The organism is Phormidesmis priestleyi BC1401 (assembly GCF_001650195.1).
Lineage (GTDB): Bacteria > Cyanobacteriota > Cyanobacteriia > Leptolyngbyales > Leptolyngbyaceae > Phormidesmis_A > Phormidesmis_A priestleyi_B.
The window spans coordinates 10,358-235,557 of sequence record NZ_LXYR01000001.1; the positions used below are offsets into that span (position 1 = coordinate 10,358).

A 225,200-nucleotide genomic window follows, 5' to 3' on the forward strand; every position below is an offset into this window, starting at 1 on the left:
CCACCCCGATCACCAATTTCGCGGGCAATGTCACCGTACTGCTGATGAAACTCGATCGCGCGTTGATATTGCCCCAAGGATTGATACGCATTGCCGAGACTACCGAGGGAGTTCGCTTCTCCACCCCGGTCACCAATGTCGAGGGCAATGTCACCGTACTGCTGATGAAACTCGATCGCGCGTTGATATTGCCCCAAGGATTGATACGCATTGCCGAGACTACCGAGGGAGTTCGCTTCTCCACCCCGGTCACCAATGTCGAGGGCAATGTCGAGGGACTGTTGATAAAGCTCGATCGCGCGTTGATATTGCCCCAAGGATTGATACGCATTGCCGAGATTGCCGAGGGAGGCAGCTTCTCCACACCGGTCACCAATTCGCAAAAATAATTGTTGAGCCTGCTCGTGAGCTTTGATCGCCGCTCCGTACTGTCCCAACGATCGATCGATGTTGCCCAGTCGTGTCCATGCCCATCCGAAATCTTTGACTTCTTCCTCATTGTTTGCTTGCCACTGCTGAGTCAGTTGCTCATAGATGGGCACAAGTTTAGTGTAGTAACCCTGACGATTCAAGATGTCCACACAAGTCGCCATTACCCGATACGCTTCGGCATAGTGCCCCAGTTCGCAGAGATGATAAAAGGCTTCTAGTTGCTCGCGGCAGTCTTCAAAGTTGCCCGTCCAAGGCTTACGATTGTTCCAGAAAAACTCGATCGCTCTCTCATGCCCGCTCTCTAACTCTTTCTGCTTTCGTGCACCCTGCTGCAAATATCGCTGAATCAATGGCAAAAACTCAAACCGCCCACTCTCTCCCTGGCGCGATTCCTGCAAAAATGACCATCGCGCCAGCTTCCGCAACTCTGCCAGCGTCACCGTCTCATCGACCATCCCCTGCGCTACGTCTAGCCCAAACCGATGCCGCAACACGCTCGATCGCCATAATAACGACTGCAACCACGGTGGATCGAGTTGGGCAAAACTACGATCTAAAATCGCCCCCACACAAGCTTCTGGATCACCCCGGTGCAGTTCCTTCACCTCATAGAGCATCGACGCATCATCTTGCTGCAATCGATAAATCGTGGCAGGTTCATAATCCGCTAAATGCTCTCGCTTCAACAAACTCGCCGCCAACTGCAACAGTAACGGGTGCCCATCCGCCGCCTGCACAAACTTTTTCAAATCTTCGTCCGATCCTTCAATTTGCTGCGACTGCAACAACGCTATCCCTTGAGCGATCGTGAGTCCCTGCACCGATTCCCATCGCCAAGTCGCCGTCGGCAACTCTAATTGATACTGACTGGTGAGCAAAATTGTGCCGCCGCCGCCACTTCCCAACCACTCTGCCAAAAATGCACCATAAGGCTGCCAAAGTTCTGAAGACTGAAACAGCGTCTCCAGATTATCCAACACCAGCAGATAGCGCGATTCTCTCAGCAAATTCAGCGATTTAATTACCAACTCATCAGGCGAATCTCGTTCATATAACTCCCGCACTTGAGCATATTTTTCTACTCCAAGTAATGTCTCAATCAACCACCGTCCAAAAATGGCAAACGGCGCAGGTTCCTTAAAATTTGCCCACAGTTTTTGCTTAAATCCGGCTGCATCTTGATAGACCCGCGCTGCCAGTGCAGATTTGCCATAGCCACCCGCTGCATACAAGCCCACCAACCGAATCTGAGACTCTGCAAAATAACCTTTCAAGACAGCTTCTTGAGATCGCGTCTGCCAGCGCTCTTCGATAATCAGCGGCAATCCACGATCGATAGCGGTGCTGAGTGCTTTTGGTCGTTGCTGATAATTGATCGTCTGAGTGATGTTGCCCACCGTAATCGTCTGCGCGGTGACATCAGAAAACGCAGATATGCTAGGGGAAGGATTGTCAGGCATAGAGGGCTAAGTTGAAAAGCGGTAGGGGGATGAATTACTGTTCTTGCGTCAAGTTGCCGAGCGTAATATTTTCAGCTTCAACAGCCTTTAGCATTGTCATGTCACTGGGTTCTGCAGATTTTTGCGTCATATCCTTCGCTTCCAAACTACCCCTTACTTTCAAATCTGTCGCCATTTCCATCTTTCCAAGCGGCTTCGAGTTTTGAAGCGCGATCGCAAGCTGCCGAATCTCTTCTGCAAAGTCCGGCGCATATTTCATTTCCTCCCCTAGATAAACCACTAATGGTTGAGCCGATTCCGGAGTTTTCTCTGTCTCGATCGTTGCCAGGGTTCGTTCTACCTGCTTATTGCCTTGAAACCGAGCCGCGATCTTGTCCCACAAACTCGTCACCAACTTCTTGCCCGCCTCACCCGCCGTTCCCTCAGTGAACTTCATCAGCAGCAGAGTTGCGATCGTTGCAGCGGTAATTGGATCTGACATAATTTATGGATGTAAAAAACAGCACTCTCCTTGTAGCGCAGAATTCTATCTTTGTGTATGAATTCAATGACGCTTTAACAATTTGATGTTTTCTTCACACCATCAAAGGGATTGTTACCTCCATCAAAGCCTTTGTTATCAATGTCAAAGCGATTGTTACCCGTGTCAAAGCAATTGTTACCCGTGTCAAAGCAATTGTTACCCGTGTCAAAGCAGTTGTTACCGATAACAAAGCCATTGTTACCAACGTCAAAGCGATTGTTACCAGCGTCAAAGCATTTGCTGAGGAACATGAATGTATTAAAGTGCAACTTCTCGCCCTCACCCTAGCCCTCTCCCCAAGGAGAGGGGACAAGACTTTAACTCGCTTCTCCCTAGCAGGGCTGATTAGTTGTCACCAGACAAAATCTCCACGCTTGAGTCTTTGTTCAGCATCCAATGATGTCTGAGAGAATGTCTGGAACGTCTCTTTGCTGCGTTGCTCACCCGCCCCGGAATGCAGGTAGCTTCGCAAGTGCCTTCGGCAACGGGGCTAGCTTTGCGAAGTCCCTTGAGGGACTGAATGCCTTAACCTCTCGTCCAGTCCCTTCAGTGGACTTCGCACCGTTAGACCGTGATTTTCAATCACAGGCGGGTCATGCTATCAACGACTCCTTTCCAGACATTCTCTTAGGGCAATGTGAGACCTCTCTTCGCTGCGATCGCGTCCCGCCCCGGATCGGAAGCTTTCAAGCCCAGCCTAGAGTTGAATGGTGTTTTTGTCGTGCAACTCCTCTATTTGAATGAGAGAACCAGTCCCGATCGCGATGTTGAACTTCATCAGCGATCGATTAACTTGATATCCCGGCAATACTCGAACAATTTGATATTCAGTCGTCAAATCACTCGTGCCATCCCATTTGAGTAATGCCAGTTGATTAGACGCAATCTCACTCAGTTGTGAAACGAAGTCTTCGATGCTGTCACTCACATCAAGAAAAATGCCAGATGATATGAAAATATAACGCTCTTGCAAATCCAATGTAACGCTGGCTCGATATCGTTTCTGCGTCGAGAGATTCAACTCAATGGTGAACGAAATCGAGCTAGGCACGATCGTCCTAACTCCCATGTTGTTTTGTCCTCTCGATTACTTCAAAGAGGACAAAAACAGTGATTGCTCAGATATTCGGTATGGAGAAAAACTATATGCAGGATCTTGATTCCAACCTTTCAAGATCCCATAGCAAAGCTGACGATGTACAATCATGAACGCCTCCTGAGTTAGTTACGATAACTAGGGATGGAAGTCCTCGGAGTCTGATTTGGACGATCAGGCTTCGGGGCATAACTCCATCACTGCGGTGTATCGTACAGGAGTTTTTGGTTTTTTGGAATCCTGAGTTTTTGAAGGGGCGATCGACTCTGGAGAATTCAACCTCCTCAATCCGCCCGTTCTTTAACCTTCTCACCGAAAGAAGAACTAAAAACTCTGAATCTCAAAGCTTTTAGAAAGTACGCCTTGTTATTCTGTTTTAGTATTTAGACTGCGAGGAATACGGTCTATCTATGGTTTTAGAATGATATGCCGCGAATCTATTAGCTTAATCCCTCGAAAGAATAAATATACTGCAAAGCTATCAGCCCATACCTCTAAACGAACCATTGGGCTGTGGATTATAGACCTAATTCTCTGCGCTTATATAGATGGAGCACGGGGTTAAGCGCGATCTAAATTAGGTTATTGTTAAGCCATATCAAACTTACAGAGGCAAAGTTACACAATGTCAGCCCCTACTGAACAAGAAATCCGAGCGTTTGTTGGGAAAAAATCTGGTTACTATCTCAGTAAGTGGTCTGCTCTGTTGTCTAGCGAAGGGCATGAGGCTGGTTTTAACGTTGCTGGTTTTTGGCTTCCTGGTCTCTGGTTGCCCTATAGAAAGATGTACAAAGCAACTTTGATTTTTTATGGAATTATCATCACTGAATCTATACTTGAACGCATCTTCTTTAAAGAGCCGCCAGCAGGTTTAGGTATTATCGTTAGTATTGCGGGCGCAATGATTTGCGGCGTTTATGGAAATCGTTGGTATTACTCACACACATATAATAAAATTGGTAAATTGCGACGGTTAAACTTATCGGGAGAATCTTTAAGTCAGGCTCTCAGAAGATGCGGAGGAACTAGATTAGTTACAGCCATAGGGTTCCTCATGATGTTTTTAATCATTGAGATTTTAACTTCGAGTGCTATATCTGTGCTGTTAGGGATAGGTTGAGATGAAGCGGTGATTGAGATGGCGATTATAATCGGAGAAATCATCTATGCAGAAGTTAGTCACGATTTATCTAAACCAAGAAGGGTGTCTAATACCAGGAAAGCGAACGGCTGCACAAAGTCATGGTATTGTGCAAGAGCATGTAGAAAGCTACCTTGCTGAGGGTTGGTCAATCAAATCAATTGCAGGTGCAGGAGGTGGGGGCGCAGGGCTTGGTTGTGGTTGGATTGTGGTTGTTTTAGAGAAACTTACGATCGCTAAGTGATATTGGTGCGGAGTCGGAGATTTGTCAGAAAGTATCCCATCCGTAACTCTTTACCCTTTGTGTTGCATAATCGACATAAATGCAGAGAGATTTCAGGGTGAAGATTCCAGCAGAGGCGGTTATCCCAGACGAGAAGATAACCCGTTACCTACTTGTGCAGAGAGCTAGGAATGATAAGTCAAAGTTTTTGGCACAGGCTGGATTTACAACAGATGATCCAGAGGCTCTAAGAGCAGCTATCCAGTCAATCGCAGAAGCAGGCGAGGCTGTTGAAGATAGAAGCAGTGAGTATGGAGTCTTTCATCAAGTTATAGGAGAACTGGTTGGCGTAAACGGTGTAACCCTATCTGCTGTTACAATTTGGCTACAACGACAGATTGATGGAAAGTTCCAGTTTATAACCCTCAAACCTCTCAAGAAGACTTAAACATGCCCCTAGATCTGTACCAAGAAGTTGCTTTAACCCGCGATTTACCAGAGCATGAACTCAGAGTAGGAGATATTGTAACGTTGATTGATTTTGTCTCTCACCCCAGTAGTGGTGAAGAGGGGTGTGTTCTGGAAGTATTTAATGCGACTGGCGAATCTCTGACTGTGATTGCTGTCCCACTATCTACAGTAGAGGCTCTGCGCCCTGACGAAATCTTAACAGTTCGCTCCTTAGCAAAGGCAAGCTAACATTAGGTCTAGTGATGAGGTCATTCTCCACACTTCAACAGTTGTCCTAAATGAGGTGTTCTAGGGAGATGTAGCGATCGCCTCCAAAAGACTGGAGATTCTACGTGACTTTCCATGCTTAGAATTGAACCAAGCTGTATAAAGTTTAGCTAGGTTTCCGTCTCAGACGATCGCGCCTTCATTCGCCATCCATGCTTCACGACCTGACGCGCACGAGCGATCGCTAAACAGTCATTAGGCACGTCTTCGCTAATCGTTGAGCCTGCGGCGATCGTCACATCTTCGCCAATAGTGAGCGGTGCAATTAACGCATTATTGACTCCGGTTTTGCTGCGATCGCCGATCGTGGTGCGATGCTTCTTCACGCCATCATAATTGGCGGTGATCGTGCCGCCGCCGATATTGACTTGAGTTCCGATCGTGGCATCTCCCAAATAAGACAAGTGAGACGCATTGGTGCGATCGCCCAAGGTGGAATTTTTCAACTCGACAAAGTTACCAATTCGACAACCTGCGCCAACTTCGGCATGACCGCGCAGATGGGCATAAGGTCCAATGCGAGAGCCAGACTTGACAATGCTATCGGTCACAACCGAAAAGAGAACGGTGACATTCTCCCCGATCTGACTATTTTCGATCAAGCTGCCCGGTCCGATCCGGCTCTTGGTTTGAATCAGGGTGTTGCCCCGAAGATGAGTCTGCGGCTCAATAACTACATCGGCTTCGAGGGTTACGGTATCTTCGATCGTGATGCTATCCGGGTCAATCAGCGTCACCCCTTGCGCCATCCAATCATTTTTAATGCGCGTTTGCAAAATCCCGTAAGCGGTGGCGAGTTGCTGGCGATCGTTGATGCCCAAAATCTCTTGATGATCGTCAACATCCACCGTCATGACTGGACTCAGATAATTCACGGCATCAGTCAAATAATATTCTTGCTGATCATTATTGCTGGTCAGATTTGGCAACACCGCCTCTAAATCCTGCCATCGGAAGCAATAAATTCCAGCGTTCACACGACGATTTTGCTTCTGAGCAGGACTGCAATCGCGGTCTTCCACAATCTGAGTCAGAATATTATTGCCATCGCAAAACACTCGTCCATATCCTTTAGGGTTGAGGATTTGAGCCGTTAGAATCGTTGCTGCATTGTTGTGTTCTCGATGCGTCTCTAGCAATCGTTGCAGCGTAGCAGGTCGTAATAACGGAACGTCACCATTCAAAACCAGCAAACTTCCTTCAAACCCTTTTAAATGCGGCAGCAACTGTTGAATCGCGTGTCCGGTGCCCAACTGCTCGGTCTGTTCAACAAACTCTACGTCGGCATAACGATCGCCCTGACGGGTCATCTCCTCTTTGACAAGTTCGCCCCGATAGCCAACAATCACCAACCGCCGTAGAGGATTGATCTCAGTCGCTCCGTCTAAGACTCGCTCAACCAGCGATCGGCTTCCCAAGCAGTGCAGGACTTTTGGCAAGTCCGATTTCATCCGCGTCCCTCGCCCAGCCGCCAAGATTGCTACCGCTACCATGTTCTCTCAGTCTATTTACTCCAACGGAGTATACCTTGCGTCTGGGCATTGTTTCCAGCCAGAATGTGAACACCCAGCAAGATAAGTCGAGATCGTAGACTAAGAAGAGAGGAAGCCCCAGTTTGCCTAAAAAAATTAGAGAACTAAAACGCTTACTTCTTTCAGCAGGGTTTGACTACGAACCTGCAAAAGCTAGTCACAGCAAGTGGTCTCATCCGAAACTATCCCAAAAAATCGTGATCGCTGGTAAGGATGGAAGTGATGCTAAACGTTATTTGGAAAGTCAAGTCGATGAGGCGTTAGAAGACTTAGCAAGGTTAAAAGAGGAGCCAAGAGAATGAAGTACACGATCGTAATTCAGTGGTCAGACGAAGATCAGTGCTTTGTCGTTCTATTGCCCGAATTCACCGATATTATGCAGCCTGTCACACATGGAGACACTTACGATGAGGCGCTTAAGAATGCTCAAGAAGTTTTAGAACTCTTAGTATCAGCTCTAAAGTCAGGTGAGCCATTACCACCAAAAAGATTTGGGCAAACGCTTTAAATCGCCTGGTGAGAATTTTCTACGAACTTCACGATCGCCCTGTAAAGTCTTGAACAATCGACGCTATGATCGATTTCTTCGACCTATTCTCACCCTCTAAATTTAGGATTTTGCTCAGTGACTAAGACCCATTCAGACTTTCTGGCAAGCGCTGATCCCGCGATCGCCGACCTGATTCAGCAGGAACTACATCGCCAACAGGATCACCTCGAACTGATTGCAAGCGAAAACTTTACGTCTCCTGCGGTGATGGCAGCACAAGGCTCAGTGCTGACCAACAAATACGCAGAAGGGCTACCCGGCAAGCGCTATTACGGAGGGTGTGAGTTTGTCGATCGCATCGAGCAACTCGCTATCGATCGTGCCAAAGAGTTGTTTGGAGCCGCTCACGCCAACGTGCAGCCTCACTCTGGAGCGCAGGCAAACTTCGCGGTTTTTCTGGCTCTGCTCAAGCCGGGTGACACGATTATGGGCATGGATTTATCCCACGGGGGACACCTGACTCACGGATCTCCAGTCAACGTATCGGGTAAGTGGTTTAACGTCTTTGACTATGGCGTGAGTCAAGAAACCGAACAGCTTGACTACGATCAGATTCGCGATTTGGCGCTTAAGCATCGTCCTAAAATGCTGATTTGTGGATATTCTGCTTATCCACGGGTGATTCAGTTTGATAAGTTTCGGGCGATCGCCGACGAAATCGGTGCCTATCTCTTAGCCGACATTGCCCACATCGCCGGACTCGTCGCTACCGGACTTCACCCCAATCCAGTGCCCTATTGTGATGTCGTGACGACCACCACTCACAAAACTCTGCGCGGACCCAGAGGCGGATTGATTCTGACTCGCGATGCTGACTTAGGCAAGCAGTTTGATAAAGCCGTGTTCCCCGGTTCGCAAGGTGGACCGTTAGAACACGTCATTGCGGGTAAAGCCGTCGCGTTTGGGGAAGCACTCAAGCCAGAATTTAAAACCTACTGCGGTCATGTGATCGAAAACGCGAAAGTACTGGCAGCACAATTACAGCAGCGTCAGTTCAAAATCGTTTCGGGTGGCACCGACAATCATCTAATGCTGGTGGATCTGCGATCGATCGACATGACGGGCAAACTTGCTGATCAGTTGGTGAGCGGAGTCAACATCACGGCAAACAAAAACACGGTGCCGTTCGATCCAGCCTCGCCGTTTGTCACAAGCGGTTTGAGATTGGGATCTCCTGCAATGACGACTCGTGGCATGGGCACGGTTGAGTTTACTGAGATTGCAAACATTATTGCCGATCGTCTTCTCAGCCCTGACAATGAGACGGTTGCTCAAGATTGTCGTCGTCGAGTTGCCGCCCTCTGCGAACGGTTCCCTCTCTATCCTCATCTTTCTCAGTCTGTTCCTGCACTGGTCTAGGTAAAAGAGCCGAAATTTTAGCGTTCCTCCGGGCACTCAGTAAGAACGGAAGAAGTATAGCGGTAGGGCATTCATTCAAGAATGTCCTACTTTATGTATTGCATTTATAGAAGGACAACTCAGACCTGGGATTCTCACGCAAATTTTTTTGCAACTTTACCAAAATGGTTGCGCTTAATAATTCTTTGCTGAGTATCATCTGAGATGTAGTAAACTCTGCCTGACAACTTACTGTCCTCCTTACTGATATTTCAGATGCCCTTTCATCTGTATCACTTCATTGCATTCACAGTTTCTGTGCTGGTCGTCTTCTGGAGCACCCCGCTCGTCAAAAAGATTGCTCTCAAAAGTGGACGGGTCGATCTCCCTGGAGGTCGTAAAGTTCATAGCCGTCCGATGGTGCGGCTCGGAGGCGTGTCAATCTTTTTAGGGGTCGTTGCTGCTCTACTCGTCGTTTGGTGGACGGGCGGATTTGGCGTTTTGCCTCCCGGTAAAGAATATGAGGTCTGGGGAGTGACGATCGGAGGACTTGCCTTCTTCTTGATCGGACTCGCAGACGATTTATTTAATTTGTCTCCAAGAACGCGATTAATCTTACAAGTCATCGTCGCCAGCCTTGCCTGGAAAGCAGGGGTGCAGATTGAGTTTCTGACCAATCCGCTCTCTGGTTTGTTTCCGCTCGCTGACTGGATTAGCCTCCCGATCACGGTGATCTGGCTCGTAGGAATGGCAAACGCCGTTAATTGGATCGACGGCTTAGACGGGCTAGCAGCAGGCGTTTCTGGCATCGCTGCGATCGTCATGCTGATCACCTGTCTGTTTATGCAACAGCCTGCGGCGGCTCTGATTGCGGCGGCTCTGGCAGGTGGAACTTTAGGATTTTTACGCTATAACTTCAACCCAGCTCAAATTTTCATGGGGGATGGAGGAGCCTATTTTATTGGGTTTACCTTGGCAGGAGTTGGCGTGATTGGGTTGGTGAAAAGTGTCACCACGGTCGCCGTCTTATTGCCTTATGTAATTCTGGCGGTGCCGATTATTGATATGTCAGCGGTGATTCTCGATCGTCTCCGTCACGGCAAGTCTCCTTTTATCGCAGACAAACGTCACCTCCATCACCGTCTGCTTAAAGCCGGACTCTCTCATCGATTAGCGGTTCTGTTTATCTACTCGCTGACGCTGTGGGTCGGCAGCCTAGCCCTCGCGGTGTCTGGAATGCCGAGTGGTTTAGCCTATGCGATCGGGGCGACCGCTTTACTCAGTTTCACGAGTTGGCAAGTGTGGCGAACTGCACGATGATGAAACATTCAGTCCCTCAGTTTTATTCTCTATGAGTTCAAGCGCAGAGATTATCAGCGTTGGCACTGAGTTGTTGCTGGGCAATATTCTTAACTCAAATGCTCAGTTTATCGCGCAGCAACTCGCTCAGTTGGGCATTCCTCACTATTATCAAACGGTGGTGGGCGATAACCCCGATCGCCTCAAACGCGCGATCGCCGTTGCGTCTGAGCGGTCTCAGATTTTGATTTTCACAGGCGGGTTAGGTCCAACGCCCGATGATTTGACGACTGAGACGATCGCTGATTTTTTCAACGCGCCTCTAGTTGAAAACTCAGAAGTGGTTGCAGACATCACTCAAAAGTTTGCTCAACGCGGGCGAGAAATGACCGACAACAACCGCAAACAGGCGTTGGTTCCTCAAGGGGCAGAGATTCTCTACAATCCGGTGGGCAGCGCTCCGGGGATAATTTGGCAACCTCGATCGGGTGTGACGATTCTCACATTTCCAGGGGTGCCAACCGAGATGAAGGAAATGTGGCGACAGATTGCTGTTCCCTACTTAAAAAGCCAAGGGTGGGGTCAGGAAATCATTGTCAGTCGAATCCTAAAGTTTTGGGGTTTAGCAGAGTCGAGTCTGGCGGACAAAGTAGCCGACTTTTTTGATTTGCAAAATCCTACCGTTGCCCCTTACGCCAATTTTGGGGAAGTCAAACTCCGCATTTCTGCGAAAGCTCCGTCTGAAGAGGCGGCTTATCAAATCATTGCACCCGTTGAAGAACAGCTTCGGCAAATCGGCGGGTTGGATTGCTATGGCAGTGACGAAGACACGATCGCGTCGGTCATCGGTGAACTGCTCACAATCACTCAAACAACGCTTAGTGTTGCAGAATCCTGCACAGGCGGCGGGTTAGGACAGATGTTGACGAGTGTTTCCGGCAGCTCTCGCTATTTTTGGGGCGGCGTGATCTCCTACGACAATTCTGTCAAACAAAATCTGCTGGGGGTCGATCCCGAAGCCTTGGCACAGCATGGAGCCGTCAGCGCGATCGTGGCGCAGCAAATGGCAGTTGGTATCCGATCGCGCCTCAACACCACTTGGGGAATTAGCATCACGGGCGTTGCAGGTCCTGATGGTGGCACTGAGATAAAGCCAGTAGGACTGGTGTATATCGGGCTGGCGGGTCCAGATGATCAAGTCACAAGTTTTGCCCACCAGTTTGGGGAGCGAGGGCGCGAGTGGGTCAGACACGTTAGCGCCTGTAGTGCGATCGACCATCTGCGTCGAAAACTTCTCAGCGATCCCCTAATATACGAATGAACCCCTTGATCCAAGCGTATAATTCGCTATCATTTGAGAGTGACGAAAAATGATCAGGGTGACAGTTGGTTTTCCAGTTACACCCTGCTAGTATCTAATTAGGTTTTCGTGAAGTTTTGGTCTAGATAAGCCAAGCTTAAATAGATCAGCAAACCGTCCAAGTGATATTCAAGGAGCCGTCTGTTCAATGGATTACATTGAAAAGGTGCTGGAAAAGCTACAAGAATGGACACGCAGACTCATTGAGGCGCTGCTAGGTCCAGAGGTTCAGCCTGAAGCAGAGCCGATTCCGGTGCCTGTGAATGACCCACAGCGTCGTCGTTAACTTGTTCTAGTAATCGATTGCAAAGCATTTTGGTTCTCCACGGACCGAACCTTAATCTTCTGGGTAAACGAGAACCTGGAGTTTATGGAGTCGTTACGCTGGACGAAATAAATCAGATGTTGGAGCGGGAATCGCAAGTGTTGCAGGTCAAGTCTGTTGCGCTACAGTCCAATCACGAAGGTGTTTTGATAGATGCGATCCACGGTGCGTTAGGTCAGCATGAGGGGATCTTAATCAACGCTGGAGCCTATACTCACACGAGTGTAGCGCTGCGAGACGCGATCGCTGCGGTCAATCTTCCAACCGTGGAGGTTCATCTCAGCAATATTTATCGCCGCGAAGAATTCCGTCACCATTCTTATGTTGCTGCGGTGGCGATCGGGCAGATCAGCGGCTTCGGTGTCGAAAGCTACCGATTGGGGCTACACGCGCTGGTAAATTATCTCAAGCAGTTCTAACGATACAAACTAATTATTACTCTATAGAGGCGTTGAATGCAGCGTCTTTTTTAATGGAAAAATCGGTTCATTTAGCGGTCAACGGCACTTTAATGCAAGGGCTGGAATTGAATAAGAATTTGGTTTCCGTCAGAGCAACCTTCCTTCGAGAGACGACGACCGAATCTGCGTATCGGCTGTGGTCGATCGACGATCGTCACCCCGCTATGCTGAAAGTTGCGGAAGGAGGAGTCGCGATCGCGGTCGAAGTTTGGGCGGTTCCGGCTAGTGGAGTCAGCGCTTTGTTGATGCTAGAACCTGCTGGGCTGTGTATCGGCAAAGTGCGGCTATCAGACGGGGAAGAAGTTTTAGGCGTGCTGGGAGAACCGTTTCTCTGTGAAGGAAAGCGAGAGATTACTCAATTTGGTGGATGGCGATCGTATATTCGTGAAATCACAAAAAATTAACTTTCGAGACAGTGCGTTTAGTTTTTAGGAGTCGGAATGACAGATCACATAGATTCGGCTAAATGCGTCGATCACATCGCTGCACTCATCGGCTTGCCGCTTGACCCTGAACATCGTCTGGGAGTGGCGACGAACTTCGAGCGAATTCAAGCGATCGCGCAACTCGTGATGGAGTTTCCTCTTCCTGATACGATCAAAGCCGCCCCTGTATTTGAGCCATGAACCAGTCTTATCCCGATGCAACTCAGATTGCAGAAACCATTCGAGGACAAGCGGTGTCTGCTCGATCGGTCGTTGCAGCGTCCTTGGCTCGAATCGCCGAACAAGACCAGACCTACAACTGTTTCACCACGGTTCTGGCTGATTCAGCGTTGACGGATGCCGATCGGATTGATCAGGCGATCGCCGCAGGTGAAGATCCGGGTGCGCTGGCAGGAGTGCCGTTTGCGGTCAAAGATTTGTTCGACATTCAAGGAGTGACCACGTTAGCAGGGTCTAAAATCGAGGCTGAACAGCCACCTGCATCAAAGGACGCAGTGTTGGTGACTCGACTCAAACAAGCCGGAGCCGTGTTGGTGGGGGCGCTCAACATGGACGAATATGCCTATGGATTCACCACCGAAAACGCTCACTATGGAGCATCGCACAACCCCCATGATGGGAGTCGAATCACGGGCGGCTCATCCGGCGGATCGGCGGCAGCGATCGCCGCTGGTTTGGTGCCCATCACGCTCGGTTCAGATACCAATGGCTCGATTCGAGTCCCCTCAGCCCTGTGCGGAATTTTTGGCTTAAAACCGACCTACGGACGACTTTCTCGATCGGGCGCTTACCTGTTCTCAAGCAGTTTGGATCATTTGGGCGCGTTTGCTCGATCGACTCGCGATATCGCCACGGTCTTCGATGTACTACAGGGATCTGATCCGACTGATCCGGTTTGCACTCAGCGTCCGCCTCAACTTTGCGCCCCAGAACTCCATAGAGGATCTGAGGGACTGCGGATCGCGATCGCGGGTGGCTATTTTGCAGAAGGGGCAGAACCCGAAGTGTTTGAAGCGGTCGAACAGGTCGCCAAGGCGCTGAACGTAAGTCAGAAAGTCATTATTCCAGAAACGCATCGCGCTCGTGCGGCAGCGTTTGTGATCACCTCGTGCGAGGGGGCAAATTTGCACTTTGCAGATTTAAAGACTCGACCTCAAGATTTTGATCCGGCAACCCGCGATCGCTTTCTAGCAGGCTGTCTTGTTCCGGGTCATTGGTATGTGCAAGCGCAACGATTTCGCAGTTGGTATCGTGATCGCGTTCGTGAGATTTTTCAACACGTTGATATCATTCTGGCTCCGACTACGCCCTGTTCTGCACCGCTCATCGGTCAGGAGCAGATGACCCTAAACGGGGTCAACGTGCTGACTCGCCCAAACCTGGGAATGTTTACGCAACCGCTCTCGTTTGTTGGCTTACCGATTATTTCGGTGCCTGTTCAGCGATCGGGTCAGTTGCCATTAGGGGTGCAGATCATCGCGGCTCCTTACAACGAGGCTCTTGTTCTACGAGTCGCTTCTGAACTAGAGACACGCGGGATTGTATCTGCCCCTGTGCCTCGCTAAAAATCCGCGTTCCCATTTAAGGTAATTATGAAGAAAACGTTGTTTATCGGCTCTCTGCTGCTGTTCAGCGCTGGATTGGGACTGAAACCGATCGTGTCTCAAACAGTCGCAAAGCAGGTTGTTAACCTGACTCAATCTCCTGCTGCTCGTGTGTCTCAGCCCAAAGTCGAACTATTGAACGCAGGCGCGCAACCTCAACAAGTTCTGCGCTTTAAACCTGTGGTGAATACAACTGAGACAAGCACCATCAGCCTAAATATTGCTGTGAAATCATCAAGTCCGGGTATGGCGGGCACACCCCAATCGATCAAATTGCCCTCGACCAAAATGACAATGGAGACGATCGTCACGAAGATCGATCCCAATGGTGACATTCACTATAAGTTTCGCTACACCGACGCAGACATAACGGGCGATGCCTCGATTCCGGCTGCTGTGCTCAAAGCGGCACAAACTGAGGTAAAGAAGATGGTCGGCGTGAGCGGTTTATTTGTGATGGACAATCGGGGAACCACAAAATCGACGAGTCTATCGATCCCCAAAGAGGTAGATGCCACGACTCGCCAAATGTTAGAGCAATCGTTCCGATCGCTCGATCAGCTTTCTGCCCCTCTGCCCGAAGCAGCCGTTGGAATCGGTGCCAAATGGAGGACGTTGATGCCCGTCAAGCTCTATGGAATTAACCTCAACCAAACGGGAACCTACGAGCTAGTGAGTTTGAAAGACGGGGTTGCCACTCTCAAAGTGGGCGTTGAGCAACAGGCACAGGGTCAAAAGATTGCTATGACAGGAATACCGAAAGGAGTGGATGTGACGCTTAAGTCGTTAAACACAACGGGACAGGGACAAATGACGGTGCGCCTCGATCGCTTGCTTCCCTCGATCGCCACGCTTTCATTGACATCGGCGGCTCAGATTCAATCAGCCATGCCGGGAATGTCTAAGGCGATAACAGTCGGCACCGAAACCCAAATGAACATGGTGTTGCAGTCAAAATAGCGATTGGTAGGGATAAATAATAGGAATTTGTCCCTACCAGTCACTACTCATAAGAATTTCCAGCCACCTTGCCCCGAAACACAACATAGGAATAGAGGTTGTAAAACAACATCACGGGAATGAGAGTGCCCACAAAAATGATCATGATCACTAACGAACTGGGATCGGCGGATGCCTCATAAATGGTGATCTGAGTGGGAATGATGTAGGGAAACACCACTAACGCTAATCCTAGAAAGGTGAGAACGAATAAAAGAATTGTCCAGATAAAAGGGGCGCGTTCTTGTTTGCGATCGAGACTTTTCAACAATCGCCAAATCAAGAAAATCCCCAAAAAGGGAATCACGGCAAACACATACAGCAAGGGTGGCTCAAACAATTTAGTCCGCGCACTTTCGTAAAAGATCGGCGTGCTAACAGTGATGAAAATTGCCCCCACCAAAGTTGTCCAGGCGGAAAGTTTGGCGCTTTGATAATGAGTTGTCTGCAACTCTCCTTCGGTTTTCCAAATCAGATAGGTTGAGCCAATCAACACATAAGCCTGAATCAGCGTCAATGCCACCAGCACCGATTGCCAGGTGAGCCAGTCCCAAGTGCCGCCGATAAAGTAGCCTTTTTCATCGACTTTGATCCCAAATAGAACAGCACCGAGCGCAAATCCTTGACCGAGAGCCGCCGCAAAACTCCCCGCACCAAACGCAAAATTCCAAAAGAACTTGCGGGTTGACTGCTCGCGAAACTCAAACGCCACCCCCCGAAAAATAAATCCAAACACCATGATAAAAATCGGGATGTAGAGGGCACTCAGAATCGTTCCATAAGCGCGAGGAAACGCCCCAAATAAGCCGCCTCCCATCAACACTAGCCAGGTTTCGTTTGCGTCCCAAATGTTGCTAAGGCTGGTCATCAACAGTCCGCGTCGATCGTCGTCATCAGAGGTTAATGACAAGATGCCAACTCCTAAATCAAAGCCATCAAGCATGACGTAGAGAAAGAGAAACAGACCCAACACGCCAAACCAGACCTGCGGCAAAAAATACTTCAGCGTTTCCATTTACGTTCCTACTGTTGGGCTTCTACAGGACGCTCATCGGGCACAAATTCGCCGGGAGTGGTGTCGATCGCGGGTTGGTTCACATTGACTCCTGGAATGGGCAAGTCAAAATTGGGACCTTTGCGAACAATGCGACTGCCAAAGTAAAGATAAGACACAAACAGCAGCGCATACACGGCAGCAAAACAGATCAGCGATGTTAAAACATTACTGGCTGGCACCAGCGAAGCAGAGTCTACAGTGCGAATTTTGTTATAGAGTGTCCACGGCTGACGACCTGTGCAGCGCACAATCCAGCCTGTCTCGACCGCAATATAGCCAAGCGGAGCCGAAAACATCCAGGCGCGCATCAGCCAGCGCTGTTTGGCAATGTTTTCATCTGATAGTTTGCCGCGCAGCCACTGAACGGCGGTGAGCAGCGTCATAGCTGCCAAGAAAAAGCCAATCCCGATCATGATGCGAAACGAGTAGTAGATCAGTCCTAACGCTTGAGGACGGTTTTCTGGCTTCCACTCCTTTAAGCCGAGAACGGGTTCAGACAGATTTTTCTTGAATTCCAAAATGTAGCCCAACGCTCCAGGAACACGGATTTCCCAGTCATTTTTCTCGGTTTTTTTGTTGGGAAGGGCAAGAAGCGTCCAGTCAGCAGGTCTTCCAGCGGGTGAGGTTTCCCACTGTGCCTCCATTGCGGCAAGTTTAGCGGGTTGATAGCGATAGACCAGTTCGGCGCTGACGTGACCCATGTAGATTTGCAGAGGAGCCACGATTAACGTGATTGCGAGGACGAGCTTGAGCGTTTTGGCAAAGAAGGCGGCGTGGAGATCGTTCAAAATATACCAGGCGCTTATGCCGCCGATCACAAACAGCGAAGTCTCGAACGTGGCGAAAAACATATGGGTGATGCTCGTCGCTGCCGATGGATTAAAGAGTGCCTGAAAGTAGTCGGTCACCATAAATTTGCCGTCTACCAAGTCGCCTCCGGCTGGAGTCACCATCCAAGAGTTTGCCGTCAAAATAAAGACGACGGACAGATTTGCACCGACAGCGACCAAAATCGTAGACAAATAGTGAATGGCGGGGTTGACGCGCTCCCAGCCAAACAGCATGATGCCTAAAAAAGCGGCTTCGAGCATGAATGCCCAAGATGCCTCAAACCCCAAGACGCTGCCAAAAAAGTTGCCGACCGCATCTGAGAAGGGTGCCCAATTCGTCCCAAACTGAAATTCTAAGGGAATTCCAGTCGCGACTCCGACCCCAAAATTGAGGACATAAAACTTTGCCCAAAATCGAGCATGGAGATAGTAGTCAGGATTACGAGTTTTGAGCCACAGTCCTTCAATAACGACGAGATAAATTCCCATCCCGGTGGTGAGAATGGGAAAAATAACGTGAAAGATGGCGGTCAGCGCAAACTGTATCCGAGACAGCGTAACGGTATCAGACAAAAAATCCATTCGTGTATCTCCAATCCATCAAAGATCGTGTGGAATTGCGTTACCCAAGTCGTAGCAGAGATACTCGGATTGGTTGAGTTTTCTAATGATGTTTTAACGTGTTGATGTCGTTTGAAATACAAAAAGAATGATGCGTGAAAAATTGAAGATGAGTTTTACAACGCGTCTTTTGACACAGCGATCGGGATCACTACGCATCTCAACTGATTCACCAAATCCAATCGCAAATTTACACGGTATTTCTGACTACCAAAGTTTTTCAACGAACACTTCATATAGATCTGTCTTAAAATTCAGGGATTATTTCTAGTATGAATTCAAAGTTTAATAGAAATTTTATTGATAGTTTGGTAGCCCGAAATTTAGTAATAAATATTCATCGTTTTGATCAAAGCGGCTGAATCAGAAACCGCCCCAAATACGCCACCCTGCATTGTGACCATCTTTAAAGCAGCAAGATGGTTGCCGTAGTCGGTTGCGCCTGTGCAGTCAGAAAGTAAGAGGCATTCATAGCCTCGATCGTTGGCATCTCGCATGGTCGTATGCACACAAACATCGGTTGTAATGCCCGCCAGCACAATGTTTTGAATGCCTTGACGCTTCAGCAGCAAATCCAGATCGGTAGCATAAAAAGAACCTTTGCCCGGTTTGTCGATCACGGCTTCTCCGGGCAGCGGTGCCAAATCAGGGATGATCTCCCAGCCTGGTTCACCTCTCACTAAAATCTTGCCGCATGGACCGGAATCGCCAATGCCTGCGCCGATTTGCCGACTGCGCCACTGTTTGTTTTCGGGCAGATCTGCTAAGTCGGGTCGATGCCCCTCGCGAGTATGCATAATGTGAAAACCCTTTGCACGAGCCACCGAGAGCAACGTTTTGATTGGCTCGATCGGTGCCCGTGTCAGCGACAAGTCATACCCCATGCGATCGACATAGCCCCCGATTCCACAAAAATCGGTTTGCATATCGATCACCAAAATCACCGTATTCTGTGGGCGCAAATCCCCGTTAAACGGATAGGGATACGGATCTGCCTCTACATAACATCCCACAAGCCACCTCCATCACGACTGAACTCCGCTCGCCAAGGGAGTGCCTTCATAGGAACGAGTCGGTTCAGAAAATCCACACGCGGTTCCGTCTGTGTGAACCACTTCATCTTCCCAAGGCAAGCGATAACCGCCTTCTACCATATCTTGCATGTAGGTGTAGGGGCAATCCTGAGCGCCGCCCTTAACCGCAACATAACCACGATGCCCAAACTGGTAGATATTATTCTCAACTGCCCAAACGCGACGGGCTTCTTGCACCAGCTTGGGGCGCACCTCTCCAGTAATGATTTCGTCGGGGCGACCGTTGCCCGTCACGAGAGGAGTGCCATCAAAATTGACGATCGTCCCTTCGCCCATTGAGTCAAAGGTGCCGTCGCTGCCACACATGCAGACCGACGCGGTGTAAATCAGATTACAGAATGCGTTTGCCTGATTTGTGATGTTCCAGGCGTGACGAATCGGGGCGGTGTAGCCTGCCGTGCGAATCATGATATCGGCTCCCTTATAAGCGCATTCTCTCGCCACTTCAGGAAACATCCCATCGTGACAGATAATCAGCGCCAGCGTGCTGCCGTTGGGACCTTCACAAACTGGAATGCCCAGATTTCCTGGCTCCCACGGCTCGACAGGCACCCAGGGATGGAGCTTGCGATAGTAGAGTTTGAGGTCTCCTCGATCGTCAATAATAATCCCACTGTTGTAGGGGTTGCCGTGGGGGTTGTGTTCCATGATCGAGAAACAACCCCAAATTCGGTTTTGTTGACAGGCGGCTTTAAATGCTGCAACTTCGGCACCGTCAAGCCGACACATAATCTCTGGGTTGGTATCCATCGATAACCCATGCAGAGAATATTCTGGAAACACGACCAAATCCATTGAGGGCGAGTTGCGTCGAGCTTTAGCAACCATGCCGCAAATGCGCTGTGTCTGCATTGCCAGATCATTCGCAGTCGCCACAGTCGGCAACTGAAGCTGCACAAGCCCTAAAACGACTCCATCTGGCGATTTGTTGAGTCCACCCAATCCACTCATATTCAATCTCCCAAAGCTTGTAGTGTAATGTGCCTACCTTAAGGATTTACAGAATTGGGAGAACTAATTGAGTATTGATAAGCACTTTTTGGTGTGAGGAATCGATCGCTTATTTAATCAAAGCTAGGCGCTTTAGCTCTGCGTTGACCTTGGCTTCCATCTCAGACCGAGTGGAGGGGTCGATCATCTGGCGCTGAAAGCCGTTAAACTCGTCTTGGCTGAGCTTATATTTGTCATACACGATCGCTTTTCTCTGGGTAGCAAACCCGGCACAGATGCCTCTGACTTGATCGCGCACATTGGCTTGAACTTGGTCAACATTGCTGCAAACATTGCTAGGTGCATTGCCGCCCGTCAGTCTCTTAACCTCTTCATCAAGGGGTCTGCGGGTGATTTCAAGCTCATAGGCGGCTCTGACATAGCGGGTAAAGACAGATTCTTGAGACTGAGCGTAAGCAGCCGAATCAAACAGATGAGAGGTTTGTCTGGATAGGTTTGGCGTGAAGCCAGAGAGAAGACCTAACGTAGAGAGCGTTCCTAATACTAGCGATCGAGCCAGCATTTTGTTCAAACGAGCAGGTAAATGAAAAACGCAGTTTATCATAGGTAGTGTGACATTCCGAAAACTAGCACACGGGTAAGTGTTAATGATCATGAATTATTTTATGGGCAAGAAGTTCCACAAAACTGCAAGGTTTTAAATTCGATCGTCAAGTGACTTTTGTCATAAATCTTTTATGGTTTGAAGAGTTGACACAGCTCGATCGCTTTCGTCTGCAAGGTCGAAGTTTCTTCTGCTCCACGTTTGAGGCTAAATTCTAGCTCAAGGAGGAGCGGTAAGGTCTGCTGCAACTGGTTTACAGAGATTTTAGCGAGTTCTTTTTGCAGAAAATAAAGCTTTTTAGGATTGTTGAGCTCGGCGGCTTGAGCGATCGTGCGATCGTCTCGTTCTCCCGACTCCAGCATGACTTTGATCCACAATCGTTGACGAAACTGTCCGATTAGAGTCGCCAGAATTTTGAGGGCAGGTTCGTTTTGACGCAGCAACTCTGTCACCAGTTCCAGCGCTCGATCGGTCTTGCCTTCGAGAATTGCCGCAACCAACTGCAAGCTGTTTTGAGTGCTAGCGGTGATCAGAGGGGCGATCGCGTCTACGCTCAGCGGCTGGCTTGACTCACTGCCCAACAGCCGAATCTTTTCTAAATCGCTATAGAGTTGCCGCGTGTTATTGCCAACTGCCTCCGCCAAAAATTCGGCACTGTCTGAGGTCAGCTTGACTCCCAGTTCTTGAGCAATTTTTCGCACTTGCCCAATCAACAAGTCGGTCTTCCAGGGCGGAATCGGTGAAAATTCCTGAATAGAGGCGTATTTCTGAAGCAGCTTCGTCGATTTGAGCCGTCCATCTGGCTTGCTAGGGCTAGTGAATAGTAACGTCGTTGTTTTCAGGATTGAGGGAAGCGTCCGTTCTAGCTCTACCAGCAGACTTTCTGAGCAGCGCTGAGCCAGCGTTGTATCGATGAGCCACACAAAGCGATCGCCCGCTCCAAACGGCGGAGTCATTGCCTGATTGAGTCCTTGGATCACTGAGTCAGGATGATCAGGCGCAATCTTATCCATGTTAAAACTCTCCCAAGCTGGATCAAGCACCTTTTTCTGAAGCGCTTTGACGGCTTGAGCGATCGCGAAGCTATCTTCTCCCCAATAGACGTAAATTGCCATACACCCGCTTTAGACCTTGGACTTTAGACTGTAAACTGATCAGAGTCCAGCGTCTAGAGTTTTGATTCTTAAAGATTTTTTAAGATGATCCCCGCTCCACAAGGGTTGGGCAGAAATGCTGAGATGACCCTAAAGCAAAGCGGCACTTTGCCGTTAGATTAAGGGTGGACTTCTAAACACATCGATTTACAGCGCGAGGCGATCGAGATTGGACGAAAACTATCAGACCTACCTTAATCGGGTGATGCGGATGACGCTCCCAGAGACCTACAGGTCGCAGGTGCAGCACATTCAGGAGTCGCCCAAGTTTCAACAACATCCCGTCAAAGGGTGGCAACCTACCAATTTTCCGGGCTATACCGTCATCACCCCGTGCGGAGGAGCCGATTGCGAAAATGCCGCTCTTTACGATCGCTTGAAACCGCTACAAGCTCAGTTGATGCGGCAGTTAGGCGAACTTCTGCTTGCAGTGCCGTCCAAAAGCTTTCATATGACGCTGGCAGATTTGATCTGGGACAGTGCCTATCGCCATGCTAGCGAGAATCCTGACTTTGAGGGGCAGTTGCGCGATCGTATCGCCGACAGTTTTCAACAAAGCCAAGCGATTTCTCGAAATAAGCCGATTCGCTTTCAGGCGTTGGGGTTGATGGTGATGCCACGCGCGATCGGACTTTGTTTGGCTCCGACAGATGAAGAGTCTTACGATCGAGCGCTTAAACTGCGACGAGCGATTTACCAAAACCCCGATGTGATCGCGATTGGAATCGAGCAGCAATACTACTTTACGCCGCACATCACGCTAGGCTATTTTGGCAATGTTGAAGCGGGGGTAGACTCCGATCGACTAAGCAAAGCCTTGAACGACTTTAATCAACAGTGGGTAGACGGTCAGCCTCAAGAATTTTGGGTGCATCGCGCCGAGCTTCAAAAATTCGACGACATGACTCACTACTATCGAGAACCTGATTGGGCAGCGTTTGAGTTTTGACGCTACAAATTGACTGCCCACAACATGCCTGCTGTTGTCAGCAAAAAGAGTAAGCCCATTGCCCCTGCCAGGGGCTTTTTTTTAAGACCAGTCAGCCATTCAGACGTGCGCCCCGTATAGCGAATCAGGTCGGCTGAGTCTAGGCTTGCCATCCCAAAAACCCAGCCTGCGTGTAAGCCCCAAGCAAGCCCTAGCTGATTGCGATCGACGAGCCGCGCCAAACAGAGCACCATGCCCATCAGCCACAGCCCCGGCAGTTGAGGAATATTTTCTCGTCCTTCCCAAACTAGATGAAGCAGGGCGAAAATTAGACTAGAGACGATCGCGCTGCTCCAAAGTCCATAGGCTTGCTCTAGTTGCCCTAGCAAAAATCCTCGAAAAATCAGTTCTTCGGTGACACCAATCCAAAGTCCTAACCCCAACGTGGGCAGAAGCACCGATCGCAACTGCTTCCAGTTCTCTGATTTCCACTCGATCCAGCCCAGTAGAGTTTGAACGCCAAACAGAATGGATAACCCGATCGTTCCCAATGCCAAACCGCGACTGACTGAGATGAGAAGAGCGAGATTCCAAGACAGCCCATAGCGAGCGAAGGGAACGTTTTGAACCCAGGCGGCTGCCCAAAGCACGATCGGAGCCAGCAAATAAAGTGATGCAACGAGCGGCAGCTTTTGACGAATTTCTAAAGGCTTAAACGGGTGCCACTTGAGCGCGATCGCTAAAGGCACCGCGATTGGGAGCCAAATCGCTATCCAAACTGCAAAAAAAACACCTACCTTTAAGAACATCGGCGCTTCCGCAAAAAATGGATGAGCACGATCGAAGAAGGTAGGCATAAAACAAGCTAAAAATGAAGAATGTTAGCGATCTCGCGATCGTCTTTTAGGCTAGTTTATTCTTCTTCATCCTCAACAACACTGGTTTGCTCGGTCTTATCTGCGTCGATTTGAATGAGATGAATGTGCTTGTAGCCCAGCTTAATTTCAAACTCATCGCCCGGTTTTAAACCCATTGCTTTGGTGTAGGCTGCACCGATCACAATTTGCCCATTTTGATGCACACTCACGCGATAAGTCGGCTCTCGCCCTCGACCATCTTTTGACCCTTCTGGACTGAGTGGAACCCCTCTTGCCTCCAACACAGCATGATAGAAGTCTGTTAGGTTGACGCGAGTTTGACTATCTTTAGTAACCGTGTAATAGCCACAACGCTTCGCCCTTTCTCGACGGGGCAATTGTGACAGTTCTTTTACTTTTTGAAGTAACGCTTTCCCTATTAAAGGGGCAGTTGCAGTTTCAGTCATCTGCTACAGAATATCCCTAGATTACTGAAATGGTAAATAGAGCCAATGGTCAATGTTTGACCTAATAAAATATATCCCTAATCTGCTCTATTTGCACAACATTTTTGTCTAAGTTGCCGAGTGTGTGTTAGATCAATAATTTTTTCTCGATCGTTGCTAGAAGCCGATAATTTTGACCTGCTGACTTTAACCTCGCCCTAACTTCATCAAAGATTGCATGAAACAACTGATCTAAATCTCTCGCAGTAAAGCTCATTTTTGGGTGTCAGGTGGCTCTATCAATTTAGCTGAGATGCTAGACTAAGACTTGTAAAAGTGCTGATTCTAGTAACTGTAAGCAGTTTTGTATTCACAAATCAAATGACGGTTTTTTCTGTAACAAGCTATTAACTTTAGCAGCCATTTATTTAGGAAATAGCACTCTCTTCTAGCTACGGTTTCTTTCATTTCGCATCCTTCAGACCCTCAAAGTTGCAGTTTTTGGTTTCTAGAATGCAAGTTGTTTTCAAAATTGTCCGCCAAAACCAAGATTCTTCACCCAGAGTTGAGTCCTACACACTTGACGTTGAATCGAGCAATACCATTCTCGACTGTCTCAATCAAATTAAGTGGGAGCAAGACGGCACCCTTGCCTTCCGAAAAAATTGTCGCAATACAATTTGTGGCAGTTGCTCAATGCGAATTAACGGTCGATCGACGCTGGCTTGCAAAGAAAATGTGGGCAGTGAAGTGGCTCGGTTTTCAACCACTGAAATTCCAGAAATCACGATCGCTCCAATGGGGAATATGCCCGTGATTAAAGACCTCGTAGTAGATATGCAGAGCTTTTGGGCAAATCTCAAAGCCGTTGATCCCTACGTCAGCACGGCAGCACGGCAAATACCAGAGCGAGAATTTCTGCAAACTCCAGAAGAGCGATCGAAGCTCGACCAGACTGGAAACTGCATCATGTGTGGGGCTTGCTATTCTGAGTGCAACGCCCGTGAAGTCAATCCTGGGTTTGTCGGTCCTCACGCCTTAGCCAAGGCTTATCGCATGGTGGCAGACTCTCGCGATGACCAGACCGAAGCCCGACTAGACCACTATAACCAAGGCACCGATGGGGTTTGGGGCTGCACTCGCTGCTATCTTTGCAATAGCGTCTGCCCGATGGAAGTCGCGCCGATGGATCAGATTGGCAAAATTAAGAGCGAGATTTTGGCGCGGACTGATGGGCAGACGAGCCGATCGATTCGTCACCGTAAAGTCCTCATTGATCTGGTTAAGCAAGGCGGCTGGATTGATGAACGGCAGTTTGGCTTGCAGGTCGTGGGCAATAGCCTTAAAGATCTTAAAGGACTGATGAGTCTTGTCCCGTTAGGGCTGCGAATGTTGGGTCACGGTAAGCTTCCGGCAAAGTTTGAGCCGTCTGAAGGGGCAAAACAGGTACGATCGCTGATCGAATCCGTCCAGAAATTCAAAGCAGAATCAAACCATTCTCAATCTTAAAATCACTCTCATCTGAATTAATTATGACTTCCCCATCCACTTCAGAAACGCCGACAGAAGACCAAAATAGACCCGAACCCGCTTTTGGTTGGACAGCTTACGCAGAGCAGATTAATGGACGCTTTGCCATGATTGGCTTTGTGAGTCTGTTAATTCTAGAATTCTTTACCCGTCAAGATTTCTTTACCTGGTTGGGCTTGAGATGAAATCCTCTATCATCGTGGATCTGTGGGCACTCCTAGTGGCTGTCCGGCACGGTTGTAGAGCAAAATATCCCACTGTCCTCTCGCGTTCGACTCAAAGGCGATCGTGGCTCCATCAGCGCTAATCGTTGGGTTCCTCACCTCGGCTCGGATATTCTCGGTCAAGTTGCGTAATTGGCGAAAGTCACGATCGTACAGATAAATTCCTGTGATTCCCTGCCGACTTCCCGCAAACACAATGTATCGCCCGTTGTCTGAGATCGCTGGACTCGATGCCATCAAATCGAGAGAATTTAGCCCCGGCAAGTCTAGTAACCGCTGCTCAATAGTGTCATATAGATAAATGTCTTGACTGCCTCGACGATCGGACGCAAACACAATATAACGACCTGCAATGCGCGGAGACACGTCTGAAAATGGACTATTCAGACTTCGCCCTCCCGGATCAAACGGAAACGGCAGCAACTGCGCCCCTGCACAGCCATTCAGCAGGGTAGCGATCGCAGCCAATCCCAAAAAAACAAAACGCTTCACACACAAAACCTAACTAAGGAGCCGTCGTCGGTGAGTTAGTCGGACGATCGTTAGGAATATCTAACTCGACAAAAGCACCTCGATCGAGCACTTCAATATCCCACTGTCCGCGCGTGCTGCTCTCAAAGGCCACATATCGCCCATCGGGGCTAATGCTCGGACGACGCAGCCACCCTTGATAGGCAGACATCAACACCTGCGATTGCTGAGTGGCTCGATCGTAGAGCCGAATCTCAGGAATGCCCCGATCGCTGGCAATATAAGCGAGATAGCGACCCGTGTAGCTAAGACTCGGATTTTCAGCGATCGCGCTGGGGCGATTGAGGCGTTGCAGATTGACAAACTTCTGCTGCTCCAAGTTATACAGCAAGATGTTGCGGCTGCCGTCACGGCTCGACACAAACGCCAAAATGCGACCATCGCCGCTCAGAGCAGGTTGCTCATCGTTGTAGCGGCTGTTGAGCGACATTGACCCGATCGGCGAGACCCCTGTAGGGCTGCAAGCGGCGATCGAACCCAGCAAAAGCAACTGAGCCATTAGACTAATTCTCGATCGCAGTTCACTTTTCACATCACAAGCACCATTTCATAACGAATCCCCCCAACTTCTCTCAACATCAGAAGCAGTGGGGGGATCAAGACAGGTGAGATTAACGATCGACGCGCTCAAACAACCTGAACGGTTAGACTAAGACCCACCCCAGTTGTCATTCTCGTCGTCATTTGGCTCAACGGGACGATAATCGACATAGTCTGAAGACGGCTCCTCTGCATTTCTGCGACGGTTGGCGATGTCTTCATCGGTTGGGCGAGGTCGTCTCGGCGCAGCAGATCCCTGCGAAGGATTGCCCGATCGCGGCGCAGCATTCCGGCTACGAGGGCGATCGTCAAAGTCATTATCAACGGTTGCGTCAATGACAGGATAGTCTGGACGAGCGCGTGGTTTACGAGTTTTGTCAGAAGGATTTAGCCGCTCGTCGCGAGTCCGATTTGAGGGGCGACGAGCAGCGCGATCGTCATAGTTACCACGCGTCGATCGGACATCTGGGGTGCCTTGAATTCGAGGACGACGCGCCCGCTCATCAATCACGTCCTGATCTTCAAACTCAGCGCTTTGACGATAGCGAGAGCTAACCGGACGATCGGAATCTACGATCGGGGTGTTGCGTTTTGCCTGCTCGGTTGAAACTTTACGAAGACGCAAATTCTCAAGCACAAAGAAAATAGAAGCGCCCGTTAGCAGCACCTGACCAAACTGCATAATCGGGTCAAAGCGCCAGCCATAAAAAATTAAAATCAAGCCACACAGCAAGCCGACGGCAGAAAAGAAAATATCGGAATCTCTCGACAATTCAGGACGGAACGATCGAACCGCATAAAGCCCCGCTCCACCGACCGCCAAAATAATCCCAGAAACACTAGCTAGATTGAACTGAAAGTTAACCATTCCCTGTCTCCTAGGTAAGCCTTATGATAGCGAGTTATGCCTAAGATCTCCACTGTAGCAAGCACCCGCTCGCTCAGACCTACCAATTGTTTTTTATGCTCTATATGATAAAGCCCAAATTTTACACCCCAAAGCAGAAACCTCAGCGTTAGCAGGAAGAGTGAACCAAATTCAACCACTGCCCCACTACAGCGGAGGTTTTACCATAGCCAGAAGATTGATTGGGTCGCTGCCTGACGTTAAGAACGTCGGATTTTGTCTTTTTGACTGATGAGGATCAGCCCGATCGTGGCAGGAACCAGCACCACCACCACGCCAGCCAGCAGGCTCAACAAGAAATTTGTTAAAGAAGGTGTCATCTGTCTCAGCGTCCTCTATCTACAGCAAGCAAATCACCATAATTTTAATCGGTTGCCACACGGTTGTATAGAGCTTTGAAAAATGGGATCGCGATCGCCCACCCCGCGACTCGTTGAGGACTCGCACCCACCAAACGCTAGAATTAGATGAGACGTGCCAGCACCGCTTCAACTTTTCATAAAATGCCCCATGATTTCTTCGACCATCGTCTCGTTGACTCTGAGCATCTTACTCGGACTGATGATTTTTCTGTTTATCATCCGCATCGTCCTCACCTGGTATCCGCAGGTGGAATTAAAGAAATTTCCCTTTAGTCTGGTGGCGATTCCGACCGAACCCTTTTTGGCGATTACGAGAACGCTAATTCCGCCAATGGGCGGCGTGGACATTACCCCGATCGTCTGGGTGGGCTTGTTTAGCTTGGCAAGAGAAATCTTGCTTGGGCAGCAAGGGCTTTTGACCCTACTAAACTGAGAGACGAAGGGAGGAATCTTATCCCTCGTCTTTTGGCTGCATCACTTTTTCAACAAAATTAGTGTAGATCTCGCCTCTTAGAAACTCTGGCGTTTCTAAGATTTTTTGATGAAACGCGATCGTCGTCGGCAGTCCCGTAATGGCGCATTCTCGCAGCGCTCGCTTCATGCGGCGAATCGCAGAGGGTCGATCGCTTGCCCAGACAATCAGTTTGCCGATCAGCGAATCATAGTAGGGCGGAATCTCATAATCGGTGTAGACGTGAGAATCCATTCGCACACCGGGTCCGCTCGGTGGCAAATAGCCGCTAATGCGTCCGGGGCTAGGACGAAAGTTAAAATCGGGATCTTCGGCATTGACGCGACACTCGATCGCGTGTCCCCGCAAAACCACTTGATCTTGAGTAAAACTCAACGCTTCACCCTGAGCGATGCGGATCTGCTCGGCAATCAAATCGATCCCTGTAATCATCTCAGTCACAGGATGTTCGACTTGAATCCGCGTGTTCATCTCCATAAAATAGAAATCGCCGGATTGGTCGAGCAAAAACTCAACGGTGCCTGCCCCTACATAATTGATCGACTTAGCCGCGAGAACGGCAGCATTGCCCATTTTTTCGCGCAACTCTGGGGTCAGCGCAGAACTAGGGGCTTCTTCTAACAGCTTTTGGTGACGACGCTGAATCGAACACTCCCGCTCGCCCAGGTGAACGACGTTGCCGTGGCTGTCTGCCAAAATCTGAAACTCAATATGTCGGGGATTTTGAACATACTTCTCGACATACACGCCTCCGTTTCCAAAGGCGGCTTCTGCCTCGCCTTGCGCTGCCATATAGAGTCTGCCCAGGTCTTCATCTGCTGTGACGAGCCGCATTCCTCGCCCACCGCCGCCTGCGGTCGCCTTAATAATTACGGGATAGCCCATCGATCGTGCGATTGTCCTCGCTTCCTCTTCATCTTTTACCAATCCTTTGCTGCCCGGAATGGTCGGCACTCCGACGCGCTGCATCGTTTTTTTGGCGGTCGATTTGTCACCCATCGATCGAATCGAGTCAGGTGAAGGACCGATAAAAACAATTTGATGGTCAGCACAAATCTCTGCAAATCGAGCATTTTCTGCCAAGAAACCATAGCCGGGATGAATCGCCGTAGCGTTGCGAGTCAGCGCCGCCGCAATGATATTAGGAATATTGAGATAGCTTTTACTGCTAGCGGGTTCACCAATGCAAACGGCTTCATCTGCGAGTTGCACATGCAGCGAATGACGATCAATCGTGGAATGAACCGCAACGGTGGCGATCCCCATTTCTTCACAGGTGCGAAGAATTCGGAGGGCGATTTCCCCCCGATTGGCAATCAGAATTTTCGAGAAACGCATGTTCTATGGGTAGGTTCTAATTCAGAAGATTCACACTTCTGAGGGACGCTGAAAGATAGCTTGCCGTGTTTCAACATAACCGATTCAGGACGGTCATTGTTCATCATCAGCATGACAATTTCAGTCATCGTGTAGTTGCCTCATGACTGCTGGGGCAAGCCCTGACCAGATAGGGGTTTTAACCTTTGCTGCGTCTAACCCGTCTGCTGCCCAAGTATTACAGGTTCGTAAAATAGAGTAGTGTCCGATCGCTTCATAAAATCCGCTCGTGTCGATCGAGGAGTCTTGAATGCGAATCGGCTGCCCTTGAGGGTCAGGCTGAAACGAGGCTTTAATAAAATTTACTAATTGCAAATAATCTTTTTGGTTCACCCCCACGCATTTCAGTTCGACATTTTGCTCGTTCGGTAATTCTGAATAGCCTTCTACATATAAAGCAGTCGGGTTTCCAGGCATGAATAAACTTCTGAGAACATTGGGAATTTTGACCTGTGACCAACTGGGCGTATTCATATAGAAGTCCCGATCGCCCCAGCCAAATTTAAGATATCGATAGTTTTGTTGCGCATCTCGCCCAACTTGATCAAGCGACAAAAACTGACTCCAATCAAACGCTTGATTCTGCACCGGAAGAATCAAATTGACGTGCATTGAGTCGCCTGCAGCATAGATTCTAAACGGTTGAGTTTGGCAACTGTGGGCAGGCGTTCCCCATCTTCTAGGCGTGACATAGCCAACTCCGAGAAGGGTTGTGGTGATCACAATGGGCGCAACAACATATCGCAAAGTCCGCTTTAGAAAAGTAGAATGTCGCTTGAAAATTTTTTGATTCATGACGGGTGGACAAAACTCTAAAATTACCCTATCGGTGCGATCGTACCCTGCATCCAAGCTGCTAGAAAAACTTCACACTCTCAAGGTTGATCGATCGCAGTAAAATCTGAAAGTGTCGCAGAAGGAATTGATTCTATGGCGAAAAAACCTGCTCCAACTGAGAAAAGAATCGTGCTACCGGGGGTCAGTTGGCAACAGTTTGAGACGCTGTTAGACGAGTTAGGATCTCATCGCACGGCGCGACTAACCTACGATCGCGGCAAACTCGAAATGATGACTCCGCTCGAAGAACATCAGCGCTGTAGCCGCCTAATTGAGTCACTGCTTCTCGTCATCGCCGATGAACTAGACGTGCAGATTCACTCAATGGGATCAGTCCTGCTCAAGCGCGCAGATTTAGAATGTGTCGCTCAACCCGATGCGTCTTATTACCTGACTGACAAAGTCCGACTCTCAAATCGAGCAGAACTCGATCTCAGTCAAGCCCCGCCTCCTGATATTGCCGTTGAAGTTGCCATCACCAAAAGCGCTTTAAACACGCTGGGGATTTACGCTACGTTGGGGCTGCCGGAAATTTGGCAATATTGGACGACGATCGGAGATAATGTCCTCAAAGGAAATTTACTGATCCATCAGTTGCAAAACGGTGAATATGTTCAGCGTCTTGCAAGCCCGACATTTCCGTTTCTGCCATCAAAACGAGTGTTAGAGTTCTTAGATCAGAGCGACAAAATTGGGTTAGCTCAAGCGCTGGCAGTCTTTCGGAGTTGGATTCAAGAGCAGCGATCGCTCAACACTTAATGGATCTTTTTAATTTTCACGAACCCCAAGGAACAGAAGCCCCGATCGTGGCAAATCTTCCTCACAGTGGAATGTTTGTTCCGGGCGCGATCGCCGCGCAGTTTACACCCGACCATCTGCGCTCGCTCCCCAATACCGACTGGCATCTCGATCGACTCTACGCATCACTTCCTAAGTTAGGAATCACAGTTCTGCAAGCGACTCACAGCCGATATGTCGTCGATTTGAATCGTCAGGTTAAAGATCCCATTTTTGGCGACTTTTGGACAGCCGCGATTCCTGAAAAAACGGCATTTGGACAACCGATTTATCAATCCATTCCTAGCCAGTCAGACATTGAAGGACGGGTTCGAGACTTTTATTTGCCTTATCACGATCGTTTAGCAGCAATTTTGCAAGAAAAGCTCGATCGCTTTGGCAGAGTCTATCTTCTCGATCTTCACAGCTTTATGGGGCTGATCACCGACCAAATATGTTTAGGCAATCGCAACGGAGAAACGTCTTCAGAATTTTTGATCTCTATAGTGGAGAAGAGTTTTTTAGAAGCGGACTATCAAGTTGTGAGAAATAAAGTTTTTACAGGAGGTTATATCACTCGACATTATGGTCAACTGCCCGGAGTCGAAGCACTGCAAATCGAAGTTCGATATCCCGTCTATTTAGATAACGCCCAGCTTGAAAAATCACAGCCTCCTGACTGGCGTGTTCCTGAATTTGATGCTGCCAAGAAAAAGTTTGATGCTATCTTCGGCTCTCTCAAAACTATACTTACAAATCCTCCGCCAACCTGTCTTTAGTTATTTAGAACAGATTCATAAATTCCCTGAACCAAAGCCTCACACCTCACGCATTACTTTATCGCTTCATGATTAAACTCCACACTCATTAGAAGCCTTGATGAAGATGCACAGACATCCGAAAAGACACCAGGAAATTGCCGTAGAAGTGATGTAGTTTGATCAACTGACTGATTTGAGCAAAACCCTGTTGATTAAAGTTCTCTTTATGTTCGGTTCAGATTCAGCCAATTGGCGCTAAGAAGGCAGCTTCTTGCATAACCTTCCGAATTGATCGCTAACCGAGATGTAGAGAGTAGGAGACATTGGTACCTGTCGATCGCTCAGATCAACTTAGTTAAACGCGAGGCTGTGGAACTCTACCGAGTGTTCTCCAGTCCCAGAAGACGGGAATACTATCACACAGCCGACTGACCCCATTTCTACCGAGAGCAACTGAAAGACCATGATGCCAGCAACCTCTTTTTACGCTGATGCAGAATACGGAAACTCTTCTCTAGAGAGCTTTCGTCCTCAGAGTTACGATGCAGGTTATGTCGATCGCGATACAGAGCCAGCTTCTGATGACCTGATGGATGTCGAAGTTGAGTATGTCGATCGCGCAGGACTTCTCGTACCAGTCCGTCAAACGACAGACTTGGTGAGGCTATATCTTCAAGAAATTGGTCGCGTCAGGCTGCTAGGTCGAGATGAGGAAGTCTCAGAAGCTCAAAGAGTGCAGCGCTATATGCGACTTTTAGAAGAGCGGAACGAAGAAGCTCTCAAAGGCAACGCCTCGATCGAGCGCTATGTGAATTTAATCGATGCCCGCGATCGTCTAACTTCTAGTCTGGGGCATCGTCCTTCTCTAGAGCGCTGGGCGGCTGAAGCCAGTGTCACTGTCTCCGATCTCAAGCCCATTGTGGCAGAGGGCAAGCAGCACTGGGCAAAGCTCGTCGGTCGGTCGGTCGAAGAACTTGAACAGACTCAAACTGAAGGACTTAAAGCAAAAGAACACATGATCAAGGCGAATTTGCGCCTTGTAGTGTCGGTTGCCAAAAAATATCAAAATCGAGGTCTAGAACTGCTGGATTTGATTCAGGAAGGCACACTAGGTCTAGAACGCGCTGTTGATAAGTTCGATCCGACAAAGGGCTACCGATTCAGCACCTATGCTTACTGGTGGATTCGTCAAGGCATCACCCGCGCGATCGCTACTCAAAGCCGCACGATTCGACTCCCAGTTCACATCACCGAAAAGCTTAATAAGATTAAGAAAGCTCAACGCAAAATCGCTCAGGAGAAAGGGCGGACTGCCACAATCGACGACATCGCGGTTGAGCTAGAGATGACGGCTCCTCAAGTGCGAGAAGTGCTGCTGAGAGTGCCGCGATCGGTGTCTTTAGAAACGAAAGTCGGTAAAGAAAAAGACACCGAACTGGGTGACTTGCTGGAGACAGAAGAAACCTCGCCTGAAGAAATCTTGATGCGAGAGTCACTTCGCCGCGATTTGCTGCAACTGCTAGCAGACCTGACAAGCCGAGAGCGGGATGTGATTCAGATGCGCTTTGGTTTGGGCAGTGATGGGCACCCCTACTCACTCGCTGAAATCGGTCGAGCGCTCGATCTGTCACGCGAGCGAGTCCGTCAAATTGAAGCGAAGGCACTGCAAAAACTGCGCCAGCCCAAACGCCGCAATCGTGTCCGCGACTATCTAGAATCTTTGAGCTAGAACACTCTAATCAACGTGAAGGCATTCTTTCGGGAAAGAAGCTTAAACCCCCTCTCTCACTGAGTTAGAAGCATCCCCTTTACAGTCTCCGGCTTTGAGTATCATCTCAACAAGGTGACTTTCTTGCAAATTACCTTGTTTTTTTATATGCTATATTCTCAAGAAAGGAGGCTTTGTTGAGAATATGAATGCTTCTGTATACACCGCAGCTTCTCTAAAAGCTGAACTAAACGAAAAAGGTTGGCGTTTAACTCCACAGCGCGAAACCATCCTGCAGGTCTTTCAAAACTTGCCTGAAGGAAACCATCTGAGTGCAGAAGACCTCTACGACGCGCTGCAAGCCGATGGGGAAGGCATTAGTCTATCCACAATTTATCGCACCCTTAAAATGATGGCGCGAATGGGAATCTTGCGGGAGTTAGAGCTTGCTGAAGGGCACAAACACTATGAGATCAATCAGCCTCACCCCTATCATCACCATCATCTGATCTGCGTGCGGTGCAGTAAAACGATCGAGTTCAAAAGTGACCCTATTCTCAAAATCGGTACTAAAGCGGCACAGAGAGAAGGCTATCACCTGCTCGACTGTCAGTTGACCATCCACGCTGTTTGCCCAACCTGCCAAAGATCGCTGCTGCCCAGTTAGCGATAAGCGACCCTAGCGTCTAGACCGCGCGATCGCAGCAAGCTCGATTGCTTCTCGGCTCCGTTTTGATTGGGATAAGCCCCTGCCAACACATAATCGCCAAGCTTAGACTTTGCCTCAAATGCACTTGGAACTACTTGTCTGACCTTGAATAGCGTGTTGTAATCCTGTTTGGGAACGACGACGATATAGCGGTTCACACGATCGTAGTTGTTTCCATCTGTGGTACTTCCCAATGCCGTTAGCGTTCGTGCATCGGCAATGCCTGTCACCGGGAGTCGTCTATCCTGCTGAAAGCGTTGAACCGCGTCACTGGTTTGAGTTCCAAAGTAGCCTGTTGCTGTCCCGCTAAAGTAGCCAAGGTTTTGGAGACGACGCTGAAGATCTATGACATCAGAACCACTATTTCCGATCGTTAACTGCCGACCCGACGGGTTGTAGCTAGTGTCAGGGATGGTCGTAGAACCTGAAAGAGCCTGCGTCACCTGATAGCCCGCAATTCCATCTGCCGTTAGCCCTCGGTCTCGCTGGAGTCTGAGCACCGCATCTTCAGTCTGTTGCCCAAATACACCGTCGATCGCGCCGTTATAATAACCTGCTGAACTCAAACGACGCTGCAAATCACTGACAGCACTTCCTCGATCGCCCTGCCGAAGAACTCCGCCATAGGTGCCATTGCTAAAATTTTGGTCAGAGGTATTGAAGCCTTGGCTAACAGTTTGGTTACCTCTTGACAGTGCCGCTTCTGTAGCAGGTCCTACAACCCCATCAGGATTAAGTCCACTGCGCTGCTGACATTCAATAACCGCTGCCTTTGTCACAGAACCAAAAACGCCATCAGCAGAACCCCGATAGCAACCAGCCGCCGCTAGCCGACTTTGCAGGTCAGAAACCTCAGCGCCACGATCTCCCTGCTGCAAAAGCGCCATCGCAGAGCTGGCAATGCTCAAAATCGTCAAGCTAACTGCAATGCTCAGAAACTTAACCCATGCTGCACTGGAAAATTTTTGCCAGTTTAGCCCATTTAATGAAGGGATAAAGCGAGGTTGTGCAACGGGTCGATCGTCATCAGGCAACTCGTTAGCACACGCTAAATGCAAATAAGCAAGGGTTTCCATAGTCTTCAGGCAGGGGTTATTTGGCGAGGCTAGTATAAAAGGCTTTTTACTTTTCCTTGACCAACATCTTAGCCTTATCACCTACTGAGTGCCTATACCTTGACGTGGAATCCTACTTTGCTCAAAAGTCTTCTTGGGAATAGATGGAGACGCTGGTTAACTTTACTGGCTGTTCTTCTCAATATTTCCCGCTTTTACCCAGCCTTCGCGATCGCTGGGTTGCAGTCTCACCTTCTGCCAGTCACCATCAGAGCTAGTTTCTAACACAGTTACCTTATCGTTGTATTCGATGCCACCGATTTGCCCTGACTCTCGACCCGGCGCGTCACGAAGAATTAGCCCGATCGATTGACTGACTCGCCCTTCATAAGCGCCTGATGGCAGAGGTTTAGGAGAGGGAGACGCATCAACTGCATCGGGCTGATTGGTGGAAACCGCTTTAGGTTTCGCTGCCGTTTTAGTCGGCGAAGATGGCTTGTCGTTGGGAAAGGCAGGTCTGGGTGGTGGAGTGCTTAACTTGGCGATGAAGAATTGAGCCGCCACAAAACCGCCCCCCGCCAAGAGCGCGATCGCCAAAAACAATCCTGTAAAGACTTTCAATAAACCCGACCAACTCATGGTAATTTCCCCAAGAACGGCGAAGCAAGGAGAATCTTAGCATCTGTCAGCACAGAAGCACGGGGAATTTTGCCGATCTGCCGGTTATTCAGGCTGTTGAAGTTGGCGCTGAATCCGATCGCTCAAACTACTGTGCTTGGAGGCGAGTCGTGCCTTTCCTGCGGCTGCCCATTCTTGCAAGAAGTCGATCTGTTCTTTTGCAGTCTGGGCAAGGGGGACAGTTTGGCTTGCCGCTTCTAGAATGTCGTCTGTCGTGAAATCTCGATTCTGGCTAAAGCCGAGGTGCATCGCCTCGATCAAGGTTTGCTCGATTTCTGCCCCAGAGAAATCAGGGGTTTCGTAGGCAAGGCGTTCTAAATCATAGTACTTGAGGTTATGAGGACGCAGGCGAGACAGATGGACGGCAAAGATGGCGCGTCGCTCTTCTTGAGTGGGCAGACCCACAAAAAAGATTTCGTCAAATCGTCCTTTTCGCAGCATTTCTGCGGGCAAAGACTGAATATTATTCGCAGTGGCAACCACAAAGACCGGAGACTTTTTTTCGGCTAGCCAGGTGATAAATGTGCCAAACACGCGGCTGGTCGTTCCGGCATCGCCTCGACTATCTAAGCCAGCAAAAGCTTTATCAATTTCGTCGATCCAGAGAATGCAGGGAGCCAGTGCCTCAGATAGCTGAATCATTTGGCGAGTTCGAGATTCTGACTCGCCGACCAATCCTGCAAACAGGCGACCGACATCCAGCCGCAATAGTGGCAGGTGCCAATGGTGAGCGATCGCTTTTGCAGTCAGCGATTTGCCCGTGCCCTGAATGCCGACTAAGAGTAAACCTCGTGGATGGGGCAACCCATATTGCCGCGCTTGCTCAGAAAAAGAACCGCCTCGCCGAAATAGCCAGTCCTTAAGATTGTCCAGTCCGCCGATATCAGCAATATTTTCAGTCGCAGGATAAAAGTCTAGGATTTGAGTTTGGCGAATCGTTTGACGTTTTTCTTCAAGAATTAAATCAACATCATCGGGCTGGATTTCACCGTGCAGCGCGATCGCCCGTGCTAAAACTCGTCGGATTCGCTCGGTCGATAGCCCTTGGCACGATCGAACTAACTCATCCAAAACTTTTGCATCCAGCCGTTGCCCCGTCGCACCCAGTAGTCGCTCAATCTCAATCTTGATTTCAGCCCCATTCGGCAGGGGAAACTCCAGCACGGTCATCGCTTCGCTGAGATCATCAGGAATCGAAATCTGAGGAGATAGCAACACGAGATTTTTTGGCTGAGATTTGAGGAGCCGCGCCAAGTTGCGAAGTTTACGCGACACTGAAATATCGTCTAGAAACCGATGGAAATCTCTTAAAACAAAGATCGCCGGGGCACTCGCCGGAAGCTTTTCGACCAACTCTAGTGCCTGGAGGGGATTGCGCTTGCCAAACCCGACATCATTGGGATTTCCTTGATAACCATCGACAAAATCCCAGACATAGACGGCGCGATCGCCCTGACTTTTAGCGCACTGCACGATCGCCGCCTCAACTCGCTCTTCTTCACGGGTAGGAACGTAAATAATCGGGTAGCGCGCCCTTAACAGCAGATTAAACTCGTTGCTGAAGCTCATAGCAAAGGTGTGGCAGTGGGGACGGATCGCTGAAGCCGTAAGCGCCTCCTTTTAACCGTACACGATGCAGCGTTCTCAACATCCCTCTCTATGAAGGAAGCTGACCTTTTAAAGCTTCTAAGGATGCCCAACGCCGATCGACTCCAGGATTCAGCACGGCATCTGAGACTTCAATCCCAGTGCACTGCTTGTCACACAACTGCTTTTGAGGAATCGCTAAACACAACTGCTCGTAAAGCCAATCTGTAGGTCTGAAGAACCCGTCTGGTGGCAGGCTTTCAACCAAATCATCGACGGAGAGATCTTGGTCAATGGGCAGCATTCCTGAGTCATCTTCGGCATCTGTGAGCCAGATCAGTTCTGACGCGGCAACCGATAGTCGGTGATTGAACTGCTGTAGACAGCGATGACAAACCAGAGTCACGATCGCGTCCGCCTGTGCTGAGACCTCAAGATAATTTCCCTGGTGAGTGACGTTCAAAACCCCTTGTACTGGAGTAAGCGTCTCAATGCCCTTCAGGTTTTCTTTGAACTCGATCGTTTCAGTGCGCTCGTGCGCTTGGGCGATTTGAGGAATATGGATTGGTTTCATCTTCGGAGCGACCCTCCTAAAAACTGAGAAGCCTGCACGTTTTCAGTACAGGCATTCTTTACACTTTAATATTCTAGCGATCAAGCAGATTCTCCATCTAAACTGGCAGGCTGAACCACTAAACGACGATCGGGTTCTTGCCCTCGACTATAGGTTGCCAAATCAGCACTTTCTTTGAGAATGGTGTGAATTTGTCGCCGCTCGGCTGAAGAAAGCGATTTAATCTCAATTTCTTTGCTCGTTTGCCGAACTTCTTCAGCAGCTTGGTTCGCGATTTCTAACAGTTCTTGCTGGCGGCGTTGACGATATCCCGCTAACTCAATGGTGTAAGCACCCTGCTGGTCGTCGGCTTTACCTAAATTAAGCGTAGAGTTTGCCAAATACTGAATCGAGTCCAGTGCGACTCCTTGAGTTCCGATCAAGGAGTCGATTTGGTCAGGCTTTAGAGCTGAGTCGTCGATCGTCAACCAGCAACTAGCTTCTGAGAAGGTTTCCTTCATCTCAGTTGTGATCGGTGCAGGCAAATTTGCCAGCTTCAAAAATTCTTCTAGCCACTGCTGACCCAGTTGTTCTTGACGATCGCTCATAGTCTTTAGTTAAACCTTCTTTTTGCGACCAGGTTCAAACGGGAGAGTCGTCTCTCCGCCTTTCGCGTCTCCACTTTTAGCTTCTTCAGCATCGACAATCTTTTGCAGATTCTCAGGAAGTGGCTCTTTCGACAAAAAGAACGTCTGCGCTGTCTGGAAAACGTTGCCGATCACCATGTACATCAGCACCCCGGCAGGAAGAGGGAAGAACAAGAACATCCCAGAAAAGAGAACTGGAGTAATTTTGTTTACTGTGTCTTGCTGAGGGTTGCCGCTGGCTCCACTTTGACCAGAGAGCAGTTGATTCACGTAGAGGCTAAGACCAAAGAAGACCACCATGCCGATGATGTCCCAGTGGAGAGCGCCATCGGGATCGATCGCTCCCACCCGTCCCAACGCGTCAATAAATAGAAATCCTTTATTCGCCGCTAATCCAGGCACGATCGCCTGAAGGGTGACATCACCGGGCTGGAGAGCCTCGATCGTGCCATCGTCTTTGATCTGAATCCGTTCTTCCCCACTGACCACCTTAAACTTAGGAGTTAAATCACTGTCGGGATACTCAGTTGCTAGGGCATCAAACGGCTTACCTTCGGTCGTCTGAAATTCAATCTTGGTTTTCTCGCCGACCGCGAGACGCGTTCCGCTGGGTGCGACAGCGGCAATTTTAGTGTGAACGCTATCTGACAAATAGATATTTTGAGCAGGCGTGACAAACGCCTGGGGCTGAATCTGCTCAATCTGCTCTCTGGGCAGAATTTGAAGATTCACCGAGTAAGGCACATCAGAAAAGGGTGAACCTCGCAGCGTCGCAAACAGCGCAAACAGAACGGGCATTTGCATCACAACGGGCAGGCACCCCGCCAGCGGATTACCAAACTCTTTGTAAACCGCGCTCATCTCTTGCTGCTGCTTGGCAGGGTCATCTTTGTAGCGCTCCTGAAGCTCCTTTACTCGCTTTTGCATCGCGGGTTGAGACACCTTCATGCGACGCATACTGCGAATAGAGCCAGCGCTAAGAGGGTAAAGCGCAAAGCGAATTACCAAAGTCAGAGCCACGATCGCCAAACCGTAGCTGGGCACGATTCCATAGAAGAAATCGATGATCGGCAGCATTACATTGTTGGAAAGAAAGCTTATACCGAAGTCCATTCGCCTTACGTCTCTACCTAAAAGTCTGAGTTTGCTGAATTCAATTTGCCAAGCCTGCGTACAAGAATCTTGCACGTTGGTCAGAACAAGTTTCAGTGTAGCCTGTAGTTCGCTTGTTAAACGATCGAGAAATCAAGCCGAAAGGTCGGGATATCCGAACGGTTTAACTCTGAGTACCCAATGCGCCACTTGCTTTTTTCGCTCGTTCAGAAAGCTTCTCGTTGATGAAGTCATAGGTTTCTCGAAATTTGGGAACCGATCGCATTTCGATTCGGCTGCCATCTCTAAGGGTCAGCACCATATCTCCCCACATGCCAAGCCCACGGGGAACAGTGACCACTTTAGTGATATCGGAATAAATGATATCAACCTGATCGCGACCCATCCAACCACCCGTGACTCCGACCCGCCGATCCGTTATTCGGTAGCGTAGCCACAGCGCCCGGACAATTGAGCCGATCGTCAATGGCAAGCAAATGACCGTCGGTGCCAAAAGTATGCCGATGATCAGATCCCCAATGTGAGGTCCGCCTTCGTAATACACCTCTTCCTTAATCGCCATTCAATACCTCAGCACTGATCAATAACTGCTCTAATTCTTGCAGAAATTGAAAATAATCGCACTCAACTGCCTGCGGACGTACGATGATCACGAGTTTCCATCCAGAAGCCAACCGAGGTAACAGGTGCCTCAGCGCCGATCGGATCTGCCGCTTGATCCGATTACGAATCACCGCCCGCTTACTGACTTTTTTGCTAATTGAGATGCCGATTTGAGAAGGAGGTGATTCTAAAAGTTTCTCTAGCTCAGGAGATTGCTTAGAAAGCTTTGAGTAGTGTAAAGCTCTTAGAGTCAAATGGGCTGAGTTGCGTCGAAGCCCGCGCTGGTAGACCCCGTTAAAATCTTTGCGATGCTTTAGTCGATTGGGTTTAGACAATGCCAAAGCAAACCTCACCGCCGATCGTGCCTGACCCACTCACGTCTCTTAGCCAGAAACGCTCAGCCGAGCGCGTCCTTTTTTGCGACGAGCCGTGATCACTCTCCGACCTGTTGCAGTCCGCATTCGGGCACGAAAGCCAGATTTTCTTCTTCTTTTACGGCTGGTTCCTTCTAGAGTTCGCTTGGTCATTGTCGTTGTTTCCGCTAGTTGAGATGTAAAAAAGACCGTGGGAAAGCCACAGTTTATAAATATAGCACTATGTTTAGTGAGTCAAATAGACAAACCCTGAGGCGATCAAAAAGCTGGGACGAATGACATCCGCCCCAACTCAACTCTCTGCCCAAACGATTAGCTGATGGTCACAATCCAGGTGCCGATGTCACGCAGCAGGGGCACGTCTCCAGGAGACAAAACTCGGCAGTTGAAGTAGAACATACCGCCATTGCTGGGGTTTTTGACATTTGAGAAGATTAGCTCCACATTCGACCCTGCGGGAACGGGATCTTTGGGGAAAACCTCAATCACATAGTTTTCTTTTTCCCACTTGACTTCTTGAATGGCAACTTTTTTATCGTTAACCATCAGTTCGACACTTTTGGGATCGAAGGTGCCTTTGTAATAATCGGGATAGTCGATCGAGAACTGAGCCACTGCAACCTTCATTCTTTTGCGCTCAATTCTCATCCGGTAGCGATCCCAGGAGTTGGTGTTGCCGCCAAAGTCTAGCCGATAGTTGAGCTGGTTTTCGCTCTTCACACCACTAAAGAGGGTGAGACCCGGCAAGCCTTGAGAGAATGCCACGATCGGAAGCCCTGCGACAAGGCAGCCTGCGATCGCTAAGGTTGACACAACACGTCGCATCGAAAATCCTCTGAGCAGCATAGGCGTTTGACCTGAAGAACTAGGGTAAGTGGTTGAGTAAACAGACTTCATTAGTATTGACCTTATCAGGAAACCAGGTGAAATGACTCAGTGAGGAGCGACTGGTGGTAGAAGGTGACGCGTTAATCGATTAAATTGTGCCTTGATATAAAAAAGCCTCTAGAAATTGATTGAGCGATCCTTATACAACCACTCAAATGCGAGGGCTGAAAACACAACTCAACTAGCGATTCACAGGGTAATGTTAACTTAAATTAAGTTATGAACGTCGTTCATAACTTAATTTAAGTTAACATTACCTCTCATTTTCTACCCCTTAAAGAAGATGAGAGCTTCTTTAACCGATTCATATGATAAATTTTGCAGTAGTTGAGACGGAAACATTCCGAGCAACTTGATGTAATTATTTTCAATGAATCACGAGTTGAATTTAACATATCCTAAAACCTTAAAGCTTTAAGGAAAAGGCGATCCCCAAATTACGATTGTCTCAATATTGACTATGGAAATTTTAGAATTAATCAGAAGAAATCTGACCCAGTTATGGCGACGATCGCGTTGGTTTCGCAGCCTTAGTTTAGTCACTGCTTTTACATTGGGTGCGCTGCTGATTGTGCTGCCCGTGCGATCGCAGCCCGTCGTTTTAACCTTCTTGATGAATGCCCCGGAAGTGCCTCCGTTTCGACCGATTATTCGAGAATTTGAGCAAAAAAATCCGGGTATTCGCATCAATATGGTTGAAGGTCCAAATGCCTCAAACTTGATTGAGGATTTGAATACTTCTTCGTTTCTGTTAGGCGGGTCTCCCTACGATCTGATCAATATGGATGTCACCTGGGTGCCCAAATTTGCGGCAGCAGGGTGGTTAAAAGATTTGACGGGGCTGATTTCTCAAGAGGAACTCTCGCAGTTTTTGCCGGGTGATATTAATGGTAGTCGCTATCAAGACAAACTCTATCGGCTTCCCTGGCGCACTGATGCGGCGGTTCTGTATTATCGGACTGATTTGCTCGATCGGGCAGGGCTAAAACCTCCCGAAACGTTTGCTGATTTGATGCAAACCTCTAAAACTTTGCAGGACAAAAAAGCTGTCCAGTGGGGCTATGTTTGGCAAGGACGACAATATGAAGGCATTTCTGCAATGTTTGTCGAAGTGCTGCAAGGCAATGGCGGCTTTTGGGTTGACCCTCAAACAAAGCAAGTGGGCTTAGACCAACTGAAGGCGATCGCGGCTCTCAAATTCCTGCAAAGTACTATTCAACAAAATGTCTCACCGGGTGGGGTCGTCAACTATATGGAAGATGATGCCCGTCGTCTGTTTCAAAGTGGCAACACCGCCTTTATGCGAAATTGGCCGTATGCGTGGAAATTACTGAACGCGGACGATTCTCCAGTCAAGGGGAAGGTGGGCATTCAGACGATGATTCACGCACCTGGTTTAAGCAGTGCCTCTTGTTTGGGGGGCTGGGGTTGGGGCATTGCTAGCACAAGCCAGCATCCTCAAGAAGCTTGGAAAGCCGTGCAGTTTTTTACCAGTCTCGAAACTCAAAAGAAGCTGATTTTGGGGACGGGTTATTTGCCAAGTCGTCGCGCTCTTTATGACGATCGAGACTTGCTAGCAAAATACGATTTCTTTCCCCTGGTGCTGAAAGCGTTAGAAACTCCAGCGTTGCGCCCTCCGATCGCTCAATATGCTCAGGCATCTGACATTTTGCAACGCTATCTCAGCGCTGCCCTATCGGGACGAATCAATGCAGAAGATGCGATGCAGTCAGCCGCAAAAGAAACTCGAACGCTGCTAGGAGCCTAGTTTGCCATTATGGAAGATGTCATTCATCAACGAGAGCGACGAACGGGGTGGGCGCTTACGATTCCGGCGTTGTTGATGTTAGCGCTGGTGTTTGTTTACCCGATCGTCAGAGCCTTTTGGCAAAGCTTTTTTACCCAAAACTTAGGAACTCAACTTCAGTCAGAGTTTTCAGGATTTGCGAATCTTGCCCGCATGGCGCAAGATGGGCGATTTTGGCAAAGTTTGGGGAACTCAGCGGTTTTTACGGTCTTCTCAGTGCTGCTGGAGTTTATTTTAGGGTTGGGCATCGCCCTGGTATTGAACCAGACGTTTAAGGGGCGAGGCATTGTTCGGACGATCGCGATTCTTCCCTGGGCGTTGCCAACTGCGTTAATTGCCCTGGCGTGGACGTGGATTTTTAATGATCAATACGGCGTTGTTAACGACATTCTGCTGCGATTGGGAATTATTCAAACTGGAATTAACTGGTTAGGGAATCCGACGTTAGCAATGGTGTCTGTGATTGTGGCAGATGTTTGGAAGACAACTCCTTTCATCAGCATTCTATTGTTAGCCGGATTGCAATCGATTCCGAGTGACTTATATGAGGCTCAAGCGATCGACGGTGCAACTCCCTGGCAGAGTTTCCAATAAATCACGCTGCCGTTGCTATTACCGCAAATCGTGATCGCGCTGCTGTTTCGGTTTGCCCAAGCCTTCGGAATTTTTGACCTGATCGCAGTGATGACAGGTGGCGGTCCCGGTGGCGCGACTGAGACGGTATCGCTATATATCTATGCGACGATTATGCGTTATTTAGATTTTGGCTATGGAGCTGCTCTAGTGACGGTGACTTTTTTGCTGTTGGTGCTAATCGTTGCGATCGCGAGTTATTTTCTAAATCGGTCTAGAGCTACATCGGGAAGTGTTTAATCATGACTACTGTTTCTCCAGAAGACATTGATCGGGACGCTCTAAAAAGGTCAGGTGACTCGATCGTGAAACGATTAATTTTACCAATCTCAGCAGCGTTGACTGTCATCTTCTGTCTTGCTCCAATTCTGTGGCAGTTGCTGACTTCCTTTAAAGTAGACGCGGACATTGCTGCGATTCCTAACGTTTATATTCCAAGTCGATATACGCTAGATCACTATCGAGCTTTGTTTGAGCGTCGTCCGTTTTTTAACTACATTCTCAATAGTGCCATTGTCTCGATCGCGTCCACAATCCTGGCTTTAGGATTGGGCGCGCCTGCTGCCTATGCGCTGGCACGATTAAAACTTCAGGGTGAACGCATTCTGTTAGCCACTATTCTATTGGTGACTCTATTTCCTCCAATCCTATTGTTTTTGGGATTGCTCGAAGTAATTCGATATTTACAACTTGGCAATAACTATTTGGCACTGATCATTCCCTACACCGCGATTAACTTACCGTTAACGATTTTGGTAATGCGGAGTTTCTTCCAGCAGTTGCCCAAAGATTTGGAAGACGCTGCCAGAGTCGATGGCTATAACACCGGAAGAATGCTGCTAGAAATCGTGTTGCCGATAACAATTCCAGCCCTCGTCACAACCGGAATTCTCACCTTTATTTCTGCCTGGAACGAGTTTATTTTTGCCCTCACGTTCATCACCCGTGAGGATATGAAAACCGTTCCAGTTGCAGGGGCACAGCTTGGAGGAGCTTCCCCGTTTGAGGTTCCTTATGGTCCGATCGCAGCGGCAACCGTTTTAGGTACGATTCCCCTGGTTTTACTCGTGCTCTTTTTCCAACGTCGGATCGTGCAAGGGCTGACCGCAGGGGCTGTCAAAGGCTAATCATTCCTTATTCTTTTTAAGTGGTTATGGATAAACAACTTGAGCTTGTCGATTTGCGTAAAGCCTATACTCCGCAGATCATTCCTGTTAAAGACGTGAGCCTGACAGTTAAGCAGGGAGAATTTCTGACGCTTTTGGGTCCGTCGGGCTGTGGCAAGTCAACGATTTTGCGAATGATTGCGGGGTTAGAGCAGCCGACCAGCGGCAAAATTTTGATTGACGGGCGAGATGTAAGTCGATTGGGTCCGGGCGATCGCAACATTGCAATGGTGTTTCAAAGCTATGCGCTCTACCCGCACATGACGGTGCGTGAAAACATCGCCTCTGGGTTGAAACTCAGAAAAACGCCGCCCGGAGAAATCCAGCAGCGCATTCACGAGGTCGCCGATTTTCTGGGCTTGCATGAGTTGATGAATCGCAAACCCGGACAGCTATCGGGAGGACAACGCCAACGAGTCGCTGTGGCTCGAACGCTAGTGCGTCGCCCCGATGTGTTTCTGCTAGACGAGCCGCTGAGTAATTTGGATGCTCTGCTGAGAGAACACGTCCGGGCAGAACTCAAGCAACTATTTCAGTCACAAAATGCCCCAGTGGTGTATGTCACTCATGACCAAACTGAAGCGATGACACTCTCGACTAAAGTGGCGCTGCTCAATAACGGCTTTTTGCAGCAGCTAGACACTCCAGAGGGCATTTATGGCAATCCTGCTAATCAGTTTGTGGCTGGGTTTATTGGCAGCCCCCAGATGAATTTTTTGCGCGTTTTGTGTGATGGAAAAAGCGCGATCGTCGGCAATAGTCTCATCCCCCTGCCTCACGGAGTCACTGCCCCTACAGAAGTGGTGTTAGGAATCCGCCCAGAACACGTTCATCTGGCAAATTCTGAGAACGAACCCACGATTCACGGTCAGGTGTTCTTAGTCGAAAACTTGGGGATGCACAATCTGGTGAGCATCCAGGTTGACAGCGTTCAAGAACCAATGAAGCTGCGAGCGTTGATGGGAATGGGCGAGCGGGTTAGCAGCGGTAGCTCTGTGAAATTGGGGTTTTCGATCGAGTCGATTCACTGGTTTGATGCGACAACGGGCGATCGCTTGTCGGGTGCCCCTGCAAAAGCGGGCGTTGCTAAAGCCAGATATGAATTGTCAGATTTGCCCTCACCCTAGCCCTCTCCTTTTGGGAGAGGGGACAGGATTTCTGGCTCCTTTCTCCCCAGGGAGAGGGGTTAGCGAGGGCTTGCCCCACTTCGTGAGGAGGGGAATTTATACTTGCATTCAGCAACGCCCAAAAGCGATGGTAGAGAGTTAGCAAACCATTCCTTTGTGAGCGCCAAGCATCAAAGAACGCGTCTAATGTTTGGCTCTTAAGTTTTGCCTGAGTGCCGTGATAGTTTCTCAGCTATTTTTACTGGGTTGACATAGGATTGTTTTTGACCTTAAGCGATTTGCCATGTCTATCAAAAAGATTTTGTCGATCGGGCTACTCATCTTCGTGCCGATCTCGATCGCAGCCGAAAAGCTAGAGTGGGGCACGATGACGGTTTTCGTGACTTCGGCGTTGGCGATCGTGCCGCTGGCAATTTGGTTAAGCACGGCGACTGAAGAAGTCGCAGTGGTCACAGGTCCGTCAGTCGGTGGCTTGCTGAATGCTGTGTTTGGCAACGCGACAGAATTGATTATCGGTCTAGTTGCGCTTAGAGCCGGACTGATTGACATTGTGAAAGCCAGTATTACCGGAACCATTATTAGCAACTTGCTGTTGGCGATGGGGATGTCAATGTTTTTTGGGGGACTGCGGTTTAAAGAGCAAGAATTTAAGCCGATCGTGGCGCGAGTCAACGGCTCGTCAATGACGCTGGCGGTGATTGCAATTTTGCTGCCCTCAATGGCGTTTCATTTTGCGGGAGAAGTCGAAACGCTGCCCGTTAAAGAACTCTCAATTACGGTCGCTGTTGTGCTAATCGTGGTCTATATCATGACGCTAATTTTCTCGCTCAAAACCCATAACTATTTATACGAAGTCGGCATCTCTGAGCTTGCAGATAGCGACGAGCCTGAACATAAACCGAACCTCTCGCTCTGGCTTGGAGTTTTGCTTGCCTCGACCGTGGCAGTCGCCTACGAGTCTGAGATTTTTGTGGGCGTGGTCGAGGAAGCGACTAAAGGATTAGGATTAACACCTCTATTCACCGGGGTAATTCTCTTGCCATTGGTGGGCGGGGCGGCGGAGTATGTGACAGCAGTTGGCGTTGCTGTTAAAAATAATATGGATCTGTCGGTTTCTGTCGCGATGGGTTCTAGTTTGCTCGTTGCGTTGCTGATGGCACCGATGTTGGTATTAGTGGGGCAAGCGATCGGGCAACCAATGGATCTGAGTTTTAACCCCTTTGAAGTGGTGGCGGTCGCCGTTGCAGTCATTGTTGCAAATCTGATCAGCTTAGACGGACGATCGAACTGGCTAGAAGGAATTCTCTTGTTAGCAACTTATGTGATTTTGGCGGCGGCGTTCTACTTTCAGCCTGCGTGACGCGATCTGAGTCCTGCCGAGTCTGTTCTCGATCGCCCATGCGATGACCCATTAGAGGATCTGTAGGTAGACCATCGTGCAGATCAGGAATCACCCCTCCTCGGCGAGAAAGATCTTCTCACTCACGAGTCTTTGCATCTGGCGCATGAGTCTTTGAGTGTCTCCCACGAGCCTTTGCATCTGGCGCATGAGTCTTTGATTGTCTCCCACGAGTCTTTGAGTGTCTCCCACGAGTCTTTGCATCTGGCGCATAGGTACATGGCGCTCGGTTCGCGAGTTTCCATACGTGGTTGATGCGTCTTTGCCCCTTGAGCGGGAGTTGTTGCACCTCTCTCATGACTTCTGACATCTCTTCGCCAACCTAACCGCATACAGTCAAGTCTCAGAGGCGACCGATCGAGCACCGCTATGGGCATACCCTAGAGTCGCTACAATGAGGGTCTGTTCTCCTCACCCGATCGTGCCTACTTTGACTGTTACAAACCCCCCAAAAATCGTTCTCGTTGATGGTCATTCTCTAGCGTTTCGCTCCTACTTTGCGTTTGCCAAAGGGCGAGACGGCGGGCTTCGCACCTCAACGGGCGTTCCGACGAGCGTCTCTTACGGGTTTCTCAAAGCGCTGTTAGAAACGGTCGAGTTAGAAAAGCCAGAATATGTCGCGATCGCGTTTGACTTGGGCGGTCCGACCTTTCGCCACGAGGCAGACGACACTTATAAAGCCGATCGCCCCGAAACGCCCGAAGATTTCATGCCCGACTTAGAAAATCTTCAAGAGTTGCTCAGAGCGATGAACTTGCCGATCGTGGTGACTCCGGGCTATGAGGCGGATGACGTGATCGGCACTCTGGCACTCAAAGCGCGGCGAGAAGGCTTTGATGTCAAGATTTTGAGCGGCGATCGAGACTTATTTCAGCTAGTCGATGCCGAAAATCACATCAAGATTCTCTACATGAGTACCGTCTATGGCAGAGGCACTCAGCCGCCTAGAGAATTTGGGGTGCAGGAAGTCAAAGACAAAATGGGCGTGTTGCCGTCGCAGGTTGTGGACTTTAAAGCGCTGTGTGGCGACCCGTCCGACAATATTCCTGGCGTAAAAGGCATTGGCGAAAAGACTGCCATCCAACTGCTTGCGACTTACGGATCGTTAGAGAAGGTTTACGAATCGATCGACGCAATCAAAGGGGCTGTCAAGAAAAAACTCGAAGACGGACGCGACGCGGCGTGTCATTCGCAGTGGATGGCGCAGATTCATCTAGATGTGCCGATCGAGATCGATCCCGCCGACTGCAAACTTCAGGGCTTTGACGAAGAACAGGTCACTGCACTGCTAGAGAAGTTTGAGTTCCGATCGTTCCTCAACAAAGTCAAGAAGTGGCGTTCTCAACTCACCAGCGACGGCACCGAGTTATCGGATGAAGGCACGGAGACCGCTCTTCAAACCGACCAGCCCGTTCAAAAAGCAGTTCCTCGCTATGGCGACAGTGACGATCTGTGGTTTTTCAGCGCCGAAGACACCGCGAATGCTGAGAAAATCCAGCCCGTGATTCTCTCGCCTCGGATCATCGACACTCCCGAAAAACTCCGCGAACTGGTTGCCATCCTTCAAACCTGCACCGATCCCCAAATCCCCGTCGCGTGGGACACCGAAACCACCGCGCTAGAGCCACGAGACGCAGATCTAGTCGGCATCGGCTGCTGCTGGGCACCCGAAAAAGACACGATCGCCTACATTCCGATCGGGCACTCATCCGGCACAAATCTAGACAAAGCATTCGTATTAGACACGCTGCGTCCAATCTTAGAAAGCGCCGACTATCCCAAATCATTGCAGAATGCCAAGTTCGATCGCTTAGTGCTGCGATTTCAGGGCATTCACCTCGCGGGCGTGGCTTTCGACACGATGCTTGCCAGTTACATCATCAACCCCGAAGGCAGTCACAAACTCGGCGACTTGAGCCAAACTTATTTGGGCATCCGAGCGCTCGACTACACCGACCTCGTGCCCAAAGGCAAACTCTTGGCAGACATCGACATTGCTGCGGTCGCTGACTATTGCGGCATGGATGTCTACAGCACATTTCATCTCGTGCCCAAGCTGCGATCGCTGCTCGAAGAAGCTCCGCAACTACTCCGTTTGTTATTAGAAGTTGAACAGCCCCTCGAACCCGTTTTAGCCGAAGCCGAAGCCTGCGGAGTCCGAATCGATGAGCAATATTTGAATGACTTCTCAAAAAATTTAGAACGCGACCTACAATCGCTAGAGAAACGCGCGTATGAAGCCGCAAACGAAACATTTAGTCTCGGTTCACCCAAACAGTTGAGTGAACTGCTGTTTGATCGGTTAGGACTTGATCGCAAGAAATCGCGCAAAATTAAAACCGGATTCTCAACAGACGCGGCAACGCTAGAGAAACTGCAAGGCGATCACCCCGTCGTCGATTTAATTCTCGAACATCGCACCCTCTCAAAACTAAAGTCTACTTACGTCGATGCGCTGCCCAACCTGGTACGCTCCGATACGCATCGAGTTCACACCGACTTCAACCAAGCCGCGACTTCAACAGGTCGGTTGTCGTCGTCTAACCCCAACCTGCAAAACATTCCGATCAGAACAGCGTTTAGTCGTCAGATTCGCAAGGCATTTATTCCGGCAGAAGGCTGGCTGATGGTGGCAGCAGACTATTCACAAATCGAGTTGAGAATTCTCGCACACCTCAGTCAAGAACCCGTCTTGCTTGAGACGTATCGCAATAACCAGGACGTACACACCCTGACGGCTAAATTACTGCTCGAAAAAGACGATATCAGTTCTGAAGAACGCCGACTCGCAAAAATCATCAACTTCGGCGTGATTTATGGAATGGGTGCCCAACGCTTTGCTAGAGAAGCCGGAGTCAGATCGTCCGTTGCCAAAGAATTTATCGAGAAGTTTAACGATCGCTACTCCCGCGTCTTTGCCTATCTCCAACAAATGCAGCGAGAAGCGATCGCCAATGGCTATGTCGAGACGATTCGCGGTCGGCGGCGCTATTTTAACTTTGCCAGCGACTCCCTCAAGCAGTTGCGCGGCGTGAAGCCCGACTCGATCGACCTGGGCAAGATCAAACTGCGCGACCAATTCGACGCACAGCTTCTAAGAGCCGCCGCGAATGCTCCGATTCAGGGTTCGAGTGCCGACATCATCAAAATTGCGATGGTGACGCTGCACGAGTTACTCAAGCGATATGACGCGCGTTTATTGCTGCAAGTGCATGACGAACTCGTGTTTGAAGTCGCCCCTGATGCCTGGGAAGAATTGCAGCCCCAAATCAAGTCTCAGATGGAAACCGCTGTTGAGTTGAGCGTGCCACTGCTCGTCGAAATTCACGCTGGTCAGAATTGGATGGACACCAAATAACGGAGAATCTCGCCAATGACCCAATCTAAGCCACGCTTCAGAACGATCGAGGAATATCTCAACTATGACGACGGGACTGATACTCGTTGCGAACTGGTTGACGGAGAGTTAATCGAATTGCCGACTGAAAGCCCGATTAATGCCCTGATTGCCAGATTTCTGCTGGTCTACTTTGTCCAGATGGGAACCTCGATCGAGCGTGTGGGAGATAAGCAGCAGATTGCTGTCACATCTTCTATGGCAACAGCGCGAGAACCTGATTTGACCGTTCATTCTGAGGCATCAGCCGCCGCAATTTTGACCCAGCAACAGGCATTACTCCGCTTAGATATGCCCAACCCGTTATTGGTGATCGAAGTGGTTTCACCAGGCAACCCTGGAACGAGGAACTACGATCGAGACTACGTTGAGAAACGGCAAGAATATGCAGCGCGAGGCATTCTCGAATACTGGCTGATTGATCCGAGTCGGTCTGTAGTCGTGGTGCTGACGCTGTTGGAACACTCCTATCAAGAGCAGTCCTTTATGGGGCAGGCGGCTATTGTCTCTCCCACATTCCCAGACTTGCAGCTAACGGCTGAACAAATTTTGAACGCAGGTAGATAAGGGGAGCGATTAGCGCAAACTTTGGAGAACACGCCACTGATCATCACACCCTACAAATGGACGATCGGGCACTATCACCACGCGATCTAGGCTGGCATATTTGACAATCAGCCTGTCGAATTACTCAATGGAGAGTTAGTTGAAATAGCACCAGAAGGCATTTCTCATGCAGGTCTGAGCGATCGCTCATCCAGATATCTGCAAACCCTTCTGGGGGAACGGGCGATCGTGCGGGTAGGACATCCGATTACCCTTCTTAGCCGTTCGGAGCCTGAACCTGATTGGGCGATCGTCCAGCCAATAGAACAAGTCTATAAAAGAGAGTTCAGTCTCCGCAGTAGACAATGAGATCGATTTCAACATCGCCTAAACCTGCTAAACCCGCCACCCCGATCGTCGTTCTCGCAGACCGACGGTGACGATCAAAGTAGGACGCATAGATTTCGTTTACGGCTTGCAGATACCGCAAATCAGTAATAAAAACCCGTGACATAACGACCCGATCGAACCCTGTCCCGGCGTGAGTCAGGACAAGTTTGAGATTCTCCATCACTTGGGTAGTTTGCTGCTCGATCGTGCCTATCCTCATGTCACCTGTTTCAGGATCTTCAGCTAACTGTCCGGTGACGAACAGCAAATCGCCCGCCCGAACAGCATGACAAAACGGACCAAGAGGAGGAAGGATTTGATCAGGCAGCGTAATGTATTCCAGCATGAGTTTTATCAACAATAAGCAGTCATCTTAAACCATCGTGAGAAGCAAGACTGGCGTTGCTGAATGCAGATGTGAAATGCCCTCCTCACGAAGTGGGGCGAAGCCCTCGCCAACCCTTCTCCCCAGGGAGAAGGGAGACAAAACTCTTGTCCCCTCTCCCTGGGGAGAGGGCTAGGGTGAGGGTAAAATCTGTGCTTCATAGATCGATTCAGCAGCGCCGCAAAACTCACTAGGCTACCTATCGAAGCGGTTGCCACCAGTCTTCGTAAGTAAGATACCATTCCACAGTTTTTCGGAGTCCGGTGGAAATCGTCTCAGTGGGCATCCATCCCAACTCGCGTTTAATCTTAGTCGCATCGATCGCATAGCGACGATCGTGCCCCGGTCGATCGGTGACAAAGGTGATCAACTCTCGACTCGGACGCACCGGAAGATCGGGCGACAATTCATCCATCAAGTCACACAGTAGATGAACTAAATCGATATTCTTGACCTCGTTGTTGCCGCCAATATTATACGTTTCCCCTGGTTTTCCTTGATGAATGACAATATCTAGTGCCCGACAGTGATCGCCCACGTAGAGCCAATCTCGGACATTTTGCCCATCTCCATACACGGGCAACGGTTTGCCCATCAAGATGTTGATGCAGGTCAGAGGAATCAACTTTTCTGGATAGTGAAATGCGCCGTAGTTGTTGGAACAATTCGTGGTCAGCGTCGGCAACCCATAGGTGTGATGATATGCCCGAACAAGGTGATCGCTGCCTGCTTTTGACGCAGAATATGGGCTATTGGGTGCATACGCTGTTGTCTCAGTGAAGGCTGGATCGTCCGGTTCTAAACTGCCGTAGACCTCATCAGTCGAAACGTGTAGGAATCGATCTCTAACAGGACGCGATCGCTGTTGCCAATGCTGACGGAATGATTCTAATAACGCAAACGTCCCATTTACATTAGTGCGAACAAAGCAATCGGGATCGGTGATAGAACGATCGACGTGAGACTCTGCGGCAAAATGCGCCACGGTGTCAATCTCTTCTGTTTGCAACACCGAATCGACTAATGCCCGATCGCCAATGTCGCCCTGCACAAAGCGAACCGTTTCCTGCTCCTTTAAATCACTCAGGTTTGCCAGATTGCCTGCATAGGTGAGGGCATCCAAAATAACGATGCGATCGCCCGAATAGTTATTGAACCAGGAATGCACAAAATTTGATCCAATAAACCCTGCGCCACCTGTGATCAAAATTCGTTTAGGAACTCGTTGATTTAATGTCATGTCACCTCGATTTGGCAATCGTCTCCAATCATAAATCTCAGCGCTTTGGGGCGATGCAGCGCATTCGTCAACTGCACTCGTTGTCCAATCACGCTATCGACAATGCGCTGATGAATTCCAGTAATTTTAGTCTCTTGCAAAATGACACTGTGTTCTAAATCGGCTTCGATCAAAGTGACCCGATCGCCAATGCTGCTGTAAGGTCCGATAAAACAGTTTTCTAAATAGCAATCGTCTCCGATCGTCACCGGACCGCGAATCGTGCAGTTAATCACCTGCGATCGCGCCCCAATCTGCACCCGCCCGATTACTTTGCTCGTTTTGTGCAGATGCCCCAGCCCATCCGATTCTAAACAAGTGTCTAAAATAATCCGATTGGCTTCTAGCAGATCATCTTTTTTCCCAGTGTCGAGCCACCAGCCTGTAAGCTGACGCGCCTCGACTGACTGACGTTGATCAATCAACTGCTGAATTGCGTCGGTGATTTCCAATTCTCCACGGGCAGAGGGCTGAATCTCGTCGATCGCTTTCTGAATCAGATTTGAAAAGAAGTAGATTCCCACTAGCGCCAAATTTGACTGCGGCTCTTTGGGCTTCTCAACCAGTTTTAGCACTTGCCCTTGATCATCTACCGTGGCAACCCCAAACGCTGACGGGTTTTGCACCGGACGTAATAAAATCAGCGCTGCCGCCGCCTTTGCCTCAAAGTCTGCCAAAAACTGACACAAGTTATCTTGAATCAGGTTGTCGCCTAAAAACATCACAAACGAGGCATCACCCAAAAATGGACGGGCAATCTTGACCGCATGAGCCAGCCCAGCAGGTTGGTCTTGCACGATATAAGTAATGGTTGCCCCAAAGCGATCGCCATTGCCCGTTTGTGACTGCACTTCTGCGCCCGTTTCTGGGCTGATCACAATGCCAATATCGGTGATGCCCGTTGCGACGATCGCTTCGATGCCATACCAAAGAATCGGCTTATTTGCCACGGGCACCAGTTGCTTTGCCCCCGTGTAAGTCAAGGGTCGAAGCCGAGTGCCTTTGCCGCCACTGAGAATGAGTGCTTTCATAGTGTCTCAAAAAAACTGCATGGAGTTGCGAACGATTCAAGCCGATTCTTTGAGATCTCGCAGCATTTGCCGGAGTTCTTGCCGCCAGTGAGGAAACGAGGTCGCCATCCACGTCGAGAGTTTCTGTGTAGACAGCACCGAATAGAGCGGACGCTGTGCTGGGGTGGGATAGTCAGCGGTGGCGATCGGAGCAACTCGCTCAACCTCTAACGGGAAGTCGAGCCGCCTCGCTTCCTCAAAGATCGCCACGGCAAAATCGTACCAGCTAGCCACCCCGCTTTGCGTAAAGTGATAGGTGCCCATCGCCTCCGAAGTTTCTAAGGAGGGAATTAACTGCGTGATCACCTCCGCGATCGACCGTGCCGAGGTCGGAGTGCCCACTTGATCCGCAACGACCCGCACCTCTGGTCGGTCTGCCCCGACTCTCAGCATCGTTTTGACAAAATTGCCTTTACCGTGCACACCATAAACCCACGAGGTTCTGAGAATGAGGTGTCGATCGCAGCCTTGCCGAATATTTTCTTCACCTGCAAGCTTAGACGCGCCATAGACATTTAATGGATTCGGGTCGTCATCTTCTTGATAAAAGGTTCCTTTGCGTCCGTTAAACACATAGTCTGTCGAAATGTGGATCAAGGTAGCCCCAATATGATTAGCGGCTTTAGCCATGATTGCAGGCGCGATCGCGTTAATTGCATAAGCGAGTTCTGTCTCGGTTTCAGCTTTGTCAACGGCAGTATAGGCAGCCGCATTGATGATCACATGGGGATGAATCTCTAAAATGAGTTGACGAATCCGATCGGGCTGAGATAAATCGAGCGTATCTCGCGCCACACTCACCAACGCGTCTGAAGGCAACGTTTGCTGAAGTTCGCGTCCGAGTTGTCCAGAACTGCCAATGAGTAAGATCTGTTTCATAGAAACCCATCGCAACAATCAAACAGCATTAGTGTATCAAGCTATAAATGAGGCTGGTTGCATCAACTGTGTAGATCACAGTTGGCGACTACGGACGCATTGAGTATAAGCCGCCTCCTGAGAAACCTGGGTAAATCTACGATCGACTTCATGCAAAACTTACATCGATACTGACTTTAATCCGACAATTTTAGCTAGAACTGTAATTGTGGAGCGATCTCGTAAGACAGCAGAGCTAGAAAAATTATGCTCAATCCTTCTAAACCCAGACAAATTCATCGGTTTCCGTAAGTTGTCTAGGCAAGAGATCTAGGGGCAAAACCCACTCAAAATATCTAGAATATCAAGTGTGAAGAGAGAACCCGGTTGCGTTATGATAAGGCTTCTGAACTCTTAACTTGTCTAAGGCAAATCTCTTACAATGGTGGAGAGGTGAAGGTGTAGGCTGCACACAACAACGTTGTGCATACGCATCGACAGGAGGCGAACCCTTACGGAGATACCACTGGGAAACTATTAGCATGGTCAATCAGAACACTTTAACGATGGATGTCGGCTTTACTCACGAAGATTTTGCAGCGCTGCTCGACAAATATGACTACCACTTCAGCCCTGGTGATGTCGTCGCTGGGACGGTATTTAGTCTAGAACCAAGAGGCGCTCTGATCGACATCGGTGCCAAAACTGCTGCCTACATTCCCATTCAGGAAATGTCAATCAACCGCATTGACAACCCTGAAGAAGTGTTGCAGTCTAACGAAACACGCGAGTTCTTCATCTTGGCAGATGAGAATGAAGACGGTCAGTTGACGCTTTCGATTCGCCGCATTGAATATATGCGCGCTTGGGAGCGGGTGCGTCAGCTTCAGGCTGAAGATGCAACGGTGCGATCGCTGGTCTTTGCCACCAACCGAGGTGGCGCACTGGTGCGAATTGAAGGGTTGCGCGGGTTTATTCCCGGTTCTCACATCAGCACTCGCAAGCCTAAGGAAGAATTAGTGGGCGAAGAGTTGCCTCTGAAGTTTTTGGAAGTTGATGAAGAGCGGAACCGTCTGGTTCTTAGTCATCGTCGTGCTCTGGTTGAGCGCAAAATGAACCGCCTAGAAGTGGGCGAAGTCGTCATCGGCACAGTGCGCGGCATCAAGCCCTACGGTGCATTTATTGACATCGGCGGCGTGAGCGGTCTGCTGCACATCTCAGAGATTTCTCACGACCACATCGACACTCCTCACAGCGTCTTTAACGTCAACGACGAAGTGAAGGTGATGATCATTGACCTCGATGCCGAGCGCGGTCGGATTTCGCTCTCAACCAAGCAGCTAGAGCCTGAACCGGGCGACATGGTGAAGAACCCTGAAGTGGTTTACGAGAAAGCTGAAGAAATGGCAGCGAAGTATCGTGAGCAGATGCAGATCAATCAGCAGGGTGCTGCTCCAGCAGCCGTTGCAGACGCGATCAAGGAGGAAATCGAAATTCCTTCTGCTGAAGAAGAAGCAGTTGCTCCTGAAGAAGTGGAAGCAGCTGCTCCTGAAGAGGTGGAAGCAGTCGCTCCTGAAGAAGTGGAGGCAGTTGCTTCTGAAGAGGAAACGGCGGCTCCTGAAGAAGAGGAAGCAGTCGCGGCTCCTGAATTGGTTCCGGCGATCGACGAATAATCGCAGCCAAACCAACTGAGTTATTTAAAGAGGGAGCCATCCCTCTTTTTTATTAGGCAGAAATCATTGAGGCGTGTATGGCAACAATTTACTGTGGTACAAAAACGTTTCAAGCCGTTGAAGCTGTCCTCTTTGACAAAGATGGAACGTTAGCTGACTGCCATGATTTTTTACACGCGTTGGTGTTGGCACGATCGAGCTTCGTCGAGGCTCAAGTGCCTGGAGTTAAAGAGTCTCTATTAAAGACATTCGGGCTAGTCGATGGACGCGTCAATCCCGTCGGGTTAATTGCAGTTGCAACTCGCCAAGAAGACGAAATCGCGACGGCTGCTTGTATTGCCGCTACAGGGCGCGACTGGATCGAGGCAAAGACGATCGCTCACACAGCACTGCTGGATGCCGATCGAGCGCTCCCCCCAAAAGCCAAACTGACTCCACTCTTTAATGGCGCACTGCCGTTGCTTCAATCCCTGGCAAGGTCGGATCTCAAAGTCGGCATTCTCTCGGCTGACACCGAAGAAAATGTGCGTGATTTTGTCGAATTTCATGATCTTGCGGCTTACTTTCAGTTGCAAATGGGAAGCCGTGACGGACTCAGCAAACCCGATCGACGACTGCTGCATCTAGCTTGCCGCGAATTAAGCGTGTCTCCTGCCGCAACTCTGGTGATCGGAGACTCTAGCGCTGACATCGAACTGGCAAAACAAGGCGGCGCGATCGGCGCGATCGGTGTAACTTGGGGAGGCACTCACCCAAATCAGCTAGCCAACGCGGATGTGATTGTCGATCGCTTCGATAAGATTCAGCTTAGACCGTCTGTGTAAATTCCACGGTTTCTTTAGAGTTATATAAAGCGCTAATTGCGTTGACAAGCTGCTCTGGGTCGATCGGTTTTGACAGATGTATCTGAAAACCTGAAGATAGTGCTTGTTGTTGGTCAACTTCTCCAGCATAGGCAGTCAGGGCGATCGCCGGAATTTGTCCCCCTTGCTCTGGCGGTAACGCTCGAATCTGCTGCACTAGCATATAACCATCCATCTCCGGCATTCTAATATCGCTCAATAGAATATCTGCCTGGGATTGGGTGAACGCAGCAAAGGCTTCGCCTGCCGTTGTGGCTGTGATCACGCTTGCACCTGCCTGATCTAGGACAAACGCGATGAGTTCCTGGGAGTCGGCTTCATCGTCCACTGCTAGAACTCGAACCCCCCTCAGATTAGGCGATCGCGTTGATAAATTAGTGTCTAGTTTGACCGCTGACTGCGTGGGTATGAGCGGCAGACTAACCGTAAATGTAGCGCCCAGTCCTTCACCGCGACTCTCCGCCCTCACTGTGCCGCCATGCAACTCAATGATTTGCCGGACGATCGCCAGACCTAGCCCCAACCCGCCAAATCGACGCGTCGTCGAAACATCTGCTTGGCGAAAATGCTCAAAAACATAGGGCAGAAAGTCAGCCGAAATGCCCTTGCCCCGATCAACAACGGTGATTTGTGCCTGATCGCCCACTGACTCTACCTGCACGGTGACTCGACCGCCTTGAGGCATAAATTTGATCGCGTTCGAGAGCAGATTCCAGATCACCTGCTGCAAGCGAGTCGCATCACCCAAAACCTGTCCTATTTCATCTGCCAGGTTTGTTTCTATCTCGATCGACTTCGCTTCGGCTACCATTTGCACGGTTTCGATCGCGGCTCGAATCGTTGCTGCCAAATTAACTGGACGAAGGTTGAGATTGAGCTTACCTTGCAGAATCCGCGAGACATCGAGCAAGTCTTCAATCAGTTCAGCTTGCAGATTGGCATTGCGCTCGATCGTTGACAACGCATAGGTCGTCTTGGCTTCGTCGAGTTTGCCGTTTTGTAAGAGCTTTGCCCAGCCCAGAATGGGATTGAGGGGCGATCGCAACTCATGCGAAAGGACTGCCAGAAACTCGTCTTTGACGCGATTAGCTTTTTCAGCTTCAGCCCGCGCTGCTTGTTCTGATTCAAGCTGCTGTTGTAGTTGGATTTTTAACCGTGCGACCTCAATGGCTCCATTCACCGTCAAGCGCAGATTCTCTGGGGTGATTTGCTCTTTCACCACATAGTCTAGTGCCCCTAGTTTGATTGATTGAACTGCGATCGCTTCGCCGCCTCTCCCGGTCACCATAATCACAGGCAAGACGTGCTGAGTCTGGGCTTTTAATTGGGCGAGAAACTCTAGACCATTGAGATCTGGCATCTGGTAGTCTAGCAACACAATATCTGGCTGGTACTGCTGACTTAACGCTAGCCCCTCTTGCCCTAAGCCTGCGGTCACGATCGTATACTGATACTCTTGATCTCTCAGCAGATACCGTCGATACATCTCACGGTCTTCGGGGTTATCATCCACAATCAGAGCGGTGCGTTGAGTTAGAGACATCTTTGATTTTTTATAGAGAATTTCTAGGAAGGATTGCGACATCAAACCAAAAATCTAGTAATGTCTGGATGCTTCGTTTTAACAGTTTAAAATCCATTGGCTTGATCATATAGCCATTCACCCCTTGCCGATAGCAGGCTTCGATGTCTTTCGGGTTATTCGACGTGGTAAAGATGACCACGGGCACCGATTTTAGAGCGTCATCCTGTTTGATTTGGCGCAGCACCTCTCGTCCATCGGTTCCCGGCAAGTTTAGGTCGAGCAAAATTAGCCCAGGGCGGGGAGCACTTTCAGGATCAGTATAGCGATCGGTGTGGTAGAGAAACGCTAAAGCCTGGTCGCCATTCAGACATCGGTAGACAGGAATAGCCAAAGGAGACTGGCGCAAGAAACGCTGGAATGCTTCAAAATCCTCGTTGCTGTCTTCAACGACCAGCAATAGGGGTTGCACATTGGAGATGACTGAAGGTGCAATCATGGTTTCACCGCTTCCGACAGGGTGAAGTAAAACGTACTGCCCTCACCTGGCGTAGACTCTACCCAAATTTTCCCCTCATGCCGCTCCACAATTTTGCGGACGATCGTTAAGCCCGCCCCAGTGCCCCCACCATATTGATCTTGCGGGTGAAGTCGCTTAAAGATTTCAAAAATTCGCTCAAGGTGCTCAGGGGGAATGCCAATGCTGTTGTCGCGGATGTAGAGCGTATGAGAAATCTGGGTGCCATTCCGCACTGGTTTTGATTCGACAGAGCCAATCTCAACCCATTTCTCAGCGTTGTCGTTATATTTAATCGCGTTGCCGATCAGGTTAGTAAATAACTCGCTCATCTGAGAGCGATCGCAGCAAATTGTCGGCAGCGGTTGGGGTAGACGAAACTCGATCTGGTGTTGGGGATGACTAATTTTGAGCGTAGCGATCGTCTGCTGCACCAAGACATTCAGATCCACAGACTGCCGCACCACTTCAGATCGTCCTAGCTGAGAATAGTGCATCAGCGAGCTAATCAAATCGTCCATGCGCTGAGTCAGACGCACCACCGTTTGCAGCTTGGTAACGCCGTCTTCGGGCAACACGTCAGCATAGTCTTCCATCAAGAAATTAGAGTAGTTATGAATCCCTCTCAGTGGCTCTTTGAGATCGTGGGACGCAATATAAGCAAAGGAATCTAGCTCAATGTTGCTGCGGGTCAGTTCTAGATTGACTCTTGCCATTTCGTCTGTCTGAGCCAAAATCACGTCTACGATTAAACTCCGTAGCTCGATCGCCACTTCAATTTCGCACTGCAACCAGTTAAGAGACTTGAGGCGAACGGTTTCTTGCCAAGCTGCAAACGATTGGCGCGGAGAAATCGTCACACTGCCATCGGCTTCAATCCGTGTGGGGTTGTCAGGGTTGCCTGCCCAGGTCACCGTTTGCAAAAATTCGGGACGAAACCACAGCACATAGCGATGTTGGGTTCTTGAAATTGCCATCGCCAGTAACCCACTCGCGACCTTTTTATAGGCTTTGGCATTTGGGTAGAGGCTGGGCAGAGAGTCGGTCACAAATAGGTCGTTCTCAAAGCGATCGGGCAACCACCCCAACAGATCAATCACCTCTTCTTTGTCAGGAGTGCTGCCAATCAGGGCAATGCGATCTCCTTCACACACCGCCGCGCCCTGTGCGCCTGTGAGGGCAAGCAAATCGTCAGGAGAGTCTTCCAGTGCCTGCAAAAAATCGGTCGCATTCGTCAGGCGATTGACAAACTGCACCTCGGTGGCTTTGAGCCGGAGTTTGTAGTCAAGGTTTTGAGTGGCTTCCTTCACCGATAGCTCGGTAGACATCAGTTGACCGAGAAACTCGCAAATCGTGCGGATTTCGTAAGGCACAAATTTGGGCGTGTTGTGATGGCAGGCAATCATCCCCCACAGCCGTTGCTCCTGGATCAGGGAGATGCTCATCGAAGCGACAACTCCCATATTCTGCAAATATTCGATGTGGCAGGGTGACAGACTCCGCAACACGCAATGGCTCATATCGAGATCAGCAGGCTCAGTTCCGGGCAAACCTGTGAGCAGACTGGGCGGATGGTTGACATCGGGCAGCAACCGCAGCCAGTTGAGCAAATAAAGGTGCTTTGCCCGTTGCGGAATGTCTGTGTCGGGATAATACAGTCCTAAAAAAGGCTCTAAATTAGGTTTCCTGTCTTCCGCAATCACCGTGCCATCGCCAGTTTCATTAAAGCGATAGACCATGACCCGATCGAACCCCGTAATCTGTCGCACTTCTTTAACGATCAGGTCGCACAGTTCAGACAGCGTTTTTGTGACCTGAATTTTTGCCAGCGTGTCTTTGAGGTGGCGATAAGATTGGGTAAAGTCGCGTTTAGCCGTCGCTGCGATCAGCTCCAGTTCCAATACAATTTCACCACTGATCGCCCGGTGAACAATGCCATTAAAAAACTGGGTAGAACCCTCGTCTACTGTGACCGAAAGATTGATCGGATTGGTTTGCTCAGAGTCGGGATCGAGGCAGGCTCTAATCTCAGCAATGCGATCGCCCTCAATAAAATCTGCTAGCGGGCGATCGAGCAGGTTTTCGGGCGTAATTCCGAAAATGTCTTTAGCATTGAGGCTCACCTGCGTAATGCGAAAGTCTAATTCTGAAAGGACGCATAACAGACCATGTGGCTGAATGGAACCTGGCGTGTGAATGGGTTCTCGTTCTTCATTGATCACAGTAAGAGCCTGATTCATCATTTGTTTGCAAACATTCTGGTAGAAACTATTCTTTAATTATTTTGAGAAAACTATCTTTTTAGAAGCATGAAGCGATCGCGATGCGAACTGCATTCATAGTAGCTAGAAATACGGTTGCTATGTAGAGTTAATGGCATTGCTGAATGCAAGTATGAAATGCCCTCCTCACGAAGTGGGGCGAAGCCCTCGCCAACCCTTCTCCCCAAGGAGAAGGGAGCCAGAAATCCTGTCCCCTCTCCTTTTGGGAGAGGGCTAGGGTGAGGGCGAATCTGACAATTCATAGCTAGGTTCAGCAACGCCGAATTAACTAGCCGTTTGTTCAGCCATTGCCGCTTCTCCTAGGGTTTTCAACCATGCGATATTTCATGTTATTAACGCTGCTGGGGTTTCCGTTTGTCGTGAGTCCGATCGCGCGTGCTCAGTTCACCGATCCGGCCGTTCAAGCTAGGGTCAAAGAGATTGAGGCACTCAGCCGCGCCAAAAATCTAGCTCGTCAAGCGGGCGAAGCTGCCAACGGTGGGATAGGTGTTTATCGGGCTGAGCGATCGATGCACGGATCTGCTGCCCAATCTCCTTATGTAGATAAAGGTGATTTTTGGCTCTTCACCTTTAAAGGCAGCGCTCCCGGTTCTGACACTCCGTTTGTAGAGAGCGAAGTGCGAGTAGACAAAGCCGATTTTAAGACAACTGTTCTTTACAATGGGACAATTCGTTAATGCGTTTAGTCGGGGCGTTTTCTGCACGCTCCTACGAATTCTTAAATCTGTGTCAGTGCCGCAGTCCTCGCCCAATGTAAAGCCTCATCAGCGCTTCTACAGACATCTCTCGACTACCTGCAACCTTCTTGAGCGATTCCAACGTCTCGATCGGAACTTCAGTCGATACGGCTTCTGTCGATCGAGGGTAAAGTTGCAATTTGAGGATTTCGCCAGAGTTAGTCATATAATTTTCTCTCACTGAAGACCCTCATCTCCTAACCCTTCTCCCCAGGGAGACAGGGAACCGGACTCTGGCTCCCTCTCCCACAGGAGAGGGTTGGAGTGAGGGCATCTCCAGCATTTTGTGTTCAATTAAGTCTATCTACTCATACAGTGAGATTTAACTGACAGAGGTTTTCCTTTCCGTCACCAGCGTCAAACTCACCCATTCTCCTTTATCGCTATAGCGACGAATCAGACGTTGACGCAAATCGGGTTGAAGCAGCCAACCCACCTCTAAAAACAACGGTTGACCCGATCGGATCTGCACTGGGCACGTCGAAGAAGCCCCATCGGGCAACAGCAGCACCTGAACTCCATCAAACGACAGCACCGAACCCTGAATCGTCGCCGTTGAAGTCAAGACTTTCTCTCCTCCAATGGACAACTCCTGCACCAGTCGATCGCTTCCTTGATGTTGCAGTTTTAGAGACGTTTGATACGCGTCCGGCGATCGCCAGTCAGGATAAATTGTCACCGCCTCACCGCGCCACTCACCGATCAGATCCTCGATCGTCAACGGCAACCGCTCTGGCGCATCCGTTCCCACGCGTCGCTCTCGAATTAGCGTTAACTGCTCAAACTGGCTCTCTTTGTTAAACAACTGCACCAAGCGAAGACGACGATCGCCATGCAGCAAAGCCAACTCTGCCCCAAATTGGGTATAGGGCGCAAACTGTATTGCCCCTTGCGAAAATGACCCATTTTCACAAAACTTAAGTCCGCCGCCAATCGTTTCATACTCCAGCACGACCTCTGGTTTTCCGTCACGGCGCAGCGTCAGACGCACCTTCTGATTGTTGTCTAGCCCTTCTAAAGACAAAAAAGACGGCGTATCATTGAGAACTTCTCCTCGCTGCGAGAGTTGCGTAAACGAACCCTGCCACTCTCCTAAATTTTGTAGAAAACAGTCCCATTGCGATTTCATAAGGGTTGAATTAGCGAGTTGCAAACCGACGGACTGCAAGAAGACTTCCTAATAGACCGACCGAGCCACCAAATCCTAGCAAGATCAGCGGCAGCGCGATCGAGTTGATCGGACGAAGTGACCCCTCTGCTGCTAAGAATTGTACAAACTCTGGCTGCTGTGCCAGCAAGTTTTGTAAAAACTGTCCGACTGCTTGAATCAAGCCCCAGGCGATCGTCGCGCCGACGACACCAAACACAATGCCCTGCAAAATAAATGGGAAATAAATCCAGCTTGAGGTTGCGCCTACGAGCTGCATCACTTCGATTTCGCGACGACGCGCCATCACAATCAGACGAATGGTAGTGCTGATGACGGCGATCGTCGTCACTGTCAACAATCCCGTGATCATCAAGCTTAGCCAGTTTAACCCTCGATCGAGTTGAGCAATTCGCTTTACCGCTTCGTCTACATACTGCACGTCTTCGACCCCCTGCAAATTTTTCAGCTTTTTCGCCAAAATCGGGACGGATGCCGAAGATTTTGCCCTCACCTTCAATTCGTCTACTAGAGGATTTCCTTCTAGCTGTCGAGACGCGTCTTTGAGATCAGAAATGCCGAGATCCTTGACCAAACTTGCCCAGGCTTCTTCTTTAGAAATGCTCTTCACTACCTCCGCTTCTGGGAACCTTTCAATCACAGGTTTGAGCATTGCCCCATCCACTCCGGTTTCTAGATAAGCCGAAACCTCTAGCTGACTGCCCACTTGGTTGAGCAATCCTTCTAGCTGCCAAGAAGCCTGCAAGCCAGTGCCAAACAGAAACAGCAGCACCGTCACCGTGCTGATGGCTGCCCAATTCATCCAGCCGCCGCGACGCAAACCGAGCAGCGTTTCTCTCAGCAAATAATCTAGCTTTGTCAGAAAACGAAACACGCGTTAGTCCTAAAGTTTGGTCGTCTCCGTTCTCTTTTATCACTAAGTTGACAAAGCTCCACAAAAAATCTGGATCACCGGAGACGCAAAAATTTTAACCCTTGAGGGAGTCGCCATTCGTTAAGATAGACTTAAAGCGGAATCAGTTCGACCTTTATCATAACGGTGAGAAATTAAGTCCATGACTTCTGAAGTTTTGGTTGAGAAGAAAAAGTTAGCGAAGCCCCCCCTAGAGATTTATCAACTCGGCGATCGGGTGCTGCGTCAGCCTGCCAAGCGCGTCTCAAAGATTGATGCTGAGATTCGGCAGATGGTGCGGGAGATGCTGCAAACCATGTATAGCGAAGATGGAATTGGGTTAGCAGCGCCCCAAGTGGCAATTAACAAGCAGCTTATCGTCATAGACTGCGACCCTGAAAATGCGGCGGCTCCGCCTCTGATTTTGATTAACCCGATGATTAAAAAATCGAGCCGTGACCTTGAGGTCGGGCAAGAAGGCTGTCTCAGCATTCCGGGAGTCTATCTAGACGTGACGCGACCCGAAGCGATCGAGGTGTCGTTTAAAGATGAGCATGGTCGTCCGCAAACTCTCAGTGCAGCAGGGCTACTGTCCCGCGCCATTCAGCACGAGATTGATCACTTAAATGGGGTGCTGTTTGTCGATCGTGTCGAAAACAAACTCGCCCTCACCCAAGAACTCACAAAGCGAGGGTTCTCGTCTCACGCCGTTAAACCGATTGCTTGAATTTTGAGCTTTGAATGATTCACTGGACATTCAAAGCTTAAGCTTAATATTATTGATTAAAGGCGAAAATTTTGTGACTCCAAAAAGTGGTGTGTTTTTAGGAGGATCGTGCGTTGCCGCGATCGCCGCTGTCGGTTCTGTGTTTGAACTGTCTTCTGGTAGCCCTCAGCTAGGCGGAACCCTGACTGGTGTCATTCTCGCAGTTAGCGTTCCACTCACAGCAGTCTTTTTCTACACAGCAGTGTTAGACACAAAAGCAAATCAGAAATAGCGACTGAACGGCGAATTCTTAATGCAAAATTCACTGTTCACAGTTCACAATTTAATCAGGAGTGCTCAGTGTTAAGTATAGAATGGTTCTTAATGCTACCTATCGCCTAACACCTCTACCGGATGCCCCCGGCTGATGACATTTGCTGGAATCCGTGACCCATGACGGGTGAATCCCTTGCGATCGCTTCCTTGCGGCAACTGTCCAACGGAAGCCTTTCTAAACAGAAACAGCCAACTTATCCGCTTTCTACTGAACAAATTGTCGCGATCGGGCGTGATCCTCGGTGCCAAATTGTTCTCGACCCGCTTATCTATGGCTCGGTTTCGCGTCGTCATATTGAGATTCGTCCCACGTCCACACTGGTAGATGGGCAACCAACGTGGTGGGTGTGCGACCTCAATAGCTCAAACGGCACCTATCTCAATGGCAAACGCCTGCGCGGATGTAGAGTCTTAAAAGCAGGCGATCGCGTGTCTTTGGGGCAAAACGGTCCAGAATTCGTATTTGATTATTGTCGGGAGACAAACCCTTCACCCTCCGCAGTCAGCAGCTCTTTAGAGGCGATCGAGCCGATTCCACGTTCACGACCGCTTAGAAATTCTGTCACGTTTACCCAGCTTTTTCCGATCGCCTCATCGGGGCTGGATTTGAGCCAAAAAGCCTACCTCGCTCCAGGCATGATCACCGTCGGCTTTGTCGTTGGTTTGTTTGTGGCGATCGGAAACTCTGTTTTATTCAACCTTTTATTGGCGACTTATATTGCCCTCGCTGCTTACTATTTTGTCTATCAACTGTGCGGCAAACATAAGCCCTGGTGGGTGTTGCTTACGGCGGGGTTAACCACGGTGCTGCTGTTGCAAAGTCCGGTGTTGCCCCTCTTCATTGTGCTGTTTCGACAACTTCTGCCGGGGCAAGTGCCCGAAGCAGGGGAGCCGATGAATTTTGTAGTGCTGCTAATTCGGATGTTTTTTGGAGCCGGACTGATGGAGGAGCTACTCAAAGCCCTTCCTCTGTTGGGATTTTATTGGTTAGGACGACTGCTCCCGACTCCGTGGAAAGAGCGCATCGGCATTTTAGAACCGTTGGACGGCATTCTTTTAGGAACTGCCTCGGCAGTTGGCTTTACGCTTTTAGAAACTCTGGGGCAATATGTGCCAGATATGATTCAAAACACGACATTGCAAATCGGCGATGGACCGAAACAGCTAATGGGGCTGCAACTGCTCATTCCTCGTCTGTTAGGCTCGATCGCAGGACACATGGCGTATAGCGGCTATTTTGGCTACTTCATCGGGTTGAGCGTCTTAAAACCCAGACAAAGCGGAATTATTTTAGGAATCGGCTATTTATCGGCTGCCAGCTTACACGCGCTGTGGAATGCGATGGGTTCTGTGAGTCCTTTTATTTTGGCGCTCGTGGGAATTTTGTCTTATGCCTTTTTAGGGGCTGCCATTCTCAAAGCGCGGACGCTATCACCGACCCGATCGCAAAACTTTGCCACCCGCTTACGACAATAGAGAATTCTAGTTCTTTACCCTCTCACGTTGCAAATATTCCTTCTTTAGAGAGAGGAGTTAAAGGGCGATCGTTCTTATGCTTTAAAGGCGTACTGAAGAAGTGTCAGGATTTTTCAGTCGTCTAAAGAACCCACGTCTTATATGCAATCAATAAGCCATGAATTTTAATTTGTTTCGGTTCAAGCGCGTCTTCTTGCCTCTCAGTTTTGTCTGCCTAGCCGTTTTTGCAGGAAACTTGAAGGCACACGCAGAAGATTCTAGCGATGCACATCTTGCAGAAAGTCCTGTCAGTGCTCCGGTCAGTTTGCAAAAAACGAGCATTCAAGGTTCGGCTAATCTCGCTAGATCGATGTCGATCGTGCCCGATGTCGCTAATCGCGTAGTCAAGCCTGTTCCGGGTGAAGTGACCACCGCTGCGGTTGAGTTATCGAGTCTACGATCGTCTCAAGCTGTTAAGACTCCTGCTGATGTCAACGTTGCATCTTCTACCCCATCTGGAACGATCACGGCTCAACAAGAGGTAGGTCCTGCGACCACCAGCCCTTATGGAAGTTCTCAGTCGTCTCCATCGGGTGCGCCCATTCAAATCCAGACCTCTCCACAGCCTGTCCAAACCCCGGCAGAGACGCAGACCACTCCTCAGATCCAACCGACTACCCCAACTACTCCAACTCAGACAACCCCAACCACTCCTGACTCAACGATCTCTCAACCCCTAGTTTCTCCGGGTCGGGCGACACGATCGGGGTCGAGCTATTTTGGCGTAGGGGGCAACATCGGAATTGGAAGTGGCGATACTCAATTGGGTCAGAGTAGCTTTGCGCTGATTAGTAAGATTGGCTTACTGCCTTCCTATTCAGTACGTCCTTCGATCTTGTTTAGCGATAACGTGACGATTTTGCTTCCTATCACCTACGACTTCTCGTTCGGGGAAGGTCCGACTAATACGCTGGGCTTTACAGCCGCCCCTTATGTCGGAATTGGAGCGGCGATTTCAACCGGAGGGGGTGGCGATGTTGCTCTGCTGCTGACGGGTGGCGTTGACGTGCCCATCAGCTCACAGTTTACGGCAACCGCAGCAGTGAATGCCACCGTGACTGGAGAAGCCGCTATTGGAATCTTGTTGGGTGTTGGCTATAACTTCAGCGGGTTTTAACTTAGTTGATTGGATGATGACAGACAAGGGGCTTAAGCCCCTTGTTTTTTGAGGTCGTTTTTGAGTGCGATCGGTCGTGGCTGAATTGGCGAGACGTTTCACCGAAACGTCTCTACGGCATCGGGTAGATTCGTTGGTCAACTTGGGAGAAGAGACAACACGACAGGGGCGTTAATGGTGCGATCGTGAATCGTTGTTTCTAATTCTTGGTGATAAACGCCTGATGGAATTAAACCACAGCTTTCTTCTTGAATTGCGGTCAACGTTTGCTGCACGACACAAGATTCTAAAATTAAATCGTCATCTAGAAATAGAGCATAGGGAGCCGTCACTTGATCTAAGAGAAATTGGCGATGCTCTGCCATGCCCTGACGCGGTAAATGCTTGTGAATTTCGATCGGGTGACCACGCGATCGCAAGACTCGCAAAACAGACTGCACCTCAGCGATCGAGCCAGCATCAAAGTCTTCGGTCTGATCAGGCGAAAGTCGCGACAGGTTTGGGAAATAAGACTCGCGATCGTATATCGCCAACGCTGAAGGGTGATTGTAAGTAAGAATGAGAATATCAACCGTTGCCATTTCACACACCTTAACGACATTTAAATATGAGAAATAGGTAATGAGTTTATTCACTACCTACGAACGCCAAATTTATGACGTAGATGTCATAGAGATGTCATGACTCGGATCAGCTCAGTCGATAAATTTAGGTCAGAAACATCACGCTTCTTGAACAGAACGCCTGCCAAGAAGTAGATGTTTCCAGAGTAAAAAGCTTTACGGCTTTTGCGTAGCTCAGAAATGTGATTTTTGACTTTGGGTTCAGAACTGTAGTAACCAAATTTTAGCGGTGTAATCATGAAATCAGCAACGCTGTAATTATTGGCAAGCGCATGAGCGATCGTACCAACTGGATTAGAATAACTAGACACTAGCAGCATCACATTCGGATAGTCTAGCGAAAGCAGTCGATTTGTAATCGTTGCACCATCGACTCCACCGTGCAGCAACGGCATTGCAATGTTGTCATCAGGCGCAGGAATGTAAGGTGGATTGGCAATTAGATATTGAGCATCCGATTGGAATGTATCAAAGAACGACTGATTGCGAACCGAGTATTGATGGCTTATGTCATGGTGAGCGATTCTAGACTGCGCAATTTGACACGCTGACGGATTCAGTTCGTAGCCATGAATCCTGCCGTCAAAACTTACTCTAGTCAAAGAGTTAATAACCGGAGTTCCATCACCGCAGCCAAACTCTACAACCAGATCAGAATTGCTGCACTGATTAAATACTAAACGCTCTAAACAATGGGAATAGAAATGAGATTCTTCAGGACAAAAGAAAACCTCCTTCTCAGAGAAGGATTGCGAAAATCCAGAAGAGCGCAATAATGTTTCAGTCAAGGTAATGACCTCACTTTAATGATGGAGTTATTAACGGGGAAAGTTTGGCGAAGGGCAAGCAATTTACTTGCCCTTCAAGACTAAGGTGCCGAAATGACGGGCAGATGGGCGGTTTGTTCACCCTGACGGATAATCTTTACTGCGGCTGCACTGGCTCGATCGCCCATCAGTTTTTCCTGGTCATAGCCCAACAAGATTTGCCAAGCCTGATCGGGATACATCTTAACGAGAGGCAGTGTGACGCTTTCGATCATCCAGCGTCCGTGTCGCTCGTCTTCTTTGATATGCAGATCCCAATAGCCCATTGCCCCATCTGAAAGCTGCAGGCGTTTTGCGGCTGCCAAGTAGGTACGATAAGCCGAAGGTCCAGCGACTTCAAAGTAGGCAAGTCCGCCGTTATAGCGCAGAAAATGACGCTTGCACTCGGTCAACAAGAAGTTATGGTTGATGCTAGCCAACACTTCCCAAGGCACTAGCTCAAAATATGCCTCTGGTTGAGTGCTGAGTCCGAGTTCAGTCAACATTTGGGCAAAGAACGTGGAATGCTTGCGAGACAGGCGACCGTTGCCATATTCTTCGAGCAGCACTTTGGTCAGAGTGGCTTGCACTTCGTTGGCTGCACCTCCCAAAATGCGAGACAGACGACTGGCTTCAATCAGCCCATCAAATGAGGTGATTGCCAGCAAATAACGATAGCCCTCAAACGTCATCTGCTTACGCATATAGTCAGCGTCGATCGAGAGCGATGGGTCAAGATCAGCGGCAAAGCGATCGAGCAATGCCTGCTTTGCATCCAACGATTGATACTGATCGACATTGAGTTTTGATAATTCCCACGTTTGCCAAGCGGTTTCAATCCGATCGCGAACTTGATGCAGGTAGAGCGATCGCTCGTTGGTGTAGTGCCGCAGGTCATCGTACCAAAAGAGATTAAGCCGATTAATACGGTAAAGCACTCGCTGAACAAAGCGATGAGCCGCCTCCGATGACAGCGTTTGATAGGCTTCTTCTAATGCAGAAGTGAGCGCATTTTCAAAGAGGTCAACCGTGGACGAGTGAGCCTGTAGATTGCGATCTAAATCCTCGACTTCGATGAGTTTGACAAACGCATCTTCAGCCGTGTAGTAGGGATTATGTTTTAGCTGAGTTTCTAGGGTTCTAGGAATCACCCGTGCGGTTTCTGGAAATGCAACTAAGCTACCTTGCATGGATTGTGATTTCGATTTGTATTTTCACTTACATATTGATTTACATTTTTAGTGAATTCCATCTACTCAAGAGATAGATCGATCAATCTAAAGGTAGAGTTTAGGTGTTCTAGTTTTCATCTAAATGTATTTTGCTTTACCAACTTAGGACTGTCTTCAGCTAGAGCCGTTTCATCTATTTGTTGCGCGATCGGTGATGCAGCTTCACAAATCACAGGAGTCAGCTCGTTCACGTTCGTAAATAACCATTCGTCTTGTAATTTTTTGATTGCCAATTCTTTTTGCCTGGCTTCTACCTCGATCCAAGGGGCATGACGATAAGCACTCGGCATCGCTGTAATATAATCACTGTGACGCTGATTGCTAAAGGTTTCTGCCCCGTTTGAGATATGCACTACCTGCCATTCTGGAGTCGCCCACGTCGATCGCGCCGCTTCTAGCATTTCTGCAACGGTAGGATCTTCATAAGTGTTTACCTGTTCGTGAATCACATGACGGTGGGCATCAAATAACATTGGCACGTTTGCTGACTGACACACGGCAAAAATATCCTGGCTGCTGTAGGTATATTCATCATTTTCTAGCGTCAGCCGCGATCGTACATTGTCAGGCAATTCTTGAATCACGCGAATCAATCGCTCCGCTCGATCGCCCTTGCCGCCGTGAATATTCATCAATGCCCACGGTGATTGAGGGAGTCTCAAAAAATCGAGGATTCGGGCGTGAGTTTTGAGAATTTTGATGCTGTTGTCGATCACGTCAGGGCGATCGGAACTCAATACTACAAACTGATTGGGATGCAGCACTAACCGGATGTTTAGCTGGATTGCCCGATCGCCGACTAATCCCATTGCTTCCTCAAATTCCGCTAAGATTCGCTCACCAATCACATCATCAGCAAATGGAAACAGCGCAGAACTGAGGCGATAGAGTCGAATATTGTTGAGGTTGCAGAACTCGATCGCCCCGCCCAAACGCCGCAAGTTGTCGGCATAGAGTTCTCGCAGCATTCGCTCTTGTTCTAAGGAGTCAAACTGTAAGAGTCGCTTGCGCGTTACGGTTCGATAACGGACTGCCTTAGATGCTGTAATGCAGACGAGTCCTAGTTTGGGTGTCATCATTCCTCGATTTTCTTGAGCGATCCGGGCTTATGAATGGCTTCTTTTCCCGTCTTGTCGCTCTCGACTAGATACTCAGGATCCTCTTTTGAAGCATCAAAGTGATGTCCTTTCAACTCAGTAGGCTCAGTCAATTTTTTCTTAACAATGCCTTCGACCATGTTACCAGAACTATTCCACTCAACTCGATCGCCCTTCTTAAATGTCTCAGTCATCGTCTGCAAATCTTTTGTTTTTACAGCTTTAAAGATATTGAATTGTGCGATCGCTCACCTCTATCCTTTGATTGTGAATGTCGATCGCTCTTCATCGATCGTCTCCTCCTCTAGGCAGGTGTCATGAATAACACTCACTTTCTAGAGTCACAAAAGATGAGCACTCTACAGTCAGCCCACCATGATCTATGACTATGATTTATTTGTGATTGGGGCAGGTCCGGGGGGCTTGGCAGCCGCAAAACAAGCTGCACACTATGGCGCACGAGTCGCGATCGCTGAAGCCAATCACCTCGGCGGCACCTGTGCAAACATGGGTTGCATTCCCAAAAAACTGATGGTGTATGCGGCTGATTTTGGTCACTTAGCAGAAGCCTCTAAAGGCTATGGCTGGAGCGGAGAACAGCCTCACTTTAGTTGGACAAAATTTGTCAAAGCGAGAGATCAGGCGATCGAGCGATTCCGTCAATCTCATGAGCGATCGCTGACCAAACTGGGAATTCGTCTGATCCGCGATCGGGCACAGTTCATCGATGCCCACACTCTAGAAGTCGGTGAACAAAAAATCACTGCCGATCACATCTTGATTGCTGTGGGAGGTCACGCCAGCAAGCCCGACATTCCCGGCATCGAACACGCGGTTACGTCTAAAGAGATGTTTCACCTCCCACAGTTGCCTAAAAAAATTGCCATTATTGGCGGTGGATATATCGGCGTTGAGTTTGCAAGTGCGCTCCATGCCTTCGGGACAGACGTATTTTTAATGAGCCACGAACACTGCATCCTAAATGGATTTGATCCCGCCATTAGCACTGCTATTCATAAAGGATTCACTGACCGAGGCATCCAAGTTGCCTGCAACACCACCGCCGAAGAAATTATTCAGACCGATCGAGGATTGCAGCTAATTTTGTCAGGCGACTCCGCAGATATCACGGTTGATTTAGTGCTGTGCGCGATCGGACGCACTCCCAATCTAGAAAATCTCGGCTTAGAACAGGTCGGCGTTGAAATCGATCAGCGTGCGATCGCGGTCGATGCTCACAGTCGCACCAGTCAACCCAATATCTTTGCTGTTGGAGACTGCACCGATCGCAAACAATTAACTCCGGTTGCACTATCAGAAGGTCGGGCGTTTGCTGACACGACTTTTGGTGACTACGCCTGGACAGTGGACTATGACAGCGTGCCATCGGCGATCTGCTGTCGCCCCGAAGCCGCCTCTGTGGGAGTGACAGAGCCAGAGGCGCAGACTCAACTAGGCGATGCTGTTCGCTGTTATCAAAGCGAGTTTCAGCCGTTATTTCACAGCTTGAGCGGTCAAAATGAAAAAGCTTTAATTAAGCTCATTGTCAACGGAGAGGACGATCGAGTGATTGGCATTCACATCGTCGGCGATCATGCAGCAGAAATCTTACAAGGATTCGCATTGGCAATGAAACAGGGAATCACAAAGCAGGAACTCGATCGGGCGATCGGGATTCATCCATCCTCTGGTGAAGAGCTTTTCTCGATTCGTTGACTGAATCTGAGCGGCGTTGCTAAATTCGGGCATGAACCAAGAAATTTGCCCTCACCCTAGCCCGCTCCCGCAGGAGAGGGAACAAGATTCCTAGCTTCCCTCGCGCGCAGGAGCTACCGCGTGCACACAAAGGGTCAATCGCTTCGATTCAGTAATGCCTTTCTAAGCTTCAACAAGCTGGTTGTCTTGCCGCAAACACGCTTCGATGAAGCCGTCTAGTTCGCCATTCATGACATCTTGAATCGCAGTCGTTTCTACCCCGGTGCGGAGATCCTTCACCATTTGATAAGGGTGAAACACATAGTTGCGAATCTGGTTGCCCCAAGCCGCTTCGACAATGTCGCCTCGGATGTCAGCGACTTCTTTTGCTTTCTGCTCTTGAGCGATGATCAGCAGTTTGGCTTTGAGAATCACCAGGGCTTTTTCTTTGTTTTGAAGCTGCGATCGTTCCTCGGTGCATCTCACCGCAATTCCGGTCGGCAGGTGCGTAATTCTCACGGCGGTCTCGACTTTGTTGACGTTTTGTCCGCCTTTGCCACCCGCACGAGAAGTCGTAATCTCTAAGTCTTTATCGGGAATGTCTAACTTAACCGACGTGTCGATCATCGGCATCACTTCCACCCCAGCGAAGCTCGTTTGTCGCTTGTCGTTGGCGTTAAAGGGCGAAATTCGCACGAGGCGATGGGTGCCCTTTTCGACCTTAAGATATCCGTAAGCATATTTGCCATCAATCTCTAGCGTGGCGGACTTAATCCCCGCTTCGTCGCCCTCTGACTCGTCGGTGAGATGCACTTTATAGCCGTGAGCTTCCCCCCAGCGCGTATACATTCTCAGCAGCATCTCTGCCCAATCTTGAGCATCGGTGCCCCCAGCCCCCGCATTAATCGTAAGAATCGCTCCCTTGGTGTCGTAGGTGCCTGACAGCATCTGCTGAAGCTCCCACTGGTCAAGTTCTTGCTTGAGTTGATGAGTTTTTTGCTGTCCTTCTTCCAGCAGCGAGTCGTCCATCTCTAGCTCCAGCAATTCTAAAATCGCCTGAGAATCTGCGAGAGACGACCGCCACTGCTCAAACTGCTGAAGGTGCGATTTATAGTCATTGAGTTCTTGCAAAATCTGTTGAGCTTTTGTTTGGTCTTCCCACAGTTCGGGTTGTGCAGCGACTTGCTCTAAATCTTGAATTTTTGCGGTCAAAGCAGGAACGTCAAAGATACTCCTGAGTTTTACCCAGGCGATTAGATAACCCTTCAACGTCGCGCTTTAGTTCTACAGTATCCATACGATCGGTCGGTTCCTTGAACAGTATTGTTTATTTTAGCGGCAGTTCGCTTAGAGTTGACTCATTCATCCGCACATAGCCACCAGCATGGGAGATTTAGAACACCCCTTTCAGTCGTTTCTCAACGATCTCTATCTCAAATATAAGCCTTTAACCGACGGCACTCTTGCCAGTTATATTCCTGAATTGGCGAAGGTCGATCCCAACTGCTTTAGTATTTGTGTCGTCACCGTAGACGGGCGGATTTTTGAAGTGGGAGATGCGCATCAGCTATTCACGATTCAGTCGATCTCGAAGGTATTTGTCTATGGCATGGCGCTGGCAGAACACGGGCGCGACAAAGTGCTGTCTAAAGTAGGCGTTGAGCCGACGGGCGACCCGTTTAACTCCCTGATTCGACTGGATGAATCGTCAAAGCGACCCGATAACCCGATGGTAAATGCAGGCGCGATCGCTACCACCAGTTTGATCAAGGGCACCGGAGCCACCGAGCGCTTAAACCAAATGCTCGATATGTTTCGTCGCTATATCGGGCGGGATGTCTATATCGATATGTCGGTGTTTATGTCGGAGCGATCGACGGGGCACCGCAATCGAGCAATGGCACACTTGATGCGGCACTTTGGCATGATCGACGAGAACATCGACGAAGCGCTGGATCTCTATTTTCAGCAATGTTCGCTGATGGTCAACTGTCGCGATCTGGCAGTGATGGCGGCAACGTTGGCAAATAAAGGAGTGAACCCGATCACGGACGATCGAGCGATTCCGTCTCACTACATTCGAGATGTGTTGTCGGTGATGTATACGTGTGGAATGTATAACTTTGCGGGCGAGTGGGCGTATAAAGTCGGAATTCCTGCCAAGAGTGGAGTCTCAGGTGGCATTATCGCAGTGGTTCCCAATCAGGTAGGCATCGCAGTTTTCTCACCACCATTGGACTCTCACGGCAATAGCGTGCGCGGCATTAAAGTCTGTGAAGACTTGGCGCGTGAATTTGAGTTACACATGTTTGACTTGCCGATGGGCTGCTCTCACTTTCGACAGACATTGGCAAACGAACCGTAACAAATCGACGTTTTGGGTGAGCCAACACGGTATAGTCACGACAGAGGCGTTTGCCTCGATCCCCAATCGGGTAATCGTCTAGGAGAAGGTTATGGTCAGAAGGCAGCCCCCCGCTAATTCCCGCAAGACAACTCCCCGCAAAAAGCCCCAAGCTCCTGCTGTAGAGGGGAAACTGTTGCCCGAAGATGCTAGGAGCGTTGAAGCAACCGATTTAGAGAAAGATGAATGGGCAGAGACTGTTGAAGTCGAGGTGGTCGCCGAATCTAAACCCGACGCTGCGCCCAAAGAAGACCCTGCCGTTTCAGCCTTAGAAGCCAGTGTGACAGCGCTCAAAGAGTCGTTGGATCAGTCCAGTCAGAAAGAGCAGCATTTGCAGAAAAGTGTTGAAGAGCTACGATCGCAGCTTGATGAACAAACTTCACTGGTTCAAAAACTGCAAGTCAGCCTAGAGAAGGCAACTAAAATTCAGTCTGAGCTAGATAAGACCCAAAAAGAAGCGCTGAAATTAGCCGAGTCTAATCAAGCCTTAATTGACGAAAACAAAACCCTTAAACAGGCACAGCAAACCCTAAAAGCAGAACTCGAAACCAAGGCAAAATCGGCACAGCTCACGGTGCAACCTGCCCCAGCAAAACCTGCGGCTGAGAGTCGAGAAGATAGTTTTCGCAGACAGCAGGCGGCGACGCTGGCTCATCCGGTTTTCCCGAACGGACCGATGTCAAATGGCTTCTCAGATCAAGATATTGGCTGGTTTGACTAAATCGAGTCAATTGTCACCTGTCAGTTGCACAATAAAAGCAGTGACAAAAAGCAACGACGAACGACAAACGACAGATGATGAGAACCTTAGCGATCGACATTGGTGGAAGCGGCATTAAGACCCTGGTGCTAGACGAATCGGGGCAGCCTCAAACAGAGCGCAACCGCGTCGAGACTCCTCAACCCGCTAACCCTGATTTGGTGATTAACGCGATCGTGTCTCTTGCCAACCAGCAGGGAGAGTTCGATCGAGCTTCGGCGGGGTTTCCAGGCGTAGTCCGTGCGGGCGTTACCGAAACCGCCGTGAATCTTGACCCTACTTGGATTGGGTTCGATTTTGCAAAAGCTTTGAGCGATCGCTTAGGCAAACCTGTCCGAGTGGTCAATGATGCCGATATGCAGGGAATGGGCGCGATTTCGGGGCAAGGGGTTGAACTGGTGATCACGATCGGTACTGGCTTTGGATCTGCTTTGTTTCTCAATGGCAAACTGGTATCCAACTTAGAAATGGGACATCACGAATTTCGCAACGAAGAAACCTATGAACAGCAGTTAGGACGAGCCGCTTTAGATCGCGTCGGACAGAAAAAATGGAATCGCCGCTTAGAGAAAGCGATCTCGTCTCTCAAAAATCTATTCAACTACGATCGTCTCTACATTGGCGGCGGCAACACCAACAAAGTCACGATCGAGTTGCCACCCAACGTCAAAATTGTCCCCAACGTATCCGGTCTATTGGGCGGAATCGTGCTGTGGCGAGATTAACCCGGAGAGACGTTCTACCAGAACGTCTCTCTTCCCGACGATCGCACCCAAACAACCATCAAAACCGATCGCGATCGTGCCCCTCATCAAAATCAATCAACGGACCTTTCGGCACAATCTGATTAGGATTAATCTGCGTCTGACTCATGTAATAGTGTCGCTTGATATGATCTAAATTACAGGTTTCTCTAATCGCTGGATGTTGATATAAATCTTTGAGATAGTTCCAAAGATTAGGATAATCAGCAATGCGTTTGAGATTGCATTTGAAATGACCGTGATAGACCGAATCGAATCGCACCAGCGTTGTAAACAGACAGATATCGGCTTCGGTTAAGCGATCGCCACACAGATATCGCTGCATTCCTAAAACGGTTTCCCAGCGATCGAGATTCTCAAACAGTTCTGTCACGGCTGTTTCATACGCTGCTTGAGACGTTGCGAATCCAGACCGATAGACTCCGTTGTTAATCGGCATATAGATTGCGTCAATCGTCTGATCAATCGTTTCGCGTAAGTTTTGAGGATATAAATCGATATCGGACTTTGCGATCGTGCCAAACTCCAGATCGAACATCCGAATAATTTCACGAGATTCGTTGTTGACGATCGTCTGTTTTTCTTTGTCCCACAGCACAGGCACCGTAATACGTCCAGTGTATTTTGGGTCAGCTTTGAGATAAATCTCCTGCAAATAGTGAGCGTGATTCACCGAATCAGGAATTGCCCCCGGTTCTTCAGAAAACATCCAGCCTTTGTCACTCAAAACGGCATCGACGATCGACAGCCCGATCGCGTCATCCAGCCCCTTCAGTTGGCGCATAATCAAAGTCCGGTGCGCCCAAGGACACGCCAGCGAGATATAGAGGTGATAGCGTCCGGCTTCCGCTTTAAAGCCACTTGATCCATCGGCGGTGACGCGATCGCGAAAATGAGTCGGCATTCGATTAAATTGCCCTTTTTCGTCGCGCTCTGTCCAATCGGTCGTCCATTTGCCTTCGACCATCATTCCTAGTGCCATTGCAGTCTCCTGAAGTAGGTTTGAATTTTGAGTTTTGAGTGTAGGCGTTTCTGAGTTAAACCTCATCACTCAAACCTCATAGTTTCGCTGACATCGTTAAGCAAGGTCGAACAGCAGCACTTCAGCGTCTTCTTCGCCTGTCAAATCAAGCACGTCTTCTTGGCTGACGGCTGCTGCATCGCCTTGGTTTAGACGTTGACCGTTTAGCACGATCGAGCCACGAGCAACCTGAACCCAAACGTGGCGATCGCCGTTCACCGCAAGATTCACCTGCTCACCATTTCCTAAGATCGTGGCGTAGAGATTGAGATCTTGATGAACCGTGACTGAGCCATCGCGACCATCGTAAGACGCAATCAGGCGAAGCTTTCCGCGTTTTTCTGATTCTAAATAGGCTTTTTGCTCATATCCAGGCTCTAGGTTTTTTGTGTCGGGCAAAATCCAGATTTGCAGCAGATGAACGGGGTCTCGATCGGAGTGGTTAGACTCGCTGTGGGTGACTCCGGTTCCAGCGGTCATGCGCTGCACGTCTCCCGGACGCATCACGGCACTGTTGCCCATGCTGTCACGATGTTCTAGCGCACCGTCTAGCACATAAGTAATAATCTCCATGTCGCGGTGAGGATGTTTGCCAAAGCCTTGTTTAGCGGCTACCCAGTCTTCGTTAATCACCCGCAGGTCACGAAAACCCATGAACGTCGGGTCGTAATAGTCGGCGAAAGAGAAGGTGTGATAAGAGTCTAGCCAACCGTGATTGGCGTGTCCCCGATCGTTTGCCTTACGAATCGTGATCATCATTGCCTCCTAAAAATTCACGGTGCGATTTGTTTGAACTTTGAATGTTTGAATTCGTACTTTCTAGAACTAAGATAACACATCGATTGTTTAGACGCAAACAATCTTCAGCCATTGTCAGATCCCCGATTTCTTCAGAGATACCGGGGAGTTCTGCTCTAGCCCATTCGTTCTGTTGAAGGGATAAAAACCGGAGTCGATCGAGCAAACCGTGTCCAGCGATCGCCCGCGCTCAAATAGCCAATCTCAGCGATATACGTGCGATCGCTTGCCGAGATTGGCACATTGCAGCTCAAAGCCAGCTCGTTGCAGTCAAACTGCTCAAAGCGATCGGGGGTTTGGGTAGCCAGGTCAAGCCCGGTGACATCATAGAGCCTTACCACGAGATGCTCTCCTCCTTGACGCGGGACATCGGCTCTCAGCGATCGCGGCACAGTCCATCGCAGGGTCGCCCATTCAGCGCTGCGCGGCAGAATGCTAATTTGCCCCTCAGTCTCGACCGGGAGACAGTCTAACTCACTGACCGGAGCCGCTGGTTCCCCATTCAGAGACGGGGCTGATTGACTGCGATTTCCTGATAAAAATGACCACGCGGCGGCACCTGCTCCTCCTGCGATCGCCGCACCTGTCGCCAGTGGTGAGCCTGCTGTCGTGGCTGCCTCGCTCGTGGGATTAGCGGCGCTTTCTAAAAAGTTTGGCGATCCCAGGTTTTGATCTGTCTCAGCGTCAAGACCTGTCGTATCTCGATCGTGGTCTAAATAGGCTCCTGCTCCATCTAAAGGAGAATCAAACTGCGATCGAGTTCCTGCTAAATCCTGATCAGATTGATGAGGATCAAACCCTCCAGGGAAATCGTCTTCATATCCCGGAGGTGGATTGTAAGCTTGAGGAGACGGACGCAATCTCCCTTTGCTCAACATCCAAACAAGCGCAGCCAGCGAACCGATGGGCAGCAGCCACCACCAAGAAAACCCTCTTTCAGGCGCAGCCTCAGCCGTTGCCCCCGAAGAAGGCGCGAGGGCGGTTTGATTGTTGAGATTCTCACCCGTTTGACTGGATGGAGCATTGAGCGAAGCCGCCTTGCTTCCGGGAAGGCTTTTTGTAGCTTTTCCTCCAGCGTTAACAGAACCATTCGCCGTCGTATTAACAGACGGGTTTACCTTCCCATTCGTCGCTTTTGAGGTTTGCACCGCTTTTGCAGCAGTTGTGAGGGCGATCGCTTCAACGCCAGAGGCTTTAATCGCGTCCTGTCCTGCTTTTGCAGTCGCATAGCCCAAAAATGCCTGAACCGCAGGAGTCGGTGCCCCTTTATAAACGTAAGATAACGGCTGCGAAAAGGGGTATTTAGGATTGGTCGGAGCCGTTCCCTGCATGGAGACGGCTTTCACCCCAGCCTGACCGCGCACCTGATTGGCTGGAAGATAACTAATGCCATCCGTTCCCAATTTTTGGATCACCGCCGCCGCGCTTTCATCGTTGAGCTTGACGGCAGTGGCACCTGTTTCAAACGGGGCATCTTTAAACGCTGGATATTTCTGAAACGCCTGACGCGTATCGTTGACGGCAGGACGATCGACGACCCGAATTGCGCCTGCGGTTCCTCCAACCTGTGACCAGTTCTTGATTTCACCTCGAAATATTTTGGCGAACTGGTTGATATCTAAACTTTTTGATAATGGATTTTTTGCGCCCACGACGATCGCGATTTTGTCTCGTCCAACAGGCACGGCGATGAATCCCTCTGCTGTTTCTTGAGCCGTGAGCGGACGACCGATCGCCGCCAAATCTGCCTTTCCATTGAGCAAAGCTTGCAGACCCGCCGAAGTGCCGCTCGTCTCGACGCTGACCTGAGTGCCGGGATATTGCTGCTCAAAGCGCTGCTTTAAGGACTTGCTGAGGGTTGCCATGCTAGTTGAGCCATCAATCCGAATTGCCGTTCCTTGGGGCACCGAATTGGGAAGCGCAAAGTTAACCGACTGCGCCGACACTGAATTGAAAGAGGCGGTTAAAGGCTGAGACACTGCACCTATGAGGAGAACGAGGCTACCGACTGAAGATTTTTTTATCGTCATTGTGTTTACACCCACCAGAATGTAGGTTTTTTAACGCTGCAATCCTAAAAACAAGATTGGTTTTCTAGCCTTTTAGGAATCAGCCCAGCGAGCCGAACAGAATCAACTTATGATAAATTTGCGATTCTGACTAGAGACATAAGAGTTTATTAATGCGAAGTCACGATCGGGCTGCGATCAAAGGACTCGCCAAGAAACTATGAGAAGATTGAGTGCTTCTCTCGGCATCCTCTTCTAGAATCGCGCCTGTGACTCAACCTACGACCAAACTGCCGACTCCGCTCGTTAAAGATGCATTTAAAGAGCAAGTGCGAACTTATTTTGAGCAGATTGCACCCGATCTCGATCGCTGGAGTCGTCGCAATAAATACTACTACCAGGATCTCGATCGTCTCCATCAATTTTTAATTCCCCCTGGCAGTCGCGTGTTAGAAGTCGGCTGCGGCACGGGCAATCTGCTGGCGGCGTTAAATCCCGCTGTCGGAGTCGGCATTGATTTCTCTCAACCAGCGATCGCGATTGCCCAATCAAACTATCCTCATCTACAGTTCTATTGCCTGGATGCTGAAACGCTGGCTTCAAAGGAGTTTGGTGATGAGATCCCCTTTGATTTCATTGTGCTGTCGGGCGTGTTGGGTCATTTGGGAGACATCCAGCAGGTTTTGCAGCAGCTACAGGTTTTTTGTCACCCGCGAACGCGGCTAATTCTGACGTTTCACAATTTTTTGTGGCAACCCCTTCTACACTTGGCAAATCGCCTGGGTCAGCGCCGTCCGCAGCCGCCTCAAAGCTGGCTCTCAATGACCGACGTTCAGAATTTGCTGAAGATTACAGGGTACTTGCCCGTACGATCGGGGCGGCGGTTCCTTCTGCCTAAGCCGATTCCCGGACTGGCGTTTTTGCTCAACCGCATCGTTGCCCACCTGCCCGGAATCAATCACTTCTGTCTCACAAATTACATCGTCGCTAGACCCGATCGTCCTGCAAATGTGAATGCTTCTACCTGCTCGGTAATTATTCCCGCTCGTAACGAAGCAGGCAATATTCAAGGTGCGATCGAGCGCTTACCCTCGCTCGGCAGACACACTGAAGTGATTTTTGTCGAAGGGCATTCTCACGATCACACCTGGGCAGAGATTCAGCGAGTCGTGCATCAAGGACACGATCGCTTCACGCTTAAAGCCTTCCAGCAGTCAGGGAAGGGAAAAGCCGATGCCGTGCGATTGGGGTTTGAACACGCAACGGGCGATATTTTGATGATTCTAGATGCAGATTTGACCGTTCAGCCCGAAGATCTGCCCCACTTTTTTGAGGTGATCGCCTCTGGTCGCGGAGAATTTGCCAATGGCTCTCGGTTGGTTTATCCCCGATCGGGTCAAGCAATGCCCTGGCTAAATAATTGGGCAAATAAATTCTTTAGTCTGGCGTTTTCGTTTCTGTTGGGGCAACCGCTCAAAGATACGCTGTGCGGCACCAAGGTTTTGCGGCGTGAAGACTACGAAAAAATCGCTACCGGACGCAGCTATTTGGGGGACTTCGACCCTTTCGGAGATTTCGATCTCCTGTTTGGGGCTACCAAGTTGAGTTTGCACATGGTCGATGTGCCTGTGCGCTATCAGCCTCGCACTTACGGAACCTCGAATATCGCTCATGTGCGTGAGGGCTTAATTTTGCTGCAAATGTGTCTGTATGCGTCTCGCAAAATCAAGTTTTTTTAAGGGTTTGATTGGAGAAGCGATCGACTCACTGATCGCGAGACGGTTGCAGCAACGGCGTAAATTCTTCTGGAGACAACTCTAGGAGCAGTTCAATTTTGAGTGAAGAGGGCTTCGCGATTGGAGTCTGATGTTCTTCATACTGTGCGATCGCTCCCTCAAAAAGCTCGATCGTTCTCTCAAAAACCTCGATCGCTGATTGAGGTAGTGCCCATTGTTGAGGTTTAGTGAGCGATCATGTCCGATCGGGAGATTCGGGTCGTGTTGGTTTGTCCGATGACCCGCCCCGGAATAGAATTCGGGGCTAGCCTTGCGAAGTCCATTGAAATGGACTAGGGAGAGGTGGGAGTGAAGATGGCATCGGGTTCTAAGCGAGGGAAGGTCATGCCTTGGGCGTGGTGACGTTTTTGGGTTTGGGCGTAGGTGATCGCCAAGTCGAGGTTTTTGGGGCTGATGGAGAAGACCCCATACTCTTGTTGCCATTTGAACTTGGCAGAAGGACTGGGATGGTTGGCGTTGAGATAGCGAGAACTGCTGCCTTTGATGAGTCTGATGTATTCAGACAGGGCAAGACTGGGAGGACTGGACACAATCACATGAATATGATCGGCAATGCCTCCGATCGCGTGGAGTGAGCCGCCTAATTCAGTTGTTTTGTGATCGATGAATTGATAAAGCGGGGCTTCTCGAATGGGGGTAATTAAGGGTTGTCGCTCATGGGTTGCCCAAACGAAATGATAGTAGAGGTTCCAAAGCGGCATGATGCAATCTGAAGTAGAAAATCTTCTGTTTAGAATGACCCAAATGGCATCAGATGCATCGACGGTGCGATCGAGACCCTACCCGTTCCGATTAATCACTCCAGTTCTCTCAGTCCCCTTTAGTGGACTTCGCAAGGCTAGCCCGGAATTCCATTCACGGGCGGGATGCAATCGCAGCCAGCAACCTCGATCGACCCCACGTTCTCGATCGTGCCGATCAAATCCTAAATTGCCGTTGCCCCATGTGCGATCGTTGGTGCAAAAAGCTCGATCGTTCGTGCAAAAAACTCGATCGTTGCTCCAAGAGGGCGTTTGAGAAGTATGGAAAGCCTCTTCACTATCGTTGCTAATCCGCCCCGGACTGAAGTCGGGGCTAGCCTTGCGAAGTCCGTTGAAACGGACTGAAGACGCGGGACTGACTGGCTTTTAGTCCCTTTAGTGGACTTCGCAAGGCTAGCCCGGAATTCCATTCACGGGCGGGATGGAATCGCAGCCAGCAACCTCGATCGACCCCACATTCTCGATCGTGCCGTTTAAATCCTAAATTGCCGTTGCCCCAGGTGCGATCGCTTCCCCAAAAAGCTCGATCGTTCCTGTAAAAACCTCGATCGTCCGTGCAAAAACCTCGATCGTTCCTATAAAAACCCTGACTGTTCGTGCAAAAACCTCGATCGTTGCTCCAAATTGCCCGATCGCTCCCCCAAAAAGCTCGATCGTTCCTATAAAAACCATGACTGTTCGTGCAAAAAGCTCGATCGTCCCCATAAATTGCTCGATCGTTGGACGATTGACCCCGATCGCTCATCCTTCATCCTGCGTTTTACCCATCACTTGCCGCAAATATTCCAAACTCTGCCGCATCATCACTGTATCGGGATGCTGATGTCCCAAAAGTCGCTGATATCGTTCTAACGCTTGCACCAACAATGGCTCTGCGTCTGTCAATCGCCCTTGATTGGCGTACAGCACTGCCAAATTGTTGAGGCTCATTGCCACAGAAGGATGGCTCTCTCCTAGGAGCGATCGCCGTAATTGCAAGGCTTGGAGATAGAGCGGTTCTGCCGCCTCGTAGCGTCCTTGAGCGCGATAGAGTGCTGCCAAATTGTTGAGGCTGGTTGCCACAAAGGGATGGCTCTCTCCTAAGAGTGATCGCTGTAATTGCAAGGCTTGGAGATAGAGCGGTTCTGCCTCCTCATAGCGTCCTTGAGCGCGATAGAGTTCTGCCAAATTGTTGAGGCTGGTTGCCACATCGGGATGGCTCTCTCCCAAGAGCGATCGCTGTAATTGCAAGGCTTGGAGATAGAGCGGTTCTGCCTCCTCGTAGCGTCCTTGAACGTGATAGAGTCCTGCCAAATTGTTGAGGCTGCTCACCACACCGGGATGGCTCTCTCCTAAGAGCGATCGCACCACTGCCAAACAATTCCTATACCAAGGTTCTGCCTCAGCATAAAATCCCTGACCTTGATAAAATCGACCAATTCCAACAAACGCCCAAAATAGATCATCGTCGTCTTGAATAAAAAGATCTGCTCTGCTTCCAAGCTTTGATAAGTCTTCTGCTACTTCTTGCAGGTGAGGAATCGCCAAAGTGACCGATTTAATCACTTCCAGCGTCGGGTCTTGAGGAATTTGTTTCGCCACTTTAATCAGCACCGTCGCCAGTGCGGTTTTTAGCGGCTTACGTTCCAACTCACCAATTTTCGTTCTAAAAAACTCCCGCAGCAATTGATGCAGTTGATAGATCCCTTCGCGCTCATAACTCAGCAAACTCAGATTCACCAACTGTTCATCGCGCAAATCGTCTAACGCTTCCTCATCTGCTTCTGGCAAACACCCTTGCACCAACCCCCAAGGAATCTCAGCCAACGCAAACAGACTCAAAAGCGCCGCCAATTGCTGTGCATCCTCATTCAATTCCTGCCAACTCAACTCAAACGCCGCCGTGACACCCAACGATGCCGTCATGCTTGTCTCGGTTTTTAGCAATGCCTGCGCCGCTAACCTTTTCTCTTGCAACCGTTCCCACAGTTTCGCGATCGACGTTCCCTTCTTGCGCGCCAAATACCGCCCCACTAGCTCCAATCCCAACGGCAAATAGCCCAACCAGTCACAAACCCGTTTAGCAGTCGCTAAGTCCTGATCCACTCGTCCATCTGATACCAGCGATCGCAACAAATCCAGCGATGCCGCTTCACTCAGCACCTTGATTTCATGGGTTTTGACCGGAGACCCAAAGCGCGATCGCGTCGTCAGCAAAACTTTAAAGCGCGATTCAGAACGCGGCAACAGCGATCGGATATCGTCATAGGTCTGCACATCATCCAAGATCAATAATGTCGCTCCATCCTGCCAATGTCGCCAACACCACTGCACCCGATCAACTAATTCGCCCTCATCTGGCGGTTTGAGATCGAGGTGCGATCGGGCAAATGCAATAATCTGCAATCCCACATCCTCGCGTGCCTTCAGCCAGCAGACTCCCCCCGGATACGTCTCCGCTTTTGCATGAAAATCAGCATAGTGCCACGCTAATTCAGTCTTGCCAATGCCACCCATCCCCGCAATTGCAGAAATCGCCACCGTCGTTCCCGCTTGCAATTGCTTGTGCAACGTTTCGAGATCGTCATCTCGCCCAACGAACTTGCTAACTCCGCTATAAGGCAGATTCTGTGGGGTGCTTTTTTTTATCGGTGCCCCTCCCGACGGCTCTAGTCAAGGTTTCTCACCGTGATAATGCGTTCCTCCCACAAATCCGGTTCCGCCTTCTATCTTGGTTTGATATCCTGTGCTGGAATCATAATTATTTTGCGTCATTGAGCTATTGTCTTGAATCTTGCCTGCATTAATTTGCTGCGCCGTCAATCGAATATCATCAGCAAACTGCGGATCGTCATCCATCGCCACCTGAATATAAGCGACCAGCCGATCGAGTTCTGCCTTTGATCCCTGTTCGATTGAAGTTAATGCTGCTTCTGCCGTAGGTTTCCCCCGCATTTTGTCCCAAATCTTCTGTCGGAGCGCGTCCATTTGCAAGATCGCCCCCTCCGTAAACTTTTTGGCAAGCTCACCTGCCCCCGATTCGATAAATTTTCTAAAAGCAAGGTCAGCGATCGCGGCAGCCGTCAACGTGGTTACAGGTTCCATCGAGAAAACTCCGGGTAGGGGATATCTCTCTTATACCTAAGAAATCTAATCTCTTCCGCAAACCGTCATCATTCCGACAAAAAACGACACGCCTCTCAGATTAAGTGCGATCGTTGCGCTCTATCAAGGGTCTGTTCTCATTCAGGCTGCTTCAGTTGTTTGGCTCAATTAATGACACGCTAGTGACGCGATCGACTCACTGATCGCGAGACGGTTGCAGCAACGGCGTAACTTCTTCTGGAGACAACTCTAGGAGCAGTTCAATCTTGAGTGAAGAGGGTTTTGCGATTGAAGTCCGATGTTCTTCATACCGCGCGATCGTTCTATTAAACCGAGATAGTCAGTCTCAGAAAGCAACTGAACTAAAGTCCTAGCTTCTGGGCTTGACTCGTCTGCGACAAGGGGGTTTACTAGCCGGAAATAAAACGCGCAGAGTTGCAAACGCAGTTAACACAACGCAGCCGATGATCAGCGCCATCAACGGAAAAGGAAACATGACAGGTTCCGCAAAGTTCACTTTCTTCACTGTAGTGATCTGATCTGACACCTCTGTGACTGCCTTGTCACGAAGCGGTGAATCGTGGCGCGATCGGCAGCGAAAATCGAAATAGACTCCCCTCGCCCAGTTCACTTTCAGCCAAAATAACGCCTTTCTGCAATTCGACCAGGCGACGAGAGATTGCCAGCCCGATGCCCGTGCCCCCAGAATGACGATCGCGCGATCGATCCGATCGCCAAAATCGCTCAAACACATGGGGCAAATCATCCGCCGAAATGCCCTGTCCGGTATCTTTAACGGCAATCCACAGCTTATCTGATTCCTGCCACGCTTGCAGCGTCACCGTGCCTTGAGGTGTATATTGCAGCGCATTGCCAATCAGATTGACCAAGATTTGCTCGACTCGTTCGGGGTCTGCGATCGCGGGTGACAAATCCACAGAGCAATCAAGGCTGAGAGTCGTTGCGCTTTCTAGAAGTTGATCTGAGAATCGCTGTACCAGAGACGCTAACAGAGGACGGATATTGAGCGGTTTTGCATTGATGGGGAGATAGCCCGCTTCTGCCTGAGATAATTCTTGCAGGTCGTTGACCAGTCGGCGCAGTCGAGTTGTTTCTTTAGCCAGCCGTTGATAAATATCAGACGAAGCCTCGATCGTGCCGTCTGCCAACCCTTCAAGATAGCCCTCAACAACGGTGAGCGGAGTTCTCAACTCGTGGCTCAAGTCACTGACCAGATCACGACGACGCTGCTCAACGCCCTCTAGCTCTTTTGCCATGTGGTTAAAACTTTCAGCCAACCGATTTAACTCAGGAATCTCATTGGGAGGGACTCGTTCTTCTAGATGCCCCGATGCAAACTTGCGCGTAATTCGCTCTAGCTGAATCAACGGTTGCACAATGCGTTGAGACACCAAATAACTTAAAGCTCCTGCGGTGCTGCCGCCGACGATCACCGACCAAAACGCGCCGCGACTCCAGGCTGACTCAAACCCTTCGAGCAGTTGACGACGAAAATATCGAACGTTGACTCCCCCGATCTGAATCTTTTCGATGTGGGTGATAAATAGCTGCGGAGAGTAAAGTTTGCCCACGGTTAATAGGGTGCTTAAGCCCACCAACATGACGATCGTGTGAGACAAAAAGAGCCGTCCCCGTAAGCCGAGTTTACTCATGAATGACTGGCATCCTCAAATTTATAGCCGACTCCAATCACCGTTTTAACAAAGGTAGGATTGGCGGGATCAAGTTCAACTTTTTTGCGAAGACGGGCGACGTGCGTATCGACGACTCGCTCATCGCCAAAGAAGTTGTCGCCCCAAAGTTTATCGATCAACTGAGTTCGGTTCCAGACGCGACCGGGGTAGCTCATAAAGGTCGCCAGCAGGTCAAACTCCAGGGTCGTCAAATCGAGCGGTTCTGACTTGTCGGGGCTGAGGTGACGAGTTGCCGATCGCTGGTCGAGGTCGATCGAGAAGCTGTGAGTTCGATAAATCTGGCTTTGTCCGCCTTGTCGCAGAGTTCTTCTCAATAACGCTCTGACTCGCGCAACTAATTCTTTAGGGCTAAAGGGTTTGACCATGTAGTCATCGGCTCCGGTTGAGAGACCAATGATCCGATCGAGTTCTTCCCCTTTCGCTGTCAGCATCAAAATATAGGGATCTTTGGTGCCGGGTTTTTGCCGAATGCGGGCGCAAACCTCCAACCCATCTAGTTTAGGAATCATCAAATCGAGAATAATTAGATCGGGTTTTTGCTCTTGAAAGATCTGTAAAGCCGTTAACCCATCGCGGCAAGTGCGACAAGAGAAGCCTTCTTTTTCTAAATAAAGCTGAATCAGTTGAGCGATTTCGGCTTCATCTTCAACGATCAAGATATCCATGCGGTGCGAGGGGTGAAGGAACAAATCGAGCAGTCATCTCTATTCACGTTACGCCGTTTTCCTAGCTCTGTCAGGCTCTTTCACGAGTTAAGCGCCTGAGTTTGTTCTAAGTTTGAAAATAAGGTTGTCAAACCTGACAACTTAACGCTATATTAGATGAGTTGGAAGCAACGCGGGGTAGAGCAGTCTGGTAGCTCGTCGGGCTCATAACCCGAAGGTCCATGGTTCAAATCCATGCCCCGCCACCAAATCAAAAAGCCTTCAGTTCAAAAGACTGGAGGCTTTTTGCATGAGGATTATCTTTTAGAAATCACCGATCGGGCTTCGGCTTCGCTCATCTCTCAACGCTTAATCAGACTACTCAACGAGTGGGTTGAGCAGAGTCGAAACCAAGGACAATGGCAGCAGGGAGTTCTATCTCTGCGGCAACTTCCCAATCCCTCTTTTATCACTCGGATTCAGGCTCTATCGTGGATGACGCGATCGTGACTTCACCCATTTCTCGATTCTGAATCTCATTTCCCTGATCGAGAGACACCGCCTCTAAGCTAGATCGTCTTAGTTTCTCGCTCAACACGTCTCGTTGATTGATTAAATAGATGCTCACTAGCGTCAAACCTACCCCAAACCACTGAAGCGGACTCAGCACCTCTGATAAAAAGAGGTTGCCAAACAGAAGGGCAAACACAGGGGTCAGAAACGTCAGAGAACTCAGACTCGTCAGGCTGCCGCTAGAGGCGAAGTAGAAGAACAATCCGTAAGCGATCGCGCTGCCAAAAATCGTCGAGTAAGCCAGAGCCATCCAGTTAGAGGTCGTCAAATTTACCCACTGAGCAGACTCTAATTGATGAGACAGCGCAAATAAGGGTAAGCCACCCAAAATCATGTGCCATCCCGTCGCGGTTACAGGGTCGGCATAACGACAAACATAGCGGATGATGACCGTCCCGATCGCCATTGACAGCGCGGCTAGTAGCATTAGCCACTGTCCGTTGTCGAATAAACCCAGAAAGAAGTCGGTGAATGCTCCATCGGTGGGAAACGTCCACGGCTGATTAGCGATTGCAGGCGATACCCAACTTCCTGCCGACCAGATCCATTCTTCCGGCAGTCCCAACAGCGTGATCCCCAACACTCCGACCGCTAGACCGAGCCAGCCCCACAGCCCGATCGTCTCCCCAAATAGCCACAGGGCGAGTAGGGCAACCGCCAAAGGTTGAGAATCGATCATCACAGACCCCAGACCTGCCCCCGTTCTCATCAAGCCCTGAGCTAAAAATCCTTGAAAGAGTGCCCCATCAATCAAGCCAAACAGCGCAATCCACAGCCAAGCCGCCCACCCTTTAGGCTGAGGTCTTCCCATAAATGCACCCGCAATCAGCACCAGCACACCTGCCGGAACTAACCGCACACCCGCCATAAAAAACGGTGTTGTGTTGGGAATCACGCCTTTCATGGCAACCATTGCCGTTCCCCACAAAAAGAAAGGGGCGACGAGTAAGAGAGGGGCAAATGGTAATCGAGACTCGGTGAGCTTGAGATGCATGGGGGATTGATGGCTAAAGTCTTGGCTAGTTCTATTCAATTATGTACTTATGTTACGTGACCGCTGCCCCGATCGGACGGTTTTCTGATCCCCAGGTTTCCACTTTCCATGCGTTCCATGAGGCACACTAGAAGTTCAAGTCGTTTTCATTTACCGTCGGTCTAATGCCCATGATTTCGCTTTTTAAGTCCCGGTTTCGCAAACAAATTGCTCGGATTGAGATCAAAGGGGCGATTGCAGGTGCAACGCGCGATCGTGTCCTCAAAGACCTCAAATCGGTTGAAGAAAGACGCTTTCCCGTCCTACTGCTGCGAATCGATAGCCCCGGTGGAACCGTTGCTGACTCGCACGAGATTTACTGTGCGCTCAAACGACTTCGAGAAAAAGTCAAAATCGTCGCCAGTTTTGGCAACATCTCAGCGTCGGGCGGCGTTTATATCGGCGTGGGCGCTGAACACATCGTCGCCAACCCTGGCACGATCACAGGCAGCATTGGCGTGATTTTGCGAGGCAACAACCTAGAGCGCCTGCTAGAGAAAGTCGGTGTGTCCTTTAAAGTGATTAAATCGGGACCTTATAAAGATATTTTGGCGTTCGATCGTGAACTCACCGACCCCGAAAAAGACATTCTGCAAGAACTGATTGATGTCAGCTATTCTCAATTTGTGGGAGTGGTCGCAGAAGGGCGAAATCTGACAACCGATGCAGTGAGAAGCTTTGCCGATGGTCGCGTCTTTACGGGGCAGCAGGCTTTAGCGTTGGGATTGGTCGATCGTCTGGGCACCGAAGAAGATGCCCGTCGCTGGGCAGCCGAACTTGTTGGACTCGATCCCAAAAAAACCAAATCCTTCACCTTTGAGGAGAAAAAACCTCTCTTTAGCCGTCTCACATCAAGCAACAGTCTTGCCCAAGCCATTTACACCGTTCCCGGACTCGCGGCAGGTGCCGATTGGCTAGAGTTTGAGCTGTCTACCAGTGGGCTTCCCCTATGGTTATATCGTCCCTAATTAAGATTATTGTCGGGCTGTGCAGAATGGTTTCAGCATCCCGATGCCTATTCTCAGTAGGCACAACTCTGAGGAATCTAGATCGGCAGGTTTACCAACCCGCTCTAAAACTTTCTTTATCATTGATCCCTTATCCCTTCACACTCTCTTGATAAGCTAGTGATTAAGGCAAGAGCGACTACAATCGAGCTAGCAAAACCTGGAGGGATAAATCTGTGCAGTGGAGAGTTCGAGCGGTTCGTGGGGCAACAACAGTCTCGGCAAACAGCGCCGAGGCAATTCGAGAAGCGGTCACTGAGTTACTAAATGAACTGGAAGCTCATAATCGACTTGATTTTGACGAGATCATCAGTGCTACATTTTCCGCAACTCGTGATTTAGATGCCATCTATCCAGCCGCGATCGCTCGTGAGCGTCCTCACTGGTCAGATGTGCCGCTGCTAGATGTGCAGCAGATGTATGTAGAAGGCAGTCTAGAGCGCTGCATTCGTTTCCTAATCCATTTCAACACGCCTGACCCAGAAATCAGAATTTATCATCCTTACTTGCGCCATGCAAAAAGCCTTCGACCCGATTGGACTTTGGCTCAACTTACGGCTTCACCCATGAGAATCAGATCTCGTGATTAACGAATTAATTGAAGATCAAAAAAGGGGTTCACTACTACCGTGAACCCCCTTTTAATTCAGTTTTAGGAGATTAGGCTTCAGTTTTAAGGTCAACGGTTCGCTCTGCAAAATACTTGTTGAGGAAGGTGCTTGCAAACGACAAAATCACAGGTCCGAGGATAAATGCCAAAGTCCCATGAACGCCAAACCCAGGAGTGATCGCCGCCGCTAGTGAAAAGCAAATGCCGTTCACGACGAGAGAAAATAAGCCCAATGTTAAAAAGTTAACAGGCAGGGTGAGCAACGACAGGATTGGCTTTACGAAGGCATTAACTAACCCGATCGCGACTCCAGCAATCAAAGCCGCTGGAAAAGACGCAATATTCACGCCAGGTAGCACGATATCGACGACTAGCAGGCTCAACGCAGTTGACAAGACTACAAACAAATATCCCAACATTATTTTTCCCTCAAGCTTCATTAATAATCAGTTTTTCTAAAACCGATTTTGACGCAGCAGTGAGGTGAAAGCCTCTTCATGGAGATAGATTCTAAGTCGTAGAGATGCTCACCTATTTGATAGAGGTTTCCGATAGCGCGTTAACGATCGGCACCCCCTCTTTAACAGAATCCTCTTTTTTAGAGTGAAACCGGATTCCCAGAAAAATGTCATAAATGAAGCCGAGAAAGTTTTCTTTAAGTAGCCCGATCGACTGAGGGCTTCCTTTTGCATCTAACAGCGGCTTGGTTGCAACATAGGCTCGTTCGTAGTGATACCACGGCACCGAGGGCCACAAATGATGGATCAGGTGATAGTTTTGACCCATAATCAGCCAGTTGAGTAAGCGATTCGGATAGACTCTGGCATTTTTCCAGCGATCGCGCTCCTTAAAGGGGCGATGCGGAAAATAGTCGAAGAACAACCCTAAAACTAAGCCCACGATCGCAAGTGGAATAAACCAGAAGTTAAACACATATCCCAGGAAATCGTAGTGATAAGCGAGGTAAACCACTAGCCCCAGAGAGAGCCGCGCTAAAAACCATTCTAAAAGTTCATTCTTGCGCCACAGCTTGCGCTTAAAGAAAAAGAACTCGTGATACATAAATCGGGCGTTGATAATCCACAGCGGACCCATCGTAGAAACCACATGGTCAGGGTCGTTGTCAGGATCATTCACATTTGCGTGATGCTGCATGTGCACCCGCGTAAACACTGGATATGAGAAACACAGCAAAAACGCGCTGCCGTGCCCCAAAAAAGCGTTCACAAGTTTATTTCGATGGGCAACCCCATGACAGGCATCGTGAATCACGGTTCCTACCATGTGAAGCGCCAAAACATTTAGGCAGAAGCAGCACCAATCAACCCAACCCCAGCACCAATAGCCCAGCGTTGTCATCACCGCTAACGCTACTGAGAGCCAAAAAATCAACAGGGTTGGATTGAAGTCGCCAGGAGGACCCAGCAACTCTTTAGGAACTGTCAGGGGCTTTGTTGCCGCCGACATTATTTCTTTCTCCTTTGTCGTATTCTCACTTAATGTATACGATACGCAGAATCGTGAACTTAAGTAAAGCCCATTCAGCGTGACTATTAAATCAGATCAAATTCCGTCAACCCAGTCGCGATCGGTCATTGCCTGGTCAGAAGACAGGGTTGGGCAATCTTTAGGTGATTGGGAACATGGTAGAAAAAACGTGGTCAAAGTGATCAAGATGCGAGAGAAACGTATTGGTCTGAAAGCTTTGTAACTTCAGGGGTTTTTAAGGTTGACGCGGGGTTGAGTCGCATAGTCAGACGCAGCGAACTCCCATCTATCAGTTGCACTTTCCCATCTAAATTGTTTATCCAATTGAGGTTCACTACAATGGTGCGATCGCAGGTTAAGACAGGTTTGCAAGTTGGCACACTAGCAATGGGTGCGGCGATGCTGTTGAGTGGCGCGGCGATCGCGGCACCTAGCCAAAACGTGCTGCTCGCGCAAGCTGCGTCGCCTTCTGGAGATGTCGTAGTTCCTATTGAAGGAACGGGCGGAAATTCAATTCCTGGCTCTACGATTCCTGGTTCTACGATTCCGAACCCGCCGTTGAGCGGGGTGCGGTTTGCGTGCCAAAGTTCTAACGGTCAGCCTACCGTGATGTATATGCCAGAGAGTCAGCCCAATCAGTCCTATCCTTGGGCTGTTCCAAGTGCTTTGGGGGGAGGCTGGAGTTCTGATCGTCGCTGTGGTGAAATTGCTCGTCGTCTAGAGTCTTATCGATCTGATGGGTTAGTGGAGATGAAGACCGCCGTTGAGAATGGCTACAACACGATTTGCGTCACGACTGATCGCGTTCCGTCTTGCCGCATTGTGTTGACGGTGCCTACCGGACAAGATCCCCTCGCGACTCGCGATCGCGTGTTTCAAAACTTGACGATCGCCGATAGCGGTCAACAAACTCAGGGCGTTTTAACCTACGGGCAAAATGGCTCAGACAGCAATATTCTCAATCAGCTAGGCGGTCTGCTGGGCATTCGTGGCATGGGACGCAGTAGGGCAGCGGCTCCGAGAGTTGTACGCAGTGACATCAACCTAAAGCCATTTCTCGATCGTAAAGATGGCGGCACAGGCGAACGCTTAAATGGCGGGTCTGCCGTTCGTTCTAACTCAGCACCTCGCTTGCCTCAATTGTTCCGCCGTTAGAAGTTCTCGCTCACAGGCTCTCTTAATTTTTCTGCCAGTTGAATCACGATCGCGCTGAGTCGATCGGGTTTGGCTGGCTTTGTCATGTGAATATCTAGCTGACACTGAAACGGGGTCAAACATGGTAATATCCCTGATGCCTCTGTGTTAGAGATCATTGACATCTGGCTAAAAAGCTTTGCTCTTAGAAGTGCCCACTAGAGACGAGTCTTCGCTTAAACTACTTACATAAACTTTTTTAATCAAAGCTAAGATTCGATCGAGCGACTTAGTCAAATCCATAAGCAGCCGTTTTTGCCCATAGTCTTAGCGAGACAGAGCAGCCCGTCGAGACTTTGACCCTTCCACAGTTTTAGAAACCTGATTGTCATCTCGCTAACATTTACTCTTTGTAGTCCTTCTGGATTCTGTTCATGCAATTGCAACCTTCCCAGCGTAGAACCAAAATTGTGGCGACGATCGGTCCGGCGACCAGTAGTCCAGAAGTCTTACGTCAACTCATCGAAGCTGGAGCAACCACGCTACGCCTCAATTTTTCTCACGGCACTCACGACGATCATTTACGAAGCATTCGACTGATTCGGCAGATCTCCTACGACTTAAATCAGCCCGTTGGCATCTTGCAAGATTTGCAGGGACCCAAAATTCGATTAGGACGCTTTGAGAATGGTGCGATCGTGCTCAAAAAAGGCGATCCGTTCACGCTTACGAGCCGTTTGATCCCCGGCACTCAAGAGATTAGCTCGGTCACCTATGACTTACTGGCTGAAGAAGTGCCGTCGGATGCCACGATTATGCTAGACGATGGCAGAGTCGAGATGAAAGTAGAATCAGTCGATCGCGCGGATCGATCGCTGCACTGTCGCGTCGTCGTCGGCGGACCGCTTTCTAACAACAAAGGGGTGAACTTTCCGGGGGTTTATCTCTCAGTCAAAGCTCTCACCGACAAGGATCGCAAAGATTTAGTGTTTGGCTTAGACCAGGGCGTAGATTGGGTTGCTCTGAGTTTTGTTCGCAATCCTCAAGATGTTTTAGAAATCAAAGAACTGATTTCTAGCGCTGGAAAAGCCGTTCCGGTGATTGTCAAGATTGAGAAACACGAAGCGATCGAGCAAATGGAAGCCATTTTATCGATCTCTGATGGGGTGATGGTGGCGCGGGGCGATTTGGGCGTTGAGCTTCCCGCCGAAGACGTGCCCATTTTGCAAAAGCGCTTAATTGCTACCTCAAATCGACTCGGCATTCCGGTGATTACGGCGACCCAAATGCTAGACAGTATGGTCAACAGCCCGCGCCCGACTCGTGCTGAGATTTCTGACGTGGCAAACGCCATTCTAGACGGCACCGATGCAGTAATGCTCTCCAATGAGACCGCTGTTGGCAACTATCCGATCGAAGCCGTGCTAACGATGGCGCAAATTGCGGTGCGGATTGAGAAAGAGAAGGGCAAGCGTATTTCAGAAGATGCCGGACGATCGATCCCCAATGCCATCAGTCAAGCGGTCGGACGGATCTCAGAGCAGCTAGGAGCCGGAGCCGTGATGACGCTTACCAAAACAGGAGCCACTGCCCGAAACGTCTCGAAGTTTCGTCCAACAACGCCCATTTTGGCAATTACGCCCCACGTGGATGTCGCTCGACAGCTTCAGCTTGTTTGGGGGGTAAAGCCTCTACTCGTTTTGGATCTGCCGTCAACCTGGCAAACTTTTCAAGCGGCTCTCAACGTCGCCCAAGAGAAAGGGTTGGTGTGCGAAGGCGATTTAGTGGTGCTGACTGCTGGAACGCTACAAGGGGTGCCGGGTTCGACTGACTTGATTAAAGTAGAAGTCGTGACTGCTATTCGCGGCAAAGGAGTCGCGATCGGGCAGGGATCGGTGAGCGGACGGGCGAGAGTTGCGGCGATCGGAGCCGAGATTTCTCACTTCAATGCAGGAGAAATCCTGGTCGTGTCTGCCACGAGTGCCGATAATGTTGAAGCGATTCGCAAAGCGGCGGGGATCATCACTGAAGACAGCAGCCTTACGAGCCACGCTGCCGTGATTGGTCTTCGATTGGGGGTGCCTGTGATTGTAGGTGTCAAAAACGCAACAGCCGTGATCCGTGATGGTGAGATTGTCACACTCGATATGCAGCGAGGCTTTGTTTATTCGGGGGCTGCCAACTCGACTCAAACAGAAGCCGCTCTCTCGCCCGTGTTGCTCTCATAAAGTTAAGCTGTGATCTTACGGATCTCTCACCTTCAGATTGATTAAGTTATCAAGTAGCATCTGCCAAATACTGAGATCAGGAACTCGCATCGTAGATAGACTCAAAACGACGCAGATTTTTAGTGAGGTTGTGGCACATGGTTCATCCCGCTCCGATCGTAACGACGATCAACCCGATTAAGTTTGGCACCGATGGCTGGCGGGGATTGATCGCCGCCGACTTTACCTTCGATCGCCTCAGATTCGTTGCGCCTCTTGCGGCGCAAATTCTGGCAAAAGTCTACGGCAGCACCACCGGGAGCAACACCATTATTGTGGGATACGATCGCCGTTTCTTGTCGGAGGAATTTGCCCAAGCGACAGTAGACTCGGTGAGAGCGATCGGGTTCGATGTCATGCTGTCTGAATGCTTTGCGCCGACTCCTGCCTTTAGCTGGGTCGCTAAACAGCAAAATGCGCTGGGGGCGCTGGTGATTACGGCGAGTCACAATCCAGGTAGCTATTCTGGGCTGAAGGTCAAGGGAGCCTTTGGGGGATCAGTGCCGCCCGAAGTGACGCAGCAGATCGAAGCCTTGATCCAGACAGAAACCGTAGAGCAACCGTCTGAGAAGCCAGGTTCATTACAACTCTTTAATCCTTGGACAAGTTACTGTGAAGGGCTGAGATCACTGGTCAATATCGATGTCATTCGAGAGGCGATCGCCCAGGGCAAACTCACGGTTTTTGCCGATGTGATGCACGGTGCAGCCGCAACGGGACTGGAAAGACTGCTAGGAGTTCCGATTCAGGAATTAAACAGCGATCGCGATCCCCTATTTGAAGGCGGTGCCCCTGAACCATTACCGCGCTATCTATCCAAGCTACTGCAAACGATTCGCGATTATCGCAGCGATGCCCCCGTTGTGGGATTGGTATTTGATGGAGATGCCGATCGCATCGCTGCCGTCGATGGACAGGGCAATTTCCTCAGTTCTCAAGTCTTGATCCCCATTTTGATCGAGCATCTTTTTGTCCGCAAGGGCTATTGGGGCGAAGTTGTAAAGACGGTGAGCGGCTCAGATTTGATGCCCCAAGTTGCTAAACTGCATAACCTACCCGTGTTTGAGACTCCGATCGGATACAAATACATCGCCGATCGGATGTTAGACACTCAAGTTCTCTTGGGCGGTGAAGAATCGGGTGGGATCGGCTATGGGCATCACATTCCTGAACGAGATGCGCTGCTCGCTGCCCTTTATCTTCTAGAAACCGTGGTGCAAACGGGGCAAGACTTGGGCGAACAATATCATCAGCTTCGACAAAAAACGGGCTTCACAGCGGTTTACGATCGCATTGATCTCCCCCTCGCCAGCATGGAGATTCGGGCAAAGCTGCTCACTCAACTGCAAACCCAGCCTTTAAAGGAGATTGCAGGACGATCGGTGATTCATTGTCAAACCGACGACGGCTACAAATTTCGGCTGGCAGATCAGAGTTGGTTATTGATTCGCTTTAGTGGCACCGAATCCGTTCTGCGGCTTTACTGCGAAGCGGCAACGATGGATCTGCTGCATCAAACGCTCGACTGGGCAAAAGACTGGGCAAATTCGGTCTAATGATGGGAGTTTCGACTCCGCTCAACTTACCAATCAAACGTGAGTTCGAGAAATTCTGTCGCTGCGTTGCTCACCCGCCCTGGATTAAAAATCCGGGCTAACCGTGCGAAGTCTACTAAAGGGACTGAAAGCTCGGTGAAGTTTGACTTCAACCCGTTTCAACGGGTTTCGCACGGTTAGCCCGGACTTCCAGTCACGGGCGAGGCGGAATCGTAGCGAGTCACGTTTGTCTAACTGACGTAATCAAAGGTTGGGGGCGAAGCTGAAGTCTGAGCAGTAAACCTCTATGTGCAATTTCTTAAGGGCATCCGAGACTGTCTCTTGTCGCAACCCCAGTGATTGGATTGGTTCCTGAAGCCGTTTCGCAAAGCTTCTTGACGGTGTAGCGATCGAGCAACGCATCGGTAAAATCTGCTCCCGTCACGTTTGCCTCATCTAAAATGCTGCGCGAGAGGGTCGCCTCAACAAAAATCGTGTTGCTCAAGTCTGCCTTATAGAACGTGACGCGATCGGCTAATGCCCATTTCAGGTTTGCCCCTGCTAAATTGGCTGACAGCAGATTTCCGTTGGTCAAAATTGCGCTCTTTAAGTTAGCCCCTTGAAAATTGGCTTCTCGCATCTCAGCCCCGACAAAAACCCCTCCCTCTAAATCAGCATTCGAGAAGTCACGATGTTGAAGCTGAGTGCTGGTGTAGTTAATGGTCTTACTTTGAGCGTTGGCGGCAGGAGCTGCAGCCAGCAATACCCAAAGGCAAGCCAGCGCTAGAAGAATAGCTAGACGGACGAGAAATGAGACTGCGGGTGCAGTCCCTTTAGATGTTTGAGGCACGATCGAGGGCTGAGTAAACAAGTGCATCGGCAAAAAATGCAGAATTTTGATGGGCTTCTTATCTTCTCTTATTTCTTAGATTTAACCGCCTGTTGAGCTAACCAGTCATCTCCCACACGAATGGTTAAATCAGAATCTAAGTCTCCAACCGAGGCAGACTCGACTCCACCAAACCCGATCGCTCCTTGCAAAGTTTTTGCCGATCGTAAGTCGCCTTTCTGCACAATGATCTGAGTTTGGCTCTGATGATCTGCCCAATCTTGCGTGAGATAGATATTCTGATATCCCAAGCTGGTCAGATAGCTGACAAATTGATTGCCTGCGTTGGGCTGGCTAGACGCATTTTGCACCGCGATTTTGACAGGAGCGCTGGCAGGTGGACTGGACGGATCAGCAGACCCGATTTTGAAATAGTCCTGCATGACGCGATCGCGTTTCTGCGGGTCCATAATCCAATAGCTGGCAGCAAACTCGTCTGGCGTGCTAAACCGTCCTGGCAGCATCACCATTTTAAAGTCATCTTTCTCTAATTTCACCCCAAAGTTGACCAACGCCAACATTTCTTCGACGCTGAGGTTGGTGTCAATATACTTCTGCATCATCGCAATTAGACTGGGCACTCGTGGCAGCACCAAAGGGCTTGCCAACTTCGATCGCAGTGCCTTGATTAGTGTTTGCTGACGCTGAACCCGTCCAATATCGCCAAAATTATCGTGACGAAATCGCGCAAACTGCTCTGCCTGGTCACCGTTTAGAGTTTGCCAGCCTTGAGCCAGGTCAATCTTTAGCTTTTGAGTATTGTCTACATAAGACATCCGTTCGGGCACATAGACTTCAACGCCGCCCAGCAGATCGACCAACTCGCGAAACGCATTGGTGCTAACGCGCACATAGCGATCGACCTCAATGCCGTTCATGGTGTTGGTGACGACTTGACGAGCCAGCGCCGGACCGCCACTCGCGTTTGCCTGATTGATCTTTGTCACCCCGATCCCCGGAATCTCAACTTGAGTATCTCTGGGAATTGACAGCAGATTGACGGTGTTGTCAGATGGGTCGATTCGCAGCAGCAGCATGGTGTCACTGCGACCAGAGAAAATTTCTTCTGAGCTATCAGCGACTCCAGGAACTTTATCAATTCCCATCACCAAAATGTTGACGGGGCGACCCACATGATATTGAAAACCACTGCGCCACAAGTCATTAAAGATCTTTTGTCCTTCCGCAGGGGCAACCGCACCAGGGAGCGGAGTAATCATTGCAAGCGTGGTGCCGATCGTCGCAGAAGCGGTGGCAGCAATCAAAAAGGTAAAGCCCCAAAATAGGGAGCGGGCGATCGGAATACCTCCGGCAGACTTTTTTGAGGGAATCGGCACCGAAGAGCCAGAAACAGTAGGCACAGACTGCCCTTCACGATTTTCTAGCACGGTCGGCTGTCTTGACGTTGATTGACTCTTCAACTGATCCACTCCCTACCCTTTAAAAAAACTAGCCTCATCACCCAGATTTGATCGAAACTGGTCACCCCAAATGATTCTTCGACATCTTAACCTAAACCTTCTGGCTTTCTCTCACCATCCCGATGGAATTGGCTGTATCGCTTGATTGCAAGAAGCTTCTCTCAGTCAAGAAACCGAGCTATTCCTCTATTGATAAAGAAATCGTTACCCGTGTAATCTTCTGGAAATCCTACCTTTGAACCTGAGCTTTAACTATCTAGCCGAAGCAGACTAACTAACCGATTTCAGCCATCCCGAACTTTTCACCAGACTTTATCGTCTTTATTGAAAAGGTAGGATGAATTGAGAAGAATCCGCGAAGAGCCACTGTTTAGGAGATCTAAAATTCTGGGATTCACTAAGATTGTGACGGGGTAAACATCTGTCTGAATGCTTCTCTCGCAGCTAACTACCCGGTTTCGGCTCCAAATTTTCTTCTCCTTTGACGTGCCACGCAGCCGATATTCCCTATGACCCAACCTCTCGTGCCCGTTATTCTCGCTGGAGGCAAGGGCGAACGCTTTTGGCCTTTGAGCCGCAAACATCGTCCCAAGCAGTTCTTATGTCTTGACGGGAGCGATCGTAGCCTCTTACAGTCAACCGCCGATCGTCTGCTCCACATCGCCAAGGGGTGGGACAATCTTTGGGTGGTCACCGCTTCTCACCTAGCTCAGGGAGTCTGCGAACAACTGCCTGAATTGCCTCTCGCAAATTTGCTCATCGAACCTGAAGGACGAGATACTGCCCCTGCCGTCGCTTGGAGCACTTTAGAGATCGCAAAACGCTACGGAGAGAATGCGATCGTAGGGTTTTTCCCTGCCGATCACTGGATCGACAATCAGGAGATTTTTGAGGACACCCTCGCTGCCGCCGTCGATCTTGCCGTCAAAGAAGCCGCGATCGTGACACTCGGCATAACCTGCAATCAAGCGGCAACAGGCTATGGCTATATTGAGCAAGGCGAAAAAGTTGGGCTTTACGGCAGTGGTTCAGGGTATCCGGGCTATCGCGTCGATCGCTTCACAGAAAAACCCGATCGCGAGACTGCTCAAGCATTTCTAGACAGTGGTCGCTTTAGCTGGAATGGCGGGATGTTTGTCTTTCAGGCAGACGTTGCTCTCAAAGAATTACGTCACCATGCTCCAGAAATTTTGCTGCCGCTCGAAGAGAAAGGCGTTGCTGCTTATCCGACGCTTCCTAAAAAGAGCATCGACTATGCCTTGATGGAGAAAACCGATCGTGCCTATGTGCTGCCTGTCACGTTTGGCTGGGACGACTTAGGCGATTGGGGAGCGATCGAGCGGCTCCTCAAAAAAGCAGACAACCCCAACGTAGAACTGGCGACCCATGTTGGCTTAGACACCCAAGGAGCCGTGCTTTACTCAACCGATGCCGATGAGCTGATTGTCACGATCGGTTTAGAAGATACGGTGGTTGTCCGCGACGGAAAAGTGACCCTAATTGTCAAAAAAGATCGAACTCAAGAGATCAAAACCGTTCTCAAAACGCTGCAAATGAGACCAGAATTTGAGGGGTTATTGTAATAACAGCCCCTCGGTGAAATCACGATCGCTCAACCCACCGCAGCAGAACTCACCTGAGTCGGAACGCTGTGTTCATCTAAAAAACCATGCGTTTTCATAATGTCATAGAGATTCACCTCGTTCTCCAGCAGGCAGCTGTGACCACTTTCGGGCAGAATCACCACATTGGCATTGCGAAACGCCCGTTTTAAGCGATAGGCTTCTGGCAACGATGGCAGCAGCCTATCTTCTGCGCTCGCAATAATCAATGTTGGCTGAGTGAGCTGTTTTAACTGCTGCTGAGGCACCCGAAATTGGTGAAGTAAAGCCATTCGCCAGATCGAAGTTTTTTGAGGCACCGATCTCACCGCCTGAATCAATGCCTGTCGATCTACATCTGCTATGCGATCAAACGATGCCAAGAGCGGTAAAAACGTCACGGACGAAAATCGATAAGCCACTTCTGGTAAATAGCGGCTGATTTGCGATCCCCACGCGATCCAAGGTCTGCGATTAAAAGATGAAGCGGGGTTGACTAGAATGATTCGGTGAAATAGGTCAGGTGCTAGAACTGCCACCTTCATCGCCAAGCAGCCCCCGAAGGATTCTCCGCACAAATAAACCGATCGCTGATTTCCAGCTAGTTCGCCTTTGATTAAGTCGGTCACCTGCTGAGCTAATTCGTCCCAACCCGTTAAGTCGTCAGGCGGAATTGCTAGACATCGCACATCAAATGCGGCTTCTAGTCCTTCTGTCTGTGCTCTCAGAAGTTGCCCTGTCCCGTCCATTCCGGGTAGAAACACAAACAGCGGACAGTTGGGCTTGAGCGTTTTAGGGGTCAGAAAACAAGGGTGGCTCATGGAACAAACACTTAATTAAAAATTGAAACTCTCTCAATAGCATCCCTGAAGCAGTAAGCGATTAATCTCATCGTGGCAATGGCTGGTGAGATGATGAACGATTTCGCGTGCCCCCCTGCCTTGATATTTTTGTCGTTGGGATGGAGTGATCCAAAACGGACGACCTATCAGGACATCTACGCGCTGATAAATCACGAGTGGATGCCAACCCTCTTGCTTGAATAGTGGCTCAGAGGGGTCAAAAAAACTGAGTAGCTTGAGAGGAACCGCCGAACTCTTCATCTCATCTTGAACCGCGATCGCGATCGGCAACACTGCCAAATCTTGCACCGGAGCTTTGAGCGCCAAATGAGCAAACCCTCGCTGAAAGTCTCCCATCTCGCATCGTGCCGGACTGTTGACCATTGGCTCGGTTCCTTCTGGGAACACGCCCACCGCTTGCTGGGTTTGCAATAGTTGAATCGCCTGATGGAAAAAACTCTGCTGCCGTTGATCAGAGCTTTCGAGCGGAAAGCAGCCTAACTTTGTGACCACTTCGCGCATGACGGGCACCTGCCCCATGTAGTGATGGCAAACGAACCGAATCGGGCGGTTAATTGCCGACATTAATAGAGGGGCATCGAGAAAGCTGCGATGATTGCTGACTATGAGAGTGGCACCCGTTTGAGGTACTCGATCGCGGTGATGTAGATACATTTGAATGCCCATCGCCGAGAGCAGCAACCGCGAAATTTGAAGCGGACTATCAGAAGCCATGCAAATCGAACTAGAGTTTCTACAAATGGATCGTTAATCTAATTATTAACCTTACTTTACTAAGGTTAATAAATGTCTCAGGATAGAAGTATTTGCTCGACGGTTCTAAAGGTCAACTCTCTGGCTGGCGATGCTTCCGCAGGTTCTGAGCAACACTTGTGATGAGGCGATCGAGCTAAAGTCAAGAATCGTCGGGTTAACCGTGGGCTGATAGGCTTCCTTGAACCTTCTGTTCAGTTATTTAAGATTGTCTGCCTAATCTTGCACGACGTTATTGGTTAAACTGGGCAAAGCGGCGATAAGTAGGAGTAGGGCTGCTCTGTGTTTATTAAAAGCCGACGCTGATTTAGATCGAATCACTGTCAGTAGCGAGTTCAAGCCCCTTGTGAACTGCTGACAGTCAATTCGGGGATCGTTTTGATGGTATCCATGAGTTCTGACATAAAGAAGCACACATTTTCGATTACAACACCGCTCTACTATGTAAACGATCTACCTCACATTGGTAGTGCATACCCGACGATCGCGGCAGATGCGATGGCGCGTTTTCAGCGATTGCAGGGAAAATCTGTGCTGTTTGTGACCGGAAGCGATGAGCATGGGCAAAAAATTGAGCGCACCGCTGAGGGCTTGGGGCGATCGCCGCAAGAGCACTGCGATCTGGTCGTAGAGGGTTTTAAGAGCCTGTGGGATAAGCTCAACATTCGCTACGATCGCTTCATTCGCACCACTGACGAGCGTCACGCCGCGATCGTCAACGAGTTTTTTCAACGAGTTTGGGATAACGGCGATATCTATCTGAGTCAGCAACAGGGCTGGTATTGTGTGGCTTGTGAAGAGTTTAAAGAAGAGCGAGAGCTTCTCGACGACCACTACTGTGCGATTCACCCCAACAAACAAGCCGAGTGGCGCGACGAAGAAAACTATTTCTTTCGGCTGTCAAACTATCAGCAAAAACTCGAACAACTCTATCAAGATCACCCCAACTTTATTTTGCCGACCACCCGCCGCAATGAAGTGCTGGGTTTTGTGGGGCAAGGCTTGCGAGATTTTTCAATCTCTAGGATAAACTTAGATTGGGGCTTCCCGGTGCCTATCAATCATAAGCACACGCTCTATGTTTGGTTTGATGCTTTGTTGGGGTACATCACTGCCCTGCTTGATCCCGATAGCGATCCGACGTTAGACAACGCGCTGTCTCAGTGGTGGCCGATCGACATTCATCTGATTGGCAAAGACATTCTGCGGTTTCACGCGGTTTATTGGCCTGCGATGCTGATGTCAGCAGGGCTGTCTCTCCCCGATCGTGTCTTTGGTCACGGTTTTCTCGTCCGTGATGGTCTAAAAATAGGCAAAAGCACAGGGAACGCGATTGACCCAGTGCCTCTTGTCGATCGCTATGGAGCCGATGCCGTTCGTTACTATTTCCTGAAGGAAATCGAGTTTGGGCGAGATGGGGTGTTTGATGAGGTGCGTTTTGTCAACATTCTTAACGCCGACTTAGCAAACGATTTAGGAAATTTGCTCAATCGAACGCTAAAAATGGCACAAAGATATTGTGGCGGTAGCGTTCCTAATATCTCTGGTGAGGAGGTGCCGACCGATAATTTCTTAAAATTGGGGGGGGTAGAATTAGGCGATCGAGCTGCTAGCTTTTATAATGCTCTTGCATTTAGCAGTGCTTGTGAAGCCATTTTGACATTGGTTAGAATGGGCAACAAGTATATCGATGAACAAGCACCCTGGACGCTCTATAAGCAAGGTAAACAAGCGGACGTTGAGCAAGTTCTTTACTCGGTTTTAGAATCAGTTCGATTAGCAGCGTATCTTTTGTCACCTATCATTCCAACGATAAGCACCCAAATTTATCAGCAGTTAGGATATTCGGCTGACTTTAGTGACACTCGTTTACTGGATGTTTCGACCACCTTTTCAAGCCATCAGACGTGGGGAATCCTTCCAGCTAGACAAATTTTAGGAGAGCCGCATCCGGTGTTTCAAAAGTTAGAGCTTCCGGGGGAAGGTTCTCCTTAAGGGCTTAAGGTCATGGTTTTTCTACATTTCATACAGATTAAGCATCACATTCTTTTCATAACAAACTGAGGTTAGCAATCGTGTTGAATCATTTAAACGAATCTGAAACCGTCTTTTCACCAGAGCAAGTTCTTGAAAATCGCGGTCGAGTTGCCATCTTTATTGATGGGTCTAATCTCTTTTATGCAGCGCTGCAACTGGGGATCGAAATTGACTACACTAAACTGCTTTGTCGCTTAACGGCGGGGTCTCGCCTGCTGCGATCGTTCTTCTACACGGGGGTCGATCGCACCAACGAAAAGCAGCAGGGCTTCTTGCTGTGGATGCGTCGTAACGGCTATCGCGTCATCTCAAAAGATCTGGTGCAGCTTCCCGATGGCTCTAAAAAAGCAAACCTGGATGTCGAAATCGCAGTCGATATGATGTCGCTAGTAGGGTCGTATGACACGGCGGTGTTGGTGAGCGGCGATGGCGATTTGGCGTATGCGGTGAATGCTGTCAGCTATCGTGGGGTGCGGGTTGAAGTGGTCAGTCTGCGATCGATGACCAGCGACAGTTTAATTAATGTTGCCGATCGCTATATTGACCTCGACAACATCAAAGAAGATATTCAAAAAACACCGCGCACCTACACCTACCGTCCGCTAACTGGGGTGGGGATCATGGACGACTCCGACGACGATCACTCGATCTAATCGGTGATTCAAACAAGAGTAGGGGAGTGATCGAGAGCTACGCCACACTTCCTTATTCCTCTGTTGAGCGAGAAAGCTAGAAGCCAAACGGGGATCATTTTGGCGCTCGATCGCGTCCAAATGTTTATGAATGCCTCAAATAGTTCTATGCTGATTTCTATTAAAAAGCCCAGTTTGAATCGCGCGATCGCTCTAAATTTACTGCTCATCACCTTACTCATAGGCACAGGCGGCTGTTTTAATCGCAACCGAACCGCCGACAAACTCAAAGAAGACACGAAAGAAATTCAGCGATTTGACAGCAACCTCACGTTTAACGATGTCACCCTTGAGCAAGCAGACGACAAGGGAAAGCTGTGGTGGAAGATGAAAGCCAAGCAAGCCAGCTATAGCAAAGATCAAAAGAACGCAGTCATCGAAGACCCAAAAGGCGAACTTTATCAGGATGGCAAGCCTGTGTTTCAGATCGCGGCACAAAAAGGTGAGGTCAAAGGCGATGGCAAGTCTATCTTGCTCAAGGGAGCGATCGTAGCGACTGATCTTCGAGATGGCACAATTTTAAAGGGTGACGAGTTAGAGTGGAAACCCACTGAGGATGTGCTGTTCGTCCGCAATAACGTAACGGGCACCCACAAACAAATGCAGTTTTCAGCCCAAGAGGGACGGGTTTTGACTCGCGCTCGAACGATCGAACTCTTTCGTCAGATTGTTGCTTTGTCTAAAACGCCCGAACTTCAGATTAGAACAGAGCACCTGACGTGGGATGTTAAGGGAGAGAGAGTAATGGGCGATCGCCCGATTCAGGTTGACCAGTATAAAAATAAAGTGTTGACCGATCGAGGCTCGGCTGACAAAGCGGAGGTCGATTTGAAAGCCAAAACCGTCAACCTCCAGCAAAACGCCAGACTCGACTTGAAAGAAAAAGGGGTGCAGGTCAGCAGTAACAGTCTGCTTTGGAATTTGGATGCTCAAACCCTTGCTTCTAGCCAGCCGATTACGATTGTCAATCCGCCTCAGCAAGTCACCTTAAACGCCAATCAGGGAGCGGTGGATTTGCAGAAAAACACGGTTGATCTGGTAGGAAACGTCCGGGGAGTGGGGCAAAAAAATCAGTCGAAGTTAGATGCCGATCGAGTGCTCTGGTTCATCACTACACAGCGATTTGAGGCAACAGGCAACGTGAATTATCGACAAGAAAATCCGCCGTTTAGCCTTTTAGGTCCGAGAGCGTCGGGCAAGCTTGACGATCAGCAAGTCGCGGTCAACGGGGGCAGAGTCGAGCTTCAAATCACTCCACAGCCACAGCAGTAGCGCTATCCTGCATCGACTTCTGGCTGTTCGGCTTTTTGTCCGAGGCGAGGTTCTGTCCCGGCTAACAAGCGCTGAATATTTGTGCGGTGAAGCCAAATCACGTAAACGCCCCCTGCGATCGCAAACAAACAATAGGGCAGGGGCTGACGAAACGCGATCATCAACGCCGTAACGCTGATCGCTCCGGTAATAGAACTTAGGGATACGATGCGGCTGATGGTAATGCTGACCGCAAATACGGCGATCGTGCTTAATCCAATTCGCCAATCCATTGCTAACAGAACGCCGATGCTGGTCGCGACCGACTTGCCTCCTTTGAAGTTGAGCCAGATCGGTTTGCTGTGTCCCAATAGCGCCAGCAATCCAGCGAGGGTAATCATCCAGGGCTGCCAGTTGGCAAGATTTACGTCTACGACTTTGGTGTAATAGAGCCATCCGGGGAGACGAGTGAATGCGAAATTTACGGCTGCGATCGCCAAAAATCCCTTAAGTGCGTCGATCAATAAAACCACGATCGCGGGTGCTTTTCCCAGCGTCCGCAGCACGTTTGTTGCCCCGATCGAGCCTGATCCTTCGTCTCGAATATCAATGCCTTTAAGCAGCCGTCCGGCTAGATAGCCTGTCGGAATCGAACCCAGCAAATAAGCCAGGATCAGGAGGAGTTCGTTATTGATATACCAGGGGAGCATAAGAGGAATGAGTGATGAGGGATGAAAACTTAATTATCCATCAGTCGTTGTCTGATTGAATCGTTGGGCAGAATTGGGGCGACGATCGCAAAAAGATCTTCATGGTACTAATAGATCTGAAAGATCCTCTTACAGATCGAAATGATGAGCAACGACGCAGCACCCGGAATTCAGCAAGAATTGAAGCAAATCGCCCAAGCCACCTTTGAGCTATCTGAGAAGATCGATACGCTCACCGATGGCATCCGAGATATGCGAGAAGGCATTGTAGATCTGAAGGAAACGATCGCGGCTGGATTTGAGCGAACCAGTCTGAAGCTCGATCGACTTGCTGATTTGACAACGAACGGATTTCAGGATGTCAAAGAAGAATCACGACGACAAAACGAAACCGCTCGAATGCAAGCCGAGAGTGTTTCTAGACTGATTGCCATGATTGAAGCTAAAGAGCGTGATCCGTCTGAGCGCCGCTGAAATAATTTTTAGTAATAATAATTTTGCTGCGGCATCTGCTGAGGGTTGGGCGCAAACGCCAGCCACATTGGGAATTGCAGCATCGCCAAACTAATCATCTCTTCGGTTTCGTCGATGACGATCAGCGGAAGCAGCCCATCTTTCACTAAGCGATCGGCTTTCATCGCCAAAGGTTCTGGAGTCTCAAATAAAGTTAAGCCCCGATCGGAGCCAAAATCACTGCGAGATACGCCTAGACAATCTTGCAACCCGCGCCGCCATTCTCCTAGACGTTCGGGAGAGTTTGCGAGAATTAGGGTGCGGAGACGATCGCCGTAGATTTGATACAAAATCGAAATCACCGCAGACGAGACGAGAATGTTTTGTAGTCGAGAACCCGTCGTGCGAACTGCGCCCCGTCCGCCCTGGGTGAAAAACCAGTTAGAGACTCGCTCGGCGTGAATCGGCTCAAAAGTGCGTCGCAGTTGCCAAACCGACCCGTAATAGTCAGGCTGATTGCGAAACTGATCGATTAGATTGCGAATCTTTTTGGTTTGCTCTTGAAAACTCTGCTCGGCAAATCTGGGAGTCGATGGCTTTTGGGGTTTGTCTTCTACGATCGACACCACCGTTCTTTCTGGCGGCTGAGGTTTCTCAAACTCCAACTGTTCTGCGGCGAGTGCCAAATCTTGCAAACTGCCCACCAAATAATCTTTAAAGCTCTGGACTCGAATGGCGATATCTTGCGAGGTTCCAGCAAAGGTGGTTCGCATCTCATTGCGAATGCGTTCTTGACGGCGCTCTAACTGCTCGATCGCGATTTGCAGCGTTTGCCGACGATATTCTAAGTCGCCTAAGCTGTCTTGCACAAGCCGCCCCAGAGAAGTCTGAGCGTTTAGAGTCTGTTCTTGCAACTGACTCCGAACCGTTTGCAGAGACGCGATGTCTGCTTTGAGTGACTGTTCTTGCTGGTTTAAGTCGGCAATCTTCTGCGTTAAAGTCTCGATTTCTGGCTCCGAAATCGGATTTTCTTCAACCAATTCAGCAAGTTTTGCCACATCAGCAGAGTCTAAAAGTATCTCCTCGATCGCGTCAGATATTTGGGTCGGCAGTTCGTCAGAATTCATAGAGCGTGGGTCTAGAGATTAAAGGTTAGAGAGAGTGAATCGCGTCTGTACTTTACAGGAAATCAGGTGTTAGCGTTTTGGTTTTTGGGAAATCGCTGTTCTAAACAAGTCCGCAGCGTCTTTGGGTCGAAGATGATCGGCAAAAAGTGGATGCTATTGACTTCTTTGAAATAAAACAAAATCGGCACAGGCGACCAAAAGATTTCCCAGTTTTGCCACTCTCGAAAGGGAAAGCGACGAATCAGCGTTTCACCTCGATAAATATCCAAATCGGTCTCGGTAAATCTCAGACGCAGCATCACGGTTTGGATCAGCAAAAACAGACTGAATAGGGCGATCGCTAAACTTACCCAAATTTGCACAAACAGCAAGGGCACGGCAGATAAGCCCAGCACGATCGGAATCGTGTAGCTCGGAGCTAGCTCGATAGAACTTGGAGAAGACGCAGCAGTGGTCACAAAGCTTAATCTCACAATTTAGGTCACTTCAGTTCCTATTTTAGAGATGAATGTTTGAGAATGCACTGAGCATCAAGGATTGTGATTCCGCTTGCAGTTGTGATGCGGCATTGAGGAATGATTTGAGCAATCGCGCCCAAATTTCTCGATTTTAAAGTGGCATCACTAATCGGCAACTTTTGAGAAAGAATCAAAATACCCGCGCTAGTTTGCGTCGTGATAAATACACCAAATTCCGTAGGCATCGTTTTACGATCGTGCGTGACCAAAATTCCATCTTGTGCCGCGATCGTCAGCGCTTCGCAATCTGGTTTTGCTTCTAATCCTGCTGCATTAGCTGATTGAAAATCAATGGTTGGTTATCTGCGAAGGATTCCAGTCACGATCGCGTGTTTGAGATCGGCATCTGCTTGAAATTGAAGCTTAGTCATCCGTTGGTTTGCTTCTGCACCTGAGCCTCTGCCAACTTTTGATATAGAGCCGGATTTTTTTGCCTCAGCGATCGCCGCAACGCTTCAAACTCGTTTTCTCCTTCTTCGAGGTAAGCGTCAATGAGTTCTCAATTAGTTTTTTTGATATTAAGCGATCGTTTGATCAGCGAATCAACAAAATCGCAGACTGAAGCAGACCGATCACAAACCCTAAGATGCCGCCCAAGTTGACGATCGCTTGCAGTTCACTTTTCACAATTCCGTTAATCGCGTTTTCTAAATCTGCGGGAGACGTGGCTCCGACGCGATCGACAATCACCTGATCAATATTCAAAATCGGGATGGCTTGAGCCACAATGTTTTCGAGATCTCGCTCCAGATATCGCTCTAAAATCAACGCCAATTCCTGACTGATCACTTCTAATGAGCCAGTCACCGCCTCCGACGTTTGCAGACGAGCCAAAACCACCGATGCCACATTTTCCCAATCGACCGACTTGCTCAAGCCCTGCAACACGTCAGCCCCTCGGTCTTGCAGATATTGGCGGACGCTTTCGCGCATGGTTTTGCGGAGTTGTCTGACCGTTGAAACGGGCAGGTCTTGCAGCGAGAGGTTTTGCAGCCATTCTCTTAAGCGAGTTTTAACGCCGAGCGAAAACACCAGCTCTGCCAAGACTTTATTACACGCTTCTCTTTCGTCTAAACAGAAGGCTCTTAACCGCACCAAAGAGTTGCGAACGCCAAAAAGATTAGCGACGACCCAATACGTCCCGCTTGTTTTTTCTCGAAAACCTTCATCAATGACTTGAATATTGCGATCGGTCAAAAAATCAATCAACACTTGACGAATCCGATCGGGCGGTGCAACCGCTTGAGTCACCCAATCTGCCAATTTGCCAGACTGATCATTGCTGAGTTGAAATTCTAGAATCACCTGATCAAAAATCTGGTTAAGCTGCTCCTCTAGAAAGTCTTCACGCCGTGCCAACACCTTTAATAATCGCGGCAACGACTGCCCAAATAAATCTCGCAGAATGTTTGCCACAATTTTGGCGGTTTTCTGCTCTTTGTCTGATTCGAGCTGCTCAAGCGCCAGTTTTAAAAGCCACAGCAGCGCACTCTGCACCCGCTCAGTTTGCAGCAATCGCCGCGCCAGTTTTTGCAGCTCATCAGGAGTCAGCAACGATCCCATAATCGTGTCAGAAATTCGTCTAGCAAGGCGTTCTTGATTGCGAGGAATCAGACCCGGCGTAAACGGAATGCGCTGTTTGCCCAGATAAAGCGCTCGATAGGGGCGAAACAGCATTTTGATCGCGACATCGTTGGTGAAATATCCAATAATTCCACCCACGATCGGAGGAGCGACAAAGAGCCAAAGTGTAGAGAGATCTGTCATCCTTTCATAATGACCAACACTCCCATCGTACCCCCGGCAGTGGGATAGTGCATAGCAGATGCAAATCCGGCTTGGTTGGCAAGGCTGACTTGTTTTGCACCCGTCGGAAATTTGTCGAGACTGGGAGCGATGTAGGCATATTCTTCGGTAAAGCCTAGCCGATGAGCCGCCGGAACGACCACTTCATCGAGATACCACTTTTGGAACGCCCTCACCCACCCATTACTCGGACGGTGCATATCGAGAATGGCAGCTTTTGCCCCCGGCTTCAAGACGCGGCGAATTTCTTTCAAACTGAGCAGAATGTCGGTCACGTTCCGCAGCCCATAGCCCATCGTGGCGCAATCAAACTGGTTATCAGAAAAGGGCAACGTCAAAACGTCCGATTCTACCCATTGAATCGCGGGTTTGAGACAGCGACGAGTTGCCCGATCACTTGCCACCGCTAACTGAGCCGACGAAAAATCAACGCCGTAAACCTGTCCTGTTTTGCCTACTTTCTCGGCTAACATCTGGGCAAGGTCGCCGCTGCCACAGCAAAGATCGAGGCACACGTCTCCCGGTTTGGCACCGCTCCACTTGACCGCCATTTGTTTCCAGATGCGGTGTTGCCCAAAGCTGAGAACTGTATTTAGCTCATCATAGACAGGTGCGATGCGATCGAATAAGGCTTGGATTTGGTCAGATTTCATCCGATTTTGGGCTACCGATTTTGGACTGAAGACCCCTTGAAAAAAGCAGGTCTTTAAAATTCTAGATTTTAAAGACCTGCTTTTTGGCTTCGCGCTGCTAAATCGTATTAATTAACCTAATCTCTATGCCACCACAGAAGAATAATGGCTGCACGTCAACGCCAACGCAACCTGTTGGGCAGAGAGATGTAAGAGCAAAAGTTCATCTTCTCTGAGGGTGCAAGGTTGCTTCCATTGCAGAGACAGCACCGCCAGCAGTTCACCTCGCAGCGTCACCGGAACAATCAGGTGCGCCTGAATTCCAGAACTGGTGTAGTGAGGGCTGTCTGACAAACTGGCATCGGCAGGAACGTTGACAGAAACCTGAATTTTTTGAGACGCGATCGCCTCTCTCACCATTGAGTCTTTCTCTAACCAATTTTCTAAAGGCTCGGCGGTGCTATAGCTGCCGTGAGCTGTAAGCGTTTCCTTCTCGACGAGTTGCAAAATGCAGCCATCGGCTACAAAGTTTTTGCCAAATGCGGTCGCGATCGGGGTCAACGTGCTTTCTGAGCTAGAGGCATTTTGAGCGACCTGAATGATCGTCGAAAGCAACGCGGTTTGAGCCTGCGATCGCCGCAGTTCTTCGGTGCGTTGTTTGAGCAATTCATAGGTCTCGGCGGCTCGCTGCACAACTGCTTTTAGCTCGCTAGGGTCCCAAGGTTTGGTGATGTATTTGTAAACCTGTCCAGAATTGATTGCCTCAACCAGGTCTTCAACGTCGGTAAACCCGGTGAGAATAATTCGCATCGTGTCAGGAAACTGGGGCACCGTGCGGCTCAAAAACTCTGTCCCTTTCATTTCGGGCATCCGCTGATCGGAGATGATCACCGCGACCTCTCCCTCAGCAGACAAAATTTCTAATGCTTGCATCCCACTCTCGGCTTTGAGAACCTGAAAATCTCGCCGAAAGGTGCGATAGAGCAAATCAAGGTTATCTGGCTCATCATCGACGACCAGCATTTTGGTCTTCTTAGGACGCTCTAAACTCACCAACTGGCGGCTAATAGGATCAAGCTCTGGAATTGTGTATTCCATTAATAACGAACTCCTTTGCAAAGATAGGAAACAGCCGATCGCCGACAGTGACTTCTGTTTCGGGCGTTCAGCAAGACATTGGGCAGATGGTACCCCTTTAGTGTTGCCACTTTGCTCCAATTTTTAACAGAAATCAATAAATAAAGATATCCGAGCCGTAATGGAGGTCAGTTTGTGGGTATTTATAAACTGGGTCGTTATTTTGTCAGTCGATCGAGCGCAAATGGACAATGATATGTCGTTTAAGAGCAAGCGGCTTGCCGTGTTGATTGATGCAGAAAACGCGAGTGCTGACGGGATTGAGACGCTTTTGCAGGAAGTGACTCAATATGGAACCGCCCACGTTAAACGAATCTACGGCGATTGGACAAGCGGGCAACTTGTCAATTGGAAAGCCAAACTTAACAAACTTGCCATTCAACCCATTCAGCAGTTTCGATATACGACGGGCAAAAATTCGACAGACAGTGCTCTGATTATCGACGCGATGGATTTGCTCTACACGCGCAACTTTGACGGGTTTTGCATCGTTTCTAGCGATAGTGATTTCACTCGTTTAGCCAGTCGCATTCGAGAATCAGGGCTAGTGGTTTATGGATTTGGTGAGCCAAAAACGCCAGAGGCTTTTGTGAGTGCCTGCGACGAATTTATCTACACTGACAAATCCAAGCCACTGGAAAGTTCTACATCTGATCTATCAACCGGAAACAAGCAACGCTCAAAAGATGCGCAGAAAGCATCCGTTCCTTCTCCTTTTGATTCAATCGCTCCGTCCAGCGGAACTAAGCAGAACTCAAAAGACGCACAGAAGGCATCTAAAGCCCCTGCTTCTACGTCAACGAATACGAGTCAGCAAAGCTTGAAAATCGATAAGAAGTTGTTGAAGCTTTTGAAGGATGCTTATGCGGCGATCGTAGAAAATGATGGATGGACACGTCTAGGAACTCTGGGAGCACAAATTAAAAAGCTGTCCCCAAGCTTCAATCCCAAAAACTATGGTCACAATCAGCTTTGGAAGTTGTTAAAAGCGACCAATATCTTTGACTTTAAAGAAACTCACAATAGTAAAGATCCGAAGATTAAAGAGATGTATATCAAGCAGCGTTTAGAAGCTTCTACTCAGTGTCTCTAGTCCCAAGATTCTTTGCCGTGCTCCCACAAAAGCCCCTCTTGTTCTAACTCTTCAATCACCTGCAGCCCGCGAATGTCACCCAATTTGAGCATCGCCGATTTTGCATCTTCGCGCACACCTACGTCTGAATCTTCAGCAAATGACTCAATGAGCGCGTCGATCGCCGTCGCATAAATCACGTTTGACGGCAGTTCTCGACAGAGTTGACCCAACGCCCACGCCGCATTACTGCGAATCGCCGCTACTGGGTCTTGTCTCAATGCCTCAATCAGCGGGGCGACCGCCGCCACCACCACGTCATACCCTACCGATGTCATTTGTGCCAGCGCACTGGCTGCCCACAGCCGAACGGCTGGAATGTCTGTTCTGACCGCTGTAATTAGCGTTGGTAGGGAGCGACGATCGCGGCAGTTTCCCAGCGCCCAGACGACACCTTTCCGCACATAGCCATTCCAATCTTCGTCATACTGCTTGACCAGTGGCTCGACCGCATCTTTGCTAGGGTTGCGCCCTAACGCGTAGGCAGCACTCACGCGCACCAGCGGGCAGGCATCGCTCAACAGTCGAATTAAATGAGGAATCGCCCGATCGTCTTGCAGTTCACAAAAGGCTCGTGTCGCCATCATTCTCTGCTGCACATCCTGCGAGTCAAGGATTGCCAGCATCAAGTCGGGGTTAGGCTTCTGGACTTCTGACTCATCTTCGATCGCAGGAATTTGATCTAGCGGGTTGGCTAAATCAACGTCGATATCTAAGACGGTCAAATCATCATCGCTATACATATCTAGTAACTTTACCGCACCCGATGACTAGAGAATTTTGAATTCAAAAATTATCATAATTCCAACGACTTGACCATCCACAGTGATTGAGTTTGGTAGCCTAATGTCTGGTATAGCTGAAGAGCAGGCTGATTGGATGTAAAGACTTGTAAGCCAATCTGTCGATCGCCCCGCTCTTTTGCCCAGTTTTCGGCATGACGAACCAACGCCGCCCCAATGCCTTTGCGTCGGTGATTTGGCATGACATACAGCAAAAAAATGTGAGCGTGGCGATCGCCGCTGGCTTGGTCGATGGCGTTGCCCAGCCACAAACCCGCGATCGGCTGCCGTAGCGAGCGCGAGGAAGGCAGACCTCCCGTAGAAATAACCTGACTGGATTCAACCCACCAGATCGGCGTTTGATTTGAGAGATATTGCTCGATCGTTACTGCTAAGTGAGTCAAGTCGCCCGTCGGATAAAGCTCTTGATATGTGCGCTGCATAAACTTCACTAGCAGCGCCCTGTCTAGTGTCGAGCCTACTTGCAGTCGATAATCAGAGGGTAGCTGACTAGACACGAGTAACGGATTAGAGCTTCTCGGATGGGGCAAGATCGTCAGGCAGTCCTTTAATCAGAGCAGACAGGGCGGGAGGCAAGCCAGCCACAGAGTTGGAGTCAGGAGCCTGAGCTTTGTCGCTAGTTGGATTGACTTCTTCGATCGGAGCCGGAGCCGCCATGTCTGAAGGAAGAAAGATTCGAGCACTGACTGCCACCAAGGCAACTAAGAAAACTAGCACGACCAGTAGAGGGGCGACATACTGACGAAGAAAAGCCATAGGACGGGCGATCGCAATGAAGGGATTTTTCTAAAAAATAGCTCAAGATTTGTTAAAAACCTCTCATCTTATCCTACCGCTGATCACCCCTTCTAAGATGGAAAAATTTAAAGCTCGTCCAAAGGCGTAGAGTCAGCGTTCCAGGGCGCAAAGATGGGTAAAAGCATCAACCCTGGCAGGGAAGCGAAAATGGTGATGATGAAAAACCACGTCCAGCCTGTCGCCTCGACCAATCGCCCAGCCGGAGCCACTAAAATATTTTGACTGACCGCCATCAGACTAGAAAATAGAGCAAATTGAGTCGCTGAAAAGCGCTGATTACAAAGACTCATAAAGAATGCCACAAAAGCAGCCGTGCCCAGTCCTGCACAAAAGTTCTCAATGTTGATCGCCACCACCATAAAGGGATAGTTTTTGCCAACCTGCGCCAACCCCAGATAAGTCAGGTTGCTGATTGCCTGCAAACCACCAAACACCCAGAGCGATCGAGCGATGCCCAATTTGCTGAGAACGGCTCCCCCTGCTAAAACGCCCACGATCGTTGCCAATAATCCCATTCCTCCTTGAATGGCACCCACATCGGTTTGGGTGAAGCCCGTCTTTAATAAAAACGGCAGCGACATATTGTTGACGAGGGAATCCCCCAATTTATAAAGCACAATGAAGACCAAGACAGCACTGCCCCGCAGCGTCCCCAATCGTTGAAAAAACTCGATAAAGGGCAGAGTGACTGCTTCCCGCAACGAGTCGGGCGGTTGGGGTTGCAGCTTCGGTTCGGGTGCCCACAAAGAGGCGAGAATTCCAATCCCCATCACGAGAGACAGAAGTAGATAGACGACTTGCCAGGAAGTCCGGTCTGCCAAAATCAACGCCAATGCGCCTGTCACCAATAAGGCAATTCGATATCCGAGCACTGAAACGGCTGCCCCCGCGCCCATTTCGAGTGGCTCTAAAATATCGGTGCGATAGGCATCAAACGCAATGTCTTGACTCGCACTCAGAAACGCAATCACCAGCGAATTAATTGCTAATAGCTGCAGCGATTGTTTAGGATTTTGCAGCGCCATTGCCGCGATCGCTATCACCAATCCGATTTGCATAATCACCAGCCATCCCCGGCGGCGACCGAGAAACGGCGGCACAAACCGATCTAAAAGGGGCGACCAAAGAAACTTCAGCGAGTAAGGCAACCCGACTAAGCTAAACAGCCCGATCGCGCTTAGTTGAATGCCTTCAACAGTCATCCACGCTTGCAGCGTTTTGCTCGTCAAATAGAGCGGCAGTCCTGATGCGAAGCCCAGCCATAAGAGAGCCACCATCTTGCGGCTTTGAAACACTTGCAGAGGAGATGAAGACGGTTTCACGACAGGCGGAACTCCTTTAAAATAGGCAACGCAAAATGCGTTCTAGCCATCATCTCACAGCCGCGTCTGATCAAAATCTACTGCGTGATCACAACGGCTGAATCTCGGATGGAGACTGAATTTGCCACGATCGCCCCTGATAGTGTGCCTGCTCTCCCAATATCCGAATTCCGGCAAGCTGTCGCATTAGCGTCACCATCTCGACTCGCTCGGCATCGCTCAAATAGTCATGTCCGGGCAGCCCACTGTGCGTCTTGTCAGGGTCGCCGCCTGCCTCAAGATAGCGCTGATGAGACACGTCAAGAAGCTCTCTCAGTCTGGCATACTGCTGCCTTTCAAGGTCGGTGGGTTCTCTCATGGGTCTTGCAGCCAGTAAATAGGAACAATCTCACCATCGGCTAGAACAAAGGCGATCGCCAAAATGGGGCTAGCGGTTTCGATACACCAAACCCCGATTTCTGGATCATAGAGCCTTCTTTCAATGAAACCTAATGTTTCGAGGGCATTCAGCACGAGATACTGATCTTCAGTGGGTTCCACGCTTGACTATCACAGTTTCTGCCTCAGAGATTCTACAAGACAATCTCTGAAGCCTCGCTTAATCTCTCTTTACAAAGCGATATCTAACGACTTAATTGATAACGATCGTTTATCTAACGCTACAGAATTTCTCAAGTATTGCTTATCAAAATCCTGATACTATCCTTAATGAAGATGTCACTAAGTCACCCAGTGAGGCGCTTCTTAAAACTTGATTTTAAACTTTGGGATCAAATGTGAAAAGTCGATCCCTCATCGGTGTAATGTACATAGTTGACGACCAAACGTGGTTCAGGCAGATTGTCTGGGCGCTGCTGGTGCTGCTTGCTGAGAAAGATTTGACGATTTAAACAGGAAGGGAGATATGTCGTACGCTCAAACCAAAACCCAGGCTAAAGCCGGGTATAAAGCTGGGGTTCAAGATTACCGCTTAACCTACTACACCCCAGACTACACGCCTAAAGATACCGATATTTTGGCAGCGTTCCGGGTGACTCCTCAGCCTGGCGTTCCCCCCGAAGAAGCCGCCGCCGCAGTTGCCGCAGAATCCTCCACGGGAACCTGGACGACCGTGTGGACAGACCTGCTGACCGACCTCGATCGCTACAAAGGACGCTGCTACGACATCGAACCCGTTAAGGGCGAAGACAGCCAGTTCATCGCCTACATCGCCTATCCGTTAGATTTGTTTGAAGAAGGCTCTGTCACCAACCTGCTGACCTCACTTGTCGGCAATGTGTTTGGTTTTAAAGCTCTCAAAGCGCTGCGTCTAGAAGACCTTCGCATTCCCGTTGCTTATTTGAAGACCTTCCAAGGACCTCCCCACGGCATTCAGGTTGAGCGCGACAAAATCAACAAATATGGTCGCCCCATGCTGGGTTGCACCATCAAGCCGAAGCTCGGTTTGTCGGCTAAAAACTACGGACGCGCCGTTTACGAATGTCTGCGCGGTGGCTTGGACTTCACCAAAGACGACGAAAACATCAACTCCCAGCCCTTCCAACGCTGGCGAGATCGCTTCTTGTTTGTGGCAGATGCGATCCACAAGGCTCAGGCAGAAACCGGAGAAATCAAAGGTCACTACCTAAACTGTACGGCTGCAACGTGCGAAGAAATGCTGAAGCGGGCTGAGTACGCCAAAGAACTCGAAATGCCCATCATCATGCACGACTTCCTGACCGCAGGATTCACCGCCAATACCACGCTGGCGCACTGGTGCCGCGATAACGGAGTCTTGCTGCACATTCACCGCGCCATGCACGCCGTGATCGACCGTCAGAAAAATCACGGCATCCACTTCCGCGTGTTAGCGAAGTGTCTGCGGATGTCGGGTGGCGACCACATTCACACCGGAACCGTTGTTGGTAAGCTCGAAGGCGACAAAGCGATCACTTTGGGTTTCATCGACCTGCTGCGTGAAAACTACATTGAGCGCGATCCGTCTCGTGGTATCTACTTCACTCAAGACTGGGCTTCGATGCCGGGTGTGATGGCAGTCGCGTCGGGTGGTATCCACGTATGGCACATGCCTGCGCTGGTAGACATCTTTGGCGATGATTCTGTCCTGCAATTCGGTGGTGGAACTCTCGGACACCCTTGGGGTAATGCGCCGGGTGCAACCGCAAACCGCGTCGCGCTCGAAGCGTGTGTGCAAGCGCGGAACGAAGGTCGTGACCTGATGCGTGAAGGCGGCGACGTGATTCGTGAAGCCTGCCGTTGGTCTCCTGAATTGGCGGCTGCTTGTGAGCTGTGGAAGGAAATCAAGTTTGAGTTTGAGGCTGTCGATACGGTCTGATGATCGGTTGAAATGTTGGGTTTTGGATTTTAGCGTTAACGTTTAATCTAAAATCCAAGCCCTAAATTATTTCGCTCATGGATCTCAAGCGGATTGCGAAAGATACGACAAAGACGCTAACGAGCTACCTGACTTATCAGGCAGTGCGGGTGGTGATCTCCCAGTTGGATGAAACCGAACCTAAGCGTGCCTATTGGCTGCATCAATTCTCAGCGCGAGAAAAGATTCAGGACGGTGAAGCTTATATGCAGGCACTCTTTCGAGAAAGGCAAGACCTTGCATTCCGCATTTTGACGGTGAGAGAGCATCTTGCCAACGAAATTGCTGAGTTTTTGCCAGAGATGCTGCGATCGACGGTTCAGCAAGCCAACATGGAGCAACGCCGCCAGCAGCTAGAACGGATCACGCAATTCGAGTTGACGACTCCCATTTCTTCTCCTGACTCGTCAGAAATCTCTAATGAAGAGGCTTATGACGAGTCGCCCTAACCTTAAGAACGCAAAACCTTCGATCGAGGAAATTCATGAAAACTCTGCCTAAAGAGCGCCATTACGAAACTTTTTCGTATCTCCCTCCGCTAACCGATGCGCAAATCGCTCGTCAGCTCCAATACACGATCGACCAGGGCTATTTCCCTTGTATCGAGTTCAACGAAACGTCTGAACCCGAAACCTACTATTGGACGATGTGGAAGTTGCCTCTGTTTAACGCAACCAGCCCTCAAGAAGTTCTCAACGAAGTGCAGCAGTGCCGCTCTGAGTACTCGAACTGCTACATTCGCATCGTTGCATTTGACAACATTAAGCAGTGTCAGGTGATGAGCTTTATTGTTCACAAACCCGGCAGCAGCAACAACGGCAGCAGCAGTAGCAGCAGCGGTTATCGCTACTAATGTCGATAGGTCGATCTTCTAAGGGATCTCCGATCGTTCCATAAGCTTTAGAAGGGGGATAGTTTGATCTATCTCCCTTTTTTGCTGTTGGGATGACCTTGAATGCGGGTGGTTGTGGGTCATGGCGCGATCGGCGAGACGTTCCACCGAAACGTCTCGACAGCATCGGGTGAATCCATCATCTATTTGGGTCGTGGGTTAATTTGATGTGAGAAAATAAGCAAACTGAAGTCAACGAGTGAACATGGTCAGCGAAGTCAAGACAGTCTCAGGACGCGGCATTCCTCTAGTAGGCAACGATATCGACACCGATCGGATCATTCCCGCCCGTTTTTTGCGGTGCGTCACGTTTGATGGGCTAGGAGCCGATGTGTTTGCCGACGATCGAGCACAAGCCAAGGGTCAACACCCGTTTGATCAATCTCAATACCAGGGCGCTAAAGTTCTCGTGGTCAATGATAATTTTGGCTGTGGCTCTAGTCGCGAACACGCGCCGCAAGCGATCGCTAAGTGGGGAATTGGAGCGATCGTGGGTGAAAGTTTTGCCGAGATCTTTTTTGGTAACTGTGTGGTGATGGGTATTCCCTGTGTGGCGGCTGATTCTACAACGACTAAACAATTGCAGGAAATGGTGACTGCCGATCCTCACGCTGAGATCACCGTCGATCTTGAAGCGATGCAAGTGAAATGCGATAACTTTAGTGCCCCAATTTCGATGGGTGAAGGCTCTCGCATGATGCTGATGGCTGGCACTTGGGATGCGTGTGGTCAACTGGTTGCTCAGAGCGATCGGACTCGTGCCACCGCCGCCACTCTGCCTTATCTCTCTTGGAGCAAACTCGCCTCCTAGCTCGACTTTAGCCTTGTAAGGAGTAGGAAAGGTAGCAAGACTCAGAATAAAATTGAGATAAGGTGATCAGCCAACTCGTTTTGATGTGCTTGTTACGACGCTGATTTGAAATAAAAGACAAACTTAAGAATCTGCTATCTTAGTTTCAGCCTTGATGTGTATCTGCGCTGGGTGATTCAGAGTTTTGAGTGTTAGACGACTGCGATCATAATCTTGTTTATTTAAAAATGTCCCTTCCTATCAATCTTACAAACCGTCAGCAGCAGGTTCTTTGGGCAACAGTGCGTCACTATATCGCCACCGCCGAGCCAGTCGGGTCAGAAGCGCTGGTGAAGGAATATAACCTCAGCGTCAGTTCTGCCACGATTCGCAATGCAATGGGTGTTTTAGAAAAATCAGGGCTGCTTTATCAACCCCACACCTCAGCCGGGAGAATTCCGTCTGATTCTGGCTATCGAATTTATGTAGATAACTTGATCAAACCCTCGATCGAGGCGACCAGTCAAATTGAGCAACTGCTGTCGTGTCGTCTCAATGGTGACGAGTGGAGCTTTGAAGCATTGCTGCGCGGGGCTGCTCAGATTCTCTCAACGTTGAGCGGCTATATCACGCTGATTACGATGCCGCTGACTCGCACGACTGAGTTACGCCATTTGCAGCTTGTGCAGGTTGACCCAGAGCGGATCATGCTGATTGTCGTCACCGATTCTTATGAGACTCGATCTCTGCTGATGGAATTGCCCAAATCCAACGACGACAGCAAACTTGATCCAGAACGGGTCGATCGCGAACTGCAAATTCTCTCAAACTTTTTAAACGAGCAACTGAGAGGACGATCGCCTGCCGATCTCGCCACCCTCGACTGGAGCGAGTTGGGACGCGAGTTTGAACGCTATAGCCATTCGCTCACGTCGTTGCTGACTGATCTGACTCGTCGCCTTTCCCAGTCGTCTGCGCTGCCAACCCAGATCTTAATTAGCGGAGTCTCAGAAGTTCTCAGACAGCCCGAATTCTCGGAGCTGCATCACATCAAGACTATTATGCACCTGCTCGAAGAAGAACAACACCAGCTAATGCCGCTGATTTTTGAGCAGCCCGACTCAGACGGATCGGGGCGACGCGTATCTGTTCGCATTGGCTCTGAAAATCTTTTAGAACCGATTCGCGCCTGCACGCTGATTTCTTCGACCTATAGCCGAGGATCTGCGGCAGTCGGCAGCGTAGGGGTTTTGGGTCCGACGCGAATGGTTTATGAAGACACGATCGCCCTCGTTGAAGCCACAGCAGATTATTTGTCAGATGCGCTCGGTTAGGGCTTGTGATATCGCTGATTGTCCGCACTTACGAGAATTTACCCCTGTGAGCGACCCTACAAATTCCTCTGAATCCTCGATCGTAGAACCTTCTCACTCGGCAGAAGATCTGTTTCGGATTTCTCCTCTGATTCGCATCACGCTGCTGAGTTTGTATGGGGCGTTGACGACTCCGCTGCCGTTTCTCTCGGAGGTGACGAAATCGCCAGTTCCGCCTAATTTGCTGTGGGTGGGCATTGCTCTTGGAGCGATCGGACTCTACGCCGTGTTGTGTGAACGGGTTGTCGTAAACCCGCAAGGAATTGAGGTGACGTATCCGCGCTGGGTGCCGAAGTTTTTTCGCAAGGGTTGGCAGTTGCCTTGGGCAGAAGTCAAAGCACTAAAGCCGCGATCGACGGGTCAAGGTGGACTGGTCTACTATTTTCTCAGCCAGTCGGGGCAGGGCTATCTGTTGCCGATGCGCGTCGCTGGATTTGCGCGGCTAGTCCGACGAGTTGAGGCAGAAACCGGAATTGACACAAGAGACGTGAAGCCGTTGTCTCAGCCCTGGATGTATCTCATTCTGCTGGGCTTGACGGTGATGCTGTTGGCGATCGACGGCTGGACAATTTGGACCGCAGCCACACTGACCCCATAATCTAAAATTAAGCAAGGCTGGATGTCATCAGATCAGCCGCCATTTCAAAGTTGGCGGTGACGGATTGCACATCGTCGAGGTCTTCTAAAGCATCCATCAGCTTGAGGAGCGATCGGGCGTGATCGGGCTGAGTGACCTCGATCGTCGTGGTCGGAATCCAGCGCAACTCAACCAGACTGACGGTGTATTGGTCTCTGAGCGTTTGGCTCAACGCTTCCAGATTCTCTACGTCCGTCACGACTTCAGCCACGTTTCCGTCTTCGGTGTCGATCATCTCGTAAGCTTCAGCACCGCCTTCAAGACACGCTTCTAGAAATTCTTCTTCGTCTACTGGATCGTTTTCAAGAGTCCGATTGCGCCCCCGTTTGACCTGTGAAGTCGTCATCGCCACTTCAACGATGCCCTTTTGCTCAAACATCCAGCCGACGCACCCAGATTCGCCCAAGTTGCCGCCGTTTTTGCTAAACGCTTCTCTGAGGGTGGCGGCGGTGCGATTGCGATTGTCAGTGAGTGCCTCGATTAAAACCGCGACTCCACCAGAGCCATAGCCTTCATAGCGAATGGCTTCTAACTCAGTGCTGTCTGCGCCTTTGCCTGCACCTTTGGCGATCGCTCGATCGATGTTGTCTGCGGGAATGCTGGCGGCTTTAGCTTTCTCGATCGCCGTGCGAAGCTGAAAGTTTGCCGCCGGATCGGGTACACCGCTGCGAGCCGCTACGATAATTTCTCGCGAGATTTTGGTGAAGACTTTGCCTTTAACCGCATCGACTCGTGCTTTTTGGCGCTTAATATTCGCCCACTTACTATGTCCTGCCATATTGGAATGAAACTAGATGCTGATAGTAGATTCAATCTAAACGATCGCGGCGTTTTTCAACCTTTTCCCCCGGTGAAGGTGACTCCTTGAATGAAGTATCGGTTAAAAAAGGCGTAGATTGCCAAAGCAGGAAGCGTAGAAATCATGGAGGCTGCCATGATGTAATTCCAGTAAGTAACGTATTGACCCTTAAATGCATTTAGCCCTAAAGGAAGTGTAAACATTTCTGGGTTAGACATGACCACCAAAGGCAGTAAAAATTCATTCCAGGAACCCATAAAAATAAAAATTGTTTGAGCCGCTAGTGCGGGTTTTGCGAGAGGCATCACGACCTGAAAGAAGGTTTCAAATCGATTTAATCCATCGAGTGCGGCGGCTTCTTCTAACTCTTTGGGGAAGTTGAGAAAAAATTGTCGCATCATAAAAATAAAGGTGGCATTCACAAGTGCAGGTGCAATCAAACCTTGATAAGAATTGAGCCAACCAAACGACTTAAGAATCAAGAACTTAGGTAAGAGAGTGATTTGTCCTGGTATGACTAAGACCGCTAAAACCAACACGAACAAGAGCCGATTTCCAGGGAATTTAATTCGAGCGAGTGCATAGCCTGCCATTGAGTTAAATAGCAAATTAAAGAGGGTGACTGTAACAGCAACCATGACGCTATTAGCTAACCATCTTCCAAATAAAGGTTCTTGCAAAAAGATGGTTTTGTAGTTCTCTAATGTGAAGGCTTTAGGAATGAAATCTGCCCCTCCTGCTGAGATTTCTGGTAGTGATTTAAATGAAGCAGACAGCGCCCAAGTAAACGGAATAAATGTGATGAACGCATAGACAGCAAGCGCTGCGTAAAGAAGCCATATCCACGATCGAGCCGATTTTGCAATCATGTTTCACCTCTAATCTAATGATTCTTCTTTAAACAAACTGCGTTGAATTAGCGTCACCGTCATAATCACCAGTGCCAACATCAGAGTCAACGCCAGCGCATATCCCATATCCAGATTTTTGAAGGCATATTGATAGATAAGAAGCACGATCGTCAGAGTTGCGTTATTCGGTCCTCCTGATCCGCTTGAGAAAATATAGGACTGATCGAATAACTGAAAGGTGCCAATAATTCCCATCACAATCACAAAGAACGTTACAGGTTTAAGAAATGGCAGTGTGATGCACCAAAACTTCTCCCACGGAGCTGCACCATCGATCGAGGCTGCCTCATATAAACTCTCTGGAATATCCTGCAGTGCCGCTAAATAAATCACCATAAAAAGCGGAGCAGTTGCCCAAATATTCATTAGCATAATGCCTTTAAGTGCAACATCTGGATCGCCTAGCCAGTTATAGGTCGGAAGCCCAAAAAAGCCGAGGAAGCTATTGAGTAAACCGTTTGTGTTGTAAATCCACATAAAGATCAATGTGAGAACGGCTGACGATGTGACGGTTGGCAGAAAAAACGCGACCCGAAACCAGCTTTTTCCTTTGATGTTGGTGTTGAGAATCAAGGCTAGTCCAAGCGCTAAAATTGTTTGGATAGGAACGACGATCGCCACATATTCAGCCGTGTTTTTCAGCGCAATCCAGACTCGCTCGTCTGATCTCATTCGCACAAAGTTTTTGAACCCTGCGAATTGAAAGCTGACTTCACCTAAAAGCTGAACTCGGTAAAAAGCCAGCACGATCGTAAAGATAACAGGGACGATTAGAAAGATTCCTAAAACGACGATTGCCGGAGTCATAAATAGATAGCCCGACACCGTTTCTCGTGTACTTTGCTTATTCCAGATGGTTTTGTTTAGCATATCGATTAATTGGATAAATAGATTTCTCGGTTCGCAGTGTCTTGAGCTTTTTGCATTGCATCTTTGAGCGATTGCTGACCGATTAAAGCACTTACAAATTGATTGTCGAAGTTGGTCAAAATTGTAGGTAATGTTTCTCCTGCTTGCCAAATCGTTGCATACGTTGATCCGGCAATTAATGGAGCGTAAAGAGAGTGACGATCGGAGTCTAATCCCTTCAGCACCGATCGTCGAGACGGTAAAGCAAAGCCTTGGCTTCCTGATTCTTTCATTGTGGCTTCGCTAGTTAAATATTCAATGAGTTTCCAGGCAGCTTCTTTTTGGGTTGACTTACGATTCATCACGTAAGCAACGGTGTAAGCCATTGTGCCTTTTCTATTATTAATCGTTGGAACTTCCGCGGTCGAAAATTTCAAATTGGGAAACGTTTCTTTAAAGTAGGGAATCGTCCAGGCACCCGACAGCATCATCGCGGCTTTTCCCTGCCCAAACATATCATCGCCTGAGCTAGCCCCCACATCAGAGGGTTGAGCCGATGAGCGATCGTGGCGATATTGCTCAATCACAAGCTGTAAACCTTTTAAACTTTCTGGTGTGGCGAAGGCTGCATAGTGGTTACGATCGACCAACTCACCACCAAATGCTTGAATAATAAATTGCTGTCTAGGCAACTCTGGAGTGATGCCAAATCCATATTGATTGACTTTGCCAGTTTGGTCATAAAGCGTCAACTTTTTTGAATATTCAATTAGCTGATTCCATGTTTTGGGAGGTTGCTGAATCTTTGCTTTGGCGAATGCCGTCTCGTTATAGAAAAGAGCTAACGTAGAGAAATCCTTTGGAATGCCGTAGAGGTTTCCGTTCCGCTTAAAGGCATTGATTAAATTAGGTTCAAAGTCAGCTAGATTAAACTCAGACTTGATGTATGAATTCAGAGGTTCTAATACCTCATATTTCATTAATAAAGGGGCTTCAAAGGCATCTAAATAAAAAACATCGGGGGCGACTTCTCCAATTAAACGAGTTTTGATCACATCCATATATTGACTGTTGATCACTTCATGTTTAACTTTGATATTGGGATATTTCGCTTCAAATTGGTCAATTACTTTTTCTAAAAGTCGAGACTCGATCGGGTTACTCTGCCAGCCACTCAGTGTAATCTCGATCGCCCCTTCATTCTTATCACCAGAACGACACGAGTTTGTTAACAAAAGTAAAGCTGAAAATGCCAAACTAGAAAGCAGCTTTTTCATAGAGAAGTTTTTTAAAAACCGTATCTGATGAGCATTATCGAGGGTGTTAAATCTGAATCTGACTCTCGTAAGACAGACTTTAGAACAAAAGCGTTTCAAGTTGAGATAATGATGTTCAGATTCGCAAAGATGACGGAGTAGCGCTCAATGATTTTGCAACAATTTGCAGCGTTTTTAAGAAGGCAAAATGGTTGGAAGTTCTGGTCTGGAGCGATCGCCCTGTGTCTCAGCCTTCTGCTATCAGGATGTCAGGCACCTGCACGATCGTCCGATGTGACTCAGTTAACGCTTTGGCAAGGAGTCAATCCGCCTCCTAATCGCGACGTTTTGCAAAGACTGGTCAATAAATTTAACCAGCAGCATCCAGACATTCAGGTTGAATCGCTGTATGTGGGGCAGGGCGATCAGCAGATGCCCAAAATTCTCTCAGCCGTGGTGGGTAACGCTGCCCCCGATATGCTGTGGTTTGCGCCCATGTTGACTGGGCAACTTGTTGAATTAAATGCGCTGCGATCGCTAGACGATTTTCTATCTGCTTCGCCCCTCAAGGCACAGCTTGATCCTGCCCTTTTGGACACGATGACCTACGAGGGACACGTTTGGTCAATTCCTTTCGGCGCAAATAATGTCGGAATTTTTTATCGTCCCAGTCTGTTTAAAGCGGCTGGAATCACTGAACTCCCCAAAACCTGGGAAGACTTTCGGCAAGTGGCAAAGCGGCTGACTCGTGACACCAATGGAGACGGGCGCATAGACACCCACGGGATTTTGCTTCCGCTTGGCAAAGGTGAATGGAGCGTGTTTACGTGGCTACCGTTTATGTGGAGCGGCGGCGGCGAATTGATCGAGAAAAAAGAAATTCTGCGATACGGCAACCGGATTAATACAGGTTCTGTTGTGACAGAAACCGTGAACATTGTGAATGAGGGAGCGATCGCGGCTCTGCAACTCTGGCGCGATTTGATTCAAGACGGTTCGGCAATTCTCTCGCAGCCAGAACGAGGCTATGAATTAGACGGCTTTCTTGCTGGAAAAGTAGCGATGCAGCTATCAGGTCCGTGGACGTTAGGACAATTGCAATCCACTAAAGTCGATTTTGGAGTGTTGCCGATTCCGATCGGGGCACGACCCGCCACGGCGATCGGCGGTGAAAATCTGTTTCTGTTTAAATCGACTCCAGAGCGGGAACGAGCCGCCTTTACGTTTGCAGAATATGTGATGAGTGACGAATTTCAAACCGAATGGGCGATCGGAACGGGCTATTTACCCATCAATCTCAAATCTCGTAAAAATCCCGACTATCTGGCGTTCAAAGCTCAACAGCCTGCCGTCGATGTATTTCTGCAACAGGCAAAATATGGACGATCGCGCCCCATCTTTCCCGGCTACAACCGCATCTCAGATAATTTGGGACGGGCGATCGAGGCGACCTTGCTCGATCGGAGTTCTCCGGTAGACGCGTTAAAAGCCTCTCAGCAGCGACTCGATCTGATCTTTAAGTAGTCGTTGTCTAAACCTATTTCTAGCTATACAAGGCAACCGCATCATAGCTTCGATGCACAGAGAGCCGCGCCAATTAGCCCAACGTTTGGGTTGAGAACTACATGAACCGGGATGCGTTCTAAAATCGATCCCATTCGACCTTTGTGAATAAAGGCAGTGAGAAAACCGCCCTCCTCAATTAAGGGCAGAATCTTCGCCGCGATGCCACCTGCAACATACACACCCGCGTAAGGGAGAAGTTTTAGCGCTAAATTTCCTGCTTCAGCGCCGTAGGCTTCGACAAACATTTGCATCGTTTTTTCAGACAGCAAATCGCGATTTTCTAACGCCGCGATCGCGATTTCTGCTGCCGGATCGACGGTTTTCTCGCTGCGTCCTGCCTGAGACTCCCAATCTCTAACCACGTTACCCACTTCAGAAGATTCTGTAGCAAATTGACGATCGCGCAAAAACTGATAGATCGCCACCACGCCCTGACCCGACACCACACGCTCGGCTGAAATGCGATCGATATGATGTTTGTCGAGCAAATAGCGAGAAAGCTGAAACTCTAGCTCCGATCGGGGTGCAAAATCTGCGTGTCCGCCTTCGGAGCCAAACACCTGATAGCCTTCTCCTGTATGAATGAGATAGCCTTGCCCTAATCCTGTTCCTGCACCTAAAACCGCGATCGGAGCTTTTTCCTGCGGGTGTCCGGCTTGCAGCAGATGCAGATCTGACTCGCCCAAGCCCAACACGCCATAGCCAACCGCTTCAAAGTCATTAATCAGAGAGATTTTAGAAATCGCCAACACTTGCGACATCCGATCGGCTTCTAAAGTCCAGCCGACGTTGGTGACTTTTGAAGTGTTGTTGATCACAGGTCCGGCGATCGCAAAACAGGCTTTCTCAGGCGAAAACGTCTGTCCCAATTCGCGATCGGCAGCCGCCAGAAACGTCTGCACCATCGGCACCAAATCAGGAAAATCACGACTGAGATATCGCACCTCGTAGAGCGCCTGCAGCGAGTCTTCTGATTTGACCAATCGCAAAATCGTCTTCGTTCCGCCGATGTCTCCCGCCAGCAACACAGTCATCGAGATTCTCCTTCAATTACCCGAAATTTAAGCGGCTCCTCTAAACCAGTGAGCGATCGCTCACACAGGCAAATTTGCACGAGGATCAAAGGTTTCTAACTGACGTAGCTTTTCATAGAGTTCGCGTTCTTGAGCCGTTATTTCTTTAGGCATCACAATTTGCAATTCAACAATTTGGTCGCCCCGTTCTTTGGGCAAATCGCCCCGCTCATCGCTGCCGATTTCGGGATAGCCTTTATTTGCCAATCGCAACCGCTGACCCGATCGCACCCCGCTCGGAATCGTCATTTTGACCAAGCCGTCTAAAGTTGGAACCTCGATCGCGCCGCCCAACACTGCCTCACTGGGCGTAATAGGCAACTGACACACGACATCAGAACTTTCTAACTTAAAGAACGGATGCGGTGACACCTCAATTTTGAGATATAGATTGCCCCCTGACATCCCCTGTCCCTTCAGTCGAATTCGTTGCCCCGTGACCATGCCAGCAGGCATATTGACTTCGAGCGATCGCCCATCTTCGAGTCGAATTCGCTCTCGCCCACCTGAGTAAGCTTTTTCTAACGGCACGGTGAGGCGTGCTTCGGCATCGCGGCGAGTCGTCGTCGATCGCTCGCTAGGAATGGTATAGCTCGTTTTGCTCGTGCCAGGACGGTAGTAGTCAGTTTGGGGCGGTCGGGTGCTCGTGGTGTTGGTTGTCACACGCCGATTCAGCAACTGATCGACAAAATCGTTGAAGTTGCGATATTCACCAAAATCTGCTTCTTGCGAGCCATTGCTGCCTGCTTTGTTCCAGGCATTTTTTGCGGCTCTGGCGGCTCCTTGAAATCCTCTTTGCTGCCAAAACTTGCCGAACTGGTCATACTGCGATCGCTTAGTGACATCTCCCAGCACTTCATACGCTTCGCCGAGTTCTTTAAACTTCTCCTCAGCCGCTTGGTCGCCAGGGTTGACATCGGGGTGATATTTGCGGGCTAGTTTGCGATACGCCGTCTTGATTTCGTCGCTCGTCGCATCTTTTTCGACCCCCAAGATTTCGTAATAATTTCTGAAATTCTGCATAGCGTTCAAGCAAGGAGGAAAAAACTATCAAAGGTGAGGGATGAAGCTGAGATAGCGTCATCCTTCAAACGTTCTACAGCCAATCGTCTTCGTCGTCCCAGTTGTCTTGGCTGTAGTTGGGGCGACCCGGACGTTTTTTGGAGGTGTCACCCCGATTTGGGCGACGATCGCCAGCGTCGTAAGGGACATCGCTGCGGGTTCCATAGGGATCACTTTGAGAACTCCGTTTCGGCGCGCCGTTGTCTCGAATTCCAGACGGGTCATTGCGCGGTGGACGGGCAGGAGGATAGTCATTCTGTCTCGGCGAGTCAGCGTCGTTGCGTCTCGGAGCAGTGTAGTCGCGATCGCCATAAGAATCGCGTGAATCTCGACTAGGTGCATTTCCAGAACCGTTATTGCGTCTCGGCACGTCGCGATCGCGGGGCACATTTCCAGAATCATTGTTGCGTCTCGGCGCATCATAGTCTCTGGAGGGGTTTCCAGAATCATTGTTGCGTCTCGGCGCGTCGTAGTCGCGATCGCGAGGCACATTCCCAGAATCACCGTTGCGTCTGGGCGCGTCGTAATCGTTATTGCGTCTCGGTTCTGAAGAATAGTCGCGAGGCACGTTTCCAGAATCGTATCCGTCTCGTGAGTCGCGTCTGGGCAGATCATAGTCGCGGCGAGAACCATAATCGTAGGGATCTTGTCGAGGCGCATCCCAGCCGTTATCACGTCGGGCACCATTATCGTAAGGGTCGCGACGATCGTTGTAGTAGTCGTAATCGTCGTCATCGTCGAGAAAGAATTTTTTGATTGACTCAAAGAAGCCGCCTTCTTCGTCACCCTGATTTTGCTGATAGACTTCTCGGTTTAGCTCATAGAGAACGTCTTTAAGATCGGCTTCGGCAATGTCAACCCCTCGATCGTTGTTGTCTGCTAGAGCTTCCCGGAGTTGTCGAATCAGTGGCTCAATTCGCGATCGGTAGCCGCTGACAAACTGCATTCCAAAATCGAGGGTTGCTTCTCGAAGCTGCCGTTCGGCTTGAAAGGTCAGCGCTTCCGCCCGATTGCGCTTCTCGATTTTTTCTTTGCGAAGTCGATCGACCTCTGCAAACTCTTCGGCATTGCGAATCATCTGCCGCACTTCTTCTTCGCCCAGCGTCGAAGCGCCCTGAACGGTGATGCTCTGCTCTCGTCCCGTGGTGCGATCCATTGCGGTGACTTGCAAAATGCCGTTGGCATCCACGTCAAACGACACCTGCACTTGAGGAATGCCTCGCGGTGCGGGAGGAATGCCCATTAGCTTAAAGCGACCGAGCGATTTGTTGCCCGATGCCATATCGCGTTCGCCTTGCAGGATATGAACTTCCACCATTGTCTGATTGTCTTCTGAGGTCGAAAACGTGTCCGATCGACGAGTCGGAATCGTCGTGTTGCGAGGGATTAACTTCTTCATGACTCCCCCGATCGTCTCTAAGCCAAACGATAACGGCGTGACATCCAACAGCAGAATATCTTTGATTTCTCCGGCAAGAATTCCTGCCTGAATCGCGGCACCGACTGCGACAACCTCATCGGGGTTGACGTTTTGATTCGGTTCTTTGTTGATGATCGATCGGACGACTTGCTGCACCATCGGAATGCGCGTGGAGCCGCCGACTAGCACAATGTCATCAATATCCGCCGGAGTCATCCCGGCATCACGGAATGCTTGTTTGAGCGGTCCACGCAGTCGCGAGAGCAAATCGCCACAAAATCCTTCAAACTGCGATCGGGTCAGCCGAGTTTCGATGTGCAGCGGTCCATCTTCGTTCGCGTCAATAAAGGGCAGATTAATCTCGGTGACTGCCACCCCGGAGAGTTCAATTTTTGCTTTCTCAGCCGCTTCGGTGAGTCGCTGAAGTGCTTGACGATTGCGTCGCAGATCGACTTTTTCTTTTTCTAGAAATTCTTCAGCTAAGAAGTCCACGATTTTTTCGTCGAAGTCGTTGCCGCCTAACTGCGTGTCGCCGCTCGTGCCTTTGACCTCAAACACCCCATCTCCCACCTCAAGAATGGATACGTCAAACGTACCACCGCCCAAGTCAAACACGAGAATGGTTTCGCTTTGTCCCCGATCGAGTCCATATGCCAAAGATGCCGCCGTTGGCTCATTGAGAACTCGCTTCACGTCCAAGCCAGCAATGCGCCCTGCGTCGCGGGTTGCCTGTCGCTGCGAATCGTTGAAATAAGCGGGAACGGTAATCACGGCTCCACTAATCGGCTCGCCCAGATAGCGCGCCGCTTCATCTGCCAGCTTTTTGAGAATCATCGCCGAGATTTCTTCGGGGGCAAAGGCTCGATCGAGCCTCGGACACTTGATCCGAACGTTGCCCTCTTCATCTTTGCGAATGGTGTAGGGCACTCGCTTCGATTCGGGTGATAGCTCGCCATATCGACGACCAATAAAGCGTTTGACTCCAAAAAAGGTGTTTTGAGGGTCGAGCACCGATTGTCGCCGCGCCATTTGCCCGACCAACCGTTCGCCCTCTTTGTTAATGCCGACCACGGAGGGCGTTGTTCGCATTCCTTCTGCGTTGGCGATGACGACGGGCTTGCCGCCTTCCATAACTGCCACCACCGAGTTTGTAGTCCCCAGGTCAATACCGACTACTCTTCCCATGCCTTGCGGTGCTCCTCGCGTGTCTAACTAAATGTTGAGAACGTTTGCTGGATTCATTCTATCCTGCTAGTGAGGAAGTCAAAAGAATGTGCCCAGGGTTAGGGTCATGACTCGTCGTTCTTCTAGGCTGAAAGGTATACCCCAGTACACTCTGTTCTGATTGAAGTGCATACAGTATGCTTTGCGGGATAATAAAAGTAAGTCATCATTACCTCTTCTGATAACGTGACCTCAGCCCTTCAAAATCATTTCACGATCGTCATCAATGGCGCGACCGTTCGTCTCAAAGACGTGTCGCCGACGATGACCTTGCTGCACTATCTCCGGCAAAGCGGACGCATTGGCACCAAAGAAGGCTGCGGCGATGGCGACTGCGGGGCGTGTACGGTGGCGATCGTGGCTCAAGGCTCTGACGGCAAACCTCACTATCAGGCGATGAATAGCTGTTTAATTCCATTAGGTGCGGTGGCGGGGCGAGAAATCGTTACGGTTGAAGGGGTGAGTCGCGATCGATTGCATCCGGTGCAAACGGCGATGGTGACGACGGGCGGATCGCAGTGTGGCTATTGCACTCCAGGATTTGTGATGAGTTTGTTTGCGGCTTATTACGATCGCGCCTTAAACGATGCCTGTGTCGAAGGCAATCTGTGTCGCTGTACAGGTTATTTAGCGATTCGTCGAGCCGCTCAAGAGGTTGTAGAGAATCAACCGGATGATTCGGACGATCGGTTTCACCAACACCTGCAAACTACCAGTGCGGACTTGAGTGAAATTTCTTATAACGGTAACGATCAATGGTTTTATCGTCCAACGCGACTCCAGGACGTATTGACGCTGATGGAACAGTATCCAGATGCAACGCTGATTGCTGGAGGAACGGATTTAGGATTGGAAATTAGCTATCACCGTCAACACTGCGAGGTAATGATTTCACTCGAAGCAGTGACAGAATTGAAAACGCTGGAAAACACGCTAGAGTTTGTAGAAATCGGGGCAGCCGTGCCGTTAATTCACGTTGAAGAGACACTACGCGGAGTCTTTCCTAGTTTAGATGAAATGCTGCATTGGTTCGCAGCGAGACAGATTCGGACTCGTGCCACGATCGGCGGCAATATTGGAACCGCGTCTCCGATCGGAGATCTCCCGCCCGTTTTGTTGTCCCTTGATGCCGAACTGAAACTTGCTCACTCAATGGGCGATCGCACGATTCCCCTCAGCGATTTTTTCAAAGGCTATCGACAAACCGATTTGCAGCCTGGAGAGGTGATTGTTTCGGTGAAAATTCCGAAAAGCGCATCGACTCGTCGCTTAAGTCAGGCTTATAAAATTGGCAAACGCGGAACCGATGACATTAGTATTGTCGCGGCTGCATTTGTGATCGATCTAGATGAGGATGATCGCATCCTTCACGCTCGACTGGCTTATGGGGGAGTAGCAGCGATTCCGATTCGGGCGATCGCGGTCGAACAAATGCTAATCGGCAAATTTTGGAATCACGAAACCATTCAGCACGTCAAACCAGCGCTCAAGCAGGCATTTACGCCGTTGACCGACTTGAGAGGCAGCGCAGACTATCGAAGTCTCTTAGTTGCCAATTTGTTTGAGAAATTCTTTGTAGAATTTGGGGAAGCACCCATTCAGGCATTGGAGGTGACCGCATGAGCGTCGGCAAACGCAAAAGCCACGAGAGCGCAGAAGCCCATGTCAGCGGCACCGCGATTTACACCGACGATCAGCGCCTTCCATCTGGGATGCTGTCGCTGTTTCCGGTTTTGGCTCCTCATGCGAAGGCGAGAATCACCAAAATCGATGTGTCTGCGGCTTACGAGGTCGAGGGTGTCGTCACCGTTTTGACCGCAGACGACGTTCCTGGCGAAAACAACACGGGAGTCATTGTCCACGATGAGATCTTGCTTGCCACCGATGAAGTCAGCTATTGGGGGCAGGCAGTGATTTGGGTCGCAGGTGAAACCGAGGAAGCCGCACGACTAGGAGCCGAAAAAGTCATTGTTACCTATGAGACACTCGACCCGATTCTCAGCATTAAAGACGCGATCGTGGCTCAAAGTTTCCACCACTCACCTCAAGTCGTGCGTCGCGGCGATCCCCAAACGGCTCTCCAATCCGCCGACTTCTGCCTGGATGGAGAAGTCGAAATGAATGGACAAGACCATTTCTATCTCGAAACTCAAACGAGTTGGGTCATCCCCGATGGCGAAGGACATTATCAGGTTTATTCATCGACCCAGCACCCGACCGAAACTCAGATTATTGTGGCGCGCGTGTTGGGCATCGCCAGCAATCAAGTGGTCGTCACCTGTTTGAGAATGGGCGGCGGATTTGGCGGCAAAGAATCACAAGCAAACCCCTTTGCATCGGTAGCAGCGATCGCGGCTCACAAAACAGGTCGTCCGGCGCGAGTCAAGCTGAGACGACATCACGACATGATTCTCACGGGCAAACGGCACGGCTATTTAGGGCAATACCACGTTGGATTCACCGCCGACGGATTGATTACCGCGTTGGATGTTGATCTCTATGCCGATGGCGGTTGGAGTCTCGACTTGTCTCCTCCTGTGCTGCTGCGAGCCATGCTGCACGTCGATAACACCTACTACATTCCGCACCTCGAAGTGAGGGGACGAATTGCGAAATTGAATCGTGTCTCAAACACGGCGTTTCGGGGGTTTGGCGGTCCTCAAGGAATGGTGGTGATTGAAGATATTCTCGATCGCGTCGCCCGAACCCTAAATCTGCCGCCCGATGTGGTGCGCGAACGTAACTTCTATCACGGCACAGGTGAAACCAACACCACTCACTACGGACAAGAACTCTACGACAACCGCCTCGCCCGAATTTGGCACGAAGCAAAAGCGTTGCGAAGCAGTTCTCCGTCTGGAGTGGTCGCTAATTTTGCAGAACGGCAGGTCGCGATCGCCCAATTCAATCAAGCCAATCTCCACAAAAAACGCGGCATTGCGATCACGCCCGTTAAGTTCGGCATCTCATTCAACAAAACTCAATATAACCAAGCCGGGGCGCTGATTCTCGTCTACGCCGATGGCAGCATTCAACTCAATCACGGCGGCACCGAGATGGGGCAAGGGCTGCACACCAAAATGCTGCAAGTCGCGGCGCAAACCTTGGGCGTGAGTCTCGATCGCTTTCGCATCATGCCTACGAGTACCGACAAAGTGCCCAACACCTCGGCAACCGCAGCCTCTAGCGGCTCGGATCTCAACGGTCAAGCCGTCAAAAACGCCTGTGAAACCATTCAGTCGCGTCTTGCCACAGTCGCGGTGAGAATGATGACCCTCGACACACCGGAAGATTTAGTCTTTGCCAACGACTGGATTTATTGCCGCAGCTATCCTCAAAATCGCGTTTTGTTTGCCGATGTCGTCAAGCAGGCATACAGCGATCGGATTAGTCTCTCGGCAACGGGCTATTACCGCACGCCCAACATTTATTGGGATGAAACCACAGGCAAAGGCAGACCGTTCTACTATTTCGCCTATGGTGTGGCGGTGAGCGAGGTTGAAGTGGACGGATTCACAGGCACTTTCAAACTGCGTCAGGTTGATATCGTCCATGACGCAGGCGCATCGCTTAATCCCCTCATCGATCAAGGTCAAATAGAGGGTGGCTTTGTGCAGGGCATGGGCTGGTTAACGATGGAAGAATTAGTCTGGGACACGCAAGGACGACTCCGAACGGATGCGCCTAGCACCTACAAAATTCCGACGATCGGAGAAGTGCCCGAACACTTTCAGGTGCATCTGCTCGAACGAGCCGCTCAAGATGGCGTGATCTATGGCAGTAAAGCGATCGGAGAACCTCCCTTTATGCTGGCGATCTCAGTTCGAGAAGCCATTCGAGCAGCGATCGCGGCATTTGGTCAACCGAGTCACGTTCCGCTCACGTCTCCCGCCACGCCTGAAGTCATTTTGTGGGCGATCGAGCAGGTTCGCGCCGAGTCCTTTTCGCTGAACACACCAACCGATCTCGACGTGTTAGTCCCTTCCAAATGATCGAGTTTTATCGGCAGTTTGCTCAATGGTTAAGGCAGGAACCCATTGTTCTCGCCACAGTGACGAGGGTTCAAGGCTCCGTTCCGAGAGAAGTGGGCGCGAAAATGATCATGGGTTCTGATCGGATCTTTGGCACGATCGGGGGCGGCGCAGGCGAAGCAAAGGTGATTCAACACGCGCTAATCGTTCTCGAAACGGCTCAAAAACAGAGTGTTGAAATTGACTTAACAGGCGCACCTCAGCGAGAAACCCAAGGAATTTGCGGCGGCAAAATGCAGGTGTGGTTAGAGCGTTGGTCAGGAGAAGTGGCGATCGCACTGGTTCAATCTATTCTGCATTTGCTCAACGCTGGACGAACTGCAACCTTGGTGACTCCGTTTTATGCTGATTGCTCTCCCTACCTCGTGCATCACCCCGAATCCACACCCAACGCATTCATCGAAACGCTGCAACCGCCACCAACTTTATTAATCATTGGCGCAGGTCATGTAGGCGAACAGTTAGCAAAAGTTGCGCACTTAATCGGGTTTCAAATTATGGTGCATGACGATCGGGCAGAGTGGGCAAATTCACAACGATATCCTCAAGCTGCTGGAATTTTTAATGGCTCGATCGCTGAAGTCATTGAGCAATTTTCAGCCCATTCAAATTTATACGTTGCTCTTGTAACCCGCGGATATCACTACGATTTAGCCGCTTTAGAATGTCTTTTGAAACGGGATAGTGTTTGCGCTTATGTCGGCATGATTGGTAGTGAGAAACGAGTCCGACAGGTGTATCAGGCGCTTGAGAAAATGGGTGTTTCTGAAAGTAAGCTGAAAGGGATTTATGCCCCGATCGGGCTAGAGATTGGGGCGCTAACACCCGAAGAAATCGCTGTCAGCATCGGTGCCGAACTTGTTTTGGTGCGTCGGGGTATAGCTTCCTAATGAGTGTTACGAAATTTCGTAAACAATTAATTTAGCAGCAATGGTTTCCATTGTATTATTTGGAGATTTAACCTCTACGTCTCTAAGATCCAATGAACCCAAACTTGCCAGCGTTTCAATATGACTTCTATCGGATTCAGGAAAAGAAAGATATTTTGAAGTTCTCATCAAAACGAACAGTTGAAAAGATTTTTCTAAATCTGAAGTGACATTTAGATAGTCATAGACTTTGAAAGGATGAGCAATGTCCCACATACCTCTCACTCTTAGATTGGTGATGCCTAACGGATCAATCTTGTTCACTCTCGCTAACTCTTTGGTTACGCTTAACTCAACTCCTCGAATCTCAGCGATGCCGTTAATAATATTACTTCTAATTCTTTCGTAAACTTCTTTGTTTGCTGCATCAATAGTCCGGACAATTTTTGAGGCAGAGGCTGAACCCCGCATTCTACCGTCAGCATCTGACCGCGCCGAGGAGGCTCAAACCCGCATTCTGCCGTTGGCGATTCAAAACTGTCCGGACCATTGCTGCATAACAGTCGCCATAAACCAGCCATAATGAAGATAGCTGTCTTTGCCCTCCAATATGACCAATGCAATAAATATTATCTTTTTCAGTCCAATCTTCACATTTTCGGCAATCAGAAAGAATCATTAAGCTATCAGCAAACAACTTTGCAGACGGATAAGAGCTATTAAGAGCTATCCTCGCGGTTGGAGTTGTGATTTTTTTAACTTCAACAGCATCGCCACCCCTGATCATAAAGTCTGGCGGATTATTTGCATTACCACCCCAGGAGAAAACACTTCTATGAGCTTTAGCCTTTTCACAGCGATCGCTAATGCTGATCGAGTCCGCGAATATGTCTTTTGCGAAATCTTCTAAAGCATCTCCAACAGAATTAATGCGATTTTCACTTCGATAGTATTCAATCACATCAGGAATTCCGCTGTCTACGATCGTTTTGATCGCTTTAAGAATATTGGTTGACGCTTGATAATTCATAATGCTGATCCATCAAATTTCTACCTTAATTCTAAAAGCATTTGAATAGCCTTCTCATTTTTCCCAAAACAACTTCATCTGAGTGGGTGATTAAACATGAGCTTTTATTTAATTCTTGGGCGATAGATTTTGCTATTTCACAAGCAAAGTTAACTGGAACGGCATTTCCTATCATTTTGTATGCAGCCGCTAGATCTTGATAGTAAAAAATAAAATCATCTGGAAATGTTTGAATTCTGGCACATTCGCGAATCGTCAATCTTCGATAGGGAAATTGAGAAGATGTATCAAAAATCCACTTGTCTTTTCCAACGTGAATCATGCAATTAGCCTGTGGATGAATAGGAGCATGACGACCACCCGCTTGAATCGTAAAAGAAGGTTGATCCCACGATCGGACGCGATTTCGAGACATATAAATACTAGAAAAATCGCCTTGCATATATTCATGATTTGATACAAGACAAGCTTCGCCATTCGTTTTACTTCTACCGATCGCGGGCAACTCAGATCCCTGCAAATCTCCGATCGCTTGCTTTAAGGTGCAACTATTAGAGGCAGACTTCACTGCATCAAACTGAAATTTCTTCCCTAAACTAGCGTGAAACCCAACAAAAATAACACGCTTTCTTTCTTGGGGAACAGCATAGTTTTTAGCATCTAGCAGCTTATAAGTTACGACGTAGCCAGCTTCTTCAAAAGCCAAAATAATATTCTGTAGAGCAGTTCCATGCTTTTTGTGAAGCATTCCAGAAACATTTTCAGCAAGAAAAAATAAGGGTTGTTTATCTTTTAAGATGCGAACATATTCCCAAAAAAGCTGACCCCGTTCATCTTCCATTCCTCTTTGACTACCTGCCTCGCTCCAACTTTGACAAGGAGGACCTCCCATGATTCCAGCACAGTCTGGGATATCTGATGAAGGAATATCTCTAATGCTTCTCTTGTCAAAAATTGTGTGAGGGTGATTTTTTTCATAGGTTTCCCAGATAGCCTTATCAAATTCATTTGCCCATAGGACGTTAAAACCTGCTTTAGAGAAACCTAAATCTAGCCCTCCGCAACCTGAAAATAAGGACACGACATCATTTTGCATCAGAGAACCTGTATTAATCGATCGACGGTTGCCATTTAATCTTCTCTACACAACCTGACAAAACCACAAAATCTAAATCGGTAATCGATCGAGGTTTTTATTCGACCCAATCACCACGATCGCTGACCCCTTGCGAAGAATTGTAATCGGATCAGGATTGATCACAAACTTGCCATCTTGACTAAACGCCAGCACATTTAGCCCATAGCGAGACCGCAGTTTTAGCTCAGAAATTGTGCGCTGATCAAATTCTTCGGGCACAATCACTTCGACAATGCTGTTTTCAGGATCAAGCTCAAAGCGATCGAGGATGCCGGGTTTGGTCAGCGATCGAGCCAACTCGTAGCCCGCATCGTGTTCTGGAAACACCACATGATCAGCACCCACTTTTTTGAGCAGCTTTTCGTGAATCTCAGACGAGGCTTTAGCAACCACGTGCCGAACGCCGCCCTCTTTGAGGTTTAGCGTTGTAATAATACTTTCCTGGACATAGTTTCCGATCGCTACAATCACAGTGTCTTGCTCAAATAGTCCAGCTTCTTTGAGGGCGGCGGGCTGCGTCGAGTCAAGCTGACGAGAATGAGCAACGATGCGATCGTTCAACGCCTGATCGACTCGTTCCATGTTGGCATCGACTCCCAAAACGTCGTAGCCCTGACCATGCAATGTCGAACAGACTGCCCGACCAAAGCGCCCCAGACCAACCACCGCAAACTGCCTGTTTTTGGAGTCCGATCGCAGCCCATGAAAAAATTTAAGCGCAGATAGATTCACAATTTTAGGAGGGTGATGGGATAAAAAGAAAGTACGCCTCTTCGCCGTTTAAAGTATCTAACGAGTTGAGCCTGCAAATTAGCCCACGAGCAGATTTTCTTCGGGGTAGTGGACAAAACTAGGCTTGGGATCTCCTAACAGCGCACCCACTAGCAGCAAGATGCCAACTCGACCCACATACATGATTCCAATGATTACAAGCTGTCCGAGGGGCGAGATATTAAGCGTTCCGACTGCTGATAGACCGACTGTTGCAAAGGCAGACACCACTTCAAACAAAATATGAATAAAACTAAGCTCTGGGTCGGTGAGGGCAATCAAAATCGTTCCGCCAATCACCGTCATGGTTGAACCCACCAGCACGCCCACCGCTTTCAAAATCAGAGGCATCGGAATCTGACGGTGATAGCACAGCACCTCATCTTTTCCCTCAAGAACGGCTTGCGTACAGGTGATTAACACTCGAAATGTTGTGGTTTTAATGCCGCCTCCCGTTCCACCTGGACTTGCGCCGATGAACATGAGCGCGATCGTAATAAATAACCCGGCGTTGGTCATTTTGCTGATGTCGATCGTGTTAAAGCCTGCTGTTCGAGGCGTGACCGATTGAAACCAGGCTGCCATGACTCGATCGCTCCAACCTATCGCCCCCAGTGTTTGAACGTTGCTAGATTCGGTGGCGAGAAACGCGATCGTGCCGATCGCTAATAACAGCAGTGTTGTACTTAATGCAATCCTAAAATTGAGGGTGAAAAACGATTTTTTTGAGGGATTAGAAATGCGATCGCGTCCCCAATAAAACATTTCCATAATCGCCTGATAGCCAATGCCCCCAAAAATGATCAGCAGCGTGATCACAGCATTCATCAACGGCGATCTCGCATACTGAATCAAGTTATCAGAGAATAAGCTAAATCCAGCGTTGTTAAACGCATTAACGCTGTGAAAAATTGAGAGCCATACTCCTTCGTGAAAGCCAAACTGAGGCACGAAAATCGTCATTAACAAAAAGATGCCTGTGAGTTCAAAAATCAAAGTAGTGGCGATAATCGATCGGATCAACATCGACAACTCCGACAGCCCAGGGATATCTAACGATTGCTGAATAGCAACTTTGTCTCTGAGTCCCAGTCGTCTGCCGAGCAGCAGCAGCAGCACCGTTGTCGCGGTCATATAGCCAAGTCCGCCCACTTGCACCAGCAGCAAAATCACTAGCTGCCCCCAAAACGAGTAAAACTTGCCGACATCTACTACCGATAATCCAGTGACACACACCGCCGATGTAGAGGTAAACAGAGCAACTACTGGATCGCTCCACGTTCTACTCAAGAGGGAAAACGGCATCATCAACAGCAGCGCTCCGATCGTGATGACAGCAAGAAATCCGAGACAAATCGTGCGAGAGACAGTCATAGTTAGAAAAGTGAGTGGAGCAAAACAGATGAGTCAGAAATGGGCGATAGTTCAAAGTTAATTATGCTGTCGGTCGAGTGATTGCGATTCAGCCATTCCAGGAATCGCAATTTTGCTCGATCGTCAACCTACCTCAGAGTCTCATCAAACTGCTGCCAATAAGGTAGGCTATTTTCAGTCTTTTAGAAAATTTCCTGCATGACTTCGACGCTCTATCAACAAATTCAGCAGTTTTATGATGCTTCTTCGAGCCTGTGGGAGCAGGTTTGGGGAGAACACATGCACCACGGCTATTATGGGGCAGACGGTCGAGAGCCAAAAGAGCGCAGACAGGCACAGATCGATCTGATCGAAGAACTATTGCGGTGGGCAAACGTCACCCAGGCTGAAAATATTTTGGATGTTGGCTGCGGTATTGGCGGCAGTTCGCTTTATTTGGCAAAAAAATTCACGGCAAAAGCAACAGGGATCACGTTAAGTCCGGTGCAGGCAAACCGAGCGATCGAGCGTGCCCAATCCGCAAACCTCAATGCCCATTTTCAAGTGGCAAATGCGTTAGACATGCCCTTCGCGGATAATTCTTTTGATCTGGTGTGGTCGCTAGAAAGTGGCGAACATATGCCCGACAAGGTGAAGTTTTTGCAAGAGTGTTACCGAGTTCTCAAACCGGGCGGCACGTTTATTTTTGCAACGTGGTGTCATCGATCGACCGATCGCCAAGCGCTCACCGCCGACGAGCAAACGCACTTAGAAGACATTTATCGAGTCTACTGTTTGCCTTACGTGATTTCGCTGCCGGAGTATGAACAAATTGCCCGTGAGGTTGGTCTACAAAACTTGAGATCAGCCGATTGGTCAACCGCTGTCGCGCCTTTTTGGAACGTCGTCATCGATTCAGCGTTTACACCTGCCGCTTTTTGGGGGCTTTTAACCTCTGGCTGGACGACGATTCAAGCCGCGTTGTCATTGGGCTTGATGAGTCGAGGCTACGATCGGGGGTTGATTAAATTTGGGTTGATCTGTGCCACCAAATAATGGGACGAACCCGATCGCTGACGATGACATCTATTCGTAAATTCAGCCTTACCTATGAGCCGCACTTCTCCAAAATCATCCGTTTCTTCGGTTCCTTCAAACTTCGTTAAAAAACACGCTCCCTGGCTTTATGCTTTCTGGAAGTTTTCTCGCCCTCACACCATCATTGGCACTTCTTGCAGCGTTTTGGGCATGTATGTGATCGCGGCGGCAAATCAATCCTCCTTCCCGTCTTCCTTCCTCTTTCCTCTGATCGCGTGTCTCTGTGGCAACGTTTATATCGTCGGACTCAATCAGCTAGAAGATGTCGCGATCGACCGCATCAATAAACCTCATTTACCCTTAGCCTCTGGAGAGTTTTCGCGATCGCAAGGAGTCGCGATCGTCGCAATCACAGGCATTTTGGCGATCCTTCTCGCTGCTTTACAAGGGCAATATTTGTTGGGAATGGTGGGATTGAGTTTGGCGATCGGCACTGCCTATTCGCTGCCGCCGATTCGTCTTAAGCGGTTTCCCTTTTGGGCTTCGGTGTGTATTTTTAGCGTTCGGGGCGCGATCGTCAATCTCGGATTGTTTTTGCACTTTAACAATGGGTTTCCGATTCCGGCTAACGTGTGGGCACTGACGCTATTTGTGTTGGTGTTCACATTTGCGATCGCGATCTTTAAAGATGTTCCTGACATGGAGGGCGATCGACAATATAATATCAGCACCTTTAGTCTGAGAGTCGGTAAGAAAGCTGTATTCAGCTTGTCTCGCTGGGTATTAACGGCGTGTTATCTCGGAGTGGTCGCGGCTGCATTCTGGTTGCCGTTGGTGAATGCGCCTTTTTTGATCGTGAGTCACCTAATACTGGTGGGCGTTTTGTGGTTGCGAAGTCAGAAAGTCGATCTGCAAGATCCGCAAGAAGTCGCGAAGTTTTATCAATTTATTTGGAAGATGTTTTTTCTGGAATACTTACTTTTTCCGATCGCGTGTCTCTTACATTAAAAAAACGATCAAAAAAGCTGATGAATGAATCACGATAGGTTTAATTCATCTCTCATCTTTTGGCGTTATGACTTCAGTGGGCAAAGTTTATCTCGTTGGCGCTGGACCTGGAACCGTCGATTATCTGACCGTCAAAGGCTATCGGCTTCTGGCGCAAGCAGAAGTTCTTGTCTATGATGCCTTGGTTGATGTAGAGTTGCTGCAACTTGTCCCTGACCATTGTCTCAAGCTCAACGTCGGCAAACGAGGCGGAAAGCCTAGCATGAAACAACCTTACATCGATCGCCTCCTGGTCAAACAGTGTCAACAAGGAAAGCAAGTCATCCGTCTCAAAAGTGGAGACCCGTTTATTTTTGGGCGATCGACCTCCGAGATTCAGGCACTGATCGCCGCAGGATGTGATTTTGAAGTCGTTCCGGGCATCTCTTCAGCGCTGGCGGCTCCTCTGCTAGCGGGGATTCCCCTCACCGATCTGGTTCTCAGCCGCTGTTTTACTGTTCTGAGCGCTCACGAACCCGATAATCTAAACTGGCAGACTCTCGCCCAAATTGATACTTTAGTGATTCTCATGGGAGGGCAGCATTTGTCTGCGATCGTTCAGCAATTGCAAAAACAAGGACGATCGTCTCAGACTCCGATCGCGATTATTCGGTGGGCAGGGCACTCTCAACAGCAGATTTGGATCAGCACACTGTCCCAAATTCTGGCACACTCAGGTAACCAATCGCTATCGCCTTGTGTGATTGTGATTGGCGAAGTTGTGGGGTTGCATTCATTTCTGCAACCGTCTATTCATCTTCCTGATCCGACTTTAGATGGTTAACCTCGCACGATCGTGCGGTCGGAATGCGATGAATTTCTATTGATATAGTCCTCTACCCGACATGTGCTGTGTGTACCCTTCCTCTTTCTAGCAAAACCATTCTCGTCACGCGATCGGCGGGGCAGTCGAGCCAGTTTACTAAGCTGCTGCAACAGCAAGGTGCAACCGTGGTTGAGATGCCCACATTAGAAATCACGCCGCCGTCTGATTGGCAAGATTTAGACGACGCGATCGCTCAACTCAATGAGTTCGATTGGCTGATTCTCACGTCTGGCAATGCGGTTGACTATTTTTTTGAGCGGTTAGCGTCGCGGCTGCAAGATGTGAGAGGCTTGTCTGAGATCAAGATCGCAGTGGTGGGTGAGAAAACCGCGTTTATTCTTAAGCAGCGAGGGCTACAGGCAGATTTTATTCCTCCTGCGTTTGTCGCTGACTCAATGGTAGCCAATTTCCCAGAGCCTGTGAGCGGCAAGAAACTGCTGTTTCCGCGAGTCGAGACGGGCGGGCGAGAAGTGTTGATGAAAGAGTTTAGCGATCAAGGGGCAGACGTGACGGAAGTGGCGGCTTATCAGTCGGGGTGCCCTGTGACGATCGACCCCAGCGCGTTAGCCGCTCTGCAAAATCGTCAGGTTGATGTGATTACGTTCGCCAGTTCTAAAACAGTAAAATATTTCTGTCAACTCGTCGAAACGTCGCTGGGCGAAGCGTGGCAAACTTATTTAGAAAATGTCGGCATTGCCTCGATCGGTCCTCAAACCTCAAAAACCTGCCACGCTCTATTCGGACGGGTTGACGTAGAAGCCGAAGAATATACCTTAGAAGGGCTGACTCAAGCGGTTGTCAAACTGGCGAGTTGATACTTTCCGTGGTCTGTCTCATGATCACTGGTCACTTTACTAGAAGCAGTTAGTACAAATATACTAAACTATGCTATCCTCATCTCAAACCTGGTGCGGAGGCAATTTTATGAGTGTTGAGCAGACTACCCAACTGATTCAGCTAATTCTCAACTCAGTGCTGATGGTGGTCGCCTGTGCCTTTATTTTGGCAGGCTTATTGCTGAGACGAAGCGCCCTAGAACAGCGTCTGCAAACCACCAGCTTAGAATATTATCAGGTGTTGCATCTCGCCTATGGCTCTCAGGGCGATCGCCTTTTGTTGCTCAAAAAGCAGCTCCGCCACCTCCAGCAGCAGGTTAAACTATCGCGAAACAGCACTGTTGCCATTCACTACGCTTTTATGGTTTTTGTTGCCAGCACCTTCGCGCTGTCGCTGAGAACGGTCTGGGATGCGGCGTGGTTAATTACAACGGCTCTCACGCTATTCGTCGTCGGAGTCGGAATTTTGCTGCTGAGCGTGACGCTGCTATTGCTTGATTTGCACAAGTCCGATCGTCCCTTTTGGCAAGAAGTTAGAGGAATGTCGATTCTCAACCAAAGCGCCACCGTCGAGTTGCGCCCCGATCGAGCAGGGCGACGCACCGCTTCCGATCGATTGCGTCGCAGTCCTGATGTGGCGATCGTCAGAGCGTCTCGCAAAGCTAGAGTCAGTTAGAGTTGAGGAGCAATCACCGTCGCGGTTCGACCCGACTCGTCAACGACAATCCAGCCCGTTCCAAGATCTAAATCTTCAGCGTGGGTGCTGACTTTGAAATAGACTTTTTCGCCTGTGTTGGTCTCGATCGCAAAGTCTGCGTTTTGAGCATAGACCACCTTAAACCCGCGATCTTGCAGGCAAAACTTTGCCCAACTCTTCAGCGACTGCCGATTGGGATCAAACGGAATCGGAGGACGATCAAACAGCGTTTGCATCACACGAATCAGTTCCATAGATTTCGGTTTAGAGAGCCTGACATTGAGGACAAAAATAGAGCCGCCGCCCTGCATAAATGTCTTTGACGATCGCCGTTCCGCACAAAAAACAGGGTTTGCCTTGACGACCAAAGACACAGTGCCGATAGTCACTGCGTTTATAGTGCTGCTCTTTAAGCTGGGCAACAATCTGTAAATCATTGGTGATGCCCTTTGTCAGATAAGACTGATGGGTCACCGATAATACTGCTTGCGCCAACGCCTGAATCTGTCCAGTATCGCAGTCTACGGGGCGTAAAGACGGATGCACTTTGGCGACGAACAAGATCTCGCTGCGAAGATAGTTTCCTAATCCTCCTAAAAAGTGTTGGTCTAGCAAGAGCGATGTCAATTGCCGACGATGGAATCGTTTATCGAGAAAGCGATCGACCACTTCCTCGATCGTGACGGCTTGATCCAACACATCCAATTCGACTCGACCTAGAAACGGATGAGTCGCTAACCCATGCTCATCTAACACCTGAATGTCAGACGCACTGTAGAGCAGAGCCGATTTTTTTGAGTTGTGAATCGCCAATCGCAACTGCCGATTCGTCGTCGGGTAAGACTGTAAGTTTCGCACATACCAGCGACCATAAAGCTGATTGTGGCTATAGATGTAAAGCGGAACGGAGAAGCAAATCACCATCGCTTTTCCGCGCGTTCTAACCGCTGTGATGGTTTCTCCAGTCAGCGTTTCCTCAAATGATTTGAGCCGATCGAACGCGAAGAAAATCTCAGTCACGGGTCGATCGACCAATGCCTTTGCCACCTCGTCAGCCGCTTGTCTAATTTCTGGACCTTCAGGCATCTCAACGACCTAAGTAATCAGTGTTGTAATAGAAGTATGCTAGAACTTCACTGTCACACAACCTATTCTGACGGCACGCTTACCCCTACAGAGCTAGTCAACGCCGCGATCGCCAAACAAGTCCAGGCGTTAGCGATCACGGACCACGACACCATGAGCGGCTGGGATGAAGCGTTTGCCGCCGCGATTGACCAGATCGAGATCGTCCCCGGACTCGAACTCAGCACCGTTTGCAATGATCGCTCTCTTCACATTTTGGGCTTCTACCCCGATCGAGATCTTCTATCTGCACCGTTAAATGAACGATTGGAAGGACGCAAACGGCGATCGCAAGCAATCATCGAAAAACTTGCCGATCTTGGCTATCCCGTCGAACTGCCAGAGATGGGAGAAGGCATGGCTCCCGGTCGTCCTCACATTGCGTCGGCAATGGTGCGCGCTGGATATGTCGGCTCATCGCGAGAGGCGTTCGATCGCTTCCTGGGGGACGATAAACCAGCCTATGTGCATTATGAAAAATTTGACAGCGAGGACGGAATAGAGTTGCTGCGATCGTGCAAAGCGGTTCCGGTGTGGGCGCATCCCTGTCTATTTCGAGGCGGTTATGTCGAAGAGATTTTGCCTCAACTTGTCGATGCGGGATTGATGGGTATCGAAGTATTTCACCCCAGCCACACGCTCAGGCAAGTGGCGCGACTCGAAGCGCTCTGTGAGGAGTATCAACTGCTGATGACGGGCGGCAGCGACTATCACGGACCCAACCCCGAAACCAAGCGCGATGATTATTCGTCTCTCAACAGTTTGCATCTGTCGTTAAACTTGCTGGAGCCAATTAAACAAGCCGCCGATCGGCAGCGACACTAATCAGCACAGCCGATCGCCGCACAATCTTTATCGACCTCCTTTGATTTTCTCCAGAAAGCGCTCTATTTTCAAAGGCTACCGTGTACACACAAGTCCTCGTCACTTCGTTTGGGTCGGCTTCAGCCCACTAAATCCCCCATTCTGGAGGACTTTGAGCCGGAGCGGTGGCTGAACTTTGAACCCCTTTCTGTCTCAGAGTCCCCCAATTTTGATGGGTCACTGCGTTGGGCGGGTTCCCCGACTTAAGGCAAGTGACGTGGGGGATTTAGGGGCGAAAGATTTTGGCAATGACCGATCAACCGACTTGTGTGTACACAGTAGGTTTCTAAAGGATAGAGGAATGGTAGATGCACCCTGATGATTCACCCCTGGCACTGGTCGGGGGTCTTTTGTGGATAAGAAAGACACCGAATGCTGAACCACTAAATGAGATCTGGATCTTCACCCAACTCCCGCAGACGAGCCGCCAAGCGTTCAGCCCTGAGTCGTTCCACTTCCGCTCGTTGTGTCTCTGCTTCCGCTCGTTGTGTCTCTGCTTCTGCTCGTTGCGTCTCTGCTTCCGCTCGTTGTTGAGCAACCTCTTCGGGTAAGAGCACCAGTGAGCCATTCGCGTCATAAAACCGCAGCCAGCTTGTCGTCTCGCGATCGAGGGTTCCCGTCCAAGTGCCTAACCATAAACCCAAGGTTTCACACCATAGCCAACCCCGGCTGTCAGGCAGAATCTCGTCGTAGGCGCTGCTTCGATGCCAGCCCTGCAGTGAGGTTGAATCAAAAGGATTATAGACGAAGTAATCTTGAGTCTTAAAGACCCGATCGTATAGCTGCTTTTTTAGACCCAAATCGACCTTGGCAGTGCTAGGAGACATCAGTTCAATAATGACATCGGGATAGCGCCCCTCTTCTTCCCAGACAACCCAGCCTTGGCGATCGCGGGTTCCTTCTACGTCTAGTACGACAAAGAAATCAGGTCCTCTAAAGTCGCGATTTTTAACCTGAGTGCTGCTGTAGTAAATAAACATATTGCCCCCGACATAAAAGTCGGTCTGCCCGATCCGATATTGCTGATAAGAGCGAATCAGCACATTCATCGCGACGCGATGTTGATTGGTTTCCAAGGGTTCTCCATCGTCGAAGATCAAGTCGGTGGGCGGCATGGGAGGATTCCAGCCGTCAGGGTCAGCGTTGGTCTGGGTGGGAAGGGTATCGACCATAGCGAGCACCAGCAAGAAGAAACCCTTGTATTTTATCGCTGATCACGGCATTGATCAGTAAGGTAGTCCACCTTCCAACCATACTGTCTATGTCTATTTCGCTTTATCAGCTTGACCCGTTGAATCGATTTAGCGATCGGGCTTCCAATTACGCCGACTATCGTCCCAGCTACCCACTATGAACAACTAATCACCGATCTCAATGGTTTGTATGAGAAGTGGGCAGATGAAGGATGGGTCTATCTGAAATATCAAACTCAAGTTTTTTTAGCGAATCCGCAAACCGTTTGACACATACTAAAAGCCGTTGGTCAAGAATTCTTGACCAACGGCTTGATGAATGATGGATAGATGAGCGTGATTAGCCGCCCGCGATTGCTGGAATGATGCTGACTTCATCACCATCACTTAAAGATGTGTTAATGCCATCTAAAAAGCGAATATCTTCACTATTAACGTAGAAATTAACGAATCGGCGCAGTTGTCCTTGTTCATCACACAAACGGGCTTTGATGCCGGGACAACTTTGCTCTAGAGACTCTAGCAACTCGACAACGCTGGTGCCATCGCAATCAAGAGTGGCTTGATCATTAGTCAATTTTTGAAGGGGAGTCGGAATCAGAACTTTAACAGACATATCAGAAAAAATGAAGGATCAGGAATGAAAAACTAAACCAGAACTTGCTGCCACTCTAGACGATCGAGGGTTTTTGACCGCTCTAGGGCACGCTCAAAGCTGTCGAGTTTTGGCTCGATCGTAAACGGTTCGCCCACATAGCCTTGAACCGCTTCTTGCGTTTTAAGACCGTTGCCCGTGATGTAGACAACCGTGGTTTCTTCGGGATCAATTTTACCTGCTTCAACCAGCTTTTTGAGAACGGCGATCGTCGTTCCGCCTGCGGTTTCGGTGAAAATGCCTTCGGTTTCGGCTAATAGCTTGATGCCCTCAATGATTTCGGCATCGTTAACGGAGGCGATGTTGCCATTTGTTTTACGGGCGATATCGATCGCGTAAACCCCATCTGCGGGGTTGCCGATCGCGATAGATTTCGCGATCGTGTTGGGCTTCACAGGCGAGATAAAGTCGCGTCCTTCCTCAAAAGCTTTGGCGATCGGAGAACAGCCTTCTGCTTGGGCACCGCTAAACCGCACGGGCTTCGCATCGACTAATCCAACTTCAACAAATTCTTGGAAGCCTTTGTAAATCTTGGTAAACAGAGAACCCGATGCCAACGGCGCAACGATATGGTCGGGCAACTGCCAGCCCAACTGTTCGGCGACTTCATAGCCCAGCGTCTTAGAGCCTTCTGAATAGTAGGGGCGAAGATTGATATTCACAAATCCCCATCCGTGGGTGTTGGCGACCTCAGAGCAAAGCCGATTCACCTGATCGTAATTGCCATGAACTGACATCACAGTCGGATTGTAAATCAGAGTGCCCATCACTTTGCCTGCTTCTAAGTCAGACGGGATAAACACGCAGCACTCTAAACCCGCATGAGCGGCGATCGCGGCTGTCGAGTTTGCTAAATTTCCAGTGCTAGCACACGAAACGGTGGTAAAGCCTAGCTCTTGAGCACGAGTCAGCGCAACCGATACGACCCGATCCTTAAAGCTCAGGGTCGGCATATTCACCGCGTCATTTTTGATGTAAAGCTTTTTGAGACCCAGGCGACGGGCTAAACGGTTGGCTTGCACGAGGGGAGTCATGCCAGTGCCGACATCGATCGGGGTGTTGGTAGCGACGGGTAAAAACGGACGATAGCGCCAAATCGAGTGAGGACCAGCCTGAATCGTTTCGCGAGTGACGGTGCGACGCAGCAAATCATAGTCATATTTCACTTCTAGCGGACCGAAGCAAAACTCGCAAACATGGGTCGCTTTGAGTTCATACTCGGCACCACACTCTTTGCATTTCAAGGCTTCAAAGGCAGCAGTGGTGGAATGAGCTTTGAGTTGAGTCGCCTGAGTCATATCGTGAAGTCCCCTCGGTGCAAGCGTTCTGTAGGTTTAACGTCTGATGTAAATTGATACTAACATGGGCGAAAAATCGAGTCAAACAATCCCGATAAAAAGAGTCGGGATTAGAGTCCGCCGCTGACTGGAGGAATGAAAACCACTTCGTCACCGGATTGCAACACAGTGTCAGGCTCAACAAACTGAAGATTCACGCCAAAGCGAGTCAGGTCGCGCCATTGAGTGAGTTCGGGGTGCTCGGCGAGCAGACGATCGCGCACCTGAGCCACCGTTGCCCCAGTCGGGAGTTCTAGCCTCAATTCTGAGACCCCATAGGCTTCTTGATAAGCCGCAAACAGTTTGACCACGATCGTGATGGAATCAGGCATGATTAAAAGCAGTTAAGAATGAGCTATCGGCTATCAGCTTACTAGCTGATCGTTTGAGGAGTAAAATTAAGACAACACCGCTTCACTGATGCGCGTGAAGCCTTGCCACTGCTCGCCATCCTGTTACTTATGCCTTCTGATTGATGACCTACTGCTTAAATCTTGACTGTAAGCGTCCGCAAAATTTTGACGGGGCAGAATTTTGTCAAAGCTGCGGTGCAAATCTGGTGCCACTACTGCGGGGGCGCTATCGAGTTTTGAAGCCGTTGGGTCAGGGAGGTTTTGGCAAAACGTTTCTCGCCCTGGATGAAGATCGGCTAAAAACCCAGTGTGTGATCAAGCAATTTTCACCCCAGCTTAAAGGCACGAAAGCGCTAGAAAAAGCCGTGAAACTGTTTGAGCAAGAGGCAATGCGCCTGCATGAATTGGGGGAACATCCTCACATTCCGGCTCTGCTGGCATATTTTGAGCAAGATCAGCGACTCTATCTAGTCCAGCAGTTTGTTGAAGGTCCGACTTTAGCGCAAGAGCTTCATCGGCAAGGGGCATTTAGTGAACAGAAGATTCGAGAAGTGCTGGTGCGGCTGCTGCCAATTTTGAAGTTTGTGCACGATCGCCACATTATTCATCGCGATATCACACCAACCAACATTATTCGCCGCAAACTTGACGGCAGACTCGTCTTAATCGATTTTGGGATCGCCAAACTGTTGACCGAAAGCACCGCCACTCAGCCCGGCACCAAGATCGGCACCGAAGGCTATGCCCCTATTGAGCAGTTGCGAAATGGTCAGGCATATCCCGCGAGTGACTTTTATAGCTTGGGCGCAACCTGCGTTTATTTGCTGACTCAAATCAGACCCGAAGATCTCTACGATCCCTTAGTGGGGCGGTGGCTGTGGCGAGACAAACTTGCCCAGCGAGGAGCCTCTATTAGCGATCGCGTCGGGTGGATGCTCGACAAAATGCTCAAAGATTTGGTGAACGATCGCTATCAAACCGCAGATGAAGCGATGCGCGATTTGCGATCGGCACTGTCTACGCCTGCCTTTGCTTCTCCTCAAGGGTCGTCTCGCTTGACGGGTGCATCGTCAGGGGTGACTCAACCCCCCACTTCTGGAACGCCCAGCCACTCAGGGAATAGCGCTTCTAACAGCAGACCCTCTAGAGAAAGACTATCCTCTGCGGCAAGCCCTTCTCAGCCGATCATGCCACCTTCCTCTCCGAGAAGCTATGGCTCACCGATTTCTGGCAGCCCCAAGATTCGTCGATGTTTGCATACGTTGAGTGGGCACTCGTCTTGGGTCGTGTCGATCGCGCTCACCTCTGATGGCAGAACGCTGATCAGTGGCGGGTTAGACGATCGCATTATGCTGTGGGATTTGAGCACCGGGGAACGGCTCGGAATTCTCACAGGGCACAACAAACCGATCAACTGTTTAGCCACAAGTCCTGATGGTAAGACGTTGATTAGCTGCAGTGACGACGACTCGATTAAGATCTGGCAGTTGCCCAATGGAGCGATGCTGCGATCGCTAGCGGGTCACAGTCGAGATGTCAATTCGGTCGCGGTTAGCCCAGACGGACAGTTTTTTGCCAGTGGCAGCGAAGACCGCACGGTTTGCGTGTGGCGACTGAGAACCGGGGAACTGCTGCAAAGCTTTACCGATTTGGCGGGAATGGTGCGATCGGTGGCAATCAGCCCCAACAGTCAGATTCTCGCCAGTGGCGGTCTCGATAACCACATTAAACTCTGGAACCTCAACACCGGGCATCTGGTGCGAACCCTGACCGGACACAGCAACTCAGTCATGTCGATCGCCATCAGCCCCGATGGGCAAATTTTGGCAAGCAGCAGTAAAGACAAAACGATCAAGGTGTGGAACCCCAACACAGGCGCAGTCATTCGCACGCTGTTGGGTCACACCGATATTGTCAACTCGATCGTCATCAGCCCCGACGGAAAAACGCTGATTAGCGGCAGCCACGATAAAACGATAAAGCTGTGGAATCTTGGAACAGGTGAGTTAATTGGCACCCTTACCGAACACACCAATTCTGTCAACGTGGTAGCGATTAGCGCTGATGGACACCAGTTTGCGAGCGGCAGTTCTGACAATACGATAAAAGTTTGGCAACTATCCTAGAGTTTGACTGGTAGATAACCTTGGTAACTCACCACTGGCTTTCGTCCGTCCTTTCCGCTATGCTGTGCCCCTTTCAGGCTTAAATCCAGGCGATGCTGGTTGAAAATGCAGCACCATAATTTGCTCTGGGCGTAGTCCTAAAGACTTGTGAGTGCGTCCATTGCGATCGCTGAATTCAACTTCAAACGCTGTGCCATTAGCCAATGTCTCAACGATCGTTCCAACCTGCCCACGCCACACATTGTATCGAGGAAGGTCAGCGGTCAGGGCAACAACGTTTAGCAATTTGACTGTATTAGATATTAGACCTCCTGCATACTCCGCCCTCACCCCAGCCCTCTCCTTGGGGCTACCGTGTATACACAAGTCCACCCAGAGCCATTTTCCAACCCATAAAGGTGGCTTCAAACTGTCGTAGCCCCCTCACCAATGTTGGCATTCCGGGTGGTCTTTGGGTGTTACAGCCTGACCATCCACCCATTCTGGCAATGAACCAAACTGCCCAAGGCAGGGTTGAAGGGGTTGAAGGGTTTTGCTATTTTTTCGTTTTTCCTGCCAAACTCGGCGCAATCTGCGATGGACATTGCTGTTGTGCCTCAGAGAAAACAACAGAAGCTGAAATCGTCGGATTATCCCGACCCTCTACCATCTGTAATGTTCTGACTGCCACCGATAAAGCTAAAACGGTCAGACCCTGAATGGCGGATATGAACTCCATTTGACTCGCCTCGACATTTGATCCCTTCTGTTTGATGGTGGCAAAGAGTTGCTCGATCCGTCATCGCCAGCAGTCCCACTCAATCACCTGTAATGCTTGTTCTAGACAGACCACTTCGTGCGTGGTCATCAAACGCTGATGCACTGGTTTTTGACCCCTGGGTGGATTGGCTTCCGTGGCTTCGACCGCGTACAGTCTGATCCGGTCTGGGTAGTTTTTATCCTTCAATGGATCGGGACGTTGGATGTCTACGGCAGTGCAACGGACGCTCAGGACTGCCTCTCTGGTCGTTCTGGTTTGGCGAGAATCCCCTTCTACCCTACTGCGGTAGCTCCCGCTAAAAGGCTGGGACGACAAATAGCAGTAGAGTGATTGAGCCTTCTCAACCAGACGACGGTCTTGTTTGATTCTCACTAGAAGACGGTTGTAGCGGTCTGGGACGGTTGCCCATTCCTCGTAGAGATCCGCTTCTCGATCTCCAATATGGGTGACTAATTGGGCATCGCCTGCTCTCAAGACCTAAAAAAATGGCGTAGTCGGCTGCCACAGGAACAACCAAACGCGGCAGAGCAAATCGTTGGAGCCGACTGTCGATATATCATCTGTGGAAGTCAGAGATCACCTGCGGCTCAACTCAACCGTTCGGCGATAATAAACGTTTGTATCGATCCAGCAAGCCACTATTCACGGTTTCAGATTTTATGTCTAGCGATTCTTCAGATTTCCGTCCATCAAATCAGATTCTACCCAAACTCATCATTCACGGCGGAGCAGGTAGCTCACTCAAGGGCAAAGGCGGAGCCGATGCAGTCCGGCAGTCGCTCTACAGCGTGATTGAGGAAGTCTATCTGCTCTTGCAAGAAGGGGCAACTGCTCAGGCAGCGGTTGTGCGGGGCTGTCAGCTTTTAGAAGACGATCCGCGCTTTAATGCCGGAACGGGTTCGGTGCTGCAATCTGACGGGCAGACTCGCATGAGTGCATCTTTAATGGATGGCACTACTCAAAAGTTTAGCGGAGTGATCAACACCGCTCGCGTCAGACATCCGATCGACCTGGCGTTATTTCTGCAAGATGTTGACGATCGCATTCTTTCAGACTATGGCTCGGCTGAACTGCTGCGAGAATTGCAGGTGCCGCTCTATGATCCTACGACCGATCTGCGACTCCAAGAATGGATTCAGGAGCGTGCCGGAAACTTTGATAAAACAATGGCGGGAGTGGTAGCAGAGCAAGAACTGGTCAGCGACAACGCGGGACGAGGGACGATCGGAGTTGTGGCGCTAGACGGTCAAGGCAACATTGCGGCAGGCACTTCAACAGGCGGCAAAGGCTTTGAGCGAGTTGGGCGTGTTAGCGATTCTGCGATGCCTGCTGGAAATTATGCCACGGCACAAGCGGGTATTAGCTGCACTGGGATTGGAGAAGACATCATTGATGAGTGTCTCGCCGCCAAAATCGTGATTCGCGTTACAGACGGGTTATCTCTAAAAGCTGCCTTTGAGCGATCAATGCAAGAAGCTCATACCCACAAGCGAGATCTGGGCGCGATCGGACTGGATGCAACCGGGGCGATCGCGTGGGGCAAAACCAGTGAGGTTTTGTTGGCTGCCTACCACACGGGTGAAAGAATTGCAGATACGTTAGATATGGCAACCGGAATGCAAGTGTCCGCTGTGTAAAGAAACGATTCATGCAAACAGACCAAGAATTTTTTCATTCGGGATAATTCTTGGTCTATCTGCTTATATGGCACTACGAAATTGCGTTAGGATGCTGGGCTGCGGTCGAAGCAACAAGGGGCTTAAGCCCCTTGTTCTAACATACATCCCCGCCATCTTGACTCGAAGAACTCCCGCCAATACCAAGCTGTTTCTTGCTTTTCTTAAGTTGTTTCCAAAGAGATTTAATTTCTCGATAAGACTCTTCAGGAGTCAACTTGCCTCCAGTCTCTAAACAGCAAATGTAGGTGATGCGCTGAGAAAACTCTTGCAAATTCGCATTAAAAACTAGGTTCTCAGGCTTGACCTCACCGCGATAGCGACTGCGAGGATGCAAAAAATCGAACTGGTCAGCCATTTTTTATCTCCTTATCAGAAAAGCATTCCTATCTATCTGCTTCAGCAACGCTGAGTTTGCAGGACTTCTGGCTTTGAGAATGTTCGTCGTTTAACCAAAAAGCTCCTAGCTTTGACAGGAGGGATTTCTATCTTAACGGTGATTTAACCAAATATTAACCTAACCTGAGATGGAGGGTCTGTTTGTATCCGATATCACTAACGCAGTTCTCGGACCTCTGCCAATGCGTCTCTTCGCAGGCGTTCAGAAATTCTAAATAGCTCCTGTCCTGTATGGAGATGGCTATCGTCGTAATTATTTGTGAAATACTCCAATTCATCAATGCCATCAGACACCTGATTGAGGCAATGATAAAGATTGGCGGCTGCCCCTGCCGCGATCGCAGGGTTAGGCAGCGAACGAAGAACGGTTTGAGCTTTGCTGAGAGCCTGATGACAGTCTTTGATATAAGCCTGAAACGCCTCCATCAGTTGATCATCAAACGGGTCAGCAGACAGCTCTTTCATCTGAGCCTTGAGAGGGCGCAAAATCAGATTTAACTGCCGATTAACTGGCGTGAAAACTCGGTTGAGCCATAGCCGAAGCTGACTATCAACGTCTTGCTCTGCCTGACGCTGTTGGCGATAAACTGCCTGCGCGGCAGCCGTGCGTTTTTGGCGATCGCTGGCACTTTCACCCGCAAATCCATCCGCGTCGAACTTCAGTTGATATTGAAGCTGATGGTCATACGATCTGCGACTTTGCGGGTCGCTTAAAACTTCATAAGCTTGATTGATGCGAGTAATTTTGTCGTGAGTTGCGGTGTCTTGATTGACATCTGGGTGAAACCGCTTTGCCATCTGCCGATAGGCTTTTTTAATCTCCGCCTGGGTTGCATTTGGCTCAACATCTAGAGTTTGGTAGTAGCTGGATGAATCTGGCATAGTGCCATTTTAAAGCGAGGAGGCAGCATGAGGGAACAAAAATTTTGTCTCTCCTCCCTCCTCGTTTTGGGCATCGTCAAGATCAGACAATCATCTCTTGCGGCATCACCATCGCCAGTCCAATCTCGGTAGTCTCTAGTACTGGCTCTGCCAGAACCGTTTTTTTGGGAAAGGCTAAGTCTTTTAGATGTAATACATAAAATCGAGTTGTCGCCGAGAGTCGCGACGATCGCGCAGCTCTTGCAGCGTATATTTTTGCAGAATTGCACTGGCAGCGCGATGAGCTTCTTGCCAGATTTCAAGAATCACTGCACCCTCTAGAGTCTTGTCGCTTTTTGCGTCGCTGTCTTGAGCATTCGGCTGCGTTTCTAACCCTTCTATGCAGATAAAGACCTCTAGAAGATTGATTTTCCAAGGCTCGCGGGCTAGAGTATAGCCGCCTTTTGCCCCGCGCTGTGAGCGGATAATTCCGCCGCGTCTGAGGGTGGCAAGCAGTTGTTCTAGATAGCGATCGGGAATATTTTGCTGGGCGGCAATCTGCCGAATTTGCAACGGTTCGCCAGTGTCGTAATGAGCCGCCAGTTCGATGAGCGCTAAAAGGGCATACTCGCTTTTACAAGAAAGTTCCACGGGTAAGATCACAGGGTAAAGGAGCAGTTCTGTCAGGTGATCCCAACACTTCTAATCATACCCCGGTTTTCCACTGGGGTTTAGTAGATTCACAGACTCACAAAAAAGCCCTGCACAAGGCAGGGCTAAATATTTACCGAATGTCAAAACCTAGAAGGTAAATGTTGTCCGAACGGTGCCAACATAAACGGTGTCGTTTGCGCTGTTGTTCTCTGGGTTGAAGATCACAATAATGCCCGGAGTAACTGAGATGTTGTTGTTCAACTGATAGCGATATAGACCCTCGACGTGGAAGGAGGAGTTCCGGTCTTCTCCCACGTTTCCAAGACTGCTGTTGGTCACTTTAGGAGGCTGACCCAGCACAATTCCTGCCAGGTTGCCTTTCTTGCCCAAATCAGGGAATGCAAGAGTCACTGCCCAGTTCCAAATGTCAGCATCTGCATTAACGATCGGGCTTTCCCGACGAGCCGTTGTATAGCCAGCCCAGCCTGCCAGCGTAAACCCAGGAGTCACACGAATAGCACCCTCTAAACCAAACTGGTCAGAAGATGTCGCCACATTGCCGAAAGGACGGTTTGCAAGAGCGCTGCCTGTAGCACTCGTGACACCAACGTTGGTGCCTTTATCGTAAGAACGGACGTAAGTAAGACCTAAATCAATGCCTTGAGTGGGTCTAAAGGCGATCTGAGCCAGAGCAGCGCTAGAGCCGTTAAACAACCCATTTGCATTCGTTGGGTCAGAGGCGTTGTCAGCAAGATAGCCCAATGACACAGTAAGAGCTTGACCCAACGGATAGTTGAGGGTTACACCCGCACCACTGGCACTGTTGCTGCTGCCCTGACGGTAAATGGGGTTAAATCGACCAAATCGAGAGATTGTGCCCTGCCCATCACTCGCTAGCAGGGGGTTGAAGTTGGGAATGTTGTTGTAAAACTCGCCGCCGATCGCGTCAACGGTCACGCTTCCTGCACCGATGGGGAAACGGTAGTAGAGCTTGTCTACAAAGATCGAGTTGTTGGCGGGAGTGCCAGAAGGGCTAGCACCCTCATAGGACAAACGTGCCATGTTGGTTCCAGTGGCAGCACCAAAATCGGTAATGTTGCGAGCTTGAAGACGAGTTAAGAGCGTATCTTTGCCCGTGAAGCTGGTTGCAAGGCTGAGACGAACTCGATCGCTAAAGGTCTGGTTTTCGTCAACGTTAGTTCTCGCAGGACCAGGAAGTCCAGCATCAATTCGTCTCTGTTGAACGGAACCGATCGCTTTGCTGCCACCCAATGCCCCAGAGAACGAGAAAATCGCTTCTCCTCTGAGCTTGGTGGTGGTGGAGAACTGCTGCTTTTCAAGGGTGGTAGCGCGAGCTTCTAGAGAATCGACGCGACCGCGCAGGGTTGCCAATTCTGCTGAAAATTCTTCCTGTAGCTTTTGCAGGGTTGCCAGGTCTTCTTTCTTAACCAGGTCAGCCGTGGAAGCCGCAATTAACTCGTTGACGCGATCGAGACATGCGTTCAAACCTGCTGCAAACTCGAAGCGAGTCAGGGCGCGATTGCCGCGAAAGGTCTTGTCGGGGTAGCCCACAATGCAGCCATAGCGCTCGACGAGCGATTGCAGTGCTTGAAACGCCCAGTCAGTGGGGCGCACGTCAGAGAGCTGAGAAACCGAGGTAACTTGGCTGACTTCGTTGTTTACCCCTTCGCTACCGTAAGCTTTTACTTGGTCGAGGGAGGCAACGCTGGTCGAAGAGGGAGCCGCTTGCGCGATTTCGAGGGGCTTGGGTGCATCAGCAGCACTCGCAATTCCAGCCGTTACGATCGTTGCAGAGATAGTCAAAGTAGCACTCAAGAGTGCTTGAGTCGCAAAAAGCGACTTTAGGGTATTTTTCATGATCACTTCCGTATTCACACCAGTAGACTGAGAAGACCCACAAAGCTTTGAATCCCAACAGGATTACCTGAAGAAATTCCAGATTTCTCTGAAAAGCTTTCTATGGACATTTCGCTAGTATACCCCAGTGGAATTCTTAATCCACACGTTGGTCAAAACTTTTAATCGAGTGCTGACTTGACTTCTAGGGCTGTTGGCAATTTTTATGTAACTTGGTACACAGAAAAGATTCATCAAATCTTCAACGTCTTGAGCGAGTGAACGATGCTTTTTGCTTGAAGGGTTTAAGAGTTTCAGCCTCTGGTAGATGTCGAGCTAAGGGGATGTCCGGCTACGATTACCCATAGAAGTTTACATTAAGTGAGACGCTATGCAATTTGTGTCTGATCCTTCGATCGCAATCAAGATCCAAAAAATGGAGGAGCGGGTGCGGTGGCAAGCAAGTGCGATCGTCGATCGAGGCATTGATCAGACGCGGCTTGTCTTGACAGATGGGCAAGACGACACTCCAGAGTTTTCGTTTTTGGTGATTGGAGATAGTGGCTCTGGGCAGCACCGGGGTCATAGCCCTCAACGGCAAATTGCCCAGCGAATGCTCGACCATCGGCAAGATTCTCGCTTTATTTTGCACACAGGCGATGTGATTTATCTAGTTGGCTCTAGCGAGTTTTATCTCAAAAATTTCATCAAGCCCTATCGAGAATTCATCGTAGGCGGTGAGCACTACAACCGGATTTCTTATGACCAAATGGTATTTAATTTGCCATTTTTGGCAGTTCCCGGAAATCATGACTACTACGATTTGCCTCTCGCTTATGGGTTGGCGATTCAGCTAACCTATCCGATTCGGCGACTGCTGCAATCGCGCCTGAACTTTGACATTGGCTGGCATGGTTCGTTTCAGGGCAAAGCATATGCTCAGGCATTTCTGGATCTGTTGCGATCGGTTGAGATGCGCGGCGGGTTAGGCGACCATCTCGATCGTCACTATACGGCTGAGACCGACACGGGGCGATGTTTGCGCTACGAACCTGGAAAATTTACGCGGCTGCCCAATCGTTATTACACTTTTCGCAGCGGTGGAATTGATTTTTTTGCCTTAGACTCCAACACGTTTAACGCGCCTGCACCGTTGCCCAAAACGTCAGAGGGGCAAGCCTATCGACGGACGTTAGAAACCCGATATGCGGCAGTAGAGCTAGAGATGCAGGAACTCCTAAAGCAATCGGGAACGTTGAATCCTAATCAACCTCAAGATGCCGAACAACTGGATGATATTCGGGTCAAGTTAGAGCAGCTTGAGGAAGTTCAACGAGACATTGATAAGCAACTGAATGTAGATGAAAGCACCGTTTCAGATGTTGCCCAGTTGGAATGGCTGCGCGATCGGCTAATCCAATCCTGGAGAACAAAAGGTGTCAGAGGCAGAGTGCTGTTTTTTCATCATCCGCCCTATGTGACTGAGGCGACTAAATGGCAACAGGCACAGACATTAGCGGTGCGGCGAAGACTGCGGCAGGTCTTGGATGAGGTATCTCAGGAGATCGGAGATTTGACCAAAGGGCGGGCGATCGTCGATCTCGTTCTCAATGGTCACGCCCACTGTTTAGAATATTTACGAACTACTGACACAGGGCACGCCGATGCCAACACAAATTGGATTGTGTGCGGCGGCAGTGGCTATAGTTTGCGCCGTCAGCGAGTTGAAGGGGCAGCGGTGACAGAATCGCTGAATGGAAGAGACACTCTGGTCGCAAAATCACAGCTATTCGTGGGGCGTGAAGGAAGAGGTTCTCAAAAGCGCCGCCCCTATTCGTTTTTGAGGATTGATGTGCGGGCAGGTGAACCTGTGAAATTTGTGATTCGTCCGTTTGTATCGGAATGGTTTCAGGGAAGGTGGCACGATCGGGCGTTGTCAGAGTTTGTTATCTAGAACAAAACGACTTCTAAAATAACTTTCTTAGGATAGACGGAAGGCATCGTTATGGAACGTAAAATGTTAGTAAAGATGTACTAAACAACTAGACCTATGGCGATCGAAACCCTTCGTAAAAGTGAAATGATGGTGCATCTGCTAGATGCCCTAGATGCAGGTGAAGATATTGGACACTATGGACGACTGGTGTTTGCAATGGTCGCTCGTCACTTTATGGATGAGGATGAATTGGTTGGCTATCTGCAAAAAGATCAAGACTTCAGTGAGGCAGAAGCAAAGACGCTTTATCAACAAGTTCAGGGAAAAGACTACAACCCACCGAAGCGCGATCGAGTTTTAGAATGGCAGTCACGTCAAGACTTTCCGATCTGTCCAAATTCAGCAAAATCAAGGAGACGTTCCACCGAAACGTCTCTACCGGATGGCTCAACCTGCGCTGACTTTGTGGAGTAGACCTCGCAACACAGCAGTCATCGTGCTCAATGTTTTGTAACCGACTTGCTCAAACAAAATCACGACTTTATCGGCTTCGTATCGCATCACAGTGCCCTCGCCCCAAGACTTGTGAATTACTCGGCTGCTGATGGGGTAGGGTTTTAGACCGCTGTCACTCGCCGAAATTCCGGCTTTGCAGTTATCACAATGTCCGCAGACTTGGTCAAGCTGCTCACCAAAATAATTGAGTACATATTTACGGCGACAATCTCGAACTTCTGCATAGCCTCGCATCATTTCTAGGCGCGATCGCTCCACGTTTGTCTTGCGCTCTTGAGCTTGCAGCACCTCAGCCGTAGCTTTGTGAAGATCGGGGCTATTTTTTGTGGCAATGACTTCATTCGTTGGCAGTGTTTCGACCACACCAGCCAGGTGCAGTTGATTGAGTAGGGTTTTGAGCTTAGATTTTGATAAATCTGTCAAGTCTTGAAGTTGTTGAAGCTCGATCGCAGCCGTTTGACTTTGAATGATTTGAGCGACTCGCTCAATCTGCTCTGCGTCTAGTTTGCTGCCGCCAGCAAAGAATCGCCGCAGATTCAAGTCTTCGGGCATATAGAACAAAATCGCTTTTGCCGGAGCGTCGTCTCGCCCAGCCCGTCCAATTTCTTGATAATAAGAGTCGATCGAATCGCTGATATTGTAGTGAAACACAAATCGAACATTATGTTTGTTCACTCCCATTCCAAAAGCAGTCGTTGCAACAATCACATCTGCATGATCATTCATAAATGCGTCTTGAGCCTGTTCGCGTTCTTTCGGTTTCATCCCAGCGTGATAGGCGATCGCGTTAATTCCTTCGCTTTTTAGCAACTCTGCAATTTGCTCCGTCACTTTACGAGTGGCAGCATACACGATTCCTGGTTTCTCTGCGTGCTTAACTCGATTGAGAAACACCTCACGCTTTTCATCATCATCTCCAAATCGCTCGATCGCCAGCCAGAGATTTGGACGATCAAATCCGCGAACTAAAACTTGTGGATCACGCATCTCCAATCGCTGAATGATTTCTTCGCGCACGGGAGGCGATGCCGTCGCAGTCAGCGCCAGCACGGGAGGGTGACCTAACGCATCAATCACCGCTCCCAAGCGCAAATAATCGGGGCGAAAATCATGACCCCATTCGCTAACGCAGTGCGCCTCATCCACAACAAACAGCGACGGTTTTGTGACTTGCAGATGCTCGATCGTATCGGGGTTGTTAAACTGTTCGGGTGCCAAAAAGAGATATTCGAGTTTGCCGTCTGCCCACTGCTCAAAGATTTCAGCTCGCTGCTGAGGATGAATGGTTGAGTTGACGACGGCTGCCGCACCCACATCTTGATGGTCAATCGTTCCGACCTGATCGTGTTGAAGTGCCAGAAGAGGCGAGATGACGATCGTGGCTCCTGGAATCTGAGACGCAGCTAGCTTGTAAATTGCTGATTTCCCAGAGCCTGTGGGCATTACAGCAAGGGTGTCTCTACCGTCTAAAATCGATTGGACTGCCGCTTCTTGACCGGGACGCAAATTGTCAAAACCGAGACGATCGTGAGCAATCTTCTGAAGAGATAGAGTCTGCTTAGGAGTCTTCGTCATTATTAAAGTGATTAAAATCAATAAAATCTAAAGGAAAATTGCGTTAGTAGAGACATTTTGTAGAGCGTCTCTACTAACGATCGTTAAGTCGTGAAATTTGAGGGGATTAGCGATCGCCAAGTCCGCCTAATAGTGCAGCCACTCCCAGTGCAGCGACAGCAAATGCCCCGATCGCAAATGCCGGACCTTTATCGAGCATATCAGCAATACTAGGAACTTCTAGCTTGTCAAAATCACCATTCACTTTGTCATAGCCTTGAATCGGTTCATACAAATTGTTGGGAGCGTCTTCAGATTTAGGCTCATCGGTTTTTTGGAATGGGAACGCGATCGCCAACAGCAACGCATCTACAAGTCCGGGTGAAATTCTTTGTGCGATATCTAGAATGCGACCCACATCACTAACAATGTAGTCACGAACAGGATTTTCTGCTGCATAGAGAATGGCATCCGTAACCAAACTTGCATTGTAGTAGGGCGGAACTCCCGTTGGTTTTACGCCTAGTTTTGTTTTACCTTTGTTGTAGAACGGCGTATTGATCACACCCGGCATAATGTTAGTGACACTGATCGGGTAGCCCTCATTTTTGAGTTCGAGTCGCATTGCATCAATGAACCCGATCGCACCGTGTTTAGCCGCAGAATAAGCGCTTTGATAAGGCAACGATCGTCGTCCCTCTAACGAAGTAACGTGAATCGACGCGCCTCGTCCTTCTCGTTTTAGATAAGGTAAAGCCACCATCGCGCCATAAACCTGTCCCATCAAGGTGACATCAATGACTCGTTTGAACTCTTCAGGAGTCACGTTATCAAAGTTCGCAAACACACTGGTTGCGGCGAGACTAACCCACGTATCTATCCGCCCAAAGTGCTCAACGGTTTTCTCAGCGATCGCTTTGACTTGCTCAAAATCAGCGACATCGGCAGGAACAGCGATCGCGTCGCCTCCGCTTGCAGAGATTTCCTCGACCAGCGTATCTAATCCCTCTTTGCTGCGAGCCGCCACTACAACTTTTGCGCCTTTCTGAGCAAACTTTAGAGCCGTGTCTCTACCAATTCCGCTTGACGCTCCAACCACTACAACGACTTGTTGATCAATCGGTTTTAAGTTCATTTGTTATTCCTTCGCTTTTATGGTTGTTGATTCTCGCGAAAAGTGATCTAAAGGATTTCTTCTTGGGCTTCTAAATCTTGTCGCTCATCATAATCGTCTGATGATTTAGGTTCTAGCTCCCAGCGTTGGTCATCCCGTTGTTCTAAAATCTCAGTGGTGTGGAGATAATTAAAATCACTCATTTCTAGACCGACTGCTTTACCCAAATCGTCTACGACACTCATATCAGGTGTGTTGACAGTGCCACCGACCGACTCGTCACCAACCGCATTCGCTTGCTCATAGTTGGCATCAATATCACCGCCCGTCAATTCGGGGGTTGCCTCGTTGAGATCTTGCATTCGATTCAGCATCGTTCGACCGCCGATGCTAAACCCTGGCACATCGTGAACGCCCGTTCCATAAGACTCTGTGAGTTCTTGCGGCACATCATCACCCGCAATTTCTTCGTCGCCTTCTGGCTCTTCTAACCGCTCAATATTGCCGCCAAGATCGTGAACTGCTGACTCAAGATCATCGCGGTCGGTTTGGCTAGGTTCGGCATATTCTGCATCAGACATGGTCGTTGCTCCAAAACTATCCGTTCATAAACGGTAACGAATTTCAAAATTCATAGAAATCTTCAAATAGGTAGATCGCCCATGCTTTGAGACTGAGATCTTTCTCTAGACAGAGGAGAGCTTACCTCTATAGAGCGAGGAGCGAGATTGCGCCTCAGACATAGGCTTAACGGTGCTTAGCAAGGCAGGATCTGCTGACGACTCAGATTGCTCCATCGCCCTTAAAAGAAGCGTCAGAATGCAAGGAGAAGCTGCAATGGTTACAAATGGTCAAACCAGTGATAAAAAAAGAGTCGCCATTCTCATTGAGCAAGGCGTAGAAGATGCAGAATTTCAGATTCCCTATACTGCGTTGAAGAAAGCGGGAGCCGACGTAGTAGTTCTGGGTTCTCGAATGAATGAGGAGTATAAAGGCAAACAAGAGAAAGTTTCAATTAATGCTGATGCAACCACTACAGAATCGATCGCGGCTGATTTTGACGCAGTGATTATCCCCGGTGGGATGGCTCCTGACAAAATGAGAACCAACATGAAGACGGTTCGTTTTGTGCAAGATGCTTTTGCAGCCAGGATTTTAGTTGCCTCTGTCTGCCATGGTCCGCAGGTTTTGATTGAGGGCGATTTGCTGAAAGGAGTCAGAGTTACTGGCTTTCGCGCAATTCGCAAAGATATGCAAAACGCAGGCGCGAATTATGTGGATGAGCCGTTGGTCATTGACGACAATTTGATTAGCTCTCGTCGTCCGGGTGATTTACCGATCTTTGCCACGGCGATTTTAAAGAATTTGGGATTGTCGATCGCAGACACCACTCTGCCCGATCTTAGCGATCGAGATGCAGGCTGGTGGAAGCTAGGCGAAGAGTGGGGCGGCTCTAGCAAAAGCGAGATTGTGAGTGCGATCAATACGGCGATCGCGGGTGAGCGCTACGGGTTTGAAACCTTTGAACACTACGCTTCAAGCGCTCCTGACGAAGCAATGCGAGAACTCTTTCAGGAGATTCGTGTTAACAAATCGCGTCACATTCAGATGCTTGAATCGCGTCTGGGAGTATTGGGCGAAACTCCTTCACTGCAAGCAAACGCCAGCGGTGCCTTTGCAACCTTGAAGACCTTCTTCCAAACCAGCCAAAACGATGTCGAGATTCTGCGTCGGGCATTGGGAGATTTGCAGACGGGCGTAGTGGATGTCTACAGTTTGCGGAACAAGCTCACCGACCCAGCGACGGTCGTCATTTTTGACGAAATGGAAATCACTCTGGCAAAAGACGAGCAGCGAATTGCTGATCTCTATAAAGATCGTTTAGTTGGAGTGCCAGAGGCTCCTAAACCGATGAGCAAACCTGCCGTAAGTGGTGGTTGAGCAAACGACTTTTGTAGAGACATTATGTGTGATGTCTCTACAAAAAATGAACCTCTTGCACAAATCCTGAAAGCTGTCTAAGCCAGCAATCTGGGAGATTTGAAAGAGTCATCGATCACACAAACAGAGACAACATTCTATAGAGAGCCATCATGGAAACAGAAGCAGGAAAAATCAATCAAAGTCAAGCCGAAACCGACGAGACGATATCAGACAAAGAACGCTGGGCATCGATCGTCGGTGGCAGTGCAATGGTGCTGATGGGATTGCAACAGCGATCGCTGCGAGGAATTCTAACGGCAATTGCTGGCGGAGGTCTTGCTTATCACGGCGCAACCGCAGATAAAAGTCTTCAAGACAAAGTGGTAGATGCAACGGGTATCAACAAAGCGATTAGAGTTGAGAAAACCGTCACCATTGATAAATCGGCTGAAGAACTCTATAACTATTGGCACAACTTTGAGAACCTGCCAAACTTTATGAAGCACGTCAAATCGGTTCAGGTGCTCGATATGCGGCGGTCTCACTGGGTCGCCAACGCGCCTTTAGGTCAAACGATCGAGTGGGATGCTGACATCATCAACGATCAGCCGAATCAACTAATCGCCTGGGCATCTGAAGAGGGCGCACAGGTCGATAACTCTGGCTTCGTGCGGTTTTCTCCTGCCCCTAGCGATCGCGGCACCGAGGTCAAAGTAGTGATGGAATACAACGTGCCGGGGGGGATGGTGACAGCCGCGATCGCCAAACTATTTGGTGAAGAACCCGAACAGCAAATCGGGGACGAACTGCGTCGATTTAAGCAACTGATGGAAACGGGTGAAATTGCCACGACCGAAGGGCAATCAAGAGGTCAATAACTTGCGGAGACGTTCTAAATGAAAGCTGTTTGCTGGCACGGTGCTAACGATGTTCGGGTTGATAACGTTCCTGACCCGAAGATTCTCAATCCACGGGATGCCATTCTCAAAGTGACGGCAACCACGATCTGCGGGGTCTGACCTACACATTTACGATGGCTACATCCCTTCAATGATGCCGGGTGACATTATCGGGCATGAATTCGTCGGCGAAATCGTCGAGACGGGGCGTGAAGTCAAAACGTTGAAAAAGGGCGATCGAGTCGTTGTCTCTTCAATGATAAGCTGTGGTCAATGTCGCTACTGCAAACATCAAGAGTGGTCACTGTGCGACAACTCAAATCCTAAAGGGGCGCTGCAAGAGCCGCTGTTTGGCTTCAGCACATCGGGAATTTATGGCTACTCCCACCTATTTGGCGGTTATGCAGGGGCACAAGCCGAATATGTGCGGATTCCGTATGCCGATTATGGTGCTATCAAAATCCCTGAAGGACTGACCGACGAGCAAGCTTTGCCCATTTCGGATGCCTTCCCGACTGGGCTTATGGGTGCAGATCTGTGCAACATTAAGCGCGGCGATATCGTTGCCGTTTGGGGCTGCGGTCCGGTGGGTCAATTCACGATTCGCAGTGCCTACATGCTGGGAGCCGAACGCGTCATCGCCATCGATCGCGTCCCCGAACGCTTAAAAATGGCAAGAGAGCAGAGTGGAGCCGACACCATCAACTATGAAGAAGTGGGCGCAGGCGAAGCCCTCAAAGAGATGACTGGCGGACGCGGACCCGATGCCTGCATTGATGCTGTCGGGCTTGAAGCTCACGGCATGGGCTTTATGGGTGCTTATGACGAAGTAAAACAAGCTGTGAAACTGTCGATCGATCGTCCTTACGTCATTCGCCAAATGATTCTTGCCTGTCGCAAAGGCGGCACTCTGTCAATCATGGGCGTTTATGCTGGTTTCCTCGACAAAATGCCAATGGGTGCCGCGTTTAGCAAAGGCTTGACCCTGAAAATGGGACAAATGTTTGGGCAAAAATATATCCCTATGCTGCTCGATCGGGCTGTCAAAGGTGAGATCGATCCGTCCTATGTATTCACGCACCAGATGCCTCTAGACCAGGCTAAACAGGCATATGAGACGTTCAAACACAAAAAGGACAACTGCATCAAAGTTGTGCTGAAACCCTAATTCATTTCTGCAATTCTTTATTTACTGGCTGCGACTCAAATGCTCAAATCATTAACCACTCTCCTATCCAGCATTCTGTTATTTGTGGGTTTGTTATTTAGCAATCCTGCAACGTTTCAAGCGGTGGCAGCGGTCACGCCTGATGCGGCAAAACAAGTAATCAAAGAGGCTGATAGTGTTCAAGAGGCAACCCGAAATCTGAAAGCGTTAGACTCTTCAGAGATTCTTAAAAATCACGGCACTTTAGACACCACAAAAGACGTTCTGAAGACGAGCGCTCAAGACCGAATCACCGATCGACCAAAAGGCGATCCTTTAATCAGCACTGCCGAAGAAAAAATCAAAGAAGCGGCTGAAAACGTCAAAGAAAAGCTCAACCTTAACGAGCCAATTCCTGAAAGCACCAAAAAGTTTGGCAGACAGCTAACTGGGAAAGCAGACGATGCCGCAGACGAAGTTGGAAAAGCGACTGATACGGTCACAGGTAAATCTTGACAAGTCGTTGAAGATATCGCAGACAAATCTAAGGCTGCGGCAAAGGAAAGCAAGGAAGCGATAAAATCTAACGCTAGAGATATGACAAACTTATCGAAACCTGGTTACTACCAGACAAAGCGATAGATTGTCAACACTAACAACGCTCAAATAAATCATCAATGGGTAATGGATTGCACTTGAGAATCCATTACCCCTGATTCACAAATTCACTGTGGAGAACCCTCAAATGAAAGCAGTTTGCTGGCGCGGTGCAAAAGACGTTCGAGTCGAAAATGTGCCTGACCCAAAAATTCTTAACCCTCGCGATGCGATCGTCAAAATCACCTCAACCGCGATTTGTGGCTCTGACCTGCACCTCTATGACGGCTTTATCCCCAGTATGATGTCGGGCGACATTATGGGGCACGAGTTTATGGGTGAAATCGTCGAGCTGGGTACTGGAGTCAAGAATTTAAGCATTGGCGATCGGGTCATCGTTCCATTCACGATTTCGTGTGGAAGCTGTTATAGCTGCAAAACTGCCCAGTGGTCATTGTGCGATAACTCGAATCCCAATGCGTTTATGGCAGAAGCGTTATACGGTTACTCCGCAGCAGGACTGTTTGGCTATTCTCACATTTTTGGCGGCTATGCTGGGGGTCAAGCAGAATATGCCCGTGTTCCCTTTGCAGATGTGGGTTTATACAAAGTTCCTGAAGGCTTGACTGACGATCAAGTGCTATTTCTGAGCGACATTTTTCCGACGGGCTACATGGCAGCAGAGAACTGCAATATCAAACCTGGAGACACCGTTGCGATTTGGGGTTGTGGTCCGGTTGGGCAGTTTGCGATTCGCAGTGCCTTCTTACTGGGAGCGGAGCGAGTGATCGCGATCGATCGCTTTCCCGATCGCTTAAAAATGGCAAAAGAGCAAGCAGGCGCAACAGAAGTCATTAACTACGAAGAAGTAGATGCAGGCGAAGCCCTCAAAGAAATGACTGGAGGACGCGGACCCGATTCCTGTATCGATGCGGTCGGCATGGAAGCTCACGGCACAGGTCCCGATTATCTCTACGACAAAGCGAAACAAGCCGTTCGATTGGAAACCGATCGCCCAACTGCCTTGAGACAGGTCATCGTCGCGTGTGGCAAAGGCGGCACCGTTTCGATTCCAGGAGTGTACGGCGGCATTTTGGACAAGATACCGTTTGGAGCAGCGTTTAACAAAGGGCTGACGATGAAAATGGGTCAAACCCACGTCCATAAATACCTTGACCCTTTGATGAAACACATTCAAAACGGCGACATCGACCCTTCGTTTGTGATTACGCATCGGATCTCGATCGACGATGCTCCTCAAGCTTACGAAACCTTTAAGCACAAGAAAGACAATTGTATCAAGGTTGTAATCAAGCTATAGAAGCTGTCGGAAGATCCCCAATTTGAAGTTGGGGATTTTTTTATGCAAAAAAAGGTGTGTTGCAGAAACACCACAACACACCTAAGAATCTGAATAGAATATAATCCTCAGCAGTGGTTGATTATAAAAGATAACGGGTCACACATCAGTTTAGTTAGCGCTAGACTCAACGCCTGAACTGATAGTTTTGTCATCCGGTTTTTGTTTGCGGTGCCAGCTTCCATCCTGACCACGCTCAAAACCCTGCTTGACGCTATTCCAAGCAACACTCATCGCAGCATCTTTGCTGAGACCATCGTTTTGAGAGTTTTGAAACGCCGCTAAAAATACCTGCTCAGATCCATCCAGCAGTTTGTCAGTTACTTCAGCAGGTAGACCCATACTTTGCTGATCGACATCTGCATCATCTCGTTTTGCGGCTTCTTGATCGGAGTCTCGGTTAGACATTGCCTCCTCAGAGGGTTCTCCGATCTGCGTACCCATTTGCTCTTCTGACATATCAATTCTCCTAGGGTTAAAATCTGAGATCATGATAAGCAGCCCCTCTAGACGCGTCCTCTTCCCAAATGTAGGTTACCTGACATCTTGCACCAATCTCAATAAGCCGATTTTGCAACGGAGCAGAAGGACTTTTAGACTTTTTTATTCTCAACAAGCGTGGTTTTAGCTCAGGTGCAAGATCTGAGTTACGTTACAAAACCGCCTCTATCTTGGGTCAGCCCAACACACAGCCCGATCGCCCAGGCAGATGCAGTTCCAAATGTTGCTCAACCCACTGGATGTCAGCAGAGCCATACAACAGCTTACTTTGGGGCTTTAGGTCGGATTGATTGAGCGTGAGTTCAGCCGAAGTTGTTCCTGCATTGACTGCAATCACTAAGGTGTCATCTCCTAGTGTGCGAGCAAATACATAAACGGTTCCTTCAGCGTGAAGAACTTTGTAGTTTCCCGTTCGCAAAGCCGGATGAGCGTGACGCAGCGCAATCAGTTGTCGGTGACACTCAAATATCTTGTAATTCCAATCAGATTTAAGTGGAAAGCCACGACGAGAATCAGGATCGAGGGCACCTGGCAACCCAACTTCGTCACCATAATAAATGCTGGGCGCACCCGGAAACGTCAGCAGCAATAGGGTCGCGAGTTCGACGCTGGGCTGATCACCGTCCGCGATCGACAGCAGCCGAGCCGTATCGTGACTGGCTAAGAGATTGAGTTGAGTGAGCTGAATCTCCCAATCATAGAGCGCCAACAGTGCCCGAATTTTTTCAGCATACTCCGCCGCAAACAGAGGAGGAGAGGGTTGATAATCTCGGCTTTGCACTTGACTGATATCGACTCGATCGCCCGCCACAAACGCGATCGTCGGACCTGTAAACAGATAGTTCATCACGCCATCAAACTGCGTTCCATCAAGCCATTGGCGTGAGTCACCCCACACCTCACCCACGATGTAGGCTTCGGGATTGACGGCTTTGACCCGATCGCGGAATTCTTGCCAAAATCCAGGCGTTTTGATCTCAAATGGCACATCTAATCGCCAGCCATCTACGCCGAATTTAATCCAATATTCGGCAATCTCCATGATGTATTCGCGCACCTCGGAATTGTCGTGATTAAACACAGGTAACGCGCGATTGCCGTCCCACCCTTCGTAGTTAGCAGGATATTCGCCGTTATAGGCATTGACGGGCCATTCATAAACTTTAAACCAGTCAACCCAAGGAGAATGCGGACCGTTTTCAAGCACATCATGAAAGAAGAAAAAACCGCGACTAGAGTGATTAAATACTCCATCTAAAACGACCTTAATATCTCGTCGATGCGACTCTTCTAACAGGGCTTGAAACGCATCATTGCCGCCCAACATTGGGTCGACCTGATAATAATCGTGAGTGTGATATCGGTGATTGCTAGCCGATTGAAAGATGGGCGTAAAGTAAATCGCATTGATGCCCAAATCTTGAATATAGTCGAGCTTTTCAGTCACACCCCAAAGGTCGCCTCCTTTATAGCCTTGCAGCGTTGGAATGGCGTGCCAATCTTCCCAGCGATCGTGGTGATGCAGCCGCTTGCGTGCCGTCTGACTTTTGGCAAAGCGATCGGGGAAAATTTGATAAAAAACCGCGTGTTTCACCCAGTCTGGTGTTTGAATTTGCATGAGTGCCTTTCTAGTCCCTTTATCGCTAGGTTACAAGCACTCAACAATTTCTACAGTCCTACCTCTGGTAGAAAAAGCAGGGTTTAGGAGGCAAATATTAAATTTTAGGTAGAAAATCAATCCTGACTTTCTGAGTGAGGCAAGATACCCATAATTTGAGGGTCACGCCATGCAATTAAAAGATTTAGTCGAACACAACACCGTTGTTAACTTATCAACCCTGACGAGCGACAAAGAACTCGTCACCGATCTGCAAACTCGCCTCAGCGCGATCGGGTTTCTCACCGGAGATCCCAGCACTGCGATTGATGGTGTGTTTGGGGCGATGACTAAAGATGCGCTCGATCGCTTTTGCAAAGCGGCTCATCTCAACAACTCCAGCACGGGCGTGTTTGGAGCCACTTTTGCTCGGAAGCTGATCGATACCCGTCCTCCGGTAATGCCAGTTACGCCAACGTTGGTAGCAAAACCTCAGCCCACGTCCGATGCACTGGCAACGGCTCTTAAATTCACCCTGCTCTGGGAAGGCGGCTATGTGAATCATCCTGATGATCCCGGTGGTGCCACCAACAAGGGCGTGACTCAAGACACCTACAACACCTACCGGATCAACAATCGGCTCTCGACTCGCAGAGTGGATTTGATCACCGATGCAGAAGTTCATGACATCTATTTGTCGATGTATTGGAAGCCTTCACAAGCCAATATTATGGTGTTGCCATTAGCGATCGCTCATTTTGACACTGCTGTTAACTTTGGAGTGGGAGGCGCGATCGAGTTTTTGCAAGAAGCACTGGAGATCAGCGCCGATGGCATTTTTGGTCCAGGAACTCAGGCGGCTCTGTTAGCCAACAACAACGCTCAAACCGCTCAAAAAATCGTTCGGGGTCGGATTTACTATCGCAATCAGCGCGTAAATTCTAACCCCACTCAAGGGGTCTTTCTAACGGGCTGGCTAAACCGAGATAATGACCTGGGCGGATTTTTGCAAAGCCTGGATGTCTCGATCGCTTAAAGCGCGATCACCGATAATAAACCTAACCTGCGTCATAAAATTCTATGCACATCACAGGCATAACCGCCCAGCAGCTAGAAGCCGCGATGCCCGATGCTAGCAAACTTTTGAGCGATGAGCCAGAGATGGAAAGTTCGTTACATTACGCGCAACTGGCGTTATTGGTCGCCTGTCTCGAATTTCTGTGGCGCGATCGCAACGATTTCTTTATCGGCGCAAATCTCACCATTTACTTCAGCCGCCAACAACTGCGAAACCGTGACTTTCGCGGACCCGATTTTTTCTTAATTCAGCAGACCGATCGCCGACCTCGCAACGCCTGGGTGACGTGGGAAGAAGACGGCAAATATCCGAATCTGATTATCGAATTGCTCTCAACTTCGACTGCCGACATCGATCGCAGCCTTAAAAAAACCCTTTATCAAGATCGCTTTCGGACTCCCGAATACTTCTGGTTTTCTCCAGACACCCTGGAGTTTGAAGGGTTTCGTTTAGTGGGACATCGTTATGAGCCGATCGCTCTCACTGCAAACGGTTGGCGCTGGAGTGAAGAACTAGAGCTTTTCTTGGGGATTGAAAGCAAACAACTTCGCTACTTTACAAGGAATGGAGATTTAGTTCCGACACCCGATGAAGCCGCGATTCAAGAACGTCAACGTGCGGATCAACTGGCTGAACGTGCAGATCAACTGGCTGAATATCTGCGATCGCTTGGAGTCGATCCCGATCAAATCAGCTAGCGGGTTCGCTGCCCACGATCGCTCTCTGCTGTTGATATTGCTCTTTGAATTTGCGTTGCTGTTGATTGTGATCGACGATCGGAGATGGATAACCACAGCGATCGCGATCGGATTGCGAAATCTCTCCCGTAATCAAATCTTTGGTGTCAACACTTCGCAATTCTGGCAACCATTCGCGAATGTAGTCTGCGTCTGCATCAAACTTTTTCGCCTGACTCGCAGGATTGAAGATTCGCAGTGGTTTGGGGTCCATGCCGCTCGATGCGCTCCACTGCCAGCCGCCATTGTTGGCAGACAGATCGCCATCGTAGAGTCTTTGCATAAAATACTTCTCGCCGAGCCTAAAATCGACCAACAGATCTTTGGTTAAGAAACTGGCAACGATCATGCGGCAACGGTTGTGCATCCAGGCAGCTTCGTTCATTTGACGCATAGCAGCATCGACGATCGGATACCCCGTCCGACCTTCACACCACGCCTGAAAGTACTCCTCGTTGTTCTCCCACGGAAAGGTTTTGAGCACTTTGCGGTATGCCCCTTCTGCCAACTCTGGAAAGAAATACATAACGTGCTGATAAAATTCTCGCCACGCCAACTCTTGCCGCCAGGTCTGAATGCTGGCTTGAGTTTCATCACTGCGGCTTTGCTCTAATGCTGTCAATGTTGCTGCCCAAACGGTTCGCACGCCAATCACGCCAAACTTGAGGGCTGCACTCAACAACGACGTGCCCGGATTTGCCGGGAAGTTGCGCTGCTCCTGATAGGCATTGATTGCTGACTGACAAAATTCTTCTAATCGCTCTTGTGCAGCCTGTTCGCCCGGTTCCAACATTAACGAGTTGTCCCAAACAAACCCCAAATCTTTGGCGGTGGGGAGCGCGATCGTGCCCGCTTGTTTTGCAGTTTCTGCCTCTGCTTCAGTCAACCCTTCCGCTCCCACAAAATCGGGCATCGGCTCTGCTTTGGGTTTGCTGACCCAGTTCCGCCAAAACGGACTGTAGACGGTGTAAGGCGAACCCGAACCAGACTTGATCTCTTCAGGAGAGTGCATCAACTGATCCCAAGAGGTTTTAACCTCGATTCCAGCTTGGTTGAGAGCGGAAATCATGGCTCGATCGCGCTCTTGAGAATAGGGTTCGACATCCCAGTTCCAGAAAACGGCTTGGGCGTTGAGTGCCTTGGCTAACTTGGGAACCGCGGTTCGGGGATCGGCGTTGAGGATGAGTAATTGACTTCCGGCTTCGGCGTAGCGCTGCTGGAGCGATCGCAGACTCCCGATCATATACGTGACCCGCGCTGGGGCGACATCATCTCGCTGCAACAGGTTGGGATCGAAACAAAAAACGCCGACGACTTTGGGCGATCGTTGACGTGCGATCGCCAGCCCCACATTGTCCGCGGTTCGCAAATCTCGACGATGCAAAAATAAAATTAGATCAGACATAGAAGTTAGCAGAGAGAGAATGGCTATACTAGGCTTCCTGACCGAATACACCCTCATCCCCAACCCTTCTCCCTGGGGAGAAGGGAGCTAGAAATCTTGTCCCCTCTCCTTCGGGAGAGGGCTAGGGTGAGGGTGGAGGATTCGTGCAGGAGGTCTACTCTCTACTATCTCTTAAGTCAAGAACGGTTTCGCCAGCATAAAGCTACAGATTGACTTAGCATCCGTCAGATCACCTGAATAGATCGCCTGTTCGACTTCTTCAGGACTCATGAGAACCGTTTCAATATCCTCATCGTCGTCTTGCTGAGGAGGATTTTCGAGCAATTCTAGATCCGTTGCCAGAAACGTATAGATAATTTCATCTGAATAGCCAGGAGCCAAAAAGAACTCACCGAGTTTCTTTAAAGTGCCTGCTCGATAGCCGACTTCTTCTTGAATCTCGCGCTCGATCGTTCCCGCTGGGTCTTCACCCACTTCAAGCGTCCCTGCCGGAAACTCTAACAGTCGCCCCTGCACGGTGAAGCGATATTGGCGAGTCAGCACCAGTCTGCCATCGGGTCTAACCGGGACTGCCAGCGCTCCTCCCGGATGGCGCACGCACTCCCACTCGCCCTCAGATTTGTTGGGCAAGCGCAGTCGATTGACTTCAAAACTAAACTTGCGACCCTTGTAGGAAAGGCGCTGTTTGAGCAACTGAGGCGGTTCTGAACCCAAAGCCATAAGCAAAAGAGGTAAAGGGTAAACGTTTCTAAAAGATAGCCTGCTTGATCCCTGAGTGATCCACCCGTTGAGCGAGTTGAGCGATCGTAGCACCCGTCACAGGCTCCACCCAGTCAGGGGCAATTTCTGCTAGGGGAACGAGAACAAAGGCACGATCGCACATCCGAGGATGGGGGATTTGCAAATCAGGCGTATTTAAGATTACATCATCAAACAGGAGCAAGTCTAAGTCAAGGGTTCGCGCACTCCATCGCTGCTGTCTGACTCTGCCAAACTGACGCTCAACCTCTAAAAGAGCGTAGAGCAACTCGTGCGGGGTGAGCGTCGTTTTCAGTAAGGCACACTGGTTGAGATAATCGGGCTGAGGAGGGCTATCAGGCAGAGTCAGCGCTTTCGTTAAGTAGCCGTGTGACTGCTGCTCGACGCTGATCCCCGGCGTGCGATCGAGAGCTTCGAGTGCAGACTTTAGAATCGTTTGAGAGTCGCCCAGGTTACTGCCAAGGGCGACCGCACACAAGACGGATTGCAATTAGTTCTTCTCGCTTTTCTCAGCTTCACTCTTAGGCGCAGCACTCGGAGCCGGACTTGCCTCTGAGCTAGGAGCCGCAGAAGTCGGAGCCGCACTTGGGCTAGTCGGCGCACTCGAAGGGGCACTGGTTGCGCCCGGAGGGGCATTACTCGCCGCCTTTTGAATCTGGTCTTTATATTGAGCAGGTGCCAGCGAAACTGCCGTGTCAAACAGGGGTTTTGCCTGATCTGCTTTGCCCTGCGCCTTTAACACCAGTGCTTTGCCAAACACAGGCTGAAAGTCTTGCTTATTGCCCTGAATCGCTTCATCAAAGACATTGACGGCTTCGCTGTAGCGTTTTTGAGACGCAAACACTCGACCGAGCAACACTTGAACGGCTGTCACGTCGACGCTACCTGCCTGATTTTTATTCGCTTGGGGTGCGGTTTTGAGCGTGTCTTGCAGCATTCCGATCGCCGCTTCGGGTCGCTGCTGCTCAATCAACAGTCCGGCTAATCCTTGCAGCGCATTCAGGTCGCCCGGTTTGGTGTTGAGAATATTGCGATATGCCTGAGCGGCTCCCTCTTTGTCTCCGGTCTGCTGCTTGGCTTGAGCCAGCAACACTGCATATTCAGACTGAGCCGGATTCAGCTTGGCTAACTTTTCGAGCGGCTCGATCGCCCCCTTAATATCGGTTAATCTCAGCCGCGCTTCTAGCAATCCTCGTAGGGCAGTCTGGTTATCTGGCTCACGCTTGAGAACTTCTTCATAGCCTCTTGCCTGCGCCTCAACGTCTGCTTTTTTGGCTTCGACTGACTGCGTTGGGCTAGGAGTCGCGACCGTATTTTTTTGAGGGGTAAACGTCGCACTGAGCAGAGGAATGATCGACACCCCCAACAAACCCACGGTTGCGATAATCAACACCACGTTCAGCAGCCAACGATTCTTTCGCTTTTCAGCCACAGGATTGCCTCGAAATCTACAGCGTATTCAATATAGTCTCTTAGACAGGCGATCGACGATCAAAAACGGGCAATAGACGAATTCTATGTACCCGTCTTTAGTGACTCAGTGCCCAAATCGGTTAGCTAGCTGCTTGAGCAGATTGCTGGCTTGCAGGAGTCGCAGACGTAGCATATTGCGATTGTGCAGCCGGGTCAACTTGTGATAGCTCAATGTGGTTGAGCAACGTGGTCACAAATGAGAACAGGAGAAACGGCAAAGACAGCACTAGCACTAGCCCAACTGTTGCCAATGCATAGACCGGACGAGCCGCGCCCATCAGAGCCATTGCAGCCGCCAAACTGATGAAAATCACAATCAGCCAGATCATAATCTGACCGTAAACGTCCCCAAATGAGAGGGTGCACACAACTCGATATTTTTTCAGGTTATTCATAAAAGGTGCCTCGCAATGGCGGTCTAGCTGGAGACTTTTTGCAAAAAGAGCTTTCCGGCAAAAAGTTCTGTAAACCTCTAATGTAAAGCGACTATTCAGCGTCTCCTCATTTTTGACATCTAAATGCAGAAATTTTTACATCGCTTCACGATCGGTAGAATTTGGTGGACAAGGATTATCTAGACGGAACCCGCAACACCGCTTAATGTACAAGAAAGTGAATTCCACCGTCTCATGCCGCTAGAACAGATCGAAATTCTCTCGTCTAACGAAATCCGTCGGACTCTAACTCGGTTAGCCTCCCAAATCGTCGAGAAATCGGGCAATCTCTCAAAATTGGTGCTCTTAGGAATCTATACCAGAGGAGTGCCACTAGCTGAAAAGTTAGCCGAGCAAATCGAAGCGTTGGAAGGAGTGCGCGTGGCGATCGGAGCGATCGACATCACCTTTTACCGCGATGACCTGGATACGATCGCGGTTCGCACCCCTGCTAAAACCAACATCCCGTTTGATCTTTCGGGCAAAACTGTGGTGCTGGTCGATGACGTGATCTATAAAGGGCGAACGATTCGAGCCGCGTTAGATGCCGTGATTGATCATGGCAGACCTGAAGTGATTCGATTAGCGGTGCTGGTCGATCGCGGACATCGTGAGGTGCCGATTCATCCCGACTTCACGGGCAAAAAGCTGCCCACAGCTAAAGAAGAAACGGTCAAAGTTTATGTGCAAGATATCGATGGACGAGATGGCGTGGAACTCATCAAGGGATGAATTCAGTTACGTTAGAAGAATTATTGAGTATCTGACATTTCTATGAATTCTTTTGCAGACACCCAAATTCGCAAAGCTGATCACCTTCGCATTTGTCTTGACGAACAGGTGCAGTGTCGAGACGTGACGAATGGATTGGAGCATTATCGGTTTGTTCATAACTGTTTGCCCGATCTCGATCGCGATGATATCAATCTCAGCACCTCATTTTTAGGCAAAAAGCTAGGCGCACCGATTCTGATTTCCTCAATGACCGGGGGAACGGAGATCGCAAAGCAGATTAACCAGCGACTAGCCACGATCGCTCAACATTACAAGCTGGCGATGGGCGTAGGGTCTCAGCGCGTGGCGGTCGAAAATCCTCAAGTGGCAGACACTTTTGCGATGAGAGCGATCGCGCCTGATGCCGTTCTGTTCGCCAATCTGGGAGCAGTTCAGCTTAACTATCGCTATGGCATTGATGAGTGTCTGCGAGTCATCGAACAGCTTGAAGCCGATGCCCTGATTTTGCACCTCAATCCGCTGCAAGAATGTGTGCAGACAAAGGGAGATACTAACTTTCGCGGCTTGCTAGAGAAAATTGCAGGGCTGTGTGACAAACTTTCCGTTCCGGTGATTGTCAAAGAAGTGGGCAACGGAATTTCTGCCCCGATCGCCCAAAAATTGATTGCGGCAGGAGTCGCCGCGATCGACGTAGCAGGAGCAGGCGGCACGTCGTGGGCAAAGGTCGAGAGCGAACGGGCAACCGACGACAAACAGCGTCGGCTGGGCGCAACATTTGCCGATTGGGGCATTCCAACCGCCGAGTGCATTGTGGCAGTGCGATCTATTTCTCCAGATGTTCCCCTAATCGCGTCGGGCGGGTTGCGAAACGGATTAGAGATTGCGAAGACGATCGCGCTGGGTGCCGATCTTGCAGGGCTGGCGTTTCCATTTTTGCAAGCAGCGAACGAGTCGGAAGAAGCGGCTCATGCCTTAGCCGATGTGCTGATCGCAGAAATCACAACAGTGCTTTTTTGTACCGGAAATGCAACGCTTGCTGACTTAAAGCGATCGGGAACTTTGAAGGCTGTTTAACGGGCATAGGCTCTAAAATCTAAACGTTGTCTCTTTGATTCATCAATGACCTATTGCCTCGGAATTTTAACCAGCGCTGGCTTGGTGATGGCTGCTGACTCTCGCACAAATGCCGGGGTTGACTATGTTTCGACCCACCAAAAGCTGTTTGACTTTTCGCTACCCGGAGAGCGGGTCATTTTGCTCTGCACGTCGGGCAATCTGTCGGTGACTCAATCTGTTTTGACGCTGCTCAAACGAGACATTAAAGTTCAGGAACCGATTAACCTGCATACGCTGCCCAATCTGTATGAGATCGCTCGATACATTGGCGGCAAAACCCGGCAGATTCAAGAGCAGGATCGATCGTGGCTCGAAAAAGATCGCATCGACTTCAAATGCACGTTTTTGCTGGGCGGACAGATTCGAGGTGAAGAACCGGAACTGTATATGATCTATAGCCAGGGCAACTGCATTCAAGCGTCTAGAGAAACGCCATTTTTGCAGATTGGCGAGGCGAAATATGGTAAGCCGATTCTCGATCGAGTCCTCAATTTTGACACGTCATTAGAGGCGGCGGCGAAGTGTGCGCTGCTGTCGATCGATTCCACGATGAAGTCAAATATTTCAGTCGGTCCGCCGATTAATGTCGTCATGTATGAAGCGGATAGTTTCAAAATTCGCTATGAGCTTCGGCTCGATCGGGGTGCACCTTATCTCGCTCAGATTCGGAGGTTTTGGGAAGGTCATCTCAACGAGGCATTTGAACGAATGCCTAATATTGACTGGGATCAGTCTTCAGAATCCGATCAAGATAACCCTTGAATTTGAATCTGATAGTGAATGGTAGATTGAATATTTCCGCCTTGACTAAAGCTGCCAGAAATCGGAGCCGCATAGTTAGAAACAGCGCTGGCGACGAGGGCAATGTGACGATCGCTGACCGCTAATCCATGCGTCGAGTCATAGCCTCGCCATCCTGCACCCGGCAAATAAACCTCAGCCCAGGCGTGAAGATGTCGATCGCCTTGATCAGGGTCGCCTTCTTGATAGCCGCTGACAAACCGCGCCGCAAGTCCGATCGCTCGACACACTTCGATGAAGAGAACCGTCAAGTCTCGACACGATCCCTGTTTTTCTGACCAAGTGATTCCCGGTGATAGAGGCGCTCCGGTTTCGCGCACTAGATAGCGACAGGTTTCGTAAATGCGTTGATTGAGAGTTCCTAAGAAGTTGATAGTGTCACCCGAAACTGCGTGGTTGATGTCTTGAGCAAGCTGAAGGGCGATCGGATCGACGGACGTTCCATAAAGGACATTTTGTCCGGTCAGATAGGGCTGAAGCTGCAACAACAGCGACGCGGGATAATCGATCGGAAGCCGTGCCGCCCAAGGTTCCATCAAATAGTTAAACGGATTTGACTCGTGAGTTTCAATCTGCGACTGCGCCTGAACGTGCAGAGAGTCAGTCTTCTCAGGCGGAAACCACACTTTGATTAGAGCATTGCCATCGAGATCGACAATCTGCGATCGCGAACTCGGCATCGGAGTCACTTGCAGCGAGAACAGTTTGAGCGTTTGCCAGCCATTCGATCGCGGACGCAGCCGCACCAGATGAGGCTGCAACGTCACAGGCTGACCATATTTATAAGTCGTAGTGTGTGAAATTTGGTAAAGCACGAAAAAAAGCAACCAGAAACAAAACCCACAAACCCCGTGGAGACGTTCCACCGGAACGTCTCCACGCTATCGGGTAAACCAACAGCCACCGCATTCATTCACAAATTCGATCGAGCACCCAATTCGACCATTTCATCCCTCATCTTTTCAATGAACAGGTTGCGATGCAAAAAAGGTCTCAAAGACATTCTTGCCCACTTCATTCATACGACGCTGTAGACTATCTAAAAATTCGTGCAGCCCGACCTGAACGATTTCATCGATCGTCAAATAATCCAAGTCCGATCGCAATCGTCCTAATGTACGCTCCGCAGGATTGCACCACGTCCCGATCGGAGTTCCTGTAATTTCATGCAGCGATCGCTCCCCTTGCTGAATGCAAAACCGAATCGATCGCGGAAAATCTCGCTCTAAGACCAAAAACTTTGCCACCGACATTGGCGTAATCCGATGCAACCCCTGTTTGCGATACATCTCGTAAGCACTCGCCGATCGCAGTAATGCCATCCACTGCAAGTCATCCAGCATCGTGCCTACATCTTTGACCGACGGCAGCAAAATAAAATACTTTACGTCCAGAATCCGGGTCGTTTTGTCGGCTCGTTCTAAAAGTCTGCCAATTTGTCCAAAATGCCAGCCTTCGTTGTGAGTCATCGTCGCATTGGTGATGCCAGCAAACAGGTGACTAGCGAGTTTCACTTCACTAAAAAATTCTGGCAACTGAGACGGGGCGGTAGATTGAGCCGCCTCTTTGACCATGAAATAAAACGCATTCACCTGTTGCCACATTTCAGACGAGATGATTTCTCGCACCGATCGAGCATTTTCCCGCGCCGAATTTAAACACGACAAAATCGAATTGGAATAATTGCGGTCAAACGTGAGAAACCGGATTACATTCTCAGCGGTCGCCTCTCCATAGCGTTCTTTAAACAGAGGCAAATCTCCAGTCGTTAAGACTAACGGCTCCCATTGTTGGGTGACTCCGATCGGAGAATCCAACAGCAAATTCAAATTAACGTCTATAAATCGAGCAATATTTTCTGCCCGCTCAATATAACGGTTTAGCCAATAAATCGAATCAGCAACACGACTCAGCATAGAAACTTTTGTGATTTACTCGGTTATTTAGAAACGACCCACGTATCTTTGCTGCCGCCACCCTGCGAGGAGTTGACGACGAGAGATCCTTTCTTGAGCGCCACGCGAGTCAACCCACCCGGATTGACATAAATCTCTTTGCCATAGAGCACATAAGGACGCAAATCGACGTGACAACCCTCAAACCGATCGCCAATCAGGGACGGCACACGAGACAGTGAAAGCGTCGGTTGAGCAATGTAATTGCGAGGCTGTGCCTTGATCTTTTCGGCAAACTCGTCGCGCTGCGCCTGCGTCGAATGAGGACCGATCAGCATTCCATATCCACCCGACTCGTTAGCGCATTTGACGACCAACTGATCTAAATTGGCTAAGACATGGCTTTGCTGCTGCGGCTCCCAGCAGAGATACGTCGGCACATTGGCAAGAATCGGCTCTTCGTCCAAATAGTAGCGAATCATCGCCGGGACAAAGGCATAAATGACTTTATCGTCCGCAACTCCGGTTCCTAGGGCGTTGGCAAGTCCGACTCGTCCGGCTCGATAGACCTCCATCAACCCCGGAATCCCCAAAAGAGAATCGGGACGAAACGCCAACGGATCGATAAATTCGTCATCAATGCGGCGATAGACGACATCGACACGCTTTAAGCCTTTCGTCGTCCGCATTTGCAGATAGCCGTCTGATACGACTAAATCGCGCCCTTCGACCAGTTCGACTCCCATTTGCTGTGCGAGAAACGACTGCTCAAAGTAAGCCGAGTTGTAGATTCCAGGAGTCAGCAGCACAACCGTGGGATCGGGCAAATGATCGGGAGCCAGATTTAGCAGCGTTTCGAGCAAATGACTGGGATATTCTTCGACAGGCTGAATCTTCATCCGCTCAAAGACGAGAGGCAGCGTGCTTTTCATCACCCGCCGACTTTCTAGCACATAAGACACCCCCGACGGACAGCGCAGATTGTCTTCTAAGACATACCACTCACCCGCCCGATCGCGTACTAAATCCGTCCCGGTGATGTGGCACCAAATACCTTCTGGTGGTTTGACTCCGACACACTGTTTGAGAAACCCCGTTGCCGAGTAGATTAATTCTGCCGGGATCACACCATCGCGAATGATTTTTTGCTCTCCATAAATATCAGCTAAGAACTGATTGAGAGCATAAATGCGCTGTTTTAAGCCTTTTTCTAGCTTTGCCCACTCGGCTGCCGAGACAATACGAGGAATGATATCAAACGGAAAAATTCGCTCGGTGCCCTCTGTGTCACCATAAACATTAAAGGTAACTCCCATTTTGAATAGCGCAATTTGAGCCGACTGCTGCCGTCGCTGCAATTCTTCCATCGACAGCGAATTGATGCGATCGACTAATAGAACCGCATCCGATCGAGGCGTTCCTTGCTCAATGAACAGTTCATCATAGAAATCTCCAGGATTATAGTCATCCAAATTCACAGCGATCGCCCAATGAGTTTAACCGTCATCTTCTTATGAATAGAGTTGCCCCTGACTTTAAACTGTAGCGGCAACTACATTAATCTATTTTTAGAACCGCGATCGCTGTGAAGAAATATAGCGATCGAGTGACTCGTCGCGTCTGATTGGTAGAACAAACTATAGAGAACCCAGGACATGATTATGGCTTACCAGTGTGATTTAGAAACCGGACAGCGGCTCTATCTCGAAAATCGAGGAACGCAAACGGTTGTGAGGTTGACGAGTGGCAGCGATCGACAGCAGCAAAGTCAGCAGAGCAATTTTGAGACGGGCAACTGGCGATCGCCGCCCAAAGTATTTCGCACTGCTACCGAGATTATTTTGAGAATTGACTCTGCCCAAAAGCAATCCTTCCTCAGTCTGCAAGCCCAGCGCATCGGGATGCTGAATACCTCACCTGACCTGACAGATGCAGACGTATTGCCACTTCAGTCAACCGAGTCGATCGCCTCGTCATTTAAGCCCATAGAGCCGATGAAGCCGATGCAGATGGGCGATATGCAGATGCAGCCGATGGAAATGAAGATGGGCACAATGCACATGAAAATGGGCGCACCCGATGCCCAATCGACTCATCGCTTTTGTGCTCAGTGCGGAGAGTCAGTGCGAGAGAGCGATCGTTTCTGCTCTCACTGCGGCACAAAACTAGCCGACTGAAGGTTGAAGTACGCTACAAACCTTTAATAGTCCACCCCGCGCTTGAGGTCGATGCCCTTTTCCGCATAGTGTTTGTGACAGATCATCTCAGAGTGAACGGTCGCCAGATCAAAATAGGCAAGCGGATTTTTACACCGTCCCGTAATAATAATTTCAGTGTCGCGAGGTTTGCGGAGCAATGCCTGCACGATCGGTTCTTCGGGCAGCAGCTCTAAATCTACTGTCGGATTGAGTTCATCCAAAATAATCGTTTTATAAAGTCCTGACGCGATCGCGGCTCGTGCAATTTCCCAAGCGCGCTCTGCCTCGACATAATCGAGTTCTTGCTGTTGACCGCGCCAAACGATCGCATCGCGACCCGATCTCTGATGATCGACCAAACTGGGATAAATCTGACGCAGAGCCGCGATCGCCGCATCTTCGGTATAGCCCGCCCCGCCTTTGAGCCACTGCATAATCAGAACTCGATGCGATTTGTCTTGTCCGATGCCCTTTCCGATCGCTTGCAGAGCTTTGCCCAACGCGCTCGTCGATTTGCCTTTGCCAGACCCCGCATAGATTTCGATGCCAGCGATGCCCTGTTTTGCCATTGGGTGATAGAGCGGTCGCATTTCTGAATGCAGATCGGCAATGTCAATCAAGCCTTGAGGCGCACCGCGACCCGTCGCAATAATCTCCATGTGGTCAGGCTTGCGCTTGAGAGTGCTCACCACTTCATCGATCGGCAACAGTCCCAAATCTAGTACAGGATTCAGTTCATCCATCACCACGACAGAATAGAGACCCGACGCGATCGCGCCTTTTGCCACATCCCATCCGCGCTGAGCTTCTTGGCGATCGAACTTGGTAATCTCGTCTGCCCCAAAATGTTCGGCTCTGCCCGTGCGAACCTGATCGATCAAGTGAGGAAACCCGCGCTGAAGTGCCTGAATCGCCGCATCTTCGTCATAGGTGCGTCCGGGTCCTTTGAGAAACCGCAGCAGAAGCACACGGGTTTGAGAAAAGTTGTGAATGCCCAGACCGATCGATCGCAGCACCACCCCCAGAGCCGCCTGAGATTTTCCTTTTCCAGCACCATCGTAGACGTGAATCTGCCCAATCATCCGCTCCGATCGCGCTTGAGCCGTCCGAATGCCAATGCCCGTTCTGGTCATAGCCGTTTGTGTCCTGCGTGCAGTCTTAGTTTAGCGAAGTTGACCCTGTTAGGTTAGCAGGTAAATAGGCAATCGACGCTATATGTAGCGGTCAAATTACAAAACGTGCTTAGGGGTAGTCAAGAACGAGGTACAAGTCCAGGGTCTAGTGACACAAGCTGATACCCCGCCTCGGCAGGTGCCACGACGGAAATAAAAATCAATGGCTCCTCACCCGTGTTGACTACACCGTGAACCCGCCCGATCGAAGCGATCACCACATCTCCGGCAACGATCGGCTGCGTCTTGCCTGATTTGTCTAGATAATAGTCTCCAGTTCCGCTCAAAATAGTCCAGGTATCTTGCCCGTGAGGATGAATATGCGCCGGGATTTCTTGATTAGGCTTGATATACCAAGCGACTATGGTCGCATCTCTAGATTCCGTCACCACTGAGCGAATCGGCTCTCCGTCGGTTGGCTGGAAAAAGTCAGAACTGTTAAATATCCGAGTCACACTCATCTTTGGGTTACCACTTACAACAACGTCAGTTCAACAAGATTCAATCGCTTTGCATATCACAAAAACCAAGTATGATTCTCTCTGCTGATGCACGGCTACCCACAAAAACACCTTGCAGACGTTCTCCCGAAGTATGCACATAAAAAAGATGTTTTCTTATGCGATGTACATCTTCATCTTTAGATACTAAATTACAGAAAAAATAATCTCCCTCCAAAACTCCATCTTTAATTAAGTACCGAAATGTCTTTACCTTACCTTGTGAATCCTCGACCTCAGACTGAATTTCACCACTAATTCTTCGCCCTCTCTGCCGAAGGCACATGGTACATTTATTTTGGTTTTTAAGGTTGCACTTTCCATTTTCAGCAGCAACCCGTTGTGTAAAGCCGTGCCAGTTCTTTTTAAGCTTGCGACCTTTACTCAAAAAATTAAGCTGAATAGAATCAGCTTTCGCGACAGCAATGCCACTTAGCAGTCCAAATGCTCCTGTGATGATTGCAGCAATAACCTGAGAGTCCATGTGATTTTTTGACTATCGAGACAACTATTTGAAGCTAAACAGCAGAAAATACTTCACAAAATTCAAAATATCATTTCATCAACAATCTCACGCTGACTGTATCGTAGGCATCAGTGCGTGACTGTCGGCTACACTCTTACCGAGAACTATACGGGATAATAGGGCATAGTGCTCCAATTGGCTAGCAAGGGGAATCAATGGCAAGGACAGTTCACACTTAAGCTAAGCCATATTGAAAAATTATCTCTTTTCTCAAACTTTGTGTGCAAATGAGCCGACAACCCGTAAAATCGTCTGTGATCACGGTGCTGATTTGCTTTGCGAAGATCAGAGCGATCGTCCTTCTCTTCTTTTGATCATGGCTTCTTTTGATGTTTTGCCGCTGCGAGCGATTCTGTTTCAACTTTTGTTTTTGGTGACGGCGATCGCCCTAGAGTCGATGGTGTTGCGAAACCGTTTAGAAATCGGACGCAAAACGAGCATTCAGTTTGCAGCGACCACCAATCTGCTGTCAACCGTGATCGGCTGGATGCTCTTCTTTATTGCCGAGCCACTGTTGTCAGATGAGTGGCGATCGCAGCTAATCAGCTACATCTTTTTTGATCTCACCACCAATCCCCCGCTTTTAATCGGACTCGCGTTTGTTAGCTTTATCGCCACATTTTTAGTCAAACTTGAAGGCATCACCTGGCTAGAGCTGCTGTTGAGCATCAAAAAAGATGCAGAGACCGAAGCCAGAGCCACCGCAAAGTTTCAGGGAAAACACGGACGGCGCGCCGCCTTTGCAGATGTGCCCAATCGCCCCTTAGCGGTTTTGTGGGCAAACGCAATTAGCTTTAGCGCCATCACCCTGCTGATTGGGGTTCGCCTCTTGTTTGATCAGGCTCTTGGCAACTCCTGATTCATTGTCTAGTCCTTTTCGATCGGCATCATGATCACCATTCTTGACCAAATTCGGAAACGCTTAAAGGCTCCTGGCTGGGCATCTTGGCAGACATTTATCAGCCTGAGCGTGTTTTCGGTGATTGTGGCAGGCATCACCAACTCGCCCATTCAGATCATTATTGCTAACCTTGGCTGGCTGTTTTTAGTGATCGGGATTTGGTGGTTTACCTATGACCCGATCGTCAAGAAAAAGCTGACGTTTAATGGGCTGTTTATCGGACCCTGGATCGTTGGAGCGATCATGTGTCTCTGGCTCTTTGGCAGTTGGAACGGTGCGCCGACTCCGGCTTCTTTTATTAGTTGGCCTCCTGTTTCAGCCCTGATCTGGTCAACCCGTCGCTTTATTAAAGGTGACCCTGACAAGAAAACGCCGACCTACACCGTTCCAAAGCCGGACGATCGTCAAGACATCGTGTTGATGCTCTTGAGCAACTTAATCATTAGCTGCTGGTTTCAACTGCATTTCTTGCTGCAAGACTGGCTGATCGCCTATCCGACTATTCGATCGGATGACTTTAGCCGCAGTGCCTTTGTAGTGGAGCTATATCCCGAAAACACATCAAACACGGGCGGCATCACTTTATTAAATGCCGCCGAACAAAGCTTGAAAACTCGATTAGAAGGCAAGCCCTGGGCAGACGTAGAGCGCTGGCTTTCTCCAGAACAGTTGAATCAAGAAATACCCAGACTCGCTGCTGACGCGCAAAAGCAGATGCCGCGATCGTCTGAAAATAACCTGTGGGATCTGCGAGGGCGGGTGTTGCCTGACAGCCAATACACTTTAGAACTGCAAGCCATCTGGCAGGGACCGAGCGCCAGAACAGAAGGCTATTACATCACTAAGGCGTGTCAGATTTCCCAAGGTCGAAAACTAGGTCCCCCTGCCACTGTTGACCCTGGATCGTCCGCTCCATCGCCTCGGTTGGGCACAGTCAAATGTGAGGCACCGAGTCAGCCTCGACCGATTCCTCCGCAAACGCAAACTTAAAGAGATGAGTAATGACCCAAACCGTAGTTAGCATCGGCGGCACCCTCGGTAGAGTAGGAACGATCGCTACCAATGTTTTTCGAGAAGTGATCCGCGATCGTATCCTTTATCTGATCGGATTTTATGCGCTGGCACTGATGTTAGCCGGACGACTCTTGCCCGAAATCGCCGCCACCACTGAGAAAAAAATTCTGCTCGATCTGAGTTTGGCAACGATGAGTGTGTTGGGTTTGGTGATTGCCGTCTTTGTCGGAACTGGGTTAGTCAACAAAGAAATCGAGAAGCGCACCGTCTTTGTCTTGATCGCCAAACCCGTCAGCCGCACCGAGTTTATCATCGGCAAACACTGGGGACTGTCTGCGGTGTTGGCGGTGCTGGTGGCGGCGATGACCGCGATCGCGATCCTCATTCTGTTGTTCTATCAAGTCCCTTTCTCGTTGCGGGATATTTTAATTTCTTCTAGCTTTTTGTTTTTGCAGCTATCGCTGATCACGGCAGTGGCGATCGGGTTTGGCGTTTTCACCAGTTCTCTGTTAGCGATTCTGTTTACGTTTGCTGTTTATTTTATGGGGCAGCTCAGTCGCGATTTAGTCACGTTGGGCAAGTTGGCGAAAAATCCTTCGATCGAGTCGGTCACGCGAGGACTTTATCTCGTGCTGCCCGATCTCGCCCGACTCGATTTGAAGAATCAAGCTGCCTATCATTTAATTCCCAATGCAGATGTGCTGATTGGCAATGCGCTCTACGCGTTGGTTTATATAGTTTTAGTGTTGACGATCGCGTCGCTTATTTTCTCGACTCGCGAATTTTAAGATCCTAATGCGATCGATTGGGTCATAGCGGAATCGTCGTAGAGACGTTCCAGAGAAACGTCTCTACGGGGCATCGGGTCAGGATGTTTTTAACGTTCGTTCCAAAATGCTTTTGGCAGGTTCTACGATCGCCCACTTGCCGTCGGGCTGTTTGCGAAGGGCAGCAAATTGTAGGGTGTCGCCACTGCCGATCGGGTCGCCTTGACGCAAGGTTCCTAGTTTAGGAGAATTTAACCCGCACAGCCGAAACTTATAGGCGGGAATTTCTGCCGTTGAGAAGAACACGCAGCCGCGCTGATCGATTTGCGCTTCTCCATCAAACGGGGCGTACGCAGAACTGCCTTTGAGCGCGATCGAGATGTCTCCTAATCCGCCCGTGACTCTATAACCCGCGATCGTGTCGCCAGGTTGCAGTTCCCATTTTTGAAAAAGCTGAATGTCGATCGGGGTTGGTTCTGACGTTTGAGACTGACATCCACCGAGCAGAAGGAGTATCAGCCCTGCGCTAGCGAAACCAGAACTTATACCCTGCATACTGATTACCCTCATAGAGAACCACAATCCACGTTTGCGTCTCAAACCCTAGAGTATAGACTTCTCGTTCAGCCATTGACCCCGATCGCACCTGCAAATTCGGCAACTTACACGAAGGCTCACGCACAATTTCCCGGATTTTATCTTTCTGATCGCCTTCCGCGACGGTCAGCAGTTTTGCAACCTGCTGTTTAGACAGTTGCCCCTGAGAAGGTGGCGCTGATGGGCAGGGTTCGGCAACGGCTTTTGCACCCAAAGAAGGCAACCCTCTCAAATCAACAAACAGTCCTAACGATAGCAAAATGGCTCCGCCTGCTAATAGCTGCTTGCGGTTAAAGCGTCTTGACAGGTTGAGATGCGTCATAGTTTTCCTCCGAGCAATAGCCCTAGCGTAATCAGCAGCAGCCGATAGATGAAAACGGGACTCGACTTAGGCACACAAAACGCCAGATAGCCCGCTAACACAGCCGGAACAAACAGCAAGAGCGAAATCGGCAACCCCAGGAAAGGCAAATGTCCCACCAAAAACTTTAGCCCAAGGTGTAGCCCCGCGGCAGCAACCGTCCAGATTACGGCATCGATCGCGATCGCTCCTCGCGTCTGCGGCAGTTGCAGTCGGGGCTGAAGTCGCCTCCAATAATAGCGAAGTGTGCGACGACGCGGAGCCACCGCCACTCTAGGACAGGGAGAGGTCGAAAATCTAGGGATGTCTGAAGGGCTAGGTTGCGCTACGGATGGAGGGTTTTGGCGATGAGCCGATGGAATTTTAGTCTCTTCAGATAAAGACTCTGCCATAGCCTCCGGTTGAAATGGACGACGATCGAGCAAAAATGGCGGGATGTCGAGAACAGGAGATGGGACAGTCTGCTTCACCGTTGCCTCAGCCAGACACAGTGGATGAGCGGCGTGAGCGATCGTCCGCAGTTCTTGCATCTCTGACTGAATGCCGATCGACTGTTGATTAATCTGGTCTGCCTGAGTTTTTAACTGCCGTAACTCTTGCTCTAATCGCTGAAATCGCGCCACGATCGACGGCTGAGTTGGCTCCCAGGTTAGCTTGACTTGAGTCGACGCGATCGGTTTAGCTTGAACGGTGGTTTGTGGCTTAGTCTTAGCGGTGGCGGCTCGACGCTTGCGGGTGGGAGTAACTTCTTGCACAGCTTCGGGTGCAGCATCGGCAAGAGAACGATCGCTCTCGGCTCGATCAAGATCAACGGCGTGCTTTTTTGATTTAGAGGAGCGAGAGGGATGACCATCAAGCTCGATCTGATCAGGCTGAATCAATTGGCTTTCTGATTTCAGTTCTCTCATGTTGGCTCCTTAGGCTAGCGGATTCAACGATTGATATAGTATAATGGTACTATTTATAGTATCCACGTACTAACATATCACGTCAAGGACTGTAAACGATCGCAGAGTCTAAAAAGGCTTCACTTCATTCAATTTATTTTTAAGACAAGATGATCGCCCTGAGTAGAGTTAAAATAATTAGAAAAGTTTGATAGCTCACAAACGCTGTTTAAGCATAAATACTCATTAACTTCTCTTGGTTCTATCAATGCGAACTTGATCTACTCTAGTGATTAGGTTTGCAATCGACGGGTTTTCTAATGCCACTGACCATCCTTGTTGCGGACGACGACCTGAGCACACGACTCTTGATAGGCGACTATCTTGAAGCTTCTGGCTATTCTATTCTTTCGGCTGAGAATGGCAAGGAGGCGCTTAGGATGGTCGAGGCATATCAGCCTCATCTGATCGTGACAGACATCACAATGCCCCAAATGGATGGCTATGAGTTGGTTAGACAGGTTCGACGGCGACCCTCTTTGCGTCTATTGCCCGTCGTCTTTCTCACCGGACGCACTGACCCCAGAGAGCGGGTTTTGGGCTATCAGCTTGGCTGCGATATTTATTTAGCAAAGCCGTTTGAGCTGTCAGAGCTAGGGGCAGTCGTTCGCAATCTGCTAGAACGATCGCAGATGATCGAGTCAGAATGGCGATCGCGGGTGCAGGCAGGCGAAGTCAATGAAGCCCCTGCTCAAGCATCGATCTACGCGCCGATGATCGTGATGGACTTTACAGGTCGTGAAAAAGAAGTGCTGTATTTTTTAAGCGAGGGGCTGTCTAACAACCAAATTGGACACAAGCTGCACCTAAGCCCGCGCACAGTCGAGAAACACGTCAGCAGTTTGCTCAGAAAAACAGACACGAGCAATCGAGCCGAGTTAGTCCGGTTTACGATGGAGCATCATCTAGTGAATTAGCTGAGAGTTTCCTCTAGTCAGCCCAAAATTTAGAACAGGGACACCCCTCTAGAAGCAAGGCAGTCTCTCTATATTTGCTTGCCCTTACTGAATTTGTTTGTAGTATAGTGTAGCATATGTAGTGATGAATATTGCGAGCACGCTGCGCGATGTCAGTCGATCGTCAGGGGGATTTATGACTCAGTTTTTAAGCATCATTTATTACTTCCGCAATTATTGGAAGGTTTCAGTTTTCAGCATTGCGATGGTCAGTCTCTTCGAGATTATTGATTTATTTGTCCCTTATGCGGTGGGTCAGATTCTCAACGTCTTGTCAGGGCAGGAAGTCGATCGTCCCGTTCAAGCCATCATTACTACCGCCTCGCAGGTAACCGGGTTTGCAGCCGATAAAATGCTGTCTCTCGCAGTCTTGCTGATTCTCGTGTGTCTCGTCTCAGTCGGACGCGCTCCGATCCAACCCTGGCTAGGTGCCTGGTTTCAGTGGGACACCGCCTTTCGCGCTCGACGAGACCACGCTGAAAAAGCGTTAGAGAAAGTGTTGACGCTGCCGTTAGAATTCTATGACGAGAATAATTCTGGGCGAATTGCTGCCAGAGTTGCAAAAGGCATTTCTAACCATACCTGGACCTATCCAGAAATCACGGGGCAACTGTTGCCGAAGTTTTTTCGCGTCGTTGGCATTTTTGTTGTGATTTGGTTCATCGATTGGCGCATTGCCCTACTGCTGTTGATTTCATTCGCCTGCATTGTCAGCTTTAGCCTCACAGGGTTAAAACGACTCTCTGATCAAGAGGCGCGGCTCGACAAATATATGGAAGACACCGAGAGCCGCAATTCTGAGATTATCACCAACATCAAAACGGTGAAGGCATTTGCAACCGAGACATCGGAGTTAAAACGGCAAAGACAACGGCTCGATCGCGAGTTTAAAGTGCTTGATTATCGCATTCACTTAGGCTACGTGCAGTTGGGAATGTGGGAGCGCTCGATCGTGCAATCCTGCGTTTTCCTCGTGTTGGCGCTGACGGTAATGGCAACGGTTCAAGGCAAAATCTCGCTAGGACACTTCATCACAACGCTAACGATCTCCAGCATGGCGTATGCCGAAGTAGAGCCGATTACTCAACTCGCCGAAGTGTTTGCCCGTCGCTATGCGTCGATGATTCGCTTCCACGAGTTTATGCAGCTTCCGGTGGGCACCGATGCCAGCACACTTGCCAAAAATCCTGAAGCGGTTCCGACTTACCAGTTCACCGGAAAAGTCGAGTTTTCTCACCTCACCTTTGGCTATGACTCAGAGCGCCCGGTGCTGAAAGACATCAACTTATTGATCGAACCGTATCAGACGATCGCGCTGGTTGGTCGATCGGGTTCCGGCAAATCTACGTTAGTCAAACTGCTGTTTCGCTATTTTGAACCCAATCAGGGATCGGTGCTAATCGACGGTCAAGATATTCGCCGATTGGATGTGACGGGCTATCGAAAACGACTAGCGATCGTGCATCAAGAAGTCGATGTCTTCAATGGCACTCTTTTGGATAATCTCGTGTATGGCAACCCCAACGCCAGCCCTGATCAGGTGCGCGAAGCCTGTCGCATTGCCCAGGCAGATGAGTTTATTCGTCAAATGCCGATGGGATATTCGACGATCGTCGGTGAGCGAGGAGTCCGATTGTCAGGCGGACAGCGACAGCGACTTGGCATCGCTCGTGCGCTGATTGTTGACCCCGATGTGCTGATCTTTGACGAAGCTACGTCGAGTTTAGATTATGAATCGGAGCGATCGATTCAAGTGGCGATGCGATCGATTCTCGGCACTCGCACGCTGGTGATTATTGCTCACCGTCTCAGCACGATTCGAGAAGCGGACAAAATCGTTGTGTTGGATCAGGGCAGCATTGTCGAGGTCGGGAGTCACGAGGAGTTGGTGCATCAAGGTGGCATCTACCAGCGATTGCACTCGTTGCAAGAAACTGGAGAATTGCTTGCTTAATGAATGATGCGGTTGAGCGATCGTGCGTTATTTCAAAATGGCGCGAAGACGTTCCACCGAAACGTCTCTACGGGGATTGGTAACCTTATGCTCGATCGCATTCATGAATGAATTGAATTTAAACGTCCGTTAGCTTTTGAAGGGAAAAAGTAGCAGACTGGCTGACATTAGAATTTGAATCTTTCTCTAAGTATTTCAGAGCGGCAATGCTCTTCTCACTAGGCAGATGACCCAACGCTTCGGCGAGACGTTGACGCACTAACCAGTCTTCAGATTGAGCAAACCGCAGAATTTGATCGACCGCATCCACGGCTTTGATTTCGCCAAGAGCCGCGATCGCTGCCTGCTGCACGACGACTTCTTCACTGTCAAGCGCTCGAACTAACACATCTCTGGCACGGGGATCTTTGAGATTGCCCAACGCCACAGCCGCGCTAAACCGCACCAGCCAGTCGGTGTCTTCATAAAAGGCTCTGACCAATGGCTCAAACGCTCGGATATCTTCGAGATAGCCAAGAGCACCTGCGGCATCGGCACGAATGCCATAATCTTTCTCAGTTTCTAAAATTCTGACCAGAATGGAATAGCACTCCTCAGTAGGCTTGATTCCTAGCGCAAAGACTGCCATTGAGCGAATTTGGAGGCTCTCGTCGTTCAGCACTTTCTTAATCAACGGCACCGCGTCTTCGGCGGAAACGTTTCGTAGAGAAGCCAGCGCTATCATGCGATCGCGAGAGCTTTCGCTATCCAATTGGCTCGAAATTTGCTCCAGGTTAGAATTCATATTTTTCACAAATCTTTATATTTCTGATTATATTGTAGACAATCACACCGATTCCTATCAAGGGAGTGATTTCCGTCTAACCGTTGGGTGTAAGTACTATGTCACCACACCTTCTGCAAATTCAGCACAAAACCTGGCAGTATGGTTTCACCGGATAGCGCAGTCGGAGCTTCTAATTGTTCTACAGCCTCACCTGAGCGATAAATTTCTACTCGCTTGGTTTTAGAGTCAAGCAGCCAGCCTAGAAGAACGCCATTGTTGAGGTATTCCTGCATTTTTTCTCGAAGTTTCTCGATCGAGTCACTGATAGACCGCAATTCCACTACAAACGCAGGGGCTAACGGCGAGAATTCCTCGTGCTTTTGCTCGTCAGTAAGGTTCTCCCATTGAGCGGTGCTGACCCAGGCAGCATCGGGCGATCGTACCGCTCCATTCGGCAGAGTGAACCCTGTAGACGAGTCAAACACAATGCCTGAGTTGGTGCGATCGTTCCAGTTCCAAAGTTGAGCCGTCAGACCGGAGTTTTGCTTCCCCGTCCAAGAATAAGTGGGGGGCATGATGATTACCTCTCCGGTCGCAGTCATTTCTAGCCGCAAATTTTGGTTGACGTGACAGAGTTCGACAAATTCTGTCAAGGTTAGTCGAGGAATTTTGAGTGCGATCTCGTTCATATTTCACCTCTGTTAGCTGCGCCGCCCCAGCATTTTGTCCCGAAGATGTTTAATCTTGTCTCGATATTTTGCAGCCTCTTCAAACTCCATGTTTTTGGCAGATTCTTTCATCTGCGCTTCGAGTTGAACGATCAGGTTTGGAATATTTTCGAGCGGAATTTCGTCTGCTTTTTCATAGACTTGATCGAGTTCCTGCGCGTTGAGCCGGCGCGAGACTTCTAAGAAAGACAGAATTGAATTGCCCGATCGCTTGATGATCGAATAGGGAATAATCCCGTTTTTCTCGTTGTGTTCTTGCTGAACGGCGCGACGCTCCTTAGTCACTTTAATCGCTCTCGCCATGCTGTCGGTCAGATTATCGCCGTAGAGAATCGCCTGACCATCAACGTGACGCGCCGCCCGTCCGATCGTTTGAATCAGCGATCGTTCTGATCTCAAGAAGCCTTCTTTATCAGCATCCAAAATCGCGACGAGCGACACTTCGGGTAAGTCGAGACCTTCTCGCAGCAGGTTAACGCCGATCAGCACGTCAAACAGACCTTCTCGTAAATCTTGAAGGATTTCGATGCGCTCGATCGAGTTGATCTCCGAGTGCAAATAGCGAACTCTGATGCCCCGTTCTTGAAAATATTCGGTCAAATCTTCTGCCATGCGCTTGGTCAGAGTCGTCACCAAAACCCGCTCATTTTTGGGAATCCGCTCTTGAATTTCGCCGAACAAATCGTCCACCTGTCCCTGAGTCGGGCGGACAAAGATTTCGGGATCGAGAACACCTGTCGGTCGAATCACCTGCTCGGCGATGTGATCTTCAGAAAGCTTAACTTCCCACTCTCCAGGGGTAGCAGACACAAAAATACACTGATTTACCTTCTGCCAAAACTCTTCATTTTTGAGAGGGCGATTGTCTGCCGCACTCGGCAACCGAAAGCCGTGATCAATCAGCACCTTTTTGCGCGATTGGTCGCCGTTATACATCGCTCTGATTTGGGGCAACGTGACGTGAGATTCGTCAATCACCAGCAGCCAATCTTTAGGAAAGTAATCGATTAAGCATTCCGGTGAGTCTCCTGCCGAACGTCCTGCTAAGTGACGAGAATAGTTTTCAACGCCATTGCAGAAACCGACTTCTCGCAGCACTTCTAAGTCATATCTCGTGCGTTGGTCAAGGCGTTGCGCTTCGAGCAATTTTCCGTCTTTTTCGAGTTCCTCTAGGCGTTCTTTGAGTTCAGCGTCGATCGCATCACACGCCGATTCGAGTCGATCTTCTGGTGTGACAAAGTGACGAGCGGGATAAATATTCACCGCTTCCATGCTTTGCAGAGTTGCCCCCGTCACTGGATCGATATAGCGAATTGCATCGATTTCATCGCCAAAGAACTCGACGCGAATAATCCGATCTTCGTAAGCAGGTCCAATCTCCAACACATCGCCTTTGACTCGGAATTTCCCCCGACCCAAATCGAGATCATTGCGGCTATATTGCACCGACACCAAATCTCGCAAGATCTGACGCTGATTGACCTCCTCGCCCATCCGCAGCGGAATCGCCGCATTCAAATATTCACTCGGAATTCCTAATCCGTAGATGCAGCTAATCGAGGCAACGACAATCACATCTTTGCGCTCAAACAGCGATCGGGTCGCCGAGTGCCGCAGCATATCAATTTCGTCGTTGATCGAAGCCGTCTTCTCAATAAACGTATCGCTAACGGGAATGTATGCCTCTGGCTGATAGTAGTCGTAATAACTGATGAAATATTCAACCGCGTTGTCCGGGAAGAATTCGCGCAACTCATTGCAAAGCTGGGCTGCCAGAGTTTTGTTGTGCGCCAATACTAACGTCGGTCTACCCAAATTTTCGATTACACGCGCGATCGTGTGAGTTTTTCCGGTTCCCGTTGCGCCGCGTAGAGTTTGATATTGAGTTCCGGCTTCGATGCTTTTAACGAGAGTGGCGATCGCGCTGGGTTGGTCGCCTGTCGGTTCAAACGGGGCTTGAATGTGAAAGTCTGCCATGTCTAGATAGAAGTCCAGATTTGTTGATTTTGGCTCAAACTCTTGTCTAGTCGCTGAGAGTCAGGCAACCTAATTTTCTCTAGTGTAACGATCTTAGGGAGTTGATCGCTGGGTGGAGTTTTTGGATACGATCGCTGCCAATTCTCAAACTCAACTTCTGTCTAAATGCGCGTCCCGTAACTGGAATCGGCTAGTGATGTTCCTACAGTTGACCAAGCAACACACTGTATTCTGCATGAGAACCAACCCAGAACCAAATCACTGTGCCATCATCTAACTGACCGACTGCTCGGTAGTCTCTGTTGATTCGTACAGAGTAAATTGGCAACTTGGGATGAACTTTCTTAAATCGCAAGCTGGGATAATTGGGATCTTGCTTGAATTGCCGATACGCTTTGCGGGTCTGGTCTTGAACCTGCTCCGGTAAGGCAGCAACCATTTTACGAAATTGAGCAGTGGTTCGAGATTTCACAATGTCTCTGGATCTAAGTCCTGAGTTTTGCCTGCACGATGCTCAGCCATTGCCTCGGCAGCAAGTTTAGCCAACAAATCTGGGGAACGCGCAAAGGACTCGTCCCACTGCTGATCCTCTTCGAGTTCTTCCATGATCAGGGTGGCGATCGCATCTTGCTCTTTGGTCGGCAAAGTTTTTAGTCGGGCGATCGCTCGTTCAAGTAATTCGGTCATGACTACACCACTCAAGTAAGGTCAGCTTTCTTCATTATGCTTTTTGTCTCAGCCATTATGATGCTCTACGATTCTGTACAGCATCTTTCTAGAAACAGCTTTCATAGAAATAGCTCAACTAAATGCTTCTCGCTCACTTGCAACTTCTAACCAACCTCCGATCGCATCTTCAAGCATCTCTAATAAATGCTCATAACTCTCCCCCCAAGTGTGACATCCCGGAAGAGCAGAGACAGAGGCGCACCATACATCATCTTCTTGCCAAATAAGTACCTTGATTTTCATCAGGGTATCGCTTACGAGAAATTCAGTTACGTCGATCGCTCTCATTCAATATTTTTACTTTGAGCAGGAGAACAGCACGGGCATTTCAAAATCTACGTCCTCAAACCTGTCTAGTTGACTTTCGACCTGAGGCTATAGACGAGAGTTAGTACAGATGTACTATAAAGCGAACCACGCAGAAGAGACCCAATAGTAGGGCGAACGCATACATTTCTCAACACGCTATATCTAGCGAATCTAGACTTCGGTAACACTAAAGTGAAGGCAGACATTCTCAACAAGCACTTGTTGATGAGAATATTCGTAATAAATTGCCTCATATCTCGCCTTATTGAGATATTAAGAAACGTATGCGTTCGCCCTACGTCCACAAGCCCCGAACTAAAAACAATTCAGAGTTTCACCTTATAATGGTTGTTCCCTAAGTTTCTCTGAGCTAACCACAAGACGAGCTTAGGCATCTAAGATCACAGCAGAGGGCTTCAGATAGGGTTATGCAATTCATCGATCAGGCAGAAATTCAGGTTCAGGCGGGTGACGGAGGCGATGGCATCATCGGCTTTAGACGCGAGAAATATGTCCCCGCAGGTGGACCATCAGGCGGAAACGGCGGCAGAGGCGGGTCTGTAATCCTCCAAGTGAGTGAAGACCTGCAAACCTTGCTAGACTTCCGCTACAACCGTCTTTATAAAGCAGAAAACGGACAGAAAGGCGGAAACAATAAACGGACGGGCGCATCAGCCGACGATTTGATTATTGAAGTTCCCTGTGGCACCGTCATCTACGACACTCAGACCGACGAACCGATCGGCGATCTCACCGAAAACGGTCAAACATTTTGCGTTGCCAAAGGCGGTCGGGGCGGTGCCGGAAACCACTGCTTCCTCAGCAATCATAATCGCGCTCCCGAACGAGCCTTGCCCGGTCAAGAAGGCGAAGGTCGGTTTCTGCGATTAGAACTCAAATTGCTGGCAGAAGTGGGAATAATCGGCTTACCCAACGCCGGAAAATCGACGCTGATTTCGGCACTGTCAGCGGCTCGTCCCAAAATTGCCGACTATCCGTTTACGACGCTGATCCCCAACTTGGGCGTGGTTCGCAAACCCACCGGAGACGGCACCGTGTTTGCTGACATTCCTGGATTGATTGAAGGGGCACACACTGGCTTAGGGTTAGGACACGACTTTTTGCGGCACATCGAACGGACTCGCTTGCTGCTGCACCTAGTCGATGCCACCGCCGAAGACCCGATCGCGGACTATCACACCATCACTCAAGAACTGCACGCCTATGGGCGCGGCTTGCCCGATCGTCCTCAAATCATCGCCCTCAACAAAACCGATGCTGTGGATGTCGATCGAGACTTGGGTGCGATCGTGGCTCAACTCCAGACCCTCACAAGTTCCCCAGTCTTTATAATCTCTGCCGTCACCCGCGCAGGGTTAGAGCCATTGCTCAATCAAATTTGGCAACAGCTAGACGCGATGAAGGCAGCCGAGGAGGTTGAGCAAGCTATCTTGGTTTGAGCGCTAGTTCGGTTGAGCCACTCTCGTTCCCAACGGTGAACTGCCTTGTGGAGTCGTTCCAGAAGGCACAGGGGGTTGGGTTGGCTGACTCGGATTGGTAGCCCCTTGAGGCGGAACAGGTTGACTGAAATATTGATAGGTGAGACGAGACACCTTGCGAATCAACTCTTCAGCGCGCTCATCATCACGCGGGCGCTTGACCAGTGCCCCAATCAGATAACGCTTACCGCTAGGCATATCAACCACGCCGACATCTCCGATTAGAGTGCCAATGCTGCCCGTTTTGTGGGCGATCGTCGCTCCTTCACCCAAGCCAGTTGGCAGCAGCGATGAATTGGCGGTGCGACGCATGATGTCTAACAGACGATCGCGCGATCGTAGAGACATAAGTTTGCCATTCGTGACTAGCCCTAATGCCGTGACCAGATCTTGCGAACTGCTAGTATTAGTGCCTGCGATATCCGGTAATGGGTTGCGAATAGCGGTGCTGGTCAAGCCCCACGACTGAAAGCGCTGAGTCAAGACATCTTTGCCGCCTAAGCGATCGATCAGCATATTGGTTGCAGTGTTATCGCTGACGGTGATCATTTTAGTCGCCGTTTCTAATGCGGTGAATTGGGTTCCGGGGGGCTGATATTGCATCTCACCAGACTCGGTGGCGATTAGATCAGGGCGCATTGTCAGCAGTTCATCAAGATGAATCTTGCCCGCATCCACATCTTGAAAAAACGCCACTAAGACTGGAAGTTTAATCGTGCTAGCACAGGGCAAGGCAACCGAGGCATTGATGTTGAGAAACGCATTTGTATCTAAATCGACGAGCATCACACTAGAGTTCAGTTGGGGCTGTTGAGCCACTAAAGTTTGAATGTCGTTCTTCAAAGGCAAAATTTCTTGCCCTAGAGTCAGTGCCGATGCCTGTTCTAAAGGAGTTGCCGGAACGGTTGCAGTTTGTTCAGTCTTGTCTGACTGAGAAGCTCCGGCTGCAAAGTAACGAGCGGGGTCCCAAGCCGACAGAATGGTTCCGGCGAGAACTCCCAAGCCGACTCCCAAAATCAGTAGGCGAGTGCCGTAGACTAGAGCAGTGCCCGATCGAGTACGAGGACGGGGCGGAGTGCTGACCGTGCCAGCAGACAGCATAGAAACCTTGCGAGGCTTGCGGCGGCGTCGATTTGTATTTGCCGCTGTGGGGTTAGGGACGGGCTTAAGACGGCGGCTTTCAGCAGGAGAACTTGCCCCGTTGCGGCGGCGATCGCGCAGGTCTTTCAGGCGCTCTCCGCTACCTAGTTTTTCGTCGAACTTTAAGGGTGGGCGTGGAGCGCGGGAGCCAGCTTTCTGCCCGTTGGGAGCCGGAGAAACAGGTGGCTTTCGACCTCGTGAAGGCATTTCTGGTTTGCGCGATCGACCGTCTGCGGGACGTTGACGAGACGCTTTGACAGAGCGAGGAACTGGCACAAAACGCATAGACGCATCTTGCTGATGAGTTGAAGAACTGTCCTCAGACGGCAGAGTTGGGTCGTTGCCAGATTCCCACATTGAGATAGCTCCCTGTTGATGAACGTGATTGAATGGACGAGTTTTGAACGGTTATTACAGGTGCCCTTTACCGCTGTAGGACAACCAATCTGGAAGAAGACTTTGCCGCTGGATGTAGGGATTTTACATTGAGTTAGGCAAATTGTTTAGTAGGAGTCAGAAGATTACCCCACTACTCGTCTCTTTGGTTAAGTGCCCACTCGCCCTGACGTAAGATGCCTCTCAATAAAGCGACTTCGGGGGCTGATGGGTAAGCGCGATTGAGGAGCCGTCTAAATTTCTCCATGCGGCTGTTGGCGGTGTGAGGGTGAAGATAGCCGATTTTGAGCAAGAGTCGTTCAAGATGTTGACAATAGGCTTCAATTTCGTCTAAAGGTGCAGGGTTCAAGGTTTGGGTATCGGGTGCAAAAGATCGGACTTCTGACCTCTCGCTGTCAAGTGCTTGAGACAGTTCATAACAGCAGATTGCGACTGCCTGCGCCAAATTTAACGATGGATAAATCGGGCTAGACGGAATATAGACGAACCGTTGAGCAAACTTGAGTTCCTCGTTGCTGAGTCCCCGTTCTTCGGCTCCGAAGATCAGGGCAGTTTGTCCGTCTGTTTGAAAATCTTCTAATAGCCAAGGCAAGGCATCTCTGGGATGTTCAAGAGGCATATCCAGCGATCGAGTTCTGACCGTAGTGGCGATCGCTCGGTGACATCCTCTCAGCGCATCTGGCAGCGTCTTCGCAACTTGCGCGGCTGCTAACACGTCATTGGCATGGACTGCCATTTGTCGCGCCTCTGCTGATCGGGGATCGCATTGAGGATTCACCAAAATCAGATGATATAGCCCCATGTTTTTCATAATGCGGGCGATCGAGCCAACATTCAGCGCCCCGGCTGGCTCTACTAAAATAATGCGGACTCGATCGAGGGCAGATTCAGTCATGGCAGAGAAGTTCGAGGAATTCTGACAGGCGCTTTAATTTTGCGTTCTAATTTAGAAAGCTCAACACGTTTCAACATTCTCTCAACTATGGGACGCGATCGCGCTAAGTCTGATTTACCGACAAAAGTGTGCCCGGTTTGCGGGTTGCCGTTCACCTGGCGCAAAAAATGGGAGAAAAACTGGGACGAGGTGAAATATTGCTCAGAACGGTGCCGCCGTCGCCGCTCTAATGCAAAAGAATAGGGACACATCAAAACCATGCCCCTTTCTAGACCTGGTGGATTTTAAGGCAAGCTCGATACCGACTGTGAGCCTTTTTGCTCGGCATACATCGCCCTAAGCACCATTGCAGGATCAACTAACTGACGAGCATATTTCAAACCCCAGTGTAAATGAGGTCCAGTCGTGCGTCCGGTCATGCCAACACGACCAATTCGAGCACCCGCAGGAACCATCTGTCCTTGCCAAATTTGAATGCCACCCGTGCGATCGCTTAGATATTTGCCATTGCCATCGGTTTCGACACGACCATTCATGTGGCAATAGACGTGCTCCCAGTCACCGGATTGGATCACGATCGAGGTGCCGCAAGCGGTGTTGTCAGAGACTTCAACTACTTTGCCTGTCCACCAACTGCGAATATAGCTGCCTTCGGGGGCTGCCATATCTAACCCTCGGTGAAACTCTTGATTGACGGCTCCATCGGGCGATTGTCGATAGCCAAACGGAGACGTATAGCCCTGAAAATTTTCGACGGGGAAGGATGCACCTTGCCACGCGCGCGCGACGGCTGCTTGAGTTGATCCAGGTTCTAAAGCAGTTGCGTTGCCTTGACTCCATCCGAGTAAGAGAGCGGTCACAAAGCCCAATCCTACGAGTAGAACCAGGTATTTTTTGAAGGCGGATCTGAGTCGGATCATGAATGATTTCAGGGCTTGCTGCATTCCTTCGCTCCTTGAGAGGGTTGTTAGGGGAGATTAAGCGATCGGGCATCCCAATCCAGGGTTTGGCTTGGCTGCTGTGACCAAGGCTCATTTAAGCACAAAAATCTTGGTGCGTCCTGGAATTTTACCCTCACCTCTTTCTCAAGGTAGTTGGCAAATCACGGAGACTTTACTGAATCTTTAAGGTCTGGCTATGGAAATATGCGGAGACCAGTCTTCTAGAAGGCTAATTTAGCGAGACCTAGATAAGAAATTCCGATCGGAGTTATGTCAAAACGGCAGGGCAACACCTCTAAACCAAGGGCGATCGCCTCTCGCAATAACTGACCATAGACCGGATCGGCACCGTCTCCGGGCGCAAATTGGTCACAGTCACCACGATTGATAAAATACAGCATCACCGCTCTTGACTGGGGCAACAGAGACATCAGTTCTCGCAGATGTTTTTGTCCGCGTGTGGTTACGGTGTCGGGAAATACGGCGATCGTCTGATTCGTCCAAGTAGTGCTTTTGACCTCGACGTAAATGGAACGATCGCGATCGTCCATTAACAGAAAGTCGATGCGGCTTTTCTCCTGTCCGTAAGCAACTTCACCTCGAATATCGTGATAACTGCCCAATTCTGGAAACAGATTTTTCTCAAGAGCCAGCTTGACAACTCGGTTGGGCAATGCCGTGTTCACCCCCACCCAAACCGGATAACCATTGTCATTCACCTCAATCATTTCCCAGGTGTAAGGAAGTTTGCGCGTCGGGCTATCGCTGCGAGACACCCGCACAGGCTGACCAGGAAGATAAAGTCCCGTCATCGGTCCGGTGTTGGGGCAGTGAGCCGTGATCACCTCTCCTGATGCCAGCTCAATATCGGCAAAAAATCGTTTGTAGCGCTTGAGCAAAATGCCCGAATAGAGCGGAGGATATTGATAAATCAGGGACATAGATGAATTTCTCAGACATCCTCTGGCGGAATTTCTTGTACAAAGTCTATCAACTGATGCGCCATTTGCAACTTGCTGCCCAGCGGACTATGGACTTGACGACCCGATCGATCCAAAAACACTGCCTGATTCGTGTCTACCCCAAACCCGCTGTCGGGTTGGTCGATCGGATTTGCCACGATCGCGTCCAATCCTTTGCGCTGCAATTTCTCTAAGGCGGGCGTGATGATGTCTCCCGATTGAGCCGCAAACCCGATTAGTCGCTGATGAGGATGTTTGAGCGTTGACAACTCTGCCACGATATCGGGCACTTGAGAAAGCGACAGGCGATCAGGCAATTCTCGTTTAGAGAGTTTTTCGGCACTGTAAGCAGCAGGTTTAACATCCGCAACCGCCGCCGCCATCACAATCCAATCTGCATCCGGGAGACATTCACGCATGGCTTGCTGCATCTCAAACGCGCTCGTTGTTGAGATCAGACGAATGTTGCGAAGCGGAGCCAGTAGATGCGCCTCGATCGGAGCATGAACCAACGTCACGATCGCCCCGCGATGCAAAGCCGCCTGCGCCAATGCCACCCCCATTTTGCCTGTTGAAGGATTGCCGATAAAGCGCACCGGATCGAGAAATTCTCGTGTGCCTCCAGCGCTGATTAAGACTCGCTTTCCAGTCAAATCCTGCTTGCCCTGAGTGTGCAGCAGCGAATAGATTTGGGGCAACAGTTCTTCGGGTTCTGCCATCCGCCCGGTGCCGACGCGATCGCACGCCAAAACGCCCTCCCCCGGATTGGCAACGTGATAGCGAAAATCGGTCTGAATCTGTCGCCAATTGCGCTGCACACTCTGCTGCTGCCACATATCGGTGTTCATCGCGGGGGCAAGCAGCACGGGGCACGTCGAAGCCAAAACGGTGTTAGTCAGCAGATTATCTGCCATACCGTAGGTTAACTTTGCCAACGTGTTAGCAGTGAGGGGCGCAATCACAAAGACTTCTGCCCATTCACCCAGCGCAATGTGAAGCGGACGATCGTGCGTCGGTTGCCAAAAAGAATCGTCTGTGTGAGCAGAATGGCGACTGAGCGTGGCAAACGTCAACGGAGTCACAAACGCTTTGGCAGAGTTAGTCAAAATCACCTGCACCTCTGCCCCATCTTTTGCCAGCGTCGAGACAACCGCACAGACTTTGTAGGCAGCGATGCCGCCGCCTACCCCGATCAAAACGCGTCTACCCTGCACAATCTAAGCTTCGTCAAACGACTCTAGATCTAATAGATAGAGATAGGGTTCGACCAATATAGGGCGCTGGAATGCGATCGCGCGCAGCAAATGCCAGTCGTTTAACCCGTCAAACACGTTGTCATAGTTGTCTTGCTCTAGTCGCGTAGCCAGTTCTGCTACGTCAACTTCGGTCAATTTAGAAACCGCTACCTGTTCGATATGTGAAGTGGTCATACTCCGCGCCTCCCTAGCTGTTCTCGCATATTAGCCAACTTCAACTACACTAACCCATCTTTTCGCACGAAATTTTACCTAGACCTTGGGGAGGATGCAAAACTGTAGCGTTTCAGGTTGTTTGATGAATAATTCCTAACCGATGGTTTTTTGAATAAATTGCTGCATTGCACTCAGGACTAGCGGTGAAATTTCGTGTCCCATATCAAATTCTTTATAGGTAATGGTGGCATTTAGAGTTGAGAGACGATCGTGAGCACTTCGAGCCGCCGAGAGAGGAACCACAGAGTCTTGTCGCCCATGCACCATCAAAATAGGAGGATAAACAGACTCTTGAGGCGAGACGGCTCCGTGCAGATAGCCACTCAGCACCATCAATCCCGCCAAAGGCAAATGCAGCCCGACATCAAGCGTCATTGCGCCTCCTTGAGAAAACCCACCCAATATCGTTTTGGATAACGGAACTCCGGTGCTGGCTTCGAGGGAGATCAGCCAGTCGGTTAGCAGTTGTCGGCTGGTGACTAAATCGGATTGCATACTGATGTCGCCGCCAAAGGTCAAATTTTCTGACAAGTCGTACCACATCTTGCCGCCAATGCCTTGGGGGTGAGGAAAGGGAGCATCGGGCACCACAAACTGATCGTTAGGCAGTTCTAGCATTGAGCATAGAAACGCTACGTCTTGAGCGTTTGCACCCCAACCGTGCAGGATAACAATTAAGCCAGTCGGGGGTTTACCAGATTTTGGAGGAATCGCGATCGCGTTTAGAGACACAGGTTTTATCGAGTCATCAACGTTACCAATCTACGACAATCAGGGTGTTGCTTCTTCACTCTTTGGGTGTCAAAAAATTAGTAGGCAGCAATGGGAATGGAGACTCCTCCCCGTCGTTCTGCGATTTCGCGATCGAGTTCTTCGCGGCTAAGGAGCGGTTCTCCTGATGCCACGATTTGAGCGCGAAGTTCGCGGAGCTTTTTACCTAGTGAGCTGGGTTCAGCTTTGGCAGGTTCTTGCTGGTTGGGCAGTGAGTCAATGAACGCTAGAACTTGCTGCTGTTGTTCTGAGTCCAGCTTTTGCAATTTTTCGACGACTAATTCTTCGATACTCATCGCATCTGTCAGAATAGGATTGCTTTTATTCTACGATTTAGGACTGTTATTTTCTCAGAATTTAACTTGTTAGTAGAAACTAGATTTGATGAAAGGTAATCTTCAGGTCGTCGCGTTGCAGTTCCCAAAGGGTAATCGCCCATTCTTCCAGCGCTTCCCTTATTCTGAAAGATGCGATTTAACGACTGAGGACTTTAGATTCATGGCACGTCTAGCACTGCTGAGTGTATCTGACAAAACAGGACTGATTGATCTAGCACAAAGCCTAGTCGAAAAATTCGGGTTCGACATTATCAGTAGTGGTGGCACCGCGACCGCATTAAAAGAAGCGGGTTTGCCCGTCACAAAAGTTTCTGACTACACGGGAGCGCCTGAGATCTTGGGCGGACGAGTGAAAACGCTGCATCCACGAATTCATGGCGGCATCTTGGCGCGGCGTGATTTGCCTGACCATTTGGCAGACTTAGAGGCGCAGAATATTCGCCCGATCGACCTTGTGGTGGTCAATCTTTATCCGTTTGAGCAAACGATCGCGAAACTTAATGTGACGTTAGCAGATGCGATCGAGAATATCGATATCGGCGGTCCGGCTATGCTGCGGGCATCGGCTAAGAATTTCGCTCATCTCACGGTGTTGTGCAATTCGAGTCAATATGATGCTTATCTCCAAGAGTTGAGACAAAACGCTGGAAACGCGTCTCTCTCGTTTCGTCAAAGCTGTGCGTTGCAGGCATTTCAGCACACGGCGAGCTACGATCGTGCCATTTCAGCCTATCTAGAAAAACAAGCTTCAGAACGCGACGGACTTCCAACCAACTTCACCTTGACGGGACATCAACTGCAAGCGTTGCGCTATGGCGAAAATCCGCATCAACCTGCTGCCTGGTATCAAACGGGAGCTACGCCCACAGGCTGGGCATCTGCGACAAAGCTTCAGGGAAAAGAACTGAGCTACAACAATTTAGTTGATCTAGAAGCTGCCCGACAAATCATTGCTGAATTTGCCGCTTTGGACAATGATCCAGCCGCGACGATCATTAAACATACAAACCCCTGTGGATCAGCGATGGGATCATCGTTATTAGAGGCATACGAGAAAGCATTTAATGCAGACTCGACCTCGGCATTTGGCGGAATTGTGGCATTCAATCGCTCGATCGACACCGCAACTGCAACAGCTTTAACCAAAACCTTTTTAGAGTGCATCGTTGCTCCAGGAATCGAGGCTGAAGCTCAAGAAATTCTGCAAGCTAAATCGAAGCTGCGAGTGTTGCTGCTGCCAGATTTGCTAAGTGGTGCAAAAGAAACGGTAAGGTCGATCGCCGGAGGATTTCTCGCTCAAACCTCAGACGATATCGTAGCTGACCCAACTCAGTGGCAAATACCCACCGAGAAAAAACCGACTTCAGCCCAGCTTGCAGAACTGCTGTTTGCTTGGAAGATTTGTAAGCACGTCAAATCTAACGCGATCGTTGTCACCCAAAGTCGCACGACGATCGGAGTCGGGGCAGGGCAAATGAATCGAGTCGGATCGGTTAAACTCGCCTTAGAGCAAGCAGGTGAAAAATCTAACGGATCGGTTCTTGCCAGTGATGGATTTTTCCCGTTTGATGACTCTGTGCGATCGGCGGCAGCAGCAGGAATTGCGGCAATTATTCAACCGGGTGGAAGTCTGCGAGATCAAGAGTCGATCGACGCAGCCAATGAGTTAGGCATCGTCATGGTGTTCACGGGCATACGGCACTTTTTACATTAAACCAATTATGCTAAGTCTTACAACCTTCCTCGCACACGGAGAACTCTCGATGCCCTTGGATAAGATTCCAGAATCGGTTAAGGTCTATAGCCAGTTTGCGCATCCTGCTTTAATGTGGGTGCTGTTTGGATTGACGATTTACGCCCTGTATTTGGGTGTACAAATCCGTCGAACTCGCGCCGCGGAAGGCGATCTCAAGAAAGAACTGATTAAAGGAAAGTTCAATCTTAAGCATTATCAAATTGGGTCAGTGGTGTTGGCGCTGATGGTGGTGGGTTCGATCGCTGGCATGGTGGTCACCTACATCAACAATGGCAAGCTGTTTGTTGGGTCTCACCTACTAGCAGGGCTGGGAATGACGGCGTTGATCGCGCTGTCGGCTGCTCTGTCGCCGTTTATGCAGAAAGGACAGGATTGGGCACGCTACACGCACATTTCTTTGAATGTGGTGATTATGAGTTTGTTTGGTTGGCAAGCGCTGACGGGTGTGCAAATCGTGCAGCGAATTATTAGCAAAATGTAGGACTCGATCGAGGGTTTGATTTTGAAACGGTAAACCCCCAAATTTTGACTTGGGGGTTGTTTTTTGGGATTGGGTAATAGGGTGCGATCGTCGGGAAGAGAGACGTTCTACCAGAACGTCTCTACGGGGATTTTTTGTTGAATGACAACTTTTTATCGGTCAAATCAACCAGGATTGTGTCGCCATCGACGAAGGTGTTTTCTAACAGTTTGGTAGCGATCGGGTTCTGCAATTCTCGCTGAATGGCACGCTTTAACGGACGAGCACCATAAACTGGGTCATAGCCCAAATCAGCAATGTAGGTTCGAGCCGCTTCGGTGAGTTCGATGATGATTTTTTTGTCGGCTAACATGGCTTGAATGCGTCTCAGTTGCAACACGACGATTTCGCCCAACTCAGCCCGACTGAGCGGATGGAAGAGAATCGTGTCATCGATCCGATTCAGAAACTCAGGACGAAAATGCTTTTGGAGGGCAGTCATCACCCGACGCTGCATCTCGTCGTATTTAGAATCATCCCCAGCGACATCGAGAATGTGTTCACTGCCGATGTTGCTTGTCATCACAATCACGGTGTTGCTGAAGTCGATCGTTCTGCCTTGTGAATCCGTAATTCGCCCGTCGTCTAACACTTGTAGCAAAATGTTAAACACGTCGGGGTGGGCTTTCTCGACTTCATCCATCAGCACGACTGAGTAGGGTTTGCGACGCACCGCTTCTGCCAGTTGCCCGCCTTCTTCATAGCCGATATATCCGGGAGGCGCACCGATTACGCGCATCACAGAGCTTTTGTCCATATATTCAGACATATCCATCCGCACCATTGCGTCGTCAGCATCAAAAAGAAACTGCGCGAGTGCTTTGGCAAGCTCGGTTTTGCCAACTCCGGTGGGACCCATAAAGAGGAATGATCCGATCGGGCGACCGGGATCTTTCATGCCCGATCGAGCGCGTCGAATGGCGGCTGACACGGCTTCAACGGCATCGTGTTGACCGATGACTCGATGGTGCAAATGGTGTTCTAGAGTCAGAAGTTTTTGTCGCTCTGACTCCAGCAACCGATTCACCGGAATGCCTGTCCACTTGGCAACGATTTCAGCAATATCAGCCTCAGACACTTGTTCTCTAAGCAGTGTTGAGCCGTTATTCTGCATTTCTAGTAGTTGAGCTTCTTGTGCCTCTAGACTGTGCTGAACGGTGCTGAGGCGATCGTATTTTAGCTTGGCAGCCGTGTTGAGGTCGTATGCCCGTTCCGCTTGCTCAATTTGCACTTTAAGCTGTTCTTCTTCTTCTTTGAGGTGGTTAATTCCCTCTAAAATTTGCTTTTCATTTTGCCATTGAGAACTCAGCCCTTGATGCTTTTCGCCCAATTCGTCAATTTCTTGCTGAATGCGCTCTAAGCGGTCTTTTGAGGGACGAAACGCGGTTCCTGTCGATGTCGTTTTACCTTCGCCTTCAAGAGAAAGTTTCTCCATTTCTAGCTGCATCAGACGACGATCGATAGTTTCTAACTCAACAGGTTTTGAGGTGATCTCCATTTTGAGTTTGGCGGCGGCTTCGTCTACTAAATCGATCGCTTTGTCGGGCAAGAAGCGATCGGCGATATAGCGACTTGAAAGCGTGGCAGCAGCGACTAAAGCGGAATCGGTAATTTTCACCTGATGGTGAACTTCATAGCGATTCTTGAGTCCCCGTAGAATCGAGATCGTGTCTTCAACAGACGGCTGCTCGACTAACACTTGCTGAAATCGCCGTTCTAAGGCGGCATCTTTCTCGATGTATTTGCGATATTCATCGAGCGTGGTCGCACCAATGCAGCGCAGTTCGCCTCGCGCCAGCATCGGTTTTAACAGGTTTCCCGCATCCATGTTGCCTTGTGATGCCCCCGCTCCAACCACCGTGTGAAGCTCGTCGATAAAGAGAACGACTTGCCCATCGGAATTGATCACTTCTTTGAGAACAGCGCGGAGACGGTCTTCAAATTCGCCGCGATATTTAGCCCCCGCGATCAGAGACCCCATATCGAGCGAGATCAGGACGCGATTTTTCAACGATTCGGGCACGTCGTTGTTGACGATGCGCTGGGCGAGTCCTTCAGCGATCGCGGTTTTCCCGACTCCCGGTTCGCCAATCAGCACGGGGTTATTTTTCGTCCGGCGAGACAGCACTTGAATCACGCGCCGAATCTCTTCATCTCGTCCAATCACGGGATCGATCTTTCCAGCTTTTGCCTTTTCGGTGAGGTCTTGTCCAAATTTTTCTAGCGCCGAGTAGCGAGATTCAGGGCTTTGATCGGTGACTTTTTGACTGCCGCGCACCTCTTTAATCGCGGTTTCCAAAGTCGCGGTGTCGAGATTAAAGGCTCGAAGTAGTTTCATCCCCAATCGAGGATCGTTAGCAAACCCGATTAAGAAATGCTCGATCGAGATAAAGTCATCTTGCCAATTGTTGCGCGCTAACTCAGAGCGATCGAGCAGCGTATCTAAATAGCGACCCAAATAAAGCTGCTCAGTGTTGCCGACCTTGGGCTGTCGTTTAGCGTAGTCATCGACCTGCTGCCCCAACTGCTGCACATCGACCCCTGCCTTCGTCAAGATCTTATTTGCCAACCCGTCTTTCTGCTCTAAGACGCTGGTAATCAGATGCTCAACTTCTAAATTTTGGTGTTTATAGCGACGGACAACATCCTGTGCTTGGACGATCGCCTCCCATGCTTTATCGGTAAATTTGCTTGGGTCAGTGGGTTGCATGTTCTCCAGTCGGTCTTTCTAAATCGGCTTCTCTGAATCCCATTGTAGCCTTTAGTGATGGGCTGTTCGCTGTTATTGATGAGCTTTCTAGAACTCAAACCCAAACCGGACTAGCCACTCCCAAATCGTCGGACTTGCGCGATTGTTAGGGTTAGAAACAATTAGAAATCCGGGGCTAATGTTGAGGTGATCGCTCAACGCTAAACCGAAATAGCCTTCTAGATTTGTTTGGGTGGCGTTGCCGATTTTATGCTCGATAAACGGCTGACCCAGGGCAATTCCTGCTCTAGATCCTGGGATCAGAAAACTTCGCACAGCAAACCCCAGCGCCCAACTTTTGGGACTGAGGTCTAAATCTCGCCCTAGAGCTGTGTTGAAGCCGTTATAAGAGCCAAATCCTAATCGTCCAAATACGCCAAACGGACGATCGAGCGCCCATTCTGCATTAATGCCCGCCGCGTTGATGGTGCTGCCATTAATTTCTGCGTGAGTATATTGCAGCCGCACGGTAATCGGCTGTTTAGGAAGCGTATATTCAACTTCTAGAGTGCCCTGATAGCGATCGCCAAACAAGCCCCCGCCGTTGTTCGTCTTAGCAGGATTTGCGGCATCGGTGGCGGCATAGAGTCCGCGCAAAATCAGGTTGTCGCGAACAGTCCAGGAGACAGCAGCCCCCGCACCGCCCGGACGATCGATTTCGTTTTGCACAATTAAAGGATTATTCGCAAAAAAGCTAGAGTTGAAGTTATCGCCTGACTGATTCGCGAAATTGTTGCGATCGACAAAATCACTGGGCGGAAGCTTAGACCCGATCGCGACTTCAAGATTTGAGGACGGCTGAAACACGTAATAGAGCTTTCTCAAGCGCACTTGGGGATCGACTTCCACATAGTCTAAACCGCCGCCATCTGCCAAAACTCCTGTGGTTCCCAGCAGGTTTTGTCCGCGATTTTGAGCCGTCGAAACCGCATCTCTGCCGTTGTTACCTGCTTCTAACTGACTGACCAGACGATCGCGACCGTTAAAGCTGGTGATTAGATTCAATCGAGTTCGAGATGCCAGACTCAGCGAATCTTGAGAGCCATTGGTGACGGCAAAAATGGTTTGTCCGTTGAGTTTGGTGGTGGTTGAAAATTGGCGATCGGTCAACTGAATATTGCGGCCTGTGATGGTGTCGAGTCGGGTTCGTAAATCCTTCAGTGCATTCCCATTCGCAACGTTGAGTCGTCGAATGGTCAAGATGTCTTGTCGAGCGGTGCCGCCAACATCTCCCGCGAGAAGCTGTTCTTCAACTTTACCGAGCACTGCACTTAAAGCCGCACTAAACTCAAACCGAGTCAAAGGACGGTTGCCGCGAAACGTGCCGTCTGGATAGCCAACAATTACGCCATAGCGCTCGACGAGCGCTTGCAGCGCTTGAAATGCCCAGTCACTCGGCTTAATATCGGATAGCTGCGAGACTGACGTGACTTGCGCCATCGGATCATCGTCAGGACGGTCGGGTGTGGCGATGATGTCGGGGGTCGCGATCGCAGAAGGTTCGGCAACCATCTCAAGGCTTTGTGAGGCATCCCCAACAGAAATCTGCGAAATTTCCTGTTTGACGCTTGCTTCATTTGCCCACACTGCTAGAGGCTGGGCGAAAACGCCGAGGCTGCCCAAACCGATCGCCAACCATTCAATCTGCTTCACTGTCTCACTCCTCACCGAGATGTTGTCTGCCTGACTAGACATCACAACAAGCCCACAATCACTCCATCAGGAGTATAAGCGCTCGGTGAGGTTAGGAGCGAGAAGTTCTTTAAGTCCCCTAAATTCCTCCCTTTTGGAAGATTTAGGAGACTTTTCTTACGCAGCAGACTCTAGCGGTTTTTGCTGAATCAACTCGACTTTATAGCCATCGGGATCTTCGACAAATGCAATCACCGTCGAGCCGTGCTTCATCGGTCCAGGTTGGCGCGTGACTTTGCCGCCCCGATCGCTAATCTCTTGGCACGTCGCGTAAATATCATCGACTCCGATCGCGATATGCCCATAAGCGTCACCCAAACTGTAGTGATCTTTGCCCCAGTTATACGTCAGTTCAATTACAGTATTGTCTGATTCGTCGCCATAGCCGATGAATGCCAGTGTAAACTCACCGCCCGGATAATCTTTTTTCCGCAGCAGCTTCATGCCCAAAAACTCACAGTAAAACTTCAGCGATTCGTCTAAATTACCGACTCGCAGCATGGTGTGTAGTAGTCGCATGATCCGTTCTCCCGTTTTTTAAGACTCTTGCTCATTCTGACAAAACTCACAGGATCTCAATAATCTTGAGACACCGTGAATATCATCGCGGAGTGCCCGCTAAGGGCTTATTCTAAGCGATGGGCAACTGCTGCCATTCATCCTTCCTCCCTTCTATTTGAGGCTTATAGAGCAATGATTGACACTTCGGACACCGCCATTGAGTTTATAAATGCTCGCGAAATTCTAGATTCACGAGGTCGCCCAACGATCGAGGCAGAAGTCTATCTTGCCAACGGTGCGATGGGAATTGCTCAAGTGCCAAGCGGAGCATCTACTGGAAGCTTTGAGGCGCATGAATTGCGCGATGACGATCAAAGTCGCTACGGGGGCAAGGGCGTTTTGACGGCGGTTAAAAACGTCAAAGAGATCCTGGCACCCAAACTAATTGGTCTACACGCGGTCAATCAAGAAGAAGTCGATTGCATGATGATCGAGATCGATGGCTCTCCCAACAAGTCCAATTTAGGCGCAAACGCAATCCTTGCCGTGTCGCTAGCCACCGCAAAAGCAGGTGCCGAATCGGTCGGATTGCCGCTCTATCGCTATCTCGGCGGACCGTTGGCAAATCTCCTCCCCGTGCCGTTGATGAACGTAATCAACGGAGGTGCACACGCCGATAACAACGTCGATTTTCAAGAATTTATGATTGTCCCAGTAGGGGCGACGAGCTTTAAGGAGGCGCTGCGCTGGGGGGCAGAAGTGTTTGCTTCGTTAAGCAAAGTGCTGCACGACAAAGGCTTGCTGACTGGCGTGGGTGACGAAGGCGGCTTTGCACCCAATCTCGAATCCAATCAAGCGGCACTGGATTTGTTGATGATGGCGATCGAGAAAGCAGGCTATAAACCTGGCACTGAGGTTGCCCTCGCGCTCGACATTGCCGCCAGCGAATTCTACAAAGACGGGCAATATACCTACGATGGGTCGGCTCACGCTCCGAGTGAGTTTATCGACTATATGGCAAGTCTGGTGAGTCAATATCCGATCGTGTCGATCGAAGACGGCTTGCACGAAGATGACTGGCAAAGCTGGCAGGCGTTGACGCAAAAAATCGGCGATCGCTGCCAGCTAGTTGGCGATGATTTATTTGTGACGAATATCACCCGTTTGCAAAAAGGAATTGACCAAAAAGCCGCCAACGCGATTCTGATCAAACTCAACCAGATTGGATCGTTGACCGAAACTCTGCAAGCGATCGATTTAGCGACGCGCAATAGTTTCCGATCGATCATCAGTCACCGATCGGGTGAGACCGAAGACACCACGATCGCAGATTTAGCCGTCGCGACTCGTGCGGGGCAGATCAAAACGGGTTCTCTCTGCCGCAGTGAGCGGGTTGCTAAATATAACCAACTGCTGCGAATCGAGGATGAGTTGGGCAATCAAGCCATTTATGCAGGTAAGGCTGGCTTGGGTCTGAAATAGTAGATTCACGAAAAAAGTGGGGACAGCGTTTGCCATCCCCACTCAGCCTATAAGATTTGAATCCTGAATCTATAGTTGAGGAACGTAGCGTTCTTTCTCAGGAACTACGGTGTATTCAGCCATAATCTGACGGAACTCATCACCGTCGATCGTTTCTTTCTCAATCAACAGATCGACTAAGCGATCGATGACTTCACGATTCTCGCGCATGATGCGACAGGCTTCTTGATAGCAGTGGGCGACAATCTCACGCACTTGACCATCAATTCGAGCCGCAATCACCTCAGAATATTCCGATCGGTTTGTCCAGCCGCCGCCTAAAAAGACTTCGCCCTGCTGACTTTCGAGCGACAGTGGACCCAAATCAGACATCCCATAGCGAGTCACCATCTGACGTGCCATGCCCGTCACTTGCTGCAAGTCGTTTCCGGCTCCCGTCGTGATTTCTGCATCGCCAAAGATCACTTGTTCAGCCGCCCGTCCACCCAAAGCACCTTGAATTCGCGCCATGATTTGAGAGCGAGAAATCAGCCCTTGATCTTCTGAAGGAGTAAACCAGGTCAACCCTTGAGCCTGTCCACGAGGAACCAGCGTCACTTTTTGCACAGGGTCGTGATCTTTGACCAACGTACCAATCACCGCGTGTCCAATCTCGTGATAAGCAATTAAGCGCTTGCTCTTGCTGTCTACAAGCGGAGTGCCTTCCATGCCTGCAACCACTCGATCGATCGCTGCATCAATCTCTAGCATGGTCATCGCTTCTTTACGACGACGAGCGGTGAGAATGGCGGCTTCGTTCAACAGGTTGGCGAGGTCAGCCCCAGAGAATCCAGGGGTGCGACGAGCAATCACTTCAAGAGAAACATCGTCAGAGATTTTCTTGTCGCGAGCGTGGACATTCAAGATTTCCAGACGACCCTTGATATCAGGGACATCGACCTGGACTTGGCGATCGAAGCGACCCGGACGCAGCAGCGCAGAGTCAAGCACATCAGCTCGGTTAGTTGCCGCGATGATGATAATGCCCGTGTTACCTTCAAAGCCGTCCATCTCGGTCAGCAGTTGGTTGAGGGTTTGCTCTCGCTCGTCGTTACCGCCGCCGATGCCTGCGCCCCGTTGACGACCCACTGCGTCAATTTCATCGATAAAGATGATGCAAGGGGCGTTCTCTTTAGCTTTTTTGAACAGGTCACGAACGCGAGATGCACCCACGCCAACGAACATTTCAACAAACTCAGATCCAGAGATGCTGAAAAAGGGAACTCCGGCTTCACCTGCGATCGCTTTTGCCAGCAGAGTCTTACCTGTTCCAGGAGGTCCGACGAGCAAAACGCCCTTCGGAATCCGGGCACCGACTGCCGTGAATCGCTCAGGCTTTTTGAGGAAGGTAACGACTTCTTGCAGTTCTTCTTTGGCTTCTTCGATGCCTGCTACGTCATCAAACATCACGCCTGTCTTGGCTTCCATCTGGAACCGAGCGCGAGACTTACCAAAGCTCATCGCCTGTCCAGGACCGCCAGGGACATTGTTTGAGCGACGAAACAGGAAGAACAATCCGCCTAAAAGCAGAACGGGGAAGACTAGATTTCCGAGTAGACCCCAGACTGCGCCATCATTGCGGGCAGGGTGAGAGTCTAAGCTAATGCCAGAGCTTCTCAGGCGGGTGACGAGTTCGGGAGCGTTACCCGGCAGGTCAACGCGCAAACGCTGTAGACGATTGTCCAGTTCAGGATCGACCGCTTCGACAATGGCAGTGCGCCCACCATCATAGAGATCAACGCTCTTGACCCGATCGGCATCTAAATATTCTAAGAAGCGCCCGTAGGTCATGCGGGTACTGGCGGTGTTTTTGCCCACGGTGGCAGGAGTTGGGGCAAATGACCCTTGCCATAGGAAAAACCCAATCACTAAGGCGGGCAGTGCCCACAGCAGTATGGTTCTCCAGGAAGCTTTCATAAACTGGCAACCTCTAAGTACGTCAACAATGATTAAATCTGAAGTTAAATCTCAATTGTAAATAAAAGTGGAATTTCTTCAGCAGCAATCACTTTCCCCATGCTAAAGGAATCAGGTTACCTTTGCATAAGAGTGATTTCTCATTTAGACCGTCGATCGACAGGCTTCCAAACTTTTAATGAGAAGTATCTTAATCAAATTTAACCTAATTGTGAGCGTTCAGACAATCAACCTGAGATGCGGGGCGATAGTGATTTCCCCACTTTCTTTAGGATGCCGTCTCTGCAAGGGCGATCGCTTGCTGCAATCGCTGCCGATCCATGCCGCGCTGATTTAAAATCAGCCAAGACTGCACTAAATCAGGTCCTTTGAGGGCACCCGTCAGAGCCGCCCGGAGCGATTTCATCAAAAAGCCTTTCTTGATATTTTTGTCTTTGACGACTTGCTTAACGATTTCCTGAATCGTTCCATCGGTCAACGGTTCGGCAGGAATTGCGTCTAACACGGCGGTTAATGCCGCTGCCAAGCCATCTTGATGAAGCTGTGTGGTGGCTTCTTCGTCAAACCCGACATCTGCAATGAATAAGTAGCGGGTCATCTCGATCGCTTCGTCAAGGCGAGCCAGACTTGCCCCAATTACGGCTGAAATTTGGTCTAGCCAAGGGCGATCGCCCACCGGATCAAATTTATAACTTGCTTCTTGCCAGTAAGGAATCAGCAGATTTGTGAGGTGATCAACGGGCATCGCGTGTAAATATTGCCCATTAATCCAGTTGAGTTTGTCCCAATCGAACTTAGCTCCGGCTTTGTTGACCCGATCGAAGCTAAAGTTTTCTGCCGCTTGAGACAAACTAAAAATCTCTTGGGTTGAGTCTGGAGGCGACCAGCCCAGCAGCGTCATATAGTTAACTAGCGCTTCGGGCGTGTAGCCCATTTTTTTGAAGTCTGCGATCGAGGTGACTCCATCTCGTTTTGAGAGTTTTGCCCCCGCCGAGTTGAGAATCAGCGGTGTATGTCCAAATTCTGGAACGGTGGCTTCAAGCGCTTCGTAAAGCAGAATTTGCTTGGGCGTATTGCCGATATGATCTTCTCCGCGAATCACCTGAGTAATGCCCATGTCAATGTCGTCCACGACGACGACAAAGTTATAGAGCGGCTGACCGATATCATCGCCTTCAGACGCACGGGCAATCACCATATCGCCGCCCAAGTCGCGACCTTTCCAGGAAACCGTTCCGCGCACCAAATCATTCCAGGAGATTTCTCGATCGTTCTCAATTTTGAATCGGACTACAGGCTTGCGTCCCTCAGCCGCAAACGCAGCTTGCTGATCGGGGGTCAGATTGCGGTGGTGATTGTCATAGCGAGGAGCCTCATTTTTAGCTTTCTGTGCGTCTCGCATCGCGTCAAGTTCTTCGGGGGTTTCATAGCTGCGATATGCCAACCCCTGATCGAGCAACGTTTGGATTGACTGGCGATACAGATCCATCCGCTTTGACTGAAAAAATGGACCTTCATCCCACGTCAGCCCCAGCCACGTCATCCCTTCTAGAATGTTGTCTGTAAACTCAGGGCGCGATCGCTCCACGTCAGTATCTTCAACCCGCAAGATAAATTGCCCTTGTTTGTGACGAGCAAACAGCCAATTGAATACAGCAGTTCTTGCTGTACCAATGTGTAGATTTCCGGTTGGGCTAGGAGCAATGCGAACGCGAACTGTCATAAGGGTGAGGGATGAAGGGCGAAAAAGAAAAAGGATGAAGCCCAAACGATGTCGAATGAATTTTAGTTCATCCTTCATCCCTCATTCTTCATCCTTTCTCTTAACGGGACTGACGGGGTTCGAACCCGCAACTTCCGCCGTGACAGGGCGGTGCTCTAACCAATTGAACTACAGTCCCTCATTTCTAAGGGCACTTTTTTATTAGCGCAGTCTCTATT

General features: G+C 49.6%; 236 protein-coding genes and 2 tRNA genes. 101 read left to right on the plus strand and 137 right to left on the minus strand.

The annotated features are described in order from the left end of the window. The 3 genes from A8707_RS28820 to A8707_RS00070 all read right to left on the minus strand — a co-directional run. Nucleotides 1–1,892 (minus strand): tetratricopeptide repeat protein (locus A8707_RS28820; RefSeq protein ID WP_068814187.1); only part of this gene is annotated, 1,892 nt, incomplete at its 3' end. A gap of 34 nt (nucleotides 1,893–1,926) precedes the next feature. Next, a complete protein-coding gene (locus tag A8707_RS00060; RefSeq protein ID WP_068814189.1) occupies nucleotides 1,927–2,373 on the minus strand; it encodes a hypothetical protein in 447 nt (148 codons plus the stop codon). A 739-nt stretch (nucleotides 2,374–3,112) separates the two neighbouring features. Next, entirely contained in the window at nucleotides 3,113–3,484 is a 372-nt protein-coding gene (locus A8707_RS00070) for a hypothetical protein (protein WP_068814193.1), read from the minus strand. 652 nt (nucleotides 3,485–4,136) lie between these two features. Between A8707_RS00070 and A8707_RS00075 the strand changes: the two genes are divergently transcribed. The 4 genes from A8707_RS00075 (at nucleotide 4,137) to A8707_RS00090 (ending at nucleotide 5,574) form a co-directional block, all read left to right on the plus strand. Further along, nucleotides 4,137–4,631, plus strand: a complete 495-nt coding sequence (locus A8707_RS00075) for a DUF2628 domain-containing protein (RefSeq protein ID WP_068814194.1) — start codon at nucleotides 4,137–4,139, stop codon at nucleotides 4,629–4,631. Between the two features lie 46 nt (nucleotides 4,632–4,677). Then, nucleotides 4,678–4,896 carry a hypothetical protein gene (locus A8707_RS00080; RefSeq protein ID WP_068814196.1) on the plus strand — a complete coding sequence of 73 codons (219 nt, stop codon included), beginning with the start codon at nucleotides 4,678–4,680 and terminating at the stop codon, nucleotides 4,894–4,896. 79 nt (nucleotides 4,897–4,975) lie between these two features. After that, nucleotides 4,976–5,323, plus strand: coding sequence for a DUF6883 domain-containing protein (locus A8707_RS00085; RefSeq protein WP_231947872.1), 348 nt, complete (start codon nucleotides 4,976–4,978; stop codon nucleotides 5,321–5,323). A gap of 2 nt (nucleotides 5,324–5,325) precedes the next feature. Continuing rightward, the gene (locus A8707_RS00090; RefSeq protein WP_068814198.1) at nucleotides 5,326–5,574 is read left to right on the plus strand and encodes a DUF4926 domain-containing protein; all 249 of its coding nucleotides are present in this window, start codon (nucleotides 5,326–5,328) and stop codon (nucleotides 5,572–5,574) included. Nucleotides 5,575–5,723: 149 nt separating this feature from the next. Here A8707_RS00090 and glmU read toward each other — a convergent pair whose 3' ends face one another. Continuing rightward, nucleotides 5,724–7,106, minus strand: a complete 1,383-nt coding sequence (gene glmU, locus A8707_RS00095) for a bifunctional UDP-N-acetylglucosamine diphosphorylase/glucosamine-1-phosphate N-acetyltransferase GlmU (protein ID WP_068814200.1) — start codon at nucleotides 7,104–7,106, stop codon at nucleotides 5,724–5,726. Between the two features lie 122 nt (nucleotides 7,107–7,228). On the opposite strand from glmU, the gene A8707_RS00100 reads away from it, so the two are divergent. The 11 genes from A8707_RS00100 (at nucleotide 7,229) to A8707_RS00145 (ending at nucleotide 15,488) form a co-directional block, all read left to right on the plus strand. Then, the gene (locus tag A8707_RS00100) at nucleotides 7,229–7,447 is read left to right on the plus strand and encodes a type II toxin-antitoxin system HicA family toxin (protein WP_068814201.1); all 219 of its coding nucleotides are present in this window, start codon (nucleotides 7,229–7,231) and stop codon (nucleotides 7,445–7,447) included. Beyond that, nucleotides 7,444–7,653 (plus strand): type II toxin-antitoxin system HicB family antitoxin, encoded by a 210-nt coding sequence (locus tag A8707_RS00105; RefSeq protein WP_068814203.1) that lies wholly within the window; start codon nucleotides 7,444–7,446, stop codon nucleotides 7,651–7,653. The genes A8707_RS00100 and A8707_RS00105 overlap by 4 nt, the downstream gene beginning before the upstream one ends. A 117-nt stretch (nucleotides 7,654–7,770) precedes the next feature. Further along, nucleotides 7,771–9,054 carry a serine hydroxymethyltransferase gene (glyA, locus tag A8707_RS00110; RefSeq protein ID WP_068814205.1) on the plus strand — a complete coding sequence of 428 codons (1,284 nt, stop codon included), beginning with the start codon at nucleotides 7,771–7,773 and terminating at the stop codon, nucleotides 9,052–9,054. Nucleotides 9,055–9,309: 255 nt separating this feature from the next. Then, a complete protein-coding gene (locus A8707_RS00115) occupies nucleotides 9,310–10,353 on the plus strand; it encodes a glycosyltransferase family 4 protein (protein ID WP_068814207.1) in 1,044 nt (347 codons plus the stop codon). A gap of 31 nt (nucleotides 10,354–10,384) precedes the next feature. After that, nucleotides 10,385–11,653, plus strand: a complete 1,269-nt coding sequence (locus tag A8707_RS00120; RefSeq protein ID WP_068814209.1) for a competence/damage-inducible protein A — start codon at nucleotides 10,385–10,387, stop codon at nucleotides 11,651–11,653. Nucleotides 11,654–11,840: 187 nt separating this feature from the next. Beyond that, the gene (locus A8707_RS28825) at nucleotides 11,841–11,978 is read left to right on the plus strand and encodes a hypothetical protein (protein ID WP_197484544.1); all 138 of its coding nucleotides are present in this window, start codon (nucleotides 11,841–11,843) and stop codon (nucleotides 11,976–11,978) included. Between the two features lie 17 nt (nucleotides 11,979–11,995). Further along, nucleotides 11,996–12,436 (plus strand): type II 3-dehydroquinate dehydratase, encoded by a 441-nt coding sequence (gene aroQ / locus A8707_RS00125; protein WP_068814211.1) that lies wholly within the window; start codon nucleotides 11,996–11,998, stop codon nucleotides 12,434–12,436. A 53-nt stretch (nucleotides 12,437–12,489) separates the two neighbouring features. Beyond that, the gene (locus A8707_RS00130) at nucleotides 12,490–12,882 is read left to right on the plus strand and encodes an allophanate hydrolase-related protein (protein ID WP_068814213.1); all 393 of its coding nucleotides are present in this window, start codon (nucleotides 12,490–12,492) and stop codon (nucleotides 12,880–12,882) included. A gap of 36 nt (nucleotides 12,883–12,918) precedes the next feature. Next, entirely contained in the window at nucleotides 12,919–13,104 is a 186-nt protein-coding gene (locus A8707_RS00135) for a DUF4089 domain-containing protein (protein ID WP_068814215.1), read from the plus strand. Continuing rightward, a complete protein-coding gene (locus tag A8707_RS00140) occupies nucleotides 13,101–14,489 on the plus strand; it encodes an AtzE family amidohydrolase (protein WP_068814217.1) in 1,389 nt (462 codons plus the stop codon). Before A8707_RS00135 ends, A8707_RS00140 begins: the two co-directional genes overlap by 4 nt. Before the next feature lie 27 nt (nucleotides 14,490–14,516). Further along, a complete protein-coding gene (locus tag A8707_RS00145) occupies nucleotides 14,517–15,488 on the plus strand; it encodes a DUF6263 family protein (protein ID WP_068814219.1) in 972 nt (323 codons plus the stop codon). 43 nt (nucleotides 15,489–15,531) lie between these two features. Here A8707_RS00145 and cydB read toward each other — a convergent pair whose 3' ends face one another. The 6 genes from cydB to holA all read right to left on the minus strand — a co-directional run bounded on the left by cydB (nucleotide 15,532) and on the right by holA (nucleotide 21,799). Beyond that, nucleotides 15,532–16,542, minus strand: coding sequence for a cytochrome d ubiquinol oxidase subunit II (gene cydB / locus A8707_RS00150; protein WP_068814221.1), 1,011 nt, complete (start codon nucleotides 16,540–16,542; stop codon nucleotides 15,532–15,534). 8 nt (nucleotides 16,543–16,550) lie between these two features. Continuing rightward, nucleotides 16,551–17,996, minus strand: coding sequence for a cytochrome ubiquinol oxidase subunit I (locus tag A8707_RS00155; protein ID WP_068814223.1), 1,446 nt, complete (start codon nucleotides 17,994–17,996; stop codon nucleotides 16,551–16,553). Nucleotides 17,997–18,358: 362 nt separating this feature from the next. After that, nucleotides 18,359–19,048, minus strand: coding sequence for a biuret amidohydrolase (gene biuH / locus A8707_RS00160; RefSeq protein WP_068814225.1), 690 nt, complete (start codon nucleotides 19,046–19,048; stop codon nucleotides 18,359–18,361). 12 nt (nucleotides 19,049–19,060) lie between these two features. Next, complete coding sequence (locus tag A8707_RS00165; RefSeq protein WP_068814227.1) at nucleotides 19,061–20,080, minus strand: formamidase; 1,020 nt, start codon at nucleotides 20,078–20,080, stop codon at nucleotides 19,061–19,063. 109 nt (nucleotides 20,081–20,189) lie between these two features. Beyond that, nucleotides 20,190–20,684, minus strand: coding sequence for a DUF4168 domain-containing protein (locus tag A8707_RS00170; RefSeq protein ID WP_197484545.1), 495 nt, complete (start codon nucleotides 20,682–20,684; stop codon nucleotides 20,190–20,192). A gap of 131 nt (nucleotides 20,685–20,815) precedes the next feature. After that, nucleotides 20,816–21,799, minus strand: a complete 984-nt coding sequence (holA, locus tag A8707_RS00175; RefSeq protein ID WP_068814231.1) for a DNA polymerase III subunit delta — start codon at nucleotides 21,797–21,799, stop codon at nucleotides 20,816–20,818. 208 nt (nucleotides 21,800–22,007) lie between these two features. Between holA and A8707_RS00180 the strand changes: the two genes are divergently transcribed. Next, on the plus strand, nucleotides 22,008–22,787 hold the full coding sequence (locus tag A8707_RS00180; protein ID WP_074382442.1) for a DUF1868 domain-containing protein: 780 nt from the start codon (nucleotides 22,008–22,010) through the stop codon (nucleotides 22,785–22,787). Between the two features lie 2 nt (nucleotides 22,788–22,789). On the opposite strand, the gene A8707_RS00185 is transcribed toward A8707_RS00180, so the two are convergent. Both A8707_RS00185 and A8707_RS00190 read right to left on the minus strand, forming a co-directional pair. Further along, on the minus strand, nucleotides 22,790–23,623 hold the full coding sequence (locus tag A8707_RS00185) for a CPBP family intramembrane glutamic endopeptidase (RefSeq protein ID WP_068814235.1): 834 nt from the start codon (nucleotides 23,621–23,623) through the stop codon (nucleotides 22,790–22,792). Nucleotides 23,624–23,679: 56 nt separating this feature from the next. Beyond that, on the minus strand, nucleotides 23,680–24,090 hold the full coding sequence (locus tag A8707_RS00190) for an AbrB family transcriptional regulator (RefSeq protein WP_068814237.1): 411 nt from the start codon (nucleotides 24,088–24,090) through the stop codon (nucleotides 23,680–23,682). A gap of 492 nt (nucleotides 24,091–24,582) precedes the next feature. Between A8707_RS00190 and A8707_RS00195 the strand changes: the two genes are divergently transcribed. Then, a complete protein-coding gene (locus A8707_RS00195) occupies nucleotides 24,583–25,578 on the plus strand; it encodes a succinate dehydrogenase/fumarate reductase iron-sulfur subunit (protein ID WP_068814239.1) in 996 nt (331 codons plus the stop codon). Between the two features lie 23 nt (nucleotides 25,579–25,601). Then, nucleotides 25,602–25,784 carry a chlorophyll a/b-binding protein gene (locus A8707_RS00200; protein WP_068814241.1) on the plus strand — a complete coding sequence of 61 codons (183 nt, stop codon included), beginning with the start codon at nucleotides 25,602–25,604 and terminating at the stop codon, nucleotides 25,782–25,784. 9 nt (nucleotides 25,785–25,793) lie between these two features. Here the strand turns inward: A8707_RS00200 and A8707_RS00205 are convergent, their stop codons facing one another. From A8707_RS00205 to psbX, 4 genes are all read right to left on the minus strand, one after another. Continuing rightward, the gene (locus tag A8707_RS00205) at nucleotides 25,794–26,315 is read right to left on the minus strand and encodes a TolB family protein (protein WP_068814243.1); all 522 of its coding nucleotides are present in this window, start codon (nucleotides 26,313–26,315) and stop codon (nucleotides 25,794–25,796) included. Between the two features lie 13 nt (nucleotides 26,316–26,328). Then, nucleotides 26,329–26,853, minus strand: a complete 525-nt coding sequence (locus tag A8707_RS00210) for a TolB family protein (RefSeq protein WP_082906157.1) — start codon at nucleotides 26,851–26,853, stop codon at nucleotides 26,329–26,331. Between the two features lie 150 nt (nucleotides 26,854–27,003). Beyond that, on the minus strand, nucleotides 27,004–27,762 hold the full coding sequence (locus A8707_RS00215) for a Ycf66 family protein (protein ID WP_068814247.1): 759 nt from the start codon (nucleotides 27,760–27,762) through the stop codon (nucleotides 27,004–27,006). A gap of 239 nt (nucleotides 27,763–28,001) precedes the next feature. Further along, nucleotides 28,002–28,121 (minus strand): photosystem II reaction center X protein, encoded by a 120-nt coding sequence (psbX, locus tag A8707_RS00220; RefSeq protein WP_068814249.1) that lies wholly within the window; start codon nucleotides 28,119–28,121, stop codon nucleotides 28,002–28,004. A gap of 190 nt (nucleotides 28,122–28,311) precedes the next feature. Between psbX and A8707_RS00225 the strand changes: the two genes are divergently transcribed. Then, entirely contained in the window at nucleotides 28,312–28,596 is a 285-nt protein-coding gene (locus A8707_RS00225) for a YggT family protein (RefSeq protein WP_068814251.1), read from the plus strand. Between the two features lie 18 nt (nucleotides 28,597–28,614). Here A8707_RS00225 and accC read toward each other — a convergent pair whose 3' ends face one another. Further along, complete coding sequence (accC, locus tag A8707_RS00230; RefSeq protein WP_068814253.1) at nucleotides 28,615–29,973, minus strand: acetyl-CoA carboxylase biotin carboxylase subunit; 1,359 nt, start codon at nucleotides 29,971–29,973, stop codon at nucleotides 28,615–28,617. 120 nt (nucleotides 29,974–30,093) lie between these two features. Continuing rightward, entirely contained in the window at nucleotides 30,094–30,807 is a 714-nt protein-coding gene (locus tag A8707_RS00235) for a TIGR02117 family protein (protein ID WP_068814255.1), read from the minus strand. Nucleotides 30,808–30,942: 135 nt separating this feature from the next. Between A8707_RS00235 and A8707_RS00240 the strand changes: the two genes are divergently transcribed. The 4 genes from A8707_RS00240 to A8707_RS00255 all read left to right on the plus strand — a co-directional run bounded on the left by A8707_RS00240 (nucleotide 30,943) and on the right by A8707_RS00255 (nucleotide 34,762). Then, nucleotides 30,943–31,608: a Uma2 family endonuclease gene (locus A8707_RS00240; RefSeq protein ID WP_068814257.1), complete on the plus strand. Its 666-nt coding sequence runs from the start codon at nucleotides 30,943–30,945 to the stop codon at nucleotides 31,606–31,608. After that, entirely contained in the window at nucleotides 31,575–32,405 is an 831-nt protein-coding gene (locus A8707_RS00245; RefSeq protein ID WP_231947873.1) for an N-formylglutamate amidohydrolase, read from the plus strand. The genes A8707_RS00240 and A8707_RS00245 overlap by 34 nt, the downstream gene beginning before the upstream one ends. A gap of 445 nt (nucleotides 32,406–32,850) precedes the next feature. After that, a complete protein-coding gene (gene sigC / locus A8707_RS00250; RefSeq protein WP_231947874.1) occupies nucleotides 32,851–34,116 on the plus strand; it encodes an RNA polymerase sigma factor SigC in 1,266 nt (421 codons plus the stop codon). A gap of 184 nt (nucleotides 34,117–34,300) precedes the next feature. Further along, nucleotides 34,301–34,762, plus strand: coding sequence for a Fur family transcriptional regulator (locus A8707_RS00255; protein ID WP_068814263.1), 462 nt, complete (start codon nucleotides 34,301–34,303; stop codon nucleotides 34,760–34,762). Here the strand turns inward: A8707_RS00255 and A8707_RS00260 are convergent. The 10 genes from A8707_RS00260 to A8707_RS00300 all read right to left on the minus strand — a co-directional run bounded on the left by A8707_RS00260 (nucleotide 34,759) and on the right by A8707_RS00300 (nucleotide 42,239). Then, nucleotides 34,759–35,880 carry a peptidoglycan-binding domain-containing protein gene (locus A8707_RS00260; RefSeq protein WP_068814265.1) on the minus strand — a complete coding sequence of 374 codons (1,122 nt, stop codon included), beginning with the start codon at nucleotides 35,878–35,880 and terminating at the stop codon, nucleotides 34,759–34,761. The two genes, A8707_RS00255 and A8707_RS00260, sit on opposite strands and share 4 nt — an antisense overlap. A 162-nt stretch (nucleotides 35,881–36,042) precedes the next feature. Then, complete coding sequence (locus A8707_RS00265) at nucleotides 36,043–36,498, minus strand: SH3 domain-containing protein (RefSeq protein WP_068814267.1); 456 nt, start codon at nucleotides 36,496–36,498, stop codon at nucleotides 36,043–36,045. Nucleotides 36,499–36,582: 84 nt separating this feature from the next. Next, nucleotides 36,583–38,106 (minus strand): AAA family ATPase, encoded by a 1,524-nt coding sequence (locus tag A8707_RS00270; protein WP_068814269.1) that lies wholly within the window; start codon nucleotides 38,104–38,106, stop codon nucleotides 36,583–36,585. An 88-nt stretch (nucleotides 38,107–38,194) separates the two neighbouring features. Further along, complete coding sequence (locus tag A8707_RS00275; protein WP_068814271.1) at nucleotides 38,195–38,698, minus strand: YceD family protein; 504 nt, start codon at nucleotides 38,696–38,698, stop codon at nucleotides 38,195–38,197. Nucleotides 38,699–38,778: 80 nt separating this feature from the next. Continuing rightward, a complete protein-coding gene (locus tag A8707_RS00280; protein ID WP_068814273.1) occupies nucleotides 38,779–39,285 on the minus strand; it encodes a Jag family protein in 507 nt (168 codons plus the stop codon). A gap of 9 nt (nucleotides 39,286–39,294) precedes the next feature. Beyond that, on the minus strand, nucleotides 39,295–40,437 hold the full coding sequence (gene yidC, locus A8707_RS00285; RefSeq protein WP_068814275.1) for a membrane protein insertase YidC: 1,143 nt from the start codon (nucleotides 40,435–40,437) through the stop codon (nucleotides 39,295–39,297). 163 nt (nucleotides 40,438–40,600) lie between these two features. Then, complete coding sequence (locus tag A8707_RS00290; RefSeq protein ID WP_068814277.1) at nucleotides 40,601–40,999, minus strand: PH domain-containing protein; 399 nt, start codon at nucleotides 40,997–40,999, stop codon at nucleotides 40,601–40,603. Continuing rightward, nucleotides 40,989–41,414: a ribonuclease P protein component gene (gene rnpA / locus A8707_RS00295; RefSeq protein ID WP_231947875.1), complete on the minus strand. Its 426-nt coding sequence runs from the start codon at nucleotides 41,412–41,414 to the stop codon at nucleotides 40,989–40,991. Before rnpA ends, A8707_RS00290 begins: the two co-directional genes overlap by 11 nt. 9 nt (nucleotides 41,415–41,423) lie before the next feature. Next, nucleotides 41,424–41,567, minus strand: coding sequence for a 50S ribosomal protein L34 (gene rpmH / locus A8707_RS26610; protein WP_073074871.1), 144 nt, complete (start codon nucleotides 41,565–41,567; stop codon nucleotides 41,424–41,426). A gap of 159 nt (nucleotides 41,568–41,726) precedes the next feature. Continuing rightward, nucleotides 41,727–42,239: a DUF2808 domain-containing protein gene (locus A8707_RS00300; protein ID WP_068814473.1), complete on the minus strand. Its 513-nt coding sequence runs from the start codon at nucleotides 42,237–42,239 to the stop codon at nucleotides 41,727–41,729. Between the two features lie 523 nt (nucleotides 42,240–42,762). Here A8707_RS00300 and A8707_RS00305 point away from each other — a divergent pair. From A8707_RS00305 to A8707_RS30530, 9 genes are all read left to right on the plus strand, one after another. Then, nucleotides 42,763–44,070, plus strand: a complete 1,308-nt coding sequence (locus A8707_RS00305) for an ABC transporter substrate-binding protein (protein WP_068814279.1) — start codon at nucleotides 42,763–42,765, stop codon at nucleotides 44,068–44,070. A 9-nt stretch (nucleotides 44,071–44,079) separates the two neighbouring features. Continuing rightward, nucleotides 44,080–44,703, plus strand: coding sequence for a carbohydrate ABC transporter permease (locus tag A8707_RS00310; protein ID WP_269452630.1), 624 nt, complete (start codon nucleotides 44,080–44,082; stop codon nucleotides 44,701–44,703). A gap of 12 nt (nucleotides 44,704–44,715) precedes the next feature. After that, a complete protein-coding gene (locus tag A8707_RS30100; RefSeq protein WP_269452631.1) occupies nucleotides 44,716–44,982 on the plus strand; it encodes a hypothetical protein in 267 nt (88 codons plus the stop codon). Nucleotides 44,983–44,984: 2 nt separating this feature from the next. Continuing rightward, nucleotides 44,985–45,869, plus strand: a complete 885-nt coding sequence (locus A8707_RS00315; RefSeq protein WP_082906158.1) for a carbohydrate ABC transporter permease — start codon at nucleotides 44,985–44,987, stop codon at nucleotides 45,867–45,869. A 26-nt stretch (nucleotides 45,870–45,895) separates the two neighbouring features. Then, nucleotides 45,896–47,035: an ABC transporter ATP-binding protein gene (locus A8707_RS00320; protein WP_068814280.1), complete on the plus strand. Its 1,140-nt coding sequence runs from the start codon at nucleotides 45,896–45,898 to the stop codon at nucleotides 47,033–47,035. A gap of 283 nt (nucleotides 47,036–47,318) precedes the next feature. Next, the gene (cax, locus tag A8707_RS00325) at nucleotides 47,319–48,395 is read left to right on the plus strand and encodes a calcium/proton exchanger (protein ID WP_068814282.1); all 1,077 of its coding nucleotides are present in this window, start codon (nucleotides 47,319–47,321) and stop codon (nucleotides 48,393–48,395) included. Between the two features lie 433 nt (nucleotides 48,396–48,828). Beyond that, nucleotides 48,829–51,792 (plus strand): DNA polymerase I, encoded by a 2,964-nt coding sequence (gene polA, locus A8707_RS00330; RefSeq protein ID WP_068814284.1) that lies wholly within the window; start codon nucleotides 48,829–48,831, stop codon nucleotides 51,790–51,792. A 15-nt stretch (nucleotides 51,793–51,807) separates the two neighbouring features. Continuing rightward, the gene (locus A8707_RS00335) at nucleotides 51,808–52,398 is read left to right on the plus strand and encodes a Uma2 family endonuclease (RefSeq protein WP_068814286.1); all 591 of its coding nucleotides are present in this window, start codon (nucleotides 51,808–51,810) and stop codon (nucleotides 52,396–52,398) included. Between the two features lie 96 nt (nucleotides 52,399–52,494). Continuing rightward, nucleotides 52,495–52,746, plus strand: a complete 252-nt coding sequence (locus A8707_RS30530; RefSeq protein WP_082906159.1) for a Uma2 family endonuclease — start codon at nucleotides 52,495–52,497, stop codon at nucleotides 52,744–52,746. Here the strand turns inward: A8707_RS30530 and A8707_RS00340 are convergent. The 4 genes from A8707_RS00340 to rfbD form a co-directional block, all read right to left on the minus strand. After that, nucleotides 52,724–53,113, minus strand: coding sequence for a RidA family protein (locus tag A8707_RS00340; RefSeq protein ID WP_068814288.1), 390 nt, complete (start codon nucleotides 53,111–53,113; stop codon nucleotides 52,724–52,726). The two genes, A8707_RS30530 and A8707_RS00340, sit on opposite strands and share 23 nt — an antisense overlap. 238 nt (nucleotides 53,114–53,351) lie before the next feature. Beyond that, entirely contained in the window at nucleotides 53,352–54,392 is a 1,041-nt protein-coding gene (gene rfbB / locus A8707_RS00345; protein ID WP_068814289.1) for a dTDP-glucose 4,6-dehydratase, read from the minus strand. Beyond that, nucleotides 54,389–55,462: a glucose-1-phosphate thymidylyltransferase gene (locus A8707_RS00350; RefSeq protein WP_068814290.1), complete on the minus strand. Its 1,074-nt coding sequence runs from the start codon at nucleotides 55,460–55,462 to the stop codon at nucleotides 54,389–54,391. The genes rfbB and A8707_RS00350 overlap by 4 nt, the downstream gene beginning before the upstream one ends. 36 nt (nucleotides 55,463–55,498) lie before the next feature. Continuing rightward, the gene (gene rfbD, locus A8707_RS00355) at nucleotides 55,499–56,380 is read right to left on the minus strand and encodes a dTDP-4-dehydrorhamnose reductase (protein ID WP_068814291.1); all 882 of its coding nucleotides are present in this window, start codon (nucleotides 56,378–56,380) and stop codon (nucleotides 55,499–55,501) included. A 521-nt stretch (nucleotides 56,381–56,901) separates the two neighbouring features. On the opposite strand from rfbD, the gene A8707_RS00360 reads away from it, so the two are divergent. Together A8707_RS00360 and A8707_RS00365 are read left to right on the plus strand one after the other, a co-directional pair. Next, nucleotides 56,902–58,032 (plus strand): 30S ribosomal protein S1, encoded by a 1,131-nt coding sequence (locus tag A8707_RS00360; RefSeq protein ID WP_068814292.1) that lies wholly within the window; start codon nucleotides 56,902–56,904, stop codon nucleotides 58,030–58,032. A 77-nt stretch (nucleotides 58,033–58,109) separates the two neighbouring features. Next, the gene (locus A8707_RS00365) at nucleotides 58,110–58,856 is read left to right on the plus strand and encodes an HAD family hydrolase (protein WP_068814293.1); all 747 of its coding nucleotides are present in this window, start codon (nucleotides 58,110–58,112) and stop codon (nucleotides 58,854–58,856) included. On the opposite strand, the gene A8707_RS00370 is transcribed toward A8707_RS00365, so the two are convergent. Genes A8707_RS00370 through A8707_RS00380 form a run of 3 tightly spaced genes read right to left on the minus strand, consistent with a single transcriptional unit; the run spans nucleotide 58,840 to nucleotide 63,174 of the window. After that, nucleotides 58,840–60,438, minus strand: a complete 1,599-nt coding sequence (locus A8707_RS00370) for a hybrid sensor histidine kinase/response regulator (protein WP_068814294.1) — start codon at nucleotides 60,436–60,438, stop codon at nucleotides 58,840–58,842. The two genes, A8707_RS00365 and A8707_RS00370, sit on opposite strands and share 17 nt — an antisense overlap. 10 nt (nucleotides 60,439–60,448) lie before the next feature. Continuing rightward, a complete protein-coding gene (locus A8707_RS00375) occupies nucleotides 60,449–60,916 on the minus strand; it encodes a response regulator (RefSeq protein ID WP_068814295.1) in 468 nt (155 codons plus the stop codon). Next, complete coding sequence (locus A8707_RS00380; protein WP_231947876.1) at nucleotides 60,913–63,174, minus strand: ATP-binding protein; 2,262 nt, start codon at nucleotides 63,172–63,174, stop codon at nucleotides 60,913–60,915. Before A8707_RS00380 ends, A8707_RS00375 begins: the two co-directional genes overlap by 4 nt. Before the next feature lie 356 nt (nucleotides 63,175–63,530). On the opposite strand from A8707_RS00380, the gene A8707_RS00385 reads away from it, so the two are divergent. Continuing rightward, nucleotides 63,531–63,893 carry a hypothetical protein gene (locus A8707_RS00385; protein WP_068814297.1) on the plus strand — a complete coding sequence of 121 codons (363 nt, stop codon included), beginning with the start codon at nucleotides 63,531–63,533 and terminating at the stop codon, nucleotides 63,891–63,893. Between the two features lie 52 nt (nucleotides 63,894–63,945). Here A8707_RS00385 and A8707_RS28830 read toward each other — a convergent pair whose 3' ends face one another. From A8707_RS28830 to A8707_RS00395, 3 genes are all read right to left on the minus strand, one after another. After that, nucleotides 63,946–64,119 carry a hypothetical protein gene (locus tag A8707_RS28830; protein ID WP_197484546.1) on the minus strand — a complete coding sequence of 58 codons (174 nt, stop codon included), beginning with the start codon at nucleotides 64,117–64,119 and terminating at the stop codon, nucleotides 63,946–63,948. Between the two features lie 156 nt (nucleotides 64,120–64,275). Then, nucleotides 64,276–65,082 carry a DUF3598 family protein gene (locus A8707_RS00390; protein WP_068814298.1) on the minus strand — a complete coding sequence of 269 codons (807 nt, stop codon included), beginning with the start codon at nucleotides 65,080–65,082 and terminating at the stop codon, nucleotides 64,276–64,278. A 10-nt stretch (nucleotides 65,083–65,092) separates the two neighbouring features. Continuing rightward, the gene (locus A8707_RS00395) at nucleotides 65,093–65,995 is read right to left on the minus strand and encodes a cell division protein FtsX (protein ID WP_068814299.1); all 903 of its coding nucleotides are present in this window, start codon (nucleotides 65,993–65,995) and stop codon (nucleotides 65,093–65,095) included. A gap of 181 nt (nucleotides 65,996–66,176) precedes the next feature. Here A8707_RS00395 and def point away from each other — a divergent pair, with 181 nt between their 5' ends. The 4 genes from def to A8707_RS00415 all read left to right on the plus strand — a co-directional run bounded on the left by def (nucleotide 66,177) and on the right by A8707_RS00415 (nucleotide 69,687). Further along, the gene (gene def / locus A8707_RS00400; protein ID WP_068814300.1) at nucleotides 66,177–66,740 is read left to right on the plus strand and encodes a peptide deformylase; all 564 of its coding nucleotides are present in this window, start codon (nucleotides 66,177–66,179) and stop codon (nucleotides 66,738–66,740) included. 10 nt (nucleotides 66,741–66,750) lie between these two features. Next, nucleotides 66,751–67,011: a hypothetical protein gene (locus A8707_RS00405; RefSeq protein WP_414858384.1), complete on the plus strand. Its 261-nt coding sequence runs from the start codon at nucleotides 66,751–66,753 to the stop codon at nucleotides 67,009–67,011. Between the two features lie 161 nt (nucleotides 67,012–67,172). Next, nucleotides 67,173–68,531 carry a PrsW family glutamic-type intramembrane protease gene (locus A8707_RS00410; RefSeq protein WP_068814301.1) on the plus strand — a complete coding sequence of 453 codons (1,359 nt, stop codon included), beginning with the start codon at nucleotides 67,173–67,175 and terminating at the stop codon, nucleotides 68,529–68,531. A gap of 157 nt (nucleotides 68,532–68,688) precedes the next feature. Beyond that, nucleotides 68,689–69,687 carry a hypothetical protein gene (locus A8707_RS00415; RefSeq protein WP_082906161.1) on the plus strand — a complete coding sequence of 333 codons (999 nt, stop codon included), beginning with the start codon at nucleotides 68,689–68,691 and terminating at the stop codon, nucleotides 69,685–69,687. Between the two features lie 137 nt (nucleotides 69,688–69,824). Here the strand turns inward: A8707_RS00415 and A8707_RS00420 are convergent, their stop codons facing one another. From A8707_RS00420 to A8707_RS00440, 5 genes are all read right to left on the minus strand, one after another. Further along, nucleotides 69,825–70,268 carry a glycosyltransferase family A protein gene (locus A8707_RS00420; protein ID WP_068814302.1) on the minus strand — a complete coding sequence of 148 codons (444 nt, stop codon included), beginning with the start codon at nucleotides 70,266–70,268 and terminating at the stop codon, nucleotides 69,825–69,827. Nucleotides 70,269–70,354: 86 nt separating this feature from the next. Then, nucleotides 70,355–71,098, minus strand: coding sequence for a methyltransferase (locus A8707_RS00425; protein WP_068814303.1), 744 nt, complete (start codon nucleotides 71,096–71,098; stop codon nucleotides 70,355–70,357). Nucleotides 71,099–71,178: 80 nt separating this feature from the next. Beyond that, on the minus strand, nucleotides 71,179–72,306 hold the full coding sequence (locus tag A8707_RS00430) for an iron-containing redox enzyme family protein (RefSeq protein ID WP_068814304.1): 1,128 nt from the start codon (nucleotides 72,304–72,306) through the stop codon (nucleotides 71,179–71,181). Nucleotides 72,307–72,422: 116 nt separating this feature from the next. Further along, a complete protein-coding gene (gene uvsE / locus A8707_RS00435) occupies nucleotides 72,423–73,427 on the minus strand; it encodes a UV DNA damage repair endonuclease UvsE (protein WP_068814305.1) in 1,005 nt (334 codons plus the stop codon). Beyond that, a complete protein-coding gene (locus A8707_RS00440) occupies nucleotides 73,424–73,639 on the minus strand; it encodes a hypervirulence associated TUDOR domain-containing protein (protein WP_068814306.1) in 216 nt (71 codons plus the stop codon). The genes uvsE and A8707_RS00440 overlap by 4 nt, the downstream gene beginning before the upstream one ends. 181 nt (nucleotides 73,640–73,820) lie before the next feature. Here A8707_RS00440 and gorA point away from each other — a divergent pair, with 181 nt between their 5' ends. Further along, on the plus strand, nucleotides 73,821–75,161 hold the full coding sequence (gene gorA / locus A8707_RS00445; protein ID WP_068814307.1) for a glutathione-disulfide reductase: 1,341 nt from the start codon (nucleotides 73,821–73,823) through the stop codon (nucleotides 75,159–75,161). Nucleotides 75,162–75,323: 162 nt separating this feature from the next. Here the strand turns inward: gorA and prfB are convergent. After that, nucleotides 75,324–76,437 (minus strand): peptide chain release factor 2 gene (gene prfB, locus A8707_RS00450; protein WP_156518298.1). Its coding sequence is split into 2 segments (ribosomal slippage): nucleotides 75,324–76,364 and nucleotides 76,366–76,437, totalling 1,113 coding nucleotides; the frame shifts between segments, so codons are not numbered across the junction. 87 nt (nucleotides 76,438–76,524) lie between these two features. Here prfB and glsA point away from each other — a divergent pair. The 3 genes from glsA to A8707_RS00465 all read left to right on the plus strand — a co-directional run bounded on the left by glsA (nucleotide 76,525) and on the right by A8707_RS00465 (nucleotide 79,029). Next, a complete protein-coding gene (glsA, locus tag A8707_RS00455) occupies nucleotides 76,525–77,505 on the plus strand; it encodes a glutaminase A (RefSeq protein ID WP_068814309.1) in 981 nt (326 codons plus the stop codon). Between the two features lie 91 nt (nucleotides 77,506–77,596). Then, nucleotides 77,597–78,265, plus strand: coding sequence for a hypothetical protein (locus A8707_RS00460; RefSeq protein ID WP_068814310.1), 669 nt, complete (start codon nucleotides 77,597–77,599; stop codon nucleotides 78,263–78,265). 74 nt (nucleotides 78,266–78,339) lie between these two features. Then, the gene (locus A8707_RS00465) at nucleotides 78,340–79,029 is read left to right on the plus strand and encodes an ROK family protein (RefSeq protein WP_068814311.1); all 690 of its coding nucleotides are present in this window, start codon (nucleotides 78,340–78,342) and stop codon (nucleotides 79,027–79,029) included. Nucleotides 79,030–79,087: 58 nt separating this feature from the next. On the opposite strand, the gene A8707_RS00470 is transcribed toward A8707_RS00465, so the two are convergent. The 3 genes from A8707_RS00470 to A8707_RS00480 all read right to left on the minus strand — a co-directional run bounded on the left by A8707_RS00470 (nucleotide 79,088) and on the right by A8707_RS00480 (nucleotide 82,866). Beyond that, nucleotides 79,088–80,116, minus strand: a complete 1,029-nt coding sequence (locus tag A8707_RS00470) for a glutathione S-transferase family protein (RefSeq protein ID WP_331711657.1) — start codon at nucleotides 80,114–80,116, stop codon at nucleotides 79,088–79,090. A gap of 30 nt (nucleotides 80,117–80,146) precedes the next feature. Beyond that, entirely contained in the window at nucleotides 80,147–80,845 is a 699-nt protein-coding gene (locus tag A8707_RS00475; protein WP_068814477.1) for a pirin family protein, read from the minus strand. Between the two features lie 158 nt (nucleotides 80,846–81,003). Further along, nucleotides 81,004–82,866, minus strand: coding sequence for a substrate-binding domain-containing protein (locus A8707_RS00480; protein WP_068814313.1), 1,863 nt, complete (start codon nucleotides 82,864–82,866; stop codon nucleotides 81,004–81,006). Nucleotides 82,867–83,165: 299 nt separating this feature from the next. Here A8707_RS00480 and A8707_RS00485 point away from each other — a divergent pair, with 299 nt between their 5' ends. Next, nucleotides 83,166–84,635, plus strand: a complete 1,470-nt coding sequence (locus A8707_RS00485) for a glycosyltransferase (RefSeq protein ID WP_231947877.1) — start codon at nucleotides 83,166–83,168, stop codon at nucleotides 84,633–84,635. Nucleotides 84,636–84,964: 329 nt separating this feature from the next. Here the strand turns inward: A8707_RS00485 and tnpA are convergent, their stop codons facing one another. Continuing rightward, nucleotides 84,965–85,393: an IS200/IS605 family transposase gene (gene tnpA, locus A8707_RS00490; RefSeq protein WP_068814314.1), complete on the minus strand. Its 429-nt coding sequence runs from the start codon at nucleotides 85,391–85,393 to the stop codon at nucleotides 84,965–84,967. On the opposite strand from tnpA, the gene A8707_RS00495 reads away from it, so the two are divergent. After that, nucleotides 85,392–85,709, plus strand: coding sequence for a hypothetical protein (locus A8707_RS00495; protein ID WP_068814315.1), 318 nt, complete (start codon nucleotides 85,392–85,394; stop codon nucleotides 85,707–85,709). The two genes, tnpA and A8707_RS00495, sit on opposite strands and share 2 nt — an antisense overlap. A 224-nt stretch (nucleotides 85,710–85,933) precedes the next feature. On the opposite strand, the gene A8707_RS00500 is transcribed toward A8707_RS00495, so the two are convergent. From A8707_RS00500 to A8707_RS00520, 5 genes are all read right to left on the minus strand, one after another. Further along, on the minus strand, nucleotides 85,934–86,125 hold the full coding sequence (locus A8707_RS00500) for a hypothetical protein (protein WP_156518299.1): 192 nt from the start codon (nucleotides 86,123–86,125) through the stop codon (nucleotides 85,934–85,936). Nucleotides 86,126–86,194: 69 nt separating this feature from the next. Beyond that, complete coding sequence (locus A8707_RS00505; RefSeq protein WP_082906163.1) at nucleotides 86,195–88,081, minus strand: tetratricopeptide repeat protein; 1,887 nt, start codon at nucleotides 88,079–88,081, stop codon at nucleotides 86,195–86,197. Nucleotides 88,082–88,105: 24 nt separating this feature from the next. Beyond that, complete coding sequence (locus A8707_RS00510) at nucleotides 88,106–88,537, minus strand: hypothetical protein (protein ID WP_068814318.1); 432 nt, start codon at nucleotides 88,535–88,537, stop codon at nucleotides 88,106–88,108. Nucleotides 88,538–89,100: 563 nt separating this feature from the next. Continuing rightward, a complete protein-coding gene (locus A8707_RS00515; RefSeq protein WP_068814319.1) occupies nucleotides 89,101–90,210 on the minus strand; it encodes a sensor histidine kinase in 1,110 nt (369 codons plus the stop codon). Continuing rightward, nucleotides 90,207–90,917 (minus strand): response regulator transcription factor, encoded by a 711-nt coding sequence (locus A8707_RS00520; RefSeq protein WP_068814320.1) that lies wholly within the window; start codon nucleotides 90,915–90,917, stop codon nucleotides 90,207–90,209. Before A8707_RS00520 ends, A8707_RS00515 begins: the two co-directional genes overlap by 4 nt. A 171-nt stretch (nucleotides 90,918–91,088) precedes the next feature. On the opposite strand from A8707_RS00520, the gene A8707_RS00525 reads away from it, so the two are divergent. Then, nucleotides 91,089–91,165: transfer RNA gene (locus A8707_RS00525), tRNA-Met, on the plus strand. Continuing rightward, a complete protein-coding gene (locus A8707_RS26620; protein ID WP_074382443.1) occupies nucleotides 91,152–91,406 on the plus strand; it encodes a hypothetical protein in 255 nt (84 codons plus the stop codon). The genes A8707_RS00525 and A8707_RS26620 overlap by 14 nt, the downstream gene beginning before the upstream one ends. On the opposite strand, the gene A8707_RS00530 is transcribed toward A8707_RS26620, so the two are convergent. After that, complete coding sequence (locus tag A8707_RS00530) at nucleotides 91,366–92,463, minus strand: DMT family transporter (RefSeq protein WP_068814321.1); 1,098 nt, start codon at nucleotides 92,461–92,463, stop codon at nucleotides 91,366–91,368. The two genes, A8707_RS26620 and A8707_RS00530, sit on opposite strands and share 41 nt — an antisense overlap. A 164-nt stretch (nucleotides 92,464–92,627) precedes the next feature. Between A8707_RS00530 and sppA the strand changes: the two genes are divergently transcribed. Together sppA and aroH are read left to right on the plus strand one after the other, a co-directional pair. After that, nucleotides 92,628–93,470: a signal peptide peptidase SppA gene (sppA, locus tag A8707_RS00535; RefSeq protein ID WP_462686382.1), complete on the plus strand. Its 843-nt coding sequence runs from the start codon at nucleotides 92,628–92,630 to the stop codon at nucleotides 93,468–93,470. Nucleotides 93,471–93,685: 215 nt separating this feature from the next. Further along, nucleotides 93,686–94,099, plus strand: coding sequence for a chorismate mutase (gene aroH / locus A8707_RS00540; RefSeq protein ID WP_068814322.1), 414 nt, complete (start codon nucleotides 93,686–93,688; stop codon nucleotides 94,097–94,099). Between the two features lie 70 nt (nucleotides 94,100–94,169). Here the strand turns inward: aroH and A8707_RS00545 are convergent, their stop codons facing one another. Continuing rightward, entirely contained in the window at nucleotides 94,170–94,538 is a 369-nt protein-coding gene (locus A8707_RS00545; RefSeq protein ID WP_068814323.1) for a phage holin family protein, read from the minus strand. A 112-nt stretch (nucleotides 94,539–94,650) separates the two neighbouring features. Next, nucleotides 94,651–95,586 (minus strand): beta-carotene hydroxylase, encoded by a 936-nt coding sequence (gene crtR, locus A8707_RS00550; RefSeq protein WP_068814324.1) that lies wholly within the window; start codon nucleotides 95,584–95,586, stop codon nucleotides 94,651–94,653. A 360-nt stretch (nucleotides 95,587–95,946) separates the two neighbouring features. Between crtR and A8707_RS00555 the strand changes: the two genes are divergently transcribed. Further along, nucleotides 95,947–96,762, plus strand: a complete 816-nt coding sequence (locus A8707_RS00555) for a COP23 domain-containing protein (RefSeq protein WP_068814325.1) — start codon at nucleotides 95,947–95,949, stop codon at nucleotides 96,760–96,762. Here the strand turns inward: A8707_RS00555 and A8707_RS30105 are convergent. Beyond that, nucleotides 96,759–96,881 carry a hypothetical protein gene (locus A8707_RS30105; protein ID WP_269452632.1) on the minus strand — a complete coding sequence of 41 codons (123 nt, stop codon included), beginning with the start codon at nucleotides 96,879–96,881 and terminating at the stop codon, nucleotides 96,759–96,761. The two genes, A8707_RS00555 and A8707_RS30105, sit on opposite strands and share 4 nt — an antisense overlap. Nucleotides 96,882–97,175: 294 nt before the next feature. Between A8707_RS30105 and pyk the strand changes: the two genes are divergently transcribed. Both pyk and A8707_RS00565 read left to right on the plus strand, forming a co-directional pair. After that, nucleotides 97,176–98,969, plus strand: a complete 1,794-nt coding sequence (gene pyk, locus A8707_RS00560) for a pyruvate kinase (protein WP_068814326.1) — start codon at nucleotides 97,176–97,178, stop codon at nucleotides 98,967–98,969. Between the two features lie 137 nt (nucleotides 98,970–99,106). Beyond that, nucleotides 99,107–100,564, plus strand: coding sequence for a phosphoglucomutase/phosphomannomutase family protein (locus A8707_RS00565; RefSeq protein WP_068814327.1), 1,458 nt, complete (start codon nucleotides 99,107–99,109; stop codon nucleotides 100,562–100,564). 298 nt (nucleotides 100,565–100,862) lie between these two features. Here A8707_RS00565 and A8707_RS00570 read toward each other — a convergent pair whose 3' ends face one another. Together A8707_RS00570 and A8707_RS00575 are read right to left on the minus strand one after the other, a co-directional pair. Next, entirely contained in the window at nucleotides 100,863–101,420 is a 558-nt protein-coding gene (locus tag A8707_RS00570; protein WP_082906164.1) for a pentapeptide repeat-containing protein, read from the minus strand. Nucleotides 101,421–101,461: 41 nt separating this feature from the next. Next, entirely contained in the window at nucleotides 101,462–102,862 is a 1,401-nt protein-coding gene (locus tag A8707_RS00575; protein WP_082906165.1) for an LCP family protein, read from the minus strand. Nucleotides 102,863–103,362: 500 nt separating this feature from the next. On the opposite strand from A8707_RS00575, the gene A8707_RS00580 reads away from it, so the two are divergent. Beyond that, nucleotides 103,363–104,436 (plus strand): mannose-1-phosphate guanylyltransferase, encoded by a 1,074-nt coding sequence (locus A8707_RS00580; RefSeq protein WP_068814328.1) that lies wholly within the window; start codon nucleotides 103,363–103,365, stop codon nucleotides 104,434–104,436. 29 nt (nucleotides 104,437–104,465) lie between these two features. Here the strand turns inward: A8707_RS00580 and A8707_RS00585 are convergent, their stop codons facing one another. Both A8707_RS00585 and A8707_RS00590 read right to left on the minus strand, forming a co-directional pair. Further along, on the minus strand, nucleotides 104,466–105,275 hold the full coding sequence (locus A8707_RS00585; protein WP_068814329.1) for an alpha/beta fold hydrolase: 810 nt from the start codon (nucleotides 105,273–105,275) through the stop codon (nucleotides 104,466–104,468). A gap of 33 nt (nucleotides 105,276–105,308) precedes the next feature. Next, entirely contained in the window at nucleotides 105,309–106,031 is a 723-nt protein-coding gene (locus A8707_RS00590) for a lysophospholipid acyltransferase family protein (protein ID WP_068814330.1), read from the minus strand. A gap of 429 nt (nucleotides 106,032–106,460) precedes the next feature. On the opposite strand from A8707_RS00590, the gene metG reads away from it, so the two are divergent. From metG to lptC, 3 genes are all read left to right on the plus strand, one after another. After that, nucleotides 106,461–108,065 (plus strand): methionine--tRNA ligase, encoded by a 1,605-nt coding sequence (metG, locus tag A8707_RS00595; protein WP_068814331.1) that lies wholly within the window; start codon nucleotides 106,461–106,463, stop codon nucleotides 108,063–108,065. Nucleotides 108,066–108,145: 80 nt separating this feature from the next. Further along, a complete protein-coding gene (locus tag A8707_RS00600; protein ID WP_068814332.1) occupies nucleotides 108,146–108,760 on the plus strand; it encodes a LabA-like NYN domain-containing protein in 615 nt (204 codons plus the stop codon). A gap of 63 nt (nucleotides 108,761–108,823) precedes the next feature. Then, on the plus strand, nucleotides 108,824–110,071 hold the full coding sequence (gene lptC / locus A8707_RS00605) for an LPS export ABC transporter periplasmic protein LptC (RefSeq protein ID WP_156518301.1): 1,248 nt from the start codon (nucleotides 108,824–108,826) through the stop codon (nucleotides 110,069–110,071). Nucleotides 110,072–110,073: 2 nt separating this feature from the next. Here the strand turns inward: lptC and plsY are convergent, their stop codons facing one another. Continuing rightward, nucleotides 110,074–110,760, minus strand: coding sequence for a glycerol-3-phosphate 1-O-acyltransferase PlsY (gene plsY / locus A8707_RS00610; protein WP_068814334.1), 687 nt, complete (start codon nucleotides 110,758–110,760; stop codon nucleotides 110,074–110,076). Nucleotides 110,761–110,901: 141 nt separating this feature from the next. Between plsY and A8707_RS00615 the strand changes: the two genes are divergently transcribed. Then, nucleotides 110,902–111,234, plus strand: coding sequence for a hypothetical protein (locus A8707_RS00615; RefSeq protein ID WP_068814335.1), 333 nt, complete (start codon nucleotides 110,902–110,904; stop codon nucleotides 111,232–111,234). An 8-nt stretch (nucleotides 111,235–111,242) separates the two neighbouring features. Here A8707_RS00615 and A8707_RS00620 read toward each other — a convergent pair whose 3' ends face one another. The 6 genes from A8707_RS00620 to A8707_RS00645 form a co-directional block, all read right to left on the minus strand. Further along, on the minus strand, nucleotides 111,243–112,340 hold the full coding sequence (locus A8707_RS00620; protein WP_068814336.1) for a DUF3086 domain-containing protein: 1,098 nt from the start codon (nucleotides 112,338–112,340) through the stop codon (nucleotides 111,243–111,245). 62 nt (nucleotides 112,341–112,402) lie between these two features. After that, nucleotides 112,403–112,798, minus strand: a complete 396-nt coding sequence (locus tag A8707_RS00625) for a DUF3119 family protein (protein ID WP_082906167.1) — start codon at nucleotides 112,796–112,798, stop codon at nucleotides 112,403–112,405. Nucleotides 112,799–112,833: 35 nt separating this feature from the next. Next, complete coding sequence (locus tag A8707_RS28835) at nucleotides 112,834–113,043, minus strand: hypothetical protein (protein ID WP_197484549.1); 210 nt, start codon at nucleotides 113,041–113,043, stop codon at nucleotides 112,834–112,836. A gap of 349 nt (nucleotides 113,044–113,392) precedes the next feature. Further along, nucleotides 113,393–114,625, minus strand: a complete 1,233-nt coding sequence (locus A8707_RS00635; protein WP_068814338.1) for a DUF445 domain-containing protein — start codon at nucleotides 114,623–114,625, stop codon at nucleotides 113,393–113,395. After that, nucleotides 114,622–115,317, minus strand: a complete 696-nt coding sequence (gene ubiE, locus A8707_RS00640) for a bifunctional demethylmenaquinone methyltransferase/2-methoxy-6-polyprenyl-1,4-benzoquinol methylase UbiE (RefSeq protein ID WP_068814339.1) — start codon at nucleotides 115,315–115,317, stop codon at nucleotides 114,622–114,624. The genes A8707_RS00635 and ubiE overlap by 4 nt, the downstream gene beginning before the upstream one ends. A 123-nt stretch (nucleotides 115,318–115,440) precedes the next feature. Continuing rightward, complete coding sequence (locus tag A8707_RS00645; RefSeq protein WP_068814340.1) at nucleotides 115,441–116,394, minus strand: response regulator; 954 nt, start codon at nucleotides 116,392–116,394, stop codon at nucleotides 115,441–115,443. Nucleotides 116,395–116,554: 160 nt separating this feature from the next. On the opposite strand from A8707_RS00645, the gene A8707_RS27400 reads away from it, so the two are divergent. Further along, a complete protein-coding gene (locus A8707_RS27400; protein WP_231947878.1) occupies nucleotides 116,555–117,526 on the plus strand; it encodes an NYN domain-containing protein in 972 nt (323 codons plus the stop codon). On the opposite strand, the gene A8707_RS00655 is transcribed toward A8707_RS27400, so the two are convergent. The 6 genes from A8707_RS00655 to A8707_RS00680 all read right to left on the minus strand — a co-directional run bounded on the left by A8707_RS00655 (nucleotide 117,523) and on the right by A8707_RS00680 (nucleotide 121,028). Continuing rightward, the gene (locus tag A8707_RS00655) at nucleotides 117,523–118,308 is read right to left on the minus strand and encodes a HEAT repeat domain-containing protein (protein ID WP_068814341.1); all 786 of its coding nucleotides are present in this window, start codon (nucleotides 118,306–118,308) and stop codon (nucleotides 117,523–117,525) included. The two genes, A8707_RS27400 and A8707_RS00655, sit on opposite strands and share 4 nt — an antisense overlap. Nucleotides 118,309–118,361: 53 nt before the next feature. Then, on the minus strand, nucleotides 118,362–118,865 hold the full coding sequence (locus tag A8707_RS00660; RefSeq protein ID WP_068814342.1) for a GNAT family N-acetyltransferase: 504 nt from the start codon (nucleotides 118,863–118,865) through the stop codon (nucleotides 118,362–118,364). Nucleotides 118,866–118,875: 10 nt separating this feature from the next. Next, nucleotides 118,876–119,124, minus strand: a complete 249-nt coding sequence (locus A8707_RS00665; RefSeq protein ID WP_068814343.1) for a hypothetical protein — start codon at nucleotides 119,122–119,124, stop codon at nucleotides 118,876–118,878. A 107-nt stretch (nucleotides 119,125–119,231) separates the two neighbouring features. Continuing rightward, entirely contained in the window at nucleotides 119,232–120,488 is a 1,257-nt protein-coding gene (locus A8707_RS00670; protein WP_068814344.1) for an AmpG family muropeptide MFS transporter, read from the minus strand. An 88-nt stretch (nucleotides 120,489–120,576) separates the two neighbouring features. Beyond that, nucleotides 120,577–120,846 carry a hypothetical protein gene (locus A8707_RS00675; protein ID WP_068814345.1) on the minus strand — a complete coding sequence of 90 codons (270 nt, stop codon included), beginning with the start codon at nucleotides 120,844–120,846 and terminating at the stop codon, nucleotides 120,577–120,579. Beyond that, nucleotides 120,843–121,028 carry a hypothetical protein gene (locus A8707_RS00680; RefSeq protein WP_068814346.1) on the minus strand — a complete coding sequence of 62 codons (186 nt, stop codon included), beginning with the start codon at nucleotides 121,026–121,028 and terminating at the stop codon, nucleotides 120,843–120,845. Before A8707_RS00680 ends, A8707_RS00675 begins: the two co-directional genes overlap by 4 nt. 364 nt (nucleotides 121,029–121,392) lie before the next feature. On the opposite strand from A8707_RS00680, the gene A8707_RS00685 reads away from it, so the two are divergent. The 6 genes from A8707_RS00685 to A8707_RS00710 all read left to right on the plus strand — a co-directional run bounded on the left by A8707_RS00685 (nucleotide 121,393) and on the right by A8707_RS00710 (nucleotide 126,515). Next, entirely contained in the window at nucleotides 121,393–122,823 is a 1,431-nt protein-coding gene (locus A8707_RS00685; RefSeq protein ID WP_068814347.1) for a form I ribulose bisphosphate carboxylase large subunit, read from the plus strand. Nucleotides 122,824–122,900: 77 nt separating this feature from the next. Beyond that, complete coding sequence (gene rcbX / locus A8707_RS00690; RefSeq protein WP_068814348.1) at nucleotides 122,901–123,311, plus strand: RuBisCO chaperone RbcX; 411 nt, start codon at nucleotides 122,901–122,903, stop codon at nucleotides 123,309–123,311. Nucleotides 123,312–123,346: 35 nt separating this feature from the next. Then, on the plus strand, nucleotides 123,347–123,715 hold the full coding sequence (locus tag A8707_RS00695; RefSeq protein ID WP_068814349.1) for a ribulose bisphosphate carboxylase small subunit: 369 nt from the start codon (nucleotides 123,347–123,349) through the stop codon (nucleotides 123,713–123,715). A 244-nt stretch (nucleotides 123,716–123,959) separates the two neighbouring features. After that, entirely contained in the window at nucleotides 123,960–124,565 is a 606-nt protein-coding gene (gene leuD, locus A8707_RS00700) for a 3-isopropylmalate dehydratase small subunit (RefSeq protein ID WP_068814350.1), read from the plus strand. A 227-nt stretch (nucleotides 124,566–124,792) separates the two neighbouring features. After that, nucleotides 124,793–125,878 carry a heat-inducible transcriptional repressor HrcA gene (hrcA, locus tag A8707_RS00705; protein WP_068814482.1) on the plus strand — a complete coding sequence of 362 codons (1,086 nt, stop codon included), beginning with the start codon at nucleotides 124,793–124,795 and terminating at the stop codon, nucleotides 125,876–125,878. A 46-nt stretch (nucleotides 125,879–125,924) separates the two neighbouring features. Further along, nucleotides 125,925–126,515 (plus strand): hypothetical protein, encoded by a 591-nt coding sequence (locus tag A8707_RS00710; RefSeq protein ID WP_068814483.1) that lies wholly within the window; start codon nucleotides 125,925–125,927, stop codon nucleotides 126,513–126,515. A gap of 7 nt (nucleotides 126,516–126,522) precedes the next feature. On the opposite strand, the gene A8707_RS00715 is transcribed toward A8707_RS00710, so the two are convergent. Genes A8707_RS00715 through A8707_RS00730 form a run of 4 tightly spaced genes read right to left on the minus strand, consistent with a single transcriptional unit; the run spans nucleotide 126,523 to nucleotide 130,390 of the window. Then, the gene (locus tag A8707_RS00715; protein ID WP_068814351.1) at nucleotides 126,523–127,332 is read right to left on the minus strand and encodes a YebC/PmpR family DNA-binding transcriptional regulator; all 810 of its coding nucleotides are present in this window, start codon (nucleotides 127,330–127,332) and stop codon (nucleotides 126,523–126,525) included. Nucleotides 127,333–127,388: 56 nt separating this feature from the next. Beyond that, the gene (locus A8707_RS00720) at nucleotides 127,389–128,222 is read right to left on the minus strand and encodes a carbohydrate ABC transporter permease (protein WP_068814352.1); all 834 of its coding nucleotides are present in this window, start codon (nucleotides 128,220–128,222) and stop codon (nucleotides 127,389–127,391) included. A 9-nt stretch (nucleotides 128,223–128,231) separates the two neighbouring features. After that, nucleotides 128,232–129,134 carry a carbohydrate ABC transporter permease gene (locus A8707_RS00725; RefSeq protein ID WP_068814353.1) on the minus strand — a complete coding sequence of 301 codons (903 nt, stop codon included), beginning with the start codon at nucleotides 129,132–129,134 and terminating at the stop codon, nucleotides 128,232–128,234. A gap of 5 nt (nucleotides 129,135–129,139) precedes the next feature. After that, the gene (locus A8707_RS00730) at nucleotides 129,140–130,390 is read right to left on the minus strand and encodes an ABC transporter substrate-binding protein (RefSeq protein WP_068814354.1); all 1,251 of its coding nucleotides are present in this window, start codon (nucleotides 130,388–130,390) and stop codon (nucleotides 129,140–129,142) included. Nucleotides 130,391–130,537: 147 nt separating this feature from the next. Here A8707_RS00730 and A8707_RS00735 point away from each other — a divergent pair, with 147 nt between their 5' ends. After that, nucleotides 130,538–131,893, plus strand: a complete 1,356-nt coding sequence (locus A8707_RS00735; protein WP_082906169.1) for an ABC transporter substrate-binding protein — start codon at nucleotides 130,538–130,540, stop codon at nucleotides 131,891–131,893. Nucleotides 131,894–131,934: 41 nt separating this feature from the next. Here the strand turns inward: A8707_RS00735 and A8707_RS00740 are convergent, their stop codons facing one another. The 3 genes from A8707_RS00740 to dnaK all read right to left on the minus strand — a co-directional run bounded on the left by A8707_RS00740 (nucleotide 131,935) and on the right by dnaK (nucleotide 136,675). Continuing rightward, entirely contained in the window at nucleotides 131,935–132,969 is a 1,035-nt protein-coding gene (locus A8707_RS00740; protein ID WP_068814355.1) for a glucokinase, read from the minus strand. Between the two features lie 60 nt (nucleotides 132,970–133,029). Next, on the minus strand, nucleotides 133,030–134,031 hold the full coding sequence (locus A8707_RS00745; RefSeq protein ID WP_068814356.1) for a DnaJ C-terminal domain-containing protein: 1,002 nt from the start codon (nucleotides 134,029–134,031) through the stop codon (nucleotides 133,030–133,032). A gap of 73 nt (nucleotides 134,032–134,104) precedes the next feature. Continuing rightward, nucleotides 134,105–136,675 (minus strand): molecular chaperone DnaK, encoded by a 2,571-nt coding sequence (gene dnaK / locus A8707_RS00750; protein WP_068814357.1) that lies wholly within the window; start codon nucleotides 136,673–136,675, stop codon nucleotides 134,105–134,107. Nucleotides 136,676–136,900: 225 nt separating this feature from the next. On the opposite strand from dnaK, the gene xdhA reads away from it, so the two are divergent. From xdhA to A8707_RS00765, 3 genes are read left to right on the plus strand one after another with little or no spacing between them, the layout of a single operon-like run. Further along, nucleotides 136,901–138,337, plus strand: a complete 1,437-nt coding sequence (gene xdhA / locus A8707_RS00755; RefSeq protein WP_068814358.1) for a xanthine dehydrogenase small subunit — start codon at nucleotides 136,901–136,903, stop codon at nucleotides 138,335–138,337. Further along, a complete protein-coding gene (gene xdhB / locus A8707_RS00760) occupies nucleotides 138,334–140,706 on the plus strand; it encodes a xanthine dehydrogenase molybdopterin binding subunit (RefSeq protein WP_068814359.1) in 2,373 nt (790 codons plus the stop codon). Before xdhA ends, xdhB begins: the two co-directional genes overlap by 4 nt. Continuing rightward, nucleotides 140,703–141,635, plus strand: a complete 933-nt coding sequence (locus tag A8707_RS00765) for an XdhC family protein (protein WP_068814360.1) — start codon at nucleotides 140,703–140,705, stop codon at nucleotides 141,633–141,635. The genes xdhB and A8707_RS00765 overlap by 4 nt, the downstream gene beginning before the upstream one ends. A 6-nt stretch (nucleotides 141,636–141,641) precedes the next feature. Here the strand turns inward: A8707_RS00765 and A8707_RS00770 are convergent, their stop codons facing one another. The 5 genes from A8707_RS00770 to A8707_RS00790 form a co-directional block, all read right to left on the minus strand. After that, entirely contained in the window at nucleotides 141,642–142,085 is a 444-nt protein-coding gene (locus tag A8707_RS00770; RefSeq protein WP_068814361.1) for an NgoPII family restriction endonuclease, read from the minus strand. A 7-nt stretch (nucleotides 142,086–142,092) separates the two neighbouring features. Further along, nucleotides 142,093–142,644: an NgoPII family restriction endonuclease gene (locus A8707_RS00775; RefSeq protein ID WP_068814362.1), complete on the minus strand. Its 552-nt coding sequence runs from the start codon at nucleotides 142,642–142,644 to the stop codon at nucleotides 142,093–142,095. Nucleotides 142,645–142,675: 31 nt separating this feature from the next. Next, nucleotides 142,676–143,740 carry a DNA cytosine methyltransferase gene (locus A8707_RS00780; protein ID WP_082906170.1) on the minus strand — a complete coding sequence of 355 codons (1,065 nt, stop codon included), beginning with the start codon at nucleotides 143,738–143,740 and terminating at the stop codon, nucleotides 142,676–142,678. 72 nt (nucleotides 143,741–143,812) lie between these two features. Then, entirely contained in the window at nucleotides 143,813–144,514 is a 702-nt protein-coding gene (locus A8707_RS00785) for a potassium channel family protein (protein ID WP_068814363.1), read from the minus strand. Between the two features lie 78 nt (nucleotides 144,515–144,592). Then, on the minus strand, nucleotides 144,593–145,927 hold the full coding sequence (locus A8707_RS00790) for a TrkH family potassium uptake protein (RefSeq protein WP_068814364.1): 1,335 nt from the start codon (nucleotides 145,925–145,927) through the stop codon (nucleotides 144,593–144,595). A 198-nt stretch (nucleotides 145,928–146,125) separates the two neighbouring features. Between A8707_RS00790 and A8707_RS00795 the strand changes: the two genes are divergently transcribed. From A8707_RS00795 to A8707_RS00815, 5 genes are all read left to right on the plus strand, one after another. Continuing rightward, on the plus strand, nucleotides 146,126–146,962 hold the full coding sequence (locus A8707_RS00795; protein WP_068814365.1) for a methyltransferase domain-containing protein: 837 nt from the start codon (nucleotides 146,126–146,128) through the stop codon (nucleotides 146,960–146,962). A 54-nt stretch (nucleotides 146,963–147,016) separates the two neighbouring features. Further along, a complete protein-coding gene (locus A8707_RS00800; protein WP_068814366.1) occupies nucleotides 147,017–147,952 on the plus strand; it encodes a homogentisate phytyltransferase in 936 nt (311 codons plus the stop codon). 67 nt (nucleotides 147,953–148,019) lie between these two features. Beyond that, the gene (gene cobA, locus A8707_RS00805) at nucleotides 148,020–148,775 is read left to right on the plus strand and encodes a uroporphyrinogen-III C-methyltransferase (protein ID WP_068814367.1); all 756 of its coding nucleotides are present in this window, start codon (nucleotides 148,020–148,022) and stop codon (nucleotides 148,773–148,775) included. A 68-nt stretch (nucleotides 148,776–148,843) separates the two neighbouring features. Beyond that, entirely contained in the window at nucleotides 148,844–149,632 is a 789-nt protein-coding gene (locus A8707_RS00810; RefSeq protein ID WP_068814368.1) for a uroporphyrinogen-III synthase, read from the plus strand. A 109-nt stretch (nucleotides 149,633–149,741) separates the two neighbouring features. After that, nucleotides 149,742–150,329: a DUF2721 domain-containing protein gene (locus A8707_RS00815; RefSeq protein WP_068814369.1), complete on the plus strand. Its 588-nt coding sequence runs from the start codon at nucleotides 149,742–149,744 to the stop codon at nucleotides 150,327–150,329. On the opposite strand, the gene A8707_RS00820 is transcribed toward A8707_RS00815, so the two are convergent. Together A8707_RS00820 and nei are read right to left on the minus strand one after the other, a co-directional pair. Further along, nucleotides 150,326–150,604 (minus strand): hypothetical protein, encoded by a 279-nt coding sequence (locus A8707_RS00820; RefSeq protein WP_068814370.1) that lies wholly within the window; start codon nucleotides 150,602–150,604, stop codon nucleotides 150,326–150,328. The genes A8707_RS00815 and A8707_RS00820 overlap by 4 nt on opposite strands. Nucleotides 150,605–150,614: 10 nt before the next feature. Continuing rightward, nucleotides 150,615–151,436 (minus strand): endonuclease VIII, encoded by an 822-nt coding sequence (gene nei / locus A8707_RS00825; protein ID WP_068814371.1) that lies wholly within the window; start codon nucleotides 151,434–151,436, stop codon nucleotides 150,615–150,617. 36 nt (nucleotides 151,437–151,472) lie between these two features. On the opposite strand from nei, the gene A8707_RS00830 reads away from it, so the two are divergent. Next, nucleotides 151,473–152,300, plus strand: coding sequence for a PHP domain-containing protein (locus A8707_RS00830; RefSeq protein WP_068814372.1), 828 nt, complete (start codon nucleotides 151,473–151,475; stop codon nucleotides 152,298–152,300). 422 nt (nucleotides 152,301–152,722) lie between these two features. Here A8707_RS00830 and A8707_RS00835 read toward each other — a convergent pair whose 3' ends face one another. The 4 genes from A8707_RS00835 to moaD all read right to left on the minus strand — a co-directional run bounded on the left by A8707_RS00835 (nucleotide 152,723) and on the right by moaD (nucleotide 155,856). Beyond that, on the minus strand, nucleotides 152,723–153,511 hold the full coding sequence (locus A8707_RS00835; RefSeq protein ID WP_068814373.1) for a Uma2 family endonuclease: 789 nt from the start codon (nucleotides 153,509–153,511) through the stop codon (nucleotides 152,723–152,725). A gap of 361 nt (nucleotides 153,512–153,872) precedes the next feature. Continuing rightward, nucleotides 153,873–154,148: a MoaD/ThiS family protein gene (locus A8707_RS00840; RefSeq protein ID WP_068814374.1), complete on the minus strand. Its 276-nt coding sequence runs from the start codon at nucleotides 154,146–154,148 to the stop codon at nucleotides 153,873–153,875. A gap of 32 nt (nucleotides 154,149–154,180) precedes the next feature. After that, nucleotides 154,181–155,485, minus strand: coding sequence for a threonine synthase (gene thrC, locus A8707_RS00845; protein WP_068814375.1), 1,305 nt, complete (start codon nucleotides 155,483–155,485; stop codon nucleotides 154,181–154,183). Between the two features lie 110 nt (nucleotides 155,486–155,595). After that, nucleotides 155,596–155,856 (minus strand): molybdopterin converting factor subunit 1, encoded by a 261-nt coding sequence (moaD, locus tag A8707_RS00850; protein WP_068814376.1) that lies wholly within the window; start codon nucleotides 155,854–155,856, stop codon nucleotides 155,596–155,598. A 143-nt stretch (nucleotides 155,857–155,999) separates the two neighbouring features. On the opposite strand from moaD, the gene A8707_RS00855 reads away from it, so the two are divergent. After that, nucleotides 156,000–158,003, plus strand: a complete 2,004-nt coding sequence (locus A8707_RS00855) for a serine/threonine-protein kinase (protein WP_068814377.1) — start codon at nucleotides 156,000–156,002, stop codon at nucleotides 158,001–158,003. A 57-nt stretch (nucleotides 158,004–158,060) separates the two neighbouring features. Here the strand turns inward: A8707_RS00855 and A8707_RS00860 are convergent, their stop codons facing one another. Next, nucleotides 158,061–158,288 (minus strand): DUF4926 domain-containing protein, encoded by a 228-nt coding sequence (locus A8707_RS00860; protein ID WP_231947879.1) that lies wholly within the window; start codon nucleotides 158,286–158,288, stop codon nucleotides 158,061–158,063. Between the two features lie 113 nt (nucleotides 158,289–158,401). Between A8707_RS00860 and A8707_RS27790 the strand changes: the two genes are divergently transcribed. Then, nucleotides 158,402–158,701, plus strand: a complete 300-nt coding sequence (locus A8707_RS27790) for a hypothetical protein (protein WP_156518304.1) — start codon at nucleotides 158,402–158,404, stop codon at nucleotides 158,699–158,701. An 80-nt stretch (nucleotides 158,702–158,781) separates the two neighbouring features. Here A8707_RS27790 and A8707_RS00870 read toward each other — a convergent pair whose 3' ends face one another. Next, on the minus strand, nucleotides 158,782–159,237 hold the full coding sequence (locus A8707_RS00870) for a hypothetical protein (RefSeq protein WP_068814379.1): 456 nt from the start codon (nucleotides 159,235–159,237) through the stop codon (nucleotides 158,782–158,784). Nucleotides 159,238–159,422: 185 nt separating this feature from the next. Here A8707_RS00870 and A8707_RS00875 point away from each other — a divergent pair, with 185 nt between their 5' ends. Then, entirely contained in the window at nucleotides 159,423–160,400 is a 978-nt protein-coding gene (locus A8707_RS00875; protein ID WP_068814380.1) for an isoaspartyl peptidase/L-asparaginase, read from the plus strand. A gap of 136 nt (nucleotides 160,401–160,536) precedes the next feature. Here A8707_RS00875 and A8707_RS00880 read toward each other — a convergent pair whose 3' ends face one another. From A8707_RS00880 to A8707_RS00895, 4 genes are all read right to left on the minus strand, one after another. Then, nucleotides 160,537–160,797, minus strand: coding sequence for a DUF7219 family protein (locus tag A8707_RS00880; protein WP_068814381.1), 261 nt, complete (start codon nucleotides 160,795–160,797; stop codon nucleotides 160,537–160,539). A 197-nt stretch (nucleotides 160,798–160,994) separates the two neighbouring features. Beyond that, a complete protein-coding gene (locus A8707_RS00885; RefSeq protein ID WP_068814382.1) occupies nucleotides 160,995–161,720 on the minus strand; it encodes a DnaJ domain-containing protein in 726 nt (241 codons plus the stop codon). Nucleotides 161,721–161,903: 183 nt separating this feature from the next. Next, the gene (locus A8707_RS00890; protein WP_068814383.1) at nucleotides 161,904–162,350 is read right to left on the minus strand and encodes an RrF2 family transcriptional regulator; all 447 of its coding nucleotides are present in this window, start codon (nucleotides 162,348–162,350) and stop codon (nucleotides 161,904–161,906) included. Between the two features lie 150 nt (nucleotides 162,351–162,500). After that, the gene (locus A8707_RS00895) at nucleotides 162,501–164,231 is read right to left on the minus strand and encodes an iron uptake porin (RefSeq protein WP_068814384.1); all 1,731 of its coding nucleotides are present in this window, start codon (nucleotides 164,229–164,231) and stop codon (nucleotides 162,501–162,503) included. Between the two features lie 370 nt (nucleotides 164,232–164,601). On the opposite strand from A8707_RS00895, the gene A8707_RS00900 reads away from it, so the two are divergent. Together A8707_RS00900 and A8707_RS00905 are read left to right on the plus strand one after the other, a co-directional pair. Next, complete coding sequence (locus tag A8707_RS00900; protein ID WP_068814385.1) at nucleotides 164,602–166,164, plus strand: metallophosphoesterase family protein; 1,563 nt, start codon at nucleotides 164,602–164,604, stop codon at nucleotides 166,162–166,164. A gap of 96 nt (nucleotides 166,165–166,260) precedes the next feature. Next, nucleotides 166,261–166,620 carry a hypothetical protein gene (locus A8707_RS00905; protein WP_197484550.1) on the plus strand — a complete coding sequence of 120 codons (360 nt, stop codon included), beginning with the start codon at nucleotides 166,261–166,263 and terminating at the stop codon, nucleotides 166,618–166,620. Here A8707_RS00905 and A8707_RS00910 read toward each other — a convergent pair. The 3 genes from A8707_RS00910 to A8707_RS00920 form a co-directional block, all read right to left on the minus strand. Next, a complete protein-coding gene (locus tag A8707_RS00910; RefSeq protein ID WP_068814386.1) occupies nucleotides 166,594–168,237 on the minus strand; it encodes a RecQ family ATP-dependent DNA helicase in 1,644 nt (547 codons plus the stop codon). The two genes, A8707_RS00905 and A8707_RS00910, sit on opposite strands and share 27 nt — an antisense overlap. Nucleotides 168,238–168,343: 106 nt before the next feature. Then, complete coding sequence (locus A8707_RS00915; RefSeq protein WP_068814387.1) at nucleotides 168,344–169,351, minus strand: SDR family oxidoreductase; 1,008 nt, start codon at nucleotides 169,349–169,351, stop codon at nucleotides 168,344–168,346. A gap of 47 nt (nucleotides 169,352–169,398) precedes the next feature. After that, nucleotides 169,399–169,911: a DUF6335 family protein gene (locus A8707_RS00920; protein WP_231947880.1), complete on the minus strand. Its 513-nt coding sequence runs from the start codon at nucleotides 169,909–169,911 to the stop codon at nucleotides 169,399–169,401. Nucleotides 169,912–170,167: 256 nt separating this feature from the next. On the opposite strand from A8707_RS00920, the gene A8707_RS00925 reads away from it, so the two are divergent. The 6 genes from A8707_RS00925 to A8707_RS00945 all read left to right on the plus strand — a co-directional run bounded on the left by A8707_RS00925 (nucleotide 170,168) and on the right by A8707_RS00945 (nucleotide 175,217). Beyond that, nucleotides 170,168–171,271, plus strand: coding sequence for a DJ-1/PfpI/YhbO family deglycase/protease (locus A8707_RS00925; RefSeq protein WP_068814487.1), 1,104 nt, complete (start codon nucleotides 170,168–170,170; stop codon nucleotides 171,269–171,271). Nucleotides 171,272–171,423: 152 nt separating this feature from the next. Next, complete coding sequence (locus tag A8707_RS00930) at nucleotides 171,424–172,131, plus strand: SRPBCC family protein (protein ID WP_068814388.1); 708 nt, start codon at nucleotides 171,424–171,426, stop codon at nucleotides 172,129–172,131. 18 nt (nucleotides 172,132–172,149) lie between these two features. Then, nucleotides 172,150–172,272, plus strand: coding sequence for a hypothetical protein (locus tag A8707_RS29425; protein ID WP_231947881.1), 123 nt, complete (start codon nucleotides 172,150–172,152; stop codon nucleotides 172,270–172,272). A 31-nt stretch (nucleotides 172,273–172,303) separates the two neighbouring features. Continuing rightward, a complete protein-coding gene (locus A8707_RS00935; RefSeq protein WP_231947882.1) occupies nucleotides 172,304–173,320 on the plus strand; it encodes a zinc-dependent alcohol dehydrogenase in 1,017 nt (338 codons plus the stop codon). Between the two features lie 39 nt (nucleotides 173,321–173,359). Further along, nucleotides 173,360–173,815: a hypothetical protein gene (locus tag A8707_RS00940; protein ID WP_068814389.1), complete on the plus strand. Its 456-nt coding sequence runs from the start codon at nucleotides 173,360–173,362 to the stop codon at nucleotides 173,813–173,815. Between the two features lie 229 nt (nucleotides 173,816–174,044). Beyond that, entirely contained in the window at nucleotides 174,045–175,217 is a 1,173-nt protein-coding gene (locus A8707_RS00945; RefSeq protein ID WP_068814390.1) for a zinc-dependent alcohol dehydrogenase, read from the plus strand. A gap of 150 nt (nucleotides 175,218–175,367) precedes the next feature. On the opposite strand, the gene A8707_RS00950 is transcribed toward A8707_RS00945, so the two are convergent. After that, on the minus strand, nucleotides 175,368–175,715 hold the full coding sequence (locus A8707_RS00950; protein WP_231947883.1) for a ChaB family protein: 348 nt from the start codon (nucleotides 175,713–175,715) through the stop codon (nucleotides 175,368–175,370). 217 nt (nucleotides 175,716–175,932) lie between these two features. Beyond that, nucleotides 175,933–177,375, minus strand: coding sequence for a glycoside hydrolase family 13 protein (locus A8707_RS00955; RefSeq protein WP_068814391.1), 1,443 nt, complete (start codon nucleotides 177,373–177,375; stop codon nucleotides 175,933–175,935). A 169-nt stretch (nucleotides 177,376–177,544) separates the two neighbouring features. On the opposite strand from A8707_RS00955, the gene A8707_RS00960 reads away from it, so the two are divergent. Together A8707_RS00960 and A8707_RS00965 are read left to right on the plus strand one after the other, a co-directional pair. Then, on the plus strand, nucleotides 177,545–178,390 hold the full coding sequence (locus tag A8707_RS00960; RefSeq protein WP_068814392.1) for a glycosyl hydrolase 108 family protein: 846 nt from the start codon (nucleotides 177,545–177,547) through the stop codon (nucleotides 178,388–178,390). A 44-nt stretch (nucleotides 178,391–178,434) separates the two neighbouring features. Continuing rightward, nucleotides 178,435–179,130, plus strand: a complete 696-nt coding sequence (locus A8707_RS00965) for a Uma2 family endonuclease (RefSeq protein WP_068814393.1) — start codon at nucleotides 178,435–178,437, stop codon at nucleotides 179,128–179,130. On the opposite strand, the gene A8707_RS00970 is transcribed toward A8707_RS00965, so the two are convergent. The 5 genes from A8707_RS00970 to A8707_RS00990 all read right to left on the minus strand — a co-directional run bounded on the left by A8707_RS00970 (nucleotide 179,123) and on the right by A8707_RS00990 (nucleotide 183,201). Beyond that, complete coding sequence (locus tag A8707_RS00970) at nucleotides 179,123–180,574, minus strand: FAD-binding domain-containing protein (protein ID WP_068814394.1); 1,452 nt, start codon at nucleotides 180,572–180,574, stop codon at nucleotides 179,123–179,125. The two genes, A8707_RS00965 and A8707_RS00970, sit on opposite strands and share 8 nt — an antisense overlap. Before the next feature lie 171 nt (nucleotides 180,575–180,745). Beyond that, nucleotides 180,746–181,294, minus strand: coding sequence for an NUDIX hydrolase (locus A8707_RS00975; RefSeq protein WP_068814395.1), 549 nt, complete (start codon nucleotides 181,292–181,294; stop codon nucleotides 180,746–180,748). 28 nt (nucleotides 181,295–181,322) lie between these two features. Further along, nucleotides 181,323–181,823, minus strand: a complete 501-nt coding sequence (gene folK, locus A8707_RS00980; RefSeq protein ID WP_068814396.1) for a 2-amino-4-hydroxy-6-hydroxymethyldihydropteridine diphosphokinase — start codon at nucleotides 181,821–181,823, stop codon at nucleotides 181,323–181,325. After that, nucleotides 181,824–182,765 (minus strand): tetratricopeptide repeat protein, encoded by a 942-nt coding sequence (locus tag A8707_RS00985; protein ID WP_068814397.1) that lies wholly within the window; start codon nucleotides 182,763–182,765, stop codon nucleotides 181,824–181,826. Nucleotides 182,766–182,886: 121 nt separating this feature from the next. Beyond that, the gene (locus A8707_RS00990) at nucleotides 182,887–183,201 is read right to left on the minus strand and encodes a hypothetical protein (protein WP_068814398.1); all 315 of its coding nucleotides are present in this window, start codon (nucleotides 183,199–183,201) and stop codon (nucleotides 182,887–182,889) included. Nucleotides 183,202–183,435: 234 nt separating this feature from the next. Between A8707_RS00990 and pyrR the strand changes: the two genes are divergently transcribed. The 3 genes from pyrR to A8707_RS01005 are packed head-to-tail and all read left to right on the plus strand — an operon-like array spanning nucleotide 183,436 to nucleotide 185,853. Next, nucleotides 183,436–183,972: a bifunctional pyr operon transcriptional regulator/uracil phosphoribosyltransferase PyrR gene (gene pyrR, locus A8707_RS00995; RefSeq protein WP_068814399.1), complete on the plus strand. Its 537-nt coding sequence runs from the start codon at nucleotides 183,436–183,438 to the stop codon at nucleotides 183,970–183,972. A gap of 42 nt (nucleotides 183,973–184,014) precedes the next feature. Continuing rightward, complete coding sequence (gene fni / locus A8707_RS01000) at nucleotides 184,015–185,049, plus strand: type 2 isopentenyl-diphosphate Delta-isomerase (RefSeq protein WP_068814400.1); 1,035 nt, start codon at nucleotides 184,015–184,017, stop codon at nucleotides 185,047–185,049. A 45-nt stretch (nucleotides 185,050–185,094) separates the two neighbouring features. Then, entirely contained in the window at nucleotides 185,095–185,853 is a 759-nt protein-coding gene (locus tag A8707_RS01005; protein ID WP_068814401.1) for a proteasome-type protease, read from the plus strand. Here the strand turns inward: A8707_RS01005 and A8707_RS01010 are convergent. From A8707_RS01010 to A8707_RS01020, 3 genes are all read right to left on the minus strand, one after another. Beyond that, complete coding sequence (locus A8707_RS01010; RefSeq protein ID WP_068814489.1) at nucleotides 185,838–186,707, minus strand: transglutaminase family protein; 870 nt, start codon at nucleotides 186,705–186,707, stop codon at nucleotides 185,838–185,840. The two genes, A8707_RS01005 and A8707_RS01010, sit on opposite strands and share 16 nt — an antisense overlap. Before the next feature lie 147 nt (nucleotides 186,708–186,854). After that, entirely contained in the window at nucleotides 186,855–187,808 is a 954-nt protein-coding gene (locus tag A8707_RS01015; RefSeq protein ID WP_068814402.1) for an alpha-E domain-containing protein, read from the minus strand. A 23-nt stretch (nucleotides 187,809–187,831) separates the two neighbouring features. Beyond that, nucleotides 187,832–189,265, minus strand: coding sequence for a circularly permuted type 2 ATP-grasp protein (locus A8707_RS01020; protein ID WP_068814403.1), 1,434 nt, complete (start codon nucleotides 189,263–189,265; stop codon nucleotides 187,832–187,834). Between the two features lie 183 nt (nucleotides 189,266–189,448). Between A8707_RS01020 and A8707_RS01025 the strand changes: the two genes are divergently transcribed. Continuing rightward, the gene (locus tag A8707_RS01025) at nucleotides 189,449–189,964 is read left to right on the plus strand and encodes a zinc ribbon domain-containing protein (RefSeq protein WP_068814490.1); all 516 of its coding nucleotides are present in this window, start codon (nucleotides 189,449–189,451) and stop codon (nucleotides 189,962–189,964) included. 23 nt (nucleotides 189,965–189,987) lie between these two features. Here A8707_RS01025 and A8707_RS01030 read toward each other — a convergent pair whose 3' ends face one another. The 3 genes from A8707_RS01030 to A8707_RS01040 all read right to left on the minus strand — a co-directional run bounded on the left by A8707_RS01030 (nucleotide 189,988) and on the right by A8707_RS01040 (nucleotide 192,141). Then, complete coding sequence (locus A8707_RS01030) at nucleotides 189,988–191,118, minus strand: cob(I)yrinic acid a,c-diamide adenosyltransferase (RefSeq protein ID WP_068814404.1); 1,131 nt, start codon at nucleotides 191,116–191,118, stop codon at nucleotides 189,988–189,990. Nucleotides 191,119–191,237: 119 nt separating this feature from the next. Continuing rightward, on the minus strand, nucleotides 191,238–191,618 hold the full coding sequence (locus tag A8707_RS01035) for a cupin domain-containing protein (protein ID WP_197484551.1): 381 nt from the start codon (nucleotides 191,616–191,618) through the stop codon (nucleotides 191,238–191,240). 40 nt (nucleotides 191,619–191,658) lie between these two features. After that, the gene (locus tag A8707_RS01040; RefSeq protein WP_068814405.1) at nucleotides 191,659–192,141 is read right to left on the minus strand and encodes a hypothetical protein; all 483 of its coding nucleotides are present in this window, start codon (nucleotides 192,139–192,141) and stop codon (nucleotides 191,659–191,661) included. Between the two features lie 232 nt (nucleotides 192,142–192,373). Here A8707_RS01040 and fraC point away from each other — a divergent pair, with 232 nt between their 5' ends. The 3 genes from fraC to A8707_RS01055 are packed head-to-tail and all read left to right on the plus strand — an operon-like array spanning nucleotide 192,374 to nucleotide 194,886. Beyond that, nucleotides 192,374–193,042: a filament integrity protein FraC gene (gene fraC / locus A8707_RS01045; RefSeq protein ID WP_082906172.1), complete on the plus strand. Its 669-nt coding sequence runs from the start codon at nucleotides 192,374–192,376 to the stop codon at nucleotides 193,040–193,042. Nucleotides 193,043–193,072: 30 nt separating this feature from the next. Then, nucleotides 193,073–194,074 (plus strand): DUF5357 family protein, encoded by a 1,002-nt coding sequence (locus tag A8707_RS01050; RefSeq protein ID WP_068814406.1) that lies wholly within the window; start codon nucleotides 193,073–193,075, stop codon nucleotides 194,072–194,074. 11 nt (nucleotides 194,075–194,085) lie between these two features. Then, a complete protein-coding gene (locus A8707_RS01055) occupies nucleotides 194,086–194,886 on the plus strand; it encodes an ABC transporter permease (protein WP_068814407.1) in 801 nt (266 codons plus the stop codon). 78 nt (nucleotides 194,887–194,964) lie between these two features. On the opposite strand, the gene A8707_RS01060 is transcribed toward A8707_RS01055, so the two are convergent. Genes A8707_RS01060 through A8707_RS01070 form a run of 3 tightly spaced genes read right to left on the minus strand, consistent with a single transcriptional unit; the run spans nucleotide 194,965 to nucleotide 196,731 of the window. Then, complete coding sequence (locus A8707_RS01060; RefSeq protein ID WP_068814408.1) at nucleotides 194,965–195,420, minus strand: hypothetical protein; 456 nt, start codon at nucleotides 195,418–195,420, stop codon at nucleotides 194,965–194,967. Beyond that, complete coding sequence (locus tag A8707_RS01065) at nucleotides 195,392–195,784, minus strand: hypothetical protein (RefSeq protein ID WP_068814409.1); 393 nt, start codon at nucleotides 195,782–195,784, stop codon at nucleotides 195,392–195,394. Before A8707_RS01065 ends, A8707_RS01060 begins: the two co-directional genes overlap by 29 nt. Next, nucleotides 195,781–196,731, minus strand: coding sequence for a hypothetical protein (locus A8707_RS01070; RefSeq protein ID WP_068814410.1), 951 nt, complete (start codon nucleotides 196,729–196,731; stop codon nucleotides 195,781–195,783). Before A8707_RS01070 ends, A8707_RS01065 begins: the two co-directional genes overlap by 4 nt. A gap of 299 nt (nucleotides 196,732–197,030) precedes the next feature. On the opposite strand from A8707_RS01070, the gene A8707_RS01075 reads away from it, so the two are divergent. Together A8707_RS01075 and A8707_RS01080 are read left to right on the plus strand one after the other, a co-directional pair. Then, the gene (locus A8707_RS01075) at nucleotides 197,031–197,687 is read left to right on the plus strand and encodes a response regulator transcription factor (protein ID WP_068814411.1); all 657 of its coding nucleotides are present in this window, start codon (nucleotides 197,031–197,033) and stop codon (nucleotides 197,685–197,687) included. Nucleotides 197,688–197,811: 124 nt separating this feature from the next. After that, nucleotides 197,812–199,680, plus strand: a complete 1,869-nt coding sequence (locus tag A8707_RS01080; RefSeq protein WP_331711659.1) for an ABC transporter ATP-binding protein — start codon at nucleotides 197,812–197,814, stop codon at nucleotides 199,678–199,680. A gap of 118 nt (nucleotides 199,681–199,798) precedes the next feature. Here A8707_RS01080 and A8707_RS01085 read toward each other — a convergent pair whose 3' ends face one another. From A8707_RS01085 to A8707_RS01110, 6 genes are all read right to left on the minus strand, one after another. After that, a complete protein-coding gene (locus A8707_RS01085; RefSeq protein WP_068814412.1) occupies nucleotides 199,799–200,464 on the minus strand; it encodes a HEAT repeat domain-containing protein in 666 nt (221 codons plus the stop codon). Between the two features lie 101 nt (nucleotides 200,465–200,565). Continuing rightward, nucleotides 200,566–201,135, minus strand: a complete 570-nt coding sequence (locus A8707_RS01090; protein WP_068814413.1) for a Uma2 family endonuclease — start codon at nucleotides 201,133–201,135, stop codon at nucleotides 200,566–200,568. A 12-nt stretch (nucleotides 201,136–201,147) separates the two neighbouring features. After that, nucleotides 201,148–203,151, minus strand: a complete 2,004-nt coding sequence (gene uvrB, locus A8707_RS01095; RefSeq protein WP_068814414.1) for an excinuclease ABC subunit UvrB — start codon at nucleotides 203,149–203,151, stop codon at nucleotides 201,148–201,150. A 202-nt stretch (nucleotides 203,152–203,353) separates the two neighbouring features. Then, nucleotides 203,354–203,623: a type II toxin-antitoxin system RelE family toxin gene (locus tag A8707_RS01100; protein ID WP_068814415.1), complete on the minus strand. Its 270-nt coding sequence runs from the start codon at nucleotides 203,621–203,623 to the stop codon at nucleotides 203,354–203,356. Continuing rightward, a complete protein-coding gene (locus A8707_RS01105; protein WP_068814416.1) occupies nucleotides 203,620–203,838 on the minus strand; it encodes a hypothetical protein in 219 nt (72 codons plus the stop codon). Before A8707_RS01105 ends, A8707_RS01100 begins: the two co-directional genes overlap by 4 nt. A 114-nt stretch (nucleotides 203,839–203,952) precedes the next feature. Then, complete coding sequence (locus A8707_RS01110; protein WP_197484552.1) at nucleotides 203,953–204,123, minus strand: type II toxin-antitoxin system HicB family antitoxin; 171 nt, start codon at nucleotides 204,121–204,123, stop codon at nucleotides 203,953–203,955. 494 nt (nucleotides 204,124–204,617) lie between these two features. Between A8707_RS01110 and obgE the strand changes: the two genes are divergently transcribed. After that, nucleotides 204,618–205,649 (plus strand): GTPase ObgE, encoded by a 1,032-nt coding sequence (gene obgE, locus A8707_RS01115; protein ID WP_068814418.1) that lies wholly within the window; start codon nucleotides 204,618–204,620, stop codon nucleotides 205,647–205,649. Nucleotides 205,650–205,652: 3 nt separating this feature from the next. On the opposite strand, the gene A8707_RS01120 is transcribed toward obgE, so the two are convergent. Continuing rightward, the gene (locus tag A8707_RS01120; RefSeq protein WP_082906173.1) at nucleotides 205,653–207,185 is read right to left on the minus strand and encodes a serine hydrolase; all 1,533 of its coding nucleotides are present in this window, start codon (nucleotides 207,183–207,185) and stop codon (nucleotides 205,653–205,655) included. Between the two features lie 172 nt (nucleotides 207,186–207,357). After that, on the minus strand, nucleotides 207,358–208,119 hold the full coding sequence (locus tag A8707_RS01125) for an RNA methyltransferase (protein ID WP_068814419.1): 762 nt from the start codon (nucleotides 208,117–208,119) through the stop codon (nucleotides 207,358–207,360). Nucleotides 208,120–208,206: 87 nt separating this feature from the next. Here A8707_RS01125 and A8707_RS26635 point away from each other — a divergent pair, with 87 nt between their 5' ends. After that, nucleotides 208,207–208,362, plus strand: a complete 156-nt coding sequence (locus tag A8707_RS26635; RefSeq protein ID WP_074382444.1) for a DUF2256 domain-containing protein — start codon at nucleotides 208,207–208,209, stop codon at nucleotides 208,360–208,362. Between the two features lie 41 nt (nucleotides 208,363–208,403). Here the strand turns inward: A8707_RS26635 and A8707_RS01135 are convergent, their stop codons facing one another. From A8707_RS01135 to A8707_RS01160, 6 genes are all read right to left on the minus strand, one after another. Continuing rightward, complete coding sequence (locus A8707_RS01135; protein ID WP_231947884.1) at nucleotides 208,404–208,979, minus strand: M23 family metallopeptidase; 576 nt, start codon at nucleotides 208,977–208,979, stop codon at nucleotides 208,404–208,406. Between the two features lie 302 nt (nucleotides 208,980–209,281). Next, entirely contained in the window at nucleotides 209,282–210,001 is a 720-nt protein-coding gene (gene sfsA / locus A8707_RS01140) for a DNA/RNA nuclease SfsA (protein WP_068814422.1), read from the minus strand. Between the two features lie 11 nt (nucleotides 210,002–210,012). Next, complete coding sequence (gene coaBC, locus A8707_RS01145) at nucleotides 210,013–211,236, minus strand: bifunctional phosphopantothenoylcysteine decarboxylase/phosphopantothenate--cysteine ligase CoaBC (RefSeq protein ID WP_068814423.1); 1,224 nt, start codon at nucleotides 211,234–211,236, stop codon at nucleotides 210,013–210,015. Between the two features lie 3 nt (nucleotides 211,237–211,239). Further along, nucleotides 211,240–211,452: a protein IsiD gene (isiD, locus tag A8707_RS01150; RefSeq protein ID WP_068814424.1), complete on the minus strand. Its 213-nt coding sequence runs from the start codon at nucleotides 211,450–211,452 to the stop codon at nucleotides 211,240–211,242. A 135-nt stretch (nucleotides 211,453–211,587) separates the two neighbouring features. Then, nucleotides 211,588–212,226, minus strand: a complete 639-nt coding sequence (locus A8707_RS01155) for an alpha/beta hydrolase (RefSeq protein ID WP_068814425.1) — start codon at nucleotides 212,224–212,226, stop codon at nucleotides 211,588–211,590. A 77-nt stretch (nucleotides 212,227–212,303) separates the two neighbouring features. Further along, on the minus strand, nucleotides 212,304–212,561 hold the full coding sequence (locus tag A8707_RS01160; protein ID WP_068814426.1) for a hypothetical protein: 258 nt from the start codon (nucleotides 212,559–212,561) through the stop codon (nucleotides 212,304–212,306). A 202-nt stretch (nucleotides 212,562–212,763) separates the two neighbouring features. On the opposite strand from A8707_RS01160, the gene purH reads away from it, so the two are divergent. Together purH and A8707_RS01170 are read left to right on the plus strand one after the other, a co-directional pair. After that, nucleotides 212,764–214,317, plus strand: coding sequence for a bifunctional phosphoribosylaminoimidazolecarboxamide formyltransferase/IMP cyclohydrolase (gene purH / locus A8707_RS01165; protein WP_068814427.1), 1,554 nt, complete (start codon nucleotides 212,764–212,766; stop codon nucleotides 214,315–214,317). 7 nt (nucleotides 214,318–214,324) lie between these two features. Continuing rightward, on the plus strand, nucleotides 214,325–214,840 hold the full coding sequence (locus tag A8707_RS01170) for a DUF4079 domain-containing protein (RefSeq protein ID WP_414858385.1): 516 nt from the start codon (nucleotides 214,325–214,327) through the stop codon (nucleotides 214,838–214,840). Nucleotides 214,841–214,961: 121 nt separating this feature from the next. On the opposite strand, the gene clpB is transcribed toward A8707_RS01170, so the two are convergent. The 3 genes from clpB to gloA form a co-directional block, all read right to left on the minus strand. Further along, nucleotides 214,962–217,589: an ATP-dependent chaperone ClpB gene (clpB, locus tag A8707_RS01175; protein ID WP_068814429.1), complete on the minus strand. Its 2,628-nt coding sequence runs from the start codon at nucleotides 217,587–217,589 to the stop codon at nucleotides 214,962–214,964. Between the two features lie 87 nt (nucleotides 217,590–217,676). Beyond that, on the minus strand, nucleotides 217,677–219,323 hold the full coding sequence (locus A8707_RS01180; RefSeq protein ID WP_068814430.1) for an iron uptake porin: 1,647 nt from the start codon (nucleotides 219,321–219,323) through the stop codon (nucleotides 217,677–217,679). 114 nt (nucleotides 219,324–219,437) lie between these two features. Then, the gene (gloA, locus tag A8707_RS01185; RefSeq protein ID WP_074382445.1) at nucleotides 219,438–219,839 is read right to left on the minus strand and encodes a lactoylglutathione lyase; all 402 of its coding nucleotides are present in this window, start codon (nucleotides 219,837–219,839) and stop codon (nucleotides 219,438–219,440) included. A gap of 174 nt (nucleotides 219,840–220,013) precedes the next feature. On the opposite strand from gloA, the gene eno reads away from it, so the two are divergent. Further along, the gene (gene eno, locus A8707_RS01190) at nucleotides 220,014–221,303 is read left to right on the plus strand and encodes a phosphopyruvate hydratase (RefSeq protein WP_068814432.1); all 1,290 of its coding nucleotides are present in this window, start codon (nucleotides 220,014–220,016) and stop codon (nucleotides 221,301–221,303) included. A 69-nt stretch (nucleotides 221,304–221,372) separates the two neighbouring features. On the opposite strand, the gene ftsH2 is transcribed toward eno, so the two are convergent. The 3 genes from ftsH2 to A8707_RS01205 all read right to left on the minus strand — a co-directional run bounded on the left by ftsH2 (nucleotide 221,373) and on the right by A8707_RS01205 (nucleotide 225,160). Then, nucleotides 221,373–223,259 carry an ATP-dependent zinc metalloprotease FtsH2 gene (gene ftsH2 / locus A8707_RS01195; RefSeq protein WP_068814433.1) on the minus strand — a complete coding sequence of 629 codons (1,887 nt, stop codon included), beginning with the start codon at nucleotides 223,257–223,259 and terminating at the stop codon, nucleotides 221,373–221,375. Between the two features lie 268 nt (nucleotides 223,260–223,527). Beyond that, nucleotides 223,528–224,982 carry a glutamate--tRNA ligase gene (gene gltX, locus A8707_RS01200; protein ID WP_068814495.1) on the minus strand — a complete coding sequence of 485 codons (1,455 nt, stop codon included), beginning with the start codon at nucleotides 224,980–224,982 and terminating at the stop codon, nucleotides 223,528–223,530. Between the two features lie 104 nt (nucleotides 224,983–225,086). Next, nucleotides 225,087–225,160, minus strand: a tRNA-Asp gene (locus A8707_RS01205). Nucleotides 225,161–225,200: the final 40 nt, after the last annotated feature.

Excerpts from the sequence above, each read along its gene's own strand:
- fni (WP_068814400.1), top strand. The coding sequence starts at position 184,015 with ATGAATTCTTTTGCAGACACCCAAATTCGCAAAGCTGATCACCTTCGC.
- A8707_RS01170 (WP_414858385.1), top strand. The coding sequence starts at position 214,325 with ATGCTAAGTCTTACAACCTTCCTCGCACACGGAGAACTCTCGATGCCC.
- A8707_RS00265 (WP_068814267.1), bottom strand. The coding sequence starts at position 36,498 with ATGAGTTGGTCGGGTTTATTGAAAGTCTTTACAGGATTGTTTTTGGCG.
- moaD (WP_068814376.1), bottom strand. The coding sequence starts at position 155,856 with ATGCCTGATTCCATCACGATCGTGGTCAAACTGTTTGCGGCTTATCAA.
- rpmH (WP_073074871.1), bottom strand. The coding sequence starts at position 41,567 with ATGACCAAGCGAACTCTAGAAGGAACCAGCCGTAAAAGAAGAAGAAAA.
- A8707_RS00225 (WP_068814251.1), top strand. The coding sequence starts at position 28,312 with ATGATTTCTTCGACCATCGTCTCGTTGACTCTGAGCATCTTACTCGGA.
- A8707_RS26635 (WP_074382444.1), top strand. The coding sequence starts at position 208,207 with ATGGGACGCGATCGCGCTAAGTCTGATTTACCGACAAAAGTGTGCCCG.
- clpB (WP_068814429.1), bottom strand. The coding sequence starts at position 217,589 with ATGCAACCCACTGACCCAAGCAAATTTACCGATAAAGCATGGGAGGCG.
- A8707_RS00115 (WP_068814207.1), top strand. The coding sequence starts at position 9,310 with ATGCCCTTTCATCTGTATCACTTCATTGCATTCACAGTTTCTGTGCTG.
- A8707_RS00145 (WP_068814219.1), top strand. The coding sequence starts at position 14,517 with ATGAAGAAAACGTTGTTTATCGGCTCTCTGCTGCTGTTCAGCGCTGGA.
- purH (WP_068814427.1), top strand. The coding sequence starts at position 212,764 with ATGGCACGTCTAGCACTGCTGAGTGTATCTGACAAAACAGGACTGATT.
- A8707_RS01105 (WP_068814416.1), bottom strand. The coding sequence starts at position 203,838 with ATGACCGAATTACTTGAACGAGCGATCGCCCGACTAAAAACTTTGCCG.
- A8707_RS00970 (WP_068814394.1), bottom strand. The coding sequence starts at position 180,574 with ATGTCTGATCTAATTTTATTTTTGCATCGTCGAGATTTGCGAACCGCG.
- glmU (WP_068814200.1), bottom strand. The coding sequence starts at position 7,106 with ATGGTAGCGGTAGCAATCTTGGCGGCTGGGCGAGGGACGCGGATGAAA.
- ftsH2 (WP_068814433.1), bottom strand. The coding sequence starts at position 223,259 with ATGAAAGCTTCCTGGAGAACCATACTGCTGTGGGCACTGCCCGCCTTA.
- A8707_RS00730 (WP_068814354.1), bottom strand. The coding sequence starts at position 130,390 with ATGAAAAAGCTGCTTTCTAGTTTGGCATTTTCAGCTTTACTTTTGTTA.
- A8707_RS00615 (WP_068814335.1), top strand. The coding sequence starts at position 110,902 with ATGATGAGCAACGACGCAGCACCCGGAATTCAGCAAGAATTGAAGCAA.
- accC (WP_068814253.1), bottom strand. The coding sequence starts at position 29,973 with ATGCGTTTCTCGAAAATTCTGATTGCCAATCGGGGGGAAATCGCCCTC.
- A8707_RS00780 (WP_082906170.1), bottom strand. The coding sequence starts at position 143,740 with ATGCAAAATGATGTCGTGTCCTTATTTTCAGGTTGCGGAGGGCTAGAT.
- A8707_RS00685 (WP_068814347.1), top strand. The coding sequence starts at position 121,393 with ATGTCGTACGCTCAAACCAAAACCCAGGCTAAAGCCGGGTATAAAGCT.
- A8707_RS00255 (WP_068814263.1), top strand. The coding sequence starts at position 34,301 with ATGAATGCTTCTGTATACACCGCAGCTTCTCTAAAAGCTGAACTAAAC.
- A8707_RS00260 (WP_068814265.1), bottom strand. The coding sequence starts at position 35,880 with ATGGAAACCCTTGCTTATTTGCATTTAGCGTGTGCTAACGAGTTGCCT.
- sigC (WP_231947874.1), top strand. The coding sequence starts at position 32,851 with ATGATGCCAGCAACCTCTTTTTACGCTGATGCAGAATACGGAAACTCT.
- gloA (WP_074382445.1), bottom strand. The coding sequence starts at position 219,839 with ATGCGACTACTACACACCATGCTGCGAGTCGGTAATTTAGACGAATCG.
- eno (WP_068814432.1), top strand. The coding sequence starts at position 220,014 with ATGATTGACACTTCGGACACCGCCATTGAGTTTATAAATGCTCGCGAA.
- A8707_RS00655 (WP_068814341.1), bottom strand. The coding sequence starts at position 118,308 with ATGTATAGCGATGATGATTTGACCGTCTTAGATATCGACGTTGATTTA.
- A8707_RS00915 (WP_068814387.1), bottom strand. The coding sequence starts at position 169,351 with ATGAACTTAAAACCGATTGATCAACAAGTCGTTGTAGTGGTTGGAGCG.
- isiD (WP_068814424.1), bottom strand. The coding sequence starts at position 211,452 with ATGACCACTTCACATATCGAACAGGTAGCGGTTTCTAAATTGACCGAA.
- A8707_RS01015 (WP_068814402.1), bottom strand. The coding sequence starts at position 187,808 with ATGCTGAGTCGTGTTGCTGATTCGATTTATTGGCTAAACCGTTATATT.
- A8707_RS26620 (WP_074382443.1), top strand. The coding sequence starts at position 91,152 with ATGCCCCGCCACCAAATCAAAAAGCCTTCAGTTCAAAAGACTGGAGGC.
- A8707_RS00165 (WP_068814227.1), bottom strand. The coding sequence starts at position 20,080 with ATGAGTGGATTGGGTGGACTCAACAAATCGCCAGATGGAGTCGTTTTA.
- A8707_RS00290 (WP_068814277.1), bottom strand. The coding sequence starts at position 40,999 with ATGGCGATTAAGGAAGAGGTGTATTACGAAGGCGGACCTCACATTGGG.
- A8707_RS01090 (WP_068814413.1), bottom strand. The coding sequence starts at position 201,135 with ATGAACGAGATCGCACTCAAAATTCCTCGACTAACCTTGACAGAATTT.
- A8707_RS00270 (WP_068814269.1), bottom strand. The coding sequence starts at position 38,106 with ATGAGCTTCAGCAACGAGTTTAATCTGCTGTTAAGGGCGCGCTACCCG.
- A8707_RS00185 (WP_068814235.1), bottom strand. The coding sequence starts at position 23,623 with ATGCCTACCTTCTTCGATCGTGCTCATCCATTTTTTGCGGAAGCGCCG.
- A8707_RS00665 (WP_068814343.1), bottom strand. The coding sequence starts at position 119,124 with ATGGCTTTTCTTCGTCAGTATGTCGCCCCTCTACTGGTCGTGCTAGTT.
- A8707_RS00740 (WP_068814355.1), bottom strand. The coding sequence starts at position 132,969 with ATGACTGTGTTGCTGGCGGGAGACATCGGCGGAACGAAGACGATTTTG.
- A8707_RS00635 (WP_068814338.1), bottom strand. The coding sequence starts at position 114,625 with ATGACAGATCTCTCTACACTTTGGCTCTTTGTCGCTCCTCCGATCGTG.
- A8707_RS00965 (WP_068814393.1), top strand. The coding sequence starts at position 178,435 with ATGCACATCACAGGCATAACCGCCCAGCAGCTAGAAGCCGCGATGCCC.
- A8707_RS01040 (WP_068814405.1), bottom strand. The coding sequence starts at position 192,141 with ATGGACTCTCAGGTTATTGCTGCAATCATCACAGGAGCATTTGGACTG.
- yidC (WP_068814275.1), bottom strand. The coding sequence starts at position 40,437 with ATGGACTTCGGTATAAGCTTTCTTTCCAACAATGTAATGCTGCCGATC.
- glsA (WP_068814309.1), top strand. The coding sequence starts at position 76,525 with ATGGGAGATTTAGAACACCCCTTTCAGTCGTTTCTCAACGATCTCTAT.
- A8707_RS01110 (WP_197484552.1), bottom strand. The coding sequence starts at position 204,123 with ATGAAAATCAAGGTACTTATTTGGCAAGAAGATGATGTATGGTGCGCC.
- A8707_RS00465 (WP_068814311.1), top strand. The coding sequence starts at position 78,340 with ATGATGAGAACCTTAGCGATCGACATTGGTGGAAGCGGCATTAAGACC.
- A8707_RS00120 (WP_068814209.1), top strand. The coding sequence starts at position 10,385 with ATGAGTTCAAGCGCAGAGATTATCAGCGTTGGCACTGAGTTGTTGCTG.
- A8707_RS00085 (WP_231947872.1), top strand. The coding sequence starts at position 4,976 with ATGCAGAGAGATTTCAGGGTGAAGATTCCAGCAGAGGCGGTTATCCCA.
- uvsE (WP_068814305.1), bottom strand. The coding sequence starts at position 73,427 with ATGATGACACCCAAACTAGGACTCGTCTGCATTACAGCATCTAAGGCA.
- A8707_RS00200 (WP_068814241.1), top strand. The coding sequence starts at position 25,602 with ATGACTTCCCCATCCACTTCAGAAACGCCGACAGAAGACCAAAATAGA.
- A8707_RS01075 (WP_068814411.1), top strand. The coding sequence starts at position 197,031 with ATGCCACTGACCATCCTTGTTGCGGACGACGACCTGAGCACACGACTC.
- pyrR (WP_068814399.1), top strand. The coding sequence starts at position 183,436 with ATGCCGCTAGAACAGATCGAAATTCTCTCGTCTAACGAAATCCGTCGG.
- A8707_RS00570 (WP_082906164.1), bottom strand. The coding sequence starts at position 101,420 with ATGCACTTGTTTACTCAGCCCTCGATCGTGCCTCAAACATCTAAAGGG.
- A8707_RS00530 (WP_068814321.1), bottom strand. The coding sequence starts at position 92,463 with ATGCATCTCAAGCTCACCGAGTCTCGATTACCATTTGCCCCTCTCTTA.
- hrcA (WP_068814482.1), top strand. The coding sequence starts at position 124,793 with ATGTCCCTTCCTATCAATCTTACAAACCGTCAGCAGCAGGTTCTTTGG.
- metG (WP_068814331.1), top strand. The coding sequence starts at position 106,461 with ATGAGTTCTGACATAAAGAAGCACACATTTTCGATTACAACACCGCTC.
- A8707_RS01160 (WP_068814426.1), bottom strand. The coding sequence starts at position 212,561 with ATGAGTATCGAAGAATTAGTCGTCGAAAAATTGCAAAAGCTGGACTCA.
- A8707_RS00950 (WP_231947883.1), bottom strand. The coding sequence starts at position 175,715 with ATGTCAGAAGAGCAAATGGGTACGCAGATCGGAGAACCCTCTGAGGAG.
- A8707_RS28830 (WP_197484546.1), bottom strand. The coding sequence starts at position 64,119 with ATGACTAACTCTGGCGAAATCCTCAAATTGCAACTTTACCCTCGATCG.
- A8707_RS00500 (WP_156518299.1), bottom strand. The coding sequence starts at position 86,125 with ATGGTTTTTATAGGAACGATCGAGCTTTTTGGGGGAGCGATCGGGCAA.
- A8707_RS01085 (WP_068814412.1), bottom strand. The coding sequence starts at position 200,464 with ATGAATTCTAACCTGGAGCAAATTTCGAGCCAATTGGATAGCGAAAGC.
- A8707_RS00925 (WP_068814487.1), top strand. The coding sequence starts at position 170,168 with ATGGTTACAAATGGTCAAACCAGTGATAAAAAAAGAGTCGCCATTCTC.
- cax (WP_068814282.1), top strand. The coding sequence starts at position 47,319 with ATGTCTATCAAAAAGATTTTGTCGATCGGGCTACTCATCTTCGTGCCG.
- A8707_RS00340 (WP_068814288.1), bottom strand. The coding sequence starts at position 53,113 with ATGCTGGAATACATTACGCTGCCTGATCAAATCCTTCCTCCTCTTGGT.
- A8707_RS00365 (WP_068814293.1), top strand. The coding sequence starts at position 58,110 with ATGGCAACAATTTACTGTGGTACAAAAACGTTTCAAGCCGTTGAAGCT.
- A8707_RS00960 (WP_068814392.1), top strand. The coding sequence starts at position 177,545 with ATGCAATTAAAAGATTTAGTCGAACACAACACCGTTGTTAACTTATCA.
- A8707_RS00495 (WP_068814315.1), top strand. The coding sequence starts at position 85,392 with ATGATGCAATCTGAAGTAGAAAATCTTCTGTTTAGAATGACCCAAATG.
- A8707_RS00280 (WP_068814273.1), bottom strand. The coding sequence starts at position 39,285 with ATGAGCGATCGTCAAGAACAACTGGGTCAGCAGTGGCTAGAAGAATTT.
- A8707_RS00275 (WP_068814271.1), bottom strand. The coding sequence starts at position 38,698 with ATGAAACCAATCCATATTCCTCAAATCGCCCAAGCGCACGAGCGCACT.
- A8707_RS00830 (WP_068814372.1), top strand. The coding sequence starts at position 151,473 with ATGCTAGAACTTCACTGTCACACAACCTATTCTGACGGCACGCTTACC.
- A8707_RS00475 (WP_068814477.1), bottom strand. The coding sequence starts at position 80,845 with ATGATCACGATTCGTAAGGCAAACGATCGGGGACACGCCAATCACGGT.
- A8707_RS00545 (WP_068814323.1), bottom strand. The coding sequence starts at position 94,538 with ATGTTGGGATATTTGTTTGTAGTCTTGTCAACTGCGTTGAGCCTGCTA.
- A8707_RS00300 (WP_068814473.1), bottom strand. The coding sequence starts at position 42,239 with ATGCGACGTGTTGTGTCAACCTTAGCGATCGCAGGCTGCCTTGTCGCA.
- dnaK (WP_068814357.1), bottom strand. The coding sequence starts at position 136,675 with ATGGGAAGAGTAGTCGGTATTGACCTGGGGACTACAAACTCGGTGGTG.
- A8707_RS00335 (WP_068814286.1), top strand. The coding sequence starts at position 51,808 with ATGACCCAATCTAAGCCACGCTTCAGAACGATCGAGGAATATCTCAAC.
- A8707_RS00390 (WP_068814298.1), bottom strand. The coding sequence starts at position 65,082 with ATGAAATCGCAATGGGACTGTTTTCTACAAAATTTAGGAGAGTGGCAG.
- A8707_RS00520 (WP_068814320.1), bottom strand. The coding sequence starts at position 90,917 with ATGGATATCTTGATCGTTGAAGATGAAGCCGAAATCGCTCAACTGATT.
- A8707_RS00585 (WP_068814329.1), bottom strand. The coding sequence starts at position 105,275 with ATGAGCCACCCTTGTTTTCTGACCCCTAAAACGCTCAAGCCCAACTGT.
- sppA (WP_462686382.1), top strand. The coding sequence starts at position 92,628 with ATGCCCATGATTTCGCTTTTTAAGTCCCGGTTTCGCAAACAAATTGCT.
- A8707_RS00210 (WP_082906157.1), bottom strand. The coding sequence starts at position 26,853 with ATGGCTCAGTTGCTTTTGCTGGGTTCGATCGCCGCTTGCAGCCCTACA.
- def (WP_068814300.1), top strand. The coding sequence starts at position 66,177 with ATGACTTCTGAAGTTTTGGTTGAGAAGAAAAAGTTAGCGAAGCCCCCC.
- A8707_RS00765 (WP_068814360.1), top strand. The coding sequence starts at position 140,703 with ATGATCGAGTTTTATCGGCAGTTTGCTCAATGGTTAAGGCAGGAACCC.
- A8707_RS00645 (WP_068814340.1), bottom strand. The coding sequence starts at position 116,394 with ATGGAATACACAATTCCAGAGCTTGATCCTATTAGCCGCCAGTTGGTG.
- A8707_RS00080 (WP_068814196.1), top strand. The coding sequence starts at position 4,678 with ATGCAGAAGTTAGTCACGATTTATCTAAACCAAGAAGGGTGTCTAATA.
- A8707_RS00305 (WP_068814279.1), top strand. The coding sequence starts at position 42,763 with ATGGAAATTTTAGAATTAATCAGAAGAAATCTGACCCAGTTATGGCGA.
- A8707_RS00130 (WP_068814213.1), top strand. The coding sequence starts at position 12,490 with ATGGAAAAATCGGTTCATTTAGCGGTCAACGGCACTTTAATGCAAGGG.
- A8707_RS27400 (WP_231947878.1), top strand. The coding sequence starts at position 116,555 with ATGGAGGTCAGTTTGTGGGTATTTATAAACTGGGTCGTTATTTTGTCA.
- A8707_RS00215 (WP_068814247.1), bottom strand. The coding sequence starts at position 27,762 with ATGGTTAACTTTCAGTTCAATCTAGCTAGTGTTTCTGGGATTATTTTG.
- uvrB (WP_068814414.1), bottom strand. The coding sequence starts at position 203,151 with ATGGCAGACTTTCACATTCAAGCCCCGTTTGAACCGACAGGCGACCAA.
- A8707_RS01060 (WP_068814408.1), bottom strand. The coding sequence starts at position 195,420 with ATGCAGGGTATAAGTTCTGGTTTCGCTAGCGCAGGGCTGATACTCCTT.
- A8707_RS00410 (WP_068814301.1), top strand. The coding sequence starts at position 67,173 with ATGACGGGTGAATCCCTTGCGATCGCTTCCTTGCGGCAACTGTCCAAC.
- A8707_RS00075 (WP_068814194.1), top strand. The coding sequence starts at position 4,137 with ATGTCAGCCCCTACTGAACAAGAAATCCGAGCGTTTGTTGGGAAAAAA.
- A8707_RS00190 (WP_068814237.1), bottom strand. The coding sequence starts at position 24,090 with ATGACTGAAACTGCAACTGCCCCTTTAATAGGGAAAGCGTTACTTCAA.
- A8707_RS00775 (WP_068814362.1), bottom strand. The coding sequence starts at position 142,644 with ATGAATTATCAAGCGTCAACCAATATTCTTAAAGCGATCAAAACGATC.
- A8707_RS00060 (WP_068814189.1), bottom strand. The coding sequence starts at position 2,373 with ATGTCAGATCCAATTACCGCTGCAACGATCGCAACTCTGCTGCTGATG.
- A8707_RS00320 (WP_068814280.1), top strand. The coding sequence starts at position 45,896 with ATGGATAAACAACTTGAGCTTGTCGATTTGCGTAAAGCCTATACTCCG.
- A8707_RS00580 (WP_068814328.1), top strand. The coding sequence starts at position 103,363 with ATGACCCAACCTCTCGTGCCCGTTATTCTCGCTGGAGGCAAGGGCGAA.
- A8707_RS00375 (WP_068814295.1), bottom strand. The coding sequence starts at position 60,916 with ATGATTGCACCTTCAGTCATCTCCAATGTGCAACCCCTATTGCTGGTC.
- xdhB (WP_068814359.1), top strand. The coding sequence starts at position 138,334 with ATGAGCGTCGGCAAACGCAAAAGCCACGAGAGCGCAGAAGCCCATGTC.
- A8707_RS00350 (WP_068814290.1), bottom strand. The coding sequence starts at position 55,462 with ATGAAAGCACTCATTCTCAGTGGCGGCAAAGGCACTCGGCTTCGACCC.
- A8707_RS00315 (WP_082906158.1), top strand. The coding sequence starts at position 44,985 with ATGACTACTGTTTCTCCAGAAGACATTGATCGGGACGCTCTAAAAAGG.
- A8707_RS01065 (WP_068814409.1), bottom strand. The coding sequence starts at position 195,784 with ATGACGCATCTCAACCTGTCAAGACGCTTTAACCGCAAGCAGCTATTA.
- A8707_RS00840 (WP_068814374.1), bottom strand. The coding sequence starts at position 154,148 with ATGTCTGTTAAAGTTCTGATTCCGACTCCCCTTCAAAAATTGACTAAT.
- A8707_RS00990 (WP_068814398.1), bottom strand. The coding sequence starts at position 183,201 with ATGAATAACCTGAAAAAATATCGAGTTGTGTGCACCCTCTCATTTGGG.
- A8707_RS00725 (WP_068814353.1), bottom strand. The coding sequence starts at position 129,134 with ATGCTAAACAAAACCATCTGGAATAAGCAAAGTACACGAGAAACGGTG.
- A8707_RS00170 (WP_197484545.1), bottom strand. The coding sequence starts at position 20,684 with ATGATAAACTGCGTTTTTCATTTACCTGCTCGTTTGAACAAAATGCTG.
- A8707_RS00195 (WP_068814239.1), top strand. The coding sequence starts at position 24,583 with ATGCAAGTTGTTTTCAAAATTGTCCGCCAAAACCAAGATTCTTCACCC.
- A8707_RS28825 (WP_197484544.1), top strand. The coding sequence starts at position 11,841 with ATGGATTACATTGAAAAGGTGCTGGAAAAGCTACAAGAATGGACACGC.
- A8707_RS00420 (WP_068814302.1), bottom strand. The coding sequence starts at position 70,268 with ATGGCAACGGTTGATATTCTCATTCTTACTTACAATCACCCTTCAGCG.
- crtR (WP_068814324.1), bottom strand. The coding sequence starts at position 95,586 with ATGTCGGCGGCAACAAAGCCCCTGACAGTTCCTAAAGAGTTGCTGGGT.
- A8707_RS00415 (WP_082906161.1), top strand. The coding sequence starts at position 68,689 with ATGAATTTTAATTTGTTTCGGTTCAAGCGCGTCTTCTTGCCTCTCAGT.
- A8707_RS00940 (WP_068814389.1), top strand. The coding sequence starts at position 173,360 with ATGCTCAAATCATTAACCACTCTCCTATCCAGCATTCTGTTATTTGTG.
- rcbX (WP_068814348.1), top strand. The coding sequence starts at position 122,901 with ATGGATCTCAAGCGGATTGCGAAAGATACGACAAAGACGCTAACGAGC.
- A8707_RS01035 (WP_197484551.1), bottom strand. The coding sequence starts at position 191,618 with ATGAGTGTGACTCGGATATTTAACAGTTCTGACTTTTTCCAGCCAACC.
- A8707_RS01050 (WP_068814406.1), top strand. The coding sequence starts at position 193,073 with ATGATCACCATTCTTGACCAAATTCGGAAACGCTTAAAGGCTCCTGGC.
- rfbD (WP_068814291.1), bottom strand. The coding sequence starts at position 56,380 with ATGAAACAGATCTTACTCATTGGCAGTTCTGGACAACTCGGACGCGAA.
- A8707_RS00380 (WP_231947876.1), bottom strand. The coding sequence starts at position 63,174 with ATGAATCAGGCTCTTACTGTGATCAATGAAGAACGAGAACCCATTCAC.
- A8707_RS00310 (WP_269452630.1), top strand. The coding sequence starts at position 44,080 with ATGGAAGATGTCATTCATCAACGAGAGCGACGAACGGGGTGGGCGCTT.
- A8707_RS00430 (WP_068814304.1), bottom strand. The coding sequence starts at position 72,306 with ATGCAAGGTAGCTTAGTTGCATTTCCAGAAACCGCACGGGTGATTCCT.
- nei (WP_068814371.1), bottom strand. The coding sequence starts at position 151,436 with ATGCCTGAAGGTCCAGAAATTAGACAAGCGGCTGACGAGGTGGCAAAG.
- A8707_RS00360 (WP_068814292.1), top strand. The coding sequence starts at position 56,902 with ATGGTCAATCAGAACACTTTAACGATGGATGTCGGCTTTACTCACGAA.
- A8707_RS00620 (WP_068814336.1), bottom strand. The coding sequence starts at position 112,340 with ATGAATTCTGACGAACTGCCGACCCAAATATCTGACGCGATCGAGGAG.
- A8707_RS00510 (WP_068814318.1), bottom strand. The coding sequence starts at position 88,537 with ATGGAACCTGTAACCACGTTGACGGCTGCCGCGATCGCTGACCTTGCT.
- rfbB (WP_068814289.1), bottom strand. The coding sequence starts at position 54,392 with ATGACATTAAATCAACGAGTTCCTAAACGAATTTTGATCACAGGTGGC.
- gorA (WP_068814307.1), top strand. The coding sequence starts at position 73,821 with ATGATCTATGACTATGATTTATTTGTGATTGGGGCAGGTCCGGGGGGC.
- A8707_RS00885 (WP_068814382.1), bottom strand. The coding sequence starts at position 161,720 with ATGCCAGATTCATCCAGCTACTACCAAACTCTAGATGTTGAGCCAAAT.
- A8707_RS00135 (WP_068814215.1), top strand. The coding sequence starts at position 12,919 with ATGACAGATCACATAGATTCGGCTAAATGCGTCGATCACATCGCTGCA.
- A8707_RS00675 (WP_068814345.1), bottom strand. The coding sequence starts at position 120,846 with ATGAGAGAACCCACCGACCTTGAAAGGCAGCAGTATGCCAGACTGAGA.
- A8707_RS01180 (WP_068814430.1), bottom strand. The coding sequence starts at position 219,323 with ATGTCTAGTCAGGCAGACAACATCTCGGTGAGGAGTGAGACAGTGAAG.
- A8707_RS00385 (WP_068814297.1), top strand. The coding sequence starts at position 63,531 with ATGCGATATTTCATGTTATTAACGCTGCTGGGGTTTCCGTTTGTCGTG.
- A8707_RS00240 (WP_068814257.1), top strand. The coding sequence starts at position 30,943 with ATGGCGAAAAAACCTGCTCCAACTGAGAAAAGAATCGTGCTACCGGGG.
- A8707_RS00835 (WP_068814373.1), bottom strand. The coding sequence starts at position 153,511 with ATGGTCGATACCCTTCCCACCCAGACCAACGCTGACCCTGACGGCTGG.
- polA (WP_068814284.1), top strand. The coding sequence starts at position 48,829 with ATGAGGGTCTGTTCTCCTCACCCGATCGTGCCTACTTTGACTGTTACA.
- A8707_RS00955 (WP_068814391.1), bottom strand. The coding sequence starts at position 177,375 with ATGCAAATTCAAACACCAGACTGGGTGAAACACGCGGTTTTTTATCAA.
- A8707_RS00090 (WP_068814198.1), top strand. The coding sequence starts at position 5,326 with ATGCCCCTAGATCTGTACCAAGAAGTTGCTTTAACCCGCGATTTACCA.
- A8707_RS00695 (WP_068814349.1), top strand. The coding sequence starts at position 123,347 with ATGAAAACTCTGCCTAAAGAGCGCCATTACGAAACTTTTTCGTATCTC.
- A8707_RS00770 (WP_068814361.1), bottom strand. The coding sequence starts at position 142,085 with ATGCGGGGTTCAGCCTCTGCCTCAAAAATTGTCCGGACTATTGATGCA.
- A8707_RS00590 (WP_068814330.1), bottom strand. The coding sequence starts at position 106,031 with ATGGCTTCTGATAGTCCGCTTCAAATTTCGCGGTTGCTGCTCTCGGCG.
- A8707_RS00945 (WP_068814390.1), top strand. The coding sequence starts at position 174,045 with ATGAAAGCAGTTTGCTGGCGCGGTGCAAAAGACGTTCGAGTCGAAAAT.
- A8707_RS00935 (WP_231947882.1), top strand. The coding sequence starts at position 172,304 with ATGATGCCGGGTGACATTATCGGGCATGAATTCGTCGGCGAAATCGTC.
- cydB (WP_068814221.1), bottom strand. The coding sequence starts at position 16,542 with ATGGAAACGCTGAAGTATTTTTTGCCGCAGGTCTGGTTTGGCGTGTTG.
- A8707_RS00855 (WP_068814377.1), top strand. The coding sequence starts at position 156,000 with ATGACCTACTGCTTAAATCTTGACTGTAAGCGTCCGCAAAATTTTGAC.
- A8707_RS01005 (WP_068814401.1), top strand. The coding sequence starts at position 185,095 with ATGACCTATTGCCTCGGAATTTTAACCAGCGCTGGCTTGGTGATGGCT.
- A8707_RS00900 (WP_068814385.1), top strand. The coding sequence starts at position 164,602 with ATGCAATTTGTGTCTGATCCTTCGATCGCAATCAAGATCCAAAAAATG.
- A8707_RS00470 (WP_331711657.1), bottom strand. The coding sequence starts at position 80,116 with ATGAGGTTTAACTCAGAAACGCCTACACTCAAAACTCAAAATTCAAAC.
- A8707_RS00555 (WP_068814325.1), top strand. The coding sequence starts at position 95,947 with ATGGTGCGATCGCAGGTTAAGACAGGTTTGCAAGTTGGCACACTAGCA.
- A8707_RS00790 (WP_068814364.1), bottom strand. The coding sequence starts at position 145,927 with ATGACTGTCTCTCGCACGATTTGTCTCGGATTTCTTGCTGTCATCACG.
- A8707_RS00745 (WP_068814356.1), bottom strand. The coding sequence starts at position 134,031 with ATGCAGAATTTCAGAAATTATTACGAAATCTTGGGGGTCGAAAAAGAT.
- holA (WP_068814231.1), bottom strand. The coding sequence starts at position 21,799 with ATGGCAATTTACGTCTATTGGGGAGAAGATAGCTTCGCGATCGCTCAA.
- A8707_RS00105 (WP_068814203.1), top strand. The coding sequence starts at position 7,444 with ATGAAGTACACGATCGTAATTCAGTGGTCAGACGAAGATCAGTGCTTT.
- A8707_RS00820 (WP_068814370.1), bottom strand. The coding sequence starts at position 150,604 with ATGGAACTGATTCGTGTGATGCAAACGCTGTTTGATCGTCCTCCGATT.
- A8707_RS00565 (WP_068814327.1), top strand. The coding sequence starts at position 99,107 with ATGGTTCATCCCGCTCCGATCGTAACGACGATCAACCCGATTAAGTTT.
- A8707_RS01030 (WP_068814404.1), bottom strand. The coding sequence starts at position 191,118 with ATGACCAGAACGGGCATTGGCATTCGGACGGCTCAAGCGCGATCGGAG.
- ubiE (WP_068814339.1), bottom strand. The coding sequence starts at position 115,317 with ATGAAATCTGACCAAATCCAAGCCTTATTCGATCGCATCGCACCTGTC.
- thrC (WP_068814375.1), bottom strand. The coding sequence starts at position 155,485 with ATGACTCAGGCGACTCAACTCAAAGCTCATTCCACCACTGCTGCCTTT.
- A8707_RS00515 (WP_068814319.1), bottom strand. The coding sequence starts at position 90,210 with ATGAGTAAACTCGGCTTACGGGGACGGCTCTTTTTGTCTCACACGATC.
- A8707_RS00715 (WP_068814351.1), bottom strand. The coding sequence starts at position 127,332 with ATGGCAGGACATAGTAAGTGGGCGAATATTAAGCGCCAAAAAGCACGA.
- pyk (WP_068814326.1), top strand. The coding sequence starts at position 97,176 with ATGCAATTGCAACCTTCCCAGCGTAGAACCAAAATTGTGGCGACGATC.
- plsY (WP_068814334.1), bottom strand. The coding sequence starts at position 110,760 with ATGCTCCCCTGGTATATCAATAACGAACTCCTCCTGATCCTGGCTTAT.
- A8707_RS00140 (WP_068814217.1), top strand. The coding sequence starts at position 13,101 with ATGAACCAGTCTTATCCCGATGCAACTCAGATTGCAGAAACCATTCGA.
- psbX (WP_068814249.1), bottom strand. The coding sequence starts at position 28,121 with ATGACACCTTCTTTAACAAATTTCTTGTTGAGCCTGCTGGCTGGCGTG.
- A8707_RS00895 (WP_068814384.1), bottom strand. The coding sequence starts at position 164,231 with ATGAAAAATACCCTAAAGTCGCTTTTTGCGACTCAAGCACTCTTGAGT.
- A8707_RS00735 (WP_082906169.1), top strand. The coding sequence starts at position 130,538 with ATGATTTTGCAACAATTTGCAGCGTTTTTAAGAAGGCAAAATGGTTGG.
- leuD (WP_068814350.1), top strand. The coding sequence starts at position 123,960 with ATGGTCAGCGAAGTCAAGACAGTCTCAGGACGCGGCATTCCTCTAGTA.
- A8707_RS01025 (WP_068814490.1), top strand. The coding sequence starts at position 189,449 with ATGGCTTACCAGTGTGATTTAGAAACCGGACAGCGGCTCTATCTCGAA.
- A8707_RS00800 (WP_068814366.1), top strand. The coding sequence starts at position 147,017 with ATGAGCCGCACTTCTCCAAAATCATCCGTTTCTTCGGTTCCTTCAAAC.
- A8707_RS00460 (WP_068814310.1), top strand. The coding sequence starts at position 77,597 with ATGGTCAGAAGGCAGCCCCCCGCTAATTCCCGCAAGACAACTCCCCGC.
- A8707_RS00920 (WP_231947880.1), bottom strand. The coding sequence starts at position 169,911 with ATGTCTGATGCAGAATATGCCGAACCTAGCCAAACCGACCGCGATGAT.
- A8707_RS00975 (WP_068814395.1), bottom strand. The coding sequence starts at position 181,294 with ATGGCTTTGGGTTCAGAACCGCCTCAGTTGCTCAAACAGCGCCTTTCC.
- A8707_RS28835 (WP_197484549.1), bottom strand. The coding sequence starts at position 113,043 with ATGCCTACGGAATTTGGTGTATTTATCACGACGCAAACTAGCGCGGGT.
- A8707_RS00905 (WP_197484550.1), top strand. The coding sequence starts at position 166,261 with ATGGCGATCGAAACCCTTCGTAAAAGTGAAATGATGGTGCATCTGCTA.
- A8707_RS01125 (WP_068814419.1), bottom strand. The coding sequence starts at position 208,119 with ATGACTGAATCTGCCCTCGATCGAGTCCGCATTATTTTAGTAGAGCCA.
- cobA (WP_068814367.1), top strand. The coding sequence starts at position 148,020 with ATGACTTCAGTGGGCAAAGTTTATCTCGTTGGCGCTGGACCTGGAACC.
- gltX (WP_068814495.1), bottom strand. The coding sequence starts at position 224,982 with ATGACAGTTCGCGTTCGCATTGCTCCTAGCCCAACCGGAAATCTACAC.
- A8707_RS00720 (WP_068814352.1), bottom strand. The coding sequence starts at position 128,222 with ATGATTGCAAAATCGGCTCGATCGTGGATATGGCTTCTTTACGCAGCG.
- A8707_RS00070 (WP_068814193.1), bottom strand. The coding sequence starts at position 3,484 with ATGGGAGTTAGGACGATCGTGCCTAGCTCGATTTCGTTCACCATTGAG.
- A8707_RS00440 (WP_068814306.1), bottom strand. The coding sequence starts at position 73,639 with ATGACTGAGACATTTAAGAAGGGCGATCGAGTTGAGTGGAATAGTTCT.
- A8707_RS01120 (WP_082906173.1), bottom strand. The coding sequence starts at position 207,185 with ATGTGGGAATCTGGCAACGACCCAACTCTGCCGTCTGAGGACAGTTCT.
- A8707_RS29425 (WP_231947881.1), top strand. The coding sequence starts at position 172,150 with ATGAAAGCTGTTTGCTGGCACGGTGCTAACGATGTTCGGGTTGATAAC.
- A8707_RS00910 (WP_068814386.1), bottom strand. The coding sequence starts at position 168,237 with ATGACGAAGACTCCTAAGCAGACTCTATCTCTTCAGAAGATTGCTCAC.
- A8707_RS00875 (WP_068814380.1), top strand. The coding sequence starts at position 159,423 with ATGTCTAGCGATTCTTCAGATTTCCGTCCATCAAATCAGATTCTACCC.
- A8707_RS00815 (WP_068814369.1), top strand. The coding sequence starts at position 149,742 with ATGAGTGTTGAGCAGACTACCCAACTGATTCAGCTAATTCTCAACTCA.
- obgE (WP_068814418.1), top strand. The coding sequence starts at position 204,618 with ATGCAATTCATCGATCAGGCAGAAATTCAGGTTCAGGCGGGTGACGGA.
- A8707_RS00795 (WP_068814365.1), top strand. The coding sequence starts at position 146,126 with ATGACTTCGACGCTCTATCAACAAATTCAGCAGTTTTATGATGCTTCT.
- A8707_RS01070 (WP_068814410.1), bottom strand. The coding sequence starts at position 196,731 with ATGAGAGAACTGAAATCAGAAAGCCAATTGATTCAGCCTGATCAGATC.
- A8707_RS00235 (WP_068814255.1), bottom strand. The coding sequence starts at position 30,807 with ATGAATCAAAAAATTTTCAAGCGACATTCTACTTTTCTAAAGCGGACT.
- A8707_RS01055 (WP_068814407.1), top strand. The coding sequence starts at position 194,086 with ATGACCCAAACCGTAGTTAGCATCGGCGGCACCCTCGGTAGAGTAGGA.
- A8707_RS01080 (WP_331711659.1), top strand. The coding sequence starts at position 197,812 with ATGAATATTGCGAGCACGCTGCGCGATGTCAGTCGATCGTCAGGGGGA.
- A8707_RS00370 (WP_068814294.1), bottom strand. The coding sequence starts at position 60,438 with ATGTCTCTAACTCAACGCACCGCTCTGATTGTGGATGATAACCCCGAA.
- tnpA (WP_068814314.1), bottom strand. The coding sequence starts at position 85,393 with ATGCCGCTTTGGAACCTCTACTATCATTTCGTTTGGGCAACCCATGAG.
- sfsA (WP_068814422.1), bottom strand. The coding sequence starts at position 210,001 with ATGTCCCTGATTTATCAATATCCTCCGCTCTATTCGGGCATTTTGCTC.
- A8707_RS00880 (WP_068814381.1), bottom strand. The coding sequence starts at position 160,797 with ATGGCTGACCAGTTCGATTTTTTGCATCCTCGCAGTCGCTATCGCGGT.
- A8707_RS00155 (WP_068814223.1), bottom strand. The coding sequence starts at position 17,996 with ATGGATTTTTTGTCTGATACCGTTACGCTGTCTCGGATACAGTTTGCG.
- A8707_RS00930 (WP_068814388.1), top strand. The coding sequence starts at position 171,424 with ATGGAAACAGAAGCAGGAAAAATCAATCAAAGTCAAGCCGAAACCGAC.